211 protein-coding genes, 1 tRNA gene, 1 other RNA gene, 1 pseudogene and 1 riboswitch (1 of these 215 running past the window's edge) are annotated in these 224,024 nt (G+C 65.3%); of the genes and pseudogenes, 104 read left to right on the forward strand and 110 right to left on the reverse strand.

Going from position 1 to position 224,024, the window contains the following annotated elements; genetic code table 11:
* A pseudogene (locus tag AB1K63_RS00005) lies at positions 1-1,770 on the reverse strand (hypothetical protein); the annotation flags it as partial.
* A 148-nt stretch (positions 1,771-1,918) separates the two neighbouring features.
* Positions 1,919-2,025: riboswitch (TPP riboswitch) on the forward strand.
* A gap of 37 nt (positions 2,026-2,062) precedes the next feature.
* Here AB1K63_RS00005 and thiC point away from each other — a divergent pair.
* The 3 genes from thiC to AB1K63_RS00020 all read left to right on the forward strand — a co-directional run bounded on the left by thiC (position 2,063) and on the right by AB1K63_RS00020 (position 6,461).
* Positions 2,063-3,952 (forward strand): phosphomethylpyrimidine synthase ThiC, encoded by a 1,890-nt coding sequence (gene thiC, locus AB1K63_RS00010; protein WP_366957827.1) that lies wholly within the window; start codon positions 2,063-2,065, stop codon positions 3,950-3,952.
* Complete coding sequence (locus AB1K63_RS00015; RefSeq protein ID WP_366957828.1) at positions 3,949-4,551, forward strand: DUF427 domain-containing protein; 603 nt, start codon at positions 3,949-3,951, stop codon at positions 4,549-4,551. Before thiC ends, AB1K63_RS00015 begins: the two co-directional genes overlap by 4 nt.
* 197 nt (positions 4,552-4,748) lie before the next feature.
* A complete protein-coding gene (locus tag AB1K63_RS00020) occupies positions 4,749-6,461 on the forward strand; it encodes a hypothetical protein (RefSeq protein WP_366957829.1) in 1,713 nt (570 codons plus the stop codon).
* Positions 6,462-6,497: 36 nt separating this feature from the next.
* Here AB1K63_RS00020 and AB1K63_RS00025 read toward each other — a convergent pair whose 3' ends face one another.
* Complete coding sequence (locus AB1K63_RS00025) at positions 6,498-6,977, reverse strand: YaiI/YqxD family protein (protein WP_366957830.1); 480 nt, start codon at positions 6,975-6,977, stop codon at positions 6,498-6,500.
* A gap of 98 nt (positions 6,978-7,075) precedes the next feature.
* Complete coding sequence (locus AB1K63_RS00030; RefSeq protein WP_366957831.1) at positions 7,076-7,318, reverse strand: DUF2061 domain-containing protein; 243 nt, start codon at positions 7,316-7,318, stop codon at positions 7,076-7,078.
* A 136-nt stretch (positions 7,319-7,454) separates the two neighbouring features.
* Here AB1K63_RS00030 and AB1K63_RS00035 point away from each other — a divergent pair, with 136 nt between their 5' ends.
* The gene (locus AB1K63_RS00035; RefSeq protein WP_366957832.1) at positions 7,455-7,796 is read left to right on the forward strand and encodes a hypothetical protein; all 342 of its coding nucleotides are present in this window, start codon (positions 7,455-7,457) and stop codon (positions 7,794-7,796) included.
* A 192-nt stretch (positions 7,797-7,988) separates the two neighbouring features.
* Here the strand turns inward: AB1K63_RS00035 and AB1K63_RS00040 are convergent, their stop codons facing one another.
* The gene (locus AB1K63_RS00040; RefSeq protein ID WP_366957833.1) at positions 7,989-8,432 is read right to left on the reverse strand and encodes a PRC-barrel domain containing protein; all 444 of its coding nucleotides are present in this window, start codon (positions 8,430-8,432) and stop codon (positions 7,989-7,991) included.
* Positions 8,433-8,470: 38 nt separating this feature from the next.
* On the opposite strand from AB1K63_RS00040, the gene AB1K63_RS00045 reads away from it, so the two are divergent.
* Positions 8,471-8,959, forward strand: coding sequence for an HPF/RaiA family ribosome-associated protein (locus AB1K63_RS00045; protein WP_366957834.1), 489 nt, complete (start codon positions 8,471-8,473; stop codon positions 8,957-8,959).
* A gap of 28 nt (positions 8,960-8,987) precedes the next feature.
* Here the strand turns inward: AB1K63_RS00045 and AB1K63_RS00050 are convergent, their stop codons facing one another.
* Positions 8,988-10,901: a CshA/CshB family fibrillar adhesin-related protein gene (locus AB1K63_RS00050; protein WP_366957835.1), complete on the reverse strand. Its 1,914-nt coding sequence runs from the start codon at positions 10,899-10,901 to the stop codon at positions 8,988-8,990.
* A 120-nt stretch (positions 10,902-11,021) separates the two neighbouring features.
* On the opposite strand from AB1K63_RS00050, the gene AB1K63_RS00055 reads away from it, so the two are divergent.
* Complete coding sequence (locus AB1K63_RS00055; RefSeq protein ID WP_366957836.1) at positions 11,022-11,435, forward strand: DUF6491 family protein; 414 nt, start codon at positions 11,022-11,024, stop codon at positions 11,433-11,435.
* 19 nt (positions 11,436-11,454) lie between these two features.
* Here the strand turns inward: AB1K63_RS00055 and AB1K63_RS00060 are convergent, their stop codons facing one another.
* The 3 genes from AB1K63_RS00060 to AB1K63_RS00070 are packed head-to-tail and all read right to left on the reverse strand — an operon-like array spanning position 11,455 to position 12,814.
* Complete coding sequence (locus AB1K63_RS00060; protein WP_366957837.1) at positions 11,455-11,874, reverse strand: hypothetical protein; 420 nt, start codon at positions 11,872-11,874, stop codon at positions 11,455-11,457.
* Between the two features lie 8 nt (positions 11,875-11,882).
* The gene (locus AB1K63_RS00065) at positions 11,883-12,251 is read right to left on the reverse strand and encodes a hypothetical protein (RefSeq protein ID WP_366957838.1); all 369 of its coding nucleotides are present in this window, start codon (positions 12,249-12,251) and stop codon (positions 11,883-11,885) included.
* Between the two features lie 41 nt (positions 12,252-12,292).
* Positions 12,293-12,814, reverse strand: a complete 522-nt coding sequence (locus AB1K63_RS00070) for a helix-turn-helix transcriptional regulator (protein WP_366957839.1) — start codon at positions 12,812-12,814, stop codon at positions 12,293-12,295.
* A 202-nt stretch (positions 12,815-13,016) separates the two neighbouring features.
* On the opposite strand from AB1K63_RS00070, the gene AB1K63_RS00075 reads away from it, so the two are divergent.
* Complete coding sequence (locus AB1K63_RS00075) at positions 13,017-13,607, forward strand: fasciclin domain-containing protein (protein WP_366957840.1); 591 nt, start codon at positions 13,017-13,019, stop codon at positions 13,605-13,607.
* Positions 13,608-13,720: 113 nt separating this feature from the next.
* Positions 13,721-14,146, forward strand: a complete 426-nt coding sequence (locus tag AB1K63_RS00080; RefSeq protein WP_366957841.1) for a hypothetical protein — start codon at positions 13,721-13,723, stop codon at positions 14,144-14,146.
* A 3-nt stretch (positions 14,147-14,149) separates the two neighbouring features.
* On the opposite strand, the gene AB1K63_RS00085 is transcribed toward AB1K63_RS00080, so the two are convergent.
* Together AB1K63_RS00085 and AB1K63_RS00090 are read right to left on the reverse strand one after the other, a co-directional pair.
* Complete coding sequence (locus tag AB1K63_RS00085) at positions 14,150-14,497, reverse strand: DUF962 domain-containing protein (RefSeq protein ID WP_366957842.1); 348 nt, start codon at positions 14,495-14,497, stop codon at positions 14,150-14,152.
* Positions 14,497-15,741, reverse strand: a complete 1,245-nt coding sequence (locus tag AB1K63_RS00090; RefSeq protein WP_366957843.1) for a S41 family peptidase — start codon at positions 15,739-15,741, stop codon at positions 14,497-14,499. The genes AB1K63_RS00085 and AB1K63_RS00090 overlap by 1 nt, the downstream gene beginning before the upstream one ends.
* A gap of 433 nt (positions 15,742-16,174) precedes the next feature.
* Here AB1K63_RS00090 and AB1K63_RS00095 point away from each other — a divergent pair, with 433 nt between their 5' ends.
* A complete protein-coding gene (locus tag AB1K63_RS00095; RefSeq protein WP_366957844.1) occupies positions 16,175-16,771 on the forward strand; it encodes a YbhB/YbcL family Raf kinase inhibitor-like protein in 597 nt (198 codons plus the stop codon).
* Positions 16,772-16,797: 26 nt separating this feature from the next.
* Positions 16,798-17,049: an SWIB/MDM2 domain-containing protein gene (locus AB1K63_RS00100; protein WP_366957845.1), complete on the forward strand. Its 252-nt coding sequence runs from the start codon at positions 16,798-16,800 to the stop codon at positions 17,047-17,049.
* Here AB1K63_RS00100 and AB1K63_RS00105 read toward each other — a convergent pair.
* From AB1K63_RS00105 to AB1K63_RS00115, 3 genes are read right to left on the reverse strand one after another with little or no spacing between them, the layout of a single operon-like run.
* Entirely contained in the window at positions 17,042-17,455 is a 414-nt protein-coding gene (locus AB1K63_RS00105) for a DoxX family protein (protein ID WP_366957846.1), read from the reverse strand. The genes AB1K63_RS00100 and AB1K63_RS00105 overlap by 8 nt on opposite strands.
* A complete protein-coding gene (locus tag AB1K63_RS00110; RefSeq protein WP_366957847.1) occupies positions 17,452-17,688 on the reverse strand; it encodes a DUF3253 domain-containing protein in 237 nt (78 codons plus the stop codon). Before AB1K63_RS00110 ends, AB1K63_RS00105 begins: the two co-directional genes overlap by 4 nt.
* Positions 17,685-17,975: a DUF427 domain-containing protein gene (locus AB1K63_RS00115; protein ID WP_366957848.1), complete on the reverse strand. Its 291-nt coding sequence runs from the start codon at positions 17,973-17,975 to the stop codon at positions 17,685-17,687. Before AB1K63_RS00115 ends, AB1K63_RS00110 begins: the two co-directional genes overlap by 4 nt.
* 101 nt (positions 17,976-18,076) lie before the next feature.
* On the opposite strand from AB1K63_RS00115, the gene AB1K63_RS00120 reads away from it, so the two are divergent.
* A complete protein-coding gene (locus AB1K63_RS00120; RefSeq protein ID WP_366957849.1) occupies positions 18,077-19,336 on the forward strand; it encodes a dipeptidase in 1,260 nt (419 codons plus the stop codon).
* A 13-nt stretch (positions 19,337-19,349) separates the two neighbouring features.
* On the opposite strand, the gene AB1K63_RS00125 is transcribed toward AB1K63_RS00120, so the two are convergent.
* The 4 genes from AB1K63_RS00125 to dapD all read right to left on the reverse strand — a co-directional run bounded on the left by AB1K63_RS00125 (position 19,350) and on the right by dapD (position 21,039).
* Entirely contained in the window at positions 19,350-19,541 is a 192-nt protein-coding gene (locus AB1K63_RS00125; protein WP_241554479.1) for a DUF3008 family protein, read from the reverse strand.
* On the reverse strand, positions 19,541-19,768 hold the full coding sequence (locus tag AB1K63_RS00130; protein ID WP_366957850.1) for a DUF2945 domain-containing protein: 228 nt from the start codon (positions 19,766-19,768) through the stop codon (positions 19,541-19,543). The genes AB1K63_RS00125 and AB1K63_RS00130 overlap by 1 nt, the downstream gene beginning before the upstream one ends.
* A gap of 62 nt (positions 19,769-19,830) precedes the next feature.
* A complete protein-coding gene (locus AB1K63_RS00135) occupies positions 19,831-20,139 on the reverse strand; it encodes a hypothetical protein (RefSeq protein WP_366957851.1) in 309 nt (102 codons plus the stop codon).
* 75 nt (positions 20,140-20,214) lie between these two features.
* The gene (gene dapD, locus AB1K63_RS00140) at positions 20,215-21,039 is read right to left on the reverse strand and encodes a 2,3,4,5-tetrahydropyridine-2,6-dicarboxylate N-succinyltransferase (RefSeq protein ID WP_366957852.1); all 825 of its coding nucleotides are present in this window, start codon (positions 21,037-21,039) and stop codon (positions 20,215-20,217) included.
* A gap of 162 nt (positions 21,040-21,201) precedes the next feature.
* Here dapD and AB1K63_RS00145 point away from each other — a divergent pair, with 162 nt between their 5' ends.
* On the forward strand, positions 21,202-23,580 hold the full coding sequence (locus AB1K63_RS00145; protein ID WP_366957853.1) for a S8 family peptidase: 2,379 nt from the start codon (positions 21,202-21,204) through the stop codon (positions 23,578-23,580).
* Positions 23,581-23,584: 4 nt separating this feature from the next.
* Here AB1K63_RS00145 and AB1K63_RS00150 read toward each other — a convergent pair whose 3' ends face one another.
* Genes AB1K63_RS00150 through AB1K63_RS00165 form a run of 4 tightly spaced genes read right to left on the reverse strand, consistent with a single transcriptional unit; the run spans position 23,585 to position 28,571 of the window.
* On the reverse strand, positions 23,585-24,670 hold the full coding sequence (locus AB1K63_RS00150; protein WP_366957854.1) for a phosphotransferase family protein: 1,086 nt from the start codon (positions 24,668-24,670) through the stop codon (positions 23,585-23,587).
* Entirely contained in the window at positions 24,670-25,758 is a 1,089-nt protein-coding gene (locus AB1K63_RS00155) for a Zn-dependent alcohol dehydrogenase (RefSeq protein ID WP_366957855.1), read from the reverse strand. The genes AB1K63_RS00150 and AB1K63_RS00155 overlap by 1 nt, the downstream gene beginning before the upstream one ends.
* Positions 25,758-27,077, reverse strand: coding sequence for an acyl-CoA dehydrogenase family protein (locus AB1K63_RS00160; protein WP_366957856.1), 1,320 nt, complete (start codon positions 27,075-27,077; stop codon positions 25,758-25,760). Before AB1K63_RS00160 ends, AB1K63_RS00155 begins: the two co-directional genes overlap by 1 nt.
* A 33-nt stretch (positions 27,078-27,110) precedes the next feature.
* A complete protein-coding gene (locus AB1K63_RS00165; RefSeq protein WP_366957858.1) occupies positions 27,111-28,571 on the reverse strand; it encodes an MFS transporter in 1,461 nt (486 codons plus the stop codon).
* Positions 28,572-28,799: 228 nt separating this feature from the next.
* Here AB1K63_RS00165 and AB1K63_RS00170 point away from each other — a divergent pair, with 228 nt between their 5' ends.
* Genes AB1K63_RS00170 through AB1K63_RS00185 form a run of 4 tightly spaced genes read left to right on the forward strand, consistent with a single transcriptional unit; the run spans position 28,800 to position 32,369 of the window.
* Positions 28,800-29,981, forward strand: coding sequence for an acyl-CoA dehydrogenase family protein (locus tag AB1K63_RS00170; protein ID WP_366957859.1), 1,182 nt, complete (start codon positions 28,800-28,802; stop codon positions 29,979-29,981).
* Positions 29,982-29,983: 2 nt separating this feature from the next.
* Entirely contained in the window at positions 29,984-30,394 is a 411-nt protein-coding gene (locus AB1K63_RS00175; protein ID WP_366957860.1) for a hypothetical protein, read from the forward strand.
* A 14-nt stretch (positions 30,395-30,408) separates the two neighbouring features.
* Positions 30,409-31,548, forward strand: coding sequence for an acyl-CoA dehydrogenase family protein (locus AB1K63_RS00180; protein WP_366957861.1), 1,140 nt, complete (start codon positions 30,409-30,411; stop codon positions 31,546-31,548).
* Between the two features lie 14 nt (positions 31,549-31,562).
* Positions 31,563-32,369, forward strand: coding sequence for an SDR family NAD(P)-dependent oxidoreductase (locus AB1K63_RS00185; RefSeq protein ID WP_366960614.1), 807 nt, complete (start codon positions 31,563-31,565; stop codon positions 32,367-32,369).
* Positions 32,370-32,420: 51 nt separating this feature from the next.
* Here AB1K63_RS00185 and AB1K63_RS00190 read toward each other — a convergent pair whose 3' ends face one another.
* Both AB1K63_RS00190 and AB1K63_RS00195 read right to left on the reverse strand, forming a co-directional pair.
* The gene (locus tag AB1K63_RS00190; RefSeq protein WP_366957862.1) at positions 32,421-34,946 is read right to left on the reverse strand and encodes an FtsX-like permease family protein; all 2,526 of its coding nucleotides are present in this window, start codon (positions 34,944-34,946) and stop codon (positions 32,421-32,423) included.
* Positions 34,943-35,650, reverse strand: coding sequence for an ABC transporter ATP-binding protein (locus AB1K63_RS00195; RefSeq protein ID WP_366957864.1), 708 nt, complete (start codon positions 35,648-35,650; stop codon positions 34,943-34,945). Before AB1K63_RS00195 ends, AB1K63_RS00190 begins: the two co-directional genes overlap by 4 nt.
* A 26-nt stretch (positions 35,651-35,676) precedes the next feature.
* Between AB1K63_RS00195 and AB1K63_RS00200 the strand changes: the two genes are divergently transcribed.
* Positions 35,677-36,426 (forward strand): arylesterase, encoded by a 750-nt coding sequence (locus AB1K63_RS00200; RefSeq protein WP_366957865.1) that lies wholly within the window; start codon positions 35,677-35,679, stop codon positions 36,424-36,426.
* Positions 36,427-36,438: 12 nt separating this feature from the next.
* Here the strand turns inward: AB1K63_RS00200 and gmk are convergent, their stop codons facing one another.
* Genes gmk through AB1K63_RS00215 form a run of 3 tightly spaced genes read right to left on the reverse strand, consistent with a single transcriptional unit; the run spans position 36,439 to position 38,088 of the window.
* On the reverse strand, positions 36,439-37,080 hold the full coding sequence (gene gmk, locus AB1K63_RS00205) for a guanylate kinase (RefSeq protein WP_366957866.1): 642 nt from the start codon (positions 37,078-37,080) through the stop codon (positions 36,439-36,441).
* A gap of 60 nt (positions 37,081-37,140) precedes the next feature.
* Positions 37,141-37,548: a hypothetical protein gene (locus AB1K63_RS00210; protein ID WP_366957867.1), complete on the reverse strand. Its 408-nt coding sequence runs from the start codon at positions 37,546-37,548 to the stop codon at positions 37,141-37,143.
* Between the two features lie 30 nt (positions 37,549-37,578).
* Positions 37,579-38,088, reverse strand: coding sequence for a ClpXP protease specificity-enhancing factor SspB (locus AB1K63_RS00215; protein ID WP_366957868.1), 510 nt, complete (start codon positions 38,086-38,088; stop codon positions 37,579-37,581).
* An 83-nt stretch (positions 38,089-38,171) separates the two neighbouring features.
* Between AB1K63_RS00215 and hisB the strand changes: the two genes are divergently transcribed.
* The 13 genes from hisB to pal all read left to right on the forward strand — a co-directional run bounded on the left by hisB (position 38,172) and on the right by pal (position 46,663).
* Positions 38,172-38,765 (forward strand): imidazoleglycerol-phosphate dehydratase HisB, encoded by a 594-nt coding sequence (gene hisB, locus AB1K63_RS00220; protein ID WP_366957869.1) that lies wholly within the window; start codon positions 38,172-38,174, stop codon positions 38,763-38,765.
* Complete coding sequence (gene hisH, locus AB1K63_RS00225; protein ID WP_366957870.1) at positions 38,758-39,390, forward strand: imidazole glycerol phosphate synthase subunit HisH; 633 nt, start codon at positions 38,758-38,760, stop codon at positions 39,388-39,390. Before hisB ends, hisH begins: the two co-directional genes overlap by 8 nt.
* Positions 39,387-40,112, forward strand: a complete 726-nt coding sequence (gene hisA / locus AB1K63_RS00230) for a 1-(5-phosphoribosyl)-5-[(5-phosphoribosylamino)methylideneamino]imidazole-4-carboxamide isomerase (RefSeq protein WP_366957871.1) — start codon at positions 39,387-39,389, stop codon at positions 40,110-40,112. The genes hisH and hisA overlap by 4 nt, the downstream gene beginning before the upstream one ends.
* Before the next feature lie 225 nt (positions 40,113-40,337).
* A complete protein-coding gene (gene hisF, locus AB1K63_RS00235) occupies positions 40,338-41,096 on the forward strand; it encodes an imidazole glycerol phosphate synthase subunit HisF (RefSeq protein WP_366957872.1) in 759 nt (252 codons plus the stop codon).
* Positions 41,097-41,179: 83 nt separating this feature from the next.
* Positions 41,180-41,341, forward strand: a complete 162-nt coding sequence (locus tag AB1K63_RS00240; protein ID WP_366957873.1) for a PEP-CTERM sorting domain-containing protein — start codon at positions 41,180-41,182, stop codon at positions 41,339-41,341.
* Between the two features lie 31 nt (positions 41,342-41,372).
* Entirely contained in the window at positions 41,373-41,699 is a 327-nt protein-coding gene (locus AB1K63_RS00245) for a phosphoribosyl-ATP diphosphatase (protein WP_366960615.1), read from the forward strand.
* Positions 41,700-41,703: 4 nt separating this feature from the next.
* A complete protein-coding gene (locus tag AB1K63_RS00250) occupies positions 41,704-42,081 on the forward strand; it encodes a histidine triad nucleotide-binding protein (RefSeq protein WP_366957874.1) in 378 nt (125 codons plus the stop codon).
* 118 nt (positions 42,082-42,199) lie between these two features.
* Positions 42,200-42,658 (forward strand): YbgC/FadM family acyl-CoA thioesterase, encoded by a 459-nt coding sequence (locus AB1K63_RS00255; protein ID WP_366957875.1) that lies wholly within the window; start codon positions 42,200-42,202, stop codon positions 42,656-42,658.
* A complete protein-coding gene (gene tolQ, locus AB1K63_RS00260) occupies positions 42,655-43,362 on the forward strand; it encodes a protein TolQ (RefSeq protein ID WP_366957876.1) in 708 nt (235 codons plus the stop codon). The genes AB1K63_RS00255 and tolQ overlap by 4 nt, the downstream gene beginning before the upstream one ends.
* Before the next feature lies 1 nt (position 43,363).
* Positions 43,364-43,837 carry an ExbD/TolR family protein gene (locus AB1K63_RS00265; RefSeq protein ID WP_366957877.1) on the forward strand — a complete coding sequence of 158 codons (474 nt, stop codon included), beginning with the start codon at positions 43,364-43,366 and terminating at the stop codon, positions 43,835-43,837.
* Between the two features lie 5 nt (positions 43,838-43,842).
* Positions 43,843-44,700, forward strand: a complete 858-nt coding sequence (locus AB1K63_RS00270; protein WP_366957878.1) for an energy transducer TonB — start codon at positions 43,843-43,845, stop codon at positions 44,698-44,700.
* Between the two features lie 4 nt (positions 44,701-44,704).
* The gene (gene tolB / locus AB1K63_RS00275) at positions 44,705-46,078 is read left to right on the forward strand and encodes a Tol-Pal system beta propeller repeat protein TolB (protein WP_366957879.1); all 1,374 of its coding nucleotides are present in this window, start codon (positions 44,705-44,707) and stop codon (positions 46,076-46,078) included.
* A gap of 63 nt (positions 46,079-46,141) precedes the next feature.
* The gene (gene pal / locus AB1K63_RS00280; protein WP_366957880.1) at positions 46,142-46,663 is read left to right on the forward strand and encodes a peptidoglycan-associated lipoprotein Pal; all 522 of its coding nucleotides are present in this window, start codon (positions 46,142-46,144) and stop codon (positions 46,661-46,663) included.
* A gap of 53 nt (positions 46,664-46,716) precedes the next feature.
* Here pal and AB1K63_RS00285 read toward each other — a convergent pair whose 3' ends face one another.
* Positions 46,717-46,869 carry a hypothetical protein gene (locus AB1K63_RS00285; protein ID WP_366957881.1) on the reverse strand — a complete coding sequence of 51 codons (153 nt, stop codon included), beginning with the start codon at positions 46,867-46,869 and terminating at the stop codon, positions 46,717-46,719.
* 172 nt (positions 46,870-47,041) lie between these two features.
* Between AB1K63_RS00285 and AB1K63_RS00290 the strand changes: the two genes are divergently transcribed.
* A complete protein-coding gene (locus AB1K63_RS00290) occupies positions 47,042-47,575 on the forward strand; it encodes a J domain-containing protein (protein ID WP_366957882.1) in 534 nt (177 codons plus the stop codon).
* A 6-nt stretch (positions 47,576-47,581) separates the two neighbouring features.
* Here the strand turns inward: AB1K63_RS00290 and AB1K63_RS00295 are convergent, their stop codons facing one another.
* The 5 genes from AB1K63_RS00295 to pdeM form a co-directional block, all read right to left on the reverse strand.
* On the reverse strand, positions 47,582-48,673 hold the full coding sequence (locus tag AB1K63_RS00295; protein WP_366957883.1) for a serine hydrolase: 1,092 nt from the start codon (positions 48,671-48,673) through the stop codon (positions 47,582-47,584).
* 52 nt (positions 48,674-48,725) lie between these two features.
* Positions 48,726-49,886 (reverse strand): formate-dependent phosphoribosylglycinamide formyltransferase, encoded by a 1,161-nt coding sequence (gene purT, locus AB1K63_RS00300; protein ID WP_366957884.1) that lies wholly within the window; start codon positions 49,884-49,886, stop codon positions 48,726-48,728.
* Positions 49,887-49,891: 5 nt separating this feature from the next.
* Positions 49,892-51,211, reverse strand: a complete 1,320-nt coding sequence (locus AB1K63_RS00305) for a cystathionine gamma-synthase family protein (protein ID WP_366957885.1) — start codon at positions 51,209-51,211, stop codon at positions 49,892-49,894.
* Between the two features lie 209 nt (positions 51,212-51,420).
* Entirely contained in the window at positions 51,421-51,939 is a 519-nt protein-coding gene (gene infC / locus AB1K63_RS00310) for a translation initiation factor IF-3 (RefSeq protein WP_366957886.1), read from the reverse strand.
* A gap of 139 nt (positions 51,940-52,078) precedes the next feature.
* Positions 52,079-52,771, reverse strand: a complete 693-nt coding sequence (pdeM, locus tag AB1K63_RS00315; RefSeq protein ID WP_366957887.1) for a ligase-associated DNA damage response endonuclease PdeM — start codon at positions 52,769-52,771, stop codon at positions 52,079-52,081.
* A 45-nt stretch (positions 52,772-52,816) separates the two neighbouring features.
* On the opposite strand from pdeM, the gene hemF reads away from it, so the two are divergent.
* The 4 genes from hemF to AB1K63_RS00335 all read left to right on the forward strand — a co-directional run bounded on the left by hemF (position 52,817) and on the right by AB1K63_RS00335 (position 58,261).
* Positions 52,817-53,674 carry an oxygen-dependent coproporphyrinogen oxidase gene (gene hemF / locus AB1K63_RS00320; protein ID WP_366957888.1) on the forward strand — a complete coding sequence of 286 codons (858 nt, stop codon included), beginning with the start codon at positions 52,817-52,819 and terminating at the stop codon, positions 53,672-53,674.
* Between the two features lie 75 nt (positions 53,675-53,749).
* On the forward strand, positions 53,750-55,714 hold the full coding sequence (locus AB1K63_RS00325) for a M1 family metallopeptidase (RefSeq protein ID WP_366957889.1): 1,965 nt from the start codon (positions 53,750-53,752) through the stop codon (positions 55,712-55,714).
* Positions 55,715-55,803: 89 nt separating this feature from the next.
* A complete protein-coding gene (locus AB1K63_RS00330) occupies positions 55,804-57,900 on the forward strand; it encodes a bifunctional (p)ppGpp synthetase/guanosine-3',5'-bis(diphosphate) 3'-pyrophosphohydrolase (protein ID WP_366957890.1) in 2,097 nt (698 codons plus the stop codon).
* A complete protein-coding gene (locus AB1K63_RS00335) occupies positions 57,872-58,261 on the forward strand; it encodes a VOC family protein (protein WP_366957892.1) in 390 nt (129 codons plus the stop codon). The genes AB1K63_RS00330 and AB1K63_RS00335 overlap by 29 nt, the downstream gene beginning before the upstream one ends.
* Here AB1K63_RS00335 and AB1K63_RS00340 read toward each other — a convergent pair.
* Positions 58,258-59,328, reverse strand: coding sequence for a peptidylprolyl isomerase (locus tag AB1K63_RS00340; RefSeq protein WP_366957893.1), 1,071 nt, complete (start codon positions 59,326-59,328; stop codon positions 58,258-58,260). The genes AB1K63_RS00335 and AB1K63_RS00340 overlap by 4 nt on opposite strands.
* 295 nt (positions 59,329-59,623) lie before the next feature.
* On the opposite strand from AB1K63_RS00340, the gene AB1K63_RS00345 reads away from it, so the two are divergent.
* Positions 59,624-59,714, forward strand: a tRNA-Ser gene (locus AB1K63_RS00345).
* A gap of 100 nt (positions 59,715-59,814) precedes the next feature.
* Here AB1K63_RS00345 and AB1K63_RS00350 read toward each other — a convergent pair.
* Complete coding sequence (locus AB1K63_RS00350; protein ID WP_366957894.1) at positions 59,815-61,398, reverse strand: carboxylesterase family protein; 1,584 nt, start codon at positions 61,396-61,398, stop codon at positions 59,815-59,817.
* A 356-nt stretch (positions 61,399-61,754) separates the two neighbouring features.
* Between AB1K63_RS00350 and AB1K63_RS00355 the strand changes: the two genes are divergently transcribed.
* The 3 genes from AB1K63_RS00355 (at position 61,755) to AB1K63_RS00365 (ending at position 65,845) form a co-directional block, all read left to right on the forward strand.
* Positions 61,755-62,795: a dihydrodipicolinate synthase gene (locus tag AB1K63_RS00355; RefSeq protein ID WP_366957895.1), complete on the forward strand. Its 1,041-nt coding sequence runs from the start codon at positions 61,755-61,757 to the stop codon at positions 62,793-62,795.
* 18 nt (positions 62,796-62,813) lie between these two features.
* Positions 62,814-64,439 (forward strand): carboxylesterase family protein, encoded by a 1,626-nt coding sequence (locus AB1K63_RS00360; protein WP_366957896.1) that lies wholly within the window; start codon positions 62,814-62,816, stop codon positions 64,437-64,439.
* Between the two features lie 77 nt (positions 64,440-64,516).
* The gene (locus tag AB1K63_RS00365) at positions 64,517-65,845 is read left to right on the forward strand and encodes a carboxylesterase family protein (protein WP_366957897.1); all 1,329 of its coding nucleotides are present in this window, start codon (positions 64,517-64,519) and stop codon (positions 65,843-65,845) included.
* Positions 65,846-65,860: 15 nt separating this feature from the next.
* Here AB1K63_RS00365 and AB1K63_RS00370 read toward each other — a convergent pair whose 3' ends face one another.
* Entirely contained in the window at positions 65,861-66,262 is a 402-nt protein-coding gene (locus AB1K63_RS00370) for a VOC family protein (protein WP_366957898.1), read from the reverse strand.
* A complete protein-coding gene (locus tag AB1K63_RS00375; RefSeq protein WP_366957900.1) occupies positions 66,259-67,194 on the reverse strand; it encodes an acyl-CoA thioesterase domain-containing protein in 936 nt (311 codons plus the stop codon). The genes AB1K63_RS00370 and AB1K63_RS00375 overlap by 4 nt, the downstream gene beginning before the upstream one ends.
* 110 nt (positions 67,195-67,304) lie before the next feature.
* On the opposite strand from AB1K63_RS00375, the gene AB1K63_RS00380 reads away from it, so the two are divergent.
* A complete protein-coding gene (locus AB1K63_RS00380; RefSeq protein WP_366957901.1) occupies positions 67,305-68,483 on the forward strand; it encodes an amidohydrolase family protein in 1,179 nt (392 codons plus the stop codon).
* Between the two features lie 75 nt (positions 68,484-68,558).
* Here AB1K63_RS00380 and AB1K63_RS00385 read toward each other — a convergent pair whose 3' ends face one another.
* Positions 68,559-70,061, reverse strand: a complete 1,503-nt coding sequence (locus AB1K63_RS00385) for an MmgE/PrpD family protein (RefSeq protein WP_366957902.1) — start codon at positions 70,059-70,061, stop codon at positions 68,559-68,561.
* A gap of 132 nt (positions 70,062-70,193) precedes the next feature.
* Between AB1K63_RS00385 and AB1K63_RS00390 the strand changes: the two genes are divergently transcribed.
* Complete coding sequence (locus tag AB1K63_RS00390; RefSeq protein ID WP_366957903.1) at positions 70,194-70,787, forward strand: TetR/AcrR family transcriptional regulator; 594 nt, start codon at positions 70,194-70,196, stop codon at positions 70,785-70,787.
* 10 nt (positions 70,788-70,797) lie between these two features.
* Here AB1K63_RS00390 and AB1K63_RS00395 read toward each other — a convergent pair whose 3' ends face one another.
* Positions 70,798-71,646 (reverse strand): TetR family transcriptional regulator, encoded by an 849-nt coding sequence (locus AB1K63_RS00395; RefSeq protein ID WP_366957905.1) that lies wholly within the window; start codon positions 71,644-71,646, stop codon positions 70,798-70,800.
* Between the two features lie 162 nt (positions 71,647-71,808).
* Between AB1K63_RS00395 and AB1K63_RS00400 the strand changes: the two genes are divergently transcribed.
* The 3 genes from AB1K63_RS00400 to AB1K63_RS00410 all read left to right on the forward strand — a co-directional run bounded on the left by AB1K63_RS00400 (position 71,809) and on the right by AB1K63_RS00410 (position 77,985).
* Complete coding sequence (locus AB1K63_RS00400; protein WP_366957907.1) at positions 71,809-73,227, forward strand: carboxylesterase family protein; 1,419 nt, start codon at positions 71,809-71,811, stop codon at positions 73,225-73,227.
* Positions 73,228-73,274: 47 nt separating this feature from the next.
* Complete coding sequence (locus AB1K63_RS00405; RefSeq protein ID WP_366957908.1) at positions 73,275-76,277, forward strand: TonB-dependent receptor; 3,003 nt, start codon at positions 73,275-73,277, stop codon at positions 76,275-76,277.
* A 97-nt stretch (positions 76,278-76,374) separates the two neighbouring features.
* Positions 76,375-77,985, forward strand: coding sequence for a carboxylesterase/lipase family protein (locus tag AB1K63_RS00410; protein WP_366957909.1), 1,611 nt, complete (start codon positions 76,375-76,377; stop codon positions 77,983-77,985).
* Between the two features lie 69 nt (positions 77,986-78,054).
* Here AB1K63_RS00410 and AB1K63_RS00415 read toward each other — a convergent pair whose 3' ends face one another.
* Positions 78,055-80,091 carry a 3-hydroxyacyl-CoA dehydrogenase NAD-binding domain-containing protein gene (locus AB1K63_RS00415; protein ID WP_366957910.1) on the reverse strand — a complete coding sequence of 679 codons (2,037 nt, stop codon included), beginning with the start codon at positions 80,089-80,091 and terminating at the stop codon, positions 78,055-78,057.
* Positions 80,088-81,335, reverse strand: coding sequence for a serine hydrolase domain-containing protein (locus AB1K63_RS00420; protein WP_366957911.1), 1,248 nt, complete (start codon positions 81,333-81,335; stop codon positions 80,088-80,090). Before AB1K63_RS00420 ends, AB1K63_RS00415 begins: the two co-directional genes overlap by 4 nt.
* Positions 81,336-81,536: 201 nt before the next feature.
* Here AB1K63_RS00420 and AB1K63_RS00425 point away from each other — a divergent pair, with 201 nt between their 5' ends.
* From AB1K63_RS00425 to AB1K63_RS00435, 3 genes are all read left to right on the forward strand, one after another.
* A complete protein-coding gene (locus AB1K63_RS00425) occupies positions 81,537-82,715 on the forward strand; it encodes an acetyl-CoA C-acyltransferase (RefSeq protein WP_366957912.1) in 1,179 nt (392 codons plus the stop codon).
* Between the two features lie 8 nt (positions 82,716-82,723).
* Positions 82,724-84,466, forward strand: a complete 1,743-nt coding sequence (locus tag AB1K63_RS00430; RefSeq protein WP_366957913.1) for a class I adenylate-forming enzyme family protein — start codon at positions 82,724-82,726, stop codon at positions 84,464-84,466.
* 62 nt (positions 84,467-84,528) lie between these two features.
* Complete coding sequence (locus tag AB1K63_RS00435; RefSeq protein WP_366957914.1) at positions 84,529-85,761, forward strand: helix-turn-helix domain-containing protein; 1,233 nt, start codon at positions 84,529-84,531, stop codon at positions 85,759-85,761.
* A gap of 3 nt (positions 85,762-85,764) precedes the next feature.
* On the opposite strand, the gene AB1K63_RS00440 is transcribed toward AB1K63_RS00435, so the two are convergent.
* The 6 genes from AB1K63_RS00440 to AB1K63_RS00465 are packed head-to-tail and all read right to left on the reverse strand — an operon-like array spanning position 85,765 to position 93,742.
* Positions 85,765-87,078 carry an MFS transporter gene (locus AB1K63_RS00440; RefSeq protein WP_366957915.1) on the reverse strand — a complete coding sequence of 438 codons (1,314 nt, stop codon included), beginning with the start codon at positions 87,076-87,078 and terminating at the stop codon, positions 85,765-85,767.
* Positions 87,079-87,082: 4 nt separating this feature from the next.
* Positions 87,083-88,153, reverse strand: coding sequence for an acyl-CoA dehydrogenase family protein (locus tag AB1K63_RS00445; protein WP_366957916.1), 1,071 nt, complete (start codon positions 88,151-88,153; stop codon positions 87,083-87,085).
* A 19-nt stretch (positions 88,154-88,172) separates the two neighbouring features.
* Positions 88,173-89,381 (reverse strand): acyl-CoA dehydrogenase family protein, encoded by a 1,209-nt coding sequence (locus tag AB1K63_RS00450; protein WP_366957917.1) that lies wholly within the window; start codon positions 89,379-89,381, stop codon positions 88,173-88,175.
* Between the two features lie 45 nt (positions 89,382-89,426).
* The gene (locus AB1K63_RS00455; RefSeq protein WP_366957918.1) at positions 89,427-90,902 is read right to left on the reverse strand and encodes an MFS transporter; all 1,476 of its coding nucleotides are present in this window, start codon (positions 90,900-90,902) and stop codon (positions 89,427-89,429) included.
* 9 nt (positions 90,903-90,911) lie between these two features.
* Entirely contained in the window at positions 90,912-92,441 is a 1,530-nt protein-coding gene (locus tag AB1K63_RS00460) for an MFS transporter (protein ID WP_366957920.1), read from the reverse strand.
* Positions 92,442-92,446: 5 nt separating this feature from the next.
* Positions 92,447-93,742 carry an acyl-CoA dehydrogenase family protein gene (locus AB1K63_RS00465; RefSeq protein ID WP_366957921.1) on the reverse strand — a complete coding sequence of 432 codons (1,296 nt, stop codon included), beginning with the start codon at positions 93,740-93,742 and terminating at the stop codon, positions 92,447-92,449.
* Positions 93,743-93,925: 183 nt separating this feature from the next.
* Here AB1K63_RS00465 and AB1K63_RS00470 point away from each other — a divergent pair, with 183 nt between their 5' ends.
* The gene (locus AB1K63_RS00470) at positions 93,926-95,710 is read left to right on the forward strand and encodes an SLC13 family permease (protein WP_366957922.1); all 1,785 of its coding nucleotides are present in this window, start codon (positions 93,926-93,928) and stop codon (positions 95,708-95,710) included.
* 104 nt (positions 95,711-95,814) lie between these two features.
* Here the strand turns inward: AB1K63_RS00470 and AB1K63_RS00475 are convergent, their stop codons facing one another.
* The 5 genes from AB1K63_RS00475 to AB1K63_RS00495 all read right to left on the reverse strand — a co-directional run bounded on the left by AB1K63_RS00475 (position 95,815) and on the right by AB1K63_RS00495 (position 99,569).
* Positions 95,815-96,405 (reverse strand): DUF2490 domain-containing protein, encoded by a 591-nt coding sequence (locus tag AB1K63_RS00475; RefSeq protein WP_366957924.1) that lies wholly within the window; start codon positions 96,403-96,405, stop codon positions 95,815-95,817.
* A gap of 23 nt (positions 96,406-96,428) precedes the next feature.
* A complete protein-coding gene (locus AB1K63_RS00480) occupies positions 96,429-97,016 on the reverse strand; it encodes a phosphoribosyl-AMP cyclohydrolase (protein ID WP_366957925.1) in 588 nt (195 codons plus the stop codon).
* Between the two features lie 32 nt (positions 97,017-97,048).
* Positions 97,049-98,089 (reverse strand): TerC family protein, encoded by a 1,041-nt coding sequence (locus tag AB1K63_RS00485; RefSeq protein WP_366957926.1) that lies wholly within the window; start codon positions 98,087-98,089, stop codon positions 97,049-97,051.
* Positions 98,082-99,284: a Na+/H+ antiporter NhaA gene (nhaA, locus tag AB1K63_RS00490; RefSeq protein WP_366957927.1), complete on the reverse strand. Its 1,203-nt coding sequence runs from the start codon at positions 99,282-99,284 to the stop codon at positions 98,082-98,084. Before nhaA ends, AB1K63_RS00485 begins: the two co-directional genes overlap by 8 nt.
* Positions 99,285-99,353: 69 nt before the next feature.
* Positions 99,354-99,569: a YdcH family protein gene (locus AB1K63_RS00495; RefSeq protein ID WP_366957928.1), complete on the reverse strand. Its 216-nt coding sequence runs from the start codon at positions 99,567-99,569 to the stop codon at positions 99,354-99,356.
* A 99-nt stretch (positions 99,570-99,668) separates the two neighbouring features.
* On the opposite strand from AB1K63_RS00495, the gene AB1K63_RS00500 reads away from it, so the two are divergent.
* Complete coding sequence (locus tag AB1K63_RS00500) at positions 99,669-100,565, forward strand: hydrogen peroxide-inducible genes activator (RefSeq protein WP_366957929.1); 897 nt, start codon at positions 99,669-99,671, stop codon at positions 100,563-100,565.
* Between the two features lie 39 nt (positions 100,566-100,604).
* Here AB1K63_RS00500 and AB1K63_RS00505 read toward each other — a convergent pair whose 3' ends face one another.
* Positions 100,605-101,444 (reverse strand): Crp/Fnr family transcriptional regulator, encoded by an 840-nt coding sequence (locus AB1K63_RS00505; RefSeq protein ID WP_366957930.1) that lies wholly within the window; start codon positions 101,442-101,444, stop codon positions 100,605-100,607.
* Between the two features lie 221 nt (positions 101,445-101,665).
* Between AB1K63_RS00505 and AB1K63_RS00510 the strand changes: the two genes are divergently transcribed.
* From AB1K63_RS00510 to AB1K63_RS00530, 5 genes are all read left to right on the forward strand, one after another.
* Positions 101,666-102,385: a Crp/Fnr family transcriptional regulator gene (locus tag AB1K63_RS00510; RefSeq protein ID WP_366957931.1), complete on the forward strand. Its 720-nt coding sequence runs from the start codon at positions 101,666-101,668 to the stop codon at positions 102,383-102,385.
* Positions 102,386-102,466: 81 nt separating this feature from the next.
* Positions 102,467-106,030 (forward strand): hydantoinase B/oxoprolinase family protein, encoded by a 3,564-nt coding sequence (locus AB1K63_RS00515; RefSeq protein ID WP_366960616.1) that lies wholly within the window; start codon positions 102,467-102,469, stop codon positions 106,028-106,030.
* Complete coding sequence (locus AB1K63_RS00520) at positions 106,027-106,698, forward strand: DUF969 domain-containing protein (RefSeq protein WP_366957932.1); 672 nt, start codon at positions 106,027-106,029, stop codon at positions 106,696-106,698. Before AB1K63_RS00515 ends, AB1K63_RS00520 begins: the two co-directional genes overlap by 4 nt.
* A complete protein-coding gene (locus AB1K63_RS00525; protein ID WP_366957933.1) occupies positions 106,695-107,657 on the forward strand; it encodes a DUF979 domain-containing protein in 963 nt (320 codons plus the stop codon). Before AB1K63_RS00520 ends, AB1K63_RS00525 begins: the two co-directional genes overlap by 4 nt.
* The gene (locus tag AB1K63_RS00530) at positions 107,648-108,637 is read left to right on the forward strand and encodes a DUF2891 domain-containing protein (RefSeq protein WP_366957934.1); all 990 of its coding nucleotides are present in this window, start codon (positions 107,648-107,650) and stop codon (positions 108,635-108,637) included. Before AB1K63_RS00525 ends, AB1K63_RS00530 begins: the two co-directional genes overlap by 10 nt.
* Here AB1K63_RS00530 and AB1K63_RS00535 read toward each other — a convergent pair.
* From AB1K63_RS00535 to otsB, 3 genes are read right to left on the reverse strand one after another with little or no spacing between them, the layout of a single operon-like run.
* Positions 108,634-110,013, reverse strand: a complete 1,380-nt coding sequence (locus tag AB1K63_RS00535; RefSeq protein WP_366957935.1) for a trehalose-6-phosphate synthase — start codon at positions 110,011-110,013, stop codon at positions 108,634-108,636. The genes AB1K63_RS00530 and AB1K63_RS00535 overlap by 4 nt on opposite strands.
* A complete protein-coding gene (locus AB1K63_RS00540) occupies positions 110,010-111,803 on the reverse strand; it encodes a glycoside hydrolase family 15 protein (RefSeq protein WP_366957936.1) in 1,794 nt (597 codons plus the stop codon). Before AB1K63_RS00540 ends, AB1K63_RS00535 begins: the two co-directional genes overlap by 4 nt.
* A complete protein-coding gene (gene otsB, locus AB1K63_RS00545; RefSeq protein WP_366957937.1) occupies positions 111,788-112,471 on the reverse strand; it encodes a trehalose-phosphatase in 684 nt (227 codons plus the stop codon). Before otsB ends, AB1K63_RS00540 begins: the two co-directional genes overlap by 16 nt.
* A 226-nt stretch (positions 112,472-112,697) precedes the next feature.
* On the opposite strand from otsB, the gene zwf reads away from it, so the two are divergent.
* The 6 genes from zwf (at position 112,698) to AB1K63_RS00575 (ending at position 121,894) form a co-directional block, all read left to right on the forward strand.
* Complete coding sequence (gene zwf / locus AB1K63_RS00550) at positions 112,698-114,140, forward strand: glucose-6-phosphate dehydrogenase (RefSeq protein ID WP_366957938.1); 1,443 nt, start codon at positions 112,698-112,700, stop codon at positions 114,138-114,140.
* Positions 114,133-114,858 carry a 6-phosphogluconolactonase gene (pgl, locus tag AB1K63_RS00555; RefSeq protein ID WP_366957939.1) on the forward strand — a complete coding sequence of 242 codons (726 nt, stop codon included), beginning with the start codon at positions 114,133-114,135 and terminating at the stop codon, positions 114,856-114,858. The genes zwf and pgl overlap by 8 nt, the downstream gene beginning before the upstream one ends.
* On the forward strand, positions 114,858-116,678 hold the full coding sequence (gene edd / locus AB1K63_RS00560) for a phosphogluconate dehydratase (RefSeq protein WP_366960617.1): 1,821 nt from the start codon (positions 114,858-114,860) through the stop codon (positions 116,676-116,678). The genes pgl and edd overlap by 1 nt, the downstream gene beginning before the upstream one ends.
* A complete protein-coding gene (gene glk / locus AB1K63_RS00565; protein ID WP_366957940.1) occupies positions 116,675-117,655 on the forward strand; it encodes a glucokinase in 981 nt (326 codons plus the stop codon). Before edd ends, glk begins: the two co-directional genes overlap by 4 nt.
* Before the next feature lie 66 nt (positions 117,656-117,721).
* Positions 117,722-120,388 carry a phosphoenolpyruvate carboxylase gene (gene ppc / locus AB1K63_RS00570; protein ID WP_366957941.1) on the forward strand — a complete coding sequence of 889 codons (2,667 nt, stop codon included), beginning with the start codon at positions 117,722-117,724 and terminating at the stop codon, positions 120,386-120,388.
* 81 nt (positions 120,389-120,469) lie between these two features.
* Complete coding sequence (locus tag AB1K63_RS00575) at positions 120,470-121,894, forward strand: aldehyde dehydrogenase family protein (RefSeq protein WP_366957942.1); 1,425 nt, start codon at positions 120,470-120,472, stop codon at positions 121,892-121,894.
* Here the strand turns inward: AB1K63_RS00575 and AB1K63_RS00580 are convergent.
* The 11 genes from AB1K63_RS00580 to tsaD form a co-directional block, all read right to left on the reverse strand.
* Positions 121,891-122,898, reverse strand: a complete 1,008-nt coding sequence (locus tag AB1K63_RS00580) for a fumarylacetoacetate hydrolase family protein (RefSeq protein ID WP_366957943.1) — start codon at positions 122,896-122,898, stop codon at positions 121,891-121,893. The genes AB1K63_RS00575 and AB1K63_RS00580 overlap by 4 nt on opposite strands.
* Positions 122,895-123,542, reverse strand: coding sequence for a maleylacetoacetate isomerase (gene maiA, locus AB1K63_RS00585; RefSeq protein WP_366960618.1), 648 nt, complete (start codon positions 123,540-123,542; stop codon positions 122,895-122,897). Before maiA ends, AB1K63_RS00580 begins: the two co-directional genes overlap by 4 nt.
* A gap of 198 nt (positions 123,543-123,740) precedes the next feature.
* Positions 123,741-124,955, reverse strand: coding sequence for an acyl-CoA dehydrogenase (locus tag AB1K63_RS00590; protein WP_366957944.1), 1,215 nt, complete (start codon positions 124,953-124,955; stop codon positions 123,741-123,743).
* A gap of 64 nt (positions 124,956-125,019) precedes the next feature.
* On the reverse strand, positions 125,020-125,349 hold the full coding sequence (locus AB1K63_RS00595) for a tail fiber protein (protein ID WP_366957946.1): 330 nt from the start codon (positions 125,347-125,349) through the stop codon (positions 125,020-125,022).
* 44 nt (positions 125,350-125,393) lie between these two features.
* The gene (gene acs, locus AB1K63_RS00600; protein ID WP_366957947.1) at positions 125,394-127,346 is read right to left on the reverse strand and encodes an acetate--CoA ligase; all 1,953 of its coding nucleotides are present in this window, start codon (positions 127,344-127,346) and stop codon (positions 125,394-125,396) included.
* Positions 127,347-127,448: 102 nt separating this feature from the next.
* Complete coding sequence (locus AB1K63_RS00605; RefSeq protein ID WP_366957948.1) at positions 127,449-127,808, reverse strand: response regulator; 360 nt, start codon at positions 127,806-127,808, stop codon at positions 127,449-127,451.
* A 76-nt stretch (positions 127,809-127,884) separates the two neighbouring features.
* A complete protein-coding gene (locus tag AB1K63_RS00610; RefSeq protein WP_366957949.1) occupies positions 127,885-128,505 on the reverse strand; it encodes a hypothetical protein in 621 nt (206 codons plus the stop codon).
* 125 nt (positions 128,506-128,630) lie between these two features.
* Positions 128,631-129,365, reverse strand: coding sequence for an OmpA family protein (locus AB1K63_RS00615; RefSeq protein WP_366957950.1), 735 nt, complete (start codon positions 129,363-129,365; stop codon positions 128,631-128,633).
* Between the two features lie 73 nt (positions 129,366-129,438).
* Complete coding sequence (locus tag AB1K63_RS00620; protein ID WP_366957951.1) at positions 129,439-130,938, reverse strand: lipopolysaccharide biosynthesis protein; 1,500 nt, start codon at positions 130,936-130,938, stop codon at positions 129,439-129,441.
* A gap of 10 nt (positions 130,939-130,948) precedes the next feature.
* Positions 130,949-131,941 (reverse strand): NAD(P)H-dependent glycerol-3-phosphate dehydrogenase, encoded by a 993-nt coding sequence (locus tag AB1K63_RS00625; protein ID WP_366957952.1) that lies wholly within the window; start codon positions 131,939-131,941, stop codon positions 130,949-130,951.
* On the reverse strand, positions 131,938-132,978 hold the full coding sequence (gene tsaD / locus AB1K63_RS00630; RefSeq protein WP_366957953.1) for a tRNA (adenosine(37)-N6)-threonylcarbamoyltransferase complex transferase subunit TsaD: 1,041 nt from the start codon (positions 132,976-132,978) through the stop codon (positions 131,938-131,940). Before tsaD ends, AB1K63_RS00625 begins: the two co-directional genes overlap by 4 nt.
* Before the next feature lie 42 nt (positions 132,979-133,020).
* Here tsaD and hemC point away from each other — a divergent pair, with 42 nt between their 5' ends.
* The 3 genes from hemC (at position 133,021) to AB1K63_RS00645 (ending at position 135,598) form a co-directional block, all read left to right on the forward strand.
* The gene (gene hemC, locus AB1K63_RS00635) at positions 133,021-133,953 is read left to right on the forward strand and encodes a hydroxymethylbilane synthase (protein WP_366957954.1); all 933 of its coding nucleotides are present in this window, start codon (positions 133,021-133,023) and stop codon (positions 133,951-133,953) included.
* 68 nt (positions 133,954-134,021) lie between these two features.
* A complete protein-coding gene (locus AB1K63_RS00640; protein WP_366957956.1) occupies positions 134,022-134,636 on the forward strand; it encodes a uroporphyrinogen-III synthase in 615 nt (204 codons plus the stop codon).
* The gene (locus AB1K63_RS00645; RefSeq protein WP_366957957.1) at positions 134,633-135,598 is read left to right on the forward strand and encodes a hypothetical protein; all 966 of its coding nucleotides are present in this window, start codon (positions 134,633-134,635) and stop codon (positions 135,596-135,598) included. Before AB1K63_RS00640 ends, AB1K63_RS00645 begins: the two co-directional genes overlap by 4 nt.
* On the opposite strand, the gene AB1K63_RS00650 is transcribed toward AB1K63_RS00645, so the two are convergent.
* Positions 135,589-136,809, reverse strand: coding sequence for an FAD-dependent monooxygenase (locus tag AB1K63_RS00650; protein ID WP_366957958.1), 1,221 nt, complete (start codon positions 136,807-136,809; stop codon positions 135,589-135,591). The two genes, AB1K63_RS00645 and AB1K63_RS00650, sit on opposite strands and share 10 nt — an antisense overlap.
* A gap of 60 nt (positions 136,810-136,869) precedes the next feature.
* Between AB1K63_RS00650 and AB1K63_RS00655 the strand changes: the two genes are divergently transcribed.
* Positions 136,870-138,987, forward strand: a complete 2,118-nt coding sequence (locus AB1K63_RS00655; protein ID WP_366957959.1) for a thioredoxin family protein — start codon at positions 136,870-136,872, stop codon at positions 138,985-138,987.
* Here AB1K63_RS00655 and AB1K63_RS00660 read toward each other — a convergent pair.
* From AB1K63_RS00660 to uvrB, 3 genes are all read right to left on the reverse strand, one after another.
* Positions 138,929-139,453 (reverse strand): hypothetical protein, encoded by a 525-nt coding sequence (locus AB1K63_RS00660; RefSeq protein ID WP_366957960.1) that lies wholly within the window; start codon positions 139,451-139,453, stop codon positions 138,929-138,931. The genes AB1K63_RS00655 and AB1K63_RS00660 overlap by 59 nt on opposite strands.
* Entirely contained in the window at positions 139,450-140,961 is a 1,512-nt protein-coding gene (locus AB1K63_RS00665; RefSeq protein ID WP_366957961.1) for a peptidase S10, read from the reverse strand. The genes AB1K63_RS00660 and AB1K63_RS00665 overlap by 4 nt, the downstream gene beginning before the upstream one ends.
* A gap of 79 nt (positions 140,962-141,040) precedes the next feature.
* Positions 141,041-143,224 carry an excinuclease ABC subunit UvrB gene (uvrB, locus tag AB1K63_RS00670; protein WP_366957963.1) on the reverse strand — a complete coding sequence of 728 codons (2,184 nt, stop codon included), beginning with the start codon at positions 143,222-143,224 and terminating at the stop codon, positions 141,041-141,043.
* 98 nt (positions 143,225-143,322) lie between these two features.
* Between uvrB and AB1K63_RS00675 the strand changes: the two genes are divergently transcribed.
* The 6 genes from AB1K63_RS00675 (at position 143,323) to AB1K63_RS00700 (ending at position 148,954) form a co-directional block, all read left to right on the forward strand.
* Positions 143,323-144,096, forward strand: coding sequence for an alpha/beta hydrolase (locus tag AB1K63_RS00675; RefSeq protein ID WP_366957964.1), 774 nt, complete (start codon positions 143,323-143,325; stop codon positions 144,094-144,096).
* Between the two features lie 65 nt (positions 144,097-144,161).
* Positions 144,162-145,589, forward strand: a complete 1,428-nt coding sequence (locus AB1K63_RS00680) for a circularly permuted type 2 ATP-grasp protein (protein WP_366957966.1) — start codon at positions 144,162-144,164, stop codon at positions 145,587-145,589.
* Positions 145,590-145,605: 16 nt separating this feature from the next.
* The gene (locus tag AB1K63_RS00685; RefSeq protein ID WP_366957967.1) at positions 145,606-146,550 is read left to right on the forward strand and encodes an alpha-E domain-containing protein; all 945 of its coding nucleotides are present in this window, start codon (positions 145,606-145,608) and stop codon (positions 146,548-146,550) included.
* Between the two features lie 3 nt (positions 146,551-146,553).
* Entirely contained in the window at positions 146,554-147,369 is an 816-nt protein-coding gene (locus tag AB1K63_RS00690) for a transglutaminase family protein (RefSeq protein ID WP_366957968.1), read from the forward strand.
* A gap of 43 nt (positions 147,370-147,412) precedes the next feature.
* Positions 147,413-148,138, forward strand: coding sequence for a peptidase (locus tag AB1K63_RS00695; protein ID WP_366957970.1), 726 nt, complete (start codon positions 147,413-147,415; stop codon positions 148,136-148,138).
* Between the two features lie 174 nt (positions 148,139-148,312).
* Positions 148,313-148,954 carry a LuxR C-terminal-related transcriptional regulator gene (locus tag AB1K63_RS00700; protein ID WP_366957971.1) on the forward strand — a complete coding sequence of 214 codons (642 nt, stop codon included), beginning with the start codon at positions 148,313-148,315 and terminating at the stop codon, positions 148,952-148,954.
* On the opposite strand, the gene AB1K63_RS00705 is transcribed toward AB1K63_RS00700, so the two are convergent.
* Complete coding sequence (locus AB1K63_RS00705) at positions 148,951-149,520, reverse strand: extensin family protein (RefSeq protein ID WP_366957972.1); 570 nt, start codon at positions 149,518-149,520, stop codon at positions 148,951-148,953. The genes AB1K63_RS00700 and AB1K63_RS00705 overlap by 4 nt on opposite strands.
* 449 nt (positions 149,521-149,969) lie before the next feature.
* On the opposite strand from AB1K63_RS00705, the gene AB1K63_RS00710 reads away from it, so the two are divergent.
* The 3 genes from AB1K63_RS00710 to AB1K63_RS00720 are packed head-to-tail and all read left to right on the forward strand — an operon-like array spanning position 149,970 to position 153,554.
* The gene (locus tag AB1K63_RS00710; protein WP_366957974.1) at positions 149,970-151,127 is read left to right on the forward strand and encodes a PepSY-associated TM helix domain-containing protein; all 1,158 of its coding nucleotides are present in this window, start codon (positions 149,970-149,972) and stop codon (positions 151,125-151,127) included.
* Positions 151,124-151,327: a hypothetical protein gene (locus AB1K63_RS00715; protein ID WP_366957976.1), complete on the forward strand. Its 204-nt coding sequence runs from the start codon at positions 151,124-151,126 to the stop codon at positions 151,325-151,327. Before AB1K63_RS00710 ends, AB1K63_RS00715 begins: the two co-directional genes overlap by 4 nt.
* A gap of 34 nt (positions 151,328-151,361) precedes the next feature.
* On the forward strand, positions 151,362-153,554 hold the full coding sequence (locus tag AB1K63_RS00720) for a TonB-dependent receptor (protein WP_366957977.1): 2,193 nt from the start codon (positions 151,362-151,364) through the stop codon (positions 153,552-153,554).
* A 25-nt stretch (positions 153,555-153,579) separates the two neighbouring features.
* On the opposite strand, the gene putP is transcribed toward AB1K63_RS00720, so the two are convergent.
* Complete coding sequence (putP, locus tag AB1K63_RS00725) at positions 153,580-155,046, reverse strand: sodium/proline symporter PutP (protein ID WP_366957978.1); 1,467 nt, start codon at positions 155,044-155,046, stop codon at positions 153,580-153,582.
* A 125-nt stretch (positions 155,047-155,171) separates the two neighbouring features.
* Here putP and AB1K63_RS00730 point away from each other — a divergent pair, with 125 nt between their 5' ends.
* Entirely contained in the window at positions 155,172-155,978 is an 807-nt protein-coding gene (locus AB1K63_RS00730; RefSeq protein WP_366957979.1) for an SDR family oxidoreductase, read from the forward strand.
* Between the two features lie 43 nt (positions 155,979-156,021).
* Complete coding sequence (locus tag AB1K63_RS00735; protein ID WP_366957980.1) at positions 156,022-156,768, forward strand: hypothetical protein; 747 nt, start codon at positions 156,022-156,024, stop codon at positions 156,766-156,768.
* On the opposite strand, the gene AB1K63_RS00740 is transcribed toward AB1K63_RS00735, so the two are convergent.
* Both AB1K63_RS00740 and AB1K63_RS00745 read right to left on the reverse strand, forming a co-directional pair.
* Positions 156,765-157,778: a DUF4424 family protein gene (locus AB1K63_RS00740; protein WP_366957982.1), complete on the reverse strand. Its 1,014-nt coding sequence runs from the start codon at positions 157,776-157,778 to the stop codon at positions 156,765-156,767. The genes AB1K63_RS00735 and AB1K63_RS00740 overlap by 4 nt on opposite strands.
* A gap of 44 nt (positions 157,779-157,822) precedes the next feature.
* Complete coding sequence (locus AB1K63_RS00745) at positions 157,823-159,892, reverse strand: DUF1963 domain-containing protein (protein ID WP_366957983.1); 2,070 nt, start codon at positions 159,890-159,892, stop codon at positions 157,823-157,825.
* Between the two features lie 282 nt (positions 159,893-160,174).
* Between AB1K63_RS00745 and AB1K63_RS00750 the strand changes: the two genes are divergently transcribed.
* Complete coding sequence (locus tag AB1K63_RS00750) at positions 160,175-161,026, forward strand: outer membrane beta-barrel protein (RefSeq protein WP_366957984.1); 852 nt, start codon at positions 160,175-160,177, stop codon at positions 161,024-161,026.
* Positions 161,027-161,111: 85 nt separating this feature from the next.
* Here AB1K63_RS00750 and typA read toward each other — a convergent pair whose 3' ends face one another.
* Positions 161,112-162,929: a translational GTPase TypA gene (typA, locus tag AB1K63_RS00755; RefSeq protein WP_366957985.1), complete on the reverse strand. Its 1,818-nt coding sequence runs from the start codon at positions 162,927-162,929 to the stop codon at positions 161,112-161,114.
* Positions 162,930-163,045: 116 nt separating this feature from the next.
* Positions 163,046-164,500: a hypothetical protein gene (locus AB1K63_RS00760; RefSeq protein ID WP_366957986.1), complete on the reverse strand. Its 1,455-nt coding sequence runs from the start codon at positions 164,498-164,500 to the stop codon at positions 163,046-163,048.
* Positions 164,501-165,146: 646 nt separating this feature from the next.
* On the opposite strand from AB1K63_RS00760, the gene AB1K63_RS00765 reads away from it, so the two are divergent.
* Both AB1K63_RS00765 and AB1K63_RS00770 read left to right on the forward strand, forming a co-directional pair.
* The gene (locus tag AB1K63_RS00765; RefSeq protein ID WP_366957987.1) at positions 165,147-167,798 is read left to right on the forward strand and encodes a TonB-dependent receptor; all 2,652 of its coding nucleotides are present in this window, start codon (positions 165,147-165,149) and stop codon (positions 167,796-167,798) included.
* A 116-nt stretch (positions 167,799-167,914) separates the two neighbouring features.
* A complete protein-coding gene (locus tag AB1K63_RS00770; RefSeq protein ID WP_366957988.1) occupies positions 167,915-168,379 on the forward strand; it encodes an RDD family protein in 465 nt (154 codons plus the stop codon).
* A gap of 76 nt (positions 168,380-168,455) precedes the next feature.
* On the opposite strand, the gene recF is transcribed toward AB1K63_RS00770, so the two are convergent.
* The gene (recF, locus tag AB1K63_RS00775) at positions 168,456-169,541 is read right to left on the reverse strand and encodes a DNA replication/repair protein RecF (RefSeq protein WP_366957989.1); all 1,086 of its coding nucleotides are present in this window, start codon (positions 169,539-169,541) and stop codon (positions 168,456-168,458) included.
* A gap of 224 nt (positions 169,542-169,765) precedes the next feature.
* Here recF and AB1K63_RS00780 point away from each other — a divergent pair, with 224 nt between their 5' ends.
* The 3 genes from AB1K63_RS00780 to AB1K63_RS00790 are packed head-to-tail and all read left to right on the forward strand — an operon-like array spanning position 169,766 to position 170,274.
* A complete protein-coding gene (locus AB1K63_RS00780; RefSeq protein ID WP_366957990.1) occupies positions 169,766-169,897 on the forward strand; it encodes a hypothetical protein in 132 nt (43 codons plus the stop codon).
* Positions 169,898-169,933: 36 nt separating this feature from the next.
* Positions 169,934-170,062 carry a hypothetical protein gene (locus AB1K63_RS00785; RefSeq protein ID WP_366957991.1) on the forward strand — a complete coding sequence of 43 codons (129 nt, stop codon included), beginning with the start codon at positions 169,934-169,936 and terminating at the stop codon, positions 170,060-170,062.
* Positions 170,059-170,274, forward strand: a complete 216-nt coding sequence (locus tag AB1K63_RS00790; protein WP_366957992.1) for a PspC domain-containing protein — start codon at positions 170,059-170,061, stop codon at positions 170,272-170,274. Before AB1K63_RS00785 ends, AB1K63_RS00790 begins: the two co-directional genes overlap by 4 nt.
* Positions 170,275-170,368: 94 nt before the next feature.
* Here AB1K63_RS00790 and AB1K63_RS00795 read toward each other — a convergent pair whose 3' ends face one another.
* Genes AB1K63_RS00795 through AB1K63_RS00820 form a run of 6 tightly spaced genes read right to left on the reverse strand, consistent with a single transcriptional unit; the run spans position 170,369 to position 174,384 of the window.
* Positions 170,369-171,151, reverse strand: a complete 783-nt coding sequence (locus AB1K63_RS00795; RefSeq protein ID WP_366957993.1) for an SDR family oxidoreductase — start codon at positions 171,149-171,151, stop codon at positions 170,369-170,371.
* A gap of 2 nt (positions 171,152-171,153) precedes the next feature.
* A complete protein-coding gene (locus AB1K63_RS00800; protein ID WP_366957994.1) occupies positions 171,154-171,726 on the reverse strand; it encodes an NUDIX hydrolase in 573 nt (190 codons plus the stop codon).
* Positions 171,723-172,397 carry a hypothetical protein gene (locus tag AB1K63_RS00805; protein ID WP_366957995.1) on the reverse strand — a complete coding sequence of 225 codons (675 nt, stop codon included), beginning with the start codon at positions 172,395-172,397 and terminating at the stop codon, positions 171,723-171,725. Before AB1K63_RS00805 ends, AB1K63_RS00800 begins: the two co-directional genes overlap by 4 nt.
* 3 nt (positions 172,398-172,400) lie before the next feature.
* A complete protein-coding gene (locus AB1K63_RS00810; RefSeq protein ID WP_366957996.1) occupies positions 172,401-173,249 on the reverse strand; it encodes a TPM domain-containing protein in 849 nt (282 codons plus the stop codon).
* Positions 173,246-173,782: a TPM domain-containing protein gene (locus tag AB1K63_RS00815; protein ID WP_366957997.1), complete on the reverse strand. Its 537-nt coding sequence runs from the start codon at positions 173,780-173,782 to the stop codon at positions 173,246-173,248. Before AB1K63_RS00815 ends, AB1K63_RS00810 begins: the two co-directional genes overlap by 4 nt.
* Positions 173,779-174,384 (reverse strand): LemA family protein, encoded by a 606-nt coding sequence (locus AB1K63_RS00820; protein WP_366957998.1) that lies wholly within the window; start codon positions 174,382-174,384, stop codon positions 173,779-173,781. The genes AB1K63_RS00815 and AB1K63_RS00820 overlap by 4 nt, the downstream gene beginning before the upstream one ends.
* Before the next feature lie 116 nt (positions 174,385-174,500).
* On the opposite strand from AB1K63_RS00820, the gene mscL reads away from it, so the two are divergent.
* Positions 174,501-174,980, forward strand: a complete 480-nt coding sequence (gene mscL, locus AB1K63_RS00825; protein WP_366957999.1) for a large conductance mechanosensitive channel protein MscL — start codon at positions 174,501-174,503, stop codon at positions 174,978-174,980.
* 43 nt (positions 174,981-175,023) lie between these two features.
* Positions 175,024-175,403, forward strand: a transfer-messenger RNA (tmRNA) gene (ssrA, locus tag AB1K63_RS00830).
* A 24-nt stretch (positions 175,404-175,427) separates the two neighbouring features.
* Here the strand turns inward: ssrA and AB1K63_RS00835 are convergent.
* The 4 genes from AB1K63_RS00835 to AB1K63_RS00850 all read right to left on the reverse strand — a co-directional run bounded on the left by AB1K63_RS00835 (position 175,428) and on the right by AB1K63_RS00850 (position 179,262).
* Positions 175,428-175,670 (reverse strand): hypothetical protein, encoded by a 243-nt coding sequence (locus tag AB1K63_RS00835; RefSeq protein ID WP_366958000.1) that lies wholly within the window; start codon positions 175,668-175,670, stop codon positions 175,428-175,430.
* Positions 175,671-175,788: 118 nt separating this feature from the next.
* Entirely contained in the window at positions 175,789-177,039 is a 1,251-nt protein-coding gene (locus AB1K63_RS00840; protein ID WP_366958001.1) for an N-succinylarginine dihydrolase, read from the reverse strand.
* Position 177,040: 1 nt separating this feature from the next.
* Positions 177,041-178,054 carry an arginine N-succinyltransferase gene (locus AB1K63_RS00845; protein ID WP_366958002.1) on the reverse strand — a complete coding sequence of 338 codons (1,014 nt, stop codon included), beginning with the start codon at positions 178,052-178,054 and terminating at the stop codon, positions 177,041-177,043.
* The gene (locus AB1K63_RS00850; RefSeq protein ID WP_366958003.1) at positions 178,051-179,262 is read right to left on the reverse strand and encodes a hydrolase; all 1,212 of its coding nucleotides are present in this window, start codon (positions 179,260-179,262) and stop codon (positions 178,051-178,053) included. Before AB1K63_RS00850 ends, AB1K63_RS00845 begins: the two co-directional genes overlap by 4 nt.
* Before the next feature lie 133 nt (positions 179,263-179,395).
* Between AB1K63_RS00850 and AB1K63_RS00855 the strand changes: the two genes are divergently transcribed.
* Positions 179,396-181,507 (forward strand): malate synthase G, encoded by a 2,112-nt coding sequence (locus AB1K63_RS00855; RefSeq protein WP_366958004.1) that lies wholly within the window; start codon positions 179,396-179,398, stop codon positions 181,505-181,507.
* A gap of 6 nt (positions 181,508-181,513) precedes the next feature.
* On the forward strand, positions 181,514-182,203 hold the full coding sequence (locus AB1K63_RS00860; protein ID WP_366958005.1) for a D-Ala-D-Ala carboxypeptidase family metallohydrolase: 690 nt from the start codon (positions 181,514-181,516) through the stop codon (positions 182,201-182,203).
* Positions 182,204-182,213: 10 nt separating this feature from the next.
* Here AB1K63_RS00860 and AB1K63_RS00865 read toward each other — a convergent pair whose 3' ends face one another.
* From AB1K63_RS00865 to lptD, 5 genes are all read right to left on the reverse strand, one after another.
* On the reverse strand, positions 182,214-183,065 hold the full coding sequence (locus AB1K63_RS00865) for a pirin family protein (RefSeq protein ID WP_366958006.1): 852 nt from the start codon (positions 183,063-183,065) through the stop codon (positions 182,214-182,216).
* Positions 183,066-183,099: 34 nt separating this feature from the next.
* Positions 183,100-183,918 carry a 16S rRNA (adenine(1518)-N(6)/adenine(1519)-N(6))-dimethyltransferase RsmA gene (gene rsmA / locus AB1K63_RS00870; protein WP_366958007.1) on the reverse strand — a complete coding sequence of 273 codons (819 nt, stop codon included), beginning with the start codon at positions 183,916-183,918 and terminating at the stop codon, positions 183,100-183,102.
* Positions 183,911-184,912, reverse strand: coding sequence for a 4-hydroxythreonine-4-phosphate dehydrogenase PdxA (gene pdxA / locus AB1K63_RS00875; RefSeq protein ID WP_366958008.1), 1,002 nt, complete (start codon positions 184,910-184,912; stop codon positions 183,911-183,913). Before pdxA ends, rsmA begins: the two co-directional genes overlap by 8 nt.
* A gap of 16 nt (positions 184,913-184,928) precedes the next feature.
* The gene (locus AB1K63_RS00880) at positions 184,929-186,305 is read right to left on the reverse strand and encodes a peptidylprolyl isomerase (RefSeq protein ID WP_366958009.1); all 1,377 of its coding nucleotides are present in this window, start codon (positions 186,303-186,305) and stop codon (positions 184,929-184,931) included.
* A gap of 88 nt (positions 186,306-186,393) precedes the next feature.
* A complete protein-coding gene (gene lptD / locus AB1K63_RS00885) occupies positions 186,394-188,844 on the reverse strand; it encodes an LPS assembly protein LptD (protein ID WP_366958010.1) in 2,451 nt (816 codons plus the stop codon).
* A 100-nt stretch (positions 188,845-188,944) separates the two neighbouring features.
* On the opposite strand from lptD, the gene AB1K63_RS00890 reads away from it, so the two are divergent.
* The 6 genes from AB1K63_RS00890 to AB1K63_RS00915 all read left to right on the forward strand — a co-directional run bounded on the left by AB1K63_RS00890 (position 188,945) and on the right by AB1K63_RS00915 (position 192,719).
* Positions 188,945-190,402, forward strand: coding sequence for a leucyl aminopeptidase (locus tag AB1K63_RS00890; RefSeq protein WP_366958011.1), 1,458 nt, complete (start codon positions 188,945-188,947; stop codon positions 190,400-190,402).
* A gap of 14 nt (positions 190,403-190,416) precedes the next feature.
* Positions 190,417-190,572 (forward strand): DUF2256 domain-containing protein, encoded by a 156-nt coding sequence (locus tag AB1K63_RS00895; RefSeq protein WP_366958012.1) that lies wholly within the window; start codon positions 190,417-190,419, stop codon positions 190,570-190,572.
* A complete protein-coding gene (locus AB1K63_RS00900) occupies positions 190,569-191,009 on the forward strand; it encodes a DNA polymerase III subunit chi (RefSeq protein ID WP_366958013.1) in 441 nt (146 codons plus the stop codon). Before AB1K63_RS00895 ends, AB1K63_RS00900 begins: the two co-directional genes overlap by 4 nt.
* 75 nt (positions 191,010-191,084) lie before the next feature.
* Complete coding sequence (locus AB1K63_RS00905) at positions 191,085-191,570, forward strand: hypothetical protein (RefSeq protein WP_366958014.1); 486 nt, start codon at positions 191,085-191,087, stop codon at positions 191,568-191,570.
* Between the two features lie 109 nt (positions 191,571-191,679).
* Complete coding sequence (gene ndk / locus AB1K63_RS00910; protein WP_366958015.1) at positions 191,680-192,102, forward strand: nucleoside-diphosphate kinase; 423 nt, start codon at positions 191,680-191,682, stop codon at positions 192,100-192,102.
* Positions 192,103-192,317: 215 nt separating this feature from the next.
* Positions 192,318-192,719: a nuclear transport factor 2 family protein gene (locus tag AB1K63_RS00915; RefSeq protein WP_366958016.1), complete on the forward strand. Its 402-nt coding sequence runs from the start codon at positions 192,318-192,320 to the stop codon at positions 192,717-192,719.
* A 17-nt stretch (positions 192,720-192,736) separates the two neighbouring features.
* Here AB1K63_RS00915 and purN read toward each other — a convergent pair whose 3' ends face one another.
* Complete coding sequence (gene purN, locus AB1K63_RS00920) at positions 192,737-193,705, reverse strand: phosphoribosylglycinamide formyltransferase (protein ID WP_366958017.1); 969 nt, start codon at positions 193,703-193,705, stop codon at positions 192,737-192,739.
* Positions 193,698-194,801: a phosphoribosylformylglycinamidine cyclo-ligase gene (purM, locus tag AB1K63_RS00925; protein WP_366958018.1), complete on the reverse strand. Its 1,104-nt coding sequence runs from the start codon at positions 194,799-194,801 to the stop codon at positions 193,698-193,700. The genes purN and purM overlap by 8 nt, the downstream gene beginning before the upstream one ends.
* A gap of 116 nt (positions 194,802-194,917) precedes the next feature.
* Here purM and AB1K63_RS00930 point away from each other — a divergent pair, with 116 nt between their 5' ends.
* From AB1K63_RS00930 to AB1K63_RS00945, 4 genes are read left to right on the forward strand one after another with little or no spacing between them, the layout of a single operon-like run.
* Positions 194,918-196,165 carry a heavy-metal-associated domain-containing protein gene (locus AB1K63_RS00930; protein ID WP_366958019.1) on the forward strand — a complete coding sequence of 416 codons (1,248 nt, stop codon included), beginning with the start codon at positions 194,918-194,920 and terminating at the stop codon, positions 196,163-196,165.
* Positions 196,166-196,180: 15 nt separating this feature from the next.
* Complete coding sequence (locus tag AB1K63_RS00935; RefSeq protein ID WP_366958020.1) at positions 196,181-196,792, forward strand: DnaA/Hda family protein; 612 nt, start codon at positions 196,181-196,183, stop codon at positions 196,790-196,792.
* 27 nt (positions 196,793-196,819) lie between these two features.
* Entirely contained in the window at positions 196,820-197,533 is a 714-nt protein-coding gene (epsC, locus tag AB1K63_RS00940) for a serine O-acetyltransferase EpsC (RefSeq protein ID WP_366958021.1), read from the forward strand.
* Positions 197,533-197,886, forward strand: coding sequence for a DUF2794 domain-containing protein (locus AB1K63_RS00945; RefSeq protein ID WP_366958022.1), 354 nt, complete (start codon positions 197,533-197,535; stop codon positions 197,884-197,886). Before epsC ends, AB1K63_RS00945 begins: the two co-directional genes overlap by 1 nt.
* Here the strand turns inward: AB1K63_RS00945 and AB1K63_RS00950 are convergent.
* The 3 genes from AB1K63_RS00950 to AB1K63_RS00960 form a co-directional block, all read right to left on the reverse strand.
* A complete protein-coding gene (locus tag AB1K63_RS00950) occupies positions 197,883-199,046 on the reverse strand; it encodes a hypothetical protein (RefSeq protein WP_366958023.1) in 1,164 nt (387 codons plus the stop codon). The two genes, AB1K63_RS00945 and AB1K63_RS00950, sit on opposite strands and share 4 nt — an antisense overlap.
* A 71-nt stretch (positions 199,047-199,117) precedes the next feature.
* On the reverse strand, positions 199,118-200,047 hold the full coding sequence (locus AB1K63_RS00955; RefSeq protein ID WP_366958024.1) for an SDR family NAD(P)-dependent oxidoreductase: 930 nt from the start codon (positions 200,045-200,047) through the stop codon (positions 199,118-199,120).
* Between the two features lie 127 nt (positions 200,048-200,174).
* Entirely contained in the window at positions 200,175-200,858 is a 684-nt protein-coding gene (locus AB1K63_RS00960) for an HAD family hydrolase (RefSeq protein WP_366958025.1), read from the reverse strand.
* A 75-nt stretch (positions 200,859-200,933) separates the two neighbouring features.
* On the opposite strand from AB1K63_RS00960, the gene glmU reads away from it, so the two are divergent.
* The 4 genes from glmU to AB1K63_RS00980 all read left to right on the forward strand — a co-directional run bounded on the left by glmU (position 200,934) and on the right by AB1K63_RS00980 (position 203,543).
* Positions 200,934-202,298, forward strand: a complete 1,365-nt coding sequence (gene glmU, locus AB1K63_RS00965; RefSeq protein WP_366958026.1) for a bifunctional UDP-N-acetylglucosamine diphosphorylase/glucosamine-1-phosphate N-acetyltransferase GlmU — start codon at positions 200,934-200,936, stop codon at positions 202,296-202,298.
* On the forward strand, positions 202,295-202,909 hold the full coding sequence (locus tag AB1K63_RS00970) for a hypothetical protein (protein WP_366958027.1): 615 nt from the start codon (positions 202,295-202,297) through the stop codon (positions 202,907-202,909). Before glmU ends, AB1K63_RS00970 begins: the two co-directional genes overlap by 4 nt.
* Positions 202,909-203,178, forward strand: coding sequence for an HNH endonuclease (locus tag AB1K63_RS00975; RefSeq protein ID WP_366960619.1), 270 nt, complete (start codon positions 202,909-202,911; stop codon positions 203,176-203,178). Before AB1K63_RS00970 ends, AB1K63_RS00975 begins: the two co-directional genes overlap by 1 nt.
* A gap of 104 nt (positions 203,179-203,282) precedes the next feature.
* Positions 203,283-203,543 carry a hypothetical protein gene (locus AB1K63_RS00980; protein ID WP_366958028.1) on the forward strand — a complete coding sequence of 87 codons (261 nt, stop codon included), beginning with the start codon at positions 203,283-203,285 and terminating at the stop codon, positions 203,541-203,543.
* A gap of 124 nt (positions 203,544-203,667) precedes the next feature.
* Here the strand turns inward: AB1K63_RS00980 and AB1K63_RS00985 are convergent, their stop codons facing one another.
* The 8 genes from AB1K63_RS00985 to AB1K63_RS01020 all read right to left on the reverse strand — a co-directional run bounded on the left by AB1K63_RS00985 (position 203,668) and on the right by AB1K63_RS01020 (position 213,098).
* Positions 203,668-205,827, reverse strand: coding sequence for a prolyl oligopeptidase family serine peptidase (locus AB1K63_RS00985; RefSeq protein WP_366958029.1), 2,160 nt, complete (start codon positions 205,825-205,827; stop codon positions 203,668-203,670).
* Between the two features lie 107 nt (positions 205,828-205,934).
* Positions 205,935-206,471: a class I SAM-dependent methyltransferase gene (locus AB1K63_RS00990; protein ID WP_366958030.1), complete on the reverse strand. Its 537-nt coding sequence runs from the start codon at positions 206,469-206,471 to the stop codon at positions 205,935-205,937.
* A 112-nt stretch (positions 206,472-206,583) separates the two neighbouring features.
* Complete coding sequence (locus AB1K63_RS00995; protein WP_366958031.1) at positions 206,584-206,841, reverse strand: ATP synthase F1 subunit epsilon; 258 nt, start codon at positions 206,839-206,841, stop codon at positions 206,584-206,586.
* A gap of 42 nt (positions 206,842-206,883) precedes the next feature.
* Positions 206,884-208,341, reverse strand: coding sequence for a F0F1 ATP synthase subunit beta (gene atpD / locus AB1K63_RS01000; protein ID WP_366958032.1), 1,458 nt, complete (start codon positions 208,339-208,341; stop codon positions 206,884-206,886).
* 21 nt (positions 208,342-208,362) lie between these two features.
* Positions 208,363-209,238, reverse strand: a complete 876-nt coding sequence (locus AB1K63_RS01005) for a F0F1 ATP synthase subunit gamma (RefSeq protein WP_366958033.1) — start codon at positions 209,236-209,238, stop codon at positions 208,363-208,365.
* A 12-nt stretch (positions 209,239-209,250) separates the two neighbouring features.
* Positions 209,251-210,780 carry a F0F1 ATP synthase subunit alpha gene (gene atpA / locus AB1K63_RS01010; RefSeq protein ID WP_366958034.1) on the reverse strand — a complete coding sequence of 510 codons (1,530 nt, stop codon included), beginning with the start codon at positions 210,778-210,780 and terminating at the stop codon, positions 209,251-209,253.
* A 6-nt stretch (positions 210,781-210,786) separates the two neighbouring features.
* The gene (locus AB1K63_RS01015) at positions 210,787-211,341 is read right to left on the reverse strand and encodes a F0F1 ATP synthase subunit delta (protein ID WP_366958035.1); all 555 of its coding nucleotides are present in this window, start codon (positions 211,339-211,341) and stop codon (positions 210,787-210,789) included.
* A 206-nt stretch (positions 211,342-211,547) separates the two neighbouring features.
* The gene (locus AB1K63_RS01020; RefSeq protein ID WP_366958036.1) at positions 211,548-213,098 is read right to left on the reverse strand and encodes a serine protease; all 1,551 of its coding nucleotides are present in this window, start codon (positions 213,096-213,098) and stop codon (positions 211,548-211,550) included.
* Between the two features lie 133 nt (positions 213,099-213,231).
* On the opposite strand from AB1K63_RS01020, the gene AB1K63_RS01025 reads away from it, so the two are divergent.
* A complete protein-coding gene (locus AB1K63_RS01025) occupies positions 213,232-213,903 on the forward strand; it encodes a hypothetical protein (protein WP_366958037.1) in 672 nt (223 codons plus the stop codon).
* A 90-nt stretch (positions 213,904-213,993) separates the two neighbouring features.
* On the forward strand, positions 213,994-215,034 hold the full coding sequence (ada, locus tag AB1K63_RS01030) for a bifunctional DNA-binding transcriptional regulator/O6-methylguanine-DNA methyltransferase Ada (protein WP_366958038.1): 1,041 nt from the start codon (positions 213,994-213,996) through the stop codon (positions 215,032-215,034).
* Positions 215,035-215,058: 24 nt separating this feature from the next.
* Here ada and AB1K63_RS01035 read toward each other — a convergent pair whose 3' ends face one another.
* From AB1K63_RS01035 to AB1K63_RS01050, 4 genes are all read right to left on the reverse strand, one after another.
* Entirely contained in the window at positions 215,059-216,633 is a 1,575-nt protein-coding gene (locus AB1K63_RS01035; protein ID WP_366958039.1) for a cryptochrome/photolyase family protein, read from the reverse strand.
* Between the two features lie 43 nt (positions 216,634-216,676).
* Positions 216,677-217,303 (reverse strand): SOS response-associated peptidase family protein, encoded by a 627-nt coding sequence (locus AB1K63_RS01040; protein WP_366958040.1) that lies wholly within the window; start codon positions 217,301-217,303, stop codon positions 216,677-216,679.
* Positions 217,304-217,345: 42 nt separating this feature from the next.
* Positions 217,346-218,926: a hypothetical protein gene (locus AB1K63_RS01045; RefSeq protein WP_366958041.1), complete on the reverse strand. Its 1,581-nt coding sequence runs from the start codon at positions 218,924-218,926 to the stop codon at positions 217,346-217,348.
* 69 nt (positions 218,927-218,995) lie between these two features.
* Positions 218,996-221,161: a primosomal protein N' gene (locus AB1K63_RS01050; RefSeq protein WP_366958042.1), complete on the reverse strand. Its 2,166-nt coding sequence runs from the start codon at positions 221,159-221,161 to the stop codon at positions 218,996-218,998.
* A gap of 56 nt (positions 221,162-221,217) precedes the next feature.
* On the opposite strand from AB1K63_RS01050, the gene AB1K63_RS01055 reads away from it, so the two are divergent.
* Positions 221,218-221,913, forward strand: coding sequence for a DUF4197 domain-containing protein (locus tag AB1K63_RS01055; protein ID WP_366958043.1), 696 nt, complete (start codon positions 221,218-221,220; stop codon positions 221,911-221,913).
* An 80-nt stretch (positions 221,914-221,993) separates the two neighbouring features.
* Positions 221,994-223,130, forward strand: a complete 1,137-nt coding sequence (locus AB1K63_RS01060; protein WP_366958044.1) for a hypothetical protein — start codon at positions 221,994-221,996, stop codon at positions 223,128-223,130.
* Positions 223,131-223,136: 6 nt separating this feature from the next.
* Here the strand turns inward: AB1K63_RS01060 and AB1K63_RS01065 are convergent, their stop codons facing one another.
* The gene (locus AB1K63_RS01065) at positions 223,137-223,760 is read right to left on the reverse strand and encodes a DUF2490 domain-containing protein (RefSeq protein WP_366958045.1); all 624 of its coding nucleotides are present in this window, start codon (positions 223,758-223,760) and stop codon (positions 223,137-223,139) included.
* Positions 223,761-223,857: 97 nt separating this feature from the next.
* Here AB1K63_RS01065 and fsa point away from each other — a divergent pair, with 97 nt between their 5' ends.
* On the forward strand, positions 223,858-224,024 hold the beginning of the coding sequence (gene fsa / locus AB1K63_RS01070; protein WP_366958047.1) for a fructose-6-phosphate aldolase. It continues 487 nt past the right edge of the window; only the first 167 of its 654 coding nucleotides appear in the window; its start codon is at positions 223,858-223,860; the stop codon falls past the right edge of the window.

Genomic DNA, 224,024 nt, shown 5'->3' on the forward strand with positions numbered 1-224,024 from the left:
GAGCATCATCTGGTTGGCGCGGGTAGCGGTCGCGAGGTAGCCGAGGGCGACCGAATTATTGAACGCAGCAACGGAATTGGAACCGATCGCGACGGAGTAAGTGCCGGTAGCGACGCTCGAACGTCCGAGCGCGCTAGAATCGATGCCGCCCGCTTGCGCCTCCGTCCCAACGGCAGTCGAATTCGCGCCGATAGCCTTGGCCAAACGTCCCACTGCATTGGAATTGGTCGCTTCCGCTACGGCCCCTGTGCCAAAGGCCGAAGAGTTGAGGCCCGCCGCCTTGGAAAATGCACCGACGGCATTGGAATTGGCGCCGGTCGCTGACGCCACTCGTCCGAACGCAGTCGCCTGACCGGCATTCGCGCTCGCGGCGGAACCGAAAGCGGTATCGCCCGACTGGCTGGCAGAAGCCTGACGACCGACGGCTGTCGTATTCACTCCGGACGCGACCGACTGGCGCCCCAACGCTGTCGAATTGACTCCCGAAGCCCTGGCTGCGGTCCCGATCGCGATGCCGTCGGCGCCGGCAGCGCTGGCATTGACCCCTAGTGCTATTGACGCCTCGCCGCCTGCTCGTGCGTCGCTTCCAGCCGCCACCGAATTGTTGCCGCTTGCTCGCGCAGCCGGGCCAGTCGAATTGGCAGTGAAGTAGATCGATCCCGTTCCGGCAGCCCCCCCTGCGTCGATGTTCGCCAGCGCGTCGTAGAGCTGGCCGACCGTCACCGCATCGTTATCGTCGATACCGTAGGCGATATTGACCAGCCGCCGCGTCAGGCTCGCATTGCCGAAAGAGACGGTGTTGGATGCGGATGCGACCGATCCAAAGCCGATCGCGACGCTGTTGTAACCCGTGACCTCGGAACTCGCACCGAGGGCGAGTGCGCCATAACCAAACGCGCCGCTTTGATTGCCCAGCGCTACACTCGCATAGCCACTTGCCGCGTTCGTGCTGCCTAAAGCGAGCGAGTTTTGGCCGACAGCGTTGCTGCCTGCGCCGAATGCCGCCGCACCTTCACCCGCATTGGCGAGATCGCCGATGGCAACAGCATGGTTGCCATTTGTGGCGCTGCTCGAACCGATGGCAACGCTGGATTCTCCGAGCGCTGAGGACGTTTCGCCGAGCGCGACGGCACCGTCGCTGAACGCGCTGCTGTCGCGACCGATGGCGAGGCTGCCTTCGCTGCCGGCGCGGCTGTTCGCGCCCATCGCAACACTTTCTAACCCGCCGGCGCTGCTATCGCTACCGGCCGCGACCGAGCCATAGCCGCTCGCAACGCTGTCGGCGCCCAGCGCCAGTGCGCGACCGTTGGCGTCCGCACCCTTGCCGACCGCCGTTGAGCCGACATCGCCCGCCAGCGCGCCGTATCCGATGGCGACCGAATGCGCGCGCGTCGTCGCCGCGGACCCGCCGATCGCGATCGAACCTTCGCCGTTCGCGCGTGCATCCAGACCCGTGGCGATACCGGCCAGCCCGTTTACCGTAGTGCCGGAACCGGCCGCGATGGATCCGACACCGAATGCACGCGCATCGTCGCCCACCGCCACGCTCTGTGCTCCTGTCGCGCGGGTCGAACTGCCGATGGCGGTCGCATCGTCGCCTTCCGCGCGTGCATCGATCCCGCATTCCAAACTGTCGTCTTCGGTGTCAGGTAGACCGTCGGCTCCAAGAGCGGCGTTGCATTCGGCCGTTTGGTCCGCTGCCGCCGGAAAGGCAACCGCAATTGCAGGTGCAGCAAGCAAAGCTGCCGCAACGACACGCAAATTTTTCATCGTTGATGCCCCCCGGAGGGGCTGGCCATGTTTGGACCGGCGAACCTCCCGGCCCGGCTATAGCAAGCCGCAATGCCGGGCATAAGATGCAAATTGCAGTCGGGCTGCCGGCGTCGCTGGACGCTCGTGGTCGAAGCCTCTACACTGCACGCCATCCCCGGGGAGCCGCTTGGCTGAGAGGGGCGCGTAGCACCGCCCGACCCGTCGAACCTGAACCGATTAATATCGGCGGAGGGAGCGGGCGGACCTGAACCGGATATCCGCTCTCCATCCGCCTCATGGAGAGAGACGCATGGCCGACATCAATTCGCAGTTCGAGATCGGTGTCACCACCGGCCCCATTCGCGGCAGCCGCAAGGTGCATGTCGGCGCCAAGAGCGGTTCGGGCATCCGGGTCGCCATGCGCGAGATCCGGCTGGAAGGCGGCGAGGAACCGGTCCGCGTCTACGACACATCGGGCCCATACACCGATCCCGATGCCACGATCGACATCCAGCGCGGCCTGCCGCAATTGCGGCGCGAGTGGATCACGGGCCGCGGCGATGTCGAGGAATACGATGCGCGCGAAGTGAAGCCGGAGGACAACGGCCAACTCGGACCCGACCGCTCGGGCGGCGTGCCGCAATTCCCGAACGTCGTGAAGCGTCCCCTGCGCGCGAAGACCGGGCAGAACGTCAGCCAGATGCACTACGCCCGCCAGGGCATCGTCACACCAGAGATGGAATATGTGGCGGAGCGCGAGAATATCGGGCGCGACTATGTGCGCCGCGAGCTTGACGGAAACAGCTGGGGCGCCGCGATCCCCGAATATGTCACCCCCGAATTCGTGCGGGACGAGGTCGCGCGCGGCCGCGCGATCATCCCTAACAATGTCAACCATCCCGAAAGCGAACCGATGGCGATCGGGCGCAATTTCCTGGTCAAGATCAACGCCAATATCGGCAATTCCGCGGTCGCCAGCGATGTGGCTTCCGAGGTCGACAAGATGGTCTGGGCCACCCGCTGGGGCGCGGACACGATCATGGACCTCAGCACGGGCCGCAACATCCACGACACGCGCGAATGGATCATCCGCAATTCTGCCGTGCCGGTCGGCACCGTGCCGATCTACCAGGCGCTGGAGAAGGTCGGCGGCATCGCCGAGGACCTGACCTGGGAGATCTTCCGCGACACGCTGATCGAGCAGGCCGAACAGGGCGTCGACTACTTCACCATCCACGCCGGCGTGCGCCTGCCCTACGTGCCGATGACCGCGAAACGCGTCACCGGCATCGTCAGCCGTGGCGGCTCGATCATGGCGAAATGGTGCCTCGCGCATCACAAGGAGAGCTTCCTCTACGAACGCTTCGACGAAATCACCGAGATCATGAAGGCCTACGACATCGCCTATTCGCTGGGCGACGGCCTGCGCCCCGGCTCCATCGCCGACGCCAACGACGAGGCTCAGTTCGCCGAACTCTACACGCTGGGCGAGCTGACCAAGCGCGCCTGGGCCGAGGACGTGCAGGTGATGATCGAAGGCCCCGGCCACGTGCCGATGCACAAGATCAAGGAGAACATGGACAAGCAGCTGGAGGCCTGCGGCGAGGCGCCGTTCTACACTCTCGGCCCGCTCGTCACCGATATCGCGCCGGGTTACGACCACATCACCAGCGGCATCGGCGCGGCGCAGATCGGCTGGTACGGCACCGCCATGCTCTGCTACGTCACGCCCAAGGAACACCTCGGCCTGCCCGACCGCGACGATGTGAAAGTGGGCGTGGTGACTTATAAGCTCGCCGCCCACGCCGCCGACCTCGCCAAGGGGCACCCCGCCGCCAAGGTCCGCGACGATGCGCTGAGCAAGGCCCGCTTCGAATTCCGCTGGCGCGACCAGTTCAACCTCAGCCTCGACCCCGACACGGCCGAGCAATATCACGACCAGACCCTCCCCGCGGAAGGCGCCAAGACCGCGCATTTCTGCTCGATGTGCGGGCCCAAGTTCTGCTCGATGAAGATCACGCAGGAAGTGCGCGACTTCGCCGCGAAGCAGAACTCGGACAGCTACCTCGCCACCGAGAACATCAGGCGCGAGACCCCGCCCGAAGCGCGCGAGAATGCGGAAGAGGGGATGGAGGAAATGTCGCGCCGCTACCGCGAGAAGGGCGAGCGGCTGTACCTGCCGGAAGACGAGGTGGAGTGAGCGCTCCGCCGCTCCCGGACAAGCGGGCCCTGCTCGCCCGGGTCGCGCCTGCGCGCGGGGCTTGGGATGCGCGTTTCCGTCCGCCGGGGCTGGAGCCGGTCGGGCCGGGGGAGGAATCGGTGTGGGACTATCCGCGCCCGCCCGCCCTCGTTTCCGCCACCGCCGAGCCTGGCGCGCCAGAATATCGCGTGGAGGCGGACGGGCACGTGGTCGCCCGATCGGGCGCGGTCCTGCTGGTGAAGGAAACCGCCGGCGCGCCGGTCCCCTATTTCCCGCCGGGCAGCGTCCGGACCGAATGGCTGGTCGCGAATGGCGGCATGTCCGTGTGCGAATGGAAGGGCGCCGCGCTCGCCTACGACTGCGTGCTGCCGGACGGAACCTGCGTGACCGACGCGGCCTGGAGCTATCCCGATCCGTTCGACGACCTTGCCGAAGGCTACGCCGCCATTGCCGGCTGGTTCGCGTTCTACCCCGCAAGGCTCGCCTGCTTCGTGGGCGAGGAACGCGCCCGTCCGCAGCCGGGCGGCCTCTATGGCGGCTGGGTCACCGACCGGATCCGGGGGCCGATCAAGGGCGGTCCGCGCACACAGGGGTGGTAGGTTGGAGTGGCTTCGCGGCGACGCAGAACTCGGACAGTTATTTGGCGAGGGAGAACATCAAGCGCGAGCCCTTGGCCGAGGAGGCCGAGGAAGCGGAAAAGGGCATAAAGGGGATGAGCGAGGTTTACCGCGAGCCTAGTTCGAAGCTTTGAAAAAGTTTAGTCAAAGAACTCGAAATCAATCTTGGGGCCATAATTATGACCGCAGCACTCGCTCAAATCGAAATGTTTCGCTTTCTGGCTTCGACACATCCCGAAGTCCTCAGCGTCTCAGGGCGTTGGGGCGTTGGCAAGACTTACGCTTGGGCAAAAGCGCTGAATGAATGCAGGGAGCAAGGAACCTGCCCAAGAAAGCGATATTCGTACGTTTCCGCGTTTGGGGTCAGTTCAATCAAAGAGCTCAAACAAGCAGTTTTTCAGTCCACTGTGAGACTGGATGGTAATGCTATCGAACCGACCGTCGATTCCTTTCGTGAGAATCTTCGGACGATAGAGGGCGCTTCGCGCCTCGCTGAGTGGACTGGCAGGCGCTTATCGAAAGCTTCCTCGTCTCTTGTCTCGCTCATTCCTTGGGCTGGCTCCGCTGGCGATCTGATCCTTCCAACAGCTTCGCTACTAATTCGTGACCAGATAGTGTGCATCGACGACCTTGAGAGGTCGGGAAACGGCTTGAGCATTGTTGAGGTGCTCGGGTTTGCGACAGAGCTCAAGGAAACTAGGAATTGCAAGGTCGTTCTGCTTTTGAACAAGGACCGCCTCAATGGCGAATTATCACAATTTGACGGCTATCTTGAAAAGGTTGCCGACCAAGCGATCGTTTTCGAGCCGCTACCAATCGAATCGGCGAACATCGCGCTGGAGCAAGATGATGAGCTTGGACAAAAACTATTATCTCTTGTCGTGAAGCTAGGAATCACGAACATTCGCGTGATCCGGCGTATCCGCAGGTTCGTGTCGCACTTAGAAGGGCAGTTCGCTTCTTGGCATCCGTCCACGGTTGAGCAAGCGATCCAATCTCTAGCGTTGTTTGGCTGGAGTATTTTTGAACCTGACCAAGCGCCCAGTATGGCTTCTATTAGGTCGTACAATCGGTATCAGGGGTTCTTCGAGACAGACGAGGGTTCAGGCGATGAAGAAAGTCAATCGCTAAGCCATTTGATGCAGGCGTATGGTTTTGTCGGAGTGGATGATTTTGATGAGGTGTTAATCGAGGGCCTTGAAAACGGCGCCTTCAATCTCGCAAAGCTAGGTGAACAGGCCCAAACTCTCAATGATCAGTTCGACAACGCAGCAGCTCGCGAAGTTATTGCTTCGCCTTGGGAATTGTTCGGCGGCACGTTTGATGACAACCGAGATAGTATCGAGACTGCCATTCGTGAGGCCGTGAACAATCATGCTCTGAATGTCAGCCCAAGTGAAATCAATGGGTATTATGATTTGCTTTGTGACATCGGAAGGAGTGAAGCAGCCGACGAAATACTAAGTTCGTATATTCAGTACTCAGAGGATCGTCCAAGGTCGTTCTTCGAACCCTCATCACACCCCAGCTTTTTCCGTAGAGCAAATGATAATGTCCGCTCTGCTTTCGAGGCCGCGCTTGCCGCACGGCCCCTCGAACGAAATCCAATCGAGGTCTTGTCAGGGATTGAGACTAATAGCGGCTGGAACCCAGACGACATTGAATTTTTAGCAAGCCTCCCAACAGAGAAGCTGGTCGAAATCTACAAATCTTTGGAAGGCAATCAGCTTCGAACGGCTTTGAGGGCTTCCATGCGATTCATTGATTCAAATTCTGGACCACAATCTTACCAGCAATTTGGCCAGCGGGTTCGGCAGGCTCTTGAACGAATAGCCGCCGAGTCGAATCTGAATGCTATCAGGATCCGTAGCTATTTAGGGCCAGACCATTAGGCAACTTCCGCGAGAATTTTGAGGCAGCCTACGATGTCAATAGAGGGCGCCATGACATTCCCGCCCCATCCCCACCAGCACCCAATCCAGCGCCTGCAGGAAACTCGACCGATCCGCCTTGCTGAACGGCGGCGGCCCACCACCAACCCCGTCCATTCCCGTGCGCAGGTCTTCCATGATCGCGCGGGTGGCGAGGGCGCTGCCGATGCTGGCGGCGTCGAAGGGCTTTCCGTCGTGGCGCAACACCGTCGCGCCCGCTTTCAGGCAGCGTTCGGCCAGCAGGATGTCGGCGGTGATCACCACGCTGCGTGGCCCCGCGGCCTCCGCGATCCAGTCATCCGCCGCGTCGAAGCCGCCGGGGACCACCACGCGCTTCACCCGCTCGCTGACCGGCACGCGGAAGGGGCTGTTGCTGACCACGCGGACGTGTGCGCCGTAGCGCGCGGCGACGCGGTAGATCTCCTCCTTCACCGGGCAGGCATCGGCATCGACGAGGATGGTGACGGGTGCGCTCATGCAGCCTGCCTATAGGCGCTGGCGCGCTCCTGCCAAACCTGCCCAGCCAAACCTGCCCAGCCAAACCTAGGGGGGGCTCGCCGCTGCAGCGAGGGCGCTCAGCCGCCGCGCGCGCGCTCTTCCGTGCCGTGGCGGTGGAGCAGGACGTCGAGCATGGCGGGGCGGCGTTTGCGTTCCCAAGCGCGCTCGTGGAAGAAGAACACCACCGCGTTCACCAGCGGCTCGACCAGCGCGATGCCGCTGGCGATCAGGATCGATCCGGTGAAGACATATGCGACCGTGAACCCCACCAGCAGGTGCAGGACGAGGAAGCTCAACGTCTTGGACAGGTCGCGTTTCATGCCGGATACCTAACTCCTGCCGTTCATCGGTCCAAACGATCAAACCTGCACTGAGTAATCGGTTCCGCCGCTGATCGTGGGCGGGCGGAGAAAAAACGCTGTCCTACAGGCGGGCATCTGTGGCCTAGCATGGCGGATGACACAGCAGAGCGATCCGCCGTCCGACAATTCGCGCTGGACCGGGCCGAAGGCGATGGCGTTCCTCCATGCGCTGGCGCAGCACGGCAAGGTGGCCGCGGCGGCGCGGGGCGTGGGGATGAGCCGGCAGGCGGCCTATCGCCTGCGCGCGCGGGCGCCGGAGTTCGCGCGGATATGGCATGTCGCCCTGCAGGAAGCCGCAACGCGGCGGGCGGCCGCCCGCAAGCGCAAGGCGCGGGTCCATCCTTTGCTGGCGAAGGGGCCGCGCACGGGTGACACGCCGGCCGGACGGGTGACGGGCGGGCCGCTGACGGGTCACGGCCGCGGGGCCGCACGGTGACGCCGCGCCGCGCCGCGGTGTCAGGCGGCGCGAATACTGTGTCGCCGCCGCGACGCCGGGTCACACGATCCGGCGCAGGGTCACGCCTTCACGCCGCCAAGGTGGCGCAATGGCGGCTTTTTGCCCCTGGACACCGGTCCATGCGGTCCATGTCCCGGTGTCCGAAGCGTGTTCGCGGGGTGCCGGGCCCGGTCAGACCGGGTTGGTCATCGCGGTCATGTCCGCGTCTGGCAGGGCGGCCAGTTCAGCGGCGGTCATGCCGGTCTGCACGTCCATGTCATCGCCATCGGGGCGCGTGGTCAGGCCGTCGAGACCGATCTCGACCCAGCGGTCGGGGTCGGTGTCGTCGAGCTCAACCACCAGGCCGGTGACCGCGCCCGCCGCCTCGCGCCGGACGAGTTCGATGTCGCCCAGGTCGGTGCCGTCGGCCGCGACCAGGTCGGCGTCGAGCAGCTGCGCCTCGGTCATGCCGAGCGCGGCTTCCTCCATCCCGGCGGCGGCGGCGTTCTGGTCGGCCTGGCGTTCGACCGTGTCCTCGATCTGGTCGGCTTCGCGCTCTGCCGGGGTTTCGCCGCAGGCGGCGATCAGCGCGCATCCGGCGGCGAGGCTGGCGAAGGCGGGGAGGGCGAGTTTCATGGGCGGGTCCTTGTGTTGCCGATGTGTGTACCGGGGCAATGTCCGCCGCGACCGCATGTTCCGCGCGCGCGCGCGAGCCGCCCGCCGGACGCGAAAGGCTTTCGGTCGATCCGGCGGGCACCGATGGGCGCTGCGGATCGTTCCGGAAGGGTAAGACCAACTACCAGAAGGAGGAACCCGCCATGCAGGTCCAGTTCAATTCAGACAGCTCGGTCATGGGGACGCAGAACGTCGCCGAACGCATCGAGGCGGCCGTGCGCGAGAAGCTCGCCCGTTTCGAGGACCGGCTGACGCGCATCGAGATCCACGTGCGCGACGAGAACGGACCCAAGCACGGCGCGGACGACAAGGCCTGCACGATCGAGGCGCGGCCCAAGGGCGGCAAGCCGATCGGCGTGACCGAACATGCGAGCGCGGTGGACGATGCCGCCCGGCGCGCGGCGAACACGCTGGCGCAGCGACTGGACCGCGTGCTGGGCAAGGCCAGCAAGCACAATCACGATCCGCGCCCCGAAAAGGCGATGTGATCCCGGCGCATGCCGGCACCGGGTGGTGCTACTCCAGCACCATCCGGTAGCGCAGCGAGAAGCTCGGATTGGCCGATCCGTTGGAGGCCCGCAGCGTACCGCCCGGCGTGAAGCGAATCGCGGTCACCGCCGGATCCTGCGGCCCCACGGGGCTGTAACCGAAGGTCGCGCCGCCCGGGGCGCTGGAGTAGGCGACGTTGCTGGCGGCGCTGAAGGTGAGGCCGCTGGCAACCGCGCCGTCCGTGAAGACCGGTTGGAAGGCGGTCCGCCAGGCTGCGTCGCGATCCGGCAGGTCGACCAGGCGCAGGGTCGAGGCATCGACCGGCGCATCGCCCGTGTTGGTGACGGTGACGGTGTACTCGACGATCGCGCCGGGGATCGCCAGCGGGACGGCATTGCCCAGCGGATCGGACACGATGCGCGACGTCTTGGTGACGCCGATGATCGCGCGCAGCGGATCGCGCGTGTTGGTGATGGTGCAGGTGATGACGTCGCCCAGCCGCGGCACCACCGTACCGCTCGCGCCGCCCGATGGCAGCGCGGTGGTGGATGTCGCATTGCGATTGGTACAGGCGAGGGCTGGGCGATAGCGGGCAAGGGTGGTGGTCCCGCTCGCCGTCTCCGCCAGGAGGTAGGTGTTGCCTGCGATGGCGCTCAGCCGCCCGGTGGTCGAAGGTGTCGCGGTGGTGCTGGTCCCCGTGGTGGTGAAAGCCGCCACCTGCGCATTGGCCGTCTGGTTGCGGACTGCGAGGGCGAACTGGTCGGTCGGGAAGATGCGCCCCGGCGAGGCGATCGCCACGCGCAGCTCGAGCTTTGGGTTCGGCGTGTTGACAAACGTGCAGTCGACGAAGTCGCCGAACTGGAGCGTCCCGAAGTCGTAGCTGGTCGTCACCAGGTTGCGCGGCAGGGCGGTGCTCGAAGCGGTGTTCTCGTTGGTGCAGGAGAGTACGGAGCGATAATCCGCCAGCGTGCTGGCACTGCCGGACACCATCGCCTCGCGCAGCACCAAAGGCACTCCGGTGGTGGAATTGAACACCGCTGCGGGGAAGGGCCCGAAGCCGGTGCCGCTCGTCTGGCCGGACGCGTAGGTCGTGGCCCCGTCGCGGGACTCGATGAGGAAGCGGAACTGGTCGGCATCGGCGATACGGGCGCCCTCGATCCGCTTGCTAAGCGTGATGGACGCGAAGCGCACGGCCAGCATCACGCCCTGCAGGCCGGACCCGCGCATCGTGACGCTGACCGTGGTCGGGTTCAGGGAACTGACGATGAACGCGCCGACCCGTCCCGTCGCTCCGCCGCCAGAGGCGCGGAAGGTCGTGGTGCCGATACCGGTGGTGGTCGGGTAGACGGACCCGCTGATCGGCGCGACCTGGTCGAGCACCTGCCAGGCGGAACCGTTGGTGATGTACTCCTGGTACTCCTGCCCGTCCGTCGATTCGGCATCGGCCACGACGAACGAGTACTGGCTCGCCTGCGCGACACCGGCGGGCGGGATGATCCGGATGTTGCTGAAGTTGAGTGTCGTCGTCGCGCCATTGATCGCCTGGTAGAGCACCGGCCGGCCGGGAATGTTGAGGAAGCTGCTGTTGCCGACGGCCGCGCCGCTCCAGCTGGGTGCCGTGGCGCTCGTGAGCACGGTAGCGGTCGTCGTGGGCGCGTTCGTCACCCGCAACTGGAAGGCGAGGCGTGATCCGTCCGGGAGAGTGTAGGACATCGCCTGTCCGGTCGCGGAGCGTGCTAGCGTGTCGCTGTAATTGCTCATGTTGAGCCAGCAATAGGTCTCCCACGAGGACGGCGCAGCACCGCGCGCACCGGCACGCGAGCAATCCTGGGCATACGCATCGTGCGCCAGAAGCGCGGCCATCGCTGCCAGGAGCGATAGCACGAGGCGCACGAGCCGGCTGGCAGGTCGCGGCCCGAACGTTAGGCGGGGTTGGTCCACGGGGCGCGTGGTAAAACGAAAACCTTTATGGGCCGCTAACCAGTCGCATTTTCGCTTTTGTGAAGGTTTGGAACGTGCTCCCACCCATGCGATTGGTTCGGTGAGAGAGGAGACCTTTCGATGCCCCAACGAATTCTGCGCCTGCTGCCCGCTTCCCTCGCCGGCCTGGCGATCGCCGCCTGTGCCCCGGTAGAAGGCGAAAGCGGGAGCTATTCCCCCGCTTCCTCCGCGAACGAGCGAGAGTGCTTCTCGCAACTTTCCGTCACCGGGTACCGGCGCGCACCGGAATCGGCCAGCGGTGCCGAACAAATCTATGTCGATGTCGGCGCAAGCGACACTTACCTTTTCGAGACATTCGGTGGTTGTCCTCAGCTCGACTGGAGCCGCACCATTGCCTTCGATACGAAGGGGTTCGGCCGCATCTGCACCGGCCTTGATGTCGACCTGATCGTTCCCGATCGCAATCTCGGGCCGCGCAATTGTCCCGTCAGGATGGTGCGCAAGCTAGGACCGGAAGAGGATGACGGTCGCTAGGTTCTGGCTGGCTCGGAACCTAAGCTCTCTGAGGGACGACATGGGCGCGCCTGTCCGCAAGTAGGCCGAGCACCATGACGAGCATTGCGGGCAAGGCCCAGAACGCCGCGAACACCTGGCAGAGCCATCGCGCTTCACCGTCCGCAACCAAAGCGAACAGGGTCAGTAGGACTGCGACCGATTGCATCCCTGCGAACCATAACGGCCAGTAGCGGTGCGATCGCAGCGCATGTTGGGTAACGACACCGAGCAGCGCGAGGTCGAGGACCAGGATCGCGCCGATCCGCGTCACGCCTTCGGGCAGGGATTGCGCCCCCGCCGATAGAGCCGAGACCAAGAGGATCGCCACGAGGACGCGGCGATCCGCGCGATCTCCCGCCTGCCATCCGATCGCGATCGCGCCGAGCAGAAAGGACCAGAAGACAAGCGGGACGATCATCGGTTGCCTTAGGCCTCGAGTTTCGCGGACACCGGCTTGGCGGTGTCGTTGCCCTGCGGTTCCGGGAATCCACCCGGGCATCCGAACGAAACGGCTTCCAGCGTCGAGCGACCCTGGATCGACAAAAGCTCGGCCGTGGCTGCCGCGACATTCTGGCGGATCGTGACGCTGCCGCCCAAGGCGCTGGCCGCATTCGCGAGGGCACTTTGTGCTGTCCGCACGGGCAAGTTGGAGGCCTTGCTGACCTCGACGATGCTGGCGCACAGATTGGCCAGCGAGATGACGGCCCGATCGGCGGCGTCGACGGAAAGCTGGGTATCGGTCGCGACGACCTGGCCGGCGGCTTGATCGATTGAGTACATGGTGCTGTTCTCCATAAGCGGGGTCGGGATGACCCTGCGGGAGTTGCACAAGAGCATCATCGCAGTTCGCCCAATACGCGAATAGCCCCGTAAATGGATAGGTACGCCGCACCCGTCACCATGAGCCCGAACAGGGCGACCCGGACGATTAATGCGAGCCGATCCCGGAGGGACAGGGCATTGGCCCGGCCTCCGAGCGGCGGGAGGAATCCTTTCGCCTCGGTATCTGCGCTCGCAAAAGGCTCGATGACGCTTTCGTCGTCTCCCCTGCTTGCCTGAGATGTCCCAAATCCGGGATGTATCTCGTCTTGCGGTCGAAGCATCATCGCAGCCGCCGTGCGGTTCTTAGCGCCGAGCCGCTCCATCGCGATCGCGATATGCTGGTCGACGGTCTTGTGAGAGAGGTTGAGTTCGCGCGCGATTTCCTTCGAGGTCAAGCCGCGTGCAACGGCTTCGAGGCATTCCCTCTGCCGTTCGGTGAGTGTCTGGTTCAGCGACCCGTCCGGCGACATGAAATGCTCCAAATCGGTTGTTATTATTCGCTCGCGCGTGACCTTCCTGACTTCCAAATTCAACATACCGGAGAACTTCTCCGACGTAAATTTGTTAAGACAGGTTCGGCTGGTCGATGCTGAAAGACGCCCCGTCGCATCCTGCCATATTCCGGCCGGATTTCGGAACCGCAAAACCCGCCTTTTGTTAGGTTAGATGAATACGAGCGCGCTTTCGCGACGTATCTCGTTTGCCGATCCTGGCAGACCCCAGAATGAGGATATATTCATGAAGAAGTTTGCACTCGCACTCGCTTCCGCAGCTTCGCTTGCCGCCGTGGCCTGCGCGCCGGAAGCCGCCGACGAAACCGCGACGGACGAGGCCACCGCGGCCGACACCATGGCTAACGACGATGCGGCAGCCACCGACGCGGGCACCATCGTGGCAGTCGCGCAAGGCAATGCCGATCTCTCGACACTCGTTTCGGCTGTCCAGTCCGCTGAACTGGGTGCGACGCTTTCCGGCCCGGGACCTTTCACGGTATTCGCACCTACAAACGCCGCTTTCGAAAAGGTCCCGCAAGCGACGCGCGACACGCTGATGAGTGAAGAGGGCAAGGAAGACCTGACCGGCATCCTGACCTATCATGTCGTCGAAGGTGAGACGAATGCCGCTGCTCTCGCTGCCGCGATCGCGGACGCCGGTGAAGCCGGTTACGAAATCACGACGGTGAATGGAGCGACGCTGACCGCAATGATGGATGGCGACAATGTCGTCCTGCGCGATGCGGCCGGCAATACGGCGATCGTGACGGCCACCGACATCGATGCATCGAACGGGATCGTTCACACGATCGACACGGTGCTGATGCCCGGCTGATCCGGTCAGTTGCTTGATCTCGGAAGGCGGGCCGCAATGCGGTCCGCCTTTCTTGTATCACCGTCCGGCATTGCGTAATTACGACCTGCGACACCGAGAAAAAGGAATGTCCCATGACGTCAACCCTGCGACGCCTGATCTTTCTCGGCGGTGCATTGGTCCTGGTAGGCTGCCAATCGGCCGCGCCGGGTTCCGATCAGAAGTTCTCGTCGATCGATCCCGGGGAAACCATCCGTTTCGTGGGCACGGAGCCTTTCTGGGGCGGACAGGTGCAGGGTCGCACGCTGACCTATTCGACGCCCGAGAATATCGAGGGGCAGCGGATTGCAGTGGAACGCTTCGCCGGCAATCACGGACTGGGGTTCTCGGGCACTCTGAACGGGCGTCCCTTCGACATGACCGTAACGCAAGGGGAATGCAGCGACGGCATGTCGGACCAGCTGTTTCCCTTTACCGTCACCCTGCGCATTGGCGATGAGGTGCGCAACGGCTGCGCCCATACCGATAGCCGGCCGGTCGAGGGACCGGCACAGCCCTGAGCATCATTCCGTCTGGGGAACTCCGGCCTTGCCGAGTTCCGGGCCGAGGCGGCCCGTCAACCAGAGAAACCACATCCGAAAGTCTGCAGCCAGGCTCCACAGCGGATAGGTGAACGTCGCCGGCCTGTTTTTCTCGACCGTAAAATGCGCGATCCATGCGAAGAAGTAGCCCGCCAGCGGCAGCGCGAGCAGCCACCACCAGCGCTGGGTCAGCAGGGCGAATATCGCAATGCCAACCACCAGTGTGGTGCCGATGTAATGCAGCGCGCGCGTCTGCGGCCTGGAATGCTCGCGCAGATAGAACGGCCAGAATTCGGCAAACGTCGAATAGGTTCGTTCCTCCCGCGTCATCAGAACAGACCGGGGATTTCCCGCTGCGCCGCAGTGGGATTGCTCGGTTGCAGCACGCGCCGTTCGCTGCTGCGTGAACCAGCGGACCGCGCACTCTGCGCGTTCGCCGTGATCGGGGTACACGTAGCCGCCCCGTTCCTCAGAAACGACAGGGCCTGCGCGATGGAATCTTCGGCCGGATCGCCCAACTGCACCGAAATGTCGTCATCGGCGGCACAGGTGTTCGGAACCACCGCAGCAAGCCCATTGTAGTATTCGCCTTGCCCGTCTGCATTCACGGTCTGGAAGGTCACGGCACGGATACGGTCATCGCAAGCTTCGAGGTCGAACGCGAACTGGCCGACGGGCTTGCCGAAGGTGTTGGCTCCGACGAGCGCGAGGTTGTTCCCCAGATACGGGATCATGCTGTTCGTCACCAGCTCGCTGGCCGAGGCGGTGCCGCCACGACCGATCACCGCGAGCTTGGTGACGGTGATCGCTTCCGGCTGGACTTCGAAGAGGTCGGTCTCGTTCTCGCTCGACTTGCTGGGCCGCAAGGTCGTGCGGCTGAACACCTGGCCTGCGTAGTCGCGTCCCATCAGATCGCCCAGAAGCTCGGCAATCCTGACCAGTCCGCCACCGTTGTAGCGCAGATCCAGGATGACTTCGGTGACGCCCTGCTGGCGGAAAGTGTTGAATGCGGCGCGGAGATCCTGCTCCGCATCCTCGACGATGAAAGTACGCAGGTTGATGTACCCGACGCGCTTGCCGTTGTCGTTGATGACGCGTGCGCCGTACCTGTCGGATACAGGGTCGAGGGCGAATTCGGTCTTGCTGACCGTGACCGTGGAGGTTGTCCCGTTGAGCTGACGGATCTGGAATACCCGGCTGACCCCCGGGTCGGACGGGCCAAGCGCCTCCTGGACCGCGTCCGGGCCGCCCGAAGCCATCAGCGAACTGACCGACTGCAGGTTTCCGGCGGTGGTTCCGATGGCGAGGAGTTCCACCCCGCGATCGAACCCGCGCGGAAATGCCGGACCGCTTTCGAAGGCCTCGATCACGAAAACCCTGTTGTTGGCCGTGTCGTAGCCGAGGCGAACGCCAAAGCCCGCCGTGGACCCGGAATTGATCAGCTGGTTTTCTTCGCGGATCGACGTCACATACGTGAAGAAACGATCACGGCCTTGCGCGCGCGCCGGGGCGACGAGGGCATCGAGATATCCCTGGACCGAATTATAGGCCGAAGGCTGGGCTGCGGTGTTCACCAGATTTGGGAAGAGATACCACTCGTCGATGACATCGCGCGCGAACGCCTGACGCGCGGAAAGCGAACATTGGCCAGTGGAGCTCGTCGGCGTCGGTGTCGGACCTCCGAATGTGGGCCCCCCGTCGCTGCCGCACGCTGCGAGCGACCCTGCCAGGAGTGCGCCGATTGCGACCCGTCCAAAATTGTTCACGACACCATCTCCATCCCGCGCGATCGAGCCCGTCGACCGCTGCCATATCTCTCTCGCCTGCGTTGATGCCGCATGAACCGGATCGGGGCAAGGCCGGGTATGGCTCGCTAGCGAGTTGAAATGGTTGACGAATGATAAGGGATGAGCCGAACAGCGGTGGAAAACCGGGGGCGGAAGGCCCAACTGGCCTCGCTCTGGCTCGAAACCGGGCTTAGGCATGATAAGGATATGGGACGAATAAATGGCTGATTACCCCGACTGGCTTGTCGAACCGCTTGGCGGACGGACCTCCGGCAGCGCGCTATCGATCGCGGATCTGGCCGACGCGCGCACGATCGGGCGGGGCGGCTTTTCCCTGAGCAGTCCGGCCTTCCAGGCGGGCGGCGCACTCGATCCGTGCTTCACTGCGGACGAGGAAGATGCCGTCGCACCTCCGCTGGAGTGGACCGCGCCTCCTCCGGGCGCGCAGGAGTTAGTCATCCTGGTCGAGGACATGGACTCCACGGGTAAGGACACTTCGTGCCACTGGCTCGTCTGGGGTCTTGCTGGGCAGCGCGGCAAGTTGCTCGAAGGCGAAGCTCCGCCGAGAGTCGGCAAGAATGCGGTCGGAAATTCGGAATGGCTGCTTCCGCAGCCGCCGGAGGATGACACGGCGCATTCCTACGTGTTCCAGATCTTCGCCACCGACCTTCCCATGACCCTGATGCCCGGTGCATCGCGGGAAGATGTCGTGTCCGCCATTCGCGGGCACGTGACGGCCGCGGCTGTTCTCGTCGGGACCTATGCCCGACAGGAGGACGACGCCGGCGAATGGGACCAAGAGGATGAATTCGACTGAACTGGCCTAGAAGGAAAGGAATTATCATGGCTGGCAAGAACAATGCACTGCAGAAACCGGTGAACCTGTCGTCGGAACTGGAAACCGTCGTGGGCAAGGGCCCGATGACGCGCGCCCAGGTCACTTCGAAGGTCTGGGAATACATCAAGGCGAACGACCTTCAGGATTCGAAGGACAAGCGCCAGATCAATCCCGATGCCAAGCTTGGCGCCGTGATCGGGAAGGACCAGATCTCGATGTTCAAGATGACGGCTGCTGTTTCCAAGCACCTCAGCTAAGATTGCGCGGTCGGCGGAGGAACGGCCAGTCCGTTGCCCCGCCGACCCACAGCGCCAGCCAGATGATCAGTGGCTGTGCGACCATGCGCGGAACGTGGTAGGCGAGACCCAGACCATTATCCGGGCGCGCCATGTCCATTGCGAAATGATTGATGTTTGCTGGCCACACGCACAGCGCATATGCGGCCAGACCGATCCCCGCCACGCGACGCATTTTCCCATCGAAGGGCTGGAGAAGACCGGCTGCACCGGCCAGTTCCGCGATGCCGGTCCAGAAGACGATCTCTTCGGGAAACGGAATACCCTCCGGCACGATCGAGACAAACGGCGCGGGGCGAACCAGATGCATCAAACCTGCAAAGGCGTAGAACACTCCGAGCAGCAAACGCAACGCGGAGCGGATCATGATACCGACCCAATGCGGTACGCGCCTTCTCCGGGGAGGCGCGGCTTGCCCTGCCATGTCGTCGTCACAACCCCTGCATGTCGCAAGTCGTCAACTGCGGCGTGCACTTCCGGCATCCGGTCGCGCCAGTCCTCTCTAGCCCGGGCCATCAGGCGGGCGGCTTCACTTGGGCAGAACGTCTTGTCGCTGCCTCGCTGCTTCATCAGATGAATGATCGCGTCGCGCGCGGTCACGTCTGGATCACGTCCACCCCGTTCCAAAATGCGATGTAATCCCTGATCTGCGCGGCCTTCTCGAACGGTTCGGTATAGGTCCAGGCCGCATCGCGGTTCATTTCGCCGCCTGCATTCACATGGAAGTAGCTCGCGTCGCCCTTCCACGGGCAGTGGGTGGAGGTCTCGCTATGGACCAGGTTGCCGCGATTCACGCTGGAAGGGGGGAAATAATGGTTTCCCTCGATCACGATCGTATCATCGCTCCTGGCGATGGTTTCGCCATTCCAACGGGCTTCGACTGTCATGCTGGGCTCCTTCGCAGCAGAAGCGCTCGGAGCCGGTCGCGGTTCCGGCTTGCGCGCCTTCGGGAAGGCATTAGGCTGGGCACAGGACAACGGAGAATTCGATGAAAGCTTTCCTTCCGCTCGTGGCGCTTGTTCTGGCGACGCCGGTTGCCGCCCAGACCGCAGAGGAAACCGCCCGGGCCGCGCTGGAGGCGGCGCCGATCTGGGACGGACACAATGACGTTCCGATCCAGCTACGCAGCCGCTTCGGGAATGTCATCGGCGAATTCGACTTCGACGATACGACGGATACCGGCCACACCCATTCCGACGGGCGGGCCATGCACACGGACCTTGCGCGGCTCCGACAGGGGAAGGTCGGGGCGCAATGGTGGTCTGTCTACGTTTCCGCGAACCTGCCCGAACCGGAAGCCGTTCAGACCGTGATCGAACAGATAGATGTGACCAAGCGCCTGATCGCGCAATATCCGGACGAGCTGGAGCTCGCGCTCACCGCCGATGACGTGGAACGGGCGATGGGAGAAGGACGCATCGCATCCCTGATCGGCATGGAAGGTGGCCATTCGATCGGATCGAGCCTTTCCGTCCTGCGTCAGACATACGATCTCGGCGCGCGCTACATGACGCTCACGCATGGCAGCAACACACCGTGGGCGGACAGCGCCACGGACGAGCCGGAGCATGGCGGACTGACCGACTTCGGCAAGGACCTCGTTCGCGAAATGAACCGGATCGGCATGGTCGTCGACCTCAGTCACGTAAGCGAAGCATCGATGAACGATGCGCTGGACGTGTCGCGCGCGCCGGTCATTTTTAGCCATTCCTCCGCCCGCGCGATCAACGGGCACGCCCGCAACGTTCCGGATGCAGTACTGCGCCGGATGCCGGCAAACGGCGGCATCGTGATGGTGACGGCGGTGCCGGGCTTCCTGAGCGAGCCCGCGCGGCAATGGGGCGCCAGTCGGGCGGCGGAGGAATCACGCCTGCAGTCGCTCTGGCAGGGGCAGCCCGAAATGGTCGAGCAGGCGATGACGGCGTGGACCGAATCCAATCCGCAGCCCCAGGCGACGATTTCGGACATGGCCGATCACATCGACCATGTTCGTGAGATCGCCGGCATCGATGCGATCGGCATCGGAGGCGATTATGATGGCATTCCCACGACCCCGCAGGGGCTGGAGGACGTGTCCAGCTATCCCGCCCTGTTCACCGAGCTCGCTCGACGCGGATACTCGCAGGCGGATCTTGAAAAGATCAGCTTTCGCAACATGATGCGCGTGATGCGCGCGGTCGAGGCGACGAAGGCGCAGATGGCGGACATGGCGCCGATCGAATATCCGGAAGGGGGTGGGGACGACTGACGCCCCCGGAACCTCAATCGTCGTCGTCGACCTTGTCGGGCAGGCCTTCGCGATCGGTCGAGGCGTAGTCTTCCAGTTCGTCTTCCGACATGGAGTCGTACATCTGCTTGGAGGCGCCCTGAAGGTCGGAGACCTTGGTGTCGCCGCGCTTTGCGGAAAGGGCCGCACCAGCGGCCTTTTGCTGGGCTTTGGATTTGGCCGGCATCAGTCCTGCGCCTCCAGTTCGGACCCGCGCTTGAGGACCTCGTCCCCGTCCTCCTGCTTGATCAGGTAGGCGGGATTGTCCTCGTCACCGTCCTTGGTGATCTCGCTTCCCTGCAGGGTACGTGTCACCTCGCGTTCGAAACGCTCCTTGACCTGTCCCTTGCCCTTGCCGTTTCCCCATTCCCACTGGACGTATTGCCCGGTCTGGAAACTGTTGGAATTGCTCATGGTAAGCTCCTTCGCATTGTACGAAGGAACAAACCATGGGTAACGGGCCGGTTCCGAAGCTGTCAGTTTTCTACCGGTTCGAAGCCCGGGGTTCCCGATCCTTCGTCGGCAGTTTCCATCTCGTCGGCGTCCTGAGAGACGATGCTGTCGGTGCCATCCCCTTCGTCAGGACTGGCCGCTTCCATCTTGCCGCTGACGGTCATCTCTTCCTCTACGTCGCCCTGCGTAAGGGCCGGCACGATCCAGATCAGCGACAGCAGGACGATGGCAAGGAGGAGGCTGATCCCGAGGACCCAACGGACCACGCCTTCCTTCGAGCCACCTGCGGCTTCTTCCTCGACGACGTGAATTTCATCCCCTTGCTTGTCCATCGTATTCCCATTCTGACAATTGTTTGTCCAACCTAAGGCCTTTCAACGGAGAGCGCCAGACCCGGTTCCGCGTGCTCAGTCGCGCAGCAACTCGTTGATGCTCGTCTTGCTGCGCGTCTGTTCGTCGACGGTCTTGACGATGACGGCGCAGGACAGTCCGATCCCGCTGTCCTGATCCTTCAGCGTTCCGGGCACCACGACCGAATAGGGCGGGATATGGCCGCGCGTCACCTGGCTCGTCTGCCGATCCACGATCTTGGTGGACTGGGTGATGAAGGTTCCCATGGCGACCACGCTGCCTTCGCCCACAATCACGCCTTCGACGATTTCCGAACGCGCCCCGATGAAGCAGTTGTCACCGATGATCGTCGGATTGGCCTGAAGGGGCTCCAGCACCCCGCCGATGCCGGCTCCGGCCGAAATATGGCAGTTCGCACCCACTTGCGCGCAGCTGCCGACCGAGGCCCAGGTGTCGATCATCGTCCCGTCACCCACATGCGCGCCGATATTCGTGAAACTGGGCATCAGGACGACGCCCTTGCCGATATGGCTGCCGCGGCGCACGATCGCGCCGGGAACGACACGAAAACCCGCTGCGTCGAAATCGTCCTGGCCCCATCCTTCGAACTTGCTCGGGACCTTGTCGAAAGCAGGCGCGCCAACGGCTCCTTCCATCACGGCATTCGGCCGAAGGCGGAAGGACAGCAGCACCGCCTTCTTGAGCCACTGATTGACTTGCCACCCACCCGATCCGTCCGGTTCGGCAACCCGTGCCTCGCCCGCATCGATCATGGCGATCGCCTGTTCGACCGGATCCCTCACGTCCGCGCTGTCCGGTCCGACTTCGGCGCGATTGTCCCAGGCGTCCTCGATACGGGTAATCAGGCTCCGGTCGGTCATTTTTTCTCCATGGTTTTGAGGCAGGCAGGGGTTCCAGCGCTGCTAGCGGGCAGCACCGGACGCGACAAGCGGCGGGTCGGCCCTGCGATCGCCGGGCCGTTCAGGCGACTTCCAGCTTGCCTTGCTAAGACGGGAAAATTCAGAGGATTGGGTGCGCAAAACATGAGATCGGGATTTTCAGGCAAACGCATCTGGCTGGCCGGAGCCGCCGGCACGGTTCTCGCCCTGGCGGGCTGCAGCGGAGGGTCCGGCGGCAGCGCGCCGCCGATCACCACTCCGCCTGCGCAACCTTCGCCCACTCCCAGTCCGACGCCGACCCCCACTCCCAGTCCGACCCCACCTCCGACCAATTTCAACACGGCGGAGTTCCGGCGCTCCACCGGGCCCGACTTCCACAATGCAGTCACCGCCTGGCAGCAGGGGTTTGCCGGGGCAGGATCGACGATTGCGATCATCGATACGGGCATCGATCTCGACAGCCCGGAATTCGCGGGGCGCATTCTTTCCTCATCCGCCGATGTCGCGGGAAGCCGTACCGCGGAAGGGGAGGATGATCACGGCACCAATGTCGCGCTGATCGCGGCTGCGGCAAGGGACAATACCGGCATCGTGGGCATCGCCTACCAGGCCAGTATTCTTGCGCTACGGGCGGACCGGCCCGGCTCCTGCGCGACGGAGACCGACGAGACTCTCGATGGCTGCGTATTCAGGGATGCCGACATTGCGGCAGGAATAGATCGGGCAATTGCCGCGAACGCGACCGTCATCAATCTCTCCCTTGGCGGCGGGCCGCCCAGCCAGTCTTTGCGCAGTGCAATCGCACGCGCCGCCAATGCGGGCATCGTGCTCGTGGTCGCAGCCGGCAATGACGGAGACAGCACGGAACAGGGGATCGATCCCGATCAGCCCGATCCCTTCGCTGCCGGCCTGTCCGCAGTTGCCGGATCGCAGGCGATCATCGTCGGATCGGTGGATGACGGCGGTCTCATTTCCGGCTTCAGCAACCGCGCCGGCTCGCTCGCGGGGACATATCTGACTGCCCGGGGCGAGAGATTGTGCTGCGTGTACGAGGACGGCGTCCTGCGCGTCACCACGGATGAAAACGGGGACCGTTTCGTCACGCTGATCAGCGGGACCAGCTTTGCCACCCCGCAGGTGGCGGGCGCGGTCGCCTTGCTGAAGCAGGCCTTTCCCAATCTTACCGGACGCCAGATCGTCGAAATCCTGCTCGATACCGCACGCGACGCAGGCGATGCGGGAACCGATCCGATCTACGGGCGGGGCGTGCTGGATATCGCTCGCGCCTTTTCTCCCAGCGGCCAGACCGCTCTGGCCGGAACGCAGACGGTCGTGCGGATTTCGGACGACAGCGGCGTGGGCTCCGCACCGATGGGGGACGCTCTCGATCAGGCGGCGCTCGATACCGTCATCACCGACAAGTATGACCGGGCCTTCGGCTTTCGTGCCGGGGATCGCCTGCGGGGGGCGAACCAGCGCCAGCACTTGCGCGCCGCGATCGAAAGCAATGGTCGCCGGGTCGTGGCGAGCGGCGGTCCGGTTTCTCTCGCCTTCACCATAGGCGATACGGGGATGCCCGATCAGATCGCAGAACTGCGGTTGACGGGTGAACAGGCGGAGCAGGCCCCGTTCCTGGCCGGCCGGGTGGCCGTCCGGCTTGACGCGAGTGCCGACATTGCGCTCGGTATTTCCGAAAGCGCACAAGGTCTTGTCGCACAGTTGCAAGGGCACGATCGGCCCGCCTTCCTGATTGCGCGGGACAGTCGTGGCGACACCGGTTTCGGTCGGAGCGAGGATATGTCGCTCGCGTTTCGCAAGTCCTTTGGCGAATGGGGCCTCAGCGTATCGGCCGACCGGGGAGATGCCTGGCTCGGGGCATTGCGCAATACGGGCGCGAACCTGTCCAGACACACGGAACGATACGCCACCGAAAGCCTGGGCATTACTGCCGACCGGCGTTTCGGACCCGTGGCGGCATCGCTGGGTGCGACATGGCTGCGCGAGGAGCGGACCATCCTCGGCGGCTATTTCAGCGACGCATTCGGTGCCGGCGGTTCGGACACCGTTTTTCTCGACGCAGGCGCGACCTTCGATGCCGGTGATCGCTGGCGCTTCGGCGGCGCAATGCGCGTCGGCAGGACGTCGGCACGGCAGGTCGGGCTGGTCGAGGCCGGGTCGGACTTGTCCAGCATGGCGTGGAGCTTGGATGCCGTGCGGGCCGACGTCTTCGGTTCCGGAGACACGCTGGGTCTGCGGCTGTCGCAGCCGCTTCGCGTCGAAAGCGGCGGATTGCTGCTCGATCTTCCGATTTCCTACGACTACGCCTCGCGCAGCGCGGTCTTCGGAATACAAGAGCTCTCTCTCGCACCCGACGGGCGCGAGATGATGGGCGAGCTTGCCTGGCAGGGCTGGCTTCTGGGCGGGGACGCCTCGGCCAGTCTCTTCTATCGCAGCGAGCCGGGGCACATCGCCGGCGCCCCCGACGATGCAGGCATTGCCCTGCGGTGGAACCGCCGGTTCTGACGCGTCAGTCCATGCCGGCTTGCTTGGCGAAGGCATGGGCGCGCTGAACTAGCGGCACGACCCGGGCGCTCATCTTCCGCGCGTGTGCACTCGACGCGGTCCCGTCGATCACCCGCTTCTTGATGCCCTGGATAATGCCGGCGAACTTGAAGAGGTTGAAGGCGAAATACCAGTCCATGTCGGGCACCGGGAATCCGGTCCGCTCGACATAACGTTCCGTCGCCTCTTCGGCCGTCGGGATGCCGAGACTTTCGAGATCGAGACCTAACAGACCCGCGCGGCCATCCGCCGGATTGTGCCAGTTGAGCACGAAATAGGCCCAGTCCGCGACGGGATCGCCCAGCGTCGACAACTCCCAGTCGAGGACGGCGATGACCCGGTTTTCCTCGGTATGGAAGATCATGTTGTCGAGCCGGTAGTCGCCATGGACGATGCCGCTGGCGTGCTGCGCAGGCACTGTCTGCGGCAGCCATTCGATGAGGGCGTCCATCTCGGGAATGGTCTCGGTTTCCGACAAGCGGTACTGCTTGGTCCAGCGCGCGATCTGCCGCGCACAGTAATCGTCCGGCTTCCCGTATTCGCCGAGGCCGATTTCCTGAGGATTTCTCCTGTGCAGATCGGCCATCGTGTCGATCATCGCGTGATAGATTTCACGGCGCTGTTCCGGGGTACTGTCGGGCAGCGCGCCGTTCCACAGATTGCGGCCCTGCATCAGTTCCATGACGAAGAACTTGGATCCGATGACGTCGGGATCCTCGCACAATCCGAAGGTCCGCGGGACGGGGAAACCGGTCGGATGCAACCCCGACATTGCGCGGTATTCCCGGTCGACCGCATGCGCGCTCGGCAACAGCTTGCCGAAGGGCTGGCGTCGCAGGACGTAGCTTCGCCCGGGCGTATCGATCCGGTAGGTCGGGTTCGACTGGCCGCCCTTGAACTTGCTGTAGCGAATCGTCCCTTCGAACCCTTCGACATTCGCGGCGAACCAGGCCGTCAGGCGATCGAGATCGAGCGTGTCGGCTTCGGGCACGTCGACCGTGCCGACCATTTCATTCTCGTAGTCGATCTCGGGCGTGTGCTCATCCGCCATCAGTCGAACACCACGATGCTGCGCGCCGAGTGCCCGTCACGCATCTTGTCGAAGCCCTCGTTGATCTGCTCGAGCGAAATGCGCTCCGCGATTATCGTGTCGAGGTCCAGCAGGCCCCGCATGTAGAAATCGACGAGGCGGGGCAGGTCGACCGGGAAGTGGTTGAAGCCCATGATGGCGCCTTGCAGCTTCTTGCCGCCAAGCAGGTCCAGGGCGCCGAGGCCGACCTTGCAGTCCAGCGGCATCATGCCGAGGATCACCGCGGTCCCGCCGCGACGCAGCAGCTTCACCGCCATGTCGGCACTGGCCTGCCGTCCGACGGCCTCGATGGCGTAATGGACACCGCCACTGGTCAGCGCTGCGATTTCCTTCGCGGTGTCGTCCGCAGTCGGATCGAAGGCGTGGGTGGCCCCCAGCACCTTTGCCAGTTCGCGTTTCTCCGGCAACGGGTCCAGCGCGATGACCTTGCCTGCCCCGGCGATCCGCGCGGCGTTGACCGTGGCAAGGCCAACCCCGCCGCAGCCGACGACCGCGACGTCTTCACCGGGCGTCAGTTCACAAGCGTTGAACACGGCGCCCGCACCCGTCGTCACGGCGCAGCCGAGAACTGCGGCCCTATCAAGCGGCATCTCCTTGTCAATCGCGACGCAGGCATGTTCATGGATCAACATCCGTTCGGCGAAGGCCGACAGGTTCAGCAACTGGTGTACCGGCTCACCGCCGTCGCGGGTCAGCCGGACCGGATCGCCTTTTCCCCGCCGCGTATCGCCGCCAAGGCACAACGCCATCCGGCCGGTCACGCAGAATTCGCAGTGACCACAGAAGGCGCTGAGGCACGTCACGACGTGGTCGCCGGGTTTGACGGTCCTGACCTCGCTGCCGACAGCCCGCACCACGCCCGCGGCCTCGTGGCCCGGGACCAAGGGCAGGGCGTGGGGGTAGGCGCCATCGATGAAGTGCAGGTCCGAATGGCACAGGCCACACGCCTTCACGTCGATCAGCACTTCGTGAGGCATGGGGTCGGCGAGCTGGATTTCTCCGATCGTCAGCCCTTCGCCGGGCTTCTCGAGTATCGCTGCCCGGACCATCAGTTGGCCGCCGCCCCGGCGCTGCCCGCGCTCGCGCTCTGGCCGTCGCTTCCGGCAAGCGCTCGCTTCGTTTCCTCCGGCATCGGCGCGTGCTTGGCGAACTCCATGCGGGCAATGGACCGCGCGTGCACTTCGTCCGGGCCGTCGGCCAGGCGCAGTGTGCGCTGGTGGGCGTAGGCATTGGCGAGCCCGTAGTCGTTGGAAACCCCGCCGCCGCCATGCGCCTGGATGGCATCGTCGATGATTTTCAGGGCCATGTTCGGCGCCTGCACCTTGATCATGGCGATTTCCTGCTTGGCGCTCTTGTTGCCGACCTTGTCCATCATGTCGGCGGCCTTGAGGCAGAGCAGGCGGGTCATCTCGATGTCGATCCGGGCGCGCGCGACGCGCTCCTCCCAGACGGAATGCTTGAAGATCGGCTTGCCGAAGGCTTCGCGCGATTGCAGGCGGCTGCACATCTTGGCCAGCGCTTCTTCCGCCACGCCGATGGTGCGCATGCAGTGATGGATGCGGCCCGGCCCGAGGCGACCCTGTGCGATCTCGAAGCCGCGACCTTCGCCCAGCAGCAGGTTTTCTGCCGGCACCCGCACGTTCTCGAGGCGGATTTCCATGTGGCCGTGCGGCGCGTCGTCGTACCCGAAGACGGGAAGAAAGCGCTCGATCGTCACGCCTTCGGCATCGAGCGGCATGACGATCATCGACTGCTGCTGGTGGCGATTGGCCTCCAGGTCGGTCTTGCCCATGACGATGGCGATCTTGCAGCGCGGGTCCCCGGCACCGCTCGACCACCACTTGCGACCGTTGATGACGTAGTGGTCGCCGTCGCGCTCGATCCGGGTTTCGATGTTCGTCGCGTCGGAGCTCGCCACGTCGGGCTCGGTCATCAGGAAGGCGCTGCGGATCTCGCCTTCCATCAGCGGTTTGAGGAACCGGTCCTTCTGGTCCCGCGTGCCGTATCGGTGGAACACTTCCATGTTGCCGGTGTCGGGGGCGGAGCAGTTGAAGACCTCGCTCGCCCAGCCGATGCGGCCCATCTCCTCCGCGCACAGCGCGTATTCCAGATTGGTGAGGCCCGGACCTTCGAACTCGAACGTGTCGTCGACATGGGCCAGCTGTCCCTGGGGCGGCATGAAGAGGTTCCAGATGCCCTGGCTCTTCGCCTTGGCCTTCATGTCCTCGACGATCTGGATGACCTTCCAGCGGTCCCCCTGGGCGTCCTGCTCAAGGTAGGTCGGCACATTGGGGCGCACATTGCTTTCGATGAAATCGCGCACGCGGTCGCGCCAGTGCTGTTGCCGGTCTGTCAGGTCGAATTGCATCGGCTTTCTCCTAAAAACTCGTTGCTGGATTTCCTAAGGGACGATCGTCCCGCCGTCGATATCGCCGCGTGCCGCGGCATCGAGGGCGGCGGTGCGCCGCTCCTGCAGCGCGACGACCCGCCGTTCGTGTTCTTCCTGGCTGATTGGGAACCGGCCCAGCCAGAAGGCGGCGAACAGGGCCAGCGCGATCGTCGCGATGCCGTAAAGCAGGATCATGTCACTGATCACCTCGAAGGGCACTGCGCCCGGATCCGCTTCGCTCGAAAGCTCGGCGAAGGAGAGGATCTGTCCGGTCAGGAAAATGCCGACGCCGGTCGCGCCCTTCTGGATCAGCCAGTTGCCGGAATAGAAGGCGGCTTCCGCCCGCCGGTGCCGCCGCTCCTCGAAGGCTTCCACGATCTCCGCGATCATGCTGGTTGCCGAAATCATCATCACCACGCCGAACATGTTGGCGAGCAGCAGGAAAGCGAAGAAGGCGATCGTGGACGGCAGCGTGCCCGGCTCCGGCCAGAAGCCGACCAGCAGCAGGCCGTAAGGGGTGAGGCCAATCGCCATGCTGAGGATGGCGGCGATCGTGGCGCTTCGCGGCTTGCCGATGCGCCGGTGCATCGGGCCCACGATGATGAACATCAGGATGACGGAGAAGAACAGCGTGACCGGGTAGGCGACCAGCTCCGCCTGGTCGAGCTGCCACACGAACAGGTTCAGGTAGTTGGAGATCGAGAAGGTCATCCCCTGGCTGACATAGGCCGCCAGCCCGCCCAGCGCGAAGATCAGGAAGGAGCGTTCGGTGAAGGCTTCCGCGATTTCGCCGAACACGTTTTTCACGGAAAAGGGCGGCGGCTTCGCCTGCGGATAATGCGCCACCAGATGATGCTGGCCGAGCGCCGATCCGATGACGGAAACCGCCATCAGGATTCCGCCGAATATGCCGAAAGGCACGTAGCCGTCGGCCTGCAAAAGCCCCTCGGCCCCCGGCATGAAGACCGTGTAGGCGAGGATCATCATCAGCACGCCGCCGAGCCAGCCCGAGAGGAAACGGAAGCGGAAGAGCGTGGTGCGCTCGACATAGTCCTGCGTCAACTCGGGAACGAGGCTGACCGACGGGACCTCGCACGCGGAAAGCAGCAGCCTGACGACGACGGTGATCGCCAGCAGTCCCATCACGCTCGGCGCTTCGCCGCCCGGTGGCGACCACAGCAGGATCCAGGCAAAGGCGAGCGGGATCGGTGCGATGTAGAGCCAGGGCAGGCGCCGGCCCCACCGAGTGTAGGTGCGGTCGGAAAGGTTGCCGATGATGGGATCGAAGATGCCGTCGATGACAAGGGCTGCGAGCAGGATCATGCTGACCGTACCCGGGTCCATGTTCAGCACCTGGCTGTAGAACAGCAGCAGGAAGAAACTGAAGCCGCTGTCCTTGATGCCGAACGCGACCGCCCCGAAGCCGTGGATCAACTTGAGTTTCAGCGGCAGGGGCGAGGGCAGCGCGGTCACTGCACGCTGCAACCCGGTATGCGGGCAAATCGGGCCATTCGCTTCCTCACCATAGACGCGTGCGAGCCTAGGCAAGTTGCCGCATACGTCAATCGAAACGGGCTGACGTTACGGCATCGCTATCGCGCATGAAGAACCTTGCGGCGAAGGCGCGAATCACCTTACCTAGGCGTAAAGCGGATCCACCGGTTTTCGCCAAAAGTACACGATCAGGAGAGGAACAGCCCAATGTCCGACCTCGCTACCTTCAGAGAAGAAACGCGCGAATGGCTCGCGCAGAACTGTCCCGAGGAAATGCGCCAGCCCGTCCGCGACGAAGGCGACGTGTACTGGGGCGGCCGCAACGCCAGCTTCAAGAGCGAGGCGCAGAAGGCGTGGTTCGAGGCGTGCCGCGACAAGGGCTATACCGTCCCGGCCTGGCCCAAGGAATATGGCGGTGCGGGACTGTCTCCCGCGGAAGCCAAGGTCCTGCGCGAGGAAATGGCCGCGATCAACGCGCGTCCGCCCCTTTCCAGCTTCGGCATCTGGATGCTCGGCCCGGCGCTGCTGAAGTTCGGCACGGAAGGCCAGAAGCAGCGCTTCCTGAACGAGATCGCGAATGGCGAAATCCGCTGGTGCCAGGGCTATAGCGAGCCGGGCAGCGGATCGGACCTCGTGAGCATGCAGACCTTCGGCGAGGACAAGGGCGATCATTGGGTCGTCAACGGTCAGAAGATCTGGACCAGCTACGCCGACGAGTGCGACTGGATCTTCTGCCTCGTCCGCACAGACAAGGACAACAAGTACCAGGGCATCACCTTCATGCTGTTCGACATGGCGAACGAAGGGGTCAGCACGAAGCCTATCAAGCTGATCAGCGGCAACAGCCCGTTCTGCGAAACCTTCATGGACGATGTGAAGGTGCCGAAGTCCTATGGCGAGGATTGCCCGGGCTATGTCGGCGAGATCAACCGCGGCTGGGACGTCGCGAAATACCTCCTCGGCCATGAGCGCGAGATGATCTCGGGCGCCGGCGGCGGCGATCGCACGGCCGCCATCGGGGCCGCCATGAAGCGCAGCGCGGGCGAGATCGACCCCGTCCTGCGGGCAGAGCTCGCCATGTTCGACGTCGATGCGCTGGCCTATGCCTGCATGGGCGAGAAGTTCCTGGACGAGGTCAAGGTCGGCAAGGGCCATCCCGCCCAGCCGAACATGATCAAATATGCCGGCACCGAACTGAACAAGCGCCGCCACGAACTGATGATGAGCGTCGGCGGCAGCCGTAGTCTCGAATGGGAAAGCGAGGACACGGACGGCGGCAAGCCGAGCCGCAACTGGCTGCGCACCAAGGCCAACAGCATCGAGGGCGGAACCAGCGAAGTCATGCTGAACGTCATTTCCAAGCGTATTCTCGACCTGCCGGGAGCCTGATCATGGCGACGGTCGCGACCAATGCGGCGTTGACGGCGGCCGTGGCCAGCAGTCCCTATACGCTGGTTGGCGCGGCCATGGTCGGCAGGGAGATCGAGAATATCGAGGATTCGCAGCTCATGGGTCTGCTCGTCACCGGCGAGGAACCCATTTTCGCGGCGGGTGGCGAAGACGGCGCGGTACTCTTCACCTCGACCCGCGTGATCGTGGCGGAACAGTCGGGAATTATCAGCAAGCGACTGGCGGTGAAGGCATTTCGCCGCAACGCCATCGTCTCGTACGCGATCGATCCCGACAAGCTCACCAATTTGACGCTGTTCGGCGCCTTCGGACAGGTCAACCTGTATTTCGAAACCGGCTTCGATCCCATGCTGCTCTCGCAGTGGCTGGGCGAGACGCTCGGATCAAACTGACAAGGTAAAGCAACATGCCTCTCTACCACGACGACGACCAGACCATGCTCGCCGATACCGCCAGCCAGTTCATGGCGGACGAGGGCGCGATCGCGAAGCAGCTTCGCCACTGGCGCGACCGCGACTGCAAGGACGGCTTCGGCCATGACCTGTGGAAGCAGTTCGCCGAAATGGGATTCACCGGGATGCTGCTCGACGAAGACGATGGCGGCCTCGGCATGGGCCATGTCGAGGCGGGCATCGTGCTCGAGGAAATCGGGCGCAACCTCACCCCGTCACCCTTCCTCACCTCCTCCGTGCTGGCGGCCACCGCGCTCAAGCATGGCGGGGACGATCTGCGCGGACGCTATCTGCCCGGCCTGGTGTCCGGCGACAGCGTGTTCGCCGTGGCGATCGACGAAGGCCCCAAGCACCGTCCGGAGAAGATCGAGACCAGGGCCGAGAAGTCCGGCAATGGGTTCAAGCTGACCGGTCGCAAGGACTTCGTGATCCACGGCGCCAGCGCGGACATGATCGTGGTGGCTGCCCGCACATCCGGCAGCGACGATGACAAGGACGGCATCACGCTGTTCGCCGTGCCCAAGGATGCCGCGAACATGCAGCACGACGCGGTCCGGCTGGTCGACAGTTCGATGGCGACCCACACGCGCTTCGACGGCGTCGAACTGGACGGCGATGCCGTGATCGGTGAAGTCGATGGCGGTCGCGACATCCTGAACCGCATGCTGATGGCCGGCCGTGCCGGGAGCGCGGCGGAAGGCGTCGGCGTCGCGCGCGGTGCGATGGACATGACAGTGGACTACCTGAAGCAACGCAAGCAATTCGGCCGCCTGATCGGCGAATTCCAAGCGCTCCAGCACCGTGCCAGCCATCTGTACTCCGAAGTGGAGATCGCCAGGGCGGCGACCATCAAGGCGCAGCAGCTGCTGGACGCGGATAGTGGCGCTGCCGACCTGATGACGTCGGTCGCCAAGGCGAAGGTCGCCAAGGCGGCCGGTCTCGCGGTCCGGGAAGGCGTGCAGATGCACGGCGGCATCGGCATGACCGACGAATACGACATCGGCCTCTACATGAAGCGCGACCGCGCGCTGCAGGAGTTCTTGGGCGACGTCTATTACCACGCCAACCGCGTTGCCGAACTCTCCGGCTACTGAGGAGACGGGACATGATGAAACTGACCGACCTCTTCGGGCTGGAAGGCCGCATCGCGCTCGTCACCGGCGGGTCGCGCGGCATCGGCAAGATGATCGTGGAAGGCCTGCTCGAAGCGGGCTGCGCACGGGTTTATATCGTCGCGCGCAAGAAGGAGCAGGTGGACGAGACGTCTGCCGAACTGGGCGACAAGGTCATCGGCCTCGTCGGCGACCTCAGCCAGATGGACGGCATCCAGCAACTGGCCGACGAACTGGCGTCGCGCGAGGACAAGCTGGACCTGCTCGTCAACAATGCGGGTGCCGCTTGGGGCGAACCGTTCGAGAAATTTTCCGAAGCCGGATGGCACCGGACGATGGACCTCAACCTCAAGACCCCGTTCTTCCTGACGCAGAAGCTGCACGGCCTGCTGAAGGCGGCGGCGACCGCCGATCGCCCGGCCAAGGTGCTGATGATCGCCAGCATAGACGGGATGAAGACGAACCCGTGGGAAACCTATCCCTACCAGGCGTCCAAGGCCGGCCTGATCCATCTGACGCGTCGCATGGCCGCGCGGCTGGTGCGCGACAATATCGTGGTCAACGGCATCGGTCCGGGCGCCTTCCCGAGCGCCATGAACCGCGCCGCGCGCGATAACGAGGACATGGTCAAGCGCGGCATTCCCAGCCGCCGCGTCGGCGTGACCGAAGACATGGCGGCCGGCGCCATCTACCTGCTCAGCCGGGCGGGCGACTACGTGGTCGGTACCACCATCCCGATCGACGGCGGCGTGGTGAACGCCAATATCGGCGCCGGCAATTTCGTCGATCCGTCGGGCGACTGACGATCCACCGGGCGCGTCGCCGCGCCCGGTGATCCGTCGCTTGTTCCGCCATTACAGGGCGCGCAGCGCCTGCGCCGGCTTGGCCCGCAGCAGGGGCAGCGACCCGAGGACCGCGAAGCCGACTACCAGTGCAAGGCCTGCGCCCAGAACGGCCAGCACCGTACCCCAGTCCGGCAGCCAGTCGAATTCGAACAGCTGAGTCACGACCAACCATGCGAGCGCGCTGCCGATCGCGAGTGCGACGATCGCCAGGATTGCCGCCAGCAGCAGGTATTCGAGGAACTGCATCCACAGGATCTGGCCGCGGCTGGCCCCCAGAACCCGCAGCACGACCGTGTCGTAGGTCCGCGCCGCGCGGGCGGCGGCGATGGCACCGAGCAGCACCGCCAGCCCGGCCAGCACCGCCACCGAAGCGGCGGCCAGCGTCGCCAGTCCCACTTGGCCGAGCACGTCGCGCGCCTGCGTCAGCAGCTGGCCGACTTCGATCGCCGAACTGGAAGGGAAGCGCTGGACCAGGCCGCGCAGCAGTGGGCCGGTATCGCTGTCGTCCGACAATTCGATGGTGGCGGCAAGGTTGTGCGGCGCATCCTCTAGCGCGTTCGGACTGAAGACAAGGACGTAGTTGAAGCCCAGGCTTTCCCAGTCGATGCGCCGCAGGTTCGCGACGCGCGCCGTCCGCTCGACGCCCAGCAGGGCGATGGTCAGGCTGTCGCCGACTTGAAGGTCGATGGCCTGCGCGAATTCGGCATCTACGCTGACCAGCGGCTCCCCGTTATGATCGGCTTCCCACCAGGACCCTTCGACGAGCGAGTTTCCGGGGGGAAGCGCTTCCGAATAGGTAAGGCCCCGTTCGCCGTTAAGCGCCCAGGCCCCGTCGGGTATCTCGTCCAGTTCCGCGACCCTGGTCATCGCTTCCTCCGGTCCGAAGGCGGTCACCACACCGCGCAGGGCAGGGACCGTCCGGATCGTCGCATCGGGATCCTGCGTCAGCACGAGCTCACGGAAATCGTCTGCGTTGTCGCGCGGAATGTCGAGAACGAAATAGTCGGGCGCTTCCGCCGGGACGCGGTTCTGGATGTTCCCGTCGATAGACGTCTGGATGGCGGCCAGCAGGACGAAGGCGGACAGGCCGAAACCGAGCGCGGTCACCAGCCCGCTCGTCGCGGCGCCCGGCCGGTGCAGGTTGGCGAGAGCATTGCGCAGCAGCGGATCGGATGGTCGCGAGACCCGGCGGGCCGCATGACGAATAGCAAGGCCCAGTCCTGCCAGCAGCAACAGCATCACGCCCGCGCCGGCCAGGAAGCCACCGGAAAGAAGCGGCGTATTCGAGGTTAGCAGCGCCAGCGCGACGATTGCCGCCAGGCCGCCGCCGACCCAGACCCAAGCCCCCCGGTCCCGCGCGAGCGGGGCCACGCGCGCCCGCATAAGGGCCATGGCCGGAAACTGCCGTGCCCGCAGGATCGGCGTCGCGGCGAAGACCAGTGCCACCAGCAGGCCATAGGCGGCGGCGAGAAGAAGTGCGCCCGGCGCCAGAACGAAGCCGCTCTGCACCGGGAGCAGGCCTTCCAGCGCGATGGAAAGGAGCGGTGTGACTGCCAGCCCCGCGACCACGCCAGCCACGCTCCCCGTCAGGGCGGCGGCAACGACCTGCAGGCCGTAGATCCGCGCGATATCGCCGCTCGTGGCGCCAAGGACCTTGAGTGTGGCGATGCTGGACCGGCGCGCTTCGAGATAGGAGGACACCCCGCCGCCGATACCGATGCCGGCGATCACCAGCGCGGCGAGGCCGACCAGCGTCAGGAATTCGCCCATGCGGCCGACGAAGCGATCCGCACCCGGACTGGCACGGTCACGGTTCCGGAAATCGAAACCCGACAAAGGAAATGCGTCCATCAGCGCATCTTCGACCTCGGCCGGATCGCGCGCCGCATCGAAGGCGATCCGGGTCTTGCTCTGGTACATGGAGCCGGGCTGGAGAAGACCTGACGTCGCGGGCACGCTCTCGTCGACGATGATCGTCGGACCCAGCTGGAAACCTTCGCTGAGGCGATCCGGTTCGCCGCCGATTACACCGCCGGCAGTCAGTTCGGCCGTGCCGACACGGAAGGTCTCGCCCACCTCGATGCCCAGCCGATCCATGGCCCCCTGGTCCAGCCAGGCCTCGCCCGACGCAGGGGCGCCGACCTCCCGGCCGTCTTCCAGCGTCAGGACGCCGTAGAGCGGATAGGCCGCATCGACCGCCTTCAGTCCGACGGGCGCGGTATTCTCGCCATTGCGAGCCACGACCTGCAGACGCGTGCCGGTCGATATCTCCCCGTAGCGCGCAAACGCTTCGAATTCGTCCTCGCTCGGCGATCGCTGCCAGATTTCGACTTCCAGGTCTCCGCCAAGCAGTTCCTGCCCGCGATTTTCGAGCTCGTTGTCGATGGCTGACGTCAGCGTCCCGATCGCCGTGAGCGCGCCCGTCCCGAGGAACAGGCAGACGAGCAGCAGGCGCAGGCCCTTGAAGCGAAGGCTCAGTTCGCGACGCGCCAGCTTCCATGCGAGCGCCCAGGATATCCGGCCCGTATCGGTCATGCGGCGGTGTCGCTCGCGATCCGGCCGTCCGCCAGGGTCACGATCCGGTCGCAGCGTTCGGCGAGGGCGGGATCGTGCGTGATGATGATCAGCGTCGCGCCGGTCTGGCTGCGACGGTCGAAAAGAACCTCGATGATCTCGCTCCCGGTCTTTTCGTCGAGATTGCCAGTAGGCTCATCCGCGAAGATCAGTTCGGGCCTCGGCGCGATGGCGCGGGCGATCGCGACGCGCTGCTGTTCGCCGCCGGAAAGCTGGGTGGGGTAGTGATCGATACGATGGCCGAGCCCGACCGCGGTCAGTTCCGCCTCGGAGCGGTCCCGCGTGTCCGTATGGCCAGCCAGTTCCATCGGCGTGGCGACGTTTTCCAGCGCAGTCATCGTAGGCAGGAGGTGAAACGCCTGCAGGACGATGCCGATGCGCCCACGACGCGCCCGGGCGAGCCCGTCCTCGTCCATGCCGGCGAAGTCGGCGCCGGCCACGGACAGCGACCCGGAACTGGCGCGTTCCAGCCCCGAGAGGACCGCCATGAGCGAACTCTTGCCAGAACCGGAGGGGCCCAGCAGCGCGAGCACGTCGCCCGCGGCGACATCGAGATCGATACCTTTCAGGATTTCCACCGGGCGTTTGTCGTCACCGAGTGTCAATGTCAGGTTGCGGGCGGAAATGGCGGCGCCGGCGGGGGCGCTATCTGGGCTAGTGGTCACGAAAGACAGGTGGCATAGAGAAACCCATGGAACAAGAAATCTTGCCGAACGCACGGTGTCGTTCGCAGAAATCCGTCATTCTTTCGCTGGTGCTGGGGTCCGGACTGGTGTTGAGCGCCTGCGATAGCGAAGCGCCGGCACCTGCTCCGACGCAGGCGGCCTCGGCCTCCGAAGCGCCGGCTTCGACACAGCCGGTCTCGGGAGAGCGGCGTACCATCCTCGCTTTCGGGGACAGCCTGTTCGCGGGGTACAATGTTCCCAAGGCTGACAGCTATCCGGCCGATCTCGAAACCGCACTGCGGGCGCAGGGGATCGATGCGCGCGTGGTGAATGCAGGCGTTTCGGGCGATACGAGTGCGGCGGGGCGGCAGCGGTTCGAGTTCACGCTCGGCTCGCTGGAGGAAACGCCGGACCTGCTGATCCTCGAACTGGGCGGCAACGACCTCCTGCGCAGTATCGATCCGGCCGAAACGCGCGCCAACCTCGCCGCGATCATCGAAATGGCACAGAACGAAGGCATCGATGTGCTGCTCCTGGGGATGCAGGCACCACCCAATGTCGGCCCCGAATTCCAGTCCGAATTCGGCGCAGTCTATCGATCGCTTGCAGAAGAGTACGGCGTGGCTCTGGTACCCAACTGGATCGCGGAAGTCGCAGCGCGTCCGGAGCTTATCCAGGACGATCGCGTGCATCCCACGGTCGAAGGTATCGACCTGCTCGTACAAGGCACTCTGGACGAAGTGATCGCGGCGCTGCCGCAGCGCGAAGACCCCTGACGCGCCGGTGCGCTAGCTCATCAGCTCGCGCACGAACGGAATGAGGCCGGTCTGCCGTGTGCGCTTCATGCGCTCCGCGTGCAGGATTTCCCGCACCTTGACGAAGCATTCGTCTACGTCGTCGTTGATGACCACGTAGTCGTATTCGGCCCAGTGGCTGATTTCCCCGCGAGCGCGGTCCATGCGCCGGTCGATGACGTCCTCGCTGTCCTGCGCCCGGCTTTCGAGCCGCCGTCTGAGCTCGGCCAGCGTCGGCGGGAGGATGAAGACGCTGACGACGTCCTGCTGGTCCTTCTGGTAGAGCTGCTGGGTTCCCTGCCAGTCGATGTCGAACAGGAAATCGCGCCCGTCCTTCAGCCCCTGCCGGATGTACCCCTTGGGTGTGCCGTAGCGATAGCCGAAGACCTCGGCCCATTCGTAGAAATCGTCTTCCTCGACCATCGCGCCGAATTTCTCTTCGCTGACGAAGTGGTAGTCGATCCCGTTGATCTCTCCGGGGCGCCGCGGACGGGTGGTCGCGCTGACCGACAGGTTGATGTCGTCGTCCGCGGTGAGCAGCATGCGAGAAATCGTCGTCTTGCCGGCCCCCGACGGGGAAGAGAGGATGAAGAGCAGCCCTCGGCGGTGCAGCGTGTCGGTTTCGATGGCGGACATGCCGACCCATGGCCGCAACGCAGCCGCTAAATCAACCCCGCAGGCGCCCTTGGCGCCGGATCAGTCATCCGTCGCCTGGTCGATCATCGCCTTGTCTCCGGACAGGCGGGCCCGGCGGCGCCGGCTGAGATCGAACAAGGTCTTGGCAGCGATACCGCCGCCGACGACCAGTGCGCCCGGAACGGAGCGGGTCGCGACCTTGGCAAGGGCAAAGGACGCCAGGTTCTGCCCAGTGGTCTTGTTGTTGACGATGTCGCGCGCGACCTGCTTGCCGTACCGGCCCCGCAGCATGCCTTTTTCGACCGAACTGCGCACGATGTAGGACACGGCCCGCATCCCGATATCGGCCATGATGAGATTCGTGACCGGGTTCGGGCTGGGCCCGGCAACCTTCCGGTCGTCGCCCGGCATCGCTTCCCTTGTCTGCTCGACAAGGTCGGCCCCTGCTTCATCACCGATAGTGCTCATGCGTTCTCGCCCCTTCGGGCGGTCTCCGCCCTATTTCTTGCGCCCGAAATCGACCGTGACGACGTTCGAGCCTTCTTCGCGTTCAACGGCCGTTTCGCCGCCCTGTTCCGCATTGCCGGGATGATCGTTCTCCGCATCCTCGTGCGCTTCGGGCGCCATGTCGGCCACGCTGGCCTGGAACTGGAGCCCGAAGTCGACGGCCGGATCGACGAAGGCGGTGATCGCGGCGAAGGGTATCTCCAGGTGAGTCGGCACCTGGTTGAAGCTGAGCCCGACCGAGAACCCGTGTTCCGTGACGTCGAGATCCCAGAACTTGTTCTGCAGGACGATGGTCATCTCGTCCGGGAACCGCTCGCGCAGGTTCGCGGGGATGGAGACGCCCTTGGCCCCCGTCTTGAAGGTGATGTAGAAATGATGCTCGCCCGGCAGCACGCCGCCCTGGGCCTGGATTTCGCCGAGCACACGTCCGGCCACGGCGCGGAGCGCTTCCTGCACGATTTCGTCGTACGGTATCAGGCTGTCGGGCGTATCGTCTGCCATAGGTCCGGATTCGATACTTGTCGTATCCGCAGGGTCAAGCGGGAATGCTTGCGCGACCGTGCACAGCGCCTATAGCGCGCGCCATGCGAACAGGCCGGATAGAGCGCAACACGGCGGAAACGAAGATCCTGGTCGAGGTCGATCTCGACGGCAGCGGCACGTACGATGTCGCGACCGGTATCGGTTTCCTCGATCACATGGTCGAACAGTTCGCCAAGCATTCGTTGATCGATGTCGTGCTGAAGGTCGAAGGCGACCTGCATGTGGACCAGCATCACACCACCGAGGATAGCGCGCTCGCCCTGGGACAGGCGCTGTCGCAGGCGCTGGGCGACAAGGCCGGGATCGCCCGGTACGGCCACGCCTATTCTCCGATGGACGAGACGCTCGCCCGCGTCGCGCTCGACATTTCCGGGCGGCCTTATCTCGTCTGGAAGGCTGGTTTCAGCCAGGAAAAGCTGGGTGAATGGGACACCGAACTGATCGAACACTGGTTCCATTCGGTGGCCCAGACGGCAGGCATCACGCTCCATTGCGAACTGCTTTACGGCCAGAACAACCACCACATCTGCGAAGCGCTCTACAAGGGGTTTGCCCGGGCGATGCGGGCCGCGGTGGAAGTCGATCCGCGCAAGGGCGGGGCGATCCCCAGCACCAAGGGGCAGCTGGGTGGCTGACAGCGTCGATGTCGCGCTGATCGATTACGGTGCGGGCAATCTGAGATCGGTCGACAACGCGCTGCGGGCCGTGGGTGCGGACGTGTGCGTCACGGCGGATGCGGAAGCGGTCCTGCGCGCGGGGCGCATCGTCCTTCCGGGCGTCGGCTCGTTCGGAGCGTGTGCGCAAGGCCTGCGCGCGATCCCCGGCATGGTCGAGGCGCTCGAACAGCGCGTCCGGCGCGACGGTGCCCCCTTCCTCGGTATCTGCGTCGGCATGCAATTGCTCGCGACCCAGGGGCTCGAATTCGGAGCCGTGGCCGGCCTCGACTGGATTGCGGGTGCGGTCGTGAAGGTCGAGCCGGGCGATGACGCGGTAAAGGTGCCCCACATGGGCTGGAACGACGTGATGTTGCCGCAACACCGGCGTGTCCATCCGGTCATCGAAAGCGGCGAGGCCTATTTCCTGCATTCCTACCATTTCGTGCCGACCGACGGCACGCATATCGCGGCGCTGACCGAGCACGGCGGACCGCTGGTGGCGGCCGTGGCCCACGAGAATATCCTCGGTCTCCAGTTCCATCCGGAAAAGAGCCAGCGCTACGGCCTTTCCATACTCGAACGCTTTCTGGAGTGGGCACCATGATCGTATTTCCCGCCATCGACCTGAAGGGCGGCGAAGTGGTCCGCCTTGCCGAAGGCGATATGGACCGCGCGACCGTCTATGGCGACGATCCCGCGGCGCAGGCCCTACTCTTCGCGGACGCGGGGGCGGAACATGTGCACGTGGTCGACCTCGACGGTGCATTCGCGGGCGAAAGCCGCAACCGCGAAGCCGTGGAAGCGATCGTCGCGCAATTCCCGGGGCACGTTCAGCTTGGCGGCGGCATCCGCACGCGCGAAGCGGTCGAGGGCTGGTTCGAACTCGGCGTGTCGCGCATCGTGATCGGCACCGCCGCGCTCAAGGATCCGGAATTCGTGAAGGACATGGCGCGCGAATACGAAGGCGGGATCGTCGTCGCGGTCGATGCGAAAGACGGCATGGTCGCAACGGGCGGCTGGGCGGAGGTATCGGACGTGCCCGTGGCCGACATGGCCCGCCGGTTCGAGGATGCGGGCGTCGCCAGCCTCTTGTTCACGGACATCGGCCGCGACGGGCTGCTGAAAGGCTGCAATATCGACGCGACCGTCGAACTGGCGCGCCGCACCGACCTGCCCGTGATCGCCAGCGGCGGCGTGAAGGGGCTGGACGACATCCATATCCTCTCGATGCACGCCCACGAGGGCATCGAGGGCGTGATCACCGGCCGCGCGCTTTATGATGGCCGCTTGGACCTCGCCGCGGCGATCGCGATGGGTGCGAGATAGTCAGATGTTTCCAGACGGCCTCTATCCACTTCTGGGTATACTGATAGCAGCGACGACCGTTTTCGAAACGACACGCGATATTCGATCCGGTCGCGCAGCTTTCATCGGAGGAGAGTTTGACCGGGGGCTGCAGCCGAGGAAATTTTGGAGCCTTGTGAGCTTCGAAATAATTTTGGCCATTGCGATATTAACTTCCGCCACAGCTCTGCTCGTCAGGTCTGGCGAATGACCGTCCGAATCCGCGTCATCCCCTGTCTCGACGTGGCCGACGGGCGCGTGGTGAAGGGTGTCAACTTCGTCGACCTGAAGGACGCGGGCGATCCGGTGGAGCAGGCCAGGGCCTATTCCGATGCGGGTGCCGACGAGCTGTGCTTCCTCGATATCTCCGCCAGCCACGAAGGGCGCGGGACGCTGCTCGACATCGTCGAGCGCACCGCGGCCAATTGCTTCATGCCCTTCACGGTCGGGGGCGGGGTGCGGACTGTCGAGGACGCGCGCGCGCTCCTGCTGGCAGGCGCGGACAAGGTCGCCGTGAACAGCGCCGCCGTCGCCCGCCCGGAACTCGTCGGCGACATTGCGCAGCGCATGGGAAGCCAGTGCGTGGTCGCCAGCGTCGATGCGCGGCGTACCGGGGACCGCTGGGAAATATTCACGCATGGCGGACGCCGCGCGACGGGGATCGATGCCGTGGAGCATGCGGTCGGGCTGGCGGAACTGGGGGCGGGGGAACTGCTGGTCACCAGCATGGATGGCGATGGTACGCAGGCCGGCTACGATCTCGAACTGACCCGCGCCATTGCGGATTCGGTAACGATCCCGGTGATCGCGAGCGGCGGTGTCGGATCGCTCCGGCACCTGGTCGAAGGGGTGACCGAAGGCGGTGCGAGCGCGGTGCTGGCCGCCTCCATCTTCCACTTCGGCACGCGCAGTATTGCAGAAGCCCACGCCGCGCTGCGGGACGCCGGTCTGCCCGCCCGCGGTTAAGACCGCGTCAACCATTGTCCCGCCGTGGGACGCTGGATTGGCGGCAGTTGCAGCCGCCCGCATTGCCGGACATCGCGCGGCCCATGGAAACAGGAGCGGTCTGGCAGATTCTGGCATCGGCGGCAGCCACGCCGACGGCGGGCACCGCCATTCCCGAACCGTCCAACCTCGCGCTGTTCGGCCTCGGCCTGCTGGGCCTGCTGGTCGGACGCCAGGTAGCCAAGAGGCGGTCCGACAAGGATTGACCGTCCGCCACGGGTCAACCATGACGCGCACATCGTGGATACGCTGACCCAACTCGAACAAACCATCGCCGCGCGCCGCAAGGCCGATCCGTCGCAATCCTATGTCGCGCAGCTTCACGCCCGCGGCCTTCCCGTCATGGCCCGCAAGCTGGGCGAAGAAGCGGTCGAGGCGGTCGTCGCGTCCCTGTCCGGTGAGCGCGAGGAAATGGTGGGCGAAGCCGCCGACGTCCTCTTCCACCTTCTCGTGCTGCTTTCGGGGAGGGACATTCCCCTCTCCGACGTGCTGGCCGAACTGGCTCGGCGCGAGGGCATGTCCGGGCTCGAGGAAAAGGCAGCCAGAGCCGAGCAGGAGAGTTGAACCCATGCCGATCGATCCGACGCAGCCTTATGACGACGACAACATCTTCGCGAAAATCCTTCGCGGGGAAATCCCGTCGAACAAGGTCTACGAGGACGAATGGGCGTTCGCGTTCGAGGACATCAACCCGCAGGCGGCAATCCATACGCTGGTGATCCCGAAGGGCCGCTATGTCAGCTGGGACGATTTCAGCGAGAAGGCGACTGCCGAGGAAATCGCGGGGTTCGTCCGTGCCGTGGGCCGTGTCGCGCGGGACAAGGGCCTGGTCGAGCCGGGATACCGGATGATGGCCAATGTCGGCGCGCATGGCGGGCAGGAAGTGCCGCACCTCCATGTGCATCTGTTCGGCGGCCAGCCTCTCGGCCCGATGATCGCGCGCTGACCATCGCGAGCTGCCATCGGAATTCGTCGACCGCCAGACTCGCTTCGTCGACGGTTTACCATCTACAGCCATGTTTTCGTTGCCGGGCGAAACAGGCTTGAGCTAAGCGCGGACACCAATGGACAGGGCCCCCCATCCCCCCGGCGGCGTGATCGACGGAGCGCGTCACCTGTACGCCTTACGTGCCTATTACGAGGATACGGACCTGTCCGGCATCGTGTACCACGCCAACTACCTGCGCTGGTTCGAGCGCGCGCGATCCGACCTGCTGCGCGTCCTGAACATCGACCAGCGCGCCGCGATCGAGGCGGGCGAGGGGGCCTACGCCGTTGCCGATCTCAACATCCGCTACGTCCGCCCTGCGAAACTGGACGATGACGTGGTCATCGAAACGCGGTGCACCGAAATGCGCGCCGCCAGCGTCCGGATGCACCAGTGGGCCAGGCGCGGCGACGAATTGCTGACCGAGGCACGATTGCGCGTCGGTTTCGTTAGTCCTACCGGTCGACCCCGTCGCCAGCCATCCGAATGGCTGGAGGCCTTCCGCACCGTCCTGTCCGAAGAAGAGCCAGCATGACCTCACTGCCGTTCCTGACTGCCGCCGCCATCGAGGCCCCGACGCGCCTCGATCCGATTGAACTGTTCATGCAGGCCGACATCGTCGTGAAGCTGGTGATGCTGGGGCTGCTGGTCGCGAGCATCGTCAGCTGGATGATCATCATCGGCTTCGCCCTGCGGATGGGTGGCCTCAAGACCCGCGCCAAGCGGTTCGAGGACGAGTTCTGGAAGGCGGACGACTTCGATTCTGTGATGAACGCGCATTCCGGACGCGACCTGCCGACGGCGCGCGTCGCGGCGGTGGGAATGGGCGAGTGGCGCCGGTCCACCAAGGGCGGCGTGCGCGACCGCGACGGCGTTCGCCAGCGGCTGGCCATGGCCATGGAAAGCCAGGTCGCGGAAGAGGCGGATGTGCTGGCCGGCCGGCTCAACTTCCTCGCGACGCTGGGCGCGGTCGCTCCGTTCGTCGGCCTGTTCGGTACCGTCTGGGGCATCATGAACAGCTTCTTCCAGATCGGGGCGCAGGAAAACAGCTCGCTCGCGGTCGTCGCGCCGGGCATTTCGGAAGCGCTGTTCGCCACCGCGATCGGCCTGTTCGCGGCCATCCCGGCGGTTGTCGCCTATAACCGGTTCAGCCTTACCGTGAACGGCTTCGAGGCGCGCCTTCAACGCTTTGCCGACCGCTTCCATGCCAGCCTGAGCCGCCAGCTGGAGCGCAGCTGAGATGGCGATGGGTATGATGCATGTCGGGCGCAAGCGGAAGGGATCGCGCCGCGCCCCCATGGCCGAGATCAACGTCACGCCCTTCGTGGACGTGATGCTGGTGCTGCTGATCATCTTCATGGTCACCGCGCCGCTCCTGTCGGCGGGCGTGCCGGTCAATTTGCCCGAAAGCCGCGCGAAGGCGCTGCCGCAGGCGGAGGACCCGATCACCATTTCGATGGATGCCGATGGCGGCATCTATCTGGGCTCGGAACAGATGGACGCCGGGACCCTTCCGGTCCGCCTGTCGCAGATTGCGGCCGAGGGCGGCGAACTCCCGCAGGTGACGTTGCGCGCCGACCGCCTGCTGCCATACGGCAACGTGATGGCCGTGATGGGTGAACTCAACCGCTACGGCTTCACCCGTATAGACCTCGTCAATACGGCGGCTGTCAGCGCGCCTGCGTCAATCGGCGGTTCAGAAGGCGAGCCATAGCGCTGATGGCCATGGCATCGGCTTCCCTTCGCTGGCAGGACTGGCTCGGCCTCGCGGTCGCGGTGGTCGCGCATCTCGCGCTGGCGCTGGTGTGGCTGCTCCAGTCGCCGATGCCCGAAAAGCCCCAGGAGGAGCGGATTTCGGTCAGCTTTGCCGACACGGTCGGCTTCGACGACACCTCGCCCGATCCCGCGCCGGACAGCCGCCCCGCTGGGGCGAGCGCGCTGGAGGAACAGCTCATTCCGCCGGCCGAGTTCGTGCCGCCGCCGCCGTTGCCCGAATCCGAACCCATCCCCCGTACCGATCCCGCGCCGGCTCCGCGCCCGACGCGCAGCGCCACGCCGCGCAGCACCAGTTCGCCCCAGCCGCGCAATACGCCCACCTCCCGGCGGACTTCCAACCCGTCACCGAGGCAGACATCGACGTCCGCCCCGTCCCGGACCCAGACGCCGTCGCGCAATCCCGGCCGGTTCGACGAGGCCTTTAACGACGGCGCGGGTGCCAATCCGAGTTCGCAGAACACCTCGCCCCCCGGCCGGACCTTCGGCGCAGCGGAACAGCGGGCGCTCAGTGCCGAGATAAACCGGCAGCTCAAGCCGCACTGGCGCGCGCCGCAGGGCGTCGATACCGAGAAGATCGTGACGGTGTTGAGCTGGCGTCTCAACCGCGACGGCTCGCTTGCCGGCAGTCCCCGGGTCGTGAGCCAGAGCGGCATCAATGACGCGAACCGGGCGCAGGCGAAAATCCATGCCGAAAACGCGATCCGCGCGGTACAAAGGGCGGCTCCGTTCCGGGGGCTCCCGGACGAATTTTATTCACAATGGCAGAACATCCGCGACTGGCGGTTCGACAGAAGGCTTTGACGCTATGCGTATCGTGATCTCTCTCATCCTTGCACTCGGCATCGCCGCCCCGGCGGCGGCGCAGGACCTCGGCGCTCCGCCGCCGGCCGATGTCGAGATCCAGACGGAAGAAGAGCAGGGCCTTTCGGGCTCCGTGACCGACGAGAGCGACTGGGAAGACATCGGCATCGCCATTCCCAGCTTCGTCGCGAGCCGCGAGGAGGCGACGCCTGCCAATGCGTCCGGCACCGGCGCGCTCGCCACGGAAGTCTCCCGCGTCGTTTACAACGACCTGCGCAACAACGGCCTGTTCCGTCCCGTTGGCCCGGACGCCTTGCCCAAGCCGTCCTTCGCCAATGTGTCGGAGCCCAGCTGGGGTACCTGGACCAACCGCAGCGCCGACATGCTCGTCCACGGCTATGTCCGCCCGCAGGCCGACGGCCGGCTGACGGTCGGCTGCTATCTCTACGACGTCTCGCTGCGCAACGAGCTTGCCCGCGGCGGATGGACCATCCAGCCGAACCAGTGGCGCCGCGCCGCGCACAAATGCGCCGATATGGTCTTCTCGCGCCTCACGGGCGAGGATCCCTTCTTCGACAGCCGCATCGCCTACATCGCGGAGACGGGTCCGAAGGACAATCGCGTGAAGCGCCTCGCGATCATGGACAGCGACGGCGCGAACCACCGGTTCATCACCACCGGCCGGTCGACCGCGCTGACGCCGAAATATTCGCCCGACTACAAGCGCATCCTGTATCTGAGCTATGTCGACGGCAATCCGCGCATCTACATCTACGATATCGAGACCGGTCGCCAGACGCTGGTGACTCAGAACGACTATCCCACGCTGGCCCCGCGCTGGAGCCCCGACGGGCAGTGGATCCTGTATTCGATGTCCGTCAGCGGCAACACAGACATCTACCGCGTGTCCGCGCAGGGCGGGCCCAGCGTCAGGCTGACCGATGCGCCCGGGATCGATGTGGGCGGGTCCTATTCGCCCGACGGCAGCCAGATCGTGTTCGAAAGCGACCGGTCGGGTAACCAGCAGTGCTACATCATGAATGCCGACGGTTCGAACCAGCGCCGGATCAGCTTTAGCGGACGCTGCGCCACGCCCGAATGGAGCCCGCGCGGCGACCAGATCGCCTTTACCAATTCGAGCACGTTCAACGTCTCCGTGATGGATCCGAACGGCCGCAACGTACGCGTCCTTACCCGCGGCTGGCAGGACGAGGCCCCGACATGGGCGCCCAACGGCCGTATCATCCAGTTCTTCCGGACCGAGCGCGGAAGCGGCGATACGGCGCTGTACCAGGTCGACCTGACCGGGCGGAACGAGAGGCGCCTCCAGACCCCCGTCGACGGATCGGATCCGGCGTGGGGACCGATTTTGCCGTAACGGCGTTCCCGTAGGGCAGCTTGGGGTCGCACCCAGTTTCCACTTTGTCTCAAGGAGAGGCTCATGAATAACCGTGTTGCAATGGCAGTTCTCGTATCCGGCAGCATCGCTCTGGTCGCTTGCGGCAAGAAGGACGCTCCCGATCAGCTTCCCCCGGTCGGCGGAGAGGAAACCGTGGATACGGGCACGCAGGGTCCGGCCACATCCGGGGCGCCGGTCGTCGGTTCGCAGGAACACTTTGAAAATGCCGTGAACGGCCAGAACGTCATCTATTTCGACACCGACCGCTACAATGTGGACAGCACCGACGCTGCGATCCTTCAGGCGCAGGCACAGTACCTCCAGCGCTATCCGCAGATCACCGTCACGATCGAAGGTCACGCGGACGAGCGCGGCACGCGCGAATACAACCTCGCTCTCGGGGAACGCCGCGCCAATTCGGCCAAGAACTACCTCGTCAGCCTGGGTGTTGCCGCAAACCGCATGCGCACGGTCAGCTACGGCAAGGAGCGGCCCGTTGCGCTCGCATCCAATGAAAGCGCCTGGGCGCAGAACCGCCGCGCGGCGTCCGTCGTCATCAACTGAGCGACGCTGCAAGCGATTTAGGGAAGCCCTCTCCCGGCCGGGAGGGGGCTTTTTTATTGCGGGAGTTGCGCCACCGGACCGGCTTCGGGTCCGTGCCAGAGCGTAACGTGCGGTTGCTCCGGCAGCCCGCCGGCACCGGCGATGGCGGCGAGAAGCGCCATCGTCAGGACGGAAATCGCGGCTGCGGCGCGCAACTGGCTACTCATGGAATTTCGGACCTTCGATGCTGGATCGGCACGCCCTTGGCATGCTGCGGTGAACGCCGGGTTACGTTGCAGGAATTGCTACGCCGGTTCGGTCGCATCTCTTTCAATTCCGGGCCAGCGTCCTTAGACCGGTGGCGATGCGCATTCTGCCAACGACTTTGTTCTTCCCCGCATGAGCCGCGCGGGACGTTCCAACGACTGGGGGTTTCCCCGCTGGCGCGGCTACGGCTCCTCGCGCGAGGCCACGACGGTCCGTATCTGCGATCGGCACGGATGCGAGGAGCCGGGCGACTGCCCGGCGCCCAAGGCACCCAACAGCAACGAACGCTGGTATTTCTGCCAGGCCCATGCGGCCGAATACAACCGGAAGTGGGACTATTTCGAAGGTCTGGACAAGGCCGAGAAGGCGGCGCGCGCGAAGTCCGAACGGGCGGAAAGCGCAGGCTACGCCGAATCGCAGCATTACGGCTGGGGCGGGAGCGGCGATGGCAGCCGCAGCGCCGACGAAATGCGCGCGCTGGACGTACTGGAACTGGAATCGGACGCCGATTTTCCCACGATCAAGAAGGCCTGGCGCGAAAAGGCCAAGACGGTCCATCCGGACGTGAAGCCGGGCGACGCGGAAGCCGCGGCCGAATTCCAGAAGCTGCAGGTCGCCTACGAAGTCCTGAAGGCCGCCGAGGAGCGGCGGGAGTGGAAGGGCTGAAGAAGCCTAGGCAGCGCCGCGTTCGGCAGCCGGCACGATCCCTTCGTCGAGGACCCGCCTGAGAGCGCCGATATGATCGCTGCCGCGCTCGGCATCTATGTCCGACGTCATCACGACGGTCAGCTCTAGCGAGGGCAGGACGTAGACCATCTGTCCACCGTAGCCCCAGCCATAGTAGAGCGGATGATCGCCGCTTTCGCTGACGAACCAGCCATATCCGTAATCCTCGCCGCTCCACGGCGAGACGGCGCGCGGCGTCCAGCTTTGCGCCACCCAGCCTTCCGGCAGGATGCGGGTGTCATCAAGTACCCCGTCGTTGCGATAGAGCTCGCCGAAGCGGGCCAGGTCGCGCGGGCTCATGCGCATGTCGTTGCCGCCGAAATAGATGCCTTCCGGATCGGTGGCCCAGGCCGGGATCGATATGCCGAGCGGGGCGCCGAGCCATTCGCGCGCGAGCGAGAGTGTGTCGCGCCCCGACGCGCGCGTCAGCATGGCCGAGAGCAGGTGCGTGTTCCCGGTCGAATACAGCATCCGGCCGCCCGGCTCGTCCACGAAGGGACGGCCGAGCGCATCGGCGACCCAGTCGCGGCTGGAGACCCATGCGCCGTAATTCGCACCCGAGGTGCGCTCCAGCCCGGCCTGCATCGATAGGAGATTGCCGACCGTGAGCCGCGCGAGCCGCGGATCGGGATCGGCCGGTGCATCGGCGGAAAGCACAGAAACGACCGGCTGGTCCGTGCCATCCAGAACGCCGCGTTCGATGGCGATCCCGACCAGCGCGGACAGGACGGATTTCGATGCGGACTTGATGTTCACCGCCCGGTCCAGCGGGGCGCCGTCGTTGAACCGCCGCTCCAAGAGCGTTTCCCCGTCACGCATGATGACCATGCCATTCAACTGGGGAAGGGCTTCTGCCATCCCGATCGCGCGATCGAGCGTGGGCTGGTGCAGGCCCTGCGTGGCGACCGGCTCCGCCGAAAGGTCGGGTTCCTGCTCCGCCGCTTCTTCGGTTCCTTTAGCAGCCTGGATGGCGGTGTCGTCGCACGCGACCAGAAGCAGGGCGAATACGGGCAGGGCGGCTTTGACGGCGGTCTTCATCCCACCGAAATGGGAAGGCGAGGCGGTGTTGGCAATCCGTACCGTGCGGGCATCAGTCGCCGTATGTCAGACGGACCTTCGCGGCGGCGACCTCTGCTGCCTGCCGAGCAGTGTCCGTATCCTGTCCCGTCGCCAGAGCCACGCCCATGCGGCGATAGGGACGCGTCACGGGCTTACCGAAAACGCGGATATCCGCGCCATCGGCCATGGCGTCTGCCAGCCCGGAATAGGACACGCTGTCGCTCTCGCGGTCGGCCAGGATGACGGCGCTCGCGCCCGGCCGTGCGCGGATTTCCTGCGGCACCGGCAGACCCATGACGGCGCGGGCGTGCAGGTCGAACTCCGAAAGGTTCTGGGTCACCAGCGTGACCATGCCGGTATCGTGCGGGCGGGGGCTGAGCTCCGAGAAGATGACCTCATCGCCCTTTACGAAAAACTCGACGCCGAAGAGGCCGTACCCGCCAAGGTTTTCGACAACCTTGGCCGCCATGGTCCGCGCCGCCTCGACCGCGTCGTCGTGCATCGCCGCCGGCTGCCAGCTTTCGCGATAGTCGCCGCGTTCCTGCCGATGGCCGATCGGTGGGCAGAAGCTGACGCCGCCCTGGTGCCGGATAGTGAGCAGCGTGATCTCGTAATCGAACTCGACGAACTCCTCGACGATCACCCGCCTGCGGTCGCCGCGCATGTTGGCCACGGCGTATTCCCACGCCTCGTCCATCTGCGCCGGACCGCGGATCGTGTTCTGGCCCTTGCCGGAGGACGACATGACCGGTTTGACGATGCAGGGATAGCCGACCGTATCGCCGGCGCCGCGGACCTCCTCCAGCGACTCCGCATAGGCGAAGGCCGCCGTGCGCAGCCCGAGTTCGTTCGCCGCCAGGTCGCGGATCGCGTCCCTGTTCATCGTCATCTGCGTGGCGCGGGCGGAGGGCACCACGTGCACACCTTCGGCCTCGACCTCGGCCAGGATTTCCGTCCGGATCGCTTCCACCTCGGGCACGACGAATTCGGGCGCGTGGCGCGCGATGGCGGCGCGCAGGGCATCGGCATCGAGCATCGGGAACACGTCGGCCTCGTCTGCCATCTGCATCGCCGGGGCGTTCGCGTAGCTGTCGCAGGCGACGACATACGCGCCGAGCCGCTTGGCCGAGATGACGAATTCCCGGCCAAGCTCGCCCGAACCGAGGAGCAGGATCCTGGCGGTGTGCGCCATGCGCGTCAGACCGCTTCCAGCGCCTGCTCGAAATCGGCGATGAGGTCGTCGGCGTCCTCGATGCCGATGCTGATCCGCACGAGGCTGTCGGTGATGCCCAGTTCCTGCCGCCGTCCGTGCGCGACCGAAAGGTGGGTCATGCTGGCCGGATGGCTTGCCAACGTTTCCGTGCCGCCGAGGCTGACGGCCAGCTTGGCGACCTTGAGGTTGTCGAGGAAGCGGAAGCATTCCTCCTCGCCGCCCTTCAGGAACAGGCTGAAGGTGGATCCGGCGCCGAGGCAGTGGCGGTCGTAGATGTCCTGTTGGCGCTCGTCCTCGATCATGCCGAGATAGCCGAGCCCATCGACCTTGGGGTGCTGCTTCAGGAAAGCGCAGACCTTTGCCGCGTTCTCGCCGGCGCGCTGCATGCGCAGTTCGACTGTTTCCAGCGACCGCAGGAGCATCCATGCCGTATTCGGATCGGCGATGCCGCCCATCGTGTTACGAAGCGCCCGGATCGCATCTATGAAGCGCTTCTTTCCCGCGACGCTGCCCGCCACGAGGTCGGAATGGCCGCCGACATACTTGGTCAGCGAGTAGACGACGAGATCCGCGCCATGGTCCAGCGGCCGCTGCCAGAGCGGGCCGAGGAAGGTGTTGTCGATCGCGATCGGGCACTTGTCGGCATCGAAATGCGCGTCGCGCGCCGCTTTCACCGCTTCGATATCGACCAGCGCATTGGTCGGATTCCCCGGGCTTTCCAGATAGATGAGCGGAACTTCGCCGCCCTGCTGTTCCGCCTGCGCCTTGGCCTTTTTCATCACCTCGTCCAGCTGCTCGGAGCTGGCGCCGGCCGGGAAGTCGACATAGGTGACGCCGTACTTGGCCATCGTCTTGGCGACGAAGCCTTCCGAAGCGGCATAAAGCGGTCCGGAATGGACGATCACGTCCCCCGCCTTGCACGCCGCCAGCATGAGGATGGCGATGGCGGTCATGCCGGACGAGAAGCTCAGCGCCTCTTCCGCGCCGTCCCAGATGGCTAGCCGGTCTTCGAGAATTTCCTGGTTGGGCCCGTTGAAACGCGAATAGACGAGGCCTTCGGCACCGCCTTCGCGAAGTCCGGTAATCCCTTCGAAGTGCCGCTTTCCGGCCGCCGCACTCTCGAACGCGAAGGTGCTGGTCAGGAAGATCGGTGCCTTGAGCGATCCTTCGGACAGGGCCGGATCGTAGCCATGACCCATCATCAGCGTGCTGGGCTTCATCTGGCGCCCGTCCAGCTTGCCGATCTCCGGCTTGGGATTGCGGCGGGGGGTGGGGTTCTCTGTCGCGTCGACGGCGTCGGTCATCGTCGGGGTCTTCCTGTGCTACGCTCCCAGGAAGGCAGGAGCCGAGGGGCGCCAGAACAGGTTTCCGGGCCGCCCGTTCCTAACCTCCGCAGGAACGCATCTGCACCGGCTGGCGATTGCAGGGCGTCGATTACAGCGAGTGAAGCGGCGCTTCAACCTGCGGTTAGCAACAGTTGTTGCCGTGGGGCATTCAATGTAACTCGCGCCGGCTATTTCGGCGCGAGCACCATCAGCATCTGGCGTCCTTCCAGCCGGGGGAAGGCTTCGACCTTCGCGATCTCTTCCACATCGTCCCGGACGCGATTGAGCAGGTCCATGCCGAGGTTCTGGTGTGCCATCTCGCGACCGCGGAAGCGGAGCGTGACCTTTACCTTGTCCCCGTTCTCGATGAACTTGTCCACGTTGCGCATCTTCACATCGTAATCGTGCGTGTCGATGTTCGGCCGCATCTTGACCTCTTTGATATCCTGGGTCTTCTGCGTCTTGCGCGCGAGGTTCGCTTTCTTCTGCGCCTCGTAGCGATGCTTGCCGACATCGAGGAACTTACAAACCGGCGGGTCCGCGTTGGGGGACACTTCGACCAGATTCAGGCCGACTTCCTGGGCCTGCTCGATCGCTTCGCGGGTGTACATGACGCCGAGGTTCTCACCTTCGTGATCGATCACGCGGACCTTCGGCGACTGAATGAAATTGTCGTAGCGCGGGCCGCTCTTGATCGGCGGTTGCATGGAACGACGTGGTGGACGGGCTATGGGGCAGTCTCCTGATATTGCCTGTGACGAAAAGAGCCATCTAGGCGCGATGCTCCGGATTCGCCAGCGTTTTGCCGTCCGGCAGCCATTTTTGCGCTACGATGTAGGAATTGCCCTACGCCGCCGCGCGCCAGAGCGCAAACCGCGCGAGGCGGCCGCCGGCCGCCACAAGGGCCTCGATCGACTGGGCCGGCTGCATCGCAGAAAGGATTGCCGGGTCGGCCGCGTCCATCCCGCCGGTGTAGGTCCCGAATGCGGGCAGGATCAGCCGGCCGGTTCCATTATCGTTGCTGCTCATCACGGCGCAGGCCCGGCGAATGCGTCGGCGATTGACCGTCAGATGGAGGCGCGGGTGGAAATGGCCGGAAAGCTCGCCCTTTGTCTCGCCCTTGCGGGCATGGTGCCGCAGGACAAGGCCGCCGATTTCGAGCTCTTCCGCGATCGTGCCGCCCTGGGCCGCTTCCATGGCCGGGTCGTGATTACCGGTGATCCAAACCCAGTCGACCGCCCGCGTCAGGGCGGCCAGCATTCCGGCGGCATGATCTTCCAGCCGCACGCTGCCGGCGCTGTCGTGAAAATTATCGCCCAGCGTGTAGACCCGCCGGGCCCCCGTTTCCCGGATCGCGAGGGCGATCCGCTCCAGCGTCTCGCGCGAATCGTAGGGTGGGATCATCTGCCCGTGCCGGGCGAAGAAGCTCCCCTTCTCCAGATGCAGGTCGGCGACCAGCAGGGCGCTTTCGCGCGGCCAGTACAGCGCGTTGCCGCGTGTCAGCAGGAATTCTTCACCGGCGAACGAAACGGGAACCATGCCGCGCTCTTGCCGTAGGCGAACCCGGTTGGCAAGGGTGGCTGCATGACAGACCGGACAGACCAGTCAGCCCGCGCGCAGCAATGGTTCGAGAGCCTGCGGGATCGCATTTGCGCCGAGTTCGAGAGCATCGAGCGCGAGGCGGGATCGGATGCCGCGTTCGAGTACGCTCCCTGGGACCGGGAAGAGGACGGGAATGCCGACCCCGGCGGCGGCGTTCGGGGACTGATCAAGGGCAAGGTATTCGAAAAGGCCGGCGTCAACGTATCCACAGTGCGTGGTAATTTCAGCCAGGAATTCGCCGGATCGATCCACGGCGCCAGCGCGGATAGCCCCGGCTTCACCGCGACCGGGATCAGCCTTGTGGCCCACATGGCCAACCCGCACGTTCCGGCGGTCCATATGAACACCCGCTTCCTGACCACCGGCAAGGCGTGGTTCGGTGGCGGAGCCGATCTCAACCCGCCGATACCGTACGAGGAAGACACGCAGGAATTCCACGCGCGCTTCCGTGCGGCCTGCGCTGCCCACAACCCCACTTATTACGAACGTTTCAGCAAGTGGGCGGAGGATTATTTCTTCATTCCCCATCGCGGCGTGGCGAGAGGTGTGGGGGGAATCTTCTACGACCACCTCGAGTGCGATGACGAAGCGGCGTTCGAGAGGAATTTCGCATTCACGAAGGACGTGGGCGATGCCTTTCTCGACATATTTCCCAAGCTGGTCCGGCGCAGGATGGAAAGCAGCTTCACCGAGGCGGATGCCCGGACCCAGCTCGAATGGCGGGGGCGTTACGCCGAATTCAACTTGGTGTACGACCGAGGCACCCTCTTCGGGCTCAAGACCGGCGGCAATATCGATGCCATCCTGATGAGCCTTCCGCCCCGGGCGGTCTGGTCCTGACACATTCAGGGGCTGGCAAGTGCGGCTCCATCATGTAGTTTCATCCGAAATCCACCGCAGAACGGACTGACTTTCATGCGCATCATCGCTTCGCTCTTCCTCGCCGTGCTGGTTGCGGCCTGCAACGTACCGGGAGGTGCCGAGAGTTCGGAACGCGCGCCGATCGCGCCTCTCCTGACGAGCGAGCAGGCGTTCGACGACCAGACGTTCGCCCGGCCGCAGGAGGCGCGGGTGACGCATGTCGATCTCGACCTGGCGATGGACTTCGATGCGAAAACCATCGGCGGCCTTGCCACGCTGGACGTACTGGCTGCTGATGACGCACGGGAAATCGTGCTCGACTCAAACGGGCTTCAGATCGCTGGTGTCACCGATGCGGACGGCAATGCACTGCAGTTCGAAATGGGCGAAACAGTGGAAGGCAAGGGAGAGCCGCTGACGATCCAGTTGCCCGAGCAGCGCCTTAAACGCGATGCCGACCTGGCCGAAGACGAACTGGCGGCCACCCACCGCATCCTGATCGAGTACACGTCCTCCCCGCAGGCCGAAGCGCTGCAGTGGCTGAGCCCGGAGCAGACCGCCGGAGGGGATCATCCGTTCGTGTTCAGCCAGGGACAGGCGATCAACAACCGGACCTGGATCCCGACGCAGGACAGCCCCGGCATCCGCCAGACCTGGGAAGCGACCGTATCCGCCCCCGAGCCGCTCAACGTGGTGATGAGCGGTGTGGTGCAGGGCGATCCGGTTTCCGAAGAGGAGGGGCGCCGCGATTTCCGCTTCGTCATGGACAAGCCGGTTCCGCCTTATCTTATCGCGATCGCCGCAGGCGACATCGAATTCCGCGAATTGGGACCGCGCTCCGGAGTCTGGGCCGAACCGGAAATGATCGACGCGGCAGCCGAGGAACTGGGCGATACCGAAGAGCTGATCGATGCCGGTATCGACCTTTTCGGCGAATATCGCTGGGGTCGCTACGACATGATCGTCCTGCCGCCGTCCTTCCCGTATGGCGGGATGGAAAACCCGGTGATGACGTTCCTCACGCCGACTTTCATTGCCGGCGACAGGTCCAACAACGGGCTGATCGCGCACGAACTGGCACATAGCTGGTCGGGGAACCTCACCACATATGCCAGCTGGCGTGATGGCTGGCTCAACGAAGGGGTTACTTCCTACATTGAGAGCCGCATTACCGAGCAGGTCTACGGCAAGGAACGGGCCGAGCAGGAATACGCGCTGAGCTACGCCTCGCTTGAAGAAGCGGTCGAAGAGGCAAGCGAAGACAACCCCACCACCGCCATGCGATCGCCGGACGAGATCAGCCCGTTCGACACCGTCGGCCCCGCCATCTACGACAAGGGTACCGTATTCCTGCGAACCGTCGAAAACATCGTCGGGCGTGAAAAGTTCGACGCCTGGCTGACGCAATGGTTCGACAGCCATGCCTTCCAGCCCATCACGTCCGAGATGATGCTGGCCGACATGCGGGAAAACCTGATCGGGGACGATACCGAACTCGAAGAACGGCTGATGCTGGACGACTGGGTGTACGGCACCGGAATTCCCGCCAACGCGCAGGCACCCGATCCGGCAGCGTTCGCCGATGCGGATGCCGCGGTGCAGGCGTATTCGGTCGACGGTACCCTGCCGGAAGCGCAGGAGTGGAAAGGCTGGACCGCAGCGTCGCAGCGCCGCTTCCTTGAAGAATTGCCGCAGGACCTGTCGGACGAGCAGCTTGCCGAGCTCGACACCGCATTGGGCCTTTCGAACGCCGGCAACAACGAAGTGCTGTTCCTGTGGCTCGAAGCTGCCTTGCGTAACGAATACGATCCCGCCGTGCCGCAGGCCGAGAGGTTCCTGGCACGCGTCGGCCGCAACAAGTTCGTCAGTCCGCTTTTCACGGCACTCAACGACACCGAATGGGGCAAGCCGATCGCGCGGCGCATCTACGACCAGACGCGCGGTGGCTATCACGCCTACACCCGCAGCAGCGTCGACGAGACGCTGGGTTACGAAGCGCCGGGGCAAGAAGCGCCCTGAGTTTCGACGGGAGCACATCATAAGTGTTCAGGGCAAGCGCATGTTTGCGCTTGCCCTGACACGCTGCATTGCACACATTCCGTACTGCGATGCTGCGCCAGTACGAACTAGTTGAGCGGGTCAAGGAATATGACCCGGACGCCGACGAAGCGGCGCTGAACCGCGCATACGTCTACACCGTCCAGAAGCACGGCAGCCAGAAGCGGGCCAGCGGCGACCCCTATTTCAGCCACCCGGTCGAAGTGGCCGGCCTGATGACCGATCTCAAGCTCGATCAGGAAACGATCATGACCGCGCTCCTCCACGACACGGTGGAGGACACGCTGGCAACGATCGACGACATAGAGGCCAATTTCGGCACCGATGTCGCGCGCCTGGTCGATGGCGTGACCAAGCTCAGCAAGATCGAGCAGATGCCGGAGAACGAGCGCGCGGCGGAAAACCTGCGCAAGTTCCTGCTGGCCATGAGCGAGGACATTCGCGTCCTTCTGGTCAAGCTGGGCGACCGCCTGCACAACATGCGCACGCTGCATTTCATATCCAATCCGGAGAAGCGCCGGCGCATCGCGCGCGAGACCATGGATATCTACGCCCCGCTGGCGGAGCGGGTCGGCATGTACGAATACATGCGCGAAATGCAGTTGCTGGCCTTCGAGCAGCTGGAGCCGGAAGCCTACAAGACGATTACCGGCAGGCTGGCACAGCTCAAGATGCAGGATGGTGGCCAAGTGGACGCCGTCGCGCTGGCGATAAAGCAGGCGCTGGCCGAAGCGGGACTGCAGGTGGAAGTTTCCGGGAGGGAAAAGCATCCCTATTCGATCTGGCGGAAGATGGCGGAACGTCACCTGCCGTTCGAGCAAGTGACGGATATCTTCGCGTTTCGGGTGGTGTGTGCCGATGTCGGTGACTGCTACCGCGCGCTCGGGGTCCTGCACCAGGTCTGGCAGTTCATTCCCGGCAAGTTCAAGGACTACATCTCGACGCCGAAGAACAACGGATACCGTTCGCTCCACACCTCGCTGATCTACGAGAATTCGATGCGGGTAGAGGTGCAGATCCGTACGCAGGAAATGCACCGGACGAACGAGTTCGGCCTAGCCGCCCATTGGGCGTACAAGCAGGGCGACAGGCCGGACGGTCAGGTCGGCTGGCTGCGCGAATTGCTCGACATCGTGGAACAGAGCCACGATCCGGACGAGCTTCTCGAACACACGCGCCTCGCGATCTATCAGGACCGGATTTTCGCGTTCACACCGAAAGGAGCGCTGTTCCAGCTGCCGAAGGGCGCGACGGCGGTGGATTTCGCCTACGCGGTCCATACCGATCTCGGTGGACAGACGGTGGGGGCGAAGATCAACGGCCGCCACATGCCGCTCCGAACGCCGCTCGGGAACGGCGACGTGGTCGAGATCATCAAGGGTGAGCGGGCCGAGCCCCAGCCGTCGTGGCTCGGCTTCGTGGTGACGGGCAAGGCGCGTGCCGCCATTCGCCGCGCGGTGCGACAGAAGGAACGCGCCGAGGTCGCCGAGATCGGCAGCAAGCTGTTCGAAGAGATTGCCGACCGGGTGCCGGCCAAGATCGGGAAGAAGGCAATCCGAGAGGCGCTGAAGCGGCTCGACATGGAAGAGCCAGAGGACCTGATGTTCGCAGTCGGCGCCGCGAAGCTCACCGATCGTGAAGTCATGGAAGCGCTCGTGCCGGGCTGCACTGCCGAAATGGATGCCGAGCAGGCGGGCGACTGGACGAAGCGCGAACATGCCATATCCATCCGGGGACTTACGGCTGGGGTGGGCTTCGAGCTCGGCGAGTGCTGCCATCCGGTGCCCGGCGATCGCATCGTGGGCCTGCGCAACCCTGGCGAACTGGTCGAGGTTCACACCATCGACTGCATCGAACTCGCCAGCGGTATCGATTCCGACTGGCTTGACCTTTCATGGGGCGAGCAGTCGGTCGGGGCGACGGGACGTCTGCGCGCCACCCTGTACGACAGGCCGGGCGCCCTCGCTGAAATGGCGAGCATTTTCGGACAGAACATGGCGAACATAACCGCGCTCGAACTTTCGCAGCACGAACATCCTTTCGGCGTCTACGAGGTCGATCTCGAAGTGCAGGACGTGGCGCACCTCACGCGCATCCTCAGTGCTTTGCGCGCCAGCGATGCGGTGGCTCAGGCCGAGCGCGTCTGACGTGGCCTTCACCGGTATTGATCACGTCCAGCTCGCCATCCCGGATGGCGGTGAAGACCGCGCGAGGGCATTCTTCACCGGGCCGCTCGGCTTTTCGGAAGTCCGCAAACCGGACAACCTGTCAAAGACGGGCTGCTGGTTCGAAAGCGGATCGGTCAAGGTCCATATCGGCGTCGATGCGGACTTCCACCCGGCCGCGAAGGCACACCCCGCGCTGATGACCGACGATCTGGGCGCCCTACGCAAACGCCTCGAAGAAGCCGGCTACGCAACGCACGACGACAACCCCGTGAAAGGTTTCGACCGGTTCTTCACCTTCGATCCGTTCGGAAACCGAATCGAGTTCATGCAGAAGATCTAGCCCGCCGCACTTTCGGCAATTGCCCGTACGGGCACCGGGATGTTGCAGATGTCCGCTCCTCCCGCAGGGACGTTGAAGAATGGATCGCGCCGGTTTGCGCGTGCCTCGGTATAGCGCAGGAACGTGCTTCCGTCCGTATCAAGATACTCGAATTCCGGTCGTCGGTCCGCGGGCAGATCGCTCGCGACGCGAACCGACCGGATGGGCGTACGCAGGGACGCTTCCTCTTCGGTGTAGAACCCCAGTGGCCCCGATCCGCGCGTCAGGCTGGAAAGATGCTCAATGCCCGCAATTATCCGCCCGACCAGAGCGATGTTCCGATCGAGATGGCGGGGCGCCTGCCCGATCACCGTGTAGAGTTGCGAACCGTCCCCGGTATTCGGCGACAGGTCACGTCCGACGCCGACCATGCCGTAGCAATGCACCGGCCAGACCTCGTCCGGGACGAAGGCGCCCTGCGTGAACCCGTCGATCGGGTATTCCCGGTCCAATTCGTAATTCATGCCCACGGGAAAGCCGGCAGCGAAGCCGACATATCCGGCATAGGGGTCGGAGTAGTCGGGCGGTTCCGGCGCTTTCATGTTTCGCGCCATCGGTGCGTTCGGCCTGATCGCGGGGCCGCGGCCCCAGCGGTCGTAACTGTATTCGAACATGCCAGGGGTGAAGGGCGCGGTGTACGCTTCTTCGCCCATGGCCCGCAGGCCTTCCGGCACCGGTTTCTCGACACCGCCCGTGCCGGGATCGGGCTGTCCCCATTGCACGACGTAATTGTCCTGCACGCGGTTGACCGAACTGCCTTCCCAGTATCCCGTACGAGCCAATGTCCGCACGTTCTCGACCCAGCCCTGGCTGAAGGGGGCCGGCATCAGCTGGATGACGACTTTTCTCTCGGTTCCGTCCGCCCGCGGCGCAAGTTCCATGACCACAAGATCGTCTGGAGCGATGGCGATCCACTCGTCCGCGCCTGCCTCGGCGACGATTTCCCCGGGTGACGGGGCGGCATTATCGGGTTCCTGTGCCGCCAGCGGCAAGGCGATGGCGGCGGCGGCGATGGCGATGCTCTTCATGTCATGTGGTCTGCCACGAACGGTCGCGAGGTGAAAGGCCGACAGTCGGCAAGCACACCAAAAGCCCCTTTCCACGCGTTTTCGGGGGCGGAAAGGGGCTTCTCGGCGATGTTCGCAGGGAATGCCATTCCGCGCAGCATCGCCTTGGCTGGTTCTCGTTTACGCTCGGGCACGAGAAGCGGTTCCCACCCGCGAAATCGCGACTGCGCTTCCTGCCTTGCGAAGCGTTGCCATCGCCGCTAGGGCCGCGCCTTCCCGACAGGTCGGCCGCTCGCGGCAAGGCAGCACGGGATGCGGAGCGGTGGCCGAGTGGTCGAAGGCGCACGCCTGGAAAGTGTGTATACGGTAACCCCGTATCGAGGGTTCGAATCCCTCCCGCTCCGCCATAATCCGAGGAACCCCGTATCCTCGCTTCTCTGGCATATAGCCTGAAAAAGTTTGGCAGGCCCTTGCGGGAAGACGGATCGAGTGGGTAGTCCTACTGCCTCAGGGTTGCCAATAGCTCCGGAATTCTGCGCGCGGGTCGTTCTCCACCCTCAGGTCCTGATCGAAGATCATTGTGGCGCGTTCGGGTGCCGAGTACGATTTCCATTCGGGCACATGCTCGTTGTTGGGATCGCCGTTGGCTGCGAAGGCCGCCCAGCTCGAGGCGATGGCCTTGGCCAAGGCGTTCGCTTCGCCGCTCGAACCGTTCAAGGCACCACGCGTGTTGTAGAGGCTGGGTGCGACGTCGATGCCATGGACCGCGCCAAAACGTCCGTCGGCTGCCGGGCTGGGTTCGGTCCAGAGATATGCCCATACGGGCGCACCGGGCTGTTTCGCCTTGAGTTCGGCCTGTGCGAAGGCACCCTTGCGGAAGGTCAGGTCGGAATCGAGCCGCGCGGCGAGGATGAAGGCTTTCGCATCCGGGTCTTCGGCGCGGTAGGCCGCCACGGCTTCCTCCGCCCGGTCGCCGAGCCGCTCTCTAGCGAAGGCGACCAGCCCTGCTTCGTCCATCGCGAAATCGCCCATGCGGTACGATCGCTCGTCCAGTACCGAGGATACGATCATCGGAACGTCAGCGGAAATTGCGGGCGCATCGGGTGACCAGGGATGGCGGGGCAACGCGATACCGTCGACCACCGGGGCGAAGGATCCCGGAGCCTCGCCCCGCGCGCGGTCGGCAGCTTCCAGCTTGGCCTGCGTTTCGAGCAGGACGGTCCACGGTACATCCTGGAGCCTACGCACGTCGCCCGGTGCGATTTCGAGCGCGTCCATAAGGCGCCTCGCTGTGGCGCTGGCCATTTCGGGCGGCATCATCCGCAGGGCAGAACCGCTCATCACCCCTGCGCGGTGGAAGAGGCCCTTGCCGCCGGGCATGGCCATCAGCACGCTCGTCTTCGCGCCTCCGCCCGACTGGCCGTAGACCAGCACCCGGTTCGGATCGCCTCCGAAGGCGGCTACGTTCTCGCGCACCCAGTCCAGCGCGGCCACGATGTCCTGCATCCCGACGGTGCCGGATGTGGCGAAGTCCTCTCCGCCGAATTCGGCCAAGTGGAGAAAGCCGAACGCGCCAAGGCGGTGGTTGACCGCAATCACCACGCAGTCGGAAAAGCGCGCCATCGCTTCCCCGTCCATGCCTACCGAATTCCCCGAACCGGAATAGAACCCGCCGCCGTGCAGCACCACGATCACCGGCTTTTTCGCGTTCGTATCGAGACCGGGCGACCACAGGTTGAGGGACAGATTGTCCTCACCCATTCCGGAGGGATTGCGATCGACCATGATGAGGTCGGCATAGGTGTGCCGCCGGTCGCCTGGAATTTGCGGAGCCACGTCGGTCCAGTGGAGAGCATCGCGCACGCCCGGCCATTGTTCGATTGGCTGCGGCGGCATGAAGCGGTTGGCGCCGGACGTGTCGGCGGCATAGCTCACGCCACGAAAGATCGAGACGCCGCCCGATTCCAGTCCTCGCAGCTTGCCATGTGCCGTCTCGACGATCGGGAACATGCCCGCCGCGAATGCTGGCCGCGCCATGGCGGTAGCGCCGAGCGCAAGTGCCGATCCGAGTGTCTGTCGTCGCGTCATCATCCCCAGTCTCCCAATAAGGTTCTTACATCGTGTGCTGCTGACACTAGAACCAATTGGTCTTGCGTGTTAAGTCTTTTTCGTAAATGCGGTATGTCACGAAGCACGGGCGATCAAACGCGAATGGTTTTCGTTAGAAATCCGGGTTCCTTGCTCGGTGAGTATATCGCGAAGGGGAGAGGCAGGATTTGGACCGAGTACGGATCTCGCGCCGGGAGGTGCTTGCCGGGGCGGGCGCGGGGGCCGTGGCCCTGATGGTCGCGCCAAGCTCTCTTGCGGTGGAACCGATACGCGTCCGGCTGGAGCCACAGGTCGACTCGCGACAGCGCGCCTGGGCCAAAACGCACCTGCGCGGTTTGATGAATCTCTTCCTGCCCACCTTCCGTGAAGACGGGCATACGCTGGATGAGGAAGCGATCCGGCACGACGTTCGCCATGCGATCGCGCAAGGATTTTCGGGCACGCTTCCGATGATCAACTGGACTGTGCCCGGCGATCCCAGATGGGCCCAATTCCATCGCATCCTGATCGAAGAGGCGGGCGGCGACCTGCCTGTCCATGCCATCCTTGCCAGCGGAAAGGTCGAAGCGGACTTGCGTCTTCTCGCCAGGCTGGAAGAGCTGGGCGTCGAACTGGTGCTGCTCGCGTCGTCCTATCCTTCCGACAGCAGTGCCGACCAGCTGCACGACCTGATGGCGCGACGAATCACGGCGACACCGCTTCCCGTCATGCTCTATGCCGCAACCGGGCGGCGAGCCTTCCCGGCGCTGGGACCGGAGGGCCAGCCGATCGATGTCTACGACCGGATTGCCGACCTCGAGAATGTCGTCGGGATGAAGATCTCGCAGCCGGTCTCGCTGACGTCGACCGTGCAACTGTGTCAACGTCTCGGTGACCGGATATCGATGGGGCCCGTCAACCTCGACTTCCTGCCTGCACTCGCGCGAGATTTCGAAATCGCCTGGAGCGGACAGTGGAATGCGGAGGCGGTGCAAACCCCGGAAAAGCAGATCGGAAACCGATGGCTCGCAGCATCTGCAGCGGGTGACATGGAACAGGTCGATACACTCGCGGGTGAAATCCGACCTGCGCTGGCGCACTTCTTCGCGCTGCAGGCACCGGTGATCCGCGCCGGGGGCCATCCCTGGCAGCACAACCGCTATTACCAGTGGCTTGCAGGCGGCAACGGGGGACTGCTTCCCGACGATCCGCATGCGCCCCAGGGTGCGATCCCCGTACTCGATGCGAAAGCACGCGCCGCAATGCGCGCCGCCTATCGCGCGTCCGGTCTCGAGCCGACCGACGCGCCCGAAGAGCAATTCATCGTCGGCCGGGCGGCGTGGGCACGCGGAGTGCGCGCCTCCGACCTGACCGCTTTGCCGAACTATTCGCCAGATTAGGACATCAGGGAGAGGAAAATGACGATACGCACACTCTGGATGGTTCTTGCCGCCGCCGGTACGCTCGGGCTTGGCGCATGCGTGACAACCGAAAACGGCGTCCCGACGTCCGTGTCCGAAGCCGCGCCCGTACTCCAGACGGACTTTGGCCCGGTTGCCGGATCGCGCGAAGGCGCGACCGGCTCGGTGAACGTTTTCCGCGGTGTTCGCTACGCGGCATCGACCGAGGGGATGCGTTTCCAACGTGCAGTCGACCCGCAGCCCTGGGTGCAGCCAGCCGCGGCGACCGCGTTCGGAAGCGAATGTCCGCAGCGACCGATGGGCGAGGTACCGGTTTTCCAATCGTGGGAGAATTCGGTCGGGACGAGCGAGGATTGCCTGTTCCTCAACGTCTGGACCCGGGGCCTCGGCGATGGAATGAAGCGTCCGATCATGGTCTGGCTGCACGGTGGCGGCTACGTAACTGGCTCCGGATCCAGCAATGGATACGATGGATCGCGGCTGGCGGAGCGCGGCGACGTGGTCGTCGTCACGCTCAACCATCGGCTCAATTCTCTCGGCTATTCCTATCTCGGCGATCTGACCGACGATCCGCGCTATGCTGACAGCGGCAACGTTGGCAGCCTCGATATCGTGAAGGCCCTGGAATGGGTGCGCGACCATGCGGACGAGATCGGCGGGGATGCCGACAATGTGACGATCTTCGGCGAGTCCGGTGGGGCCGCAAAGGTGTCCACCCTGATGGGCATGGAGGACGCGCGGGGCCTGTTCCACCGCGCAATTGCGCAATCCGGTTCGATGTCGCTTGCGGGGTTCACGCCCCGTGTCGCCACGCCCTTGGCGAAAGACCTGATGAACACCGCCGGCGTATCGAGCGTCGACGAACTGGCAGCGATGCCGATCGACGAACTGGTCGATGCGATGATGGAATCGCGCACGAAAGGCGCGTTCTATCGCCCGGTGGTCGACGGCCGCTCCCTCAAGCGCCAGCCCTATACGCCCGACGCTACCCCGCTTTCAGCCGATATCCCGCTGCTGGTCGGTACCAACAACAATGAAATGCGATTGCAGGGCGGGCTCGGCAGTCCGGAGAACTTCACGCTGACGTGGGAAGAGCTTCCCGCGAAGCTGGAAGCCTTCACCGGCGATGCGGATGTGGAGGAGATCATCACCGGCATGCGCGCGGCGCATCCGGATTACGATGCCAGCGACGTGTTCTTCCAGGTCGCCACCTTCCGTAACTATCGCGGCACGGCGCTGCTGCAGGCGGAGCGCAAGAGCGAGCAGAGCGCGCCTGTCTACATGTACCGGCTCGACTGGAAGACCCCGGTCGAAAGCGGAAGGCTGGAGACCCCGCACGCGCTCGACATCGCTTTCGTGTTCGACAATGTCGCGCGCTCCACGAGCTTCACGGGGCCCGAAACGGCAGAGACCAGGCGTATGGCGGACCTGATGGCCGATGCGTGGATATCCTTTGCCCGCACCGGCAACCCCAACACGGCCGCCTTGCCGCAATGGCCGGCCTACGACACGCAAGGTCGGGCGACGATGATCTTCGATCTCGATCCGCAAGTCGTGAACGACCCCGATGGCGAGGAGCGCGTGCTGCTGCAGCGCCTCCTGCCGGAAGGGCGTGGCCTGTGAGGCGGCCCTGTATCCTGATCGGCGCGCTTGCCCTTTCCGCTTGCGCCACAACCGGTGACGTCGGTGCCGATCCGGTGGTGCGAACAACATCGGGAGCGTTGGAGGGATCGCTTGAAGACGACGCCCTAGTCTTCCGGGGCGTGCCCTACGCCAAGCCTCCGTTTGGCGATCTGCGTTGGCGCGCGCCGGAGCCGATCGTTTGGGACGGGGTGAAGCCGGCGAAGAGCTTCGGCCCTGCCTGCCTGCAGCCGGTGAACGATGACGGATCGCCCAATCCCGGTGGTTATGCCGGCCCCGTGTCCGAAGATTGCCTGAGGCTCAATATCTGGGCCCCGTCGGGTGCCCGCAAGGCGCCGGTGATGGTCTGGCTGTTCGGGGGCGGCGGCGTGGTCGGTTCGGGCAATCTTCCGACCTATCACGGCGATGCCTTTGCGCGCGACGGCGTGATGCTGGTGACGATCGATTATCGCCTCGGCGGGCTGGGCGGCTGGGCGCATCCCGCACTGAGTGCGGAAAAAGGGGATGGTCCGAACGCGAACTACGCGCTGATGGACGCCATCGCGGCGTTGCGCTGGGTAAAGGAGAATGCCGAGAGGTTCGGAGGCGATCCCGGCAACGTCACGCTTTTCGGCGAAAGTGCCGGCGCGACGATGACGGCCAATCTCGTGACGTCGCCCTTGGCCGAAGGTCTGTTTCAGAAAGCGATCTTCCAGTCGACCGGATCGCTGCCGACGCCCGGCACTCCGCTTGCACAGGCGGAGGCACGTGGCGAGGCGTCCGCGGCGGCACTGGGTCTGCCCAATGCGACCGCCGAGCAGCTTCGTGCCCTGCCGGCAGAACGCTTCCTGTCCGATCGCGCCGCCGCCTTCGGCTTGCGCACGATCATCGACGGGACGGTGAAAACCGCTTCCATCATGGAAACCTTCGAAGCCGGGCAGGAACACGACGTGCTGCTGATGCTGGGCACCAATTCGGACGAAGGGCGGCTGGTCGGCACGCAGCGGATCGCCGAACTGGCCGAAACCGGCACGCCCGTGTTCCAGTATTTTTTCGACTACGTGCCCGAAGCCTTGCGAGAGCGCGATCCCAACGGCGCACCGCATGCGGGCGAACTGCCCTTCGTATTCGAAACTCTGGCGACCTACCAGTTGCTGCCGCAGGGTCCGAGTGCAGAGGATACGCGCGTCGCATCGCTGGTGCATTCCTGCTGGGTTGCGTTCGCCAAGGCCGACACCGCCGCCACCCGGCTCGATTGCGGCGGCGACTTTACCTGGCCGGCGCGGAGCAAGAGCAACGACCATGCGGTCGCCTGGCTGGGGGCGCAGCCGCGTATTGTGCCGGCCGATACGCTACGGTCGCCGCCCAACGGTGCTGAGCCCGGACGGACGTGGCGGGACGAGGACTGAGAACCAAAATCCCGCCTATGCGGCGGGAGCCGCCTCGCCCATTTGCATAATCTCGACCTCGTGGCCTTCAGGCGTATGAACGAAGGCGATCCTCGCCGGCCCGAAATTCACGGTCTCGCCTTTCTGCGTGGCTCCTGCAGCCAGCGCCCGGGCCAGGTCGGCATCGAGATCGCGAGAGATCATGCCGATGGGGCCATAGCCGTTGCCGGTTTCTATCGCGCGGCCGTCCTTCCAGTGAAACAGGACGATCGTGGTCGCCCCCTGCGCGCCCGTCATCATGTGTTCGCGAAACCCGGGCGTATCGACCGTATCGGCATGCGTCAGATCGAAACCTTTTTCGAAAAAGGCGGTCGCCGCATCGATGTCCGCGACGGTCAGTTTGACGAAAGCGAAGCGGGCTGGCCCGGTCGTGCTCACATTGGTTCCTTTCGATCAGGGCTTTTGGCGGGGTCCTTGGGACGCATCAGGCTTTCCTGCGCGACGCTGGCGACCATGCGACCGTCAAGGCTGAAGAAATGTCCCCGATTCAGGCCGCGCGCAGCACCTGCCCATGGGCTTTCGGTGGCGAACAGGTGCCATTTGTCGAAGTCCGGCGTGTCGTGAAACCACACGGCGTGGTCGAGGGATGCGGCCTGTATCCGGTCGCTGCCCGGACGGATTCCGTGCGGCAGCAGCGCATTGCGCAGGAACATCATGTCCGATGCATAGCCCAGCAGCGCACGCTGAAAAGCGGGGTCGGCATTCGCAGGGTCGCGCATCCGCATCCAGACCGCAGTTCGCGCCTCGCGTCCTTCCGAACCGAACAGCAGGCCGGGGTCGACCGGCACGATCTCGATCGGGCGTTTCTGCAGTCGTTCCACGATCGGAGCGCTTCGCGCGCCACTATTGCCCGCGCGCCATTCTTGCAGGCCGGCCAGCGCTGCATCGATATCGAGCGGGAAGGGCGCCGGGCTTTCATGCTCATAGCCTTTCTCCGCGATGTGGCACGACACGGTCATCGTGAAGATCAGCGTATCGCCCTGCATGCCGTCGACCCGCCGGACCGCGAAGCTCCGCCCCGACGAAAGCTGGGTCACGCCGTACCGCACCGGATGCGCGCTCGATCCGGCTTTCAGGAAATGCGCATGGAGCGAATGGGGCAGGCGCCCCTCCGCCTCCATTTCCGACGCGGCCAGAAGCGCCTGGGCGATGGCATGGCCGCCGAACAGGCGGGGACCCATCGCGGGACCGGACCTGCCTTCGAAAGTTGCGGCATCGATCCTGTCGACCGCAAGGATTTTCGCAAGATCGGTGATGCCTTCCCTCCCGTGGCGTACATACCCGATATTCAGCGAACTTGCAGAAGGCAAGCCGATCCTAGAATTGGCGACAGACTTCGATTTGCAAGATCGTTCCCATGAATGGTTGACAATGTAACAACTAGTGTGACAACCTCTTTGAGAAATTCATGGAGAGACCGATGACCTACACAAGGGGCCGCGTCGTGAACGACGCCGATTCGCACACGATGGAAACGCAGGACTGGCTCGCGCCCTTCCTGGAAGGCGAATACAAGGAGATGTATTCGCAGGTGTATTCCAAGCGGGAAGGCGGCGAGAAGATCGTCCAGATGATCGACGCCGCGAAGGCTCGCAAGAACGATCCGGAGGCGCGGGCAAAGGCGCTCGCGAACCCCATCGAAGGTGCCAAGGGCTGGCTTGGCTATGGCGGTTTCGACAAGGACGAACGGGTCGAGGCGCTCGACTGGCTTGGCTTCGAACGCCAGCTCGTCTTTCCGACTTTCGGTCTCGCCGCCATCACCCGGGCACCGAGCGACGACCAGCGCTACGCGGCCGCATCCGCGCTCAACAAGGCGCAGCAGGATTTTTGCGATGCCGATCCGCGCATGGATTGCGTCGCATTCACGCCCCTCGACGATGCGGAGCGGGGACTGGCCGAAGCGAAACGGGCCGTTGAGGCCGGTGCGAAAGCGGTGATGTTCAGCGCGGGTCCTGCGGGCGACAAGAGCCCCGGCCATCCCGATCTGGACCCGTTCTGGCAGTATCTGGAGGACAACAAGATCCCCTTCATGCTGCATATCGGGCCGGGCACGAAAACCCAGCCGAGCAAGTTCAAGAACAACGGGCGCGAGCGTGCGGCCGACTTGCATGGCGGTGGCGAGAACCTGCGGTTCCCCGATTTCATGTGCCTGTGGTATGCCCCGCAGGAATTCCTCACCGCGATGGTCTATGACGGCGTGTTCCAGCGCTTCCCGGACCTGCGTGGCGGCGTGATCGAGAGCGGGGCGGGCTGGGTGCCCGAATTCCTGCGAATGCTCGACCACGGCTGGTACTCGTTCAACAAGACCGACCAGTACCTGAAGGACATGGACCTGATGCCTTCGGAGTACATCAAGCGCGCGGTCCGCTTCACGCCGTTCCCGAACGAGGACGTGGGTCACATGATCCGCGACTCCGCGCCCGAGCTTTACCTGTTTTCCAGCGACTATCCGCATCCGGAAGGCACGAAGGATCCGTTCGGCAAGTTCGAGACCTCGCTCGAAGGTTTCGACGAGGAGGTGAAGGACATGTTCTACCGCACCAATTACGATCACATGATGCACCGCGAGAGCGAGGCGCTCGCACAAGCGGCCGAATAGCCTTTCCGACGCAAGCTCACCCTCGAGGAGACTGACGGGGAGCATCCGGTGGATGCTCCCCCTTTTTTGGCCCTGTCAGGTGGTTTCGAAGCGCATCAGATCGATGATCGGGTCGACGGTTCCGGCGCTGTCCAGGCCGTCACACAAGGCGACCAGGCGATCGGCCTTTTCCTTGCCCAGCACGGGCTCGACCAGTTCGTGCGCCTTTTCCTCCACTTCGGATTTGGAGAGCGGGTGGGTGGGAAAGCCGGGCACATAGGCCACGTATCGCTCCTCGCGCGTGCCGTCCTTGCGAAGGAGAGTGACTCGCGCGCTTTCCGTGCGATCCTCGCCTTCCCCCATTTCCTGCGCTTCGTCGCGTATCACGGCCACCCGGTGCGCGAAGGCCTTTGCCGCTTCGTCGGTCGCCTGCCGCTCGAGCGATTGCGCGGACACGAAATCGAGATGCCCGTCGAGCATGATGATCGCCGCGAGATAGGGGATGTTGAGCGCGGGCATGTTCGCCCGCTCGAATGTCGCGGCCTCGCCGGGCATGGCCACCGTGATGCGTTCGACTTCGCCGGGCATCACCGTCCCGCGCAGGTCGAGCAGGGCGCGCACGGCGGGCTGGGTCGGCCCGCCGACGGGGTAGCGCTTCATCGCCGCGAGCGACAATTCGTAGTCCTCGTGCAACCCCTCGACCAGCGAGGCGTGGTTCGCGCCTTCGCCCTGGAAGGCGCGCCAGCGGAACCACGCATTCTCGTTGTCGAAGCTGGCGGGTACGCCGGTGAAGCCCAGCTTCGCCATCTGCGCTGCCTGCATCCCGTTGCGCGCGCCCATCCCGCCGAAGACGAACGCCTTTTCCACGTGCCGCACGTCCAGCAGCCATTGCCAGGACCCGGACGCCTGCTGCGCGCAATAGGCCAGCATATGATCCACCTGTTCCGCCGTGAGGCCCATCATCGCCGCCGCCGCGGCCGCCGCGCCGAACGTCGGCGCCACGCCGTGATTGGCGAGACCGGCGTAATAGAGGTTGCGCGTGCCGATCGCCTTCGGAAGCCTTCCCGCGATCTCGTATCCCGCGGTAACCGCGCCGACCAGTTCCGCACCGCTGCGCCCGTTGAGCCGCGCCGTTTCCAGCGCGGTCGGAACGATGGCGGGGCCGGGCTGGACATAGGCCGACGGTATGAAGTCGTTGATCTCGGCCGCATGCGCGGTCATCGCCGAGGCGAATACGGCATCGGTCGCAGAGGCGGTCAGGTGCGAGGCGAGGATCGGGCTACCGCCTTGGGGCGACATGGCGGCGGCGTAGCTCCGGCCCAGCCTCGCAGCTTCGAGCGAGTGGCACGCCACGATCGAGGCCAGCGTATCGAGAATGTGGAGCCGGGCCCGCTCGCGGATCGCGGCCGGGATCGCATGGCTCGCCGCCCCGGCGATGTATCCGGTCAGTTCAGGCGTGATCGTGCGCCACTGCTCCGGCGAAGCCGTCGCGGTTCCCCCGGCAGCCTGCCCGGCTGCCAGTGCCGGCCTGGTGACTGCCAGCGCGCTCGCCGCCGTCCCCGCCTTGATCAACCCGCGTCGCGTCATGCCAGTACCCATCCGGTTTCTCCATCCTCATGCATATCGGGGGTGGCCGGCAGTTGTCTGACAGTCAAACCAATAGTGATATTGGCGGGGGATCCGGCGCCGGGCGATCTTGCCAACGGGGCAGGGGCGCTGCACAGCGGGCCAATGGAAGCTACGGCGGTAGAAGGGGATCGGGAGCGGCAATTGCTGGCCGCCGCGGAAGACATGATCCGCGAGGGCCGCACGCTCAATCTTTCGCTGGCCGAAGTGGCCGACCGCATCGGTGTCAGCCGCAGCCTGCTCTATACCTATTTCGACGGCGTTCCGGCGATCGTCGATGAGCTTTTCCTGCGGCACATGGATACGCTCGGCGCGAGGATCCTGCCGCCCCTTGCGTCCGGAAAGACACCGTATCGCGACCGGGCGAGCGAGGCCTACGCCGCCTATCTCGACTACCTGATCGAGAGCGGACCGGTCCTGCAACTGATCCTGCGCGAACGGCACCAGGACAGCCCGCTCGGTCCGGAAAGCCAGCGCCGCTTCCGCCAGCTCGTTCGGCGCGTCGCCAGCGAAACCTGCCATGCGCTCGACCTCGCGCCGCGCGAGGCCTTCGTCCTGATCGAGCTGACCGGCGGCATTCCCGAAGCGCTCGCCCGGCTGGTGCGCGGCGGCGAGATCGACCGGGATACCGCGCACGCGACCTGCCGCCGCCTCGTCATGGCTTCCGTGGACGGCTTCGCGCCCGCACCTGCGCGCTGACGCTGCGGCCCTAGTCCGCTCCGGCGGTGAGGGCGTCGCCGCTGAAAGTGCCGGCCATCACGACGGTGAGGCAGATCTCCTCCACCATCGCGAAGGGCGCGCGCCTGCCGGCGACGATGCCCCCCGCTTTCAGCGCGACGGAGGTCAGTGCGGCGGTGGAGGCACGCGCGCTCTGCAGGTCCATCTTCCCCTCTCCGACAAGCTGCTGGAGGATTGGCGCGCGGGCGGCATCGCTCTGGGCGATCCGTTCGGGTTTGAGCGCGTCGCGCACCTCGGGCGTGCGGAACAGCATCTGGAGCAGCGGCCCCCGCCGGGCCGCTTCGTGCAGATACCCGATGGTCGACAGCATCACGCGCGTCTGGTGGTTGGTCCCGCGCGCGATGCGCCGGCGCCGCTGCGATTCCTGACCGGCGATTTCGCGCCGGGCCAGGGCCAGCAGCAATTCGGTCCGCCCGCCGAAGCAGTTGTGGACCTGCGTTTCGCTGATCCCGGCAATCCGCGCCACTTCGCGGATGGTCACGGCCGATACCCCTTCTTCCAGCGCGATCCTTGCGGCCGTGTCCATCAGGTGCTCCCGCCGTTCCTCGGCCGACATGCGCGTGCGCGTGCCGGGAGACTGGCGGGTCTGGCGGCGGCCAAGGGCGAAGGTCTCGCTCAGGCCGATAGGCGCTGGCGGGAGTTCCGGGCGAGGATCGCGCGCCGCGGCGGTGCGGGTCCAGTGCGATCTGGGCGGGCGCGGAATATCCAGCCGGTCGCAGATCTTGGCCAGCCCGTTTCCGGTCAGGCCATAGCGCGCGGCGACTGCGCCCATGGGTTCGGCCCAGATGCTTTCGAACAGTTCGGTGCGGGTGAGTTCCATGGTGCGACGCTATTCCAATCGTCCCGCGCAAGTCCATCGGAATACGCGGACGACACCGCGGAAAAGCCAATTCCCTTGTCGTACCCTATATTCGAATATGCTTGTTGTTAGATCGTAAACGGTGCGCTATGACGGAGTTCGATAACGAAGGGAGAGGGCAGAATGGCACGGTTTCTGGCGGCTTTGGCCGCCCTCGCCACCGGCTTCGCGGCGCAGGGCTCTAACGCGCAGATGCCGGACCCGATCGACGAGGTGCTGGTCGATGTCGACGCGGGCACCCTCATGGGATCGCGCGAGGACGGCGTACTGGTTTTTCGAGGTGTACCCTACGCCGCCCCTCCCACAGGCGACAATCGCTGGCGTCCCCCGCAACCGGTGGAGCCTTGGGCAGGCACTCGCGCTGCAACCGCGCACGAAGCGCCGTGTACCCAGCCGGTCGATACCGACACGACGGTTGCGAATTTCGGTGGCGTGAACGGGGCGCAATCCGAAGACTGCCTCTACCTCACGATCACCGCGCCCGAAAATGCACAGGGCGCGCCTGTGCTGGTGTGGTTCCATGGCGGCGCGTTCTTCCTCGGGGCAGGGAGCCTCGGCTCCTATGACGGGACGGCCAATGCGAAGCAGGGCGTCATCACCGTCAGCGTCAATTACCGTCTGGGGGCACTAGCGAATTTCGTGCATCCCGCGCTTGATGCGCAGGACCCGGACGAAGCGCAGGGCAATTACGCGCTGCAGGACGCCGTCGCCGTACTCGAATGGGTCAGAACCAATATCGGGGCTTTCGGGGGCGATCCGGACAAGGTCACGGTAGCGGGCCAGTCAGCTGGGGGCGGCATCGTCGTCAACCTGCTGTCGCTTCCTTCGGCCAAGGGCCTGTTCGATAAGGCGATCGTGCAATCGGGAAGCCTGCTGCTGCCCGATCGCCCGAAGGCCGAAGCACAGCGCATGGCCGTGGAGGCGTTGAAGACGATCGGCATCGAACCCGATGTGACGGCGGACGAGCTGCGTGCCGTTTCCGCCCAGACCTTCGCTGCGTCGGAGCCGCTGAGGGCAGGCTTCTTCTTCACGCCCGATCCCGGTTTCAAGCCGACATCGACGATCGCCGCGCTGCGGGCGGGTTCGGAAACCGACGTGCCGGTGCTCGTGGGCTCCAACCAGGGCGAGCAGGGCTTCGCCGCCGCCCGCACGCTGGCCGGACTGGCCGGCGATACGGGCGCACCGGCGTTCCTGTACCGATTCGATCACACGCCCGCTTTCAGGACCGGCGAATGGAAGGCCGGGCCGATCCATTCGGCGGAGCTGATGTTCACATTCGATTCGATCGACCGGTCCAGCTGGGGCGGTGAGAGGGCCGATGCGGCCGACCGCGCGCTGGCCGATACGGTCAACGGTTGCTGGGTCGCTTTCGTGAAGATGGATGCCGGTGCGCAGTCCTTCGAATGCGCCGACGGGTTCGCATGGCAATCCTATCGGCCCGGGGGCGAAGCGGCGCTGATCGGCACGGGTGGCCTGACAATGGCGCCGGCCGATGCGTTGCCGGACGGGCCCGGGGAGGGCGCAGCAACACGGGACGAATAGTCAAAGGGAAAAAAAGCCGAAAAACGGCCATTGTTGGGGAGAGAGAAATGATCGGTAAATCGCACTTCATGGCCGGGACGGCCTTCGCACTCGTGCTTGCACCTGCCGCGATGGCGCAGAGCGCCCCTGCAAACGACGAACCCAACCAGCCCGAGCTGGCCGAACCGGTCGAATCGAGCCCCGAGGTGACCATCGTCGTCACGGGATCCTACATCCGCGGCCAGAGCGAGGACGGTGCGCAGCCCGTCGATGTCTTCGGCCAGGAAGAGCTGGAAGCACGCGGGATCGACAGCCCGCTCGAATTCATCAAGAGCCTTCCCTCGGTCGGCCCGGTCCTGGGGGATTCGAACCAGTACGGCGCGGGCGGCAGCCAGGGGGTCGGTTCGATCAACCTGCGCAGCCTGGGCCGCGAACGCACGCTGGTCCTCTTCAATGGCCGCCGCTTTGCGACCGAGCCGGGCGACGGCGCGGCGGACACCAACCTCATCCCACTGTTCGCGCTCGACCGGATCGAAGTGCTGAAGGATGGTGCGGCCTCGACCTACGGATCGGATGCCATTGCCGGCGTAGCCAACTTCGTGACGCGGCGGGATTTCACCGGGATCGAAGTCGCCGGCGACTGGGAATTCGTGGACGGGTCCGACGACAACTACCGCGTCAGCGCGCTGGCGGGGTTCGACCTTGGCACCGCCAATTTGATGATCGGTGCCGGGTGGCAGCACCGATCGGAATTGCCGACGACGGAGCGGGACTTCACGCAGACGCCATACGCCGTGAACCCGACCGGCTTTTCCTTCCTGTCCAACCCCGGCCTTTATGCGCCGCTCGGCGTGATCCCCGGCCGGGGCGTCACGACCGTCGGCCTCGGAATCGACGGCAACCTCGTCGATGCGTGCGAATCGCTGGGCGGTATCGAAGGGGCGTTTCCCCGTCCGGGCGCGACGCCGTTGCCCGTCTGCCGCTACAGCTACGTGCCGTTCGTCAACCTGATCGAGGAGGAGGACCGCTACCAGGTCTACGGGCAGCTCACCGCCGACCTGTCGGACAGGGTCGCCTTCACGGCGGAGGCGCTCTATTCGCATACCGAGCTGAAGGAGCTCGGCTATTCGCCCAGCTACCCGATCACGCAGGGTCCCAACGGTCCGGGCAGCGCCAGCGCCTTCACCGTTCCCGCCAGCAACCCGGGCTATGCAGCGTTCCTGGAACAGACATTCGCGCCGGGCACGCCGCCGCGTCTCTTCCCGCCGGTCCTTTCGTCCATCGTGCTGTTCCGTCCCTTCGCCCTGGGCGGCAACCCGCTCGATCCGCGCGGCGCGGGACAGGGGCAGGCGATCAACGATGCATGGCGCGTGTCGGCCAGTTTCGACTTCGAACTGTCGGACTCGCTTTCGCTGCAGACGTCGGGGACCTACATCAACAGTTCGCGCTTCGCGTTCTCGAACGATATCGTCAGCGACCGGCTGCAGCGCGCACTGAACGGCTTCGGAGGGGAGAACTGCACCGGGACCACGCCGGGCGCGAATGGCTGCCTCTATTTCAACCCGTTCATCAATGCGGCCCCGGGCAATCCCGCCCTCGGCCTGACCAATCCCGCCTACGTGCCGGGTAACGAGAACTCGCGCGAGGTCATCGACTACTTCACGCGTCCGAGCGGCACGCGGGCGACCGAGGAACAGTACATCATCGATGCCGTGTTCAGCGGGGAGGCCGGCCTGTTCGGACGCACGCTGGGCTACGCCTTCGGTGCGCAGTACCGCAAGACCGACTTCGCGACCGATCCGCTCAACCGGTTCAGCGATCCGCAGGCCTACCCCTGTGCGATCGACGGGGACCGTTCGTGCCTCGACGATCCGGACGACACCAACTTCCCCGTGGGCGCCTTCGGCTTCCTCGGCCAGTATCCGCGCGCGCGCCTGTCGCAGGACGTCTACGCCATCTTCGCAGAGGCGCAGATGGAGGTGTTCGACGGTTTCGAACTGACCGGCGCCATGCGCTACGAGGATTACGGCGGCCTCGTCGGTTCGACCGTAAATCCCAAGCTCTCCGCCCGCTGGCAGGTCGCCGACTTCCTGGCCCTGCGCGGTTCGGTCGGCGACACGTTCCGCGGGCCGCTGCCGTCCGACCTCGGCACCAGCGGGGTCAGCGCGGTGGCCGGGATCAACGTGCTGGGCGGCGCGTACAAGGCGACCGATACGGTGGGCAATCCCGCGCTCGCGCCCGAAACCGCGCTCACCTACAATGTCGGCGCGATCCTGGAATTCGGCGGTTTCAACTTCAGCGTCGACTACTGGACCTACGAATTCGAAGGGCGCTTCACCGTGCTGCCGGTCCAGGCGATCGCGGCGAATGTCGCACCGGGCGGGCTCGACGGCACGCAGCTGGCGGACTGCTCCAGTCCTTTCGTGGAATACGTGGTCTTCGCCGGCGGCGTCTGCACGCAGGGCACGACGATCGGCAACGATCTCAGCCGTATCCGCACGCAGGCGGTCAACGGCCCCGACGTGACCACCAGCGGGCTCGATTTCAGCCTCAATTACCGCACGGACCTGGGGCCGGTGATGGTGAACGCGGGCGCCAACGCCACCTACACGCTGGAGTACGAGTTCAGCGATTTCGAGTTCAACGGACTGCTCTTCAGCGAAGGCTATGACGCCGCCGGCTTCTCGAACTACGACCGGGCGCCGGGCACGGTCTCGAAGTGGCGCGCCAGCGGTTACGTCAACTTGCGCTTCGATCCGGTCAGCCTGACATGGTCGAGCAACTATATCGGCGGGGTGGACGACAACCGTTGTATCGGACGGGAATTCTGCGCCGAAACGCCGGAGTTCGGCGGGACCAATTTCGGCCGCAGGGTGGGCGATTTCTTCGTCCACGACATCTTCGCGACGGTGGACCTGAACCTCGCAGGGATCGAGGCCGAACTGCAGGGCGGGGTCGAGAACGTGTTCGACACCGATCCTCCGGGGGCGCGGCTCGAATACAGCTACGATCCGTTCATCGGAACCGCCAGGGGCCGGACCTTCAAGATCGGAACCAAGGTCCGCTTCTGAGCGACGCCAGCGGAACCGGCCAGGCGACAGGGGCGGAAGTCTGACGAAGGCTTTCGCCCTTTCGCGCGCCGCGACACATCACCGGGGAGAATTCTCGATGCCAAGAACTGCCGTAATGCTCGCTTCGATTGCGGGGCTCGCCCTGAGCGTGCCCGCTGCCGCGCAGGAACCGCCCGCCGCAACGCCGGTGGTGGAAACCGAGGCGGGATCGGTGCAGGGGCTCGAACAGGGCGGCATCGATGCCTTTCTCGGCATTCGCTACGCCGCGCCGCCGCTGGGCGAACGCCGCTTCCAGCCGCCCGAGAAGCCAGAGGCATGGGAAGGCGTTGCCGACGCAACGGGCTACGGCGCGCCTTGCATGCAGCTCTATTCCGCGAGCGGCCCCAACGAGTCCGAGATGACCCGCCGCATCCAGGCGATCTTCCCGACTTCGACCGAAGCGAAGATGGACAACGAGGACTGCCTGTTCCTCAACGTCTGGACCCCGGCGGCGGGCGACGGGAACAGGCGGCCCGTGATGGTCTGGTTCCACGGGGGCGGCTACGCCTACGGATCGGGCAACTGGCCTGCCTATAACGGGCGCAACCTGGCGGAGAAGGGCGACGTCGTGGTCGTCACCGTCAATCACCGCCTCAACGCCTTCGGCTACCTCAACCTGGCCGACAGGTTCGGCGAGGAGTTCGCCGCATCGGGCAATGTCGGCAATCTCGACCTCGTCCGGTCGCTCGAATGGGTGCGCGACAATATTGAAGCCTTTGGCGGCGACCCCGAGAACGTGACGATCATGGGCGAATCCGGCGGCGGATCGAAGGTCAGCCACCTGATGGCGATGCCCGCTGCCGACGGATTGTTCGACAAGGCGGTGATCCAGTCGGGTCCCGGCGTGATGAGCGGCAAACCCGCCGAGGCGGCGGACTACGCGGCGCAAATCCTCGAAGCCGCGAGTGTCGAAACGATCGAAGACCTGCGCACCGTGCGCAGCGACGAGATCGTGCAAGCGGTACGCAAGGTTACCCCGGCAGAAGGCGCGATGGGGCGCGGGCCGCAGTTCGGACCGATCGCGGATGGCACGATCATCCCGCGCGACCCCTTCCTGCCCGCCGCGCCCGAACAGTCGCGCGATATCCCGGTGCTGATCGGGTACAACAAAGACGAGATGACGCTGTTCGTCGCCTCCCAGCCATGGTTCGGGCGGCTGACCGAGGGCACGCTGAATGCGATGACATCGGCGATGGGCGACCAGGCGGTGGCCGCTGTCGCTGCCTATCGCAAGCGCTACCCCGACTACTCGCCGACCCATCTCGCGGCTATCGCGATGGGCACCCGCTTCGTGCGCGGCACCTATCTGCTGGCGGACCAGCAGGCACGGACCGCGAGCGCGCCGGTCTATGTCTATCGCCTGACCTGGGAGACGCCGATCGGCGGGGGCATGCTGCGCAGCCCGCATACGCTCGACATACCGTTGATGTTCGACAATGCGAAAGAAAGCGCGGCGCTGGTCGGCACCGGCGAGGACGCCCAGACCATGGCCGACATGATGAGCGATGCCTGGATTGCTTTCGCCAAGACCGGCACACCGTCGAGCGCGCTGCTGCCCGAGTGGAAGGCCTACACGCCCGCCGCCCGCAACGTGATGGAACTGAACGTCGAGCCACAGCTTGTCGACGATCCGGAAAAGGACATCCGCGAATTGCCCAGCGAACTCTGATCGCCCTCACAAGAAAGGCCGGCGTCCCGCGTGGGGCGCCGGCCTTTTCGTGTCCGGGTGAGGGAGAGCCTAATTGAAACTCTCGCCTGCCTCGGCCTTCTTGCGCAGATAATCGCTCACCGGCAGGCCATGCTTCTCCAGCCCGGCAACCACCGTATCCAGCCCGATGATGTCGGCCCAGAACATCGGGCCGCCTGTGTAGAGCGGCCAGCCATAGCCGTTGATCCACACCACATCGATGTCGCTGGCCCGCTGCGCCATGCCTTCTTCGAGGATCTTCGCGCCTTCATTGACCATGGGGTAGAGGAGACGTTCGCGGATTTCGTCCTTCGAGATTTCGCGCTGTTCGTTGCCTTCCTTCGCCGCGAAGTCGGCGATGATCTGCTTCACCTCGTCCGACGGGGTGCGCTGGCGCGCTTCGTCGTAGTCGTAGAAACCCTTGCCGGCCTTCTGGCCGAAGCGGCCCACGGCGCACAGTGCCTCGCGAACAGTGGTCACCTTGCTCGGGTCGCGGTGCCAGCCGATGTCGATCCCGGCGAGGTCGCCCATCTGGAACGGCCCCATCGGGAAGCCGAATTCCAGTAGCACGTCGTCGATGTCCCAGTAGTTCGCACCTTCGAGGATTAGCTTGTTGGCCTGCGCCTGGCGCTGCGAGAGCATGCGGTTGCCGATGAAGCCCGGGCACACGCCCGACACGGCCGCCACCTTGCCGATTTTCTTGGCGAGCTTCATCGATGTCGCCAGCACATCGTCGCGCGTCTTCTCGCCGCGGACCACTTCGAGCAGCTTCATCACGTTTGCCGGGCTGAAGAAGTGCAGGCCCAGCACATAGCCCGGGCGCTTGGTCGCGGTCGCGATCTCGTCGATGTTCAGGTAGCTGGTATTGGAGGCGAGGATCGCGCCGTCCTTCACCACCTCGTCGAGCTTGCCGAAGACGTCCTTCTTCACGTCCATGCTCTCGTATACCGCCTCGATCACGAGGTCGCAGTCGGCAAGGTCCCCATAGTCGAGTGTCGGTGTGAGCAGGCCCATCGCCTGTTCGACCTGCCCGGCGGTCATCCGGCCTTTCTTCGCGGTCGCCTCGTAATTCTTGCGCATCGTGCCGGTGCCCCGGTCGAGCGCTTCCTGCTTCATCTCGAGAATGGTCACGGGAATACCTGCGGACAGGAAGTTCATCGCGATACCGCCGCCCATCGTGCCCGCGCCGATGATGCCGACCTTCCTGATGTCGATCAGAGGCGTGTCGGCGGGGATGTCGTCGATCTTGTTCGCGGCGCGCTCGGCGAAGAAATAGTGCCGCATTGCCTTCGACTGGGTGCCGGTCATGAGCTTGCCGAACAGTTCGCGTTCCTTCTTCACGCCTTCGGCATAGGAAAGCTCTCCGGCGGCCTTTACCGCTTGAATCGCGGCGTTGGGCGCGTCGAAGCCGCGCATCCTGCGCCCGTTTTTCGCGCGGAATTCGTCGAAGATGTCCGGGTTCTTCACGCCATCGTCATTGGCCGTGCCCTCGCTGGTGCGGGGGACCGGCTGGCCGATCTTCGACCTGGCGAAGGCGATGGCGTCGGCGGCCAGGCTGTCTTCGCCCACCAGCTCGTCCAGCAGGCCGATCTCCTTGGCCTTCTTGGCCGGGATCGGATTGCCGATCGCGACGAGGGGCAGGGCGGCTTCCGCCCCGACCAGACGCGGCAGGCGCTGCGTGCCGGCGGCTCCGGGGATCAGGCCCAGCTTCACTTCGGGCAGGCCCATCTTCGCGCTCGGCACCGCGACGCGGTAATGGCACGCCAGCGCGACCTCGCACCCGCCTCCCAAGGCTGTCCCGTGGATCGCCGCGACGACCGGCTTGTCGCTCGCCTCCAGCTTGTCGAGCGCGTCGGGCAGGCTCGGCCCTTGCGGGGCCTTGCCGAACTCGGTGATGTCGGCCCCAGCGAAGAAGGTGCGCCCGTCGCAGCGGATCACGACCGCTTCCACGCCATCGTCCGACAATGCCTCGGCAATGCCGTCCACCAATCCGGCGCGCACGGCCTGGCCCAGCGCATTGACGGGCGGGTTGTCGGAAACGATCACCAGCACGTTGTCGTGCCGTTCGGTACGGATAGGCGAAGTCATGATGGCAAGGCTCCTGCATTGCTTCGGGTGAGCGCCGAATAGATCAGCGTCTTGAGCTGTCGGCGGATGGGATAGGTGGACGAGGGGTAGAGCTGGGTCATGAAAACACACGTGATCCGTTCGACCGGATCGACGAAGAACGCGGTCGAGTAGGCGCCGCCCCAGTAGAATTCTCCCTTGCTCGCCGGGATCAGCGTGCGCGCGGGATCGGTGACGACCGCGAAGCCCAGGCCGAAGCCGGTGCCTGCATTGCTCGCTTCGCTGAACAGGCTCTGGCTCATCTGCGCCAGGTCCGCTCCGCCCGGCAAATGGTTGGCGGTCATCAGGTCCAGCGTCTTGGGAGACACGATTTGCCCGCCCGCATGGGCGCCCCGGTTGACCAGCATCGTGCAAAAACGGTCGTAGTCCGCGAGGGTAGAGATCAGGCCGCCGCCGCCGGAATGGAAGGTCGCCTTTTCCATCAGGCGCGACTGGGCGCCCTTGTCGATCAGGCGCGGGGCCTGCCCGGGGCGATAGGCATAGGCATCGGCCAGCCGATCCTGCTGCGACGGATCCACATCGAAACCGGTGTCCTCCATCCGCAGGGGACCGAAGATGTTGTCGCGCAGGTAATCGCCGAGCGTCTGGCCCGAAATGCGCTCCACGCACACGCCCAGCACATCCGTCGAAACCGAATAGTTCCACCGGGCGCCGGGCTCGAATTCGAGCGGAATGCCCGCGAGCGCGGCGATATACTCGTCGGACGTGATCGCGGATCGCGACAGGTCGAGCTGCGCCTTGCGATAAGCGGCATCGACGCTGGTGCGGTTCTGGAAGCCGTAGGTCAGGCCGGACATGTGGCTGAGCAGATCGACGAAGCGCATCGGCTTGCCCGCCGCGCCCGGCGCAAACGGAATGTCGCCGCCGCCGCCCGCATAGGCACCTAGGCCTTCGAATTCGGGCAGCACGCGCGCGACCGGATCGTCCAGCGCGACCTTGCACTGTTCCACCAGTTGCATGAACGCGATGGAGCTCACCGGCTTGGTCATGCTGGCGATACGGAACAGCGCATCCTCGCGCATCGGCGTGCCATCGTCGCGCAAGCTGCCACCGTGCCAGTAATGCACCGGCTGGCCATCGCGTGAGACCAGCAGCTGCATGGACTTGAGCCGCCCTGTCTTCAGGTAGGTTTCCTCCAGGAAACGATCTATCCGTTGCAGCCTCTGGCCGTCGAAACCCTGATCTTCCGGCTTGCCCGTTTCCATCGATCTCTCCACCAATTGCCGGGCCTCGCGGCGCCGTACCTTATCTTTATCCGCGCCGGGGTAACGGATTTTACGACGATGTGAAGGCTCATACCCTTATTTCAGAAAATTTCCCGCGGCGCTTGCCTCATCGCCCGTGGACAGGCAAGATCGCCGCCAAGCCGACATGAATCGGCACGAGGGAAAGGAATGGCCGGAAAAATGCGCGACGCAGTCATCGTGTCCACAGCTCGTACCCCGCTTGCGAAATCGATCCGCGGGGCGTTCAATGCAACTCATCCGGTGCAACTCGGGGCGTGGTCGGTCGAGGCCGCAGTCAAGCGCGCCGGACTGGACGGGGGGGAAATCGAGGACGTCGTCTTCGGGGCGGCCAGCCAAGGCGGCGCGCAGGGCTTCAATATCGGTCGCCAGATCGCCTTGCGGGCGGGGCTGCCCGTCGATGTCGCGGGGATGACCATCGATCGGCAATGTTCCAGCGGGCTGATGGCGATCGCCACCGCCGCCAAGCAGATCATCGTCGACCGGATGGACATCTGCGTGGCCGGCGGCGTGGAATCGATCACCGCCATCCGCAACAATGCGGGCAAGCCGCAGCGCGACGAAGAACTGCTCAAGATGCATCCCGATATCTTCATGCCGATGATCGGCACGGCGGAAGTGGTGGCCAAACGATACGGCATCAGCCGGGAGGATCAGGACGCCTACTCGCTCCAGTCGCAGCAGCGCACTGCCGCAGCTCAGGAGAGCGGCAAGCTGGCGGACGAGATCATCGAAGTCACCACGGTGATGGACGTGAAGGACCGCGAGAGCGGTGAGGTCTCGCAGCAGGACGTCACCATCGCGATGGACGACTGCAACCGGCCGAACACCACCTTGGAAGGGCTGGCGAAGCTCGATCCGGTGATGGGCGAAGGCCATACGATCACTGCCGGTAATGCGAGCCAGTTGGCCGATGGCTCGGCGGCAAGCGTGCTGATGGAGGCCAAGGTCGCCAAGGCGCGCGGGCTGACCCCGATGGGCCGCTATGTCGGCATGGCGGTCGCGGGCACCAAGCCGGACGAGATGGGTATCGGGCCGGTTTTCGCGATCCCCAAGCTGCTCGAGCGGTTCGATTTCAAGATCGACGATATCGGGCTGTGGGAGCTCAACGAGGCCTTCGCGGTGCAGGTGCTCTACTGCCGCGACACGCTGGGCATTCCGGACGACCGCCTAAACGTCAACGGCGGTTCGATCTCCATCGGCCACCCCTTCGGCATGACCGGCGCGCGCTGCGTCGGCCACGCGCTGATCGAAGGCAAGCGGCGCGGGGTCAAACATGTGGTCGTCACGATGTGCGTCGGCGGCGGCATGGGCGCGGCCGGCCTGTTCGAGGTCCTGTGATGGCGAGCATGGCAAAGCCCGCAGACCTCGCCTCTGCCATCGGCTGGACCCCACCGGAGAACTGGCCCGCGCGCACCCGTGCCGAATGCAAGGCTATTTTGACCGCGCCCGGCATGCGGTTCGAGATGGAGGAGGTCGACATTCGCGGGGTGAAGACGCGCGTCTGGAAGAATGCGCCGCCGAACCTGCGTGCCATCGCGATGCTCGGCCAGTCGCACGGGGACCGCGTTTTCACGATCTACGAGGACGAGCGGGTCACCTACGATGCGTGGTTCCGCGCGGTCGCCACGCTGGCGCACGAATTCCAGGCGCGCGGTGTCCGCAAGGGAGACCGGGTGGCGCTCGCCATGCGCAACCTGCCCGAATGGCCGGTCGCGTTCTTCGCCGCCGTGACCATCGGCGCCATCTGCGTTCCGCTCAATGCCTGGTGGACCGGGGGCGAGCTCGCTTACGGGCTCGCCAATTCGGGCACGAAGCTGCTCGTCTGCGACGAAGAACGGTGGGATCGGATCGCCGAACATCGCGATCGGTGCCCGGCGCTGGAGACGGTGCTCGTCACCCGTCACGCAGGGGACCCGGAGGGCGCTTCGCGGCTGGAGGATATTCTCGGCACACCCCAGGGATACAAGGACCTGCCGGCGCAAACGCTGCCCGAGGTGGACATCCTTCCCGAAGACGATGCGACGATCTTCTACACCAGCGGCACGACGGGCAAGCCCAAGGGCGCGCTGGGCACACATCGCAACTTGTGCACCAACATCATGTCGAGCGGCTTCGGCGCCGCCTGCGCCGTGCTGCGCAGGGGCGAAGAGATCCCCCTGCCGCAGCCCAAGACGACGCTCACGGTCATCCCGCTGTTCCACGTTACCGCCTGTTCCGCGGGCCTGATGGGTGCCATCGCGGCAGGCAATACGATGATCTTCATGTACCGGTGGGATCCGGTCGAAGCCTTCAAGATCATCGAGCGCGAGAAGGTGAATTCCACCGGCGGCGTGCCGACGATCGCGTGGCAACTGCTCGAACATCCCGAGCGCAAGAACTACGACCTCTCCAGCATCGAGGCCATTGCCTATGGCGGCGCGCCCGCAGCGCCCGAACTGGTGCGCAAGATCCGCGAGGAATTCGGCGCGCTGCCCGGCAATGGCTGGGGCATGACGGAGACGATGGCGACCGTCACCGGGCACTCTTCGGAAGATTACCTCAACCGTCCCGACAGCTGCGGGCCTCCGGTCGCGGTCGCCGACCTCAAGATCATGAGCGAGGACGGCACGCGCGAACTGGCGACCGGCGAGATCGGCGAGTTGTGGGCGCGCGGGCCGATGGTGGTGAAAGGCTATTGGGACAATCCCGAAGCCACCGCCGAGACCTTCGTCGACGGGTGGGTCCGCACCGGGGATCTTGCCCGGCTGGACGAGGAGGGCTGGTGCTACATAGCCGACCGGGCGAAGGACATGATCATCCGCGGGGGCGAGAACATCTATTCGTCCGAAGTCGAGAACGTGCTCTACGATCATCCGGCCGTCACCGATGCGGCGCTGGTCGGCATCCCGCACCAGCAGCTGGGTGAGGAACCGGCCGCGGTCGTCCACCTTGCGCCCGGGATGAGCGCGAGCGAAAGCGAATTGCAGGAATGGGTCGCGGAGCGGCTGGCCAAGTTCAAGGTGCCGGTGAAGATCGCCTTTTCGAAGGAAACCTTGCCGCGCAATGCGAACGGCAAGATACTGAAGAAGGAGCTTTCGAGCTTCTTCTGAAGGCTGCTAGTGCCACCCGGCGCGCCGGGTGAGCAGATGCGGCGATGATGTGGGGGGAGCGGATGGCCAAGAAGCCTGACGTCACGAAGAAGTTCGGGGAGAAGCGCACCGCCATCGTGCGCGCCGCATCGGTCCTGATCAACGAAACCGGGGTCCAGGCAACCACGCTCACCAAGGTCGCGCGCGCGATCGGGCTGAACGCGACCAGCGTGACCTACTACTTCCCGCGCAAGGACCAGCTGATCGTATCCGTCTATGCGGAAACCATCGCGCTGATGAAGGACATGGCCAGGGAAGCACTGGCCGAAAAGACGCTCGAAGCGCGCATCGCCCGGTTCGTGCACCTGCATGTCGCGCTTCGCGACCGTATCCGCCGCGGCGAGCATGGCTTGATGACCGCGCTGTCCGAAATCCGGTCGCTCGACCAGGAGCAGCAGGACGAGCTGCTGTTCGGCTATCGCGAGATGGTGAACGACGTGCGCGCCTTTTTCGGCGAGCCGGCGGATGAAGGCCAGCGGATGCTCTATTCCGCGCGGGCGCATATCCTGATCGAGGCGATGCTGTGGTGGCCGGTATGGTCACGGCGCTATTCGGTGCTCGACTTTCCGAGAGCCGAGACAAAAATCGTCGATATCCTGTGCTTCGGCATTCCGGCGCAGCGCGGCGAGTGGAGCCCCGCGCAGCTCGAGGACGGCGGCTGGCGCACCTACGACGACCGCGCCCCGGCGCAGAACGACGAATTCCTGAGGGCGGCGACGGTGATGATCAACGAACGCGGTTATCGCGGCGCATCGGTCAACCGGATCGCCGAGGCATTGAACGTGACCAAGGGCAGCTTCTACCATCATCACGACGCCAAGGACGATCTGGTCCTCGATTGCTTCCAGCGCAGCTACGACCGGCTTTCCAAGGTGCAGATGGCGGGCCACGAACTCGACGGATCGTACTGGACCCGCCTGGCGAGCATCCTCAACGAACTGATGCAGCTGCAGTTCTTCGATTCGATGCCGCTACTGCGGACCACTGCGCTCCAGGCGCTGGACAGCGAAACGAAAGTGGACGTCGTCATGCGGTCGAACCGGCTCGCGCGGCGTTTCGCCGGGTTCCTGATCGACGGGTTCGGCGACGGGTCCGTGCGTGCGATCGATCCGCTGGTCGCCAGCCAGATCATCATGTCCACTCTCAACGGGGCATACGAAGCGCGGCGCTGGGCCGCCCGGTTCGACGACCGCGCGCAGGCGGTCGAAACCTATCTCTCGGTGCTCAGCGAAGGGATGCTGGCCGAGCGCAGCTGAGGATCAGTCGCGCGGCAGCCGGTTGCGCGGCTCGCGCACCTTGATGACCAGCAATGCCAGCGCGGCGACCTGCGCGGCAAGGACGATCACGAACAGCGGCTGGAATCCGCTCGCCGCCACCAGCAGGCCGGCCAGTACGGGACCGCTTGCCGCGATGGCACCCTCCAGCGTGGTTACGAAAGCGAGCCGCATCGGCGTGTCCTGCGGCTCCCCGAATTCCAGGACCATCGTGGTCGAGGCGAGCATCCAGCCCGATCCGCCGACGCCCAGCAGCACGAAAGCGGCATAGATCGGCACCGCCGTGCTGCCGACGATCAGCAGCGTGACCCCGGCGACCGAACTGATGAGTGCCAGCACGTAGATGATCTTGAACCCCAGCCGGTCGCCCAGAGGGCCCCACAGGACGTTGGACATCGTGTCGGAGCCGAGGAACACGAAGCTCAGGCCACCGATCAGTGCGCCGTCGAGGCCCAGCTGCGTGCCAGCGTAGATCGTCCAGAAGGGTGCGCCGACACGGGCCATGGTGGAGAAGCACTGGACGGCAAGGAACCAGGCGAAGTCGCGATCCTCCAGCAATTCGGGAAATTGCCGGATTCGCTGCATGATCGGCATCTGCGGGCGGCTGACCGGCGCGGCCGGCTCGCGGATCATGGTCTTCAGGACGACCAGACCGGCGCTCGTCAGCAGGAAGGCGAAAAGGAATGTGGTGGCATATCCGTTGCCCAGCCATTCGTCCGCAATCAGGTAATTGCCCGCCACCCATGCGAGCACGGCTGCGATCAGCCCGCCCGCGAAGTTGCGATAGCCCTGCAGGCGGCCCCGCTTCCGGATCGGGATCAGCTTGCTCATCAGCATCTGGAACGCGACCCGCTGCGCCCCCGTAAAGAAGCCCAGCAGCACGAAGCAGCCGAAAGTCGCGAACAGCAAGATGTTGCCGGTCAGGAAATAGCCGGCCAGCGCCAGACCCAGGATCATGAGCCGCATCAACGACCCGACGCGGATGGCGTAGGGCAGGATATGGCTGCGATGCTCGATCCGCGATCCGCTGGCGATGGGGCTGATCGTGGCGCCCAGTTGCAACAGCGCCGCGCCCAGGCCGACGGCGGCGGTGCTGCCGGTCAGCAGCAGCAGGTAGGCGGGAATGATGGTGGGCGCGTAGATCAGGCGGAAGCCGGTCATCCCCAGCACGCCGTGGATGAAATTGGCGGTATAGTTGCGCTTCAGATTCTCGTCGACGAACCGCGCATGCTCGGCGAGCGCGCGCTGCCGTGCGCCGACCGCTTCGTCCAGCCCGTCGTGATCATCGAGGAGATCCAAGGCCTCAATAGCCGCCCAGCGATGCGAAACGGTCCCTGAGGAGACTGGTGGTGCCCCAGGCGTTTTCCAGCACCCGTGCGCGCTTGAGGTAGAATCCGACATCGTATTCGTCGGTCATCCCGATCCCGCCATGTAGCTGGATGCCCTCGTTGCTGATCGTGTGCAGCACGCGGTTGGCTTCTGCCTTGGCGACGATGGCAGCGCGTTCCGCGCCTGCCCCGCTGTCGATCGCCTGCAGCCCCGCCTCGACCGCGGAGCGCATCTGGGCGAGGTCCGCGAACAGGTCGGCCATGCGGTGCTGCAGCGCCTGGAAGGTGCTGAGGACCTGGTTGAACTGCACGCGCTGCTTCAGATAGGCGAGCGTCATGTCGAACACGGTCTGCGCCATGCCCAGCATTTCAGCGGCGGTAAGCACGCGTGCGCGGTCCAGCACCCTGCCGAGCAGGTCGTCGCCACCATCGGCCAGCTTCTCCGCCGCCGCGCCGTCGAAGGCGATGTCGGCATGGCTGCGCTGGTCCGTCAGTCGGCGCGTGGTCAGTGTCACCCCGTCGCCCTTTTCGACGAGGTAGAGCCCGTCTTTCGCAGCAACCACGAAGAGGTCCGCTCCGTGCGCTTCGGCAACGAAGGCCTTGGTGCCGGTCAGCTTGCCTTCCACGACGACGGCCTCAATCGCATCGGGATCGTGATGCGCGCCTTCGTCGATTGCGAGCGTGGCGATGGCCTCGCCGTGGGCCAGCTTGGGCAGCCATTTCGACTTCTGTTGCTCGCTTCCTCCAAGGATAATCGCGCTGGCGGCAAGAGTGGTCGCGATCAGCGGGCTGGCTGTCAGGGTCTTGCCCAGCTCCTCGATCACCAGGCCGGCGGAGAGGAACCCGAAGTCCGATCCGCCATGCTCTTCCGGGATGATCACCCCGGCCCAGCCCATCTCCGCCATCGTGGCGTAGGCTTCGCGGTCGAAAGCCTCCGGCTCGCCGCGCGCGCGCACCTTGCGAAATTCGGTGACCGGGCTTTCATTGGTTGCCCATTCGCGCGCCATGTCACGCAGCATTTCCTGCTCTTCGTTGAGAACTGCCATGTCGATATGATCCCGTTTCTTACTGGTGGTCGAGCATGCCGAGCACGCGCTTGGCGATGACGTTGTTCTGGATTTCGGTCGATCCGCCGTAGATCGTGGTGGCCTTGCCGTAGAGCCATGCGCGCACGCCCTGCAGTTCGACGGGACTGAAGTTGTCGCCTTCCCATCCGAGTCCTTGCAGGCCCATGATCTCGATGGTCAGCTCTGCGCGTTCCTGCCCCAGCTTGGTGCCGAGCTTCTTCAGGGCCGAGCTGATTTCGGAGACTCCGCCCTGCGCCTTGCTTTCCTCGACCGCGCGGCGTGCGGTGTGGAGGAAGCTGGTCCAGCGGATCTCGAAATCGGCGATCCGGTCGCGCAAGACGGGGTCGGCCAGCGTACCGTCCTTGCTCACGCGGCCGTACTTCTTCGCGATGTCGGCAAGGCTTGCGCCGGATCGGCTACCGGGCGCGGCGCCGGACAGGTTGGTCCGCTCGTGCTGCAGCAGTCGCTTGCCGATGGTCCAGCCCTGGCCTTCCTCGCCGACGAGGTTTTCCTTGGGCACCTTCACGTCGGTGAAGAAGGTTTCGCAGAACGGGCTGGTGCCGCTGATCATGGTGATCGGGCGCACTTCGACGCCGGGCGAATCCATGTCGATCAGCAGGAAGGAAATGCCCTTGTGCTTGTCGCTGCGATCGGTGCGGACGATGGCGAAGCACTTGTCCGCCCACTGGCCGCCACTGGTCCAGGTCTTCTGCCCGTTGACGAGGTAGTGGTCGCCCTTGTCCTCGGCCATGGTCTGGAGATTGGCGAGGTCGGACCCTGCATTGGGTTCCGAATAGCCCTGGCACCAGCGAATCTCGCCGCGGCAGATCGGCGGGATATGCTCCTGCTTCTGCGCCTCGCTGCCATACTCCAGTAGCGTGGGGCCGAACATCATCACGCCCATGCCGCCGATCGGGTTGTAAGCGCCCGCGCGCGCCAGCTCTTCGTTGAGGATCGCGGCCTGCTTTCGCGACAGCCCGCCGCCGCCGTATTCCTTCGGCCATGTGGGCGTGCCCCAGCCGCGGCCGCCCATCGCTTCGCGCCAGGATTTCTGCGCGGGCGATTCCTTCGTGGCGCCCTCGACCCCGCCCATCGACAGGCCCTTGCCCTTGAGCTCTTCAGGGAAATTGTCGGCAATGAATTGCCGCACTTCCTCCCGGAAGAGTTCGGCGCTGTCTCGCGCCTCGGGTTCAATCTGCGTGGCCATGTGCTGCTCCTCGTTCGGTCGTTTGCATCGATAGTGTCAGGCGGTTCAGGATGCCGGGTCCGGGACCTCGTCGGCATTGACGGCGCTCGCCCGGTCGCGGCGCGCGAGTTCTTCCACATTGGCTTCGTGGCTGGCCCGGTCGATCCGGTAGGCGAACAGGAAACCCGCCCCGCCGATGTAGAGGACGATCAGCGTCGGCACGTAGACCAGCGCCAGCATGCGCGGAATTTCGGGATCGATCGCGCGCGGATCGGTTCCGGGTACGATCCCGACAAATGCGACCAGAAGCCCGGCGGCGAAAACGCCGAGGCCCGAGGTCGATTTCTGCATCAGCGTGTTCGCCGCGTAGAACAGGCCTTCGGACCGCCGCCCCGTCGCCAGCTGGCTCTCCTCCACGATGTCGCCGATCATGGCATGGGTCAGTACCGCCGACGAGACACCGCACAGCTGGAACAGCATCGAGAACGCGAAGACGGCAGCGACCAGGGCCGGATCGCCGTTCTCCGGCATAAGGCCGGCAAAGCGCAGCAGGTAGGGCGCACTGGCAAAGATCACGGCGAAGATGGCCAGGTAGAACGCCGCATTGCGCTTGCCCAGCCACTTGGAGACGATCGGGGCGAGGAACAGCGCGAGAAACGCACCCGCCAGCGAGTCCACGGTCAGGACGGCCAGCTGCGCCGAGTTGAAGCCCCAGAAATAGGTGCCGAAATAGATGTTGAGTGCCGAGGTCATGCCCACGGACGTGTATTTGAGGACGCCGAAGGCCAGGATCGCGAGAAAGCCCTTGTTCGAGAAGGTGCGCCCCATCTGGCCCAGTGTCTTCATCGGGCCGACCTTCTCGCGCGCAGGTGGCATCTTGAAATACTTGACCCGGTGCAGCGTCCCGAAGCTGGAAAGCAGGATCGCGGCCAGCATCAGGATTGCACCCCAGATCGCGAAGGCTTCGTATCCGGCGGGATTCAGCTGCCCGACGGGATATCGATCCGTGGGCGCGAGGAATACGAGCAGCGTCAGGAATGCCATGCCGACCCCGCCGAGATAGGCGAAGAAATAGCGGTAGCTCGCGATAGAGGTCCGCTCGTCGTAATCGCTGGTCATTTCCGGCGCGAGGGCGGAACTGGGAATCTCGTAGAAGGTGATGAAGGTCCGCACGCAGCAGCCGATCACCAGGATATACCAGAATATCTGCATGTCGCTCATGCCCGCAGGCGGGAAGAACAGCAGCAGCAGGCTGGCCGAGGCGGGCAGGGCGGAGGCAAGCATCAGGGGATGCCGCCGGCCCAGGCGCGTGCGGATCGAATCAGACCACTGGCCGACTACGGGATCGGAAATGGCATCCACGACCAAGGCCACGAGGATCGCGAAGGAGACGAGCTCCGCCCGCACACCCACGACCTGGTTGTAATAAAGCAGCAGGAAGGACCGGAACGCGACGTCCTTGATGCCGTAACCGATCGAGCCGGTGCCGTAGAGCAGCTTGGTTGCGAAGCCGAGTTTGGGTGCTTCGGGGTCGGTGACCATCAGTCGAGCCTATCTCGCGGGGGAGCCAAAGGCGCCGTCGCGGATCGTCTGTTCGCGCGCCTGTGCCTCGCGCGCCTTCAGCCGCTCCACATTCTCGCGGTGCTGTTCTTCGGTGATGGGGTAGAACAGCAGGAAGAGCGCGCCGATCACCCACAGGCCGAGCGAGGCCGGGATGTAATAGGCGATCAGGCTGTCCTCCATCGCGGGCGTGATCTGCGACAGCTCGGCCTTGGCCGGGAAGTTCGAGAGTTCGAGCACGATGCCTGCCACCATGATGCCGAGGCCTGCCGAACATTGCTGCATGAAACTGGATGCAGCGAAGAAAACGCCGGCCGTGTGCTGTCCCGTGCGCACCGCATGGTCTTCCACAACGTCCGCCAGCATCGACGACGTGTTGATCAGCGAGATCGCGATCATCGCGCCGTAGATCGCGCCGATCACGAACAGGGTCGGCAGCAGCATCGGATCGCCCGGTTGGAAGAACGCGTCGACAAGCGTCAGGAAAAGGGGCGATATACCCAGCGTGATGCCGACGATGGCCATCACCATCGATGTGTTGCGCTTGCCCAGCCAGCGCGAAAAGCGCGGGGCGAGCGGCGCAGCCAGCGCGGCCGCGATCAGGCTGTCGAATGTGAGCAGCGCCAGTTCGCTTGCGCCCAGCTTGAAGACGTAAGTGCTGAAATAGACTGTCGTCGCGGCGTAGAGACCGATGGCGGTATATTTGAACACGCCGAAGCCGAAAATCGCCAGAAAACCGCGATTGCGAAAGGCCGCGAACATCTCCTTGAGATGGGATGTCGGCGTCGCACCTTCTCCCGGGGCGTCACGCTGTCGCAGGTACGGGACGCGATTCAGGGTTCCGAAGCCGCAGACGAGGATGGCGACGAGGATCAGCGCACCGCCGAGCCATGCGAACTTGACGTATCCCTCGGGATTGAGCTGGCCCCGCTCGAATTCGGGCGTAGCGACGAAGAAGACCGCGAGAGAGAAGGCGGTGAAACCGAACGTACCCAGATAACCGAAGAAATAGCGCAGGCCGAACAGCTTCGTGCGCTCCGAATAATCGTCGGTCATCTCGGGGTTCATGGCACTGGTGGTGATCTCGAAGGCGCTGATCGACATGCGGGTGAGGGCAGCCAGCGCGAAGATCCAGATCCCCATCTGCATGTCGCTGAGCCCGTCCGGCGGGAACCAGGACAGGACGAAGAAGGCAGCGGTGGGGATCGCGCTGCCGAAGATGAAAGGATGGCGCCGCCCGATGCGCGAGCGGGTCATGTCCGACCAGCGGCCGATGAAGGGATCCGCGACGGCGTCGACCAGCAGGGTCAACGCGATGGCGCCCGATACGATCGCCGCCGGAACGCCCAGCACCTGGTTGTAGAACAGCAGCAGGTAGGTGGAGAACGCCGCATTCTTGATGCCGTTGGCGATCGCACCCGATCCGTAGGTCAGGCGATTGAGCCGGGTCATCGGCGGCACCGAGACGGCTCCGGAAACTGCGGCGGAAGCGGGGGCGGGCGGGGCTGCGGTGGTGGCCATGCGTGCTACTCCGCCGCCTCGAGGATATCCTCGACCGGATCGTACATTTCCTGGGCGCGGGCGCGCCGCTCGATCAGAGAATAGTCGGGAAAGATCGGATCCTGCACATCGCGGTAGCCGCGCAGGTGCTGCTTCGCGACCGTCACCTTGTGAACTTCGGTCGGCCCGTCGGCGATGCCCATCACCATCGACCCGACCAGATTGCCCACGAACGGCATCTCGTTCGACACGCCGAGCGAGCCGTGGATATGGATGCAGCGCTGCGCGATGTCGTGATAGACCTTGGGCATCAGCGCCTTGATCGCCGCGATGTCCTTGCGGACCTTGCGGTAATCCTGGTGCTTGTCGATCATCCACGCGGTCTTCAGGACGAACAGCTTGAACTGCTCCAGCTCTATGTAGCTGTCCGCGATCTGCATCTGCACACTCTGGTAATCCGCGATGGTCCCGGTGCGCGTCTTGCGGCTGACCGCCCGGCGGCTCATCGCGTCGAGCAGGCGCTTGCAACTGCCAACGGTGCGCATCGCATGGTGGACACGGCCACCGCCCAGCCGCGTCTGGGAAATCGCGAAGGCACCGCCGCGCGTACCCAGCAGGTGATCGGCAGGCACGCGAACGTCGGTGTAACGGATGTAGCTCTCCGAACCGTTCTCCTGTCCGTAGACGCCCACATTCCGGACGATCTCGACGCCGGGCGTATCGACCGGCACGATGAACATGCTCATCCGCTCGTGGCGGGGCGCTTCGGGGTCGGTCACGGCCATGACGATCAGGAAGTCCGCCCATTTGCCGTTGGTCGAAAACCACTTCTCGCCATTGATCACCCAGCCGTCACCATCCGGCTCGGCGCGAGTGACGAAGCTGGTGGGGTCGGATCCACCCTGCGGCTCGGTCATCGAGAAGGCGGAAACGATCTCGTTCTGCAGCAGCGGCTCCAGATACCGTGTTTTCTGTTCCGGTGTACCGTAATGCGCGATGATCTCCGCGTTTCCGGTGTCGGGCGCCTGGCATCCAAAGACGGTCGGCGCAAAGCTCGCGCCGCCCAGAATCTCATTCATTAGGCCCAGCTTTACTTGGCCGTAACCCTGGCCGCCCAACTCCGGTCCGAGATGGCACGCCCAAAGGCCCTGCGCCTTCACCTCGCGCTGCAACGTACGTACCAATTCGTTTCTGCGGGGATTCTTGACGTCGTAGGGATGGATTCCGAGCAGGCCGAGCGGCTCGACCCGTTCGCGCACGAAACCTTCCATCCAGTCCAGCTTCTCCTGGAAGCCGGGCTCAGTTTGGAAATCCCAGGCCATTTCGATCTCTCCCGTGCGACGCACTTCGGTGCGTTCTGGATGGAAGCGTACCTTGTTTTCTAAAAAGCACAAGGGATCGTATCGGTCATGTTCGGTGGCCCTGCGTGGCGGCGCGGGCGTCGGGTCTCCGAAGGGCTTCGATATCGTATCGCGATCGCACCGGAAGCTGCTACGGCGCAGGGTATGCTCGAAACTTTCATAACGGACTATTCGGCCTGGATCGGGCTGGCGCTGCTCGTCGGCCTGTTCGTGCTTTTCGCCACGGAGCGTTTTCCGCCGGTCACCATCGCGGTCGGCGGCGGCGCCGTCATGCTGCTCCTTGGCTATCTGGAACGCGCGCAGATGGAGCAGGTCTTCGCCAATCCGGCGCCGATTACCATCGCGGCCATGTTCATCCTGTCCGGCGCGCTGATCCGTACCGGCGTGGTGGAGGCGCTGGCCAGCATCGCGGAGCGCCGAACCGAACGGCATCCCCGCCGCTCCATCGGCGAACTGCTCGGCGGGACGTTCCTCGCGTCATCGCTGGTGAACAACACGCCGGTGGTCATTATCCTGGTTCCGGTCATCAAGAAGATAGCGAAGCTTGCCGGGACTACGGCAGGCCGGCTTCTGATCCCTCTGTCCTATCTTTCGATCCTGGGCGGCACGCTGACGCTGATCGGCACCTCGACCAACCTGCTCGTTGACGGCGTGGCCCAGCGCGCGGGCGAGCCGGCCTTCGGCATTTTCGAACTGACCGGTGTGGGGCTGGTCGCTGCCGTGACCGGCATCGCGTTCCTTATCCTGACGGGGCGCTTCCTGCTTCCCGACCGACCGGAAACCGACGCGCGCGAAGGCGGGCGGCCCATGGAGGAACGCTACTTGACGCAGCTGCGCGTGCAGGAAGATGACGGGGCGATCGGGGAGACGTACGGATCGCTCTCCCAGTTCGGCCGGTCCGGCCTGCGGCTGGTGGGGATCGAGCGCGGCGGCCGGGTCCTGCGCGGCGAGCTGAAGGACGAGGTCGTGGAAGAAGGCGATCTTATGCTGATCGCCGCCAACCAGACCGAAATGCTCTCTCTAGCGGCGAGCCGTGGGCCCGAGCTTGGCCTAGCCATGCGCACCTCTCCCGACCCGAAGCGATCGCGGATCGTGGAAGCCGCGATATCGCCCAGCCATCCCACGCTGGGGCGCAAGCTGTCCGAAGTTCCTTTCCTCACCAAGACGGGTGCGCGGATCCTGGGCCTGTCGCGCGCGCGGCACTTTCCCGGACCGACACTGGCCGATGCGCGGTTGCGAGCAGCGGACCATTTGCTGATCGAAGGCAGTCCGGCCTGCATTTCGGCGATCGAGAGCAACGTCAACCTGATCAACATCTCGACGCCGGAGACGCGGCCCTATCGCCGCCTTCGCGCGCCCATCGCTCTGGTGACGATGCTCGGCATCATCGTGCTTGCCGCTCTGGGCGTCTGGACGATCGAACTGCTGGCCATAACCGGTGTCGCGATCGTCCTGCTGTCGCGCTGCATTGATCCGGAGGAAGCGTGGCGCAGCATCGACGGAAACGTGATCGTGCTGATTTTCGGGATGCTGGCGGTCGGGATCGGGCTGGAAGGCGCAGGCACGGTCGACCTGATCGTGAGTGCCGCACTGCCCTATCTGGCGCAGCTTTCGCCGCTGTTCCTGCTGCTGGCGATCTACTTCCTGACGTCCATCCTGACCGAGACGGTCACCAACAACGCGGTAGCCGTCATCATGACGCCAATCGTGCTGGCACTGGCAACCGACCTCGGCACGGAGCCGCGACCGCTGCTGTTCGCAGTGATGTTCGCCGCGTCCGCCAGCTTCGCCACGCCGGTCGGATACCAGACAAACACGATCGTCTATGCCGCGGGCAATTACCGGTTCTCGGATTTCCTGAAAATCGGCACTGCGATGAACGTGGTTGTAGGTATCGCCACCTGCCTCGCCATCGACGCGATGGTCTGATCGCTCAGCAAGAACGTTCTCACAGATATTGCTCAGAAACTGTAGGAAAGGCCGATGAGCGGGACATGCGCGATCTGGTCGGGTGCGGCATCCTCGATATCCTGCTAGCGCAGATAGCTGAGGCCGAGCGAGAGGTTTTCGCTGACCGCGTAATCGACGCCCAAGGTCATGCGCAGGCCTGTGAGGCCGGTATCGCTGCCGGAATTGTTGCCTCGCAGCGTCCAAAACAATTCGGCATCCCCGCCTGCCGACCAGCGACCGTCTTCACTCAGGTCGAAGCCCACGCCGACCCTCGGTCGAAGCCTCAGTCCCATCTGATCCGCGTCGTCGACGAACCGCTGTTCGAGGCGGAGCCTGGTCTTCAGCGCGCCGTGGCTGGCAGAGATCTGCTGGATCGTGCGAACCTCGTTCGATCCGCCGTCATTGATCCGGTATTCGACTGCGCCGCCCAGGGTCGCATTGTCTGCGATGTCCTGCAGCAACCAGGCGCGAACGTAATAGGTATCGACGCGGCCGTCTTCCTCGGAACGGAAGCGCTGCGCGGTCTCGATTTCTACCGCGGTATCCGCGTCCAGATCGGTTCCGATGGACGGGTTGAGCCAGAGCTCGAACGCCTCGTCCTGGGCGAGGGCGGGTGATGCCGGGGCGACTGCAATGGCCGCCCCGGCAAGTAACGATCGCGTGTATCTACGCATCGTCAGCTCCGGCGTTAGGCCGTTCAACCGCCGGTGTAGGGGATAGTCGACTTGTGCACGACCATCCGAAGCTTGCCTTCCGCGTCGCGGATGTAGCCGATGGTGTACTCGACCTTCACCTCGTCGCCGCCGGCGGCCGGGGTGAAGTAGTAATTGCCCATCGCCACGGCCATGTGACAAACGTTGTTCGTGATGCCGGCATTGGCCCAGCGGACCTTGCTCCAGGGACGAATGGCGAAGCCCTTGTCTTCCGGGAAGGTCTCGTTGCCGCCGACGAAATAGGACAGCGCGCCGTCGAAGGACGGGCGGAACTGTTCCACAGAAGCGAGCGTCGGCTTGAACAGGACGAGGCTCTGATCGTAGGCGTAGAACTCGTTGATGTGGTCGGCGGCGGCCTTTTCGTAGTCGCCCCCTTCGGAGAAGACCTGTCCGATCCGCACGATCCCCTCGCCCCACGCCCTTTGCGCGGCGACGACCTCCTGTTCGGTAATGCACTGCAACTGGGCCTCGGTCGGTTCCAGGCTGCTACCGCTGCCGATGGGGGCGCCCTGTGCATGGGCGACGGCCGGCAGGCCGAGCGAAAGAGCGACTGCTGCAACAACGTATTTCATTGGCGTATTCTCCTTCATGCTAGTTCAGGTGCTCAACGGGTAATCTCCTGGCCGTCGGGCAGGGTGGGCGGGGCATCGTCTTCCGCCGGCCATTCGGGCTCTTCCTCGCCGCGCGTCTTCCACAGGGAGTAGAGGACGCCCGCGGCGATCAGCGCGAAGGTCACGCCGAGGCTGACCCAGGCGGGGAATTTCTCGCCGTCCATGACGAAATCGGAAACGAAGATCTTGCTGCCGATAAAGACGAGCACTGCGGCCAGCGCGTATTTGAGGTAGTGGAACCGGTGGATCATCGCCGCCAGCGCGAAGTACAGCGCCCGCAGGCCCAGGATCGCGAAGATGTTGCTGGTGTAGACGATGAAGGTGTCGGTCGTGATCGCGAAGATGGCAGGCACGCTGTCCACTGCGAACACCAGGTCGGCAAGATTGATGACCACCAGTGCCAGCAGCAGCGGGGTCGCGGCGCGCACCATCCTGCCGGTCTTTTCGTCCTGCACCTTCACCAGGAATTTCTGGCCGTGCAGTTCGGGCGTGACCCGCATGTGGCGGCTGATCCATTTTACCGCCGGGTTGTTGCCGACGTCCATCGGCTCGTCGCCCGCGAAAAACATCTTGATGCCGGTGAACACCAGGAAGGCGGCGAACAGGTAGAGGACCCAATACGCCTCGGCCAATAGGGCCGCGCCGCCCGCGATCATCAGGCCGCGCAGGACGATGACCGCGATGATGCCCCACAGAAGCGCGCGATACTGGTACTTCCGCGGGATCGCGAAATAGGTGAAGATCAGGCTGATGACGAAGACGTTGTCGATCGACAGCGCCTTCTCGATGAAGAAGCCGGTGAAGTACTGCATGCCCGACGTCTCGCCGCGCTCGAACCAGACCCACACGCCGAAAAGCAGCGCCACGCCGATATAGAAGGCGGACAGCTTAAGGCTCTCCGCGATGCCGAGCTCACGGTCCTCCTTGTGGAGGACGCCGAGGTCGAAGGCGGTGAGGACGATGACGATGGTCAGGAACGCGGCCCAGAACCAGACCGGCGTGCCCAGCCAGTCCATCAGCAGGAAGTCAGGCATTCGATACTATTTCCCCGTTGCTTCGCGCGGTCCGCGGTGCGGTGGCCAGCACGCTCATCCCGATGAGTGCGGAAATCATGGATCCGGTCAGCACGCCGATCTTCACGGCATCGATCCGGGCCGGGTCGGCAAAGGCAAGCCCGCCGATAAAAAGGCTCATGGTGAAGCCGATGCCGGCCAGGCAGGCGAGGCCGTAGATATGGCGCCAGGTGACGTCCGCCGGCATGCTGGCAAGGCCCGTCTTCGCCGCGATCCAGCATGCTCCGAAGACACCGGCCTGCTTGCCGATGACGAGGCCCGCCGCAATGCCGAGCGAAAGGGGCGAGAACAGCGCCGCAATCCCGGCCCCTACGAAGGATACGCCTGCATTCGCGAAGGCGAAGACCGGCAGGATCAGGAAGGCGACCCACGGATGCAGCGCATGTTCCAGCCGCGCCAGCGGCCGCTCGTCACCCGTGGCGATCGGCACGAACATGGCAGTCGCCACGCCTGCCAGCGTCGCATGGACGCCGGACTTGAGAACGCAGATCCACAGGATCGCTCCGAGGATGAAATAGGGGATGGTACGCGCCACGCCGGCCCGATTTAGCAGCAGCATGCCCGCCGCGGGAACCAGCGCGAGGGCGAGAGCGCCCAGATTCATGTTCTCGGTGTAGAACAGCGCGATGATGGCGATCGCCCCGATATCGTCGATGATCGCGACCGCCAGCAGCAGGGCCTTCAGCGCGACGGGTACACGGCTGCCCAGCAGAGCGAGCAGGCCGAGCGCGAAGGCGATGTCGGTCGCGGCGGGAATGGCCCAACCGCGGATGTTCTCCGGCGAACCGGTATTGATGGCGACGAAGACCAGCGCGGGAATCGCCATGCCGCCGATCGCGGCGTAAACGGGCAGCGCGGCCTGCTTCCAGGTCCGAAGCTGCCCGGTCACGACCTCGCGCTTCACTTCCAGGCCGATGAGGAAGAAAAACAGGGCCATCAGCCCGTCGTTGATCCACAGCAGCAGGGGCTTGTCGATCGAGACGAGATCGCCGGCGGAGAAGATGACCGGCGTGGCGAGAAGGCTCTGATACGGTGCCAGCAGCGCGGAATTGGCGATCACGAGCGCGATCGCGGCGGCCACGATCAGCACGATGCCGCCTGCGCTCTCGCTGGCGATGAAGGCGCGAAGGCGCTGTGTGGGTGAAAGTTTGGTCATGAGGAAAAGGGGCGACGGTCCGTACGAGGTCGGGGGGGGAGGGGCAGTCCGGACCGCCGCCCAGTCGGCTCAGTTCGCCATGCCGCGTCCGCGGGGTTCTCGCCGGAGAGTAGCGATCTGGTCTTTCAGACGCAGGCGAAGGCGTTTGAGCGACTTCAGGTCCTCACGCGCACCGGCCGCCTTGGTCGTGTCAATTAGCCGGTTGAGGGCACGGTGTTCCCGCACGAGCTTGCGCAGGTAAGGAATTGTCGTGTCGTTTCCTGAAGGTTTGGTCGTGTCGGCCATCTCGCTCTCCATTGTCCGATGGGATGGAGATCGGCATTCGGCCTTCGATAATCCAATCAGTAAGCTTGCCAATTTTCGATAAGTATTTCTAATGACGCAATGGTGACGCTCAAACAGCTCGGAATGTTCGTGCGGCTCGCCGAGACGGGCAATATGGGGGAGGCCGCGACTGCGCTGAACCTGACCCAGCCGGCGTTGAGCCAGCAATTGCGCAAGCTCGAGGATCGGCTGGGCCTAAGGCTGTTCGAGCGTGTGCCGAAGGGCCTGCAACTCACGCCGAGCGGGCGCGAATTGCTGGCCGGTGCGCGCGCGGTGCTGAGCGCGGTGCACGATTTCGAGGAAGCGGCGGACCGCCTCGCCGCGCGGCCCGCGGGTGCCATCCGTTTCGGCGTCACCCCGACGCTTGGCCCCTACCTCATGCCGCGCGTCATCAGGCGCCTGCACCAACGCTATCCGGAACTGCGGATCTTCATGCGCGAGGGGATCCCAGCGATCCACCAGGCCGAACTGGCCGCAGGGGAGTTGGACATGGTGCTGTCTCCCATGCCGATTGTCGGTCGGGGGCTGCATGTCGAACCCCTGTTTCGCGAACCGCTGCGGATCGTGGCGCCGCCGGACGATCCGCTGCTCTCGCGCGAGCGCCTGACCCGGGCCGATTTTGCCGGACGCACTTTTCTGACGCTGGATCACCGGCACCATTACCATCGCCAGATCGTCGAAATCTGCGAGGACCTGCAGGCGAGCGTGCTGGCCGACTACGAGGGCACGAGCCTCGACGCGCTGCAGCAGATGGTGGGATCGGGCGTGGGGCTCGCGATCCTTCCGCGGCTCTACATCCGGTCGGGGGCGGGCGGGCTCGACGTGGTACGCATCGCGGAGCCGGAGGGCTGGGCGCATTATCGCAGTATCGCGGCCGTCTGGCGCACCGGCGCCGCTTATGCCGACCTTTATGCCGAAGTTGCGCAGGTTATCGCGCAGGAAGGGCGGACGGACTAGCGACTGGCTGGCGCGATCGCATAGGAAATTTCCTGTGGGCTACCGGCTCTCGCAATACGCGTTTTCCGGTCCGACGCCCGCGCCATCCGGATCGGTCTCGTCCGATATTCGACCGCCACGCACAGGTTCCAGGTTGAGGTAGCCGTCGTCGAACTCCGCGATCTGCGTCAACCTGGTCCGATCGAGGATTTGCAAACGCTGCGCCCGCAGTTCGATCAGCCCGTCCGCGCGAAGATCCTGCAATGTGCGATTTACGTGGACGACCGACATGCCGAGAATGGACGCGAGCTGTTCCTGCGTGATGGGGAAGAAGTGTCCGCGCCGCGATGCGGCCGCCAGCTTGTCCAGCCGCGCCGCCATCTCGCAGAAGAAATGCGCCATCCGGTTGCGCGCGCATCGCTGGCCCAGCCGGGCGGCGCTCTCGCTCATGGAGAATTTTTCGATGGCGAGCACCGCGCCGAAGGCGCGACAAACCGGCGGACTGCTCTGGGCCATTTCCCGCAACTTGCTTCGGTCGAGCCGGACGATGGTGCAATCGGTGATGGTGGCGAGACCGAAGCGCGCACGGTCCAGGTAAAGCCGGTCGGCGTCCAGTATCTCGCCGGGTAGGTTGACCGCCACGATCTGGCGCCAGCCATTGGGCCCGGTCAGGTAACGAACGGCCCAGCCATGCGTCAGCACGTGCAGCCAGCCGTCATTGTCGTCTTCGGGCAGGAAGTCCGTCTTGGCCGGAAATTCCAGCGGTTCGTCGGCCGCAACGCGCAGCGCCTCGCGTTCTTCGCGATCCAGCGCAGCCAGCCATCCATCCGGATCGTCGAACATCATGTCCCACCCACGCGAATAGCCGGCGTGCGAGGGGGTGCCCCTCACGCTTCCCATAAATCTGCTCCACCTTGTGACTTGCAGAGTTTTTCAAGTCACCGGCCACCCTAGTTCCAGGATGGCTCTGGCGGCGGAAGGTACGCCACCGGACGTTGGGCGGATACATGTCTTATGTTTACCGGAGAGGCCGGCGTCCGTAGGCGGGTCGGACCTAGGAGGAGCGATCCCGCCTCTGGTCGCCATCGTCCGATCGCACTTCTCGCGCGACAGGAGGTCGCATGTCCGATCCGATCGTTACCGACACACGCAACATCTTGTTGCAGTCTCTAAATCCGACCGCACGTGATGCGCTGCTCCATCTTGCGACGCGACACCAGCTGAACCGTCATCAGGTGCTCGCGTCGCCCGGAGAATGCCTGGACGCCGTCTGGTTTCCTGAAACGGCCATCGGATCCATTATCGCCGAAACGACCGATGGGCAGCGGATCGAGGCCGGCCTGGTCGGACGCGACGGCTTCCTGCCCGTCCAGTTCGCACTCAGCGATACCCAGATTGCGCATCTGACGGTGGTCCAGATCCCGGGCATCGCACTGTCTATCGCAGCCGACCCGCTGCGCGGTCTCATGAAGAAGTGCCCGGACCTGCGCGAAGCCCTGCTGTCCTTCGCGCATGTCCATTCCTTCCAGACCGCGCAGACCGCGCTGTGCAATGCCGCATACCGCGTCGAGCAGCGCCTCGCCCGCTGGCTCCTGATGTGCCACGACCGGGTGGACTGGAACGAATTGCCGCTGGTTCACGAATTCATTTCGGTCATGCTCGGCGTGCGCCGGGCCAGCGTGACGGACGCGCTGCACGTGCTCGAGGAACGGCAGCTCGTCATATCCGAGCGGGGCTGCATCGTGATCCGCGACCGTGCGGCGCTCGAGGATTTCGCCGGACCGAGCTACGGCGAGCCGGAAAAGCTGTATCGAAAGCTGTTCGGCCAGGCGCTCGCCTGACCGGCGCTTCGCGGGTGGCGCATCGACGGCGCCTGTGCGACACCGCCCGCCTACGGCAAACGTAGGCGACTGAGGGAAGGAATATTCTTGGCGGACACTAAGGCAGGATGGCGGTTCGCGATCGACCGGGGAGGAACCTTCACCGACGTGGTGGCGACGACCCCTGCCGGACAACTGGTGACGGACAAGCTGCTGTCCGAGAACCCGGCGCACTACGACGACGCGGCGACCGAGTCCGTCCGCCGCCTCATGGACCGGCATGGCGAGGGCCCCATTGCCGAAATGCGTATCGGGACCACCGTCGCCACGAACGCCCTTCTGGAGCGCAAGGGGGAGCGCCTCGCGCTCGCCATCACGAAAGGCTTTGCCGATGCCCTGCGCATAGGCACTCAGGCGCGCCCGGACATATTCGCCCGCCATATCGTCCTGCCCGAACAATTGCCTGAGCGGGTGGTCGAGATCGACGAGAGGATCGGGGCGGACGGAAACGTGCTGCGGGATCTCGATACCGCTGCGGCGCGGCAGACGTTCGCGGCGCTGCGCGAGGACGGCTACGATTCCATCGCCATAGTCCTGATGCATGGCTGGAAATACCGTCAGCACGAAGAAACCCTCGCGCGCCTGGCGAAGGAAGCTGGCTTCGCGCAGGTCAGCGTAAGCCACGAGGTCGCGCCGTTGATCCGGCTGGTGCCGCGCGGCGATACCACCGCGGTGGACGCCTATCTCTCGCCGGTGCTCGATCGCTATGTCGAGGGGTTGCGACGCAGCCTGCCCGCCACCGGCAATCTGCGCTTCATGCAGTCCAATGGTGGGCTGGCGGAAGTCGGCGCTTTCCGCGGCAAGGATGCGATCCTGTCCGGGCCGGCCGGAGGCGTCGTGGGGATGGTCGCCACCGGGGCCGAACTGGGCCATAGCAGGCTGATCGGGTTCGACATGGGCGGGACCAGCACGGATGTCGCGCATTACGCCGGCGAATACGAACTGACGGGCGACAGCGTGGTTGCTGGCGTGCGCGTGGCCGCGCCCATGATGCAGATCCACACCGTTGCGGCGGGCGGGGGGTCCATCTGCAGTTTCGACGGCGCGCGCTTCCGCGTCGGACCGGAAAGCGCCGGGGCGCATCCCGGGCCGGCCTGCTATCGCAATGGCGGTCCGCTGACGGTGACCGACTGCAATCTCGTCCTCGGACGGATCGATCCGGCCTTTTTCCCGCATGTCTTCGGCCCGGACGGCGATCAGCCGCTCGATCCCGCCGCCGCCCGCGCTCGGCTGGAAGAGGTGGCGGCGCAGCTGCCCGAGCCGCAGGATCTGGAAGATATCGCAAGAGGCTTTCTCGCCATTGCCGTCGACGGAATGGCGAACGCCATCCGCAAGATCAGCGTGGCGCGCGGGCATGATGTGACCCGCTACGCCCTGGCCTGTTTCGGGGGTGCGGGCGGCCAGCACGCCTGCATGGTCGCGGACGAGCTGGGGATCGAGACGGTGCTGGTCCATCCGCTTGCCGGGATGCTCTCCGCCTACGGAATCGGTCTGGCACCGGTAAAGGCGATCCACGAAGTAAGCATCGTGCGCCCGCTGGAGGACGATTTCGAAAGCGATCTGGCGGCGCTGGAGGAAACCGCGCGGGCTGCGCTCGTCGAACAGGGGATCGCGCCCGATGCGGTATGCACCGAGGCGAGCGCCCGCCTGCGTTTTTCCGGCAGCGACAGCGTGCTGAGCATTGCGTGCGAAGACCATGCGGAAATGGACGAGGCGTTCCGCCTGCTCCATCGCCGGCGCTTCGGCTACTCCGATGCGGAAGCCGCGATCATCGTCGAAGCGCTGAGCGTGGAAGCGAGCGGCCACTCGGGCGGTCTGGCCCGCGCCGCGGTCGAGCCGGACGCAACCGGGGGAGAAGCCAGCGGCGACTGGCCGACCTACGGACGGGCCGCGCTGGCGGACGGAGACGGCGTCGAAGGCCCGGCGCTGGTCATCGATCCCGGCTCCACCACCGTCGTGGAACCGGGATGGCGTGCGCGGCTTGCGGACGAGGGCAGCCTGGTGCTGGCTCGCGAGACGCAGCTGGTGCGCGACCGCGCGGCGGGGACCGATATCGACCCCGTACGGCTGGAGATCTTCAACAACCTGTTCATGGCGATCGCCGAGGAAATGGGAGTCGTGCTCCAGTCCACGGCGACGTCGGTCAATATCAAGGAGCGGCTCGATTTCTCCTGCGCCCTGTTCGATCGGGCCGGATCGCTGATCGCGAACGCCCCGCACATTCCGGTCCATCTGGGGTCGATGGGCGACAGTATCGCGCGGGTGATCGAAGTGCGCGGGCAAGGCCGCGACGGGCGCGGGTTCCGGCGCGGCGATGCCTACGTCCTGAACGACCCGTTCCGGGGCGGGACCCACCTGCCGGACATCACCGTGATCGTGCCGGTGTTCTACGACGAAGAGGCGGACGAGCCCGATGCCTTCGTCGCGGCGCGCGGCCACCACGCCGATATCGGCGGCATCGCGCCCGGCTCCATGCCGCCCGAAAGCCGGACCATCGAGGAGGAGGGCGTTATGATCGACAACCTCCTGATGGTGGATGAAGGCGAATTCCGCGACGGTGCAGTCAGGGCGGCGCTGGCGGACGCAAGGCATCCCGCCCGTAATCCCGACCGCAACCTGTCCGACCTGCGCGCGCAGCTGGCCGCCTGCACGCGCGGCGTGGAGCTGCTGCAGGCGGCGGCACGCGATCAAGGAGGGGATGTCGTCGCGGCCTATATGGACCATGTCCTCGCCAATGCGGAAGAAAGCGTGCGCGCCCTGCTCGGGCGGCTGGACGACGGCGAGTTCTCCTACGCGATGGACAATGGGGGGGAGGTGAAGGTCGCCGTCCGGATCGACGACGGGACGCGATCCGCGGTGTTCGATTTTTCCGGGACGAGCGAACAGCAGGCCGGCAATTTCAACGCCCCCCGCTCGATAACGCGGGCCGCGGCGTTGTATGTCCTGCGAACCCTCATCGACGATGCGATCCCGATGAACGACGGATGCCTTCGCCCGGTCGAACTGATCGTGCCGGAAGGCTCAATGCTCAATCCCCGTCCCGGCGCCGCGGTCGTGGCCGGGAACGTGGAAACGAGCCAGGTCGTGACCGATACGCTGTTCGCCGCGACGAACCGCCTGGCGCCGAGCCAGGGGACCATGAATAACTTCACCTTCGGCAATGACAGCCACCAGTATTACGAGACGATCTGCGGCGGTTCGGGCGCGGGCCCGGACCACGACGGGACGAGCGCGGTGCAGACCCACATGACCAACAGCCGCCTGACCGATCCGGAGATACTGGAGACGCGCCTGCCGGTGCGACTGGACACATTCGCGATCCGGCGGGGATCGGGCGGCGCGGGCGCGCATCGCGGCGGCGACGGGGTGGAGCGCCGGGTCACGTTCCTGGAGCCGATGCGGGCGAACATCCTCGCCAACCGGCGGTCGATACCGCCGCGCGGGATTGCAGGCGGCGGGGATGCCGAACCGGGTCGCAACTGGGTCGAGCGGGCGGACGGAACCCGCATGGAACTGGGCGCGACGGGATCGGCCGAGATGCAGCCCGGCGACAGCTTCGTGATACTGACGCCCGGTGGGGGCGGATACGGAAGGGCCGACGCATGAACTACTGGCCGCTGGTCGGCATCACGATCGTCGTTGCCGGGTTCGCGCTGCGCTTCAATCCACTGCTGGTGGTGGTGGGCGCGGCAGTCGCGACGGGTCTGCTGGCCGGGCTGGATTTCGTGGCGGTGGTCGAGGCGCTCGGCGCCGCGTTCAACGACAACCGCTATATCAGCGTGACCTGGATCATCCTGCCGGTCATCGGACTGCTGGAAAGATACGGCCTGCAGCAGCGTGCCCGGGCAGTGATCGAAGGTCTGCGCGGGGCCACCATGGGCAAGCTTCTGGTCGTCTATCTCGGCTTTCGCCAGATCACCGCGGCGATCGGGATGAAGGACATCGGTGGCCATCCGCAGGCGGTGCGGCCGCTGATCGCCCCGATGGCGGAGGCCGCCGCGCACAAGAGTCACGGCCAGCTGTCCGACGAGGAGAACGACAAGGTGAAGGCCATGTCGGCGGCGACCGACAATGTCGGCCTGTTCTTCGGGGAGGACATCTTCTTCGCGATCGCATCCATCCTGCTGATCCAGGGCGTGTTCGAAAGCGCAGGCTATCCGCTGACGCCGCTGCAATTGTCCGTGTGGGCGATCCCGACCGCGATCTGTGCCTTCTTCATCCATGGCGGCCGGATCCTCGCATTCGACCGCCGGCTGGGGAGGCGGGCGCGATGATCACGTACGAATGGCTCTATGTCCTGACAGGCTTCTTCTTCCTCGCCTGGTCGCTGTTGAGCGCGATGGACCGGACGAACGGCAAGCGGTGGGGCAATGCCGCGTTCTGGGGCCTGCTGGCGGGGAGCTTCCTGTTCGGCAGCCATATCGGGGACTTCGCCAACGGCGTCCTTGTCCTCGCGCTGGTCGGCATTGCGGGTGTCGGCGGGCTGGGGCGGAGCGACCCGCCGACGACCTCGCCGGAGGAGCGGCTGAACTTCTCCGCCCTGCTGGGTAACCGGCTGTTCCTGCCCGCTCTCGTCGTCCCGATCACGGCGGTCGCCGGGACGCTGCTCTACAATTACACGCCCCTGTCGGAGACGGGGCTGATCGAGGAGCGGCGCGAGACGCTCATCCTGTTTGCCGTGGGCGTCCTCTTCGCGCTGGCAGCGGCGATGGTCTGGCTGAAGCCGCCCGCACTCGCACCTGCGGAGGAGGGGCGCAGGCTGCTCGATTCCATCGGCTGGGCCGCGATCCTGCCGCAGATGCTGGCGGCGCTGGGCGCAGTGTTCGCGCTGGCCGGGGTGGGGGACATCATTGGCAGTCTCGCAGGTTCGGTCATTCCGGACGGCAGCGTCCTGTTGACCGTGATAGTCTTCTGTCTCGGCATGGCGATCTTCACGATGATCATGGGCAACGCCTTTGCCGCCTTCCCGGTGATGGCGGCCGCGATCGGCATTCCGCTTCTGGTCGAGGACTATGGCGGCAATCCCGCGGTGATCGGCGCGGTCGGCATGCTGGCGGGTTTCTGCGGAACGCTGCTGACGCCTATGGCCGCCAACTTCAACATCGTGCCCGCCGCGCTGCTCGAACTGAAGGACCAGAACGGCGTGATCCGGCAGCAGGTATGGACCGCGATCCCGCTCTGGGTCTGCAATGTCGCGATCATCTATATCGGAGGATACCTGCTGTGGACCTGACGCAGGATATCGCCAGCCGCTTCGCGCGGACCGCTCTCGGCCATGTGACCCGACCGTACCCCTACAAGGACGACCATGTGTTCACGGGCGATGCCGATGCCCGCCCGCCGCGCGTCGATCACCCGGTGTTTTTCGGCAGCTTCGACTGGCACAGCTGCGTCCACGGATGGTGGACCCTGCTGACCTTGCGGCGGCTGTTCCCCGACATGCCGGAGGCAGGCGAAATCGCCGCGCTGGGCGACGCGACATTCACCCCGGAGAAGCTCGCTGTCGAACTAGCCTACCTCGAGCGGCCGGAATCGCGCGGGTTCGAACGGCCCTACGGATGGGGCTGGCTGCTGTATCTGCATCACGAAGCGTCACGGCACACGGACCGGGACTGGGGCCGCCGGATAGAACCGCTCGCCCGCGCCTTCGCGGACCGGTTCGGGAATTACCTGCGCGTCCTGACCTACGCGATTACCGTGGGCACGCACTTCAACACGGCCTTCGCGCTCGTGCTGGCGCGCGAATGGGCGCAGGAGCGCGATTCGCGCCTGTTCGCGACTATCGACGAGTGGGCGCTCGCCGCGTTCGGGTCGCGCACGGACTATCGCGGGTGGGAGCCGGGGGGCGACGAATTCCTGTCGCCCGTGTTGATCGCCGCGCTGCTGATGGCCCGGGTCATGCCGCAGACGCAGTTCGTGCCGTGGTTCGAAGGGCTGGTGCTGGAGAACGGTTGGGTGCGCGATCTCGTGCCGGCGACCGTTTCGGACCGCAGCGACGGCAAGATCGCCCATCTCGACGGGCTGAATCTCAGCCGCGCCTGGTGTCTCACGGAAATCGCGAAGGTGCTGGGCCCCCATCCGGAAGCCGACATGATCCGGGACGTCGCCCGCCGGCACGGCTCAGCGGCGATGGACCATGTGACCGGCGACTACATGGGCGAACACTGGCTGGCGAGCTTCGCCCTGCTTGCGCTGCTGGCTTCGCGGGACTAGCCCCCCGCCAGGGCGTCCACGAAGTTCTGCCGCCACTTCTCGACCGTCTCGGTCGCAACGACCTCGTTCAGCTTTTCCCACCGGTCCCTGCGCTCGTCGAGCGGCATCTCGATCGCCTGCCCGATCGCCCGGCTGACTTCTTCCATGGAATAGGGATTGACCAGCAGCGCATCGTCCATCTGCTCGGCCGCGCCGGCGAAGCGGGAGAGGACCAGCACGCCCGGGTCCTCCTCATCCTGCGCCGCGATATATTCCTTGGCGACCAGGTTCATCCCGTCGCGCAAGGGCGTCACCAGCCCGACATGGGCCGCGCGATAGAACCCGAACAGCTCCTGCCGGGGATAGCCGCGATTGACGTAGCGGATCGGGACCAGGTCCACCTCGGAGCGAGCGCCGTTGATCTGCCCCGCCTTCTGCTCGAGGGTCTCGCGGATCTGCTGGTAGGTGGTCACGTCCTGCCGCGAGGGCGGGGCGACCTGCACGAACAGCGTTTCCTTCACCCGGTGCGGGTTTTCGTCGAAATACCGCCCGACCGCGTCGAATTTCTCCGGCAGACCCTTCGAATAGTCGAGCCGGTCGACCCCGATGATCAGCTTGCGATGCCGCGAACTGGACAGCATGCGCTGTTCCGCCTGGCGCGATGCGCCCGACTTGCCGCCTTCCAGGAATTCCTCGTAATCGAGCCCGATCGGGAAGGACCGGACCGACACGCTGCGCCCGCGATAATCGACCCGCCCGGTGTCCTCGTCCACGTCGGCACCCAGTTCCTTGCGGCAATAGGCGAGGAAGCTGTCGACCGATTCCTCGTCCTGGAACCCGATCAGGTCGTATTGCAGCATGGTGAGGACAAGCCGCTCGTGGAAGGGCAGCGCCACCAACAGATTGCGCGGCGGCCAGGGTATGTGGAGGAAGAAGCCGATCTTGTTTTCGGCCCCGCCTGCCCGCAACCGCTCGCCCAGCGGCAGCAGGTGGTAATCGTGCACCCAGATCAGGTCGTCTTCTTCCAGCAGCGGACCCAGCGTCTGCGCGAAGCGTTCGTTGACCCGTTCGTACCCCTTGCCGAAATCGCTCCGATATTCGGCGAGGTCGACGCGGTAATGGAACAGCGGCCAGAGCGAGCGGTTCGCGTAACCGTTGTAGTATTCCTCGACGTCCTGCGCTTCCAGGTCGATCGTCGCGGTCGTCACCCCGTCGATGTTCTGCAGGTTCAGATGGCCGGTGAACTCGTCGACTTCCTCACCCGACCATCCGAACCACATGCCCTTTCGTTCGCGCAGTGCAGAGCCGAGAGCGACCGCCAATCCACCCTGTGCGCCTGCGGCCCCCCGGGCCTTGGGAACGGAAACACGGTTGGATACGACGATCAGGCGGCTCAACGAATGGAACTCCACGACTTGGACAACAGGGCGGCGCAATTGATGATTCCGACCAGCGAGTAGGTCTGCGGAAAATTGCCCCACAATTCGCCGGTCTCGAAATCCAGGTCCTCCGACAGGAGACCCGAGCGCGTCCGGTGCGATAGCATCTTTTCGAACAGATCGCGCGCCTCTTCCGGCCGACCTGCCAAATGTAAGGCTTCGATCAGCCAGAACGTGCAGATGTTGAAGGCGGTTTCGGGCAGGCCGAAATCGTCCTCGCTGTCGTAGCGCAGCATGTGCTCGCCACGTCGCAGGTTCTTCTCGATCGCGGCGAAGGTGGACTGGAACCGGTCGTCCTCCGGCTTCAGGAATTTGAGGTCGATCATCTGCAGCACGCTCGCATCCAGGTGCGATCCGCCCATGGCCGAGGCGTAGTATTCGCCGTCCTCGTTCCACGCCTGCGTTTCGATCATGGTGCGGATCTTTTGCGCCCGGCCCGACCAGAGCTGTTCCTTGTCCGTCATGCCGCGATAGCGCGCGACATTGGCCAGCCGGTCGCAGGCGGCCCAGCTCATCAGCGTGGAATAGGTATGGACTTCCTGCCGGGTGCGGAATTCCCACAGGCCCGCATCGGGCTTGTCGTGGAAGTTCCACGCCATCTCGCCCACGCGTTCCAGGCTTTCGAAGTCGGAATCGTCCGCCATGCGGAACAGGCGATGGTCGTAGAACGCCTGTGCCGTCGGCAAAACGATCTGGCCGTAGGCGTCGTGCTGTTCCTGGAAATAGGCGGCATTGCCGACCCGCACCGGTCCCATCCCGCGATAGCCCGCCAGGCTGTCGGCCATGGTCTCGGTCAGTTCGGTTTCGCCCATCACGGAATAGAGCGGCTGGATGCGCCCGCCGTCGCAATTGTCGACGATGTTGCGCAGGTAGGCGAGGTACTTTTCCAGCACGTCCAGCGCGCCGAGGCCGTTCAGGGCCTGCACCGTGTAATAGGAATCGCGGATCCAGCAGAACCGGTAGTCCCAGTTGCGCTCGCTCCCCGGCGCTTCGGGCACGGACGTGGTCAATGCGGCGACGATGGCGCCCGTTTCCTCGTGCTGGCAGATCTTGAGCGTGATGGCGGCGCGGATGACGGCGTCCTGCCATTCCATCGGCGTCGCCAGGCCGCGCGCCCAGTCGCGCCAGTAATCGTCGGTCGCTTCCAGCATCCCTTCGACCTCGTTGCCGACATTGCCGTTGAACGGCTCGTCCGGCCCGAGGAAGAAATGCAGGTCCCGTTCGACGCGGAAGGTGCGTTTTTCGAGGATGTAGCCGATCGGCGCATCGGTGGAGAGGCGGATCGCCTGCGGTCCGATCAGGTAGCGGATGTGGTTGGTGCCGTGCGTCGTCTCCGCGACCTTGCTGCCGTATCCCGTCATCGGGGACAGGTTGATGCGGATGCGCGGTGTGCCGGCCACCGGGCGCACGATGCGGATGAAGGCGACCGGGCGGTACATCCGGCCCGAGCGGCTGAAACGCGGGCAGGCATCGATCACCTCGATCGCGCTGCCGTCCTTCGCTTCCAGCCGGGTTTTCAGCGTGGCGGTGTTGCGGCAGTATTCCTGGCTGGAGGACACCTGGTCGACCAGTTCGAACCGCCAGACGCCTTCGTCCTGTCGGTCACCGTTGAGGAGGGAGCAGAACACCGGGTCCCCGTCCACCCGCGGGACGCAGGCCCAGACGAAACCGGCATCGGCATCGACCATCGCCGAAACCTGGCAATTGCCGATCGGCCACAGATCGAGCGAACTCACAGACCGAGCCATGCATGCACCTCCGAAACATCGTCGAACCGGTACCGGGCGGCGGTTTCCCGCGGCTCGCCCACGAGGACGCCGAACCCGCCGAGATCGCCGGCAGCCCGGAACCCGTCCTCGTCGCCCACATCGTCGCCTACGAATACCGGCATTCCGTCGGAGAACGGCTTCGCGTCCATGATCGCGCGGACCGCCGCGCCCTTGTCCGCCGTGCTGTGCGTGAGTTCGATCACCATCTTTCCTCGCTTGATCCGCAGGTCGTGCAGGGCGGCGAGCTCGTCCGCAAGCGCCTCCACCCGGTGGCGGGCATCGGGATTGGCCCGGTAATGCAGGCCGAACCCGTGCGCCTTGCGTTCGATCAGCAATCCTTCGCATTCCTGCGCGAAGCGTTCCACCGCCCGCAGCGCCGCGTCGCTCCGGCCCGGATCGACGGGCGCCGCTTCCACGCCCGGGAGATTGTGGAATTCCGCGCCGTGGGACCCCGACATCGCGATCCCGTCGGTGCTCAGATGGCCCGTGATGTCGTCCAGATAGCGGCCGGTCACCAGCGCCAGCCGTCCGTCCTGCCGGCCTGCCAGCGCCACGAGCCTTTCGCCCAGCGTTTCGGGGACTTTGATCCCGTCGGGAGTGTCGGCCAGGGGAACCAAAGTGCCGTCGAAATCTAGAAACAGGGACACCGGACCCATTCCGGCGAGGGGTGGCGGCTTGGCAGTTGGCAAATCGATCACCTTTTCGGGGCTGGCAACGTGACTATCGGTAAGCGCGGACGACCCTGCGGTTCCGGGAACGACAGGACAAGGGGCTTTGCCCCGCGCAACACAGCTGCATAGCTATGCGTGTGGCAATTTCGCGACTTATGGCCGATTGATGCAATCGGGAACGAACGAGGGACTGCGCTTTTCGATGACGGCTTCTTCCATTCTGCTGCTTTTCGGCGCGACCGGGGATCTTTCGCGCCGGATGCTGCTGCCTTCGCTCTTCGCCCTGCACGAGGAGAACCTGGTCCCGGACGACCTCAGGATCGTCGGCACCGCACGGAGCGAGCTATCGGACCAGGGCTTCCGGGAATTCGCCGCCGAAGCGCTGACCGAATACCTGCCCGACGACCGGCAGGACAGCGCGACCATCGCCTCGTTCCTGGAGCGGCTCGAATACCAGCCGCTGGACGCCTCCACCGTCGAGGGGTTCGACGACCTGGCCAAGAAGCTCGGCGATATATCCGGCGGCATTGCGATCTTCCTGTCCACCGCGCCCTTCCTGTTCGAACCAACGATCAAGGGCCTTGCCTCGGCGGGCCTTGCAGGGCCGAACGTGCGGATCGGGCTGGAAAAGCCGCTTGGCAACGACCTCGAAAGCTCGCGCGTTATCAACGACGCGGTCGCTGCCGCCTTTGACGAGGACCGCATTTTCCGCATCGACCATTACCTGGGCAAGGAAACAGTCCAGAACCTGATGGCGCTGCGCTTCGCCAACATGATGTTCGAACCGCTGTGGAATGCCAACGGCATCGAGCACGTCCAGATCACGGTGAGCGAGACCGTGGGGCTGGAAGGGCGTCACGATTTCTACGACGAGACCGGCGCGCTGCGCGACATGGTGCAGAACCACATGCTGCAGCTCCTGGCGCTGACCGCGATGGAGGCCCCGGCCGATTTCGACGCGACTAGCGTGCGCGACGAAAAGGTGAAGGTCCTGCGATCGCTGCGCCCCGTCGCCGCCGACGAGATGGTCCGAGGGCAGTATCGCAGCGGCGCGATCGACGGTGCCGCCGTCGAGGGATATCCGGACGATCTGGGCGAGGAATCGCGCACCGAGACCTTCGTCGCGATCAAGGCCCATGTCGACAACTGGCGCTGGCAGGGCGTGCCGTTCTACCTCAGGACCGGCAAGCGGATGCAGGAGCGCCGCAGCGAGATCGTGGTCCAGTTCAAGGACGTGCCGCACAATATCTTCGCCCGGCGCGGCGGGAAGCTGGTCGCCAATCGGCTGGTCATCCGCCTGCAGCCGGAAGAATATGTCCGCCTGATGGTCATGGCCAAGCAGCCGGGTATGGACCGCGAGGGCGTCACCTTGCGCGAAGTACCGCTCGACCTGTCGCTGACCCAAGCCTTCGCCCGCGCGCGCCGCCGGATCGCCTACGAGCGCCTGCTGCTGGACCTCATCGACGGCGATCCCACCCTCTTCGTCCGGCGCGACGAGGTGGAAGCGCAGTGGCGCTGGATCGACGCGATCCGGAACGTCTGGGCGGAACAGGACGTCGAGCCCAAGCCTTATGGCTCCGGAAGCTGGGGTCCGAGTGCCGCCATCGCCCTGGCCGAACGCGACGGGAGAAGCTGGCATGAGTGAGGGAACGAGCGGTGCGGATCGGGGCCGGATGATGCCCGACGGCTGGCACGAATTCGCCGATGGCCGCGCGATGGCCGTCGCATGCGCGAAAAGCGTAGCGGACGCCATCGATCGAGCGCTTCAATCGCATGGCGATGCCCTCCTCGCTTTTCCCGGGGGATCGACCCCGGTGGAGGCATTCGAGATACTCGCCGAGGAGCCCGTGGACTGGGAAAGGGTGACGATCCTGCCCGGTGACGACCGCCTCGTCGGCTGGGACGACCCGCTCTCCAACTTCGCGCAATTGCGGGGTTTCTTCGCCAAAACCGGCGCGAACCTGCTGCCGCTATTCGATGGCGAGACCGAGCAGGTCCAGGCGGCCCGGCAGGCGAACGAGGCACTGGCCCGCTTCGACCGGCCGCTCGACCTGGTCTGGCTCGGCGTGGGCGGGGACGGCCATACCGCCTCGATCTTTCCCGGCCCCGATTACGCCGAAGCCCTTGCCACAACCGAGACCACGTTGGTGGTGCGACCCGATCCCCTGCCGCCGGAAGCGCCGGTCGCGCGCATCACACTCAGCCCCGCCGCGATCCGTTCGGCCGGGCACCGCATGATCTCCCTGCGCGGCCCCGCGAAGCGCGAAGTCCTCCTGAAAGCGCTGGCGGACGGCGACCGGAGCGAGTTCCCGGTCGGCAGGGTGATGAATGACACGGACGCAGATTTCTACTGGAGCCCATGATGGCACTCGACAGCACCGTCGCCAAAGTCACTGACCGGATTGTTGAGCGCTCGCGCGAAGGCAGGCAGCGCTACCTCGACCTCATCGACCGCCAACGCGACGAGGGCGTCAATCGACCGACGCTGTCCTGCGGGAACCTTGCCCACGGCTTCGCGGCGAGTGGGGAGGACAAGCCGGCGATCCGGGGCGGCGAGGCGATGAATATCGGCATCGTCACGGCCTACAACGACATGCTGAGCGCGCATCAGCCCTACGGCCGGTACCCAGAACAGATAAAGATCTTCGCGCGGGAGAAGGGCGCCACGGCCCAGGTCGCAGGCGGAGTTCCGGCCATGTGCGACGGCGTGACGCAGGGGCAGGATTCCATGGAGCTGTCCCTCTTCAGCCGGGACGTGATCGCCATGGGCGCGGCGGTTGGCCTCAGCCACGGGATGTTCGAAGGCGCTTTGTTGCTCGGCATCTGCGACAAGATTGTCCCCGGCCTGCTGATCGGTTCACTGCGCTTCGGGTACCTGCCCACGATCCTCGTCCCGGCAGGGCCCATGCCCTCGGGTCTCGCCAACAAGGAGAAGATCCGCATCCGGCAGCTCTATGCCGAAGGCAAGGTCGGCGAGGAGGAACTGCTCGAAGCGGAAAGCGCGAGCTACCACGGGGCGGGCACCTGCACCTTCTACGGCACGGCCAATTCCAACCAGATGATGATGGAGATGATGGGTCTCCACATGCCGGGGTCGAGCTTCGTCAATCCGGGCAACAAGCTGCGGCAGGAACTCACGCGATCGGCCGTCCACCGGGTCACCGAGATCGGCTGGCGCGGCGAGGACTATCGTCCGCTGGGCCGATGCATCGACGAGAAGGCGATCGTCAACGCGGTCGTCGGGCTCCTCGCCACCGGGGGATCGACCAACCACGTGCTGCATATCCCGGCCATCGCGCGGGCCGCAGGGATCGCAATCGACTGGGACGACATGGACGAACTGAGCCGCGTCGTGCCGCTCGTCGCCAGCGTCTACCCAAACGGGTCCGGCGACATCAATTTCTTCCATGCGGCAGGCGGCATGCCCTTCGTGATCCGTGAGCTTCTGGACGCCGGTCTGGCGCATGCGGACATCCCGACGGTCTATGGTGCCTCGCTCGAGGAAGGGGCACAGGAGCCGGTGATGGACGGGGACCGGCTGGTTTGGAAGCCTGCGGCAAGCGAGACCCGCGACGACACCTTGCTGAAGCCGGTGGCCGATCCCTTCCAGCCCGATGGCGGGCTGGCGCTGCTGGGCGGCAATCTGGGTCGCGCGACGATGAAGGTGAGCGCCGTCGCGCCGGAGCACCGGACGGTGGAAGCGCCGTGCAGGGTGTTCGAAACCCAGAACGACGTTGCGACCGCATTCAAGGCAGGCGAGCTCGATCGGGACGTCGTGGTGGTCGTGCGGTTCCAGGGTCCCGCCGCGAACGGCATGCCAGAACTGCACAAGCTGACCCCCCTCCTCGGCGTCGCGCAGGACCGCGGGTACAAGGTCGCGCTGGTGACCGACGGGCGCATGTCGGGTGCCAGCGGCAAGGTGCCCGCCGCCATCCACGTTTCCCCCGAAGCCTATCACGGTGGGGCACTCTGCCGCCTGCGCGACGGGGATGTCGTGCGGGTCGATGCGAAAGCGGGAGAACTGCGCGCGCTGGTCGACGAAGATGAATGGGAAGCGCGTGAGCAGGCCCCCGTTCCGCCCGCGCAGTGGGGCACGGGCCGCGAGCTTTTCGCCATGCTGCGCCACCATGCGGATCCTGCGGAGAAGGGCGGCAGCGCGATGCTCGCCGAGGCCGGGCTGTGACACACGAGAGCCTCGTCGCGGTCGATATCGGCGGAACACACGCCCGGTTCGCTATCGCCTCTGTCGCCGAGGACGGCACGATCACGCTCGACGAGCCGGAAACACTACACACGCAGGACCATGTCAGTTTCCAGACGGCGTGGGAGGACTTCCGGGCCCGCAAGGGCGGCTCGCTGCCGAACGCGGTCAGCCTGGCCATCGCGGGGCCGGTGGGCGGCGACGTGATCCGGTTCACCAACAACCCTTGGATCATCCGTCCGGCCTTGGTGCGCGAGAAACTGGGCGTCGATCACTACACTATCGTCAACGACTTCTCCGCCGTGGCCCATGCGGTCGCGAAGGCCGAGCCCGAGCAGTTGCTGCACCTGGCAGGCCCCGACATCCCGTTGACGCAGGACGGCACGATCAGCGTCGTTGGTCCGGGGACCGGCCTCGGCGTTGCCCATCTCTACCGTTCGGGCGGAGAGTATCGCGTGCAGGCGACGGAGGGCGGCCATATCGATTTCGCGCCGCTAGACCAGATCGAGGATGCGCTGCTGGCGCGCCTGCGCCGCCGGCACACGCGGGTTTCGATCGAGCGCGTGGTTTCCGGGCCGGGGATTGAGGATATCTACCAGACGCTTGCCAAGCTGGAGGGCCGCACGGTGCCCGACCGGTCCGATGTCGATATCTGGAAGGCGGGAATGGCCGGGGAAGACAGCCTGGCCGCGGCCGCTGTGGACCGGTTCTGCCTGTCCCTCGGAAGCGTGGCAGGCGACATCGCGCTCGCGCAGGGCGGCTTCGGCGGCGTCGTGATCGCCGGCGGTCTGGGCTACAGGTTGCGGGAGATCATGCCGCGCTCCGGCTTTGCCGAACGGTTCAGCGCCAAGGGGCGCTTCGCCGGGCTCATGTCCAAGATCCCCGTCAAGCTGATCGTCCATCCGCAGCCGGGCCTCTACGGCGCGGCGGCGGCCTTCCTCAAGGAACACCCCGAATGACGGCGGGCGCACGCCCGTCCTGATCCCCACGCCAACGGCCGACGCGGCCAGAACCAGGAGACCCCCATGGCCACGCGCCCCGCAATCCAGCAAAATCCGGATATCCGCTATCTCGGCAAGCTGCTCGGCAACGTCATTCGCGAACATGGCGGCGAAAGGTTGTTCGAGCGCACGGAGCACATCCGCTCCGCCAGCGTGAACCGCCACCGCGGCGGCGAGCTGGTCGACATGGAGCTGGAGGATCTCAGTCTCGACGAGACGCTGTCTTTCGTGCGCGGGTTCGGGCTCTTCTCGACCCTTGCCAATTTGGCGGAGGACCGGAACGGCCTGGCGGCGGGCGACGACATGGGCTTCGCCGATGCGGTTTCGCGGCTCGAGGCTCACGGCATCGCGCGCGAGGATGTCGCCGCGATGCTGGAAGACGCCCTGATCGTTCCGGTGCTGACCGCGCATCCGACCGAGGTGCGGCGCAAGAGCGTGATCGACCACCGCGCCCGCATTGCGGAACTGATGGAACTGCGCGCCGCCGGCCAGACGCGCACGGCCGAGGGGGACGATGTCGAGGATGCCATCGTTCGGCAGATCGCCCTTCTCTGGCAGACGCGTACCCTTCGCCGCGAACGCCTTTACGTGACCGATGAGGTCGAAAACGCGCTCTCCTTCATGGAAGAGGTTTTCCTTCCGGTTCTTCCCGGCCTGTATTCGGACTGGGAAAAGGCGTTGGGGTCGAGGCCGGCCAGCTTCCTGAAGCTGGGTAGCTGGATCGGCGGCGACCGGGACGGCAATCCCAATGTCGATGCAGGCTCGCTGCGCTATGCCCAGAGCCGCGCAGTCGAAGTCGTTCTCGGGCATTATATGGACGTCGTACACGAACTGGGCGCGGAACTGTCCGTCTCCACGGAACTGGTGAATGTGGACGAGGACCTGCTGGCTCTCGCGGATGCATCGCAGGACGATTCCCCGCACCGGCAGGACGAGCCGTATCGCCGCGCCCTGATCGGGATATATGCAAGGCTCGACGCGACCTTCCGGGCCTATACCGGCAAGGTCCCGCCGCGTGCGTCCAACTTCGAAGCGGACCCGTACGAGAGCCCGAAGGACCTGAGCGCAGACCTGCGGATCGTGGCACGATCGCTTGCCGCGCTTGGCGGCGAGACGCTCGCCTCCAGCGGGGCGCTTGGCCGCCTGATCCGCGCGGTAAGGACCTTCGGTTTCCACCTGGCCGCACTCGACCTGCGACAGAACAGCGCCGTGCACGAGCGGGTGGTGGGCGAATTGCTGGAAAAGGCCGGTGTCGAGGACGATTATATCGGTCTGGACGAAGAGCGCCGGATCGAGGTGCTTCGCCGGGAACTGTCCAGCCCGCGGCCGCTCAGGCTGGCATGGGGTGCCTATTCGGACGAGACCGCCAATGAACTCGCGATCATCGACGCGGTGGCGGAAGCGCACGACCGGTTCGGGCCCGAGTGCGTGACGCAGTACATCGTCTCGATGGCGGAAACCGTGTCCGACCTGCTGGAAGTGCACCTGATCCTGCGCGAAGCGGGCCTCTATCGCGCCGGGGACCGCCCGGAATGCCCGATCATGGCGGTTCCCCTGTTCGAGACCATCGGCGACCTCGAGAATGCGCCCGGCGTGATGCGCGATTACTTCGCCCTGCCGGAAATCACCGCGCTCGCCGGCGCGCGCGGGCACCAGGAAGTCATGATCGGATATTCCGATTCCAACAAGGACGGCGGCTACCTGACATCGAGCTGGATGCTTGCCCGCGCGAGTGAGGCGCTGGCACCTGTGTTCGAGGACGCCGGCGTCACCATGCAGCTGTTCCACGGACGCGGCGGTTCTGTCGGCCGCGGTGGCGGATCAGCTTTCGAGGCGATCCGCAGCCAGCCGTCCGGAACGGTCAATGGGCGCATTCGCATCACGGAGCAGGGCGAAGTCATCGCCGCGAAGTTCGGAACGGTCGAAACGGCCCGCACGAACCTGGACGCGATGGCGACGGCCACCGTGCTGGCGACAATGGAACCCGAACGGGTGCCTCCGGCGGAGTACGAGAAATACGCCGAAGCGATGGACGGGATTTCCGCTCATGCATTCCAGGCATTTCGGGACCTGGTCTACGGCACGCCGAACTTCGTGGACGTTTTCCGGCAGATGACGCCGATTGCGGAAATCGCGACCCTGAAGATCGGTTCGCGGCCGGCTAGCCGGAAGGCGTCCAACGCCATCGAGGACCTGCGCGCCATCCCTTGGGTGTTTTCCTGGTCGCAGGCGCGGGTCATGCTGCCCGGTTGGTACGGCGTCGGACAGGCGCTGTCGGATTTCGAGGACAAGGCCCTGCTGCGCGAAATGGCGCAGAACTGGCCGTTCCTGCGCAATGCGCTGGGCAACATGGAAATGGTGCTCGCGAAATCGGACATGGCGATCGCCGCCGAATACGCGGGCCTCGTGGAAGACCGTACGCTCGGCGACGCGGTCTTCGGCCGTATTCGCGATGGCTGGCAGCTGACGCATGACGCGCTGCTGGATGCGACGGGGCAGTCGTTCCTACTGGAGAATTCGCCCACGCTCGATGAATCGATCAGGCTCCGCCTGCCCTATATCGAGCCGCTTAATCTGCTGCAGGTGGAACTGCTGAAGCGCCACCGGGCGGGCGAGCAGGACGAGCGGATCGCCGAAGGCATCAAGCTGTCGATCAACGCGATTGCCACCGCGCTTCGCAACAGCGGATAGAAGGACGCGCGATAGCGATTGTCCGGCGCGGCATCCCGGTTATAGTCAGATTGCATAATGCAACCGGACCCGGAGATGACCATGGCACTGCCCGACGCGACACGGAACTACATCGATGGACGATGGGTCGAACCCTCTGGCAGCGGGCGGCAGGACGTGGTCAATCCCGCGACCGAGGAAGTCGTCGGCCAGGTCGCGCTGAGCGATGCCGATGACGTGGCGAAGGCGGTAGCAGCGGCGCGGGCCGCCTTTCCCGCTTTTGCATCCACGCCGCTGGACGAGCGGAAGGCGATGCTGGGCCGCATCGTGGAAGGCATCAAGGCGCGGCAGGGCGATTTCGCCGATGCCATTTCCGCCGAAATGGGCGCGCCGGCTGGACTGGCGAGCGCGGCGCAGGCGCCCACCGGCATGATGCACTTCGCCACCATGCTCAAGGTGCTGGACGAGTTCGAATTCGAGGAAGTGCTCGGCACTACCAAGGTGCGCAAGGAGCCGATTGGCGTGGTGGCCATGATCACGCCGTGGAACTGGCCGTTCAACCAGATTGCTTGCAAGGTCGCCCCGGCGTTGGCGGCAGGGTGTACCATGGTGCTGAAGCCGAGCGAGTTCGCGCCGCTCGACGCGGTGGTGCTGGCCGAGATCCTCGACGAAGCAGGCGTGCCGCCCGGCGTGTTCAACCTGGTCCACGGGGACGGGGAGGGCGTGGGCGCGCCGCTGACCTCGCATCCGGACGTGGACATGGTGTCCTTCACCGGATCGACGCGCGCCGGTGTCGCGATTTCCAAGGCGGCGGCGGACACGGTCAAACGCGTGGCGCTGGAGCTGGGCGGGAAGTCCGCCAATATCGTGCTCGACGATGCGGACTTCGCGAAAGCGATCCCGGCAAGCGTCATGGGTGTAATGGTCAACAGCGGCCAGTCCTGCAACGCGCAGACCCGCCTGTTCGTACCGCGCGAGCGTTATGCCGAAACGGTCGAGCTGGCCAAAGGCGCAGCGGATGCGATGGCGCCGGGCACGCCGCGCGGGATCGGGCCGCTGGCCAATGCCAACCAGTACCGGCGCGTGCTCGGCTATATCGAGACGGGCAAGAAGGAAGGCGCGACGCTGGTGACAGGCGGCACCGACCGGCCAGAGGGGCTGGACAAGGGCTATTACGTCAGGCCGACCGTATTCGGGGACGTGACTCCCGACATGACCATCGCGCGCGAGGAGATCTTCGGGCCGGTGATCGCGATCTTCGCCTATGACGACCTGGACGAGGCGATCGAGGAGGCGAACGCCAATCCCTACGGCCTGTCCGGCGCCGTGTGGTCGGGCGATCCGGAACGGGCTTACGCGGTAGCGTCGCGGCTCAGGACCGGCATGGTCCACCTGAACGGGGCGCAGCTCGACGGGAACGCGCCCTTCGGTGGCTACAAGATGAGCGGCAACGGCCGCGAGTGGGGACGCCACGGCCTCGAGGAGTTCCTCGAGACCAAGTCCGTCTACGGCGCTGCTGCGGCCTAGGGTTCGACCACCTTTTGCTCGATGGCGCCGAAGATCGAATGGCCTTCGGCGTCGTCCATCCACACCCGGACGGTGTCGCCCGGCTGCATGAAGCGGGTCTTCGCCTCTCCGTCGTAGATCGTCTCGATCATCCGTATCTCCGCGATGCAGCTGTAGCCTGCGCCGCCTTCGGACACCGGCTTGCCCGGGCCGCCGTCGGCGCCCTTGTTGCTGATCGTGCCCGAACCGATGATGCAGCCTGCGCCCAGGTTGCGCGTCTTCGCGGCATGCGCGACCAAGTCGGCGAGGCTGAATGTCGCGTCCTGTCCGACTTCGGCGCGGCCGAAAGGCTCACCGTTGTAATCGAGCTTGAGCGGCAGCTGGATCACGCTGTCCTTCCATGCATCGCCCAGCTCGTCGGGGGTGATCGCGACAGGTGAGAACGCGCTGGCGGGCTTCGACTGGAAGAAGCCGAACCCCTTGGCAAGCTCGCCCGGGATGAGGCCGCGCAGCGAGACGTCGTTGACCAGCATCAGCAGCTTGATGTGCCCGGCGGCATCGTCCTTGGATACGCCCATCGGCACGTCGTCGGTGATGCAGGCGATCTCGCCTTCCATGTCGCAGCCCCACGACGTGTCGGCGAGCGGGATGTCCTCGCGCGGGGCGAGGAAGTCGTCGCTGCCGCCCTGGTACATCAGCGGGTCGTGGTAGAAGCTTTCCGGAACCTCGGCATCGCGCGCCTTGCGCACCAGTTCCACGTGATTGATGTAAGCCGAACCGTCGGCCCACTGGTATGCGCGGGGCAGCGGGCTTTCCGCCTCGCGCTCGTGGAATCGCTCGCACGGCACCGCCTGGTGCTCGACGTCGCGATAGAGCGCTTCCAGCTTCGGCGCGCAGTTTTCCCAGTCGTCGAGCGCCGCCTGCAGCGTGGGCGCGATGTTGTCCGCCGCGCAGTAGCGGGTGAGGTCCTTGGAAACGACGACGAGCTTGCCGTCGCGGCCATACTTGAGGGAGGCGAGTTTCATCGGGTCGCTTTCTCCGGGTTGTCCGGCTGGTTGTCGGGATGGGCGCGCCGGAACGGTTCGAGGGCGAGGCACGCCTGCTCGACCCGGACCATGCGCGGGTGATCGGTGAAGTCGAAGTCGAAGCGCCGCGCATTGTACATCTGCGGCAGCAGCACGGTTTCGAAGAAGCCGGGCGCATCGAACAGGAAGTCCCCCGTATCGCGCTGCTCCAGCCGCGTTTCCAGCGGGTCGAGCGTGCGCGCGAGCCAGTGGCGGTACCATTCGCCGATCTGCTCCTGCGACTGGCCGTACTCGCTCTTGAGGTACTTGAGGACCGGCAGGTTCAGCGGCGCGTGCAGCTCGGTCGCAATGGCATAGGCCAGTTCGCGTGCGACGTAGCGGTCGCCTGTGTCGGACGGCAGCAGGGGCCGGTCGGGGTACGCTTCGTCCAGCCATTCGATGATCGCCATGGACTGGGCGAGGTCCCCGCTGTCCGTTTCCAGCATCGGCACGCTGCCGAAGGGGTTGCGGCTGGTGAAGGCTTCGTCCTTCTGCGCGCTCTCCAGCAGGTTCACGGGGCAGTTCTCGTATTCGAGGCCCTTCAGTTCGAGCGCGCAGCGCAGGCGATAGCTGGTCGAACTGCGGTAGTATCCGTGGAGTCGCATCGTCATCCCTACGCACCTAGCCTCTCGTTCGTTCCGCCGCAAAGTCGCGCCGGGCGCAGACATGGACCGCATGGACCACGGTCCAGGAGCAAAAAAGTCCGGCCCCGATCACCCCTTATACGGCAGGTTGGGGAGGGGCAAAAACGGAGGGCATCGGCCGGACCATGGCAGGTCCGGACGATGTAGGACAGGCCTGCGTCAGAAGGCGGCGATGCCGGTGATCGCGCGGCCCAGGATCAGGGCATGGACGTCATGCGTGCCTTCATAGGTGTTGACGGTTTCCAGGTTCACCATGTGCCGGATGACCTGGTATTCGCCGCTGATGCCGTTGCCGCCGTGCATGTCGCGCGCGTGCCGCGCGATGTCGAGCGCCTTGCCGACATTGTTGCGTTTCACGATGCTGATCATTTCGGGCGCGAAGGCCCCTTCGTCCATCAGCCGCCCGACGCGCAGCGAAGCCTGGAGGCCCATCGCGATATCGGTCATCATGTCGGCCAGCTTCTTCTGGAACAGCTGCTTGGAAGCGAGCGGTACGCCGAACTGCTGCCGGTCGAGCCCGTATTGCCGCGCGGCGTGGAAGCAGAATTCCGCCGCGCCCATGCTGCCCCAGCTGATGCCGTAGCGGGCGCGGTTGAGGCAGGAGAACGGACCCTTCAGCCCGGCGACATCGGGCAGCAGCGCGTCCGCGCCGACCTTCACGTCTTCCATCACGATCATGCCGGTGGTCGACGCGCGCAGCGAGATCTTGCCTTCGATCTTGGGCGCGGACAGGCCCTTCATTCCTTTTTCGAGGACGAAGCCCTTGATCTGTCCGTCATGCGCCTCGCTCTTGGCCCAGACCACGAACACGTCGGCGAAGGGCGAGTTGCTGATCCAGGTCTTGGAGCCGTTGAGGACGTAACCGTCCCCGTCCTTCTTCGCGACCGTCTTCATGCCCGCAGGATCGGACCCGGCATCGGGCTCGGTCAGGCCGAAGCAGCCGATCAGGTCCCCGCTGGCGAGACCGGGCAGGTATTTTTTGCGCTGCTCGTCGGTGCCGAAGGCGTGGATTGGATACATGACCAGACTGGACTGGACGCTCGCCATCGACCGATAGCCGCTGTCCACCCGCTCGATCTCGCGCGCGATCAGGCCGTAGGCGACATAGCCTGCACCGGCGCCGCCATATTCGTCCGGGATGGTGGCGCCCAGAAGGCCGGCCTGTCCCATCAGCGGGAACAGTTCGGGCGCGTCCAGTTCCTTGCTGAAGGCTTCCTGCACGCGCGGCTGCAACTCGCCTTGCGCAAAGGCATGGGCCGTGTCGCGGATCATCCGTTCGTCTTCGGTCAGCTGGTCGTCCAGCCGGAAGGGATCGTCCCAGGTAAAGGCCTGCATCCCGGAGGACGAGCGGGCGGAAGAAGAGGGGGCGTGCATGGTATGCTCCTGAGCAATGTCGTGCCTGCATTCTCGCAGGCGCGGTGCGCAAGAGCAAGGCGGCTCAGTTGCGCGAAGGGTAAATGCCCGTGACGACCACGCAATATTTGAGTTTGCCCAAGATCGCGTCGTTTTCGTGCGCCCGCTTGAGGTTGGGCAGGGCGAAGGTCCGGCTCCCGTCCCCGCCATACATCGTGCCGAAAATCGAGAAGAGCGCGGTGTTTTCCGAAATCGACAGCAGGCGTCCGTCCGCCTCCAGAGTCCCGCGCGGGCAGAACGTCCCGCCGAAGGTCATGATTTCACCCAGGTAATCGCCATCTCCCGCGCGCGCCGGCGTAGCGCCGATGCTTCCCAGGACGATCGCCACGGCGCAGAGCCTTGCCAGACCAGCCATATCCGAATTCCCCCTCGTCGAACCAACCACGAAGGGCCCGCTTATCAGCCTTCAGGGCGATTTGCGATAAGGTGTTCCACCACTTCGGGATCGGCCAGCGTGCTCGTGTCGCCGAGGCTGCCGGTGTCGTTCTCCGCGATCTTGCGCAGGATGCGGCGCATGATCTTGCCGCTGCGCGTCTTGGGCAGGGCCGGGGCAAACTGGAGCACGTCCGGGGTGGCGATGGGTCCGATTTCCTTGCGCACCCACGCGATGAGTTCGGCGCGCAGATCGTCCGTGTCCTCGACGCCCGCATTGATGGTGACATAGGCGTAGATGCCCTGTCCCTTCACCTCGTGCGGCATGCCGACCACGGCGGCTTCGGCCACGCTGTCATGCTCCACGAGCGCGCTCTCGATCTCGGCGGTGCCCATTCGGTGGCCGCTGACATTGATCACGTCGTCGATCCGGCCGGTAATCCAGTAGTACCCGTCCGCGTCGCGCCGGGCGCCGTCGCCGGTGAAATACTTGCCCGGGAAGGTCGTGAAGTAGGTCTGGATGAAGCGGTCGTGATCGCCGTAGACGGTGCGCATCTGGCCGGGCCAGCTGTCCAGGATCACCAGCGGGCCTTCCGCCGCGCCGTCCTGGACCGTGCCGTCATTGTCCACGATGGCCGGCCGGACGCCGAACATGGGCAGCGACGCGCTACCGGGTTTCAAATCAGTGGCGCCGGGCAGGGGGGTGATCATCGCGCCGCCCGTTTCCGTCTGCCACCAGGTATCGACGATGGGACAGCGGCGATCGCCCACCACGCGGTGATACCAGTCCCACCCTTCGGGATTGATCGGTTCGCCCACGCTGCCCAGGATACGCAAGGATGACCTGTCGGTCTTCGTCACATGGCTGTCGCCCTCGCGCATCAGGGCGCGAAGGGCGGTGGGCGCGGCGTAGAACATCGCCACGTCGTACTTGTCGACGATGCGCCAGAAGCGGCTGTGATCGGGATAGTTGGGCACGCCTTCGAACATGACCTGCGTCGCGCCGTTCAGCATCGGCCCGTAGACGACGTAGCTGTGCCCGGTGACCCAGCCGACATCGGCCGCACACCAGTAGACCGGCATCGTCCCGTCCTCGTCCGGCTGGTAGTCGAACACGTACTGGTGCGTCATGCTGGTCCAGACGGCGTAGCCGCCGGTCGTGTGCAGGACGCCCTTGGGCTTGCCGGTCGAACCGCTGGTATAGAGGATGAACAACGGGTCTTCGGCGTCCATGACTTCCGGCTCGCAATGGTCGGACTGGTGGCTGACCGCTTCCTGCCAGCCGACGTCCCGCCCGCCCGTCATCGGCACGTCCGCGCCGGTCCGGGCCAGCACGATGACGGTATCGACATCGGCCTTTTCGCAGGCCGCATCGACATTGGCCTTGAGCGGGATGGTCTTGCCGCCGCGCAAACCCTCGTCCGCGGTGATGACGATGCGGCTCTCGCAATCGGTAATCCGCCCCGCGAGCGCGTCGGGGGAAAAGCCGGCGAATACGACCGAGTGGACCGCGCCGATCCGCGCGCAGGCGAGCATGGCGATCGCCGCTTCGGGAACCATCGGCAGGTAGATCGTGACGCGGTCGCCCTTCTTCACGCCGCGGTCCTTCAACGCATTGGCGAAGCGGCAGACATCGCGGTGCAGTTCGCGGTAGGTGATGCGACGCGCGGCGTCCTTCGGATCGTCCGGCTCCCACAGGATCGCGACCCGGTCGCCGTTCTCGATCAGGTGGCGGTCGATCGCGTTGGCGCAGATGTTGAGTTTGCCACCGGTAAACCAGCAAATGTGGAAATCGTCAGGATCGAAGCTGGCGTCCTTCACCGTGTCGAAGGGTTCGATCCAGCTTATGCGCCGCGCTTCCTCGCGCCAGAACCCGTCGGGATCTTCGATGGAGCGTTCGTATTTCTCGGCGTAACTGTCCGGACCGATCAGCGCGCGTTCGGCCCATTCGTCGGATACCGGATAGATGTTTTCGGCCATCGGACCCTCCCGTGATTTGTCGCCCCCAAGGGGCTTGTCTCGGGAAGACGTTTGGGCAGCGAATTCGGTCCGGTCAATCGGCCCGGGTGCCGGAAGGTCCGGTCAGTGCGCGGCGAGCGCCTGCTCGACGCGGGCGAGAATCTCGTTGGGCGGGCAGGGCTTTTCGCAGGCGATCGCATCGGGGAACATCGCGCGCATCTCGTCGCTGGAAACCTCGCCCGAATGGAAGATCACCGGCACGTTTTCTTCCATCAGCTTGCGCGCGAGCGGATACACCTTCCCGTCGCTCAGCTGCACGTCGAGAATGGCGAGATCGGGCTTCGCGATCTGCAGCGCGAGCATGGCGGAGGACACGTCGCGATGCGGCCCTTCGACGCGGCAACCCGCTTCCTCGACGGTCATGCACAGGTCCATGGCGATAATGGCCTCGTCCTCGGCGACGAGTATGCGCGGGTGGTCCATCGGGATGTCCTCTTCGAAAGCTCGGGGCGCGACGATTAACAAGCCCCGAAACCCGTAAAGGTTCCCTCGGCGCGCCCTAGAGCTTGCCGAACTGCGCCTCGTAACCGGCCGTGTCGTCCGCCGCGAGGAGGCGCGCCTGCGTCACCCAGTCGTCGCGCCGGATGCGGCCCTGGAAGCGGCCGAGCTGCGCGTCGATCCGGTCGATTTCGGCATCGTCCCAGGCGGCGATCTGGTCGAAGCGCGTGACGCCCAGTTCGACCAGCGTCGCCTGAAGCTTGGGGCCGAGCCCCTTGATCCGGGTGAGATCGTCGGCCGCCGCGGCGGCCTGCGGTTGCGGGGCGGTGGCTCCCGCTTGCGGCTCGGGCTGCGCTTCGGTTTCCGGCGGGTCGGCACGCTCCGCCTCGTCCTTCGCCTTGACCCGCTCGACCGCCTGTTCCTCGACCGCGGCGGCCACGGCGGTGCCGCTTCCAGCAAGTCCGAAAGCGCCGGCGGGCGGGCGCGGGGTTTCCCCGGCGGAGGGGGAATCGATCAAGGCCTGGTTGCGGGCCGTCTTCTGCGCCCCTTCGTCCAGCGCATCGCTGCGTTCGACCACCACCTTTGTCCGGCGGTTGGCGACCAGGACGAACCACGCGACCGCGATCCCGAGGATCACGGCGATGAGGATGTAGGGCCAGTTCGCTTCGACGAGTTCGATCATGTCATTCCTCGGGCTCGATAGTATCCGCGCGGCCCCATAGCACCCAGCCGATGCAGTAGCCAATCGCGTAGGCGACCAGCATGACGACGACGAGTTCGAACCAGATCGGCATCTCTATCCTCGTCTCAGCGCGGACCCGGCGTATCGACCGGGGTGGGGATCAGCGGCTGGACCGCGATCACGGAAAACTCGATCCGCCGGTTGGCGGGGTCCGTCGGGGCGAGGCCTTCGACGGGCTCGCTCGACCCTAGGCCTCGCGCACGCAACGCATCGCGCGGGATGCCCTTGGCGACCAGTGCCTCGCGCACGGCGGCGGCGCGCTGGTAGGACAGGGCCGTGTTTTCCTCGGCCGGTCCCGAATTGTCGGTATGCCCCTCGATCGCGATTTCCGCGCCGAGGCATGGACGAAGGGCGGAGGCGACTTCCTCGATCAGCTGGTCGCTGGCGGAACTGATCTCCACGCTCGATTCCTCGAAGCGGATGGTGCGCGCGTCGAGCAGCGCCTCGACGTCTTCCTGGCAGTGGAGCGGGGTGATCGGGGTCTCGCCCACCACCGCGCGCGCCGTGCCGTCCGACCAGTCGATCCCGCCAACGCCTGCGATCGCATGGACCGCGCGCGCAAATCGGGCCCGCTGCGCCTCGTTCATGTCGGCTGGCGCGGTCAGCTGGGGATGGCGGGTCGGCCACTGTCCGTCGCCAAGAGCGAAATTCGCCGTGACTCCGCTGTCGCCAAGGGCGGCCTGCGCCTCGCTCGCCAGTCGCTCGGCAAACGGGCGCGACGTGTGGGCCGACGCGATCAGGCCGCAAGCGACGCTGAGCGCCGCACCGGCAGCAACGACGAGAGGGGGGCGGACGGCCATGACCGGACCCTTAGCCACGGGTGCGCCTGCGATAAAGGGGCGCGATAAAGGCTTGGGTGCGCTTTGCGTCCGGTCAGGCGGGCGGGGCGTTCGGATCGGCGACGTTGCGGCGGAACAGCACCCGGTCTTCCTCCCCGAAGCCGCGGGTCCAGACCACGTAGCCATAGGTCGCGAGGATCGCGGGCACGCCCAGCAGCAGTTCCGCCCATTCCGGCAGAAACGTCGCGCCGTAGCCCACGAGGACGGCCGGGGCGGCGGCATAGACCAGCGCCCAGCGCCAGTTGCTGACCGGTGCCTTCAGGATGGATTTCAGCACCAGGGCCTTCACCAGGCTGGATACCGAAAGCGCCGCGAACAGGGCGAAGGCCGCGCCGCCCGCCTGGTATCCTTCGCCCAGTCCCATGGACTGCGCTCCCATGATGAGCGCGATCGTGAGGCCGGCCTGGAGCGCGATAATCCCGATGGAAATTGCCAGGTTCCGCTTGCGTGCCACATAGACCAAGACGCCCTCCGAAACGACCGCCATGGATGCGGCCACCTCCGCTGCCAGCAGGAACGCGAGCGCGCCCGTCCCGCCGACGATCTCCGGCCCGCCAAGGCCCATTACCGCTTCGCCCGGAACGCCGATGATGAGCGCGATGCCGAGCTGCACGGCGATGATCCAGAAGCCCACCTGCCGCACCTGCGCCGCGATGGCCGACATGTTGCCGGTCTTCAGGTTCTTTGTGATGACGGGGCCGAGTATCGGTTCGAAACTGGTCTTCAGCTTCTGAGGCAGGCTCGCGAGCTGCTGCGCGAAATAATAGATGCCGACCGTCGTTTCGGAGGTGAAAAGGCCGAGGATGAAGATGTCGAGCAAGCGGGTCCCGCGTTCGATCACGTCGGCCCCTACCAGCGGCAGCGTGCGGCCTGTCAGGCGCAACAAAGCCATCGGCCGCGGCCGCCAGCCCTGCGGCAGGCCGTAGGTCTTCAGGAAGGGCCAAGCCGCGGTGACCAGGCCGGCATAGATCGACAGGATGAAGGCAAGGGCGAGGCCTGCATCGCGGGTGGCCGGGATGAAGAAGAACGCCCCGGCCGCGATCGAGATGGTCCAGGGTTCGACGATGGCACGCGCGCGCACCGTGGTCGCGATGTCGAAGCGATAGGCCTGCGCCGCCAGCAGGATCTCGGTCAGCGCGAAGGCGGGTATCGTGACCAGCATCCACCAGTCGAGCGGGCTGTTGGTTCCGTTGGGGAACATGAGATCGGGCACCGCGAGCAGCGCCAAGGCGGCCGCAACCGACACGACCAGCGAGACGAGCATCCCGTCGAAGACGATGTTGGTCTCGCGCTCCGTGCCCTCGCTGATGCGCTGCGCCAGTCCGCGCTTTTCGCCCAGCGCGCAGACGAGCGAGACGATTTCCAGCAGGATGAGCGCGAAGGCGAAGCGGCCCATCTCTTCGACGCCGTAGAGGCGATACCCGATGAACAGGAAGGGGATGCGCGCCGCGAGCCGGAGCAGGAAGCCGAACGTGTTGGTCCGGCCGCCCTTCGCAAGCGCGGCGATATCGCCGCTCGGCGTCGTGTCGCTCACGCGGGACGGCTCACTGCGGCCTCTCGGATTCGGAGCGGAGCGGGCGGGTCAGCAACTCGCCCACGACGGCGTTGGCACGCGCGCCGTCGAGCAGGAGGTTGACCGATTCCACGATCGGCATCTCGATCCCGCGTTCGCGGGCGAGACGTTTCAGGACCGGCGCGGTGAAGGCGCCTTCCGCAACCGTCCGGCGGTCGGCCATGAGCGCGTCGGCGGACTGGCCTTCGCCGAGCGCCTTGCCGAGCGAGAAATTGCGGCTGGACGTGGACGTGCAGGTCAGGACGAGATCGCCCAGCCCGCACAGGCCCGCCAGCGTCTCTGTCCGCGCGCCCAGCGCATCCCCGAACCGCTGCATTTCGGCATAGCCGCGCGCGATCAGGGCGGCGCGGGCATTCTGGCCCAGCTTCAGCCCGTCGACCACGCCGCAGGCGATGGCGAGCACGTTCTTGACCGCCCCGCCAATCTCCGCACCCACGACATCGTCGGAATAATAGGGGCGGAAATGCTGGCGGGCGATGGTGCCCGAAATCCGATCCCATTGCGCGTTGCCGCCGCTGCAGGCGAGCGTCACGGCCGTGGGAAGCCCCGCCGCGACCTCGTGCGCGAATGTGGGGCCCGACAGGATGGCGATCGCGCTCTCTGGGCAGGCCTGCGCCGCGACATCGTTCATCAGCAGGCCCGTTTCCGCCTCGATTCCCTTGCTGCACAGGACGAGGTCGCGCGGGTCCTTCGAAAGCCCGCGCAGGACGGAAGACAGGTGCTGCGCGGGCGTGACGGCAAGCAGGGTAGGGCATTGCGCCAGATCGGCGAGATCGTCCGTCGCGCGGATGCTGGGTGCGAGTTCGGCGGACGGCAGGTAGATTTCATTGCGCCGGTCGCGATTGAGAGTGTCGACCAGCTCCGCCTCGCGCGCCCACAGCAGCACATCGCGCCCGTCGCTCGCCAGCATCTGGGCAAGCGCGGTGCCCCAGGCACCGGCCCCGATGACGCCGACGGCGCTCATGCCTTGTATCCCGCGCCGCGGACCGCTTCGGCTTCCGGGTCGAGCGGCCAGCGCGGCCGGGCCGAAATCTCGAGCGGGTCCGCTGCGAAACCGGGTTGCTGCAGCCTTTCGATGCCGGCCCAGGCGATCATCGCCGCATTGTCCGTGCACAGCGTCATGGGCGGCGCGACGAACCGCATGCCGCGCTCCGCAGCCAGCGATTCGAGCGATGCGCGCACGGTGCGGTTGGCAGCGACCCCGCCTGCCACCACCAGCGCGGGCACCGCCTCCATCCTGTCCAGCGCGCGTGCGAGACGGTCGATCAGGCAGGCATTCGCCGCCTGCTGAAAGCTGGCCGCGATATCGGCATCGCGATACGCGCCGCTTTCATGGGCGCGCAGGACCGCGCTCTTGAGACCGGCAAAGGAGAAATGCGGTTCCGCACTGCCCACCAGCGGACGCGGCAGGGGCACGGCATCCGGATCGCCTTCCAGCGCGAGCTTCTCCACCGCCGGGCCGCCCGGATAGCCGAGACCGAGGATCTTGGCGGTCTTGTCGAAAGCTTCGCCCAGCGCATCGTCGATCGTGGTCGCAAGCCTGCGATATTGCCCGACGCCGTCGACCCGCAGGATCTGGCAATGCCCGCCCGAAACCAGCAGCAGGGCATAGGGAAATTGGAGCTGCGCATCGGCAAGGCGCGGGCTGAGCGCGTGGCCTTCCAGATGATTGACCGCGATCAGGGGCACGTCGCTCGCCATGGCCAGCGCCTTGGCACTGACGAGGCCGACCATTACGCCGCCAATAAGGCCCGGGCCGGCAGTCGCCGCGATCGCATCGAGATCGGTGAGTTCGAGGCCGGCATCCTCCATTACCCCGCCGATCATCGGGGCGAGCCTTTCGGCATGGGCGCGGGCGGCGATTTCCGGAACCACGCCGCCATAGGGCGCGTGTTCCGCATCCTGCGACGCGATCCGCTGCGCCACGATGGTTCGGTCGTCGCGCACGATTGCGGCGGCCGTTTCGTCGCAGCTGCTTTCTATGCCCAGAACCCATCCCATCGCGCTTTTCCTTAGACCGCTGACATATTAGGGCAAGCCGCGATGGCCGAAACCGACCAACCCGTCCTGCGACTGGGCACGCGCCAGTCGCCCCTTGCCATGGCCCAGGCAGAGGAAGCGCGCAGCCGCCTGTGCGCCGCCCATGGCTGGACGCAGGACCGCGTCGAACTGGTCAAGGTGCGCGCGACCGGGGACAAGATTACCGACCGCCCGCTGGCCGATATCGGCGGCAAGGCGCTCTGGACCAAGGAACTGGACGCCTGGCTCGCCGAAGGGCGGATCGATGCGGCGGTCCATTCGATGAAGGATGTGGAAACGGTCAGGCCGGATTTCCTCGCGATTGCCGCAATCCTTCCGCGCGCGGACGTCCGCGATGTCCTGATCGGCGCGGAATCGGTGGACGACGTGCCCGAAGGCGCGCGCGTCGGCACCAGCGCCCCGCGCCGCGCGGCGCAGTTCCTGCACCACCGGCCGGACTGCACCATCGTGACCTTTCGCGGAAACGTGGCGACGCGCCTGGCGCGGCTTGCGGCGAACGAGGCGGACGTAACGTTTCTCGCCGCCGCCGGGCTCGAACGGCTGGGCGAGACCGGCATCGGCACCCTGCTCGATCCCGCAGACTGGCTGCCCGCCCCGGCGCAAGGTGCGATCGGGCTGGAATGCCGCGAGGACGATGCGCGGGTGCGGACGCTGCTGTCGGCCATCGACGACTCGCCCAGCCGCGCGGCGGTGATGGCGGAGCGGGCGCTGCTCTACGGCCTAGGCGGAACCTGCCACAGCCCGATCGCCGCGTATTCTTGCCACGACGGAAGCGATATCGTGCTGACCGCCGCGCTTTTCAGCGGGGACGGGATCGACCGGGTGCAGGACCGGCTGCGGGTCCCTGCGCGATCGCCGGACGATGCACGCGCGCTCGCCGAAACGCTTCTGGGGCAGGCGTCGGACGCGATCCGCCGACTGTTCGAACCTGCGTGACGATGATCCTTGCCATCAGGCCGGATCCGGGGCTCGAGAACACCCTATCCTTGGGACGAGAACTTGGCTTGCCAATAAACGGCGCTCCGCTGTTCGATGTGGTTCCGGTGCCGTGGGAGGCGCCCGATCCCGGAGCATTCGACGGACTGCTGATCGGCAGCGCCAACGTCTTTCGCAAAGGGGGTGATGCCTTGCACCGCCTTCGGGAGCTGCCGGTGCTAGCCGTGGGAGCGACCACTGCGGACTGCGCACGAGACGCCGGCTTCGTAGTGGCGCGGGTCGGTACCGGTGGCTTGCAAACCGTCCTGTCGCAGGTCGAAGGGCCCGCCCGCCTGCTACGGCTCTGCGGAGAAGACCGGGTCGCCCTGACCCCGCCGGAAGACGTGCGGATCGAGGAACGGGTGGTGTACCGGGTGGAGGCGCGGCCTTTCCCGAAAGCACTGATGCAGGACCTCCGGTCGGGTGCGATCGTCCTCCTCCACTCCGCGGCAGCCGCGCGCCATTTCGCGGCCGAGTGCGACCGCCGCGGTATCGCGCGTCAAGGCATCGCGATCGCTGCGCTCGGGCCCCGCATTGCGGAGGCTGCCGGGTCGGGCTGGCGGAAGCTCGCATGGCCCGAAACGCCCGACGATCCGGCGCTGCTGGCCTTGGTCGGAGACATGTGGCAGGAGCTGGGCCCATGAGCGAAACCGTCGACAGCGCGAAGCTGGAACAGCGCCTGCGCGAACGCGCTGCGCGCCGGGAAGCCTCGGGCGGCAGCATGCAGGTCTATCTCGGCATCGCCCTCAGCGCGTTCCTGCTGGGCGGCCTCGTCATCGGCTATTTCGCATGGCAGGACGGCACGTTCCTCTCGCGCGAAGCGGAAACAGTGCCGGACCGCGTCGGTCCCGAAAACCCGGGGGCCGCACTGGTCCCCACGCTGCCATCGCCGACGCGGACCGCCGCCGACCCCGAGGAAGAGCCCGCCGAAGCGGTCGAACGTGTGGAGGAACAGCAGGGCGGTATCGAACAGCGGCTCGCCGCGGCAGAGCAGCGCCTTTCCCGGCTGGACCTGCAGACGCAGGCCGCATCGGGCAATGCCGCGCGGGCGGAGGGCCTGCTGATCGCGTTCGCTGCCCGCCGCGCGCTGGAGAGGGGCGCGCGCCTCGGTTTCCTGGCGGAGCAGCTGCAATTGCGCTTCGGCGACGCGAACCCGCAGGCGGTCGAAACGATCATCGCCAATTCGCGGCGCCCCGTCACGATCGACCAGCTGATCGCGCGGCTCGACGGGCTGGCCCCGGAACTGCGCAACGCCAGCAACGAGCCGACCTTCGAGCGGCTGCAGCGCGAGTTCGGCGAACTATTCGTGATCCGACGCCAGAGCGCCCCGTCGCCGCAGCCCGAACGGCGGCTGGAGCGGGCGCGGCTGTTCCTGGAAACGCGCCGCGTGGGGCCGGCGATCAGCGAGGTCGAACAATTGCCGGGCGCGCAGGTCGCGGAAAACTGGATTGCCGATGCACGGCGTTACGCCGCGACCATGCGAGCGCTAGACCTCTTGGAAACGACCGCCGTACTCGAACCGCGGCGCCTGCGCGATCGCACCGGCCAGCCCATCGAACAGCCCAGCCCATTGGAGCAGCTGGACCTCGACACCTCTCAGGAATAGGACTTAAGGAGCGAGGGTCGCTCCCCGCTGACGCCGCGGGCCTCGTCCATGAACCAGTCCTTCAGAGCGGGCAACCGCTCAACGCCTGCCATGCCGAACCGGCGCACGGCCGATGCGGCGCGGCCCGGCAGGCCGAAGAGCCGGGTGAGGCCGTCGGTCGCCAGCGCCACCGAAAAGGCGTCGAGACCGCGCCAGTCCTCGTAACGCTTGAGCATTTGCGCGTCGCCGGGTTCGAGCCCGAGCCGCATGCCGTCCGCGATCACTTCGACCAGTGCGCCAACGTCCCGCAGGCCCAGATTGAGGCCCTGGCCCGCAATCGGATGGATTCCGTGCGCCGCATCTCCCACCAGCGCCAACCGGTCGGCGGTGATGCGTGCGGTGTGATGGAAGCCGAGCGGGAAGGAAGCGCGCGGTCCGACCGAAGTCAGTTCACCGAACATCCCCTCCATCCGCTTCGCCGCCTCGGCAAGGAAGGCGCGGTCGGACAGCTTCAGCGTCCCGGCGGCATCGTCTTCGTCGACCGTCCAGACCAGCGCGCTGCGATGGAATCCGTCCTCGTCGTCGAGCAGGGGCAGGAGCGCGAAGGGGCCGGCGGGATAGAAGATTTCCCAAGCGACGTTTCCGTGCGGTTTTTCGTGCGCCAGCCCTGCAATGATCGCGCGGTGCCGGTAATCCCATTTCGCGATGGCCAGCCCGGCGCTCTCGCGCGTCGGCGAGCCCCGGCCTTCCGCCGCGACCATCAGGCTCGCCTCGAGCGCGTTTCCATCCGCCAGGACGACCGATACGCCATGCTCCCCGCGGTGGCGCTCGACGATTTCGGCCTGCGAATGCCATGCGATCAGCGGCTGTTCACGCGCCGCGTCGAATAGGGCGAGGCGCAAGGTGCGATTGGCGAACATCCGGCCGAGCGTGTCGTCGGCGGAATCGGGCTGGAAATCGATCCGTCCCGGCTTCATCTGGTCTGTGACCGCGATGGACGCGATCGGGCATCCGTGCGGTTCGAGTGCTGGCGCGAGGCCGATATTGGTGAAGAGGTTCCAGCTGGCCGTCGAAATGGCTGACGCACGTCCATCGAAGCCTTCGGCGGTCAGGGCCGCCGGATCCGCGCGGTCCACGACGTGGGAGGAAATGCCCTTCTTCGCGGCGGCGAGGGCCAGTGTCATGCCCACCAGACCGCCGCCCAGTATCAGGAGATCGCGTCTGTCGTTCATGCAAGCCCTGTCCTGTCAGCCTCGTTGCGCGGAAACTGGCCACGCAGTAGAGGGCCGGACGTGACCGGTGCAAGCATAATGGCGCGCTTCTTCATCCTGCTGGCCATGTTCGCATTGGCGGTGGGCCACGCCGGCGCGCAGACGGCTCAGCCACAGCAGGCGCGCTTCGGCTCGGAGAACATCGATGTCGAGCTGTATGCGGACGGCTCGCCAATTCCCGGTCAGGACTGGATGCTGGCGCTGCATTTCACGCCGCGATCCGGGGAATGGCACGGTTACTGGTCCAATCCCGGCGATGCGGGGAAGGGGCTGGCGCTCGACTGGAACCTTCCCGATGGCTGGGAAGCGCAGGAGCCCCTCTATCCGGTGCCGCAGCGGCTGCTGATCGCAGGCCTGATGAACCACATCTACGAAGGCGAATACACGGTCCTCGTGCCCATCAGCGTGCCGGCTGATGCGGTGCCGGGGGAAAGCCCCGGCGTGGGGGTGGTGGCACAATACCTCGCCTGTACCGACGAAATCTGCGTGCCGCAGGATGCGGCGCTGCGGCTCGGATCGGGACAGGCGAAAGGCGATCCTCGCTTCGCGCAATGGCGTGCCGCCATCGCTCCGGCCCTCGATAGCGAGGCCGGGTATTCCATTGCCGGCCAACGCCTCCGCCTCGCAATACCGCTGCCGTCCGGCCTGCGCCTCGGTGATCCGCACCTGTTCCTCGCGACAGGCGACCTCGGTGACGGCCTGCGTCCGCGCTATGCGGCGGAGCAGGCTTTCCTGCGCGATGGCGATGTCCTGCGGGTCGAACTGCCCCTGCAGGATCTCGGTACGGGCGGCGAAACCGAAGGCCCGGAAACGGTCGATGGGATCCTTGCCTTCGGTGATGGAACGGGAGTGCGTTTTTCGGCCGTTCCGCGCGATGTGGTCTGGTCGGGATCGCCCCTGCAATCACAGAACTCTCCCGGCTTCATTTTCCTTATCCTCGCCGCGATCGCGGGCGGGTTGCTGCTCAACGTCATGCCGTGCGTATTCCCGATCCTCAGCCTCAAGGCGCTGAGCCTGGCGCGCAGCGGAACCGGCGCTGCCGAAGCGCGGCGCGAAGGGCTGGCCTATAGCGCGGGGGTCGTCCTTGCCTGCATGGCGCTCGGCGGGCTCATGCTGACCCTGCGCGCTGCCGGGGAACAGGTAGGCTGGGCATTCCAGTTGCAGGAGCCGTGGGTCGTCGCATCGCTGCTGCTGCTTGCCACGGCGATCACGGCCAACCTGGCCGGACTGTTCGAACTTCCGTCCGTCTCGCTCATCAGAAGCGGCGAGCCGCTGGGCGCTTTCATGACCGGCCTGCTGGCCGCGGTGGCGGCCACGCCGTGCACCGGACCCTTCATGGCGGCGGCGCTGGGCGCGGCGTTGCTGCTCCCCGCTGGACAGGCGCTGGCGCTGTTTGCCGCGCTCGGCTTCGGGCTGGCGCTGCCGTTCCTCCTCGTCGGCTTCGTCCCGGCGGTACGCAATCGCCTTCCCAAACCGGGACCGTGGATGAACGGGTTCCGGCGCATTCTCGCCGTACCCATGGGACTGACGGCGCTCGCGCTCGCATGGCTGGGCTGGCAGGTCGGCGGTCCGGCATTCGGGGCCGCTGCCCTGGCGTTCGCGGTCCTCGCTGCGCTCGCGCTCGCCTTTGCCGGCCTGCGTCAGCGCCGGACGCGCGGAACCGGGCCAGTTTTCGCCGGTCTGGCCGCAGGCACGCTGGTCGGGGTGGTCGCCGTTTCGGGACTAGCGAGCACCGAGTCTGCGGCTGCCGTCGACTCCATTCTGGACGCCGAACCCTTCAGCGCGGCCGCTCTCGACGAAGCGCGGTCCAGCGGTCGGCCCGTCTTCGTCTGGATGACGGCTGACTGGTGCGTCACCTGCAAGGTCAACGAACGGGTGGCGATCGAACGCGAGGTGACGCGCGAGGCGTTCGCCGCCTCGAACGTGATCGTCTTGCGCGGCGACTGGACCCGGAGCGATCCGGAAATAACGCGATACCTTGGGGAGCAGGGCGTGGCAGGGATACCGTTCTACGCCTGGTACGAAGCCGGGGCCGCGCGGCCCGAACAGTTGCCGCAGGTCCTGACCCCCGATGCGCTGATCAGCCGCGCTGCCGGCGACAGGCCGCGATCAGGCGGGCGGGCAGCGGGCTCGGATTGATCCGCACGGTCCCGGCTCCCGGGACGGTCGCTTCTATCGCGTTCTGGCCGGTAAGCACGTCCAGCTCCGGCATCCCGGCTGCGAACGTACCGGCCCAGACATGCGCATCCCCGGTCGGCACGGCCTCCACCGGCAATCGCTCCATGTGGCCATTCCCGATCAGCGCCACGATGGCCGATGCTCCGGCATCGGCCGGGGCGATGCGGATCAGTACGACGGCATTTGCGTTGTCCCGTTGTTCGCATTCCAGCGCCATCAGCGCGCGTTCGTTCGCATTGCCGTAGACGATACGACCCGGCTGCTGCGTCCGTGCCCAGAACGCATCCTCGCTGTCGGGGGATGCGAGCGGCTCGGAAGGGGCGGACCGCGTGGGTGCGGGGCGGCCGCGCTCGGCGTAGGTGTCGCTGGCGGGCGGCTGGCAGGCGGCCAGCCCGCCCAGCGCGGCGAGGGCGGCAAACCGCCTCATCGATCGGAGATAAAGGCGCGCAGGTCGCGGCTCAACTTCGCGCGGTCCTCGTCCCGGATATACATCATGTGACCCGCATCGTAATATGCGAAGGTCAGCCGGTCCTGCGGAATGCCGAACCGGTTCAGCGAATATTCCGCCCCGAAGAACGGTGTCGCAAAATCGTACCAACCCTGGCCGTTGAAGACCCGCAGTTGCGAGTTCTGGCGCATGGCACGCCCGATGAGCGGGGCGACGTTGAGATAGGCGTTGCGGCCCCATCCTCCGCCAAGCGACCAGTCCCAGTTCGCGCCCGGCTCGGTCCCGATCGAATTGTAGGCGCGGTCGGTCTCGAAACCGAGCGTTTCGCGGGCCCATTCATTGATGGCCGCGGTGTAGCCCGCGTCGATCCCGTAGAAGCTGGGATCAGCATCGGGTGTCTCGCCCGCATTGTCGAAATCCGTGCCGGTGTAGCGGGAATCGAGGCGACCGATGGTGAGACCCCGGTCGCGCAGCAATTCCTTGTAGAAACGCTGGTCGGTAACGCGCAAATTCGCCCGGTCGAGATACTCTTCCGACAGCCCGGTCAGCCGCGACAGTTCGGCGCGCACACTGGCGCGTTCCGCCGGCGGCAGGTCCTGTCCCTTGAGCAGTGCAGTCGCGAACGGCCCGATCGCAAATTGGCGCGCTTCCTCTGCGATCGCCTCGGCCGACGGTGCCTGGACCTTGCCGTGATAGTACGCCGCGGTCGCCATGTTGGGCAGGATCATGACATAGGCCATTTCGTTGCCCGGCGTCGGCTCGCGGGCGGCGAAATCGAGGATCGTCGAGATCAGGATCAGTCCGTTCAGGCCCACATCGTTATAGGTGGCGCCTTCCAGTTCGTCGGCGACCATGGCAGTGCGGGTGGTGCCATAGCTTTCTCCGCCGAGATATTTGGGGCTGGACCAGCGGCCATTGTCGTTGATCCAGCGGCGGATGACTTCCGCAACGGCGCGCGCATCCTGCCGCAGGCCATAATATTTCTTCGGATCGGTCCCTTCGGTGAGGTAGCTGAAGCCGGTGCCGGGCGGGTCGATGAAGACGAGGTCCGCGACGTCGAGCAGGCTGTCCGGGTTGTCGAGTAGCGGATAGGGCGGGGCGCCATCGTCGCGCGCGTCCGACGGAATGTCCACGCGCTTGGGCCCGAAGGCGCCCATCTGCAGCCAGACCGAACCCGATCCGGGTCCTCCATTGTAGATAAAGAAGACCGGGCGCGACGTATCGCGCGGCGTGCGGACATAGGACGTCGTGACGATTACCGCTTCCGGCTTGCCGTCGTCAGACGTCAGAATCGTCTCGCCGATGGTCGCGCGGTAATTCATCCGCTGGCCGCCGAAAGTTCCGGAAAGGTCGCGCGTCCTGACCTGCGGTTCGATGGTCGAGCGTGCGTCCGTGGACGGGTCCGCGTTCTGGGCGAGGGCCGGCGCGGCAGGCAGCGAAAGGACGAGCGCCGTGGCGGTGCAAGCCAGTAAGTTGAAATGCTTCACGATGTCTCCCGGCGAATTCCAGCCCGCGCTATGCGAAGCGAGGCGGGGCGCGTCAATGTCGGCGCGCGGAGGAGCAGGCTCAGCGCAGCTTGCGCTGGGTCTTTCCGTATCGCAGCTTGCGGGTGCCCGGCTTGCCTTCGTTGCTGCGCCCGACCAGCGGGGCTTTCTTGTCCTCGTCAGGCAGGCCCAGTTCGTCCGCTTCGAGCTTGCGGATCTCGTCGCGCAAGCGGCCGGCTTCCTCGAATTCGAGATCGGCGGCGGCATTGCGCATGCGCTTTTCCAGGTCCTCGATATAGGCACGCAGATTATGGCCGACGAGGTTGTTGCGCTCGTCGTCGCCCGTGCCGACCGTGACACTGTCGTTCGCCGCGCTGTGTGCGACGATATCCGCGATCTGGCGCTTGATGGTCTGCGGCGTGATGCCGTGTTCCTCGTTGAACTCGCGCTGTTTCTCACGGCGCCGCTCGGTCTCCGCCATCGCGCGTTCCATCGAACCGGTGATACGATCGGCATAGAGGATCACGCGGCCGTCCACGTTGCGCGCGGCGCGGCCGATGGTCTGGATCAGCGAGGTTTCGGAGCGCAGGAAACCTTCCTTGTCCGCATCGAGGATGCAGACGAGACCGCACTCGGGAATGTCGAGCCCTTCGCGCAGCAGGTTGATGCCCACCAGCACGTCGTACACGCCGAGGCGCAGGTCGCGGATCAGCTCGATGCGTTCCAGCGTTTCCACGTCGGAATGCATGTAGCGCACCTTGACCCCGGCCTCGTGCATGAATTCGGTCAGGTCCTCCGCCATCCGCTTCGTCAGCGTGGTGACGAGCGTGCGGTAGCCATTGGCCGCCGTCTTCTTGCATTCCTCGATGCAATCCTGGACCTGATCCTCCACCGGGCGGATATCGACCGGCGGATCGATGAGGCCGGTGGGACGGATGACCTGTTCGGCGAATACGCCGCCGGTCTGCTCCATTTCCCAGCTTCCCGGGGTCGCGGACACGCAGAAGGTCTGCGGGCGCATCGCGTCCCATTCGTTGAAACGCAGAGGGCGGTTGTCGATGCAGGACGGCAGGCGGAAGCCGTATTCGGCCAGTGTCAGCTTTCGCCGGTGGTCCCCGCGCGCCATCGCGCCGACCTGCGGCACGGTCTGGTGGCTTTCGTCGACGAACAGCAGCGCGTTTTCGGGCAGGTACTCGAACAGGGTGGGCGGCGGTTCGCCCGGAAGGCGCCCGGTCAGGAAGCGCGAATAGTTCTCGATCCCGTTGCAGCTGCCGGTGGCGGCAATCATCTCGAGATCGAAATTGGTGCGCTGCTCCAGCCGCTGCGCTTCCAGCAGCCGCCCTTCCTCGTTCAGTTCCTTGAGCCGCTCGGAAAGCTCGAACTTGATGGCCTCGCTCGCCTGCTTCATCGTCGGGCCGGGCGTAACGTAGTGGCTGTTGGCGTAGACACGCACCTTGTCGAGCGTCGTCCCCTTGGTGCCGGTCAGCGGATCGAACTCTGCGATTTCCTCGATCTCGTCACCGAAGAAGGATACGCGCCACGCGGTGTCTTCCAGGTGGCTTGGGAACAGCTCCAGATTGTCGCCCCGCACGCGGAAGCACCCGCGAGCAAAGGCAGTGTCGTTGCGCTTGTACTGCAATGCCACCAGCTTGCGGATCAGTTCGCGTTGGTCGACCGTCTCGCCCGCCTTGATGTCGAAGATCATCGCCGAATAGGTCTCGACCGAGCCGATGCCGTACAGGCAGGACACGGACGCCACGATCAGCACGTCGTCCCGCTCCAGCAGGGCGCGCGTGGCCGAATGGCGCATGCGGTCGATCGCCTCGTTCACCGAGCTTTCCTTCTCGATGTACGTATCGGACCGGGGCACGTAGGCTTCGGGCTGGTAGTAGTCGTAATAGCTGACGAAATACTCGACGGCATTGTTGGGGAAGAAGCTTTTGAACTCGCCGTAGAGCTGCGCAGCCAGGATCTTGTTCGGCGCCAGCACGAGGGCAGGGCGCTGCAATTCCTCTACCACCTTGGCCATGGTGAAAGTCTTGCCGCTGCCTGTGACACCCAGCAGCACCTGCGTCTGCTCTCCGTCGCGCGCGGCCTGGACCAGTTCCCTGATCGCGGTCGGCTGGTCGCCCGCCGGCTCGTAATCGGAAACCAGCTCGAACCGCTTGCCCGGCAGGGACTTTTCCGGCCTTGCAGGCTTGTGCGGAGTGAAATTTCCGGAAGTGTCGGGCTCTTGCAAGCCGCGGCGGATGACGAGTTCTGCCATGAGCAGCGATATGATGGTTCAAGACCCGAACGGCAAGCGCCGCGGGAACGCGTCGCAAGCATGCTACGTTAAGCGGGCAAGGACGATACAGAGCGCATATGGCAAGCCAACCGGCACACGACCTGACAGGGGACAGCACATGGTCCGTCGCGGAACTGACGCGGCGGCTCGCCCTTGCGCGTGAGCCATCGCCCGAGGATGCCCGCGCGCCCCGTCTGCTGTTGCTGCTTGCCGAGATGGGCTGGATGTTCACGCCATTGCGGCGGATGTTCCGCCCGTTCGAGGTCGCAAAATCCGCCAATCCCCAATTGGTCATGCTGCTGCCCGGGTTCGGGGCACACCCGAGCCGGATGCGCTACATGGCGTGCAAGCTGGAGCAGGCGGGCCACGTGGCGAAGCGCTGGGGCCTTGGTTTCAATCTCGGAGCCTCGAAGGACAAGGTCGAACGGATCGAGCGACGCGTGGAGCGGATTCATGCCCAGACCGGCCGCAAGCTGGTTCTCGTGGGATGGAGCGTGGGCGGGCTGTTCGCACGCGAACTCGCGCACCGCCATCCGGACAAGATCGCCAAAGTGATCACGATGGGGTCCCCTTTTTCCGGCAATCCGCGGTCGAACAATGGCTGGCGTCTCTATCAGGCCGTCGCCGGCCACAGGGTTTGCGAGCCTCCGACCGAATGCGATTTGCGGGAAAAGCCGCCCGTGGAAACGGTGGCGTTGTGGAGCCCGCGCGACGGGGTGGTCCATCCGCGCAGTGCGTGCGGACGAACCGGTGAGCGGGACCGCTCAGTGGGCTTGCGGTGCAATCACATGGGGTTCGTCTACTCCAAGGAAGCGATCGCCACGGTCCTGCGGGAACTGGAGGACATTTGAACCTTTGTGTATAGGTCGGGCCTGCGGATCGCGCGGAGGGGCCGGACGTGTTCACCAGGGGGTAAATGAGCGAGCCGGACACCTTTTTCGATGAAATGCACAAACCCGGCGGGGGCGTGCGGGACGCTTACTCCGATTATCATCAGTGGTTCGAGGAACAGGATGCCGCCTCGCTGCGCCGCAAGCACGGCGAAGCGGAAACGACTTTCAGGCGTACGGGCATCACATTCAACGTCTATGGCGAGGACGAGGCCGAAGAGCGGTTGATCCCGTTCGACATGGTGCCGCGCATCATCAGCGGCCGGGAATGGCGGCGTCTCAGCCGCGGCATCGAACAGCGGGTGACTGCGCTCAATTCCTTCATGTACGATCTCTACCACCGGCAGGAGATCATCCGTGCCGGCCGGGTGCCCGAGCGGCTGTTTCGCGACAATGACGCCTGGCTCAAGCAGATGGTCGGCTTCACGCCGCCCGGCGGCGTCTACACCCACATCGTCGGCATCGATCTTGTCCGGACCGGTCCGGACGAATTCTACGTGCTCGAGGACAACGCCCGCACGCCATCGGGCGTCAGCTACATGCTGGAGAACCGCGAGACGATGATGGCGATGTTCCCCGAACTGTTCACGCAGATCGGGGTGGAAACCGTTTCGAATTACCCGCGACGCCTTGCCAAGAGCCTCGCGGCCTGTGCGCCAGAGGGGACGCAGGGCAAGCCGACCGTCACCGTCCTGACGCCGGGCATATACAACAGCGCCTATTACGAACACGCCTTCCTGGCCGACCAGATGGGTGCCGAACTGGTCGAGGGCAGCGATCTTCGCGTGGTCGACGGTCGCGTCGCCATGCGCACGACGCAAGGATACCAGCCGGTCGATGTCATCTATCGGCGGATCGACGACGAATACCTCGATCCGCTGACTTTCAACCCGGACAGCGTGCTCGGCGTGCCGGGTATCATGGATGTCTATCGCGCGGGCAAGGTGACCATCGCCAACGCTCCCGGAACGGGCGTGTGCGACGACAAGGCGGTCTACAGCTTCATGCCCGAGATCGTCGAATTCTATACCGGGCAGAAGCCGCTCCTGCCCAACGTAGAAACTTGGCGCTGTGCCGATCCCGACAGCCTCGCCTATGTCCTCGACAATCTCGAGGAACTGGTGGTCAAAGAAGTGCACGGGTCGGGCGGCTATGGCATGCTGATCGGCCCCTCGGCATCGAAGAAGGATCTCGCCCTCTTCCGGCGCAAGCTGAAGGAAAAGCCGCAGAACTACATCGCGCAGCCCACGCTCGCGCTGTCCACCTGCCCGATCTTCACCAAGTCTGGCCTCGCCCCGCGACATGTCGACCTGCGACCCTATGTGCTCGTCTCTCCCGACGGAGTGGACATCACGCCCGGCGGCCTGACGCGCGTGGCGCTGAAGAAGGGTTCGCTGGTCGTCAATTCCAGCCAGGGTGGCGGGACCAAGGACACCTGGGTGCTGAAGGACTGATGGCGGAGCGTCGATCATGCTAGGCCGGACGGCGAACGACCTGTTCTGGATGTTCCGCTATCTCGAGCGGGCCGAGAACACCGCGCGCCTGCTCGATGCAGGTCTTCGCATCGCAGTCACCCGCGATCTCGCAACGGCGGAGGAAGAATGGCGCTCGGTCATCGAGGCCTTCGGCCAGCGCGCCGCTTACGAGGCGAAGCACGGGACTTACAGCGGATACCAGGCGTGGAACTTCATCCTGCGCGACAAGGCGAACCCGACCAGCGTGCTCGCCATGATGGACAAGATGCGGACCAATGCGCGTTCGGTCCGCAGCGCCATCACCGGGGAACTCTGGGAAGCGGTCAACGACAGCTGGATGCAGGTCAGCGAAGCGCTGTCGCGGCCGGTGGGTCAGGGAAGCATCGGCGATGTCGTCGCCATGGTACGACGTACCGGCACCATGGCGGACGGTGCGATGATGGGATCGCTGCTGCGCGACGAAGGGTTCTATTTCGCGCGGGCAGGGACCTTCATCGAGCGCGCGGACAGCATCGCACGCATCCTGGACCTCAAATATTTCCTGCTGCTGCCCTCGCTGTCCTATGTCGGCTCCAGCCTCGATACCGGGCAGTGGGACAATATCCTGCGTTCCGTGTCGGGTGACCACGCCTTCCGATGGCTGAATGCCGGACAGATCGACGCGCGCGGGATCGTGGAATTCCTGGTCTTGGACGAGCGGTTTCCGCGCAGCCTTGCATTCTGCCACTCGGCGTTGCGCGCCAATCTTGCCGCGCTGGCGCGCATCCACGGGGCCGAAGGGCACAGCAACGCGCTGATGCGCGAGGCCGACATGCAGATGAACGATCGCACGATCGAGCAGGTGTTCGAGCAGGGCCTGCACGAATTCCTGCTCGAATTCCTGAACCGCAACGCCGCGATCGCCGCGGCTATTGCCGAAGACTATCGCTTCGTGAGCTGAACCATGCGCCTCTCCATCCGCCACCGCACCAGCTATCGCTTCGAGGAACCGGTCATCCATGCCCTCCAGCGCTTGCGGCTCACACCCAAGGAAACGCAGGGTCAGGCCATTCTCGAATGGAACATGACCTTCGAGAATGCGCACAGGGAGCTCGAATACGAGGACGCGCACTTCAACACGGTCTCCCTCCTGTCGGTGGAGCCCGGCACGAAGGAAGTCAGCATCCGGTGCGAGGGCAAGGTCGACACGCAGGACAATGCGGGAGTGATCGGTCATCATTCGGGCCACCTCCCGCTGTGGAGCTTCCTCAGCCAGACCGATCTCACGCGGCCCGGCCCCAAGGTCCGGAAGGTGATGGAAGGGCTGAGGTGCGAAGAGGGCGAGAAGCTGAACTTCCTGCACGACCTGTCGGCCAAGATCCGGGATACGGTGGAATATCGGACCGGGGAAACCGGCGTGAACACCACTGCCGAAGACGCCGCCGAAAAGGCGATGGGCGTCTGCCAGGATCATGCCCACATCTTCATCGGGGCCGCTCGATCGCAAGGAATTCCGGCCCGTTACGTCAGCGGATACCTGATGATGAACGACCGGATCGACCAGGAGGCGAGCCATGCCTGGGCGGAGGCCCATATCGACGGGCTGGGCTGGGTCGGCTTCGACATTTCGAACGGGATAAGTCCCGATCCACGCTACGTCCGGGTTGCAACCGGCCACGATTATCGCGATGCCGCCCCCATAACCGGGATCAGCTTCGGGACGCGCAACGAGATGCTCGAAGTCGAGATCGCGGTCGAACAGCAACAGGTCGAACAATAGGTTCGACCGGAAACGGGACTGACCAGTGACCTATTGCGTTGGCATGTTGCTCGACAAAGGCCTTGTCATGATGAGCGATACCCGCACGAATTCGGGCGTCGACAACATCTCCGTCTTTCGCAAGATGTTCCACTGGACGATGCCGGACGAACGCATCATCACGGTGATGACCGCGGGCAACCTGGCCACCACGCAGGCGGTCATCAGCAAGCTGGAAGAGCGCACCGTGGCGCCGGAAGAACGGGGCAGCACGCTCAGTTCCGCCCAGACCATGTTCCAGGTCGCGACCGAGGTCGGGCGCCTCCTGCGTTCGACCATTGCGGAACGACAGGCGGCAAACGGGGAGCCGGGGCGCAACCGCTTCACCGCATCGATCATCGTCGCAGGCCAGATCGCAGGCATGGAGCCGCGCCTGTTCCACGTCTATCCCGAAGGCAATTTCATCGAGGCGAGCTGGGACACGCCCTTCTTCCAGATCGGCGAGACCAAGTACGGCCGCCCGATCCTGATCCGTGGATACGACCGCACAATGAGTTTCGAGGATGCGGTGAAGCTCCTCATGGTGTCTTTCGATTCAACCCTGAAGGCGAATCTCTCGGTGGGCCTGCCGCTCGACCTCATGGTCATCGAGCGCGATACCTACCAGCCGACCTACGAACGGCGCGTGACGCACGAGGACGATTATTTCCAGGCGATCTCTTCGCGCTGGGGTGACGAGCTCAAGGCAGCTTTCCATTCGCTGCCCGATTACAGCTTCTTTACCAAGTAGATCGGCTCAGACGGCGGGTTTCCGCGGTAAACAAGCGCGGGGCCAACAAATCTCTCGGAACCATAACATGTTGATTTGCGTAGGGGTTACAGCGTTTCATGTAACTCCTTGCCGGGTTCAAGCAGTAATCTTCCGGAATTGAGTTACTAGGTATTCCGGAACAGCTGCAGGGTCATGGGACAACGCATCACGATCCATTTCATCGAACCTTCGCATCGCCTGCGGGCCGAGCTTGCGAGGGTTGCACTCGATCACGGTTACCACGCGGAAGTCTATTCCAGCGTGGACGAACTCGTGCAGTCGCCGCTTTCGGGCGGAATCATCGTGGCGCGGCATGATCCGGATCTGGGGGGTATCGGCATGGTCGTCGACCAGCTCGCGGAACAAGGCGTATGGCTGCCGGTCATCGCGATGTCGGAAGATGCGCGGACGCGCACTGCGGTCGCTGCTGTGCGAGAGGGCGCGCTCGACTATCTGCGGCTGCCGGTCGATCCGTCGCGCTTTCGCGACACGCTAGCCCGGGTGGGAAGCGAGGCGATCGAGGTGGGGCAGGTGCGCCGCCGCATGATCGAGGCGCGCAACCGGATCGCCAGCCTGTCCGAGCGTGAACGCGAAGTGCTGACCTGGATGAGCAAGGGCCGGTCCAACAAGGCGATCGCGCAGGAACTGGCTATCAGTCCGCGTACGGTCGAGATCCACCGGGCGAACATGATGGCGAAACTGGGCGCCAAGCATTCGGCGGAAGCGGTGCGCCTGAGCTTCGAAGCGGAGATCGCGATGCGGCCCTGGCAGACGGTCAGCTGGCGCGCGAACTAGCGGCAGAAGCTGCCCCGGCCGCTCTCGAGATGGAAGTGGTCGGCATGGGCGGCGTTGTATTCCGGCCCCAGCACGGTCCCGAACCGCTTGCAGGCGCTTTCCTGCACCACGCGCAGGAATTGCCGTTCCGATGCCGTCCCGCCGTTCCAGTCCTGCACCAGCGTGATGCGCCGCCCGTCCGCGAGGACGAAGCCGCTGACGTCCACCGCTTCCGCGCGTGAATGGGCAGAGCGGCGGCTCGAGCCTGCGACGTTGCGGCACGAATAGCTGCCGAAGGTCTCTATCCGGACGACCGGGCTGCCGAGATACTGCCGCGCCGCCCGGTCCACGCCGTAGCGCACCCATGCGGCGAAGCTGCGCGCGGTGGGGCAGGACACGCGCGACAACCCGCTGACCTGCAGCCGGCTGCCCATGTCGCCGCCGACCCGCGCGACCTGGACGGAGTTGCGCGCGAAGCAGCCTTCCTGCGGAGCGATGTCGGGCAAGGCCGAGAAGTCCGCGCCGGCGCTGGAAAGCTCGGCGAGGCAGATCTGCGCCTCGTCCGTTCCGGAGCGCGGCTGCGGCACGTTCGAACGTGCGGAAGGACTGCCGGAGGTTGAGCTGCCGCCCGAACCGGGTAGCGCGCCGTCCGGCAACAGCTCGCACCCTGAAAGCGCCAATGCTCCGGCGACGGCCAGACCGAGGCGGGAGGGGCGCAAACATGGACCGCCCGATCGGCTTCGGAAAAGCGTGACTTTCGTCCCCGGACCGGCGGCGCCGCGAGCTTTTTCGGACGAGCGGTGTGACTTTCGGAAACGGCGCATCGCGGCATCCAGCCAGACCGGCCGTGAACCCAGTCCGAATAGCGCCGCAAGGCCGAAGGCGAGGAGCTGGAATACGATCACTCCGACCGACTAGCAGCCGCATTGCGTGTAGGACAGCGCCAAGGAAGGCCGCCCAAAACGCAACATATGCAATCGCTATTGCAACTGATTATCATTGACGCGGCGCATCGCGGGGGACTACGGCGCCCGGCGTGAATCGTCGTGCGATCAAGACCTGGTACCTGGTGCACAAGTGGAGCAGCCTCATCCCGACGGCGTTCCTGCTGATGCTGTGCGTCACCGGCCTGCCGCTGATCTTCCACGACGAGATCGACACCGCCATGGGCCTCGATGCCGAGGCCGGCATGTCCGCCACCCCGTCCGCCGAAAGCGGCCTGCCGCTGGACACCATGCTGGAAAAGGCGCTGGCCGACCGGCCCGGCGAAGTCCCGCTGTTCATGGCATTCAGCCAGGACAGTTCGCTCCTCACCGTCACCACCGGACCCGCGCCCGACGCCGACGGGAGCGAGATGTCGCTGCTGTTCCTCGACCGCGCGACGGGCGAGGCGCTGGGCCCCGCGCCTGTCAACGGCTTCATGGATTTCGTGCTGCAGCTCCACACGGACATGTTCCTCGGCCTGCCGGGAATGCTGCTGCTGGGCGTGATGGGGATCAGCTTCCTCGTCGCGCTGATTTCGGGCGTCGTGCTCTACGCACCCTTCATGCGGCGCCTGAAGTTCGGAACCGTGCGGACCGGTCGCAATCCGCGTGTTCGCCGGCTGGACCAGCACAACATGATCGGCGTCGTCGCGCTCGCATGGATGTTCGTGGTCGGCGCGACCGGCGCGATCAACGCCTTTGCCGATCCGCTGACCGACAACTGGCGGGAGGGCGAAGTCGCCGCGATGACGGCGGCCTATGCCGGCGAAGCGCCGCTGCCGCCCGAGCAATACGGGTCGATCGACGTGGCGATGGCATCGGCGCAGGACGCACTGCCGGGGCGCAGCCCGCAATTCATCGGCTTTCCCGGCGGAGCGTGGAGTTCCGGCCACCATTACGCGATCTTCTTCCAGGGCGACCGCCCGCTGACGCAGAACCTCCTTACGCCTGCGCTGGTCGACGCGCGCACCGGTGAACTGACCGATGCGCGCACGATGCCCGCGGTGAACCAGGCGCTGATGCTATCGAAGCCGCTGCATTTCGGGGACTATGGCGGGCTGCCGCTGAAGATCGTCTGGGCGCTGCTGACGCTTGCCACGATCTGGGTCCTGTGGACCGGCATCCTGCTGTGGTTGCGCCGCCGCGCGGGCGCGCTGGACCGCCGGGTGGACGAGATCGTGCGCGGCGGACGCCGGATGCAGCCGGCATGACCGGCCGCGCCGCCCCCCGCCTGGCGAGCCGCCAGAGCATCGCCCGGGTCTTCGCCTGGCCGGCCGCGATCGCTGTCGCCAGCATCGCGGGCCTCGTGCTGGGCCTCAATGGCGACGGCCTGCCCGATTACCTTGCCTGGCTCCTCGTCGGGGCCGGTCCCGCCGTGATTTTCGCAGTGCTGCTGCGCCGTACTTCCTGACTTCGAACCAAACCTCGGAAAGCTGAAAAACCCAATGCCCATTCGTCACTTGCCGCTGCCCGCCTTCGCCCTGTTCGCCGGCCTTGCCGTCCCCGCCCACGCGCAGGATGGGACCGAAAGCGATCCTACCGACCTGGAAATCGTGGTCACCGCCCAGCGGGAGAACGAGGTCCGCGTCGAGGCTTCGGGCGATCTGGGCGCGCTGGGCGACCAGTCGGCCCAGAACGTGCCGTTCACCGTGCGCACTTTCGACGAGAGCCTGGTGGTCGACCAGCAGCCGCTGTCGCTTGCCGACGTGCTCAAGAACGACCCGACCGTGCAGACTGCCTATGCCTTTGGCAACGCGGCCGAACTGTTCGTCATTCGCGGCTTCCCGCTGAACGGCGACGATGTGGGCTTGAACGGCCTTTACGGGATCACGCCGCGCCAGCTGGTCGCGCCCGAACTCTACGAAGGCATCCAGGTCCTGAACGGGGCCAACGCCTTCCTGAACGGCGCGGCGCCGGGCGGCAGCGGCCTGGGCGGAAACGTCAATCTGGAGCTGAAACAGGCGCGCAGCGAGCCGCTGACCCGCGTGACCGGCAGCTACCTGTCGGACGGGCATTTCGGCGGCAGCGTGGACGTGTCACGCCGGTTCGGGTCGGACGATGCCGTCGGTGTGCGATTGAACGGCGTCTATCGCGACGGTGAAGTCGCGGTGGAGGGCGAAGACCGCAAGACGCTGGCACTGGGTGCCGGGCTGGACTTCGCCACGGACAACCTGCGGCTGGCGCTCAATGTCGGCTATCAGGATATCCGCGTGGACCGGCTGCGGCCGCAGGTCATCGTTTCGACCGGAATCCCGGCCGTGCCCGATGGCGATTACAATTACGGCGCGGATTTCACCTATACCGACCTCGAAAGCGTATTCGGCGTGGCCAGCCTCGAATACGATGTTGCCGACAACGCGACCTTCTACGTCACCGCCGGCGCGACCGAGATGGACGAGGAAGGCATCTATGCCAGCGTGACCGTGGCCGATCCCGTCACCGGGGCGGGCAGCTTCAACTTCCCCAATTTCATTCCCTACGAAGCGAGCAACCAGTCGATCGAATCCGGCATCCGCATCGCGCTGGGGGACACGATCACGCACCGGTTCAATTTCGGCGGCAACATCACCTGGAAGGAAGAGCGCACCGCCTACGACTTCCGAACCACGATCCCGACCAACCTGTACGACGTGACGGATGCGCCATTCCCCGCGGACACCGCCTTTGCGGGCGGCGACGTGGACGATCCCTATCCCATTTTCACCTCCCGCCTGTGGAGCGCTTTCGCCTCCGACACGATCGGATTGCTGGACGACCGCGTCCTGGTGACCGGCGGCCTGCGCCTGCAGACCATCCGCGCGCGCACGTTCAGCTATTTCGGCGGCGGACTGGACGCGGAATACGAGGAGAACGCGGTGACGCCCGTGGCGGGGCTGGTCGTGAAGCCGGTGGATGGCCTCTCCCTGTTCGCGAACCGCATCGAAGGGCTGGTGCAGGGCGATACCGTGCCGCTGACGGGGCCCAACCCGAATGCGCCCGGAACGCTGCCGGTAGCCAATGCGGGCGAAGTGCTGACGCCGTTCCGCTCCGTCCAGTACGAAGCGGGGGCGAAACTGACCCTGCCGCAGCTGACCGGTACGCTGACGGCCTTCACCACCGACCGGCCGTCCAACGGCACGCGCCTTGCGCCCGGCAGCATGACGCAGCTGGTGGGCGGCGCGTTCGGCGAACAGCGCAATCGCGGCGTGGAACTGTTCCTGTCGGCAGAGCCCGTCGACGGGCTACGGCTGATCGGCGGCGCGACCTATGTCGATGCGGAGATTACCGAGAGCGACAATCCCACGCTCCTTGGCAACGCGGCGCTGGGCGTGCCCGACTGGACGGCCAATGCGAATGTCGAATGGGATATTCCCTTCGTCAGGGGCCTGACCCTGACCGGCCGGGTCCAGCATACCGGCGAGCAGGCGGCCAACCAGACGAACACGCTCACGCTGGACGACTGGACCATCTTCGATGCGGGCGCACGCTATGTGCTGGCCGCGGGCGACGTTCCGGTCACGCTGCGCGTGGCGGTCGATAATGTGACCGACGAGGAATATTGGGCCTCCGCCTTCACGTCCTTCGGCGGGGGCGACACCGCGCGTCTGCTGCAGGGACGCCCGCGGACCTACCGCGCCTCGGTCTCGATCGACTTCTGATCAGGCGGGAAGGGCGGGGGCGGCGTCAGGCCGCCACCGCCCTCGCGTTGCCGGTCGCCTTGCTGACGAGCACGATGGCGATCCACGCGGCGGCGAAGCCGGGGATGATCTCGTAGATCCCCTCGCCGCCCAGGAACGATGCGTTCCAGCCGAGCGCGATCCACGCCATCACCGTGCCTGCCCCGACCAGCAGGCCGGCAAGCGCACCGCTGCCGGTCATGCCCTTCCAGGTCAGCGCGAGTATGATCAGCGGGCCGAAGGCCGCGCCGAAGCCGGCCCAGGCATTGGCGACGAGGCCCAGCACTTCGCTGTCCGGATCGCTGGCGAGGAAGATCGCGACGAGCGCGACCAGCAAGACGCTGATACGGCCGATATTGACCGCCTCGCGCTCGCTGGCGTTCTTGCGCAGGAACAGGCGGTAGAAATCCTCCGTCAGGGAAGACGACGCGACAAGCAGCTGCGAACTGATCGTGCTCATGACGGCGGCGAGCAGGGCGGCCAGCAGGAAGCCGGTGACGAGCGGGTGGAACAGGAGGTCCGCCAGCACGATGAAGATCGTCTCCGGATCCTCGATCGCCAGCCCGTTGCGCTCCACATAGGCGCGGCCGGCGAGACCGACCCCCAGCGCGCCGAGCAGCGCCACGCCCATCCAGGTCATTCCGATATTGCGCGCGGTCTTCACCGCCGCGACCGAGCGCACGGCCATGAAGCGCACGATGATGTGCGGCTGGCCGAAATAGCCCAGGCCCCAGGTAATGGCGCTGAGGAAACCGATCAGCGTCAGCCCGCCGAACAGGTCGAGGAAGCCGGGCTGCACCTGCGTCAGCGACTGGCCCGCGCTGCCCCCTTCGCCGAACATGACCACCAGCGGCATCAGCACCAGCGCGACCACCATGATGCAGCCCTGCACGAAGTCGGTCAGGCTGACCGCCAGAAAGCCGCCGACCATGGTGTAGGCGAGGACGACGCCGGCCGTCAGCCAGATGCCGGCGATGTATGGGTCGCCCCATCCCTCGACAGCGGCCGACAGGCCCGTCTGAAACAGCTTGCCGCCCGCCACGAGGCCGGATGCGGTATAGACGCTGAAGAACACGACGATCACGATCGCGGAGACCACGCGAAGCGCCACGGCCTTGTCCGGGAAGCGGTTGGCGAGAAATTCGGGAATGGTCAGCGCGTTGCCCATCTCCTCCGTCTGCTGGCGCAGGCGCGGGGCGACGATGATCCAGTTGGCAAGCGCGCCGACGAACAGCCCGATGCCGATCCACGCGGCGCTGAAGCCGGTCAGGTAGAGCGCGCCCGGAAGGCCCAGCAGCAGCCAGCCCGACATGTCCGAGGCCCCTGCGCTGAGCGCGGCGACGGCCGGGTGCAAATTGCGGCCGCCAAGCAGGTAGCCTTCGCTGTCCTCGGTCGACTTGCGCCAGGCATAGAGACCGATGGCCAGCATCAGGATGAAATAGACGGCGAGGGAGATCAGTGTTCCTGTCTTCATGGTTCCGGCGCGTATCAGGCAGCGGGGCGATTATCCAGCCGCCGCCCGGAAAACGCCGGAAAGATGCGGGCCCGCGCGCATGGGTGGAAGGAATACGCACTGTTCCCGACAGGAGGATAATTTCCATGCCCGACCCGCTTCCCAGCCTCGACCGCTTCACAGGCCGCACGGTCATCGTCACCGGCTCTTCCTCCGGCATCGGGGAGGCGATCGCGAGGGCGTTTGCGGCGGAAGGCGCGAATGTCGTCATCAACGCGCGCAGCCGGGATGATTGCGAGAAAGTCGCCGCCGACCTGGACGAGGCGCGCACGCTCGTCGTGTCAGGCGACGTCGCCGACGCGGAGTTCGCGGAGGAGATCGTGAACCGCACGGTGGAGCGCTTCGGCGGGCTCGACGTGGTGTGCAACAATGCTGGCGTCGGCACCTTCGGCATGCTGACCGAGACCGAGATCGAGGACATCGACAAGGTAATCGACATAAACGTCAAGGGCGTCGTCTACCTGTGCCGCGCGGCGATACCGCATCTGGCGAAAAGCGAGGCGCCCGGCGGCGGGAGCATCGTCAACACTTCCAGCGTTTCCGGCACCGGCGGGGATTGGCTGCTGCCGGTCTACAATGCCAGCAAGGGGGCGGTCACCAACTTCACCCGCGCACTGGCCCTGCAGCTGGGCGGGCAGGGCATCCGCGTGAACGCGGTCTGCCCGAGCATGACCCGTACCGAGATGAGCGCCGGCATCCGCGACAACGACGATTTGCACGAGGCGTTCAAGCGCCGCATCCCGATAGGTCGTGGCGGAGAGCCGGAGGACATCGCCGGGCCGGTGCTGTTCCTCGCCAGCGAACACGCGAGTTTCGTGACCGGCGCGAACCTGCCGGTCGATGGCGGCCTCAGCGCGTCCAACGGCCAGCCCAACATGATGGCGTACCAGTAGGAGCCGAACACTGCCGACCGGGCCGATCAGCGAAGGAGTATCGGTGTGGATCACGCTGGCGATGGCTCTGGCCTTCGTCGTGGTCCACCTGTTCGTCGGCCGGCTGCGCTTCCTCGACGTGGAGCCGCGCAGCCGGTGGCTGAGCTTCGCGGGCGGCGTGGCGGTGGGCTACGTCTTTCTCCACATCATGCCGGAACTGGGCACGCACGGGGCCACGTTCGGCCGCGAGACCGGCATGCGCGAGACGCTGGCGGAAAGCATGGTCTATACCCTTTCGCTGGCGGGCCTGGCGCTGTTCTACGGGCTGGAGCGGGCGCTGCTGGTCTCGCGCGACGGGCGCAAGCGCCGGGAAGGACGCGACCGGCCCGACCACGGCGTGTTCTGGCTGCACATCGTCGCCAGCAGCCTGCTGATCGCGGTCATCGCCTACCTGCTCAACCATCGCGAGGACCCGAGTACGGGCGGGCTGGTGCTGTTCTTCGCCGCCATGCTCCTTCATTTCGTGACGGCCGATTTCGGCACGCGACGCGACCATCCGGAGATCTACGACGGGAAAGGGCGCTGGGTATTGTCCGCCGCCACGCTGGGCGGTTGGGCGCTGGGCACGCAGGTCGCGCTGCCCGAACTTGCCATCGGCTGCCTGTTCGCCTTCATCGGCGGGGGCATCATCCTGGTGGTGCTGAAGGAGGAACTGCCGGAAGAACGCAAAAGCCGCTTCGTCCCGTTCCTGCTCGGCGCGGGTCTCTACGCTGCGCTGGTGCTCGGCGAACTCGCGCTGCGGACGGCCTAGTCTTCGGCGTCGTGGAAGTTGACGATGAGGATATCGAGATCCTCTGTCGGCTCGAAATCGCGTTTTACCACCTCGAACTGCGTCGGCGAGATCTTGCGCACGCCGTCCATGCAGAAGCTGACCAGATTGTCCGCATCGCCCTTGTCCACCACCAGCCGGAACTCCCCGATCGGTCCGCGCCAGTTGGCGCCCGAGGACAGCACGTAGCCGAGCCAGGTCTCGCTCGTCATCGGTGGCGGCGTACCGTCGCGCGGTGCCAGCTTGCGGTCGATCGCGGCAAGGAAGCTGTCCTCCATGCAGTATCGCGTCCGGTATTCGGCCAGGTATTCCTGCGCCCAGTCCTCTTCCCGGGCCTGCGTTTCCAGCAATCCGCCCACGCTCCCGCCGGCAAAGGGGGTGTAGCGGTGCGATACCCGCACGTGTTGCCCTGCGGGGAAAGTCTGGACGCGCACCAGGTGGCGCTGGCCCTGCCAGGCCGGCATCGCCATGCCCGCATCGGGGAGGTCCTCCAGCAGGCCGAGCTCCAGCCACCGCATGCGCTGCGCGTCCGGTAGCGCCTCCATCCGCTCGTACATCGCCTCGTCGCGGTACCAGTGGACGGGAAGGCCTTCGGCCAGCACGAGGTCGGTCACGTCGCGATCGCCGATCATTGCGCGGTCGACCATTTCCCATGCGACCGGTTCGCCGTCCACGGTGGTCGCGAATTCGAACGCGTCCCAGTCGGGATAGGCGTAAGGGTCCGCGTAACCGTTCGCCTGCGGCAGAGCGGGCAGCGGGAAGGCGATCGTCACTTCGCTGTCCGTATCGGCATGATTGGTGTAGACGTAGTCGACCCGCACCTCGTCCGCCGAGAGGAACAGGTCCTCCCGGTCCATGCTGATATCGTCATTGGCCTTCAGCACGAGGCCTCCGATGGCCCATTCCGCTTCGCTGTCGTTGGCGAAGGCCCCGGACAGGGGCAGGGCGAGGGCCAGTGTGAGCCCGGCGAGAATCGCGCGCATGGTCGTCATGAACGCAGGTTCTGCGCCGGGTCAGGCGCGGCGGCAAGCCCCCGTCAGTGGCACTCCACTTCGCATTGTGCCTGGTCGAATTCGCCCGCTGCCAGCGCGTCGGCCGAAATCGTGAAATAGACCGCGCCCGCATTGCCCCAGCACCAGTGCATGGGATCGTCCGATGCGAGCTGCAGCAGCAGTTCGTGGCCCGGCGGGCGTTCCAGCGGGGACGTCTGCACACTGTCGTGGTAACCGCCCATCCGGTGCGGCCGGTTGTCGCTCAGCGTCCGCAGCCAGGGCTCCAGCGCCTCGCGATGGCCCTCCGGCAGCACGCTGTCGCGCAGGGCCGGATCGACGTAGCACTGGACCGCATAGGCACGCGTGGCAGCGGCGATATGCCGGTCGATCGCGCTCCAGGTGTCCGCCACGACCCGTTCCAGCACCGGCTGCGCGCCATGGTTTTCACGCAGCACCCAGTATCCGTGGGTGCGTTCTTCCAGCATCTGGCGCAGTTCGTGCCAGTCCTCCTGCGCCAGCGGCGTGTCGGGATCGATCCCGCCGACCTTGGCCGCGACTTCGCGCAGGAAGGTCGCCGACTGGGCGCGCCATTCGCGGTACCCGTCCGCTTCGGCGCGCAGGAAAGCGGTCATGCTGTGGGCATCGCTGTTTCGTTCGATGATGCCGGCGAAATCCGCACGGTCGGCCTTGTCGCGCGCTACGCGCTCTTGCAGCCGCTGGCGCATTTCGGGATCCATGGCGTCCCCGGCATTGTCCAGCCGTTCCTGGCCCAGCACGATGTCTTCGTCCAGGCGGTGCGCAAGGCTGCGCAGGTCGCCGATCTGCGACAGGGCTTCGTGCAGGCGCGCGGCTTCCCGGTCCGGATCGACCGGAGCGGGCGCTTCCATGCTCTCCGCCGATTTCAGCACCGGCGAATAGAGGCAGCCCCAGGTGAACGGGGCGAGGTCCGGCGCGGTGTACTCGCCGACCGCGTCGCCGGCATAGAGGGATTGCGCGAAATGCGGCGGCGTGGCGCGGGCAATGCCGTCCTGCTCGTAAAGTTCGGCGGGCACGGCGACCACGTCGACCGGCCAGAAGGGCCAGACGGGCGGCACATGGGCTTGCGGCATGAACCCGAACTGCGATCCGGCGAAATGGCCGTCATGGACCGCCCCGATATCGCTCGGCGGCATGCGCTGCGCGCCGCGTTCCGTGGTGTGGATGACGCGGTAGGTCCCTTCTTCCTGCTGGCTGGTGTTGCCGTTGAGGAAGAACAGCAGCCAGCCGTCACGCGGACCGGAACCGTCCCACAGATCGTCCGGCAGGGCGCTGCACTCGATCTGCGCCACGAAATGCAGCGGCACGTCTCCGGCATCGGAATTGTCCGGGTTCGTCCCGCGGGGCCATTCCATATCGTCCGGCATCATCGGAAGCCCGCCCAGCCAGCTGCGCGGCGCTTTGTCGCGCGGCGGGATCTGGCGGCGAAGCACGATGCCGACCCGCTCGCCGTTTTCGACGGCGTCGTGTTCGTCGTGCATCGCGGGAGATGCCGTGTCCGCGCCAACTCCGTCGGCTTCGTACGGATATTCCTCGATTTCGTCCGTGGGCTCGAATTCGATGGCCGCGCCGTCCTCGCTTGCGATCAGGTCCTCCGCCGCATCGTATTCGCGTGCCGTCTCGTCCTCGGCGCCAGTATCTGACACGGCTGCTTCAGCGGGCTCGGCTGCTTCCTCGGTGGTCGGGTCCGCATCCGTGCGGCCTTCCGCCCGGCGGAGGATGCGCGCGGTGCGCGAGGCGACGTGTTCCTCGATCGCGATTTCCTCGGCCTTGCGTGCTTCGGCGGTTTCCTCGCTATCGGGGTTCGCTCCCTTGCGACGGCCGAGCCGGAACCGGGACGTCTTCTCGCGCGCGGAGGCAGGCTCGTCGCCTTCGGGTGCCGTGCGTTCGGCGGCGTCCGCCTTCCGGCGTTCCGCTTTGGGATCGTCGTCCATCGGCTGGATCGGCATGGAGCGCTGGACTCCCAGGCTGCCGACGACGGAGGAGGCTTCCTTCTTCTGCCGCTCGCGCAGCAGGAAGAGGAGGGCGATCACGAGGATCCCCACCACGATCCCCATTTGCCCGGCATACTGCATCATCGCGAAAGACCTCTCGATAGTTGTCCAGCGCCTTCATAGGTCCAACGCGTTAAGACGAATTTAAGGCTGTTCGCATCGCCCGGGAAAGCTCCGCATTCCTGTGGCTTTCCGACGACGCCGTCTTGCGAACCTTTCTCCTGAATGAACGAAATATCCCGTTTGCAACAGGGTGTCGCAATTTTGCACCTGTTCCCGGCAAGATTTTTTGTCCGGCGTGGAACGTAATCGCGATCCGGTCCGTTCGGCCCCCGCATCAGGGATTGAAATTCAAAAGGAATACAGATGAAAACGAAGATTGGCTTTGCAGCGGCGCTTGCCGCGACCACCGCTTTTGCCGTTCCGGCCATGGCCCAGGAAACGACGCCCGACGATTACTTCAACGGCCTCTACATCTCCGGCGGCGTAAGTCTCGACCAGCTCGAATCCGATCCGGCAGACGGCATCGTGTTCGACACCAACGGCGACGGTGTGTTCGACGATACCGTGCAGACTGTGACCGGTGCCGATGCGTTCGCGCCCGGCTTCTGCAACGGGAACGCCAATTCGGGCCTGGCCGCCGACGGCTGCACCGACGATGACAACGACCTCGGCTATTTCGGCCGGATCGGTCTCGACAAGCGCCTGGGTGGCGGACCGATCGTGGTCGGCGCCCTGATCGAGGGTGCCGGTTCCGAAGCGCGCGACTTCTCGACCGGCTTCAGCGGAACGCCCGCCAGCTACACGATCAGCCGCAAGCTCGACTACTCGGTGGCCGGTCGCCTTCGCGCCGGTATCTCGCCGGGTGACGGCCGCGGCCTGTTCTACGCCACTGGCGGCGTCGGCTATGCCAAGCTCGACCATGGCTTCGCCACGACCAACGGCGCGAACGATTTCACGCCGGTCGATGACGACGATTGGGAATTCGGCTGGCAGGCCGGTGGCGGCGCGGAATTCATGCTGACGCGCAACATCAGCATCGGTGCCGAGTACCTGTACAACCGTTACAACGACGACGACTACTCGATCCTCGTGACGCAGGGTACCGCGCCGGACACGAACCCGTTCCTGCTCGATGGCGGCCAGACCAGCATCCAGCCGACCGAAGACAAGTTCGGCTTCCACTCGTTCCGTGCGACGCTCGGCTTCCACTTCTGAGCCTTGCCGGTAACACCGGATACCTACAAAAAGAGGGCGCCGCGAGTGATCGCGGCGCCCTTTTTCGTGTCGGATGGCGGATGGCTCAGTCGGCCTTGCGCTTGGCCTTCTTGCGCTCGTGCGGGTCGAGCAGCGCCTTGCGCAGGCGGATGTTTTCCGGCGTGACCTCGACCATTTCGTCGTCGTCAATATAGGCGATGGCTTGCTCCAGCGTCATCACGCGGGGCGGCGTCAGCTTGATCGCATCGTCCTTGCCGGTGCTGCGGAAGTTGGTCAGCTGCTTGGACTTGAGCGGGTTGACCTCGAGGTCTTCCGGCTTCGCGTTCTCGCCGATGATCATGCCTTCGTAGATCTTCGCGCCGCCGCCGATGAACATCTCACCGCGGTCTTCCAGCGCGAACAGGGCATAGGCCGTGGCTTCGCCGGTGGCATTGGAAATCAGGACGCCGTTCTGGCGGCCTTCGATCGCGCCCTTGTAGGCGTCGTACTTCTCGAACAACCGGTTCATGATCCCAGTGCCGCGTGTGTCGGACAGGAATTCGCCGTGATAGCCGATCAGGCCGCGCGACGGGGCGCTGAAAGTGATGCGCGTCTTGCCGGAACCGCTCGGGCGCATCTCGGTCAGCTCCGCCTTGCGGCGCTGCATCTTCTCGACGACCGTGCCGGAATGCTCGTCGTCCACGTCGATGACGACGGTTTCGTACGGTTCCAGCCGCTGTCCGTCCTCTTCGCGGAACAGCACGCGCGGACGGCTGATGCCCAGCTCGAAGCCTTCGCGGCGCATCGTCTCGATCAGCACGCCGAGCTGCAGTTCACCGCGGCCGGCAACTTCGAAGCTGTCCTTGTCGGCGCTCTCGGTGACGCGGATGGCGACGTTGGTTTCCGCTTCGCGCAACAGGCGGTCGCGGATCATGCGGCTGGTGACCTTGCTGCCTTCGCGGCCTGCGAGCGGGCTGTCGTTGACGCTGAATCGCATGGCGAGCGTCGGCGGATCGATCGGCTGGGCGGGGATCGCCTCGGTGACCGAGGGATCGGCGATGGTGTTGGCGACGGTCGCCTTTTCGAGGCCCGCCAGCGCGATGATGTCGCCTGCCTTCGCAGTCTCGACCGGGACGCGCTCCAGCCCGTCGAAGCTCATCAGCTTGGTCGCGCGGCCGGTCTCGATGACCTTGCCGTTGGCGTCGATCGCGTGGATCGGATCGTTGATCTTGACCGTGCCGGACTGGACCCGGCCGGTCAGCACGCGGCCCATGAAATTGTCGCGATCGAGCAGGGTGGCGAGGAAGCTGAACGGTCCGTCCGTGTCGAGCCCGGGTGCGGGCACGTGGTTGACGATCAGCTCGAACAGCGGGTCGAGATTGCCTTCGCGCGCATCCTTGTCGGTGCTGGCATAACCGTCGCGGCCGCTCGCCCAGAGAGAGGGGAAGTCCAGCTGCTCGTCATTGGCGTCGAGCGTCAGGAACAGTTCGAAGCATTCGTCCAGGACTTCGTCGGGGCGCGCATCGCTGCGGTCGATCTTGTTGACGACGACGATCGGCTTGAGGCCCAGCGCCAGCGCCTTGCCGGTGACGAACTTGGTCTGCGGCATGGGTCCCTCGGCGGAATCGACCAGCAGGATGACCCCGTCGACCATGCTGAGGATGCGCTCGACCTCGGCGCCGAAGTCGGCGTGGCCCGGCGTGTCGACGATGTTGATCCGGTTGCCGCCCCATTCCACGCTGGTGCACTTGGCAAGGATGGTGATCCCGCGTTCCTTTTCGAGATCGCCCGAATCCATCGCGCGCTCTTCGACGCGCTGGTTTTCGCGGAAGGTGCCCGACTGGCGGAACAACTGGTCGACGAGCGTGGTCTTGCCGTGATCGACGTGGGCGATAATCGCGATATTGCGAAGGTCGCGGGACATGGCTGATGCTTTCTCAGGAGGGTTTGCTGCGGCGCAGCAATAATGCGGACGCCGCCTAGCGCCGATGAGGCGATTCATCAACCCTTGGAATGCCTACGTCATGCGTGGCCCCCCGATCAGTCGGGATACATGCGTTTCTGGTTTTCGAGCCAGTCCCGGATTTTGAAGTTCAAAGCCTCCGCCTTGTTTCGCTGGTCATTGTAGTAGGCATCTTCGAAAGCTTTGATTCTGGCCGTTGCCTCGTTGCTAGTAAACTTCCAGATCGACGAAAATTCAGATGATGGCAAACACGCTGCCGATTTCCATTTGTCGCATGTGAAGAATTTCACACGATGGGCCCACCCATAGGCCTCGTTCAGAAGCGGCTTCTTCGCCCCTCGGCTGTCCCAGTAGTCCTTCAGACAGTTTGCGATCGCGACATTCGAATTGTAACGGCTGTTATAATCGCTGACCGAACTGCGGCTATACCGGTCGAGGTAAAGCGGGGACAAATTCGGCGTTCCGCAGATGTTGGTCATGGACGCGTAACGCGTGATCGCATCGACTTCTGCCTGCATTCCCGATTGGGAGACTTTCGGGCGAGTGGCGAGCAGGATCTTGTTGGCGCGGGCAGTGAAATCGGCTTCGGCGCGGGCAGCGGCAGCGGCGGCGATCGGCTTGGCCGATGCCTCCAGCCTATCGTAATCCATGAACTCGGCGTCCGCGGGCGTCTCGATCAGATCCTCGTCAGCACAGCGATAGACATAAGAGGAAACCAAATCGCTCGCGAGCATATTTCGTGCGAAGATAATCTCTGCAGCGGCATCGGTCATGCCGGGTCGCAACTGAAGCCTTTCGAAGAGGCGTTCGCCGCTTGTATCCTCGAACTTCCTGCGACAGTCGCGAATATTGGCCGCGAGGGCCGGAGAAAGTCCGGCGAGACTTGGCCAAGTGCCGGCCGCCTTGGGCGTGTTCCAGTCTGCCGGCAGATCGACATTGAAGTTGCTAAAGGCATCGACGACGCGCGAATCCACGGTCGAAGATGCCACGTGCTCCGGCCGGCACGCTTTCGCCAGCCGGTCCATCGCGGCCTTCAATTCCACGGCCTTCGCGGAACTGCCTGCATAATAGTAGTCGATCTTGGTGTCGTTCTCGCGCCTGACGCCGACGTAGTCCGGTATGCCGGGCGTAATCGCGATGGTCAGCGGAGACATCCAGATAACGGGTTCGCCTCCCTGGGCCGCCGGATGGCGCTTGCCTGCCTGCTCCACGGCCGGAGTAGCCCAGTCGCGAATGGTTGCGCAGCCGCCGCCGAATATGGTGGCCGTCCCGTTGTAACCAGCGACCTTCTTTCCATCGATGAAGATCGGCGTACGCTGTCCGTTCACGATTGCCTTGATGTCCCGCAACGCACTTGCGCGTTCGGGATTGGTTTCGGAATGGCGGCTGTTCGGCGCGCAGGCGCTCTGTATCTCGAACAGGGCGACATTTGCGCGCCAGTTGCGCCCGAGCCAGAACCATTCGGTGTCGAGGTTCGGTCTTTCGACGAGGAGATACCCGTCATTCTCGGTCGAAAGGCCGAGGCTGGACATGGTTTTCCAATCAAGATCGATCGTTCGGTTGGATGCCGGGCTGGACCCGATGGGCGGCATGTTTTCGACGATTTGCGAACGGCACCCGCTGCCGCTGTAGAATACCGAGCCCCAAGCATCCGTCGCGACGCCTTCCCCCGGCCCGCCGGTATCGGGATCGATCGGGAAGCGGTTCGCTTCGAATTCCTTCTTCAGCACCGCATGGGCATAATCGCTCTGCGCCCACGCCGGCGCGAGCGTGGCGAGGGCGAGCAGGGCGCCAAGCATCGCAACCGCCCGCGCAAACGTGCCGCCGTACCGTGTAAACCGCATGCCGAAACTCCCCGTCGCAACCGTCCCGACCGCGACACTGACTCCATGCGCAAACCGGCACAATCCTACAAATGGGGGAGGGGGTGCTTGTCCGGGCTCGCCATGTCGCCTTTCTGCAACGCAACTGCTCATTGTGCGATGCAGCGGTGCGGCAAATCACGCCGGCGCATGCCGTAACGGCAAGGCACCGAGTGTGACTCGGTAGCAACAAAAGAGTGCGCTGCAGCGCAACATATGCGGCATTATCCTTGTTTGCGGTGCACGGGTCGGATAATTGCTGCGCCAGAAGGGGGCAGAATAAACATCCCCCGCGCTCGAGAGGGATGGAGATCTCATGAAATTCACCGTTACTGGCCGTTCCGCGGCCGCTCGTTACACACTGCTGGCCGGCGTCGCCGGTCTCGCCATTCCCGGTGTCGCAGCCGCGCAGTCCAACCAGCAGGATGCCGAGGAACTGGCCGAGGCGACCGTGCAGGACGACCCGAACGACGGGTTCGACGAACTGGAATCGCAGGAAGGCACCGTCATCATCGTGACGGCCACGAAGCGCGAGCAGACGCTGCAGGAAACGCCGGTTTCGGTCAGCGTGACCAGCGCGGAAACGCTGGAGCGGGCCGAAATCCGCGACCTCGCCGACCTCGTGACCGTCGCCCCGTCGCTGCGCGTCAGCCAGCTGCAGAGCAGCGCCAACACCACCTTCATCATTCGCGGCTTCGGCAACGGCGCCAACAATGTCGGCATCGAACCGTCGGTCGGCGTGTTCATCGACGGCGTGTACCGTTCGCGCTCTGCCGCTTCGATCAACGACCTTGCCAATGTCAGCCGCATCGAAGTCCTTCGCGGTCCCCAGAACACGCTGTTCGGCAAGAACGCCAGCGCCGGCGTCATCTCCGTGATCACGCGCGCACCGCAGTTCGAATTCGGCGGTTCGGCCAGCTTCACCTACGGCAATTTCGACACGATGGTGGCCAAGGCGGACATCACCGGCCCGATCACGGACTCGATCGCCTTCTCGCTCGACGGCACCTACAACAAGCGCGACGGCTACGTTGACGTCGTCAACCTGGACGAGAAGATCAACGATCGCGATCGCTACGTCGTTCGCGGCCAGCTGCTGTTCGACAATGACGGTCCGTTCACCGTCCGCGCCATCGGCGACTATTCCAAGATCGACGAGCTTTGCTGCGCCGCCGGCAACGTGCTGGCCGGTCCGTCCGTGCCGCTGCTGTTCGCCGTGGGCGGTGCGCTCGACGTCGAAGATCCGTTCAGCGACCAGGTGTTCCTCGACACGCTGCCGGTGAACGATATCGAGAACTACGGCGGCTCCATCCAGGCGGACCTGGAACTGGGCAACCTGACGCTGACCTCGATCACCGCCTACCGCGAACTGCGCGCCTTCAACGAGCAGGACGTTGACTTCTCCAGCGCGGCGGTCGTCAGCGAATTCCGCAACCAGGCGGTCGACACCTTCACGCAGGAACTGCGTCTGGCGTCGGACTTCGACGGTCCGCTGAACTTCCTGCTTGGCGGCTACTACTTCAACGAAAGCGCGGAACAGAACAGCGGCCTCGACAATGGCGAGGATTCCCGTGCGTTCTTCGACCTGCTTGCAGGCAGCGGCGTGCCCGGCACCCTGGCGGGCGTCGAAGCGGCGCTCGGCCTTCCGGCCGGCGGCATCTTCGCCGAAGGCCCGGCGACCCGAGAATTCTTCACCCTGGACAACGAGTCCTACTCGGTATTCGGTCAGGTCGATTTCGACCTGACCGATCGCCTGACGCTGACCGCCGGTTTCAACTACACCGACGATCGCAAGGACTTCACCCTGTCGCAGGATTCGCTCGACCCGCTGGCGAACATCAACCTCGTGGACGCGGTCATCGTCGGCCAGATCGCCCAGATCACGCAGACCCCGCCGTCGCAGATCGGCGCGGCGCAGATCCAAGCCTTCGCCGCTGCCAACCCGGCCGCCTTCCAGGCGATCGCTAACGCCGCGACCAACCCTGCGACCAACCCGCTGCTGGCCTTGCAGGCGCTGCAGTTCCTGCCGCCGTTCCTCGACGTGCCGAACTCGGTCGAGCCGGGCGAAACGCGGGACGACAACTGGAGCTACACGCTGCGCGCGGCGTACGACGTGACCGACAACCTCAACGCGTATTTCACCTACGCCACCGGGTTCAAGGCCAGCTCCGTCAACCTGTCGCGTGACAGCCGCCCGACCAATGCGGACTTCACGCCGGGTCCGTTCGGCAGCACCATCCTGGCCCCGTCCTCGCCCATTCGCGATGCCGGTCTTGCCGTGCCGAACCTGACGACCGGATCGCGCTTCGCGGGCCCCGAGGAATCGGAAGTCTACGAATTCGGCCTGAAGGCCAGCTTCCCGCAGTTCGCCTTCAACCTGGCGGTGTTCGACCAGACGATCGACGGATTCCAGTCCAACGCTTTCACCGGCACGGGCTTCGCGCTCGTCAATGCCGGTTCGCAGTCGGTGCAGGGCTTCGAATTCGACTCCACTGTCACCCCGATCGATCCGCTGGTGTTCACTTTCGCGCTGACCTACCTCGATTCCCAGTATGACGACTTCCCGGGATCGGTCGTGGGCGACCTCACGGGGCAGTCGGTGGCCGGCGTTCCGGACTTCACCATCGCGACCTCGGCGACCTACACGCACGAGTTCGGCAATACGGGCAATGCGCTGATCGGCCGCGTGGACTACTACCACGAGGCGAACACGCAGCTGATCGAAGGCGTCCCCGGTTTCGACAACCCGATCGAGGTTGCACGCAACTATCGCCGCGAAGTGAACCAGGTGAACGCCTCGCTCACGCTGGCGCTGGAAAGCGGTCTGGAAATCGCGGGCTTCGTTCGCAACCTGACCAACGACCGGTACCTGACGCAGATTTTCCCGGGCGTCGCACAGCCGGGCACGATCTCGGGCTATCCGAGCCAGCCGCGCACCTATGGCGGCACGGTCCGGTTCCGCTTCTGATCGGGCATCCGTGAAACAAGGAGGCCCCGCCAGCGATGGCGGGGCCTTTTTTGTTGCCAAATACGCATCGTTGTGGTGCGTAACTGTCAGGGACGACAAGTGAGGGAATTGGGGACATGCAAACGGAATATGCGGGCTTCTGGATCCGCTTCGGCGCCTATCTGATCGACGCGATCATCCTCTTTATCGCGCAGATGATCATCATGGTGCCATTCGGCGTGGGATTGGGTGCGACGGGCTCGGACACCGCCGCGGGTGCGGGCGTCCTATTGATGTATCTCATCATTTTCGTGGGCCAGTGGCTGTATTTCGCGCTGATGGAGAGTTCCGCCAAGCAGGGTACGCTGGGCAAGATGGCGCTGGGCCTCGTGGTCACCGACGACAACGGGCAGCGGATCAGCTTCATGCGCGCCACGGGCCGTTATTTCGGCAAGATCCTTTCGAGCATCATTCTGCTGATCGGATACATCATGGCCGCGTTCACGGAGAAGAAGCAGGCGCTGCACGACATGCTCGCCTCCACGCTGGTCTGGAAGGGCCAGCCGGGCCAGGTCGGGCAGCAGGCCGACGTGTTCCGGTGATTCCTGCGGGCGGCCCTGCCGCCGGTTGCTTTGAACAGGCCCTGCTGCCGATCCGGTGGCGGGGCCTTTTCCTTTGCTAGATGCGGGCGACGGTGCCGTTCCCGACCTGCCAGACCGCGGCTTCCGCGCGGATATCGGCGAAGGGGGCGAGTTCGGTTCCCGTGAGCCAGACCTGCGATCCGCCCGCGCGCAGGCGGTCGAACAGGGCAGTCCGCCGGACCGGATCCAGGTGCGCGGCAACCTCGTCCAGCAACAGGATACCGGGCCGCCCCTCGGCCGCGCGTTCCGCATGCGCGAGGATGATCGCGACCAGCATCGCCTTCTGCTCCCCGGTCGAACATTGCGCGGCCGGAATGCCGCTGTCCGCCTTGGTGACGACGAGTTCCTCCCGATGCGGTCCGATCAGGCTGCGGCCCGCCGCTCGGTCGCGGGGCCGGTTGTCCCGCAATGCCTGCGCCAGCGCATCCTCCTCGTCGGGCCCGCCCGGATCGCGCTCCAGCAGGGGCTTGGCAAAGGGCGCATCGGGCAGGGCTGCGAGCGCCTGCTCCAGCGCGTCCACGGTCGCCCGGCGCCCCAGCGCCAGCGCGCTGCCGTGCTGCGCCATCTGCGCCTCGATCCCGTCCAGCCAGGTCGGATCGGGCGGCATTTCGTCCGACAGGAGCCGGTTGCGTTCGCGCAGCGCGCTTTCGTAGCGGCTGGCATGGCGCGCATGGGCCGGATCGAGTGCGAGCGCCAGCCGGTCGAGGAAGCGCCTGCGCGCACCGGCGCTGTCGGCGAACAGGCGGTCCATCGCCGGTGTCAGCCAGCCGATCGCCAGCCATTCCCCCAGTGACGTCGCGCTCGCCTCGCTGCCATTGACGCGCACCAGCCTGCGGCCCGGGCGATGGGGTTCGACATGGGTGCCGAGGCGTACATCCTCTCCCGCTGCGGGAAGGGAGAGGGAGGCGCCGATCGCGAACCCGTGCGAACCGTCTCCGCCCGCCATTTCCTGCAGGGCCGCCCGGCGCAGGCCACGGCCCGGCGCGAGGAGGGAGAGCGCTTCCAGCACGTTGGTCTTGCCCGCGCCGTTCTCCCCCACAAGCAGGTTGAAGCCACGCGTATCGTCCAGCTCGGTCGCGACGTGATTGCGAAAATGGGACAGGCTGATCCGGTCGAGCACCACCGGTCGATGGGCGAAATCGCCTCACAGCGCAACTGTGCGGTTTATACCATTCCAATAGTTGGTGAAAAATCCCAATTTAGCGTTTTCGGCATCATCCGGAGCCGGCGACCGTAACGCCAAATGTCTGATTTTACGCCAGAAACCAAAACTGGCACGCCATCTGCATAACTGTTCATGTCGGCAGGGGATGGGCCTCGCCGCAAACGAGAAAAGGGAAAATACCGATGCCGAAATTCAATCTCTTCAGCAGCCGCGCCTTTGCCGCCGTCGCGTCGCTGGCCTTCACCGCGATGGTCTTCGCTACCGCGATCGCTCCCGCCAACCAGGGCGCCGTTCTGCCGACGATGGTCGCCTGACCTGAATTCTACCGAACCTGAAAGGACACATTGCAAATGACTTACGAAGCACTCTCCCGCAAGGCGACCGCCGCATTCGCGTCGCTTTTCGTCACCGCCATCGTTCTGGCCACAGCCATCGCGCCGGCCAACAACGGTGCCATCCTGCCGGGAGCCATCGCATGAACCAGATGGACAACAACACGAGCAGCGGCACTTCGGCCAAGCAGTTTCGGCTGGACCGCGAGGATAACAAGATCTGGGGCGTGTGCGGCGGTATCGCCAACTACCTGGGCGTCGATCCCATGCTGGTCCGGGTCGCTTTCGCTGCCGGAACGCTGCTGGGCTTCGGATCGCTGATCCTGGTCTACATCCTGATCGCCCTGGTGGCGGACTGAGCACGGCCCTGCCGAACCGTCCCGGTTTTCGCACCGGCCGTGCTTCACATCACTGAAAACCGGGAGGGGCCGCTGGCCCCTCTCTTTTTGCGCATCACATGGCGGAAATGCCGCCGTCCAGCTTGATTTCCGCGCCAGTCATGAAGCGGCTTTCGTCGCTCGCCAGGTAGACCACCGCATTGGCGATGTCGTCCGGCTCACCGACGAACTTGAGCGGGATCTGCCGCGCCAGCTTGCCCAGCAGCACGTCCTTGTCCAGCTTGTGCGCGCGCGCCGTCCCGTCGAGGATCGGCGTGTCGACGAAGGTGGGATGCACCGAATTGCAGCGGATCTGCATGTTGTTCTTCGCGCAGTGCAGTGCGATCGACTTGCTCAGCATCCAGACTGCCGCCTTGGACGCGTTGTAGGCGGGCATGGTGTCGCTGGCTATCAGGCCGGCGATGCTGGAAATGTTGATGATGGAGCCCGGCGCATGTTCGCGCATCAGGGGCAGCGCCTTCTGGCAACCGTGGAAGATGGAATCGACATTGACCGCGAAGCAGCGCTGCCAGTCCGCGAAATCGCAGGTCTCGATGTTGCCGCCAACGCCGATCCCGGCATTGTTGACCAGCACGTTGAGCCCGCCCAGATGCTCACGCGCCGCGTCCACGGCGGCGTCCCATGCGGCCGGATCGGTCACGTCATGGGCGAGGGCGAAGGCCGTTCCGTCGCCGAAGCTCTCGTTGATCGCGGCGGCGGTTTCCTTCGCGCCATCTTCGTTCACATCCGTGCACAGCACCCGCGCGCCTTCTTCGGCCAGCCGCCGCGAATGCGCCGCGCCCAGACCCTGCGCCGCTCCCGTCACCAGCGCCAGCTTGCCTTCGCACCGTCCCGCCATCGTCATTCTCCCTGCAAAATCGTCGGCATCAGCAGCATGGCGATGCGCACGTCGACGGCATGGCCTTCCTCCCGCCAGCGGGCAACGAATTCCTCGAGTCCGTCTAGCGGAACGCGGTGGACCGTGATGTCCTCGCTGTCGGTGCCACCGCCTTCGCCCACGCGGGTCAGGCCGCGGGCGCGCAGCAGGGTGAAGCTTTCGCCGACCATGCCGGGGCTGGAATAATAGGTGCCCAGGTCCTCCATCCGCTCCGCGCGGTAGCCGGTTTCCTCTTCCAGTTCGCGGATCGCTGCGGTCACGGCGCTTTCGCCTTCGCCGCCATCCTCGTCCCCGATGAGGCCCGCCGGTATCTCGAGGCAGACGCGGCCCAGCGGGACGCGGTACTGCGACACCAGCAGGACATGTCCGTCCTCCACCGCCAGGATGGCGGCGGCCCTTATGCCGCGGGCGCGCACCGCGTATTCCCACTTGCCGCGCTTCTTGCCGACGATGAAGCGGCCTTCCCAGACGGTCTCCTCGGGCAGGTCCATTTCAGGGGCGTCCGCTCCGCGGTGTTTCGCGTCCGGCAGCATCATACCTCGATCAGCCTGTCGGGCAGCTCGTTCTCGTCGTCGGCCTCGCGCGGGAAATGCTCGGCCAGGATTTCGCCCACGTCGCGAATGCCGGCGGCCAGGCCTTCGGCGATGCGGCCGTCCCTGATCTCGACCAGCATGTCGCCCATCGCGTCGCCCCAGACCTCGGCATCGACCTTCGCCGCGATCGGCTCGTCGGCGACGATCTCGGCGCGGTGTTCGCGCATGGAGAGGTAGATCAGCACGCCGGTCCGCCCGTGCGTGCGCCGTTCGGCACCGACCTTGAAGTGGCGGATCGCCATAGCGTGGACGCGCTGGGTGCGCACCGATCCGGGCAGGATCGCGAAACGGATCGCGTCCGCGCTCAGCAGCAGCCAGAACAGGACGAAGGAGAGGGCGCCGACCGATGCCGCCACGGCCATCGCCTCGCCGCTGGTCCATTCATGGCCCCAGCCGCCGAGCGCCGCATCGATCAGGTCGAGCAGCGGACGCGGGACCAAGGAGACGATCGACATGGCAAGGATGGAGAGCGCCGCCGCCCATACCAGCACGACATCGGAGTACCCGTCCGACCGGTCGGCCAGCACGGTCACGATCTCGCCCGATGTACCCAGCTCGGCCTCGGCCACGGCATCGCTCACCACGCGGTGACCTGCCTCGTCCAGATAACCCATCTCCTACCACCCCCCGGAGGCGCCGCCGCCCCCGAAACTGCCGCCGCCGCCGGAAAAGCCGCCAAAGCCCCCGCCGCCACCGAAACCGCTGCCGCCACCGCCCCAGTCATCGCCGCCCGATAGCGCGCCGCTGAGGATGGAGGTGCCGACCTCCCAGAGGATGATGTTCGTCGCGACATCGCCCAGATCGCTGCCGCGTCGTCCTTTCTTGCCGCGATATTTCCGCTTGCGACTGCGCCCGAACATGGCCGGCAGGACGAACAGGAAGAATACGAGCGCGATGAACCAGCCGATCGCGCCGACCGGGAATCCGCCATCGTTCGCGCGTTCCTCGCTCGCCTGCTGGGCGACCGCTTGCGCTTCTTCTGCCGGCAATTGCAATTGCTGGATGATGGCATCGGTCCCAGCGACGATGCCGCCCGGATAATCGTATTCGCGGAAGCGCGGCAGGATCGACTGGTTGATGATCACGGAGGACAGGGCATCGGTCATGATGCCTTCCAGCCCGTAGCCGACCTCGATCCGCACGCGCCGCTCGTTCGGCGCGACGATCAGCAGGGCGCCGTCATTGCGCTCCGCATCGCCGATCCCCCACTCGCGGCCAAGCTGGTACCCGTAGTCGGCGATCTCGTATCCTTCGAGGTCCGGGATGGTCGCGACCACCAGTTGCCGCTGCGACTGTTCTTCCAGCGCGGCAAGCTTGGCGTTGAGCGCCGCCTCGGTTTCTTCCGGAATGATGTCCGCCGCATCGACCACCCGGCCGGACAGCTCGGGGAAATTGGTCGGCTGCGCAGACGCCGGAACCGTCAGCAGCGTCGCGAACGCGGTGAACAGGATTGCGAGTGCTCTCATGCCGGCACCATTTCGCGCGCCGTGACCGGCGTGACGGAAGTCTCGAGCAGGCGGGCCTCGATCAGGTCGGTCCCGATCATGATGGCTCCGAGATAATCGCCCTGCTTAAGCGAAGGCAGCATCCGGTCGATATAGGCGGCGCACAGTTCGTCGGTCAGGACGGTTTCCAGTCCCGTGCCGACTTCTATGCGGACGCGCCGGTCGTTCGGCGCCACTATCAGCAGGATCCCGTCATTGCGCTCCGCATCCCCGATACCCCAGCCATTGCCGAGCGCCATGCCGAATTCCTCGATCGACCGGCCCTGCAGATCGGGCGTGGTGACGATCACCATCTGGGCGAGGGTGCGGTCCTCCAACTCGGACAGTTGCCCGGTGAGGTCGGCCTCGATCCGCTCCGGGATTATGTCGGCTGCATCGACGACACGCCCCGTCAATTCCAGCGGCGCGCCGCTTGCAGGCGCGTCCGCGGCTTCGCAGGACGCAAGGAGCACGATTGCGGGAAGGGCGGACCAGAGCCGCACGGGGCGGCTCAATTGCCCGAGGTCATGTCGATCGTCGGAGCGACTTCGGCCCCTTCGGTCGTCGCCTCGTAGGGGACCAGCGGTTCGGCACCGTGAATCACGTTGGCACCGATCGAGTCCGGGAAGGTACGGATGGTCGTGTTGTACTGGCGAACCGCCTCGTTGTAGTCGCGGATGGCGACCGCGATGCGGTTCTCCGTGCCTTCCAGCTGACTCTGCAGCGCCAGGAAGTTCTGGTTCGAAGTGATCTGAGGATAGGCCTCGAAGCTTGCCAGAAGGCGCCCCAGACCCTGCCCCAGCTGCGTCTGCGCTTCCTGGAATTCGGCCATCGCCTCCGGGTTGTCGAGATCGGCGGCGTCGATGTTGACGCTGGTTGCGCGGGCGCGCGCATTCGTCACTTCGGTCAGGATGGTCTGCTCGTTCTGGGCCGCGCCGCGCGCGACTTCGACGAGGTTGGGGATGAGGTTGGCCCGGCGCTGGAACTGCGCTTCCACGTCGGCCCACTTGGCCTTGGCGTTTTCCTCTGCCGTCGGGACCGAGTTGATGCCGCATGCGGCAAGGGTAACGGACGCGGCAAGGGCCAGCGCGGCGTTGCGAACGAAGCGGAACGTCATGGGGGGCACTCCATCGTGAATAAGTCGTGTCTTAGGCAGATAGCACACGCTAACCGCTATTCAAGCGAACCACATTCGTTAAAAGCCTGGGCCGAACGAGGCATGGAGGACCGAGAATGAGCCTGGGAACCGAATTCAAAAAATTCATCGCGCGCGGCAATGTCATCGACCTGGCCGTCGGTGTCGTCATCGGCGCTGCGTTCAGCGGCATCGTGACTCAGCTGACCGAAAGCATCCTGATGCCGCTGATAGGCTGGATCTTCGGCGATATCGACTTTTCCAACTGGTTCATCCTGCTGGGCGAGATACCCGAAGGATACGAAGGCGCGGTCGACAATTACGAGCAGCTGAAGGAAGCGGGCGTCGCGATGATCGGTTACGGTGCGTTCCTCACCGCCATCATCAATTTCCTGATTGTCGCCTTTGCGCTGTTCATGCTGATCCGCGGCGTGAACCGGGTGACGGAAGAAATGCAGCGCAAACAGATGGAAACGGAGGACAGCTCGAAAAGCGACGAGGTCCCGACCGATCCGCAGCTGGACGTGCTGAAGAAGATCCTCGCCGAACTGAAGCAGGACAAGACCGGCGCGGCGTGACTCCGGACCGGGCTCCGCACGGCGCGGAGCCCGTCCCTCACATCCACTTCCCATTAAGGCGCGAACGCCTATATAGGACCTGCCGGTTTCGGCCGGCTATGGCGATAAAGTGCGGCGTGCAATAGGCACAACGGACCCGGGGGCAGTACCCGGCGGCTCCACCAAAAGGCGCGGGAAACCGGGCCTCCTGACGGGGCCGAACCAGGATCGACGTGTGTTGAAAGACGCAGTTTTCGCCCGGGCTGAGTAACCCGTAAAACTGTTCACCTTGATAAGTGCCAACGACAACGAAGCACTTGCTCTCGCTGCGTAATTCTAGGGCCTAGCGGCCTGAATTTACAAAGCTAAAGCGCGGTTGGACCCACCGGTCAACAGAAGCGGATTCCGGGGCTCCGGGGGTAGCTAGCAACAGAAACCCCCACCTTCCTTCCGATTCCTACGCCGCGTTCAGCCCTGGCTGGCTGGAGCTTCGCGCTTGCCCTTTTCGTATTTCAGGCAGTCGAGGATCTTCGCGCCGGCGAGGAAGACGACGCCCGTGCAGGACACGAACAGCAGCTGTCCGAAGAAGCCGGGGAACTGGTCGAGATAGGCCGCCCCGCGGCTGGTCGCGCCGACGGCGAGCGCGTAGATCACCAGGAACGCCTCCAGGCGGGTCTTGATCACGAACAGTCGGCCGACCTTGCGAAACATGCGCTCCCTTTCGTTAACGAACAGCCACGCAAGCCCCGTGCCAGCCACGGATTTCTGCGCCTTGCGCTGATTAACGTCACGAAGGGTGTAAGGGTGCCCGACAAGCGCGTCGAGCGCGTTAACCGAGTTCGGGAAGCTCCAGCAGGTCCGTCAACGCGCTCCGGGCACGCGTTACCGCATCGGCGAGGGCATCCGTGCCGATTTCGGACGGTCCGATCGATTCCGGCCAGTGACGTGCGATCACGTCCTCCATCGCGCCCGCTTTCGCCTCGTCCAGCATGAAGCGCGGATCGACCGTTGCCGGGTCCGCGACCACGCGCAGGCGCAGGCAGGCGGGGCCGCCGCCATTGGCCATGGACTGGCGCACATCCACCGGGATGACCCGGCGGATCGGGCCATTGCCCGCGACCATCGCCTGCAGCCAGTCCCAGACACGCGCGCTTTCCCGGCATTCGAGCGGAACGACCAGCGCCATGGTGCCATCCGGCAGGGAGAGGAGCTGCGCGTTGAACAGGTAGCTCCTGATCGCCTCTTCCATGCTGACCGCGCTCTCCGGCACCTCGACCACTTCCAGTGCAGGGAAGGCGGCGCGGATCGCCTCGTGCGCGCCGTGCCCGTCGGCAAAGGCGCGCTCGTGGGTGAACAGCACCCGCTCATTGGCGACGGAGACCACGTCGTTGTGGAAGGCGCCCGCTTCGATGGCCTCGCCGTTCTGCTCGATGAAGACGCAGCGGTCCGGGTCGAGCCCGTGCAGCCGGGCGACCGCGCGGCTGGCCTGTTCGTGCTGGCGTGCGGGGAATTTCCCGCCGGGCCGCCCATAGACGAACACTTCGACGCCCGCGGCCGCGTGACCTTCGCAAAAGCGCATGTGGTTGGCCGCGCCCTCGTCGCCATAGCTGGGCGGCACGGCGTCGTGGACCGCGAAATGCGCGGTGTCCGCGAAGGCGATGTCGAGCTGGCGCTTCGTCTCGGGCCATTCCTGCGCGCGGTGGAGCATGGTGACGAGGTTCGCCGGCGTCAGGTGGCAGCGCCCGTCCGCGGTATCGGGCGTGGGGCTGACCGTGGCGGCATTGGCGGTCCACATGCTGGAGGCCGACCAGGCGGACGCGAGCAGCGCGGGATTGGCGGTCTCGTCCACCGCCAGCCGGTCGAGCAACGCCGGGTTGGGGCGGGGCAGCGGCAGCAGGAAGCCCTGCGGCAGGCCCAGCGCCATGTTGCTGCGCATCTTCGCCAGCCCCTGCAGGGCCGCCGCGCGCGGGTAGGACGTGTCGCCCTTGTGGCTGGTGGCCGCGAGGTTGCCGAGGCTGAGGCCGGCATAATTGTGGCTGGGGCCGACGATGCCGTCGAAATTGATTTCCGTGAGGGTCATGTCAGCGCGCCACGCTCCACACTGTGTCCCCGTCCGCCACGCCGAGTGCATCGGCCGCCTGCGGGTCGAGGGATACCGCGTCGCCCGCAATCGCGCGCGAGCCGTAGCAGCAGCGGAAGTCCTCCAGCCGCCCGGTCGCGACCAGCGCGCTTTCGCCTTCGTCCGCCAGCGTCCCGGAGCAACCCGCCCCGGTCGCACCCGCCACGCTCACCACGTTGTCGGTGCGCGCGATCATGGTCGGGCCGCCGTCGAAAATGTCGACATAGCCTTCATAGGCGAAGCCTTCCTTCTCCAGCATCCGCATCGCGGCGCGCCCGGTGGGGTGGGGCAGGCCGATCACGCGCTTCGCCTCGTCGTCCAGCATGGCGACGTAGACCGGGTATTTCGGCATCAGGTCGGCGATGAACTGGTTGCCGTTGATGGCGTTGAAATAGTCCGCTTCCTGGAAGGTCATGCCGAAGAAACGCCCGGCGACCCCGTCCCAGAAGGGCGATCCGCCGCGTTCGTCGATGATGCCGCGCAGTTCCGCGATGACCCGGTCGGCAAAGCGCGCCCGGTGCATCGCGATGAACAGGTAGCGGCTCCGCGCGAGCAGCAGGCCGAGCCCGCCGGCCCGCTCGTTCGGATGAAGGAACAGGCCGCCCACTTCGCTGCAGCCTTCGAGGTCTGTGACGAGGTTCAGCATTTCCGCACGCACCGTGCGGTCCAGTTCCTGCGAATACTGGGTCAGCGTGTTGAGGCGATAGGAGTAGAACGGCCAGCGCTGGCCGACCTGCGTCATCAGCTGGCAGGTGCCACGCACCGCGCCCGTCTCCACGTTTTCCAGCACCAGCACGAAGGTCTCGTCGACCATCTCCTCGCCGGTATTGGCAAAGGCGCTGGCGGACGTTTGCAGCTTCGCGGTCAGGGCGTCGCGATCGGGGGGCAGGTTGGTGAACCCGCCGCCGGTCAGCTTGGCCATCTCGTACAGCGCCTCGAGATCGTCGGGGCGGCTGGCGCGGATGCGGAAGGTCACAGCTCGTCTCCCGTGGCCAGGCGATGCAGCAGCAGCGCGCTGAGCGCGGCCCGCTCGGGCAGGCTTGGCACGATCATGAATTCGTCGGGCGAATGGATCTTGCCGCCGCGCACGCCCATCGTGTCCACCACCGGCACGCCGGTCGCGGCGATGTTGTTGCCGTCGCAAACGCCGCCGGTCGATTGCCAGCCGATCTCCTGCCCCAGCATCGCGCCGCAATCGCGCACCAGGTCGAACAGTTTCTGCGCCGTGCGGTCGACGGGCTTGGGCGGGCGGGTGACGCCGCCATGGACGTGGATGTCCACCTCCTGCGCCTGCTTCACTTCGCCCACCAGCGCGGCGAGCTCGCCTTCGAACCGCTCGGCCGCCGCCGGTTCCTTGGGCCGGATGTTGAAGCGCAGCACGGCATGGTCGGGGACCACGTTGTTGGCCGCGCCGCCGTCGATCTTCGCCGGATTGACCGGGATGTCGTCGCGCTGCAGGTCCTTCAGCCGGACGGCCAGCGTGGCCGCGGCGACCAGCGCGTTGCGCCCGTCCTGCGGGTTGCGCCCGGCATGGGCGGATTTCCCGGTGACGGTCAGCGAGTAATTGCCACTGCCGCCGCGCGCATGGGCCAGCGTCCCGTCGGGCAGGGCGGACGGTTCGTAGGTCAGCGCGGCATACTTCCCCTGGGCAAGCCTCTCGATCAGCGGCGCGGAGGACAGCGATCCCGTCTCCTCGTCCGCATTTATCATCACGTTGTACCCGATCCGCTGGGCCGCATCGCTGCCCTCGAAGGCGCGCAGGGCATGGAGGATGACCGCGATCCCGCCCTTCATGTCGGCAAGGCCGGGGCCGTTCAGCGTATCGTCGTCCAGCCAGACCTGCTCCTGGAACGGGTGGTCCTTGGGAAACACGGTGTCCATGTGACCGGTGAACAGCAGGCGCCGCTCCGCATCGGGGCGGACCCGCAGGACCATGTGCCGGCCATGCGGCTTTTCGAACTCGCGGCCGTCGGCATCGACCGCGGTCACCGGCGCGGGATCGACCAGCTCGACCTCGCCCGGAAGGGTTGCGAAGGCATCCGCCAGCATCGTGGCCAGCGTGGCGAGGCCATCGAGGTTCGCGGTGCCGGTGTTGATCGCGCTCCACGCGCGCGCATCGGCCAGCATCGCGTCGCCGTCGATCGGCTCCAGCAGGGCCTGTCTCTCGCTGTCTGTCATGGTCATCGGTGACGGCCCTAGCTGGCCTGACGGTCCAGTCCAAGCCCGTTGCCATTTGCCGGAGGCTGCGCCATAGCGACGCCGTCCTCCCCAGGGTCGCATGCCTGATAACGTTCGCCAAACCGAACAGAGGATTTTCATGACCGACCACGTGATGCGCGCCGGATTGCAGGTCTTTCCGGGGCTGGCCGACCTTCTGGAAAAAGACGTCCTGCCGCTGCTGGACAAGGATGCCGAATCGTTCTGGACAGGCTTCGCACAGTTGCTGGAACGGTTCGCCCCGCGCAACCGCGCGCTGCTGAACAAGCGGGAGGACCTGCAGCGGCAGATCGACGCCTGGCACCGCGAGCGCAAGGGCCAGCCGCACGATGCCGCCGCCTATCGCGCCTTTTTGGAAGAGATCGGCTATCTGGTGCCCGAACCGGGCGACTTCACCATCGGGACCAAGGACGTCGACCGGGAAATCGCCGCGATGGCCGGGCCCCAGCTGGTGGTGCCGATCCTCAATGCGCGGTTCCTGCTCAATGCCGCCAATGCGCGCTGGGGCAGCCTGTACGATGCACTCTACGGCACCGATGCGCTGGACGCGCCGGCGGCGAAGCCGGGCGGCTACGATCCGGATCGCGGCGCGGCGGTGATCGCACGCGCGAAGGCGTTCCTGGACGAGACGCTGCCGCTGGCCGGCGGCAGGAAATGGGCCGACCTGGACGAAGAATGGAGCGGGGCCGGGCTGCTCAAGGACGAGAGCCAGTATGTCGGCCGGAGCGACCAAGGCCACCTGTTCTGCCATAACGGCCTGCATATCGAAGTGCGTTTCGATCCCGGGCACCCGATCGGCAAGGACGATCCGGCAGGCATCAGCGACGTCGTGCTGGAAGCGGCGCTGACCACCATCGCCGATTGCGAGGATTCCGTCGCCGCCGTCGATGGCGAGGACAAGCTGCTCGCCTATCGCAACTGGCACGGTCTCATCTGCGGGGACCTGCAGGAAAGCTTCAGCAAGGACGGCCGCACCGTCTCGCGCGAGCTGGCACAGGACCGCAGCTTCCACGACATCCACGGTCATGCGCAGCGCCTGCCCGGGCGCAGCCTGATGTTCGTGCGCAATGTCGGCCACCTGATGACCAATCCGGCGATCCGGCTGGCGGACGGGGGCGAGATCCCCGAAGGTATCATGGACGCGGTATTCACGTCCGCTATCAGCGCGCTCGACGTGCGCGGCCACGGCCGCTGGCGCAACAGCCGGACCGGCTCGATCTACATCGTGAAGCCCAAGATGCACGGTCCGGAGGAATGCGCCTTTACCAACGACCTGTTCGATGCGGTGGAGGACCTGCTGGGCCTCGACCGGCACACGATCAAGGTCGGCGTCATGGACGAGGAACGCCGGACCAGCGCCAACCTCGCCGCCTGTATCCACGCGGTGAAGGACCGCATCGTGTTCATCAACACGGGCTTCCTCGACCGCACCGGGGACGAGATCCACACCTCGATGGAAGCCGGCCCGATGATGCGCAAGGGCGACATGAAGCGCAGCGAATGGCTGGATGCCTACGAGAAGCGCAATGTCGGCATCGGCATGGCCTGCGGCCTGTCGGGCCGGGCGCAGATCGGCAAGGGCATGTGGCCCGCGCCCGACCTGATGGGCGACATGATGCTGCAGAAGATCGGCCATTTGCGGGCGGGTGCGAACACCGCCTGGGTGCCGTCGCCCACCGCCGCCACGCTGCATGCGATGCATTACCACCAGGAAAACGTCTTCGCGATTCAGAAGGGGCTGGGCAGCGCTCCGGGACTGGACGCCCTGCTGACCATCCCGCTGGCGCGCGGCGCGAACTGGTCGGAAGACGAGATACGCGAGGAACTCGACAACAATGCGCAAGGCCTGCTCGGCTATGTCGTGCGCTGGATCGACCAGGGCGTCGGCTGTTCCAAGGTGCCGGACATCAACGATGTCGGCCTGATGGAAGACCGCGCCACCTTGCGCATTTCCAGCCAGCACATGGCCAACTGGCTGCATCACGGCGTCGCCACGCGCGAGCAGGTGATGGACAGCCTGAAGCGCATGGCGGCCAAGGTCGATGCGCAGAACGCGGGCGATCCGCTGTACGAGCCGATGGCCGGCAACTGGGACACCAGCCTCGCCTTCCGGGCGGCGCTGGACCTGGTCTTCGAAGGGACGCGGCAGCCCAGCGGCTATACCGAGCCGCTGCTGCACAAGTGGCGGCTGGAGAAGAAGGCCGCGGGCTGAGGCGACATGCTGCGGCGCCTTGCGACGTTCGTTGCCGCCGTGGCGCTCGTCGGCGGGGTGGCGCTGGTGCTGGTGGATCGCGGCCTGCTGCCGGTCGCGATGCGGATCCCGGTCTCGGCGGTCGCGCCCGATTCCGAAGCGGCGTTCGAGCGCTGGCTGGCAAAGGAACCGGAACGCGCGCCGCAGTTCCGCAAGCTGCAAGGCTTCCTGCAGGCGCAGGGCGTCGGGCAAATTGTGCCCGCATGGCAACTGACCCGCGTCGATGCCTACTACGCCGCGGAATGCGGGATCGAGCCGTTCGCCCTGCCGCCCGAGGATCTGTGGCCCAACGTCGTCCCCGCGCTGCGGCTGGTGCGGGACGAGGTGATCCCGGCGGTCGGCCCGGTGGAGGTGCGATCGTCCTATCGTACGCCGGAGCTCAATGTCCGCGCGGGCGGGGCGGGCGGCAGCCGCCATCTCGATTTCGCCGCGGTGGATTTGGGGACGCAGGACCGCCAGAGGGGCGAGGCGCTCTACCGGACGCTATGCGCCATGCATGAAAGCGCCGGGGCGGGCAGCCGGATGGGGCTGGGTGCCTATTACGATCCGGACGAGCCCGGTTACGCCGGCGGACGGTTCCATGTCGACGCCTCGGGCTATCGCAGCTGGGGCCGGGGATATACGCGCGCCAGCAGTCCGTGCCGCAGCTTCGATTGAGAAGCCGCGTTCAGCGCGCGATCGCGTTCGGGTCGCCGAACTTGCCCATCTGGTAATCCCTGACGGCCTGCGCGATTTCCTCGCGCGTGTTCATGACAAACGGACCGTGCGCGACGACCGGCTCCCCGATCGGGTCGGCATGGCCGAACAGGATCAGCGCGTCCTCGTTCGCCTCGACGGCAATGCTGTCGCCGTCGGAGAACTCGGCCAGGTGCCATTGCGGCACTGGCGTTCCCGCAACCGACACCGCGCCGCGCACCGTGTAGAACAGGACGCTGCGACCGGCAGGCACGGGCAGGGTGGCGGACGAGCCCGCCGTGCATTCGACCGTCGCCAGCATCACGCCCGTCAGCGGTTCGACCGGCGCACCGTCCGTGCCGCTGACCGCCCGCATGGTCACGCCGTCTGCCAGTCTCGTTTCCGCCATGTCGGCGGCCGGCACGGGAACGTAGTGCGGCGCGCTCATCTTCAGCCGGGCGGGCAGGTTGAGCCAGAGCTGGAGGATTTCCATCGGCCCGCCCTCGCGCTTGAATTCCTCGGGCGAAAGCTCCGCATGGATCAGCCCGCTGCCCGCGGTCATCCACTGGACGCCGCCCGCGCGCACCACGCTTTCCCCGCCGCCGGTGTCGAGATGCGACAGGCTGCCTTCCAGGATGAAGGTAACCGTCTCGAACCCGCGATGGGGATGCGGGCCGAAGGGCAGGCCGCGATTGCCGGGCGGGTAGGTCTGCGGCCCGTGGTGGTTCAGGAACAGGAACGGGTCGACCTGCGGCAGGCCGGGACCGGGGACGGGACGCCGGGTGACGAGATCCTGGATGTCGTCGCGCCGGGCGGGATGGATGGCGGTTACGTTTCGGGACATGCGCAAGCGACGCGCAGGCGGCAGGGAGGTTCCGTCAGCCGAGTTCGCGGGCGAGCGCCACGAAGTCCGCGACGGCGAGCGTCTCGGCCCGGCGCTGGGGATCGATGCCGACCCGATCGAGCGCTTCAATCGCACCCGGGATACGCTTCAGGCTCTGCCGGAGCATCTTGCGCCGCTGCCCGAAAGCCGCCTCGGTCAGCTTCTCCAGCACCCGCGCGGACACCCCCTCCGGCATCGCCGCGGGCTCCACATGCACGATCGCCGACATGACTTTGGGCGGCGGGGTAAAGGCGCTGCGATGGACTTTCATCGCCAGTCTCGCGGAACTGCGCCACTGCGCCAGCACCGCCAACCGGCCATAGGCGCCGGTTCCGGGCTGGGAGACGATCCGCTGCGCCACCTCCTGCTGGAACATGAGCGTGAGCGACGTCCAGGCAGGCGGCCAGCTCTCCCCACCGAGCCACCGGACGAACAGCGCCGTTCCGACATTGTAGGGCAGGTTGGCGACCACCGCGAACGGCTCGCCCATCAGCTCCGCGTGATCCATCCCGAGCGCATCGCCCTCGATCACGTGCAGCCGGCCGGGATAGGCATCGCCCAGTTCCGCCAGCGCGGGAAGGCACCGGCGGTCCATCTCGATCGCGGTCACACGCGCGCCGGCCGCCAGCAGGGCGCGGGTCAGCCCGCCCGGGCCGGGGCCGATCTCCAGCACTGCCCGGTCGGCCAGGTCGCACGGGATGGCCGCGATCCGGTCCAGCAACTGCGCGTCGAACAGGAAGTTCTGGCCCAGCGCCTTGGACGCGGAGAGGCCGTGCCGGGCGATGACTTCGCGCAAGGGTGGCAGCTCAGGCACGCGCCCGCCGTTCCGCCATTTCACCCGCCATGCGAATGGCTGCGATCATCGCCTCGGGTCTTGCAATTCCGCGCCCGGCAATGTCGAACGCCGTCCCGTGGTCGGGGCTCGTCCGCACGATCGGCAGGCCGAGCGTGACATTGACCCCCTGGTCGAAATCGAGCGCCTTCACCGGGATCAGCGCCTGGTCGTGATACATGCATAGCGCCGCGTCGAAGCCCGCCCGCTTGTGTGGAGCGAACAGCGCGTCGGCGGGATGCGGTCCGCTGGCATCGACGCCCGCGTCCCGCAAGGCTGCGATTGCCGGTTCGATGACGTCGCGTTCTTCCGCCCCGAATTGCCCGCCTTCGCCCGCATGGGGATTGAGCCCGGTCACGGCGATCCGCGGCGCATCGATGCCGAAATCTGTCCTCAGCGCGCGGGCGACGATGATACCGCGACCGACGATCAGTTCTCGCGTCAGGAGCGCCGGGACCTGTGCCAGAGCGCAATGCACCGTCAGAGGCACCGCACGAAGGCTCGGCCCTGCCAGCATCATCACGGCCTGTTCCGGATCCAGAAGGCAGGCACTTGCAAGATATTCGGTCTGGCCAGGATGATCGAAGCCGATCCGCTTCAGTTCGGATTTCGCGACCGGCGACGTGACCACGGCCCCGGCATCCCCCTCTCGCGCGAGGTGTGTCGCGATTTCCAGCGAGTGAAGGGCCAGCTTCGCGCCGTCCGGGTCCGGCGCACCGGGACGATAGTTCGCGTCGCGATCACCAAGGACGGGAAGCGCATCGTCGAACACCGCCAAGGCTTCGCGCATGTCGGCAACGCGCTGGACAGGGCAGGAGATATTTGCGAGCTGCGCCGCGGCGGCGAGCACATCATGTCCTCCCACCGCGAAAAAGGGCGGCAGGCCATCGGACTTGCGCCGCGCCCAGCTGGCGCAGACGATCTCCGGGCCGATGCCCGCCGGATCGCCCAGCGCCAGGGCCAGCGGCTTCGTCATGCCGCCTGTTCGGGCCTCAATTGTATTCGATCAGCGCGTCGTTGCGCAGATCGCGCCGGTACCGTTCGGCGCGCTTGGAAATCCGCTCGTTCTCGAGATTGCTGATGATCGTGTCGAGATCAGGCGCGCTTTCGTCCTGCGGTTCGTCCCGTCCGCACAGCATCAGGACGAACACGCCGTCCTCGATCGAACCGAATGCGGGCGAGGTCTGCCCTGGCTGGAGATCGAGCACCGCAGACTGCAGCTGGGCGGGGAGGGAACGGGCACGGATGCCGCTGTTCGTGGCGACATTCGCGCCGATCGTCGCCGCGACACTGTCGGCATCGCCGCAACCGCGCATCGACTGGACCGTCGTCTGAAATTCGCTCAGCCGCGCTTCGGCCTGCGCTTCGGTCGTGCCTTCGGGGAAGCTGATGGAAATCTGCTTCAGGCTCAGCTCCGCGTCGCGCGGATCGCTCATCAGGATCTGGCGCTTGTCGATCAGGACCATGAGCACGAAACCGCCCGGGATCTCGATCGGACCCACGAGCTGGCCGGCCTGCATTTCCTGCGCCGCGGTCGCCATCTGCGCCGGCAGCGTCACGAGGCGCACGAAACCCAGGTCACCGCCTGCGGCCGCAGACGAGCTTTCGGAGAACTGGCGGGCATAGGCGGCGAAATTGCCGCCCTGCCGCAGCTGCTGCATGATCTGCTGGAGATTGGCGACGACCTGCTGGCGCGTTTCCGGGGTGGAGCTGACATAGATCTCGCCGATCCGGTATTCCTCGGTCCCTTTGGACGCTTCCATCATCTCGAGAAGTTCCTGCGCTTCGTCGGTGGATACGTTCACGTACGGACGCACCATGCGGCGCAGGACCAGCTGCCAGGCGACTTCGCCCCGGATCTGCTGCTTGAGCGAAGCCTCGGACGATCCGAGGTTTTCCAGCCATTCGTCCATCGTGTCCGGCGTCTGGCCGTTGCGCTGTGCCACGTCGGCATAGCGCTGCGCGATCATCGCATCCTCGATCGGCAGTTCGAGCGCGCGCGCTTCCTGGATCTGCAGCTTCTCGTCGATGAGGTTGCGCAGGACCTGTGCACGCACCTGCGCCAGTTCCTCGGCCGACAGCTCGTTGCGCGAGGCGGCGAGCAGTAGCGCGGTGCGCTGGTCCACGTCGGTCCCGGTGATGATCTCGCCATTCACCTTGGCCGTCGCCTGCCGAAGGTTCGGGTTGCTGGGTCCGAGAATGTTGATCTCGGACGGCAGATTGAGCGTGGGTTCCTCGTCCTGCGCGACATCCTGGGCAACCCCCTGTGCGGTCGCCGCGATGGGGGAAACAGTGACGGCGAAGGCGGCCAGCCCGCCGAGAAGCTTGGTCATCATGGTGTCGATCACGAAATCCGGTCCGTTGTTCATGCGCTCGAAGAGCGCTGGAGGAATCAAACCTCTGCTGCGCGGCGACTTAACGCAAGCTGATCAGGCGTGCAAACCGGCGTGCATCCGATCACCGGAATCCGAGATTTTTTAACGCGAAGAAGACTTCGAACGTGTTGCCGCGCTGCGCATCGCCGGTGTCGATATAATCCCGCCGCCAGGTGAGGCCCATTTCCAGGCAATCGTCCTCGTAAGCGACGCCCAGCCGGGTGCGGATCGGCTGGAAACCGTCGGAGGTGAAGGTCGGATCCTCCTCGCGGTCGGTCAGGTTGACGACGCCGGAACCGAATACCGACCAGTAGTTCGCGAAAGCGAGACGCGCGGCGAAGCGCACTTCTTCGCGGTCCTGCAGATCCTCCAGTTCGTCGATATCGCGGTTGAGGCGCAGGTAACCGACCTCGGCATAGGTGCGCCGCGTGCCCACCGTCGCGTCGATCTCGTTCCGGCGGACGGCGAAATCGTCCTTGTCCAGCCGGTAGCGGTGCGTGAACGAGACGAAGTTGCGGAACCGCACCTTCGTCCGGCCGACATAATCGGAGAACTGGTCGGACAGGCCGGTTCCGTCGGGCAGAAGCTCGTTCTTGTCGATCAGCCGGTAGGATTGGCCGAGGCTGGCATTGATCCGCATTCCCGGCCGCTGGAGGCTCCAGTCGACGCCGTAGACCGCGCGCACGCCCGGTTCGACGCGGTCGTATCCGGGGAAGCGATTGAGCGCGAAGAGGTTCGTATCCTCGAGATCGATCGCGCGGGAATCCTCGTTCGGCACTTCGAGGTTGCGGATGCCCGGCACCGCGACGATCTGGAATCGCGGCGTCAGGACCTGCGTGCCGCCGAAGGCCTCGCCGACCAGCGGCCACTGCACATCGACTGCACCCAGAGCGATCGCGCGTCCCTGCCAGCCCGGTTCCCCGCGGTAGAGCGCCGTCTGCGTAAGGGCGTTTTCCGTACTGTGGTAAAGGTCGCCGCGCGCGAGACCGGTCAGGGTGATGACCTGGCCGAGACCGGTGACCTGCTTCAGATCCCATTGGGCCTTGGCAATGGCTCGCTGCGTATCCTGACCGTCGTCGCGGAAAAGGGCCAGCGTATTGGCCTGGAATTCGAGGACATCGCCGAGCCCGGCCAGATCGCGCATCCGGTGACGGAAATCGATCACCGGCAGGACCTGCGGGACCTGGCCCTGCGGCTGGCCCAGGCGCAACGTCTGAGTCGCCCAGCCGGCGAAGGAGAGATAGGTGTCCTCGTCGATCCTCTCGATATTCACGGTCGATCGCAGGCGGTCGTCGCGGCTGATGTCGTACCGGCGCAGGAAGGTACGGTCGCTCGCCACGCGTACCGATCCCGTCGCGCTCCATTCCGGGCTGAACTGGTACTTGCCGTTGGCGAAGAGGTAGCCGCGCGGGTCCTGTTCGCTCACCGCCTGTCCGGTCACGTCCGATATGCGCCGGCTGTAGGTCCCGTAGCCGGTGATCTGGAATGCGCCTTCGCTGGTCAGCTGCCGGTACTGGGCCGACACCATCGGCGGGGCCTCGGTGAAAACGTAAGCCGATGTCGTCAGGTCGCGGTTCTGGCCGAGACGCCAGTAATAGCTGCCGATCACCTCGACGCCGTTCGACTGCGAAATCCGCAGGTCCGGCACAAGAAGCCCGCTTTCCGGGCCGCCATCGGTGCGGATCGCGAGGCCGGGCAGGGGCAGGAGCCGTTTGCCGAACAATTCGAGATAGGCGCCGTCGAAGCTGACCCGTTCCGCTTCCGGATCGTAGGTTACCCGGTCGGCGGTGATGCGCCAGCTCGGGTCCTTGGGGCAGCCTGCAGGATTGGTGACGGCGCAGGCGCTGTAGGCCGCTGTCTCGAGCTGGATGCGCCCGTCTTCGGTTCGGCGACCGCCCTCCGCCGCGAGCCGTCCGCCTTCGCGCAGGGCGATAAGGACTTCCTCGATCTGTCCGGCTTCGAACGAATCGTCGAGGACGATGCGGCTGGTGTAGAGCTGGTTGCCGGCCTCGTCGACGAAGCGGATATTGCCGGTCGCCACGATCTCGCCCGTGCTGCGATCCCAGACGACCTGGTCCGCGCGGACGGACCGATCCTCGTCATTGCTGACGAAGACGTCACCATCGGCGATCACGTCCCCGGTGGCCTGGTTCCACTGGATGGAATTGGCCCGCAGTGCCCGGCGATTGTCGCGCAGGATGACATTGCCGTCCGCGCGCACGGTCTGGCCGTTGCTGTCGTAAGTGACGCCGTTCGCTTCGAACGCGACCCGGTCTTCTGCCAGCGTCGGATCGGGCGCGGGCGGGACGTAGGGATCGATGTCCTCGATCGGCGGAGGGACGGGCACGCATGGCTGGTCGTCGTCATCGCCCGATGGGGCCGGCTGCACGAAGCCGGGTTCGTCATTGGTGGGAAGCTGGTCTTCCGGAAGGACCTGCGCCGCCGCGCTGCCCGCCCATGCGAGCGCGCCCGCGGCCGCGCCGAAGCGAAGGATCACGCCGATCGAAACGGGCAGGGAACGGCGCGGCGGCATCGCTTGCCTATCGCACCGGCCCCGCCTAATCGCAATCGCCATCGGAAGCGCCGCGCCTTCGCGTTGCAGCGGTGCCACACACTCGATTTTCGGAGATCCCATGGACATCAGTTTCAGCGACACTCGACCGGACAAGGCGCGGCTCGTGGCGCAAATCGTCGACAAGGGCAACATGCCCGATGGACTGGAAAGGGTCCTGGCGAGCGGCGCCAGGGCGTCGCGGTTCGAAGGCAAGCCCGGCCAGCTGTTCGAAGGCTTCGTCGAGCGGGATGGTGAGCCGGTGCGCATCGCGCTTGCCGGGGCGGGCGATGCCGGCTCCGAAGCGCGGGCGGCCAATTGCGAAAAGGCGGGTGCCGCGCTCGCCGCGAAGTACCTCAGTGCCGGCGAGGAGACGCTTGTCCTGGACCTCTCCGGATCCGGGTTGGACGCCGAAGGGGCTGCGGCCGTGCTGCTGGGCCTGCGCCTGCGCAGTTGGCGGCAGGATGCCTACCGGACCACGATGAAGGACGAGGAAAAGGTCAGCCTTGCCCGGGTCACGGTCGTCGGTGCGCCCGCCGGAACCGAAGATGCCTGGCGTGAAGGCGCGGCGCTCGCCGAAGGCGTCGAGTTCACGCGCGTCCTCGTCGCGGAACCGGCCAACAAGCTCTATCCCGAAAGCTTTGTCGCCATGTGCCGCGAGCGGTTCGAAGGTACCGGTGCCGAAATCACCGTGCTCGGCGAAGCGGAAATGGAAGAACTCGGCATGGGGGCGCTGCTCGGTGTGGGGCAAGGATCGCGCCGGGAATCGCAGCTGCTCGCCATCAAGTGGAACGGCGGCGGGGACGAGGCGCCGGTCGCCTTCGTCGGCAAGGGAGTGACCTTCGATACCGGCGGCATCTCGCTGAAGCCCGGACCCGGCATGGAAGACATGAAGTGGGATATGGGCGGCGCCGGCGCCGTCGCGGGCGGCATGCTCGCGCTGGTGAAGCGCAAGGCAAAGGCGAATGTCGTCGGCGTGCTCGGCCTGGTGGAGAACATGCCGGACGGAAACGCCCAGCGCCCGGGCGACATAGTGACCAGCATGTCCGGCCAGACGATCGAGGTCCTCAACACGGATGCCGAAGGGCGGCTGGTGCTGTGCGACGCGCTGCACTGGACGCAGGACACCTTCAGGCCGAAGCGCATCGTCGATTTCGCGACGCTGACGGGGGCCATGCTGATCGCACTAGGCCACGAACATGGCGGCGTGTTCGCCAATGACGACAGCCTTGCCGAAGACCTGCTCGAGGCGGGAAAGGCGACCGGCGACAAGCTCTGGCGCTTCCCGCTTTCGCCTGCTTACGACAAGCTCCTCGACAGCCCGATCGCCGACATGAAGAACATCGGGCCGCGCGAAGCGGGATCGATTACCGCAGCGCAGTTCCTGAAGCGCTTCATTCGCGACGATGTGCCATGGGCGCACTGCGACATAGCGGGCATGGTCTGGGCGAAGACGCCGGGCCGGACCTGGGGCAAGGGCGCGACCGGTTACGGCGTGCGCCTCATCGACCGTTTCGTTCGCGACACGCTGGAAGGCTGAACCGCGGACAGACCATGGGCGGCATGCGAAAGAAGGGCGATCTGCCGCAGAAAATCTGCGCGGCATGCGGTCGCCCCTTCGCATGGCGCAAGAAATGGGCGCGCGACTGGGACGAGGTCCGCTACTGCTCGGAACGATGCCGGCGTAACAAGGCGGGGACCGCCCAGTGAGAGTCGATTTCTACCAGCTCTCGCGAGATCCGGTGGAGCGGGTCATCCCCCTCATCGCGCGCAAGGTCCTCGAACGGCAGGATCGCCTGCTGGTCGTGTCGAAGGAACGCGACCAGCTTTCCGCGATCAACGAAGCCCTGTGGAGCGCGTCCGGAAGCGATTTCCTCGCCAACGGCTTCGCCCAAGAGCCGCATCCCGAACGCCAGCCGATCCTCCTGTCCGAGCAGGCAGAAGCGGTGAACGGCGCGAAGATCGCTATCCTGGCGGACGGCGTCTGGCGCGAAGAGGCGGCTTCGCTCGACCGCATCCTGCTGATGTTCGGCGAGGCGCAGACCCAGGCGGCACGGGACCTGTGGCGCGCCTTCGGAATGCGGGACGAGGCGGAAACGCACATTTTCAAGCAGCGACCGGACGGTGGCTGGAAGGAAGGCCGGTAGGCCCGCTATTCTCTCCGTCGGAAGGATGGTATGACCGAAGGACCCACGGGTCGCAGCGTGAACGGAGGAGTTCTCATGCGAATTGCTGTTGCCTTGGCTGCCGTGATTGCTTTGTCGGGTTGTGATGGCGGTGCGTCCGACGACACCCCTGAAGCCCGCGGGGACGCGAGCGGCGGCGAATATCGCCAGACCTTCGATCTGGGCGATGGCAACGATGCCGAGGTTCGCGCAGGCGGAAACATCGACGTGCAGCTGCCTGCCGGCTTTACCGTCTATCCAGGGGCCGAGGTTGTCACCACGATGTCCGCCAGCTCGGCTGATGGCGAGGGGCGCACCACGATGATGACCACGAACGATGATCCGGCAGACGTTATCGCCTTCTATCGCAAGCAGGCCGAGGCTGCCGGTTTCGCCATCGCGAACGAGATGGACAGCGGCACTGCGCGGATGATCAGCGGACAGTCCGCCGACGGAACCGGTCTCAACGTCATTGTCGGCACCGGGGAGGACGGCACGACCATCTCCCTATCGATCGGAAAAGCGGGTTCGTCCGGGAACTGAGTTTTCGCAGGTCGTCAGGGCGTGGAGCACCTTGCGTCGCAGCCCCTCTGCGCATAGAGGCGCGCGCGATCCTCTCTCTCCACCAAAATCGTATTCGAAGGAATTGACCATGGCGGCCAACCGCACGTTCTCGATCATCAAGCCCGACGCCACGCGTCGCAACCTGACCGGCGCGGTCACCAAGATGCTGGAGGAAGCCGGCCTGCGCGTGGTCGCTTCCAAGCGCATCCGCATGACCGAAGACCAGGCCAAGGGCTTCTACGAAGTGCACAAGGACCGGCCGTTCTACGGCGAGCTGGTCGAATTCATGACCTCCGGCCCCGTGGTCGTGCAGGTCCTCGAAGGCGAAGACGCCGTGAAGCGCAACCGCGACGTGATGGGCGCCACCAATCCGGACGATGCCGCCGAAGGTACCATCCGCAAGGCGTTCGCGGAATCGATCGAAGCCAATTCGGTCCATGGTTCGGACAGCGACGAAAATGCCCAGAAGGAAATCGCCTTCTTCTTCGACGAAGACGAAATAGTCGGCTGATTTGTTTCGGGGAGTCGCGCGTTTCGCGTGCGACTCCTCCAGACGCGCCTTTTGCGATACACTGTCCCCCGGCGATTCGAAGGCGGGAGGGCTGGTCGATGGCTGTTGAAAGGCGTGTGTCCGGGACTGGATCGGCTGGTCCGATCCTGCCGACGCGCTCCTGTCAGGCACAGGCATTCAAGGCTCCCCATCCGTTCGGCCGGGGAGGGCGCTGAATGCACAGGAATTGCCGGACGCTCGAACGTTTCTTTACCGCGCTCAACGACCGCGATCTCGCGACCTGCGGGAAGCTTCTCGACGCGGACGTCGTCGTGACTGACAATGCGATGGAAAGCCTATCCGGCGTGGCGCCGGCACGGCAGATGTTCGCCAACCTGCTGCGCGTCGATCCCTCTTTCCATGTCGAACTGAAGGACTGCATCTATCGCGACGGGAAGGTGCGTGCGCGTGGCCGGGTCCGTTCCGACATCGCCGAACTGGCCGGCCCCTGCCTGTGGGAGACCCGGGTGGCGAAGGGCCGTATCCGGCATTATCAGAGCTTCCGGGCGGGAAGCAACGTGTCCTTCGTGCGCATGCTGACGGACGAAGGCGGCGCCGATCAGGCGCACACTCTCTAGCGCGCCGTAAATACCGCTCAGATGTCGAACGCCGCCGCGAGCCTGCCGGGCGCGACCGCGCGCCAGCTCCGCTCCAGCCAGTAGTCGACCTGCTCCCAGTCGCAATCCTTGCGGTTCAGAACCAGTCCGACCCAGCCGCTCGCCCCGTAATAGGCCGGGCGGTAGAATGTGTCCGGATCGCGCTCGACCAACTCGGCCAGCTCCTCCTGTCCGCTCGTCTTCACGAGAACCGCCACATGCGCCTCGCCATGGTGCCGGTCGGAGAAATGGGCGAAGAACTTGCCCGACTTGCCCGCCAGTTTGAATGCGGGCGCGCCGTGGCTTTCGCGCTCTTCCGATTCCGGCAGGGCCAAGGCACGGCGACGCAATTCTTCCAGTAGCCAGTCGGGCCGGAATGGCCGCGCGCACCATTCGTCCAGTACGCGTGAATACAGTTGGTGCTCGGCGAACTGCACGCGCCGGGCGAGGCTTTCGGCGGTTTCACTTTCGCGAATGGCGACTTCAGCCTGTCCCAGCACCGACCCGGCGTCCAATTCCTGCGTCACCAGGTGAACGCTGCACCCGCCATGCGGATCGCCGGCCTCGATCGCCTTGCGGTGGGTTTCCAGCCCCGGATAGGCCGGCAGCAGGGACGGATGGATGTTGAGGATGCGGTCCTCCCAACGCTCGACGAAGCCGGGTGTCAGGATGCGCATGTATCCCGCCAGCGCGATATATTCCGCCCCGGCATTCCGCGCCGCCGCTTCCATCGCGGCATCGTGTTCGGCGCGGGGGACGCCCCCGTGCGCCAAGGCGAAGGTCTCTATCCCTTCTGCTTCGGCGAGGGCTAGCCCGGGGGCCTCCGGATCGTTCGCCGCGACCAGCACGATTTCGAAATGGGTTTCGGGGAGTCGGCCGGCATATAGCAGGGCCGCCATGTTCGTGCCGGCGCCCGAGATGAAGGCAGCCACGCGCGCCTTCCTGGCGGCGCGGGGCGTGTCAGGCATCGTGGTCGGCGGTCCAGGCCGATGCGGCCTGCCACTGGCCCGCATCCCCGCGCACCGTGCATCCGCGCTGTCCTTCCACCAGCGTGCCGATGCGCCAGACCGTCTCGCCGGCGTCCTGCATCGCCGCTTCCACGGCGGCGACATCGCCTTCGTCGCAGACCAGCACCATGCCGATGCCGCAGTTGAAGGTGCGCGCCATTTCGGCAGGGGCGATGGAGCCTTGCTGCCGGAGGAACGCCATGACGCCGGGCTGCGGCCAGGACCCGGCATCGATCTCGGCCCGCACGCCTTCGGGCAGGACCCGCGGGATGTTCTCCAGCAAGCCGCCGCCGGTGATGTGGGCGAGGGCGGCGATGCGCCCGTCCCTGATCGAGGGAAGCAGGCTCTTCACATAGATGCGCGTGGGTTCGGCAAGCACGTCCAGCAGCGTGCGGGTGTCGTCGAACGGGGCCGGCGCTTCCATGGCCCAGCCCTTGTCTGCGGCGAGCCGGCGGACGAGGGAGTAGCCGTTGGAATGCACGCCGGAACTGGCTAGGCCCAGCAGGACCTGACCGGCCCGCACGCGTTCCCCGGTCAGTTGCTCACCGCGTTCCACCGCGCCCACGCAGAAGCCGGCGAGGTCGTAATCACCCGGCGCGTACATGCCTGGCATTTCCGCCGTTTCTCCGCCGATCAGCGCGCATCCCGCCTCGATGCAGCCTTGGGCGATGCCGGCCACCACGCGTTCCGCAACACCGGTCTCGAGCGCGCCGGTCGCGAAGTAGTCCAGGAAAAACAGTGGTTCCGCGCCTTGCACGATGAGGTCATTTACGCACATGGCGACAAGATCGATGCCGACGCTGTCGTGCCGGTCATGCTCGATGGCGAGCTTCAGCTTGGTGCCCACGCCATCGTTCGCGGCGACGAGTAGCGGATCCTTGAAGCCGGCGGCCTTCGGATCGAAGAACCCGCCGAACCCGCCCAGGTCCGCGTCCGCGCCGGGCCGGCGGGTCGCCTTCACCAGCGGTCCGATGGCGCGCACCAGCGCGTTGCCCGCCTCGATCGAGACGCCTGCGGCTTCGTAGGTGTAACCCTGCTGCGACGGATCCTTCGCCATGGGCCCATGCCTTACGCATTCGCGCTTGGATTTCCACGGTGTATTCGGCAATAGGGGGCGAGTTTTCCCCTATGCGCGACAATCCTTCCCTTCATCGATCCGAACGGCGCCCCGGCATGGTAGCGGCATTCGTGCTGCTCGCCCTCGGATCGGCGGCGCTCGTCTCGGGCGGGCCGGTGGCGCAGGTCGCAGGCGACAGGGGCATCGCGCCGGTCATGGCGAGCACGGACATCGTCACGTCCGGCATCGAAGTGGACGAGCGGGGCGACAATCCAGAGGATGCCCGCCAGAACGGCTGGCGCGAGGCGCAGCGCAAGGCCTGGGCGCAGCTCGGCGGTCCTTCCATCTCCGACAGCCAGCTCGATTCGATGGTCTCGGCCATCGTGATAGAGCAGGAACAGATCGGCCCGCGGCGCTATCGCGGTACGCTCGGCGTGGTTTTCGATCGCGGACGGGCCGGCGCATTGCTGGGCCGCGGCGGCGGCGCGCGCAGCTCCGCGCCCATGCTGCTGATCCCGGTCACCATGACCGCCGGATCGCAGATGGTCTATGAACAGCGCAATCCGTGGCAGCGCGCCTGGGCCGAGTTCCAGCCGGGCGGCAGCCTCGTCAATTACGTCCGCCCCAGCGGTGCGGGCGGTGATTCGCTGCTCGTCACGTATGGCCAGACCAAGCGGCGCAGCCGCGCCTGGTGGCGCAACGTGCTCGACGAATTCCAGGCGGCCGACGTCCTCGTCCCGATCGCCCGCCTGGATTACGAATATCCCGGCGGTCCGGTGGTCGGCACGTTCACCGCGCGCATCGGCCCCGACAGCGAATATCTCGACAGCTTCACCCTGCGCGCCAGTTCGCCCCGCGCCATTCCCGAGATGATGACGCAGGCCGTCCGCCGTTTCGACCAGATATTCGCGACTGCGCTCAACGCCGGCCGGCTCACGCCCGATTCGACGCTCAATGGCAGTTTCGGCGCGATCGATCCGGAACTCGCGCAGCTGATCGAGGCGGGCCGGGCGGCCGAAGCGCGTGTCGAAGCCGCGCGTGCGGCGCGCGAGCGTCCAACGACCGACGACGGCGCCAGTGCGGAAATACCTACGCCCGAAACCACGGAATCGGCAGAGGCGGTCGTGGTGCAGAACTTCGTGGTCCAGTTCCCGACGCCCGATGCGGACGCGCTCGCCGCCACGCTCGGTGCGGTGCGCGGCACGCCGGGCGTGCGCGGCGCGGCAATCGGCAGTACCGCGATCGGCGGCACCTCGGTCATGCGGGTCAGCTTCGGCGGGGAACTGGGCGAGCTGGCGGCAGCGCTGCGCGCCCGCGGGTTCGCCGTCACCCAGGGGTCGGGCGCGCTGTCGATCAGTCGCTGAGGCGCAGCCCCGCGTATGTCGCAGATCGCGCTTCCACTCCCGACAGGCGACGGCTCGCAGGCCGCGCGGATCGTGGTCGGCAACGGCAATGCCGCCGTGGTGGAGGCATTGCGCGATCCCTCCGGCTGGCCGTTCGGCACAGCTGTCCTGACCGGGCCCTCTCGCTCGGGCAAGTCGCTCCTCGCGTCGTGGTTCGAGGCGGAAGGCCTCGGTCAGGTGGTGGACGCGGCAGACCGGGCGGACGAGACCGCCCTGTTCCATCGCTGGAACAGGGCGCAGGAAAACGGCGAGCGGCTGCTGCTGGTCAGCAATGCGCAGCCCTGGACCATCGCGCTGCCGGACCTGCGCAGCCGGCTCGACGCCGCGTTGCAGCTGGAAATCGCCGCACCCGATGATGCCATGCTGGCGGAGCTGATCATGGCCCATGCAGGCCAGCGCCGTCTTGCGCTGGGCGCGGACGCCACTACCTACCTCGTGCCGCGCGCTTCCCGCAGCTACGCGTCGGTCGAGCGCCTCGTCGCGACGATCGATCGTCTCAGTCTGGAGCGCAAGGCACCGGCAACGCTCGGTATCTGGCGCGAGGCGCTGGAGGCGCTGCACGGTCCGGAACAGGCTCGCTTGCTTTAGCGGCCATTTGGTGGGAGAATCCGCAGGATGCGAGGCTTGATCGGCTATCTGGACTCGATCCGCGCGCGGGATCCTGCGCCGCGTTCGAGCTGGGAAATCCTCCTCTACCCGGGTGTCTGGGCGCTGTTCTGGCACCGCTGCGCACACTGGTTGTTCGAAGCACGGCTCTTCTTCCTCGCCCGCCTCGTCAACCATACCAGCCGTTTCCTGACCGGGATCGATATCCATCCAGGCGCAAAGATCGGACGCAATTTCTTCATCGATCACGGGTTCACTGTGATCGGGGAAACCGCGGAAATCGGCAACGACGTGACGATCTACCAGTGCGTGACCCTGGGCGGGACCAATCCGACCAATGGGGAAGGCGGCAAGCGGCACCCGACCATCGGCGACAATGTCATCATCGGATCGGGCGCGCAGGTCATCGGTCCGATCGTGATCGGCACGCGCGCAAGGATCGGCGCCAACGCGGTGGTCACCGACGACGTGCCGGAAGGCGCGACCATGATCGGCATGAAGGCGCGCAGTACGCTGGTCCCGGCGGAAGAATGGCTGAAGGAATTCATCCCCTACGGAACGCCCTGCGACGAGCCGTGCGAGGAGCAGGTGGCCGCCGGCACGCGCCGCGTAGAGCAGCTCGAAGCGGACCTCGCCATGCTGCGCGCGGAAATCGAGGCGCTCAAGGCAGCGCCCGAAGACGCGCCCGCCCATGCCACCAAGCGCAGCGGTACGGACGACTGATGGACATCGGACGCGGCGGGACCATCGTCGCCTTTCCCGGTCGCGCACCGGGACAGGTGTGCTTCACGCGCGAGGAATTGCAACGTATCCTCGACCTCTACGGACGCATGGTCGCCGCCGGGGAATGGCGCGACTACGCCATGGATTTCAGCAAGGACGCAGCCACTTTCGCCGCGTTTCGCCGGACCGCTGAGCGGCCGCAGGCGCGGGTCGAAAAACGGCCCGCACTCCGCAACCGCCAGGGAATGTGGACGCTGTTCGGCGAACACGGGCAGGTGCTGAAGCGCGGCCACGAACTTCCCGGCGTGCTTGCGCCCATGGAGCGCAAGCTGGTCAAGGTCGTCGAAAGCTAGGCCGGCAGGGCCTCGGAAACCGGCAGGCGGGCCTGCAGGCTTCCGGGCAGGATCGCCGTCACCTGCCGCCGTATCGGGCTCCAGAAGGCCGACAGGGTGAGCAGGGCGGAGCCGATCACCAGCGCCGTGAAGGCAAAGGTGAGTTCCACCGCGCCGAACCTGTCGAACAGGAAGGTCAGGGCGATCAGCACGTAGGCGAGGGCCGAGACCAGCAGCGCCCGCCGGTCGACGGCAAGCGCCACGAACCCGAACGCCACGTAGACGGCCAGCACGCCCAGCGCCGCGCCGACACCGATCGCGTCGCCATCGGTCACGCCGATCAGCGCGAAGATGGGATGGGCGATCATCGGTGCCGCCAGCAGGTGAAGCCAGAAGGCGACATCGCTGCGGCGCGTGGTGCGGCCCGGGTCGGACATGTCCCAGCGCATGGCGAAGGCAAACACCGCAAGTCCCGCCATGAAGACCAGGCTGAGCAGGAATGTCTCCGGGTCGCTGATGTTATCCGGGCCAAGCGCTGCCATGACCAGCGCGATGGCCGTTCCAGCCACGGCCGCCGATCCTGCGGCGATGGTGATGGGCACCATGAACCGCTTCCAGTGAAGCCAGGCCGCGCCTGCGGCGAGCAGGCCGGACAGGGAGACGAGGATCGCCGCGACCCGCTCGTTCTCGCTGCCGTTGGCCACCGCGAAGCCCGCGCCCGCGAAGAACGCGAAGGTGCCTGCGACGAAAGCGAGCAGGAGGATGATGCTGGGGAGGGCCATCCGGCGACGGCGAGTGAAGAATTCGGCAAGCGGCCACGCGGTTGCCGCGACGAACAGGCCGGACAGGAGGACGGTCATGGCGACGTTGAGCGCATTCTGCCGTTCGATCTGCTCCCAGCGTTCCGGGGTCATCGCATCGACATTGGAAACGAGCCACCAGCTTTCCTGCGGCGCGATCATCCCGGCCAGCGCCTGGCCGATGGCCCCGGCGGCGAACAGCATAATCACGACGCCGATGGCGACGAAGATGTCGTTGAAGCTGTTGAGGAGGCGGAAATTCTCCTCGTCCCCGCGCGGCATGTCGCGGATGCGGGACATGTGCATGCGGAAGGCGGCGGCATTTTCGGCGCTGATCGCGCCTGCCGCCACGGCGGAATTGATGTCGTCTTCGCTGTACATCGGGCGTAACTCCTCCCCTGGTGGGTCGGAGTTACGCCCGGTGTGTTACCCTGTCAATACAGTGAGGCGGATCAGCTGCGCGCGCTGCTCGGTCCGCCGCCGGTCACCTTCTGCATCGCAGTCAGGATGTTGCCGCTCTGCTCTTGGCCCGATTGCGGGGCCTTGAGGTTGGAGAAGTCGCTGATCTTGTCCCAGTTGGCGGCGAAGCCTTCCACGGTGCGCTCGTCCTCGGGCAACCAGACGGCATCGTTCATCACCGTCCAGGAACTGTGGAAGCCGCCGGCACCGGCGCCGACGATCGCATTGGTCGGAGCGTCCTCGCTCACCAGGAAGAGCGCGGCGGGCACCACGTTCACCGGGTCGAACAGCTTGAAGGCTTCTTCCGGGAACAGGTCCTCGGTCATGCGCGTGCCCGCGACCGGGCTCAGCGTATTGACCTTGATGTTGTACTTCGCGCCTTCGAGCTGGAGCGTCTTGGTCAGGCCGGCGAGGCCGAGCTTCGCCGCGCCGTAGTTGGCCTGACCGAAATTGCCGAACAGGCCGGTGGAGGACGCGGTCATCAGCACGCGGCCATAGGCCTGGTCGCGGAACAGTTGCCAGCAGGCCTTGGTCGCCATGGCCGATCCGGTCAGGTGGACCTTGACGACGAACTCGAAGTCCTCGGGGCTCATCTTGGCGAAGGTCTTGTCGCGCAGGACGCCGGCATTGTTGATCAGGATGTGGACGCCGCCCCACTTCTCCTTCGCGTCGGCGACCATCTTTTCCATCTGGTCGTATTCGGTGACGGACGCGCCGTTGGCCATAGCCTCGCCGCCGGCCTTCTCGATTTCCTCGACCACCTTGGCCGCCGCGTCGGACGTGCCGGTGCCGTCGCGCGATCCGCCCAGGTCGTTGACCACGACCTTCGCGCCGCGCCGGGCCAGCTCGAGCGCGTATTCGCGCCCGAGGCCCCCGCCTGCACCGGTGACGATGGCGACCTTGTCCTTGAAATCGATGCTCATGGAATTTCTCCGCTGATGAAGGGAACGGGCTTTACGCCCACGTAAATGCGCGCCTCGACTGGCATGTTCCCGGAGTGGTTGCAACACGGCTCTCGCCGCGCGGCAATTCCGTAAGGTCGCAGGGGCGCTACAGGGTCTGGAGCGCGGGAATCAGGTCCGCGAACGAATCGATGACGGCATCGCCGCCCAGTTCCTGCGGCGGCCGGTCGCAATATCCGTAGGCTGCTACGACCATCGGAACGCCGGCGTTGCGCGCGGCCAGGGCATCGTAACTGCTGTCTCCCACAAAGACGAAGGAACCGCCCCTGCAGCGCCGCCGCGCTTCCAGCAGCGGATCGGGCGAGGGCTTGGCCCGGAACTGCCCGTCCGCGTCGCGGCCGAGGCTGTCCCCGCCGATCACGCATTCGAACCGGTCGGCGAGGCCAAGTTTCCCAAGGATGTCGGTCGCGAAGCTTTCGAACTTGTTGGTGACCACCGCCATGCGCACGCCGCGCGCGGCGAGATCGTCGATCGTCTCGACAGCGCCGGAATAGGGCCGCGTGTGGACCGCATTGTTCTGCGCATAGTGCGCGAGCAGCGCCTTGTAGAGCGGCCGGAACTCGTCCTCGGGCAGGCCGCCCGCCTCGTCGATCGCCTTTTTCAGCATCAGCTTCGCCCCGCCGCCGATCAGCGATTCGACGCGCTCCACGGGAATACGTTCGAAGCCTCCCAGTTCGAGCGCTTCATTGACAGCCTCGCCCAGGTCCCGGTGCGTATCCAGCAGCGTGCCGTCCAGGTCGAAGCCGACGATGTCGAAAGGAAACTCAGCCATCGCCACCGCGTGGCGGGAGTGACTGGAAACTGCAACCGATTGCTGCGAAGGGCCGGAAAACGCTAAGGAACTGCCATGAACGAATTCGCCGCAATCATCCTGGCCGCGGGCAAGGGTACCCGCATGAAATCCAGCCTGCACAAGGTCCTGCACCCGATCGCCGGCCGTCCCATGCTCCATCACCTCATGGCCAGCGTCGAAACGCTCGGCCCCGCGCACAAGGTCGTCGTCGTCGGTGCGGGTCGGGAACAGCTGGAAGCGGCGCTGGGCGAGGATACGCGCACCTGTCTGCAAGAACCGCAGCTCGGCACGGGCCACGCGGTGCAGCAGGCGCGCGAGGCTTTGAACGGTTTTTCCGGCGACGTGCTGGTCATGTATGGCGACGTGCCGTTCGTGAAGCCATCGACGATGCAGGCCATGCTCGACCGGCTGCAGGCAAACGACGCGCCGGCGGCCGTGGTCCTGGGCTTCGCGCCGGAGGATCCGCTGCGCTACGGGCGTGTCCTGACCGATGAAGACGACCGGATCGTCAAGATGGTCGAGTTCAAGGATGCGAGCGAGGCGGAGCGGGCCTGTCCGCTGTGCAATTCCGGGCTTCTGGCGGCGCGGGCGGAAGAGCTGTTCGATCTTCTCGACCGCGTCGGCAACGAGAACGCGCAAGGGGAATACTACCTGCCGGACATCGTCAACATCGCGATTGCCGACGGGCGCACCTGCGCCGCGGTCAGGACGGAAGACCCGGCTGAGGTGGCAGGCATCAACAGCCGCGCCGAACTCGCCGCCGCCGAAGCGCAATGGCAGGCTGAGCAGCGCGAACACTGGATGGCGGAAGGCGCGACGCTAAAAGCGCCGGAGACCGTCTTCTTCAGCTACGATACGCAACTCGCGCGCGATGTCGTGATCGAGCCGAACGTGGTCTTCGGACCCGGGGTCACCGTGGCCGAGGGCGCGCGCATCAAGAGTTTCAGCCATATCGAAGGAGCCGCTATCGGGGAGGGTGCGCAAGTCGGCCCGTTCGCCCGCCTGCGGCCGGGTGCGAAGCTTGAGAAGGACGCGTTCGTCGGCAATTTCGTCGAGGTGAAGAATGCCGTGCTGCACGAAGGCGCGAAGGCCAGCCACCTGACCTATCTCGGTGATGCCGATGTCGGCGCTGAGGCCAATATCGGGGCGGGGACGATCACCTGCAATTACGATGGGTACTTCAAGTATCGCACGGAAATCGGACCGCGCGCCTTTATCGGATCGAACAGCGCGCTGATCGCGCCGGTGAAGATCGGGGCGGATGCGATCGTCGCTGCGGGAAGCGCCGTCAGCCGCGATGTCGCGGATGGCGAGATGCGGATGGTCCGGGCGGAACAGATGGTCAAACCGGGCTGGGCCGACCGGTTTCACGACACGATGAAGAAGAAAAAGGACGCTGCCCGGAAGGACAAGTCATGAAATCCAGATACGCGTTCGCTTACATTTTGGCCCTGGCTTCGGCCTCCTGCGGTTCCGCCGAGCAGGAGCCGCAGCAACAAGCCGGCGCCACCACGGATGCGGGCGAGGCCGTCCAGCCGGTTGCCGCAGCCACTCCCGCCGCTGCGCGCGCGACTCAGCCTGCCGCAACAGCGGCCCAGGTCGGATGCGGAGCGCAGGAAACGACGATCTTCTCTTGTGAGGTTGCGAACGGAAAGCGCATTGCCGTCTGCGGCGGATCGGGCGGCGCGGAATACCGGTATGGCGGCGATTCAGTCGAGATATCCATTCCGGCCGAGCGCTGGGCTAATGTCGCCTATTCGGGCGGCGGCGAAACGCAAATCTCGTTCCCGCGCGGGGATACCCGGTATATTGTCTTCAGTCGTATGGTGCGTACCAATTTCGAAGCGGGCGAGCCCAATGAGCCAGCGATGAGCGATGGGGTCATCGTGCTGCAGGGCGAAAATGTCCGGAACTTGCGGACCTGCACCGATGCGAACCAGCCGGGCATCGACATCGAGGCGATCAAAGGACGGGTCGAGCGGGCCGACGAGATATTCACGTACGAAACGGAGCGCGCCGACCGCCGGTGATCCGAGAAGCCCTGACCTGCTGGCTGTGCGATCGGCCGATCGCCAGCCGGCTGCAATGGCATCACCCCGTTCCCAAGTCGAAGCGGGGGCGGGAGACCGTCCCGGTGCACCCGATCTGCCACCGGACGATCCACGCAAATTTCACGAATGCCGAACTGGCACGCATCGGGACCGACCGCGAGAAGTTGCTGGAGCACCCTGCGATAGCGAGATTCGTGCGCTGGATCGGGGATAAACCTCCCGATTTTCACGCCCCGACGCGAAAGTGATGGACATTGCCCATCTTCTTTGCCACATTTTGGCCTGAATCTGGGACCCCAAGGTTCGCAACCCGTGGGCGAGCGAACACCCGGTTCACACCAAGGAGAGTACCATGAAGAAGATTGCTTTTATCGCCGCTCCGCTGGCCGCTTTGGCCCTCGTCGCTTGCGAACAGACCCCGGCCGAAGCCGAAGCCGACGTGGCCGAGCAGAAGGTCGAAGCGGCTGAAGACATCACCGAAGAAAAGGCCGACGTTCAGGAAGCCATGGGCAATGAAGAAGCTGCCGATGCCCTCGACGACCAGGCCGACGCCATGGGCGAACAGCGCGAAACGATGCCGGAAGACGGCGACGGCGATTCGCCGGCCGAATAATCGGTTGCCGGTCGCGGAAGGATTTCCTTCCTCGGCCACAAAAAAGGGGCGGGTCCAGCTTGCGCTGGCCCGCCCTTTTCTTTGCCTATCGTAAGCAGCGTTATCCGCCGGGCGTGCTCTCCGATCAGTCGGCGTTCGCCATGTCGGCATTGTCCATCAGGCGCTGCATGAAATAGACATACTGCAGGGCCTGCAGCTTGGCACGCTGTTCGTTGTCGACACCGCCGGAATGTCCGCCGGTCGTATCCTCGAAGTAGTAGTAGTCCTGGCCGAGCTCCTTTACCCGTGCGGCGCCCTTGCGGGCATGAGCAGGGTGGGTGCGGTCATCGGCGGTCGAGGCCCAGAAGAACGGCGCGGGATAGTCCTTGTTCTCCAACAGCTTCTGGTAGGGCGAATAGGGTTCGATCCAGGCGCGTTGTTCCGGAATTCGCGGGTCGCCATATTCGCCGATCCAGGATTCGCCCCTGCCGATCACGTGATAGCGGAGCATGTCGAACAGCGGGATCTGGACGATGGCCGCGTTGAACAGTTCGGGAGCCTGCGTGAACGCGGTGCCGACCAGCAGGCCGCCCTGCGAGCCGCCCATGATGCCCAGGTTCTGCGGACTGGTCAGGCCGCGTTCCTGCGCGTCGCGCGCGACATTGATGAAGTCGTCCCAGGTACGCTGCTTGTTCTCGCGAATGGCGGTCTGGTGCCATTCGGGGCCGAACTCGCCGCCGCCACGCAGGTTGGCGAGGATGTAGGCGCCGCCGTTCTCCAGCCAGAGCTTGCCGGTCGTGCCGAGATAGCCCGGAAGGCGGGGGATCTGGAAGCCGCCGTAGCCCGTCAGGATCGCCGGTGTGCCTGCATTCAGTTCCATGCCCTTGGGCTTCACCACGAAGTAGGGGATTTGCGCGTCGTCGGTGCTGGTGGCGACGTACTGCTCGACTTCCATGCCTTCGATCTCGAACTGCTCGGGGCTGGTCTTGAGGACCTGCGGAGCGGTGCTGCCATCTGTGTAGTAGAGCGTCGTCGGCGTCAGGAAGTCGCTGACCGTGAACATGATCTGGTCGGTTTCGTTGGACGTCGCCGCCACGCCGACCGTCGCATTATCGGGCAGATCGACCTCTTCGCTCACCCATTCGCCATCGACGTAGTCGAACTTCAGGATCTTGCCCTGAACGTTGTCGAGAAGGTTGATGTAGAGGCTATTCTTGGTGCTCGAACCGCCGCGTTTCGTCTGCCGGTCGCCCGGCGCCCAGACCAGCGTCTTCTTCGCGCCGTTCGGGTCGGCCTTCCATTCTTCGAGGTCTGCCGAGATCAGGGAGTCGGCCGGGAAGGTCTGTCCGTCCGTTTCCCAGTCGACATCGGTGGACATCAGGATCTGGCCGTCGATGATGCCGAACAGCCCGGACTTCTTCGGCATGTCCAGCTTCAGCCAGTCATTGTCCTTCCAGAAGAAGTACTCCGATTCGTGGAAGGACACGCCGCGGAATGCGGTGCGGCCGTGAATGGTGCCTTCGTTGTCGCGCAGCAGGCCCGCACCCGCCCAGACGTCGGTCGGCTCGCCGCGGAAGATTTCGCGCGCTTCCGACAGCGGCGTGCCGCGCTTCCATTCGCGTGTGGTGAAGGGATACTGGCTGCCGGTCAGCGTGTTTTCGCCGAAATCGCGCCCGACGAGCAGGGTGTTCTCGTCCACCCACTCCGCGCCGCCCTGGCTCTTCTCATCGATGACGAAGCCGCCATCGACGAAGGTGCCGGTGGCCATGTCGAATTCGCGCATGATGGTCGCGTCTTCGCCGCCATCGCTGAGCGAGATCATGCACCGCATCATGTCGGGCGGCAGGCAGGTCGACCCGCTGTAGACCCATTCGCGCCCTTCCGCCGCGGCCAGCGCGTCTATGTCGAGCACGGTTTCCCACTGCGGATCGTCGGTCTGGTAGCTTTCCAGCGTCGTGCGGCGCAGCAGGCCCTTCGGGTTCTGCTTGTCCTGCCAGAAATTGTACAGACCATCGGGCCGGATGGACACGAACGGGATCCGGTCCTCGCTATCGAGGATCGCAAGTGCTTCCGCCTTCAGTTCCTCGTAGCGAGGGTCCTGCGTCAGCGCCGCGGTGGTGCGGTCGTTCTCGTTCTCGACCCAGGCGAGCGCACGTTCGCTGCGCGCTTCCTCGAGCCAGATGTAAGGATCGTTTTCCGCTTCGGCCACGGTTTCTCCGGTGGTTTCGGTCTGCGCGAACGCGGCGTGCGGCATGGCGCCGAGCGACAGTGCGATCGCGAGCGCGCTGGTGGATACGAGTTTCATGAAATCGGCGTCCCTCTCCGTAATCTTCATGGGCCGCAGCCTAGCCGATTATCCGGTGAGGGGAAGGGCCGCTCTACGAACGGCCAATTCCTTCGGGCGAAGACGCCCTATCGGACGGGTTCGGTTGCCCGACCGGTCTCGATCGCATGGCCGCCCAGGAAGAGTTCCGGGACGGTCCACTTGTATACCGGACGGTTCGCGACAGTGCGGGTTTCGTCGGGTTCCCAGCTGCCCATCGAGAACCGCTGGCTGACCACGCGCGAACCGGGTTCGAGATCGAGCAGGCGAGGGCGCAGCCGGATGTTGAGCATGTCGCCGAGGAAGAGGGCAACTACGGTCGCGTCGGAGATGTCCGCCGTGAAGAGATCCGCCTCGCGGAATTCGACCAGATGCGAAACGCCTGCCTCTTCGGCGTTGCGGCGGGCACGTTCGACGAGGTCCGGATCGATTTCTATACCGACGGCGCGGATGCCATATTGTTTCGCTGCCGCGATGGGGATCCGGCCATCGCCCGATCCCAGATCGTACAGGACATCGTCGGGACCGATCTCGGCCATTTCCAGCATTGCGGAGACGACCGGCTCCGGCGTCGGCACGTAGTGGATGTCGCGCCGGAAGTCGTCGCATGCCGAGAGCAGGGGCATGCAAAGCAGGACGAAGAGGCAGGCGAGGGCGTGCCCATATCGGCGGACCGGCGCCATGGCGGGATCAGGCATAGGGTTACGTACGGGACGCTGGACCGGCGCTGTTGCAGCGTCAGCCTTCGACGTGCTCCGCCAGGACGGTCAGGCCGTTCTCGCCCACTTCGGCGAAGCCGCCACGGACCTCGATCGCCTCGGGCGTGGCGCCTTCGGTCTTGTAGACCTGCACGACGCCGTCGCGGATGGTGGACATGAAGGGCGCATGGCCCTCCAGCACGCCGAATTCCCCGTCGGTGCCGGGCACGACGACCATGTGTACGTCCTCCGACCGGACGAGCTTGGCGGGTGTGACGAGTTCGAAATGCAATGCCATGGTCAGTCCTTGGCCCCTCCCGCGTACGGGAGGGGAGAGAGGTTACGCGTCTTCGGCGAGCTTCTTGGCCTTTGCCACCGCCTGGTCGATGCCGCCGACCATGTAGAACGCGGATTCGGGCAGGTGGTCGTATTCGCCTTCGACCACTGCCTTGAACGAGGCAACGGTGTCTTCGAGCTGGACGAACTCGCCCGGGATGTTGGTGAACACTTCGGCCACGTGGAACGGCTGCGAGAGGAAGCGCTGGATCTTGCGCGCGCGGGCGACGGTCAGCTTGTCCTCTTCGCTAAGCTCGTCCATGCCGAGGATGGCGATGATGTCCTGCAGGCTCTTGTATTTCTGCAGTGTTTCCTGGACCTTACGGGCCGTTTCGTAGTGTTCGGTGCCGACGACGCGGGGTTCGAGGACGCGGCTGGTCGAATCGAGCGGGTCCACCGCCGGGTAGATGCCCAGCTCGGAGATCGCGCGGCTCAGCGTGGTCGTCGCGTCGAGGTGCGCGAAGGACGTGGCAGGCGCCGGGTCGGTAAGGTCGTCCGCGGGCACGTAGATCGCCTGGACCGAGGTGATCGAGCCCTTGGTGGTCGAGGTGATGCGTTCCTGCAGGTTGCCCATGTCGGTCGACAAGGTCGGCTGGTAGCCCACCGCCGACGGGATACGGCCGAGCAGTGCGGACACTTCCGAACCGGCCTGCGTGAAGCGGAAGATGTTGTCGACGAAGAACAGCACGTCCTGGCCTTCCACGTCGCGGAAATATTCCGCCATGGTCAGGCCCGACAGGGCGACGCGGGCACGCGCACCCGGGGGCTCGTTCATCTGGCCGAACACCAGCGCCACCTTGGAGCCTTCGGAGATGGCATTGCCTTCCTCGTCCTTGGCGATGACGCCCGCGTCGAGGAATTCGTGGTAGAGGTCGTTACCCTCGCGGGTACGCTCGCCCACGCCGGCGAAGACGGACACGCCGCCATGGCCCTTGGCGATGTTGTTGATCAGTTCCTGGATCAGCACGGTCTTGCCGACGCCAGCGCCGCCGAACAGGCCGATCTTGCCTCCCTTGGCGTAGGGGGCGAGGAGGTCGATGACCTTGATGCCGGTGACGAGGATGGCCGCTTCGGTCGACTGGTCGATGAATTCCGGCGCCTCGGCATGGATCGGGGCGGTCTGCTCTGCACCGATGGGGCCGCGCTCGTCGATCGCTTCGCCGACCACGTTCATGATCCGGCCCAGCGTCTTCGGACCCACGGGAACGCTGATCTGCGCGCCGGTGTTGACCACTTCCTGCCCGCGCACGAGACCATCGGTGCCGTCCATCGCGATGGTGCGGACGGTGTTTTCGCCGAGGTGCTGCGCGACTTCTAGGACCAGCGTGGTCTCGCCGTTGCGCGTTTCCAGCGCGGTGAGGATCGGCGGCAGTTCGCCTTCGAACTGCACGTCGACGACCGCGCCGATGACCTGCGCGATGGTGCCGTTAGGGCTCTGGTTGAGTACGGGTGCGGTGGCCATGTCGGTTTCCTTAGCCTTCGATTAAAGCGCTTCCGCGCCAGCAATGATTTCGATGAGTTCGGTGGTGATCGCGGCCTGGCGGCTGCGGTTGTACTGGATGTTCAGCTTCTTGATCAGGTCGCCCGCATTGCGCGTGGCGTTGTCCATGGCGGTCATCGAGGCGCCTTGCTCCGATGCCTCGCGCTCCAGCAGGGCGCCGAACAGCTGCGTCTTGACGTAGCGCGGCAGCAGTTCCTCGAGGATCTCCTCTTCGCCCGGTTCGTATTCCACCACCGCGTCGCCGCCGGTCCCGGCCTGTTCCTCGGGCGAGGGGACGGGGATCAGCTGGTCGACCGTGGGGTTCTGCACCAGCGCCGACTGGAAGACCGGGTAGACGAGATGGGCGACGTCGAACTCGCCCTTTTCGAACCGTTCGATCAGGTCGTCCGCGATCGCCTCTGCCTCGTCGAAGCCGGGCTGGCGGACCTCGCTGGTGTCGAACCACTTTTCGATCCGGTTCGCGTAGTCGCGCTTGATCGGCGCGCGGCCCTTCTTGCCGACGAGGTAGAACTGTACGTCCTTGCCTTCCGCCAGAAGCGCCTTCGCCCTGGCCTTGGCGGCCTTGACGATGTTGGCGTTCAACCCGCCGCACAGCCCCTTGTCGGTGTTGACCACCACCAGCAGGTTACGCTGGCGCGATCCGGTGCCGGACAGCAGCTTGGGTGCCCCGTCGCTGCTGACCTTGCCCGCAAGGCTCGCCATGACGCGCGTCAGCCGTTCCGCGTAGGGGCGCGCGGCTTCGGCCGCCGCTTGCGCACGGCGCAGCTTGGCCGCAGCGACCATCTGCTTCGCCTTGGTGATCTTCTGGGTCGACTTGACCGAGTTGATCCGGCCCTTGAGTTCCTTGAGAGAGGCCACGCGGCGGTACCCTTATGCGAACTGCTTGGCGAAGGCGTCGAGTGCCTTGACCGTGCGGTCCTTCACGTCATCCTCGAACTTCTTGCTCTCGCGGATGTCGGTCAGGATGTCGGCATGCTCGGTGCGCATGAAGCTGAGCATCGCGTCTTCGTATTCGGTCACGCGATCGACGGCCACATCGTCCAGGTAGCCATTGGTGCCGGCGAAGATCGACACGGTCTGCTCTTCGAACGGCATCGGGCTGAACTGCGGCTGCTTGAGCAGTTCGGTCAGGCGCGCACCGCGGTTGAGCAGCTTCTGCGTCGAGGCGTCGAGGTCCGAACCGAACTGCGCGAATGCCGCCATTTCGCGGTACTGCGCCAGCTCCAGCTTGATGGAGCCCGACACCTTCTTCATCGCCTTGGTCTGGGCGGCACCGCCGACGCGGGAAACCGACAGGCCGACGTTGATGGCCGGACGGATGCCCTGGTAGAACAGGTCCGTTTCGAGGAAGATCTGGCCGTCGGTGATCGAGATCACGTTGGTCGGGATGTAGGCCGACACGTCGCCCGCCTGCGTCTCGATGATCGGCAGCGCGGTCAGCGAACCGCCGCCTTCGGACTTGTTCATCTTCGCCGCGCGCTCGAGCAGGCGGCTGTGGAGGTAGAAGACGTCGCCCGGATAGGCTTCGCGGCCCGGCGGGCGGCGCAGCAGGAGCGACATCTGGCGGTAGGCGACGGCCTGCTTGGAAAGGTCGTCGTAGACGATCACGGCGTGCATGCCGTTGTCGCGGAAGAATTCGCCCATCGCGCAGCCGGTGTAGGGCGCGAGATACTGCAGCGGGGCCGGCTCAGACGCGGTCGCGGCGACGACGATGGTGTATTCCATCGCGCCGTTTTCCTCGAGCTGCTTGACGATCTGCGCCACGGTCGAACGCTTCTGGCCGACGGCGACGTAGATGCAGTAGAGCTTCTTGCCCTCGTCGTCGCCCTTGTTGACTTCCTTCTGGTTGATGAAGGTGTCGATCGCGACGGCGGACTTGCCGGTCTGGCGGTCGCCGATGATCAGTTCGCGCTGGCCGCGGCCGACGGGCACGAGCGCGTCGATCGCCTTGAGGCCCGACTGCACCGGCTCGGACACGGATTCGCGCGGGATGATGCCCGGCGCCTTCACTTCGACGCGGCTGCGCTGTGTGCTTTCGATCGGGCCCTTGCCGTCGATCGGGTTGCCGAGCGCGTCGACCACGCGGCCGAGCAGGCCTTTGCCGACGGGCACGTCCACGATGGTTTCGGTCCGCTTGACGCTGTCGCCTTCCTTGATCTCGGCATCCGAGCCGAAGATCACGACGCCGACATTGTCCGCTTCGAGGTTCAGGGCCATGCCCTGAACGCCATTGGCGAATTCGACCATTTCGCCGGCCTGCACCTTGTCCAGGCCGTGGATGCGGGCGATGCCGTCACCGACGGACAGGACGGAGCCGACTTCGCTGACTTCGGCCTGGGTGCCGAAGCTGGCGATCTGGTCCTTGATGACCTTGCTGATTTCTGCGGCGCGGATTTCCATGTCGAATTAGCCTTTCATGGCCTGCGTAAGCGAGTTGATACGGGTGCGGATCGAGCCGTCGATGCGCTTCGATCCGATGGTGACGACGAGCCCGCCGAGGAGGTCCGGATCGACACTGTGCGTCAGTTGCACGGTCCGGCCTTCGCGGGCGGTCAGTTTCTGCTTCAGCGTCGCGATCTGCTCGTCGGTCAGGGCGTGGGCGCTGCTGACTTCAGCGGCGATCTCGCCCCGCTGGGACGAGGCGATCGCGCGGAAGGCGCGGATGATCGCCGGAAGCGCGCCGAGGCGACGGTTGGACGCGAGCACGCCCAGGAAATTGAGCGTCAGTTCCGACAGGCCGAGATGCTTGCCGACCGCCTGCATCGCGGCGCCCTGGGCCGAACGGCTCAGTTCCGGATTGGCGGTGGCGGCGCGCAGGTCTTCCGATTCGGCGAGCGCGGCGCGCAGCGTCTCGAGATCGGTTTCGACTGCAGTGACGGTGCCGTTTTCCGACGCGAGGTCGAACAGCGCGGACGCATAGCGCCCCGCAAGGCTAGCCTTGATACCGGCGGAAATCTCCACGCGTTCTCGTCCTTCCAGGATCGGGAAAAATTACGATACGATCCGCTTGCCGTCTCGCCCCGGTGAGGGCGGCGAATCCGATCGCCGCCAGGGCCATCCGGCAAGGTTGGCGCGCGACTAGCAGGGGGCTTGCCGCGATGCAAGTTGGCTGGCGGTTGCGAAAACCGGACGGTGTGTTTCCGCGAACGTAAGCCGGCCGCGTTCCGCTATTCGCGCGGTTCGCACCGGTAGACGAGCCTTTCGTTGGGGCTGGCCGGCAGTTCGCTGAGCACCGCGCCCTGAAGATCGCCCAGCCGGTTCGCCCCGCCGTCCGAATTGCAGGACGGGGCGTTGTACCGGCCGCGTTCCTCTCGCGCTTCCTCCATGGCGGCGCGCCCCAGCAGGTACCGGTCGACCGTGTAGGTCCGCGTTTCCGGATCGTACCGATTGACCGAAACGGTGGATTCCTCGTTCGGCACGAGGACGCGCGACCAGTCGCCGTTCAACTTCCCGTATTGCGTGCGCCCGTTGACGCAGCCGGTGGCGGTCCATTCGAAATCGACCTCGCGCGCCGGGGCCGTGGTGATGCGGCTGCGGTCCGGTTCGAGCGTGCAGGTGAGGTCGCCCGTGCCTTCGGACGCGGCTTCCTGCGGCGTTTCCGTTTCCTCGGCCATCGCGGCGTTGACGCGCCGCTCCACGTCCTCGACGCCGGGCCGGGTGAGCCAGGCCGCCAGCGCCGCGAAGATCGCGATGGCGGCGGCCAGCGCGGCGACGACCGGTTTCCAGCGGGCTTCGGCAGCGCGCAGCGTCCATGCCGCGAGCGCCGCGCCGAAGCCGACCAGCGCGAGCACGAATGCGAGTGCGAGATGGTTCTCGCTCTCGTTCTGCACTTCCATCGTGGCGGTCAGCCTTGCCTGCTCGAGCTTGTCGCGCCGCGCGCTTTCCGACCGTTCGAGCCGCGAGCGGGCATCTTCCTGCTCGGCATTCAGCCGCTGGCGCTCGGCCGCCTCGACTTCGGCCAGGCTGCGGCAGGGCTGTTCGTTGACGGTGGCGGATACGCCGTTCGCGCGCAGGAACGGGCGCAGTTCCTGCATCGAGACGGCGAAGAAGAATTCGGCATCGACGCCGCCCGTCTCCGCGCCGAAGCTGTTGACGCCGAGGACGCGGCCGCAGGAATCGAGCAGCGGACCGCCCGAATTGCCGCGCCCGATGGCGGCGGTGTGCAGGATCGTGTCGAATTCGCGGCTGGGCCGGGTGCCCGACAGGAACCCGCGGCTCTTCACCGGCGGCTGGGAACGCAGGAGGTCGCCCATGCTGAGGCCCTGCGCCCGGTCGACATTCATCGGGTAGCCCACTGCATAGGCCTCGCTGCTGTCGGCCGGGACCGCGCCCGCGAGCGTCAGTGGCGGCAGCCGGAGGCCTTCGGTGATCTCGAGCAGGGCGAGGTCGCTTTCCGACCGGGTGGAGACGATGCGCGCGAAGCTCCCCTCGGCACCGTCGGACGGCACGATTCCGACGCGCAGGCGCGGATCGCGGGTCGCTTCCTCGATCACGTGGTTGTTGGTGACGACCATGGTCGGGGAAACGGCGAACCCGCTGCCGTGGCCGACGAGGAACAGCTCCTCCCCGTCCGAACCCACGATCACGACCCGCACCACGCCGCGCGCCGCCGCGTCGATATCGGACGGATCTGCCATGGCGGGGCCCGCCGTCGCGATGGTGGCCAGGGCCAGCATCAATGCGGCGATCCATCGTTTCATCGTGATCAAGCGCTTCATTCCCGTACCGTCCGTATTTCGGGCCCGAGCCTACATCGAAACTGCGCCGAATCGAACCCCATCTAAAATTGATCCGAGACTTCGCCGCTTTCCGCCTGTAACGCCTTGGGCGATGGAAATTTGGAGGATTCCGATGCGGAAGACGGTTTTTGCCCTGGGCGCGGCGCTGGTCATGCTGGGCGGGTGCGACCAGATCCGGGACGCCGTCGGCGGCGAGCCGGAAGAGGGCGCGGCGACCGGTCAGGCGACGACGATCAGCTTCAATCTCGGCAATGGCGAGGTGCAGATCCCCGCGCCCGAAGGCTTCTGCGTGCGCGACATCGACAACGACCAGACCGCCGCGCTGCAGGCCCAGATCGACGTGGCGAACGACCTCGTCGGCTATTTCGAACGCTGCGGCGAGGAACAGACCGTCGAATACGTGTTGGTCAAGATCCCGCGCGACGTGCCGACCGGCCTGACCAAGGACCAGTTCCTCGACGGCATGGAGCAGGAACTGTCCTCTCCCGAAGTCCAGGCGCAGCTCGACAAGGGGATCGAGCAGGCGAGCCGGAACGCGGGCGACGTGCGCATATCGGGCAACGACATCGGCTATCGCGGCCGGGACGAGGACTGCATCTATATCGGCGGCAACGTGCAGGTCGTGGCGGAAGACGTGACGGTCAGCGGCCCTGCGGCAACCTGCCTGACGGCGGCGAACGGCCAGGCCTTCTCCGTCAGCAGTTACGACCATTCGGACGATCCGGTTTCGCTCGACGACCTGAAGGCGCGCAGCCGGGCAGTGGCCGCATCGCTCACGCCGTAACCCGAGCGTCGACATTGACCGCATGTTTCGGGATGCGGGCGGATCCGGATCACGGCATGCCTTGCGCCTCGCACTGCACGGGGTAGGCACATGGACGCCATGACGATCGAACTGACCGACGAGGACCGCTGGCAAATCGCGCTCGCGAAGGACCGGCGGTACGACGGCTCCTTCGTCACCGGCGTGCATTCTACCGGCATCTATTGCCGCCCCAGTTGCCCCGCGCGGGCACCGTTGCGCGAGAACGTGCGCTTCTACCGCTCGCCCGAGGATGCACGCGATGCTGGCCTGCGCGCCTGCAAGCGATGCGCGCCCGACGGCCAGTCGAGAGAGGAAGCGGCCGTGCAGCAAGCCGTCCGCACGCTGCGCTCGAGCGAAGCGCCGGTGGCACTCGCGGTGCTGGCGGAGGCGGCCGGATACTCGCCGGCGCATTTCCAGCGCCTGTTCCTCCGGCAGACGGGCCTTTCGCCTGCGGCCTTCTTCCGTGCGATCCGCCGGGAGCGTGCGAACGCGGCTCTCGCGCATACCGGAACCGTGACCGAAGCGATCTATGATGCGGGCTTTTCCGCACCTTCGCGGTTCTACGACGATAGAAAAGGAGGGGACGCCATGAGCGCATCGGTCTGGCTTCGCGGAGGGGAGGGCGTGACGATCCGGTGGGCGAAAGCGGAAACCTCGCTGGGGTCGCTGCTCGTCGCGGCGACGGACAAGGGCGTGTGTCGCCTCTCCTTCGGCGAGGATGCGGACGATCTGCGGCAGCGCTTCCCCAAGGCCGAACTCGAGGAAGGCGGATCGGATTTCGCCGCCCTCGTCCAACGCGTCGTCGATGCGGTCGAACGACCGGGAGGCGGGCAGGACATACCGCTCGACGTGAAGGGCACCGCCTTCCAGGAAGCGGTCTGGACCGCCCTCCGCGAAATCCCGGCGGGCGAGACGCGCACCTATTCGCAGATCGCGGCGGCGGCGGGCAATCCGGCGGCGGTCCGCGCGGCGGGCAGTGCCAATGGGGCCAACAACGTGGCGGTCCTGATCCCGTGCCACCGCGTCATCCGCAGCGACGGCTCCATCGGCGGATACGCCTACGGAACCGACATCAAGCGCGAACTGCTGAACCGCGAACGCGGCGGCTGATCAGCGGCCCGCGCGGGGCGGCGTTCAGCGCGCGTAATCCGGTCCTGCCGGCGTCAGCCCGTCGAGGAAGGCCTGGGCGGTATCGCGATAGGCGTCCTTCTTCTCGTCGCCCATCCGGTCCCAGGTCGCATAGACCCGGCCGACCCGGTGATTGCTTTCCAGCCGGTCGCGATGGCGGTCCATGAAATGCCAGTACAGCGAGTTGAAGGGGCAGGATCCTTCGCCCGTCTTCTTGCTGACCGAATAGGTGCATTCCTTGCAGTAGTCGGACATCTTGTTGATGTAGTTGCCCGACGCGGCATAGGGCTTGGTCGCCAACTTGCCGCCATCGGCGTAGAGGATCATCGCGGCGACATTGGGCAGCTCGACCCACTCGTAGGCGTCGGCATAGACGACCAGGTACCAGTCCTGGACTTCCGACGGATCGATCCCCGCCAGCAGGCAGAAATTGCCGAGTACCATCAGCCGCTGGATATGATGCGCGTGGGCATTGTCGCGGGTCGACCGGATGCAGTCCGCAAGACACCGCATGTCCGTTTCACCGGTCCAGAAGAACTCCGGCAGGCCGCGCTGCGCGTTGAGCGCGTTGGCCTTTTGCAGGTGGGGCATGTGGTACCAGTAGAAGCCGCGGATATATTCGCGCCAGCCGATGATCTGCCGCACGAAACCCTCGACCGAATTGATCGGCGCCTTGCCGTCCCGGTAGAGTTTCTCCGCGCGTTCGCACAGGTCGATCGGATCGAGCAGGCCCAGATTGAGGCTGGTCGAGAGGATCGAGTGATAGAGGTCGTCCTGCCCGTGGACCATCGCGTCCTCGTACGGGCCGAACTTCTCCAGCCGTTCGGAGAGAAACGCATCCGCGGCCTTTTCCGCCTGATCGCGCGTCACCGGCCATTCGAAGCTTTCCAGGCTGCCGAAATGGTCCCCGAACCGGTCCTCGACCAGTTCGATGACCTCGCGCGTGATATCGTCGGGTTCGAATGTCGGGCGCGGGGGAGGGTCGAGGCCGTCCTTCGGGGGTGGTTCGCGATTGTCCTTGTCGAAATTCCAGTCGCCGCCAGCCGGCTTGCCGTCCTCGTTCATCAGCAGGCCGGTCTTGCGCCGCATGTCGCGGTAGAAGCTCTCCATCGTCAGGTGCGCCTCGCGCCCGTCCGCCCATTCGCGGAACTCCGCTATGGGGCAGACGAACCGGTCGTCGGGCAGGATCTCGACTTCGCAATCGAACTTGTCCGCCCATTCCTCCATCTGCTGCTGGACCCGCCATTCGCCCGCTTCCACGACATGGATGGCGCGCGGATCATGTTCCTCTACCGCGCGGGCGACTTCCCCGGTGAAACTGCCCGCATTCCCGTCATCATCGAGGCGTACGTAATCGACCGTCCAGCCCGCATCTTCCAGCTCCGCGGCGAAGTGGCGCATGGCGGAGAAGATCAGCACGATCTTCTGCTTGTGATGCTTGACGTAGGTCGCCTCGTCCATGACCTCCATCATCAGGACGACCGTATCGTCCTTGGTCCGCCCGCGCAGGGACGCGAGCGTGCGGGTCAGCTGGTCGCCGAGGATCGGGACGAGGATCGGCTGGTCTTTTTCGGAAGGCATGCGGGGTGAACGCGCGCGAAGGGGGTCGGTGCCTGTCTGCAGCCTACAGGAGCGACGGCTGTTCCGGTTTGCGCGATTTCGTCCACGGCTCGGCCGTCCGCTCGATGGATAGCGGACCTTCCCACGGACGGCACAGGCCCAGGGCGGCCTGCGGATCGGCGCCCAGCCAGACCGATTCCCCTTCCGGGGACAGGATGACCGGCATCCGGTCGTGCACGCCGTCCACGGCTGCGCTCGCCTCGGTCATCACCAGCGAATAGCTTTCCCCCCATTCGTCCGAATTGCGCCAGATGCCGGCGCAGGCGAACAGCGGGCGGTCGGGAACGCGGAACCAGGTCCGGGTCTTGCCGCCTGCCGGCCCTTCGGCCTCGGCAAAGGCGTCCATGGGGATGAGGCAGCGCCGGCTTTCGAAACTGCTGCGCCAGAAGCCGCCGCCAAGCTTGTCCGTCCGGGCGTTGTTGATCGGCTTGGGCTTGAGCGGCTGCCCCTTCGCGCCCTTGCGCTGAAGGGGGAAACCCCAGACCATCGACGCGATCCGGTCGGGCAGCACCACGAGGCCGGGATAGCCGGGATAGACCTCGTCCGCGAAATTCGCCCCGGACGCCCCCGTAATATCGAACAGCCGCGCAACCTCGTCGACGTTTCGCGTCATGCGGTAGAGGTTACACATGGTCGGAAGGCCCGCCGTGGTTCTGGCCTTGCGGACAGAACCCTATTGTTCCGCATCTGCGTCCGCGTCCAAGCCTTCTTCGGCATCCTCGATTACATCCTCTATTCCATCACTTTGCGAAGCGGACCCCCTATCTCGCATGTTTTCGAACCGCTCCAGTACGGCCTTTCCGTAGGCGCCCCTGTGTGGATCATTGGCCAGAAAGCGCACCAGACCGATCGCTTCTTCGAAATTGCCTTCATTGGCCAGGTGGTGGGCGTAAGCTACGCGTGCTTCGACCGCCTCGGGCGCCATAGCAAACGCAGCCTCGTAGGAGATGCCGGTGTATTCGCTGCGCTTGCCCTGTCGATCGAAGCTTCTGGCAAAATGATACAGCGGGAAGGGATCGAGCGGATCGGCCTTGTTTGCCAGAAGCATCTTCTGGCGGGCCTGATCCCACCCTTCGTTTTCGTAATCTCCGGCTTCCGAGAGGCGATCGACTTCCATGATCGCGCTGTAGACGTTTGCGTGCGGGTGGTCCGGATCGAGTTCCAGTGCTTTTTCGAACGAAGCGAGAGCAGCGGTGGTATCCGACGAGGCAGTTTCATCACCGTCGCGTCCTTCACCGTTCGCCAAACGGTATTCGGCGAGCCCGAGAAGGTAATGAGTTTGCGCCAAAGCGGCATCGTGGGTTGCCAGATCGGCCAGTTCATCCCGTGCTTCCAAGAGCGAAGCGGGGCTAAGGACTTCCATTTCCAGTTCAACAAGCTTTGACGCTGCATCATCCAGAGAGACGATTTCGATTGCATCACGATATTTCAGCGGACTGCTGGATTTCGAATATGTCATCCGCTGTTTGGGATAGCTGCGCATCTGGCTGTCGAGCTTATCGAGATCGCCGAAGGCTTGCTCCGCAGCGATCAACGGATCGATCCCGGAATTGATCAGGCCGAGATACCGGCCAAGCTGATCGCCATGCTCTCTTTCCTTCGAATAAAGCATGTGCGTGAGAATCCAACTCCAGCCGTAGAAAGCGTTGCGGGCTCCCCCTTCGATCTCGCTAGCAGGCTTTGTGAGCAAATCACGAACGTCGATAGCTCCGAAGTACTCGATCTCTCCAGCGCGATGGTGCGCTGGTTTTCCAAAGTACCATTCATCGTTCTTCTTGAATTCCGCCGTTGCCACAAATTCCGCAAAACCCTCCACGAACCATGCAGGCGCTGGGATCGAGAAATTGTTGAAGAAGAAATGATGTGCGTACTCGTGGAAAAGGGTTTCCTTGCCGGAGAGAGAGAACTTGTTACGTGTCTGCTCCCGGTTACTGACCGCAAAGCTGCCTTCGACGCTGGGGCGGTAGAACCCGGCGACATTTTCGCTCCCGTGCAGGTTTTCGACCTGATTGGCGCTGGACACCATGTAAATATCGAGCTTGGTTGGTTGGTCGACCACGGGTCTCTTGAACAGCATCCGAAGAAGAGCATCGAATTTTTCGACCTCGCGGGCAAAATCTTCCAGATCGGACTTGCTACCATCGCTATAGATCCGGAAGTGATGGGTATCGGCGCGATGCCAAGTGTCTGCCAAGGCTGCAGGTGCCAGCCCGATAGCCAGAAAAGCAGCGGCGACTTTCGCGAAAAAATGCATGAGTTCTCCCCTCCTCGGTAGAATGGCGGCCCTGCACTGGCTTCGCAACCTCCTTTTTAATCAGCCAGTTCAAACGAAGCTGTAGGGGTCGATGTCCACGCTGACCCGGACGCCGCGCGGGAACTGGAGCTGGCCGAGCCATTGCCGGATCACGTCCTGCACCTGCGCGCTGCGGCGGGCGTTGAGCAGCAGGCGATAGCGATAGCGTCCGCGCAGCAATGCCATGGGGGCGGGCGCGGGGCCGAGCACGGCGATTTCGGGATGGTCCGGCCGGGTGCCGCCGATCGCGCGGGCCGCTTCCTTCGCTTCGGCCTCGTCCTCGGACGACACGATGATGGCGGCCCAGCGGCCGAAGGGCGGGGCACCCGCGTGGCGGCGGGCTTCGGTTTCGGCCTCGTAGAAGGCGTCGCGGTCGCCATCGGCGAGTGCCGCGATGACCGGTGCCTCCGGGTGCCGTGTCTGGATCAGGACCTCGCCCGGCTTCTCCCCGCGGCCGGCGCGCCCGGCGACCTGCGCGACCTGCTGGTAGGTGCGTTCGGCCGCGCGCAGGTCGCCCCCTTCGAGGCCGAGATCCGCATCGACCACGCCGACGAGCGTCAGGTCGGGAAAGTGGAAGCCCTTGGTTACAAGCTGGGTGCCGACGATGACGTCGATCTCCTTCGCTTCGGCGCTGGCGACGAACTGGGCCGCTTTCTCGGGCGAACTGAGCGTATCGCTCGTCGCCACAGCCACCCGGGCGTCCGGCAGGATCTCCGCCACCTCGTCCGCGATCCGCTCCACGCCCGGACCGCAGGCGACGAGGCAGTCCTTCTCGCCGCATTCGGGGCAGGTCGCGGGAGGCGCGGTCTCGTGACCGCAGTGATGGCAGGCGAGCTTGCGGCTGAACCGGTGCTCGACCAGCCAGGCGCTGCAATTGTCGCACTGGAAGCGGAAGCCGCAATTGCGGCACAGCGTCAGCGGGGCGTAGCCGCGCCGGTTGAGGAACAGCAGCGTCTGTTCCTGCTTTTCCAGCCGCTTGAACATTTCGCGCGTCAGGGGCGGCGCCAGCCAGCGTCCGGGTTCCGGCTTTTCCTCGGTCAGATTGACCAGCTTGATGTCGGGCATCTGCGCGCCGCCGAACCGGCTGGGAAGGTCGAGCTTCCGGTAGGTCCCGCTCTCCGCCATCTGCATCGTCTCCAGCGCGGGGGTGGCGCTGGCGAGGACCACGGGGATGCCTTCGAACCGCGCCCGCATCACGGCGACGTCGCGTGCATTGTAGCGAACGCCGTCATCCTGTTTGAAACTGATTTCGTGCGCTTCATCGACAACGATGAGACCCAGCGCGGCATAGGGCAGGAACAGCGCCGACCGGGCGCCGACCACGACCTGCGCCCGGCCTTCCGCGATCGCCCGCCAGGCGCGGCGGCGTTCGGTCGACTTGAGCGAGCTGTGCCACACGATCGGCGGCGCCCCGAAGCGATCCTCGAACCGCCGCAGGAACGCTTCCGTCAGGGCGATTTCGGGCAGGAGGACCAGCGTCTGCCGCTTCGCGCGCAGGGCCGCGGCGATGGGTTCGAAATAGGTCTCGGTCTTGCCGGAGCCGGTCACGCCGTCGAGCAGGATCGGCGCGAATTCGCGCTTCTCGACTGCGGTAACGAGTTCCGCGGCAACGTCCTGCTGCACTGCGCTCAGTTCCACCTGGGCGTGTCCGGGATCCGCCTTGGGGTAGGGCCGGTCGATATCGACTTCGACCGGTTCGAGGACCCCCTGGTTGACGAGGCCGCGCAAGACGCCGTCCGAAACATCGGCCAGTTCCGCCAGCTCGCGAATGGTCGCCTGTTCGCCCTGCAGCGCGTCCATCGCCTGTTCCCGCTTGGCCGTCATGCGGTCCGGCTCGAGGCCCGACAGGCGGTATTCGGTCGTGGTCCGCGGCCCCGACAGCGCGCCGCCCGACGCGATGACCATGCGCGCGACCGATGCCAGCGACGCGCAGTAATAGTCCGCGGTCCACTCGATCAGCCGCCGCAGCTCGAAACTGACGGGGGGAACGGGCAGCACCTGAAGGAGGGGGCGCAGCTTGGCATCCGCCACCGGCTCCGTCGGGAGGCGGTCCTCCTCCCATGCTATCCCAACGATCTGGCGCGGCCCCAGGGGGGCGAGCACCATCGCGCCGGGCTCGACGGTCATGCCGTCGGGCACACGATAATCCAGCGGGCCGAGCGCGGCGTTGAAGACAAGGAGTCGGACACGGTTCATGGAGCGCTGCCAATATGGCAAGTTGCAGGCGGGAATAACAAGGCAAGGAGACGGCAATGTCCGGAATTGATCAGATGCGCCCCCACGGGCGGAGGGCGTTCCTGGTGGGCGCGTCGGCCACGGGCCTGGTGTTTCTCGGCGGTTGCCAAGGGATGGGCGGTTACAGCCTGACCGACGCCGTGCGCCGCCTCCTGTTCCTGTCGAGCGAGCGGGCCTTCGCCCGTCTGACCGCGCCCGACGGGTTCTGGGACCGGCAGGTCGCGCAGGTCGGGCTCGGCAATATCCTCGGCACGCGGGGCGACATCCTTGCCGGCGTGCTGACGAGCACCGTGTTCAAGCGCCAGCTTGAGGATGCGTTCGCGGATGTCGCGATCAGGGGCGCCGAACGGGCCGCGCCGCTGGTGGCGGATGCGGTGCGTCTCGTGGGCTTCGACGCGGCAGAGGCGCTGATTCGCGGCGGGCCTACTGCGGCAACCGGCTTCCTGCGCGGGGAACTGGGTGACACTCTGGTCCAGGCGATGGTCCCGGAGCTCGGCGATGCCATGCGCATCGCGAACAATCCGGCGATCGGCCAGGTTATCTCCGGCCTGACGGGCGTGGACGTCGCCGGTATCGCCAATCGGTTCGGCAGCACGATCAACGATGCCATCTGGCAGGAAATGGGGACCGAGGAAGCCGCCATCCGGCGCGATCCGCGCAGCACCAACGATCCTGTCCTGATCGGCGTCCTGGGCGTCGGTTCGCGGCTCTAGCGTCGGTTCGGCCCGGGCCGGATTTGAACTTTCCGGCCGATTTGCTAGCCTCTCCCCGGAAAAACACCCGGGGGGGAACCATGAAATCGCTCGTTTTCGCGCTTGCCATCGCCACGACCGCGCTAGGCGGCATCGGCCTGTCGTCAACGGCGGACGCGCGTGACTGGGACACCATCATGGATCCCTACACCGCCAAGTACGGCGACTGGAAGAAAATCCGCAAGGCGCTGCGCAAACGGCAGAAGGCCGGCGAGACTTTCAACGGGGACGACTGGTTCGTGCTGGCCGCGATGTGTGCGATCGAGCCGCCCGAGGGTCCTTCGCGCATCCTTAATTTCACGCAGCGATCCCCGTGCAAGAAGGATGTGCCGGACTATTTCGCCCGGGCCGGAATGAACGGCACGCCGCTGGGCTTCTACTGGGCGGCGTACTACACCCGGAAATATGGCGGTTCGGACGCCGATGCGTGGCGTTATGCCGAGCTGGGCAGTCGCTTCGCCGACGGCGACATGGGCCTGACGGACCGGATGTTCGAAATGCTGGGGTCGATCCGGATCGGACAGGCCGACATGCAACAGCAACAAGGGCAGGTCGATACGCTGGCGAGGCGGCTGGTGGCCGACGGGATCTACCCGGCGAGTTCGACTGCGGGGCAGGCCACGCTGGCAAACGCCGATCTGCCTTCGTTCGGCTGGCTAGATTTCAAGAACCCGCGGCGGTGCCAGTTCAGCGATGGCTGGCAACGCTTCATGGAAGGCTCGTATTCGTTCGACCCCAAATCCTATCTGACCGTTCCCGCCACCACGACGGTTCCCGGGACCCAAACCCGTACGACCGGACGCATCGTCCGGCCGGAAAAGGAATGGGAAAGCGTCGTCAGGGTGGAGGCCGACGCGAGGGGCCGCTGGAACGGCCTGACGGTGCTGGGCGCTTTCACCACCTTCGTCGAGGAATCCCACGGCGTGTGGGGAGACGGAATTCGCTTCGCGGAACCGGTGGACGTTGTGGCCCGCCGGCTTACAGCATTGGGGTTCGTGGTGAACCCGGACGGTAGCGAACGCCGCCAGGTCGATAAGGTCGAGAAGATCCCTTACATGGAGGGCGGAGTTCGCAAGGTTGCGGAGAACATCGACGGCGTGATCACGCGTATCGAACGCCACGATGGCGCTACCTACTTCTTCTGCGACGAGATTTTCGAAGCAAGTTACGGCGCGTAGCGTCGCTCAGAACCTGTAGGTCAGTGCCAGTTGGGGCACATGGGTGCGGCGCGTGTTGCCGTCGTCGCGCGGGCGGATCTGGTAGAGATAGCCGGCGGTCACGTTCATTTCGGGCAAGACGCTGTATTGCAGCCCCGCATTGAGGCGCCACTGGTCGATCCGCTGCGGGCCGCCATCGGTCCGGTCGCGCAGCTGGTACAGGAGTTCGACCGATCCACTGGCGCTGAGCCTTGGTGCGATTTCATCGCTCAGTTGCACGCGCTGGCGCAGGCGCAGGGCCATCTGGTCTGCCCCGTCGTAAAACCGTTCCTCGATCCGGCTGCGCAGTTCGAGCGGCCCGGCGGAGTAGGTCAGCTGCTGATAGGGGCGGATTTCCGTCAGGCCGGCGATATCGTGGATTTCCATGCCGCCGCCGATCTCGAAACCGTTTCCGACACTAACATCGGCCACGGCCCCCACGATATACTCGTCGGGACCGGTGCGTCGGCGCTGTTCCACCTCGAACTTCGCGGAGACGCCGTCCGCCACTTCACCCGATGCGCCCAGTTCCAGCCAGAATTCGCTTTCATCGGCATGGGCCACGGCCGGTTGCAAAAGCAGGGCCAAGGCTGCAAGTGTCAGGCTGCGCATGGGGAACAGGATCCTTTGTGCCGGTCCGGTCGATCGTCCGGTTTCGGCGCCCGTGTGACAGTTTGATTACAGCTATGTTACAAGGTTGACATATTCCATGCAATTCTTCGCCGATACCGCCGAAATCGACGACATCAAGGAACTGGCCTCCACCGGCCTGCTCGATGGCGTCACCACCAATCCGAGCCTCATTCACAAGTCCGGTCGCGACTTCATGGAAGTGACGCGGGAAATCTGCGAACTGACCGATGGCCCCGTCAGCGC

It is taken from the genome of Qipengyuania sp. JC766, from assembly GCF_040717445.1.
In the GTDB taxonomy this organism is placed as follows: domain Bacteria; phylum Pseudomonadota; class Alphaproteobacteria; order Sphingomonadales; family Sphingomonadaceae; genus JC766.

Bases quoted from the DNA above. Each gene is read 5' to 3' on its own strand.
- AB1K63_RS00210 (WP_366957867.1), bottom strand. From the start codon at position 37,548: ATGAGCACTATCGGTGATGAAGCAGGGGCCGACCTTGTCGAGCAGACA.
- AB1K63_RS00520 (WP_366957932.1), top strand. From the start codon at position 106,027: ATGAACTACTGGCCGCTGGTCGGCATCACGATCGTCGTTGCCGGGTTC.
- AB1K63_RS00960 (WP_366958025.1), bottom strand. From the start codon at position 200,858: ATGGCTGAGTTTCCTTTCGACATCGTCGGCTTCGACCTGGACGGCACG.
- AB1K63_RS00995 (WP_366958031.1), bottom strand. From the start codon at position 206,841: ATGGCATTGCATTTCGAACTCGTCACACCCGCCAAGCTCGTCCGGTCG.
- AB1K63_RS00880 (WP_366958009.1), bottom strand. From the start codon at position 186,305: ATGAACAACGGACCGGATTTCGTGATCGACACCATGATGACCAAGCTT.
- AB1K63_RS01065 (WP_366958045.1), bottom strand. From the start codon at position 223,760: ATGCGCAGCCTGACACTTGCAGCCTTGGCCCTGCTTTTGCAACCGGCC.
- AB1K63_RS00270 (WP_366957878.1), top strand. From the start codon at position 43,843: ATGGCCATGGCATCGGCTTCCCTTCGCTGGCAGGACTGGCTCGGCCTC.
- AB1K63_RS00715 (WP_366957976.1), top strand. From the start codon at position 151,124: ATGACCGGCCGCGCCGCCCCCCGCCTGGCGAGCCGCCAGAGCATCGCC.
- AB1K63_RS01025 (WP_366958037.1), top strand. From the start codon at position 213,232: ATGCGGAAGACGGTTTTTGCCCTGGGCGCGGCGCTGGTCATGCTGGGC.
- typA (WP_366957985.1), bottom strand. From the start codon at position 162,929: ATGTCCCGCGACCTTCGCAATATCGCGATTATCGCCCACGTCGATCAC.
- AB1K63_RS00580 (WP_366957943.1), bottom strand. From the start codon at position 122,898: ATGAAACTCGCCTCCCTCAAGTATGGCCGCGACGGCAAGCTCGTCGTC.
- AB1K63_RS00890 (WP_366958011.1), top strand. From the start codon at position 188,945: ATGGACATCAGTTTCAGCGACACTCGACCGGACAAGGCGCGGCTCGTG.
- AB1K63_RS00645 (WP_366957957.1), top strand. From the start codon at position 134,633: ATGAGCGAAACCGTCGACAGCGCGAAGCTGGAACAGCGCCTGCGCGAA.
- AB1K63_RS00395 (WP_366957905.1), bottom strand. From the start codon at position 71,646: ATGGAACTCACCCGCACCGAACTGTTCGAAAGCATCTGGGCCGAACCC.
- mscL (WP_366957999.1), top strand. From the start codon at position 174,501: ATGAGCCTGGGAACCGAATTCAAAAAATTCATCGCGCGCGGCAATGTC.
- AB1K63_RS00575 (WP_366957942.1), top strand. From the start codon at position 120,470: ATGGCACTGCCCGACGCGACACGGAACTACATCGATGGACGATGGGTC.
- AB1K63_RS00335 (WP_366957892.1), top strand. From the start codon at position 57,872: ATGCGGTGGCTCAGGCCGAGCGCGTCTGACGTGGCCTTCACCGGTATT.
- pal (WP_366957880.1), top strand. From the start codon at position 46,142: ATGAATAACCGTGTTGCAATGGCAGTTCTCGTATCCGGCAGCATCGCT.
- AB1K63_RS00750 (WP_366957984.1), top strand. From the start codon at position 160,175: ATGAAAACGAAGATTGGCTTTGCAGCGGCGCTTGCCGCGACCACCGCT.
- AB1K63_RS00525 (WP_366957933.1), top strand. From the start codon at position 106,695: ATGATCACGTACGAATGGCTCTATGTCCTGACAGGCTTCTTCTTCCTC.
- AB1K63_RS00415 (WP_366957910.1), bottom strand. From the start codon at position 80,091: ATGACTTCGCCTATCCGTACCGAACGGCACGACAACGTGCTGGTGATC.
- AB1K63_RS00820 (WP_366957998.1), bottom strand. From the start codon at position 174,384: ATGACGTTCCGCTTCGTTCGCAACGCCGCGCTGGCCCTTGCCGCGTCC.
- AB1K63_RS00810 (WP_366957996.1), bottom strand. From the start codon at position 173,249: ATGAGAGCACTCGCAATCCTGTTCACCGCGTTCGCGACGCTGCTGACG.
- AB1K63_RS00720 (WP_366957977.1), top strand. From the start codon at position 151,362: ATGCCCATTCGTCACTTGCCGCTGCCCGCCTTCGCCCTGTTCGCCGGC.
- AB1K63_RS00430 (WP_366957913.1), top strand. From the start codon at position 82,724: ATGGCAAAGCCCGCAGACCTCGCCTCTGCCATCGGCTGGACCCCACCG.
- AB1K63_RS00070 (WP_366957839.1), bottom strand. From the start codon at position 12,814: ATGTTGAATTTGGAAGTCAGGAAGGTCACGCGCGAGCGAATAATAACA.
- AB1K63_RS01035 (WP_366958039.1), bottom strand. From the start codon at position 216,633: ATGCCTTCCGAAAAAGACCAGCCGATCCTCGTCCCGATCCTCGGCGAC.
- AB1K63_RS00795 (WP_366957993.1), bottom strand. From the start codon at position 171,151: ATGGCGGGACGGTGCGAAGGCAAGCTGGCGCTGGTGACGGGAGCGGCG.
- AB1K63_RS01045 (WP_366958041.1), bottom strand. From the start codon at position 218,926: ATGCATTTTTTCGCGAAAGTCGCCGCTGCTTTTCTGGCTATCGGGCTG.
- AB1K63_RS00495 (WP_366957928.1), bottom strand. From the start codon at position 99,569: ATGGCCGACACGACCAAACCTTCAGGAAACGACACGACAATTCCTTAC.
- AB1K63_RS00305 (WP_366957885.1), bottom strand. From the start codon at position 51,211: ATGACCGACGCCGTCGACGCGACAGAGAACCCCACCCCCCGCCGCAAT.
- purM (WP_366958018.1), bottom strand. From the start codon at position 194,801: ATGGCGAAGGATCCGTCGCAGCAGGGTTACACCTACGAAGCCGCAGGC.
- dapD (WP_366957852.1), bottom strand. From the start codon at position 21,039: ATGACCGACCGGAGCCTGATTACCCGTATCGAGGACGCCTGGGACAAT.
- AB1K63_RS00510 (WP_366957931.1), top strand. From the start codon at position 101,666: ATGTCCGATCCGATCGTTACCGACACACGCAACATCTTGTTGCAGTCT.
- atpA (WP_366958034.1), bottom strand. From the start codon at position 210,780: ATGGAAATCCGCGCCGCAGAAATCAGCAAGGTCATCAAGGACCAGATC.
- AB1K63_RS00445 (WP_366957916.1), bottom strand. From the start codon at position 88,153: ATGGCAGTTCTCAACGAAGAGCAGGAAATGCTGCGTGACATGGCGCGC.
- AB1K63_RS00105 (WP_366957846.1), bottom strand. From the start codon at position 17,455: ATGATCCGCTCCGCGTTGCGTTTGCTGCTCGGAGTGTTCTACGCCTTT.
- AB1K63_RS00155 (WP_366957855.1), bottom strand. From the start codon at position 25,758: ATGGTCCGGGCAGCGATACTCGAGAAGCCCGGCGAAGGGCTGACGATC.
- AB1K63_RS00605 (WP_366957948.1), bottom strand. From the start codon at position 127,808: ATGGACCACCCGCGCATACTCGTCGCCGAGGACGAGGCCATTATCGCC.
- AB1K63_RS00475 (WP_366957924.1), bottom strand. From the start codon at position 96,405: ATGCGTAGATACACGCGATCGTTACTTGCCGGGGCGGCCATTGCAGTC.
- hisA (WP_366957871.1), top strand. From the start codon at position 39,387: ATGATCGTATTTCCCGCCATCGACCTGAAGGGCGGCGAAGTGGTCCGC.
- pgl (WP_366957939.1), top strand. From the start codon at position 114,133: ATGAGTGAGGGAACGAGCGGTGCGGATCGGGGCCGGATGATGCCCGAC.
- AB1K63_RS00100 (WP_366957845.1), top strand. From the start codon at position 16,798: ATGGCTGGCAAGAACAATGCACTGCAGAAACCGGTGAACCTGTCGTCG.
- epsC (WP_366958021.1), top strand. From the start codon at position 196,820: ATGCGAGGCTTGATCGGCTATCTGGACTCGATCCGCGCGCGGGATCCT.
- ppc (WP_366957941.1), top strand. From the start codon at position 117,722: ATGGCCACGCGCCCCGCAATCCAGCAAAATCCGGATATCCGCTATCTC.
- AB1K63_RS00435 (WP_366957914.1), top strand. From the start codon at position 84,529: ATGGCCAAGAAGCCTGACGTCACGAAGAAGTTCGGGGAGAAGCGCACC.
- atpD (WP_366958032.1), bottom strand. From the start codon at position 208,341: ATGGCCACCGCACCCGTACTCAACCAGAGCCCTAACGGCACCATCGCG.
- thiC (WP_366957827.1), top strand. From the start codon at position 2,063: ATGGCCGACATCAATTCGCAGTTCGAGATCGGTGTCACCACCGGCCCC.
- hemF (WP_366957888.1), top strand. From the start codon at position 52,817: ATGACAGACCGGACAGACCAGTCAGCCCGCGCGCAGCAATGGTTCGAG.
- AB1K63_RS00770 (WP_366957988.1), top strand. From the start codon at position 167,915: ATGCAAACGGAATATGCGGGCTTCTGGATCCGCTTCGGCGCCTATCTG.
- uvrB (WP_366957963.1), bottom strand. From the start codon at position 143,224: ATGGCAGAACTCGTCATCCGCCGCGGCTTGCAAGAGCCCGACACTTCC.
- AB1K63_RS00380 (WP_366957901.1), top strand. From the start codon at position 67,305: ATGACCTACACAAGGGGCCGCGTCGTGAACGACGCCGATTCGCACACG.
- AB1K63_RS00425 (WP_366957912.1), top strand. From the start codon at position 81,537: ATGCGCGACGCAGTCATCGTGTCCACAGCTCGTACCCCGCTTGCGAAA.
- AB1K63_RS00185 (WP_366960614.1), top strand. From the start codon at position 31,563: ATGAAACTGACCGACCTCTTCGGGCTGGAAGGCCGCATCGCGCTCGTC.
- nhaA (WP_366957927.1), bottom strand. From the start codon at position 99,284: ATGACCAAACTTTCACCCACACAGCGCCTTCGCGCCTTCATCGCCAGC.
- AB1K63_RS00930 (WP_366958019.1), top strand. From the start codon at position 194,918: ATGGTAGCGGCATTCGTGCTGCTCGCCCTCGGATCGGCGGCGCTCGTC.
- AB1K63_RS01050 (WP_366958042.1), bottom strand. From the start codon at position 221,161: ATGAACCGTGTCCGACTCCTTGTCTTCAACGCCGCGCTCGGCCCGCTG.
- AB1K63_RS00850 (WP_366958003.1), bottom strand. From the start codon at position 179,262: ATGACCATGACAGACAGCGAGAGACAGGCCCTGCTGGAGCCGATCGAC.
- AB1K63_RS00120 (WP_366957849.1), top strand. From the start codon at position 18,077: ATGAAAGCTTTCCTTCCGCTCGTGGCGCTTGTTCTGGCGACGCCGGTT.
- AB1K63_RS00385 (WP_366957902.1), bottom strand. From the start codon at position 70,061: ATGGGTACTGGCATGACGCGACGCGGGTTGATCAAGGCGGGGACGGCG.
- AB1K63_RS00675 (WP_366957964.1), top strand. From the start codon at position 143,323: ATGGCAAGCCAACCGGCACACGACCTGACAGGGGACAGCACATGGTCC.
- AB1K63_RS00285 (WP_366957881.1), bottom strand. From the start codon at position 46,869: ATGAGTAGCCAGTTGCGCGCCGCAGCCGCGATTTCCGTCCTGACGATG.
- AB1K63_RS00030 (WP_366957831.1), bottom strand. From the start codon at position 7,318: ATGAAACGCGACCTGTCCAAGACGTTGAGCTTCCTCGTCCTGCACCTG.
- AB1K63_RS00420 (WP_366957911.1), bottom strand. From the start codon at position 81,335: ATGGAAACGGGCAAGCCGGAAGATCAGGGTTTCGACGGCCAGAGGCTG.
- AB1K63_RS00480 (WP_366957925.1), bottom strand. From the start codon at position 97,016: ATGAAATACGTTGTTGCAGCAGTCGCTCTTTCGCTCGGCCTGCCGGCC.
- AB1K63_RS00160 (WP_366957856.1), bottom strand. From the start codon at position 27,077: ATGCAATTCGACCTGACAGACCGGCAACAGCACTGGCGCGACCGCGTG.
- AB1K63_RS00400 (WP_366957907.1), top strand. From the start codon at position 71,809: ATGGCACGGTTTCTGGCGGCTTTGGCCGCCCTCGCCACCGGCTTCGCG.
- AB1K63_RS00945 (WP_366958022.1), top strand. From the start codon at position 197,533: ATGGACATCGGACGCGGCGGGACCATCGTCGCCTTTCCCGGTCGCGCA.
- edd (WP_366960617.1), top strand. From the start codon at position 114,858: ATGGCACTCGACAGCACCGTCGCCAAAGTCACTGACCGGATTGTTGAG.
- AB1K63_RS00025 (WP_366957830.1), bottom strand. From the start codon at position 6,977: ATGAGCGCACCCGTCACCATCCTCGTCGATGCCGATGCCTGCCCGGTG.
- AB1K63_RS00950 (WP_366958023.1), bottom strand. From the start codon at position 199,046: ATGTACAGCGAAGACGACATCAATTCCGCCGTGGCGGCAGGCGCGATC.
- AB1K63_RS00680 (WP_366957966.1), top strand. From the start codon at position 144,162: ATGAGCGAGCCGGACACCTTTTTCGATGAAATGCACAAACCCGGCGGG.
- pdeM (WP_366957887.1), bottom strand. From the start codon at position 52,771: ATGGTTCCCGTTTCGTTCGCCGGTGAAGAATTCCTGCTGACACGCGGC.
- AB1K63_RS00075 (WP_366957840.1), top strand. From the start codon at position 13,017: ATGAAGAAGTTTGCACTCGCACTCGCTTCCGCAGCTTCGCTTGCCGCC.
- AB1K63_RS00855 (WP_366958004.1), top strand. From the start codon at position 179,396: ATGACCGACCACGTGATGCGCGCCGGATTGCAGGTCTTTCCGGGGCTG.
- AB1K63_RS00355 (WP_366957895.1), top strand. From the start codon at position 61,755: ATGAATCTCTTCCTGCCCACCTTCCGTGAAGACGGGCATACGCTGGAT.
- acs (WP_366957947.1), bottom strand. From the start codon at position 127,346: ATGGCCGAAAACATCTATCCGGTATCCGACGAATGGGCCGAACGCGCG.
- pdxA (WP_366958008.1), bottom strand. From the start codon at position 184,912: ATGACGAAGCCGCTGGCCCTGGCGCTGGGCGATCCGGCGGGCATCGGC.
- AB1K63_RS00660 (WP_366957960.1), bottom strand. From the start codon at position 139,453: ATGAGGCGGTTTGCCGCCCTCGCCGCGCTGGGCGGGCTGGCCGCCTGC.
- AB1K63_RS00500 (WP_366957929.1), top strand. From the start codon at position 99,669: ATGGTGACGCTCAAACAGCTCGGAATGTTCGTGCGGCTCGCCGAGACG.
- AB1K63_RS00390 (WP_366957903.1), top strand. From the start codon at position 70,194: ATGGAAGCTACGGCGGTAGAAGGGGATCGGGAGCGGCAATTGCTGGCC.
- AB1K63_RS00325 (WP_366957889.1), top strand. From the start codon at position 53,750: ATGCGCATCATCGCTTCGCTCTTCCTCGCCGTGCTGGTTGCGGCCTGC.
- AB1K63_RS00865 (WP_366958006.1), bottom strand. From the start codon at position 183,065: ATGTCCCGAAACGTAACCGCCATCCATCCCGCCCGGCGCGACGACATC.
- AB1K63_RS00790 (WP_366957992.1), top strand. From the start codon at position 170,059: ATGAACCAGATGGACAACAACACGAGCAGCGGCACTTCGGCCAAGCAG.
- AB1K63_RS00465 (WP_366957921.1), bottom strand. From the start codon at position 93,742: ATGGCCTGGGATTTCCAAACTGAGCCCGGCTTCCAGGAGAAGCTGGAC.
- AB1K63_RS00095 (WP_366957844.1), top strand. From the start codon at position 16,175: ATGGCTGATTACCCCGACTGGCTTGTCGAACCGCTTGGCGGACGGACC.
- AB1K63_RS00595 (WP_366957946.1), bottom strand. From the start codon at position 125,349: ATGGCTGGTCTGGCAAGGCTCTGCGCCGTGGCGATCGTCCTGGGAAGC.
- AB1K63_RS00085 (WP_366957842.1), bottom strand. From the start codon at position 14,497: ATGACGCGGGAGGAACGAACCTATTCGACGTTTGCCGAATTCTGGCCG.
- AB1K63_RS01060 (WP_366958044.1), top strand. From the start codon at position 221,994: ATGAAATCGCTCGTTTTCGCGCTTGCCATCGCCACGACCGCGCTAGGC.
- AB1K63_RS00610 (WP_366957949.1), bottom strand. From the start codon at position 128,505: ATGATCGAACTCGTCGAAGCGAACTGGCCCTACATCCTCATCGCCGTG.
- AB1K63_RS00135 (WP_366957851.1), bottom strand. From the start codon at position 20,139: ATGGACAAGCAAGGGGATGAAATTCACGTCGTCGAGGAAGAAGCCGCA.
- AB1K63_RS00745 (WP_366957983.1), bottom strand. From the start codon at position 159,892: ATGATGCAGTATGCCGGGCAAATGGGGATCGTGGTGGGGATCCTCGTG.
- AB1K63_RS00065 (WP_366957838.1), bottom strand. From the start codon at position 12,251: ATGGAGAACAGCACCATGTACTCAATCGATCAAGCCGCCGGCCAGGTC.
- AB1K63_RS00265 (WP_366957877.1), top strand. From the start codon at position 43,364: ATGGCGATGGGTATGATGCATGTCGGGCGCAAGCGGAAGGGATCGCGC.
- tolQ (WP_366957876.1), top strand. From the start codon at position 42,655: ATGACCTCACTGCCGTTCCTGACTGCCGCCGCCATCGAGGCCCCGACG.
- AB1K63_RS01020 (WP_366958036.1), bottom strand. From the start codon at position 213,098: ATGAAGCGCTTGATCACGATGAAACGATGGATCGCCGCATTGATGCTG.
- AB1K63_RS00055 (WP_366957836.1), top strand. From the start codon at position 11,022: ATGCCCCAACGAATTCTGCGCCTGCTGCCCGCTTCCCTCGCCGGCCTG.
- putP (WP_366957978.1), bottom strand. From the start codon at position 155,046: ATGAAGACAGGAACACTGATCTCCCTCGCCGTCTATTTCATCCTGATG.
- AB1K63_RS00040 (WP_366957833.1), bottom strand. From the start codon at position 8,432: ATGAAACTCGCCCTCCCCGCCTTCGCCAGCCTCGCCGCCGGATGCGCG.
- AB1K63_RS00340 (WP_366957893.1), bottom strand. From the start codon at position 59,328: ATGAAGAGCATCGCCATCGCCGCCGCCGCCATCGCCTTGCCGCTGGCG.
- AB1K63_RS00905 (WP_366958014.1), top strand. From the start codon at position 191,085: ATGCGAATTGCTGTTGCCTTGGCTGCCGTGATTGCTTTGTCGGGTTGT.
- AB1K63_RS00915 (WP_366958016.1), top strand. From the start codon at position 192,318: ATGCACAGGAATTGCCGGACGCTCGAACGTTTCTTTACCGCGCTCAAC.
- AB1K63_RS00955 (WP_366958024.1), bottom strand. From the start codon at position 200,047: ATGAGCATCGATTTCAAGGACAAGGTCGCCATCGTCACCGGTGCAGGC.
- hemC (WP_366957954.1), top strand. From the start codon at position 133,021: ATGGCCGAAACCGACCAACCCGTCCTGCGACTGGGCACGCGCCAGTCG.
- AB1K63_RS00215 (WP_366957868.1), bottom strand. From the start codon at position 38,088: ATGGCAGACGATACGCCCGACAGCCTGATACCGTACGACGAAATCGTG.
- AB1K63_RS00470 (WP_366957922.1), top strand. From the start codon at position 93,926: ATGCTCGAAACTTTCATAACGGACTATTCGGCCTGGATCGGGCTGGCG.
- AB1K63_RS00200 (WP_366957865.1), top strand. From the start codon at position 35,677: ATGGAACAAGAAATCTTGCCGAACGCACGGTGTCGTTCGCAGAAATCC.
- glmU (WP_366958026.1), top strand. From the start codon at position 200,934: ATGAACGAATTCGCCGCAATCATCCTGGCCGCGGGCAAGGGTACCCGC.
- zwf (WP_366957938.1), top strand. From the start codon at position 112,698: ATGACGGCTTCTTCCATTCTGCTGCTTTTCGGCGCGACCGGGGATCTT.
- AB1K63_RS00450 (WP_366957917.1), bottom strand. From the start codon at position 89,381: ATGGCCACGCAGATTGAACCCGAGGCGCGAGACAGCGCCGAACTCTTC.
- AB1K63_RS00990 (WP_366958030.1), bottom strand. From the start codon at position 206,471: ATGCCCCTGCTCTCGGCATGCGACGACTTCCGGCGCGACATCCACTAC.
- AB1K63_RS00330 (WP_366957890.1), top strand. From the start codon at position 55,804: ATGCTGCGCCAGTACGAACTAGTTGAGCGGGTCAAGGAATATGACCCG.
- AB1K63_RS00150 (WP_366957854.1), bottom strand. From the start codon at position 24,670: ATGGCGGATGAGCACACGCCCGAGATCGACTACGAGAATGAAATGGTC.
- AB1K63_RS00800 (WP_366957994.1), bottom strand. From the start codon at position 171,726: ATGATGCTGCCGGACGCGAAACACCGCGGAGCGGACGCCCCTGAAATG.
- ndk (WP_366958015.1), top strand. From the start codon at position 191,680: ATGGCGGCCAACCGCACGTTCTCGATCATCAAGCCCGACGCCACGCGT.
- AB1K63_RS00145 (WP_366957853.1), top strand. From the start codon at position 21,202: ATGAGATCGGGATTTTCAGGCAAACGCATCTGGCTGGCCGGAGCCGCC.
- AB1K63_RS00740 (WP_366957982.1), bottom strand. From the start codon at position 157,778: ATGACGACCATGCGCGCGATTCTCGCCGGGCTCACACTGGCCCTCGCC.
- AB1K63_RS00045 (WP_366957834.1), top strand. From the start codon at position 8,471: ATGTCCGCCGCGACCGCATGTTCCGCGCGCGCGCGCGAGCCGCCCGCC.
- purT (WP_366957884.1), bottom strand. From the start codon at position 49,886: ATGGCGCACACCGCCAGGATCCTGCTCCTCGGTTCGGGCGAGCTTGGC.
- AB1K63_RS00935 (WP_366958020.1), top strand. From the start codon at position 196,181: ATGTCGCAGATCGCGCTTCCACTCCCGACAGGCGACGGCTCGCAGGCC.
- AB1K63_RS00805 (WP_366957995.1), bottom strand. From the start codon at position 172,397: ATGGGTTATCTGGACGAGGCAGGTCACCGCGTGGTGAGCGATGCCGTG.
- AB1K63_RS00360 (WP_366957896.1), top strand. From the start codon at position 62,814: ATGACGATACGCACACTCTGGATGGTTCTTGCCGCCGCCGGTACGCTC.
- AB1K63_RS00730 (WP_366957979.1), top strand. From the start codon at position 155,172: ATGCCCGACCCGCTTCCCAGCCTCGACCGCTTCACAGGCCGCACGGTC.
- AB1K63_RS01040 (WP_366958040.1), bottom strand. From the start codon at position 217,303: ATGTGTAACCTCTACCGCATGACGCGAAACGTCGACGAGGTTGCGCGG.
- AB1K63_RS00125 (WP_241554479.1), bottom strand. From the start codon at position 19,541: ATGCCGGCCAAATCCAAAGCCCAGCAAAAGGCCGCTGGTGCGGCCCTT.
- AB1K63_RS00115 (WP_366957848.1), bottom strand. From the start codon at position 17,975: ATGACAGTCGAAGCCCGTTGGAATGGCGAAACCATCGCCAGGAGCGAT.
- AB1K63_RS00780 (WP_366957990.1), top strand. From the start codon at position 169,766: ATGCCGAAATTCAATCTCTTCAGCAGCCGCGCCTTTGCCGCCGTCGCG.
- AB1K63_RS00460 (WP_366957920.1), bottom strand. From the start codon at position 92,441: ATGGCCACCACCGCAGCCCCGCCCGCCCCCGCTTCCGCCGCAGTTTCC.
- AB1K63_RS00650 (WP_366957958.1), bottom strand. From the start codon at position 136,809: ATGAACGACAGACGCGATCTCCTGATACTGGGCGGCGGTCTGGTGGGC.
- AB1K63_RS00835 (WP_366958000.1), bottom strand. From the start codon at position 175,670: ATGTTTCGCAAGGTCGGCCGACTGTTCGTGATCAAGACCCGCCTGGAG.
- AB1K63_RS00255 (WP_366957875.1), top strand. From the start codon at position 42,200: ATGGACAGGGCCCCCCATCCCCCCGGCGGCGTGATCGACGGAGCGCGT.
- AB1K63_RS00035 (WP_366957832.1), top strand. From the start codon at position 7,455: ATGACACAGCAGAGCGATCCGCCGTCCGACAATTCGCGCTGGACCGGG.
- AB1K63_RS00690 (WP_366957968.1), top strand. From the start codon at position 146,554: ATGCGCCTCTCCATCCGCCACCGCACCAGCTATCGCTTCGAGGAACCG.
- AB1K63_RS00180 (WP_366957861.1), top strand. From the start codon at position 30,409: ATGCCTCTCTACCACGACGACGACCAGACCATGCTCGCCGATACCGCC.
- AB1K63_RS00170 (WP_366957859.1), top strand. From the start codon at position 28,800: ATGTCCGACCTCGCTACCTTCAGAGAAGAAACGCGCGAATGGCTCGCG.
- AB1K63_RS00695 (WP_366957970.1), top strand. From the start codon at position 147,413: ATGTTGCTCGACAAAGGCCTTGTCATGATGAGCGATACCCGCACGAAT.
- AB1K63_RS00250 (WP_366957874.1), top strand. From the start codon at position 41,704: ATGCCGATCGATCCGACGCAGCCTTATGACGACGACAACATCTTCGCG.
- AB1K63_RS00840 (WP_366958001.1), bottom strand. From the start codon at position 177,039: ATGACCCTCACGGAAATCAATTTCGACGGCATCGTCGGCCCCAGCCAC.
- AB1K63_RS00240 (WP_366957873.1), top strand. From the start codon at position 41,180: ATGGAAACAGGAGCGGTCTGGCAGATTCTGGCATCGGCGGCAGCCACG.
- AB1K63_RS00685 (WP_366957967.1), top strand. From the start codon at position 145,606: ATGCTAGGCCGGACGGCGAACGACCTGTTCTGGATGTTCCGCTATCTC.
- AB1K63_RS00080 (WP_366957841.1), top strand. From the start codon at position 13,721: ATGACGTCAACCCTGCGACGCCTGATCTTTCTCGGCGGTGCATTGGTC.
- infC (WP_366957886.1), bottom strand. From the start codon at position 51,939: ATGCAACCGCCGATCAAGAGCGGCCCGCGCTACGACAATTTCATTCAG.
- AB1K63_RS00130 (WP_366957850.1), bottom strand. From the start codon at position 19,768: ATGAGCAATTCCAACAGTTTCCAGACCGGGCAATACGTCCAGTGGGAA.
- AB1K63_RS00290 (WP_366957882.1), top strand. From the start codon at position 47,042: ATGAGCCGCGCGGGACGTTCCAACGACTGGGGGTTTCCCCGCTGGCGC.
- purN (WP_366958017.1), bottom strand. From the start codon at position 193,705: ATGCCTGACACGCCCCGCGCCGCCAGGAAGGCGCGCGTGGCTGCCTTC.
- AB1K63_RS00895 (WP_366958012.1), top strand. From the start codon at position 190,417: ATGGGCGGCATGCGAAAGAAGGGCGATCTGCCGCAGAAAATCTGCGCG.
- AB1K63_RS00505 (WP_366957930.1), bottom strand. From the start codon at position 101,444: ATGGGAAGCGTGAGGGGCACCCCCTCGCACGCCGGCTATTCGCGTGGG.
- AB1K63_RS00485 (WP_366957926.1), bottom strand. From the start codon at position 98,089: ATGCCTGACTTCCTGCTGATGGACTGGCTGGGCACGCCGGTCTGGTTC.
- AB1K63_RS01055 (WP_366958043.1), top strand. From the start codon at position 221,218: ATGTCCGGAATTGATCAGATGCGCCCCCACGGGCGGAGGGCGTTCCTG.
- AB1K63_RS00785 (WP_366957991.1), top strand. From the start codon at position 169,934: ATGACTTACGAAGCACTCTCCCGCAAGGCGACCGCCGCATTCGCGTCG.
- AB1K63_RS00350 (WP_366957894.1), bottom strand. From the start codon at position 61,398: ATGATGACGCGACGACAGACACTCGGATCGGCACTTGCGCTCGGCGCT.
- gmk (WP_366957866.1), bottom strand. From the start codon at position 37,080: ATGTCCGCCATCGAAACCGACACGCTGCACCGCCGAGGGCTGCTCTTC.
- AB1K63_RS00615 (WP_366957950.1), bottom strand. From the start codon at position 129,365: ATGGCCGTCCGCCCCCCTCTCGTCGTTGCTGCCGGTGCGGCGCTCAGC.
- AB1K63_RS00540 (WP_366957936.1), bottom strand. From the start codon at position 111,803: ATGGCTCGGTCTGTGAGTTCGCTCGATCTGTGGCCGATCGGCAATTGC.
- ada (WP_366958038.1), top strand. From the start codon at position 213,994: ATGGACGCCATGACGATCGAACTGACCGACGAGGACCGCTGGCAAATC.
- AB1K63_RS00700 (WP_366957971.1), top strand. From the start codon at position 148,313: ATGGGACAACGCATCACGATCCATTTCATCGAACCTTCGCATCGCCTG.
- AB1K63_RS00410 (WP_366957909.1), top strand. From the start codon at position 76,375: ATGCCAAGAACTGCCGTAATGCTCGCTTCGATTGCGGGGCTCGCCCTG.
- AB1K63_RS00455 (WP_366957918.1), bottom strand. From the start codon at position 90,902: ATGGTCACCGACCCCGAAGCACCCAAACTCGGCTTCGCAACCAAGCTG.
- AB1K63_RS00760 (WP_366957986.1), bottom strand. From the start codon at position 164,500: ATGTCCAGCCTCGGCCTTTCGACCGAGAATGACGGGTATCTCCTCGTC.
- AB1K63_RS00980 (WP_366958028.1), top strand. From the start codon at position 203,283: ATGAAGAAGATTGCTTTTATCGCCGCTCCGCTGGCCGCTTTGGCCCTC.
- AB1K63_RS00190 (WP_366957862.1), bottom strand. From the start codon at position 34,946: ATGACCGATACGGGCCGGATATCCTGGGCGCTCGCATGGAAGCTGGCG.
- AB1K63_RS00060 (WP_366957837.1), bottom strand. From the start codon at position 11,874: ATGATCGTCCCGCTTGTCTTCTGGTCCTTTCTGCTCGGCGCGATCGCG.
- AB1K63_RS00970 (WP_366958027.1), top strand. From the start codon at position 202,295: ATGAAATCCAGATACGCGTTCGCTTACATTTTGGCCCTGGCTTCGGCC.
- AB1K63_RS00860 (WP_366958005.1), top strand. From the start codon at position 181,514: ATGCTGCGGCGCCTTGCGACGTTCGTTGCCGCCGTGGCGCTCGTCGGC.
- AB1K63_RS00765 (WP_366957987.1), top strand. From the start codon at position 165,147: ATGAAATTCACCGTTACTGGCCGTTCCGCGGCCGCTCGTTACACACTG.
- AB1K63_RS00405 (WP_366957908.1), top strand. From the start codon at position 73,275: ATGATCGGTAAATCGCACTTCATGGCCGGGACGGCCTTCGCACTCGTG.
- hisF (WP_366957872.1), top strand. From the start codon at position 40,338: ATGACCGTCCGAATCCGCGTCATCCCCTGTCTCGACGTGGCCGACGGG.
- AB1K63_RS00590 (WP_366957944.1), bottom strand. From the start codon at position 124,955: ATGCACGCCCCCTCTTCTTCCGCCCGCTCGTCCTCCGGGATGCAGGCC.
- AB1K63_RS00295 (WP_366957883.1), bottom strand. From the start codon at position 48,673: ATGAAGACCGCCGTCAAAGCCGCCCTGCCCGTATTCGCCCTGCTTCTG.
- maiA (WP_366960618.1), bottom strand. From the start codon at position 123,542: ATGCGACTCCACGGATACTACCGCAGTTCGACCAGCTATCGCCTGCGC.
- AB1K63_RS00020 (WP_366957829.1), top strand. From the start codon at position 4,749: ATGACCGCAGCACTCGCTCAAATCGAAATGTTTCGCTTTCTGGCTTCG.
- tolB (WP_366957879.1), top strand. From the start codon at position 44,705: ATGCGTATCGTGATCTCTCTCATCCTTGCACTCGGCATCGCCGCCCCG.
- AB1K63_RS00985 (WP_366958029.1), bottom strand. From the start codon at position 205,827: ATGAAACTCGTATCCACCAGCGCGCTCGCGATCGCACTGTCGCTCGGC.
- hisB (WP_366957869.1), top strand. From the start codon at position 38,172: ATGCGAACAGGCCGGATAGAGCGCAACACGGCGGAAACGAAGATCCTG.
- AB1K63_RS00625 (WP_366957952.1), bottom strand. From the start codon at position 131,941: ATGAGCGCCGTCGGCGTCATCGGGGCCGGTGCCTGGGGCACCGCGCTT.
- tsaD (WP_366957953.1), bottom strand. From the start codon at position 132,978: ATGGGATGGGTTCTGGGCATAGAAAGCAGCTGCGACGAAACGGCCGCC.
- lptD (WP_366958010.1), bottom strand. From the start codon at position 188,844: ATGCCGCCGCGCCGTTCCCTGCCCGTTTCGATCGGCGTGATCCTTCGC.
- AB1K63_RS00175 (WP_366957860.1), top strand. From the start codon at position 29,984: ATGGCGACGGTCGCGACCAATGCGGCGTTGACGGCGGCCGTGGCCAGC.